General features: G+C 37.2%; 236 protein-coding genes, 6 tRNA genes, 3 rRNA genes, 1 pseudogene, 5 riboswitches and 2 other annotated features (2 of these 253 running past the window's edge). Of the genes and pseudogenes, 203 read left to right on the top strand and 43 right to left on the bottom strand.

The features are described from left to right. From mnmG to MKY29_RS21920, 6 genes are all read left to right on the top strand, one after another. Nucleotides 1-237, top strand: partial view of a tRNA uridine-5-carboxymethylaminomethyl(34) synthesis enzyme MnmG gene (gene mnmG / locus MKY29_RS21945; protein ID WP_090567312.1) — the 3' end only. Its footprint begins 1653 nt before the window's first position; only the last 237 of its 1890 coding nucleotides appear in the window; the start codon falls outside the window, past its left edge; the stop codon is at nt 235-237. Between the two features lie 23 nt (nt 238-260). Then, nucleotides 261-977, top strand: coding sequence for a 16S rRNA (guanine(527)-N(7))-methyltransferase RsmG (gene rsmG / locus MKY29_RS21940; protein ID WP_090567315.1), 717 nt, complete (start codon nt 261-263; stop codon nt 975-977). 91 nt (nt 978-1068) lie between these two features. Further along, complete coding sequence (noc, locus tag MKY29_RS21935) at nt 1069-1941, top strand: nucleoid occlusion protein (protein WP_090567318.1); 873 nt, start codon at nt 1069-1071, stop codon at nt 1939-1941. A 136-nt stretch (nt 1942-2077) separates the two neighbouring features. Then, a complete protein-coding gene (locus MKY29_RS21930; RefSeq protein WP_090567320.1) occupies nt 2078-2839 on the top strand; it encodes a ParA family protein in 762 nt (253 codons plus the stop codon). After that, nucleotides 2832-3668 (top strand): ParB/RepB/Spo0J family partition protein, encoded by an 837-nt coding sequence (locus MKY29_RS21925; RefSeq protein WP_090567323.1) that lies wholly within the window; start codon nt 2832-2834, stop codon nt 3666-3668. The genes MKY29_RS21930 and MKY29_RS21925 overlap by 8 nt, the downstream gene beginning before the upstream one ends. A 64-nt stretch (nt 3669-3732) precedes the next feature. Then, the gene (locus tag MKY29_RS21920; RefSeq protein WP_093495571.1) at nt 3733-4437 is read left to right on the top strand and encodes a DUF554 domain-containing protein; all 705 of its coding nucleotides are present in this window, start codon (nt 3733-3735) and stop codon (nt 4435-4437) included. Here the strand turns inward: MKY29_RS21920 and yyaC are convergent. Next, on the bottom strand, nt 4393-5004 hold the full coding sequence (gene yyaC, locus MKY29_RS21915; protein ID WP_241598636.1) for a spore protease YyaC: 612 nt from the start codon (nt 5002-5004) through the stop codon (nt 4393-4395). The two genes, MKY29_RS21920 and yyaC, sit on opposite strands and share 45 nt — an antisense overlap. A gap of 64 nt (nt 5005-5068) precedes the next feature. Here yyaC and MKY29_RS21910 point away from each other — a divergent pair, with 64 nt between their 5' ends. The 3 genes from MKY29_RS21910 (at nt 5069) to ychF (ending at nt 7317) form a co-directional block, all read left to right on the top strand. Next, the gene (locus MKY29_RS21910; protein WP_093495569.1) at nt 5069-5887 is read left to right on the top strand and encodes a mechanosensitive ion channel family protein; all 819 of its coding nucleotides are present in this window, start codon (nt 5069-5071) and stop codon (nt 5885-5887) included. A 42-nt stretch (nt 5888-5929) separates the two neighbouring features. Continuing rightward, nucleotides 5930-6130, top strand: a complete 201-nt coding sequence (locus MKY29_RS21905) for a DUF951 domain-containing protein (RefSeq protein ID WP_090567336.1) — start codon at nt 5930-5932, stop codon at nt 6128-6130. An 86-nt stretch (nt 6131-6216) separates the two neighbouring features. Continuing rightward, nucleotides 6217-7317: a redox-regulated ATPase YchF gene (gene ychF / locus MKY29_RS21900; protein WP_093495568.1), complete on the top strand. Its 1101-nt coding sequence runs from the start codon at nt 6217-6219 to the stop codon at nt 7315-7317. Nucleotides 7318-7659: 342 nt separating this feature from the next. Here ychF and MKY29_RS21895 read toward each other — a convergent pair whose 3' ends face one another. Further along, the gene (locus tag MKY29_RS21895; RefSeq protein WP_340880763.1) at nt 7660-8208 is read right to left on the bottom strand and encodes a DUF3267 domain-containing protein; all 549 of its coding nucleotides are present in this window, start codon (nt 8206-8208) and stop codon (nt 7660-7662) included. A 166-nt stretch (nt 8209-8374) separates the two neighbouring features. Between MKY29_RS21895 and rpsF the strand changes: the two genes are divergently transcribed. The 17 genes from rpsF (at nt 8375) to rlmH (ending at nt 25857) form a co-directional block, all read left to right on the top strand. Beyond that, nucleotides 8375-8683: a 30S ribosomal protein S6 gene (gene rpsF / locus MKY29_RS21890; protein ID WP_090567343.1), complete on the top strand. Its 309-nt coding sequence runs from the start codon at nt 8375-8377 to the stop codon at nt 8681-8683. Between the two features lie 39 nt (nt 8684-8722). Further along, nucleotides 8723-9226: a single-stranded DNA-binding protein gene (ssb, locus tag MKY29_RS21885; RefSeq protein WP_093495566.1), complete on the top strand. Its 504-nt coding sequence runs from the start codon at nt 8723-8725 to the stop codon at nt 9224-9226. A 49-nt stretch (nt 9227-9275) separates the two neighbouring features. Beyond that, nucleotides 9276-9512: a 30S ribosomal protein S18 gene (gene rpsR, locus MKY29_RS21880; RefSeq protein WP_090567348.1), complete on the top strand. Its 237-nt coding sequence runs from the start codon at nt 9276-9278 to the stop codon at nt 9510-9512. A gap of 224 nt (nt 9513-9736) precedes the next feature. Next, nucleotides 9737-10678, top strand: a complete 942-nt coding sequence (locus MKY29_RS21875) for a YybS family protein (protein WP_241598635.1) — start codon at nt 9737-9739, stop codon at nt 10676-10678. Between the two features lie 12 nt (nt 10679-10690). Beyond that, a complete protein-coding gene (locus MKY29_RS21870; protein ID WP_340880758.1) occupies nt 10691-12667 on the top strand; it encodes a DHH family phosphoesterase in 1977 nt (658 codons plus the stop codon). Further along, on the top strand, nt 12664-13113 hold the full coding sequence (gene rplI / locus MKY29_RS21865; protein WP_090567356.1) for a 50S ribosomal protein L9: 450 nt from the start codon (nt 12664-12666) through the stop codon (nt 13111-13113). The genes MKY29_RS21870 and rplI overlap by 4 nt, the downstream gene beginning before the upstream one ends. Nucleotides 13114-13125: 12 nt before the next feature. Further along, nucleotides 13126-14484 (top strand): replicative DNA helicase, encoded by a 1359-nt coding sequence (gene dnaB, locus MKY29_RS21860; protein ID WP_093495563.1) that lies wholly within the window; start codon nt 13126-13128, stop codon nt 14482-14484. A 334-nt stretch (nt 14485-14818) separates the two neighbouring features. Next, nucleotides 14819-16105 (top strand): adenylosuccinate synthase, encoded by a 1287-nt coding sequence (locus tag MKY29_RS21855; protein ID WP_090567362.1) that lies wholly within the window; start codon nt 14819-14821, stop codon nt 16103-16105. Nucleotides 16106-16464: 359 nt separating this feature from the next. Beyond that, nucleotides 16465-17943, top strand: a complete 1479-nt coding sequence (locus MKY29_RS21850; protein WP_340880754.1) for a peptidoglycan DD-metalloendopeptidase family protein — start codon at nt 16465-16467, stop codon at nt 17941-17943. 200 nt (nt 17944-18143) lie between these two features. Then, a complete protein-coding gene (yycF, locus tag MKY29_RS21845; protein WP_090567368.1) occupies nt 18144-18848 on the top strand; it encodes a response regulator YycF in 705 nt (234 codons plus the stop codon). 6 nt (nt 18849-18854) lie between these two features. Then, on the top strand, nt 18855-20678 hold the full coding sequence (gene walK / locus MKY29_RS21840) for a cell wall metabolism sensor histidine kinase WalK (protein ID WP_093495561.1): 1824 nt from the start codon (nt 18855-18857) through the stop codon (nt 20676-20678). Further along, entirely contained in the window at nt 20669-21994 is a 1326-nt protein-coding gene (locus MKY29_RS21835) for a YycH family regulatory protein (RefSeq protein ID WP_093495560.1), read from the top strand. Before walK ends, MKY29_RS21835 begins: the two co-directional genes overlap by 10 nt. Beyond that, on the top strand, nt 21981-22784 hold the full coding sequence (locus MKY29_RS21830) for a two-component system regulatory protein YycI (RefSeq protein WP_093495559.1): 804 nt from the start codon (nt 21981-21983) through the stop codon (nt 22782-22784). Before MKY29_RS21835 ends, MKY29_RS21830 begins: the two co-directional genes overlap by 14 nt. Before the next feature lie 12 nt (nt 22785-22796). Continuing rightward, a complete protein-coding gene (locus MKY29_RS21825; RefSeq protein ID WP_269922025.1) occupies nt 22797-23585 on the top strand; it encodes an MBL fold metallo-hydrolase in 789 nt (262 codons plus the stop codon). Between the two features lie 137 nt (nt 23586-23722). Beyond that, on the top strand, nt 23723-24955 hold the full coding sequence (locus MKY29_RS21820; RefSeq protein WP_340880749.1) for a S1C family serine protease: 1233 nt from the start codon (nt 23723-23725) through the stop codon (nt 24953-24955). A gap of 167 nt (nt 24956-25122) precedes the next feature. Then, nucleotides 25123-25290 (top strand): CxxH/CxxC protein, encoded by a 168-nt coding sequence (locus MKY29_RS21815; protein ID WP_090567385.1) that lies wholly within the window; start codon nt 25123-25125, stop codon nt 25288-25290. Between the two features lie 87 nt (nt 25291-25377). Continuing rightward, entirely contained in the window at nt 25378-25857 is a 480-nt protein-coding gene (gene rlmH, locus MKY29_RS21810; protein ID WP_093495556.1) for a 23S rRNA (pseudouridine(1915)-N(3))-methyltransferase RlmH, read from the top strand. A gap of 101 nt (nt 25858-25958) precedes the next feature. Here rlmH and MKY29_RS21805 read toward each other — a convergent pair whose 3' ends face one another. The 3 genes from MKY29_RS21805 to MKY29_RS21795 all read right to left on the bottom strand — a co-directional run bounded on the left by MKY29_RS21805 (nt 25959) and on the right by MKY29_RS21795 (nt 27970). Continuing rightward, nucleotides 25959-26411, bottom strand: coding sequence for a hypothetical protein (locus MKY29_RS21805; protein ID WP_269922023.1), 453 nt, complete (start codon nt 26409-26411; stop codon nt 25959-25961). A 217-nt stretch (nt 26412-26628) separates the two neighbouring features. Then, nucleotides 26629-27456 (bottom strand): hypothetical protein, encoded by an 828-nt coding sequence (locus MKY29_RS21800; RefSeq protein ID WP_340880744.1) that lies wholly within the window; start codon nt 27454-27456, stop codon nt 26629-26631. Next, the gene (locus tag MKY29_RS21795) at nt 27446-27970 is read right to left on the bottom strand and encodes an RNA polymerase sigma factor (RefSeq protein ID WP_093495549.1); all 525 of its coding nucleotides are present in this window, start codon (nt 27968-27970) and stop codon (nt 27446-27448) included. The genes MKY29_RS21800 and MKY29_RS21795 overlap by 11 nt, the downstream gene beginning before the upstream one ends. Before the next feature lie 771 nt (nt 27971-28741). On the opposite strand from MKY29_RS21795, the gene gltS reads away from it, so the two are divergent. From gltS to MKY29_RS21765, 6 genes are all read left to right on the top strand, one after another. Next, nucleotides 28742-29926, top strand: a complete 1185-nt coding sequence (gltS, locus tag MKY29_RS21790; RefSeq protein ID WP_241598630.1) for a sodium/glutamate symporter — start codon at nt 28742-28744, stop codon at nt 29924-29926. Between the two features lie 450 nt (nt 29927-30376). Next, nucleotides 30377-31579, top strand: coding sequence for a sensor histidine kinase (locus tag MKY29_RS21785; RefSeq protein WP_340880740.1), 1203 nt, complete (start codon nt 30377-30379; stop codon nt 31577-31579). Further along, on the top strand, nt 31515-32147 hold the full coding sequence (locus MKY29_RS21780; RefSeq protein ID WP_093495546.1) for a response regulator: 633 nt from the start codon (nt 31515-31517) through the stop codon (nt 32145-32147). Before MKY29_RS21785 ends, MKY29_RS21780 begins: the two co-directional genes overlap by 65 nt. Before the next feature lie 112 nt (nt 32148-32259). Continuing rightward, the gene (locus tag MKY29_RS21775) at nt 32260-33192 is read left to right on the top strand and encodes an ABC transporter ATP-binding protein (protein WP_093495545.1); all 933 of its coding nucleotides are present in this window, start codon (nt 32260-32262) and stop codon (nt 33190-33192) included. Nucleotides 33193-33204: 12 nt separating this feature from the next. Beyond that, complete coding sequence (locus MKY29_RS21770) at nt 33205-34467, top strand: ABC transporter permease (RefSeq protein WP_340880737.1); 1263 nt, start codon at nt 33205-33207, stop codon at nt 34465-34467. Next, entirely contained in the window at nt 34467-35567 is a 1101-nt protein-coding gene (locus MKY29_RS21765; RefSeq protein WP_340880735.1) for an ABC transporter permease, read from the top strand. The genes MKY29_RS21770 and MKY29_RS21765 overlap by 1 nt, the downstream gene beginning before the upstream one ends. Nucleotides 35568-35781: 214 nt before the next feature. Here the strand turns inward: MKY29_RS21765 and MKY29_RS21760 are convergent, their stop codons facing one another. From MKY29_RS21760 to MKY29_RS21735, 6 genes are all read right to left on the bottom strand, one after another. Next, on the bottom strand, nt 35782-36054 hold the full coding sequence (locus MKY29_RS21760) for a hypothetical protein (protein ID WP_093495542.1): 273 nt from the start codon (nt 36052-36054) through the stop codon (nt 35782-35784). Then, nucleotides 36051-36716 carry a hypothetical protein gene (locus MKY29_RS21755; RefSeq protein ID WP_093495541.1) on the bottom strand — a complete coding sequence of 222 codons (666 nt, stop codon included), beginning with the start codon at nt 36714-36716 and terminating at the stop codon, nt 36051-36053. The genes MKY29_RS21760 and MKY29_RS21755 overlap by 4 nt, the downstream gene beginning before the upstream one ends. A 166-nt stretch (nt 36717-36882) precedes the next feature. Continuing rightward, nucleotides 36883-37305: a MarR family transcriptional regulator gene (locus MKY29_RS21750; protein ID WP_093495540.1), complete on the bottom strand. Its 423-nt coding sequence runs from the start codon at nt 37303-37305 to the stop codon at nt 36883-36885. A gap of 239 nt (nt 37306-37544) precedes the next feature. Further along, entirely contained in the window at nt 37545-37922 is a 378-nt protein-coding gene (locus tag MKY29_RS21745; protein ID WP_340880732.1) for a SpoIIAA family protein, read from the bottom strand. Nucleotides 37923-38077: 155 nt separating this feature from the next. Then, nucleotides 38078-38854 carry an alpha/beta fold hydrolase gene (locus tag MKY29_RS21740; RefSeq protein ID WP_340880730.1) on the bottom strand — a complete coding sequence of 259 codons (777 nt, stop codon included), beginning with the start codon at nt 38852-38854 and terminating at the stop codon, nt 38078-38080. Between the two features lie 26 nt (nt 38855-38880). Continuing rightward, nucleotides 38881-39465: a TetR/AcrR family transcriptional regulator gene (locus tag MKY29_RS21735; RefSeq protein WP_093495537.1), complete on the bottom strand. Its 585-nt coding sequence runs from the start codon at nt 39463-39465 to the stop codon at nt 38881-38883. A 360-nt stretch (nt 39466-39825) separates the two neighbouring features. Between MKY29_RS21735 and MKY29_RS21730 the strand changes: the two genes are divergently transcribed. The 19 genes from MKY29_RS21730 (at nt 39826) to thiW (ending at nt 57613) form a co-directional block, all read left to right on the top strand. Then, a complete protein-coding gene (locus tag MKY29_RS21730; protein ID WP_340880728.1) occupies nt 39826-40944 on the top strand; it encodes a hypothetical protein in 1119 nt (372 codons plus the stop codon). Between the two features lie 13 nt (nt 40945-40957). After that, a complete protein-coding gene (locus tag MKY29_RS21725) occupies nt 40958-42148 on the top strand; it encodes an ABC transporter permease (protein ID WP_340880726.1) in 1191 nt (396 codons plus the stop codon). A 16-nt stretch (nt 42149-42164) separates the two neighbouring features. Continuing rightward, complete coding sequence (locus MKY29_RS21720; protein ID WP_093495534.1) at nt 42165-43073, top strand: ABC transporter ATP-binding protein; 909 nt, start codon at nt 42165-42167, stop codon at nt 43071-43073. 442 nt (nt 43074-43515) lie between these two features. Then, a complete protein-coding gene (locus MKY29_RS21715) occupies nt 43516-44265 on the top strand; it encodes a methionine ABC transporter ATP-binding protein (protein ID WP_340880725.1) in 750 nt (249 codons plus the stop codon). Next, nucleotides 44258-44920, top strand: coding sequence for a methionine ABC transporter permease (locus MKY29_RS21710; RefSeq protein WP_093495532.1), 663 nt, complete (start codon nt 44258-44260; stop codon nt 44918-44920). Before MKY29_RS21715 ends, MKY29_RS21710 begins: the two co-directional genes overlap by 8 nt. Nucleotides 44921-44938: 18 nt before the next feature. Then, nucleotides 44939-45766: a MetQ/NlpA family ABC transporter substrate-binding protein gene (locus tag MKY29_RS21705; RefSeq protein ID WP_340880724.1), complete on the top strand. Its 828-nt coding sequence runs from the start codon at nt 44939-44941 to the stop codon at nt 45764-45766. Between the two features lie 277 nt (nt 45767-46043). Further along, nucleotides 46044-46850 (top strand): SDR family NAD(P)-dependent oxidoreductase, encoded by an 807-nt coding sequence (locus tag MKY29_RS21700; RefSeq protein WP_093495530.1) that lies wholly within the window; start codon nt 46044-46046, stop codon nt 46848-46850. Nucleotides 46851-46942: 92 nt separating this feature from the next. Then, nucleotides 46943-48208 (top strand): MFS transporter, encoded by a 1266-nt coding sequence (locus MKY29_RS21695; RefSeq protein ID WP_090567456.1) that lies wholly within the window; start codon nt 46943-46945, stop codon nt 48206-48208. 194 nt (nt 48209-48402) lie between these two features. Then, entirely contained in the window at nt 48403-49152 is a 750-nt protein-coding gene (locus tag MKY29_RS21690; protein WP_340880723.1) for an SDR family NAD(P)-dependent oxidoreductase, read from the top strand. A gap of 12 nt (nt 49153-49164) precedes the next feature. Continuing rightward, nucleotides 49165-49899, top strand: coding sequence for an SDR family NAD(P)-dependent oxidoreductase (locus tag MKY29_RS21685; protein WP_093495528.1), 735 nt, complete (start codon nt 49165-49167; stop codon nt 49897-49899). Nucleotides 49900-49968: 69 nt separating this feature from the next. Beyond that, complete coding sequence (locus tag MKY29_RS21680) at nt 49969-50382, top strand: MarR family winged helix-turn-helix transcriptional regulator (RefSeq protein ID WP_090567464.1); 414 nt, start codon at nt 49969-49971, stop codon at nt 50380-50382. A 260-nt stretch (nt 50383-50642) separates the two neighbouring features. Continuing rightward, entirely contained in the window at nt 50643-52169 is a 1527-nt protein-coding gene (locus tag MKY29_RS21675) for a malate:quinone oxidoreductase (protein WP_340880918.1), read from the top strand. 452 nt (nt 52170-52621) lie between these two features. Continuing rightward, complete coding sequence (locus tag MKY29_RS21670) at nt 52622-53392, top strand: isocitrate lyase/PEP mutase family protein (protein WP_093495526.1); 771 nt, start codon at nt 52622-52624, stop codon at nt 53390-53392. A 160-nt stretch (nt 53393-53552) separates the two neighbouring features. Continuing rightward, the gene (locus MKY29_RS21665) at nt 53553-53774 is read left to right on the top strand and encodes a DUF1540 domain-containing protein (protein ID WP_093495525.1); all 222 of its coding nucleotides are present in this window, start codon (nt 53553-53555) and stop codon (nt 53772-53774) included. 226 nt (nt 53775-54000) lie between these two features. After that, nucleotides 54001-54103, top strand: a riboswitch (TPP riboswitch). A gap of 87 nt (nt 54104-54190) precedes the next feature. Then, nucleotides 54191-54874 (top strand): thiaminase II, encoded by a 684-nt coding sequence (gene tenA / locus MKY29_RS21660; RefSeq protein ID WP_093495524.1) that lies wholly within the window; start codon nt 54191-54193, stop codon nt 54872-54874. Nucleotides 54875-54876: 2 nt separating this feature from the next. Further along, nucleotides 54877-55635, top strand: a complete 759-nt coding sequence (gene thiM / locus MKY29_RS21655) for a hydroxyethylthiazole kinase (RefSeq protein WP_340880722.1) — start codon at nt 54877-54879, stop codon at nt 55633-55635. A gap of 23 nt (nt 55636-55658) precedes the next feature. Further along, nucleotides 55659-56492: a bifunctional hydroxymethylpyrimidine kinase/phosphomethylpyrimidine kinase gene (gene thiD / locus MKY29_RS21650; RefSeq protein WP_093495522.1), complete on the top strand. Its 834-nt coding sequence runs from the start codon at nt 55659-55661 to the stop codon at nt 56490-56492. Beyond that, complete coding sequence (thiE, locus tag MKY29_RS21645) at nt 56425-57123, top strand: thiamine phosphate synthase (protein ID WP_445677888.1); 699 nt, start codon at nt 56425-56427, stop codon at nt 57121-57123. The genes thiD and thiE overlap by 68 nt, the downstream gene beginning before the upstream one ends. 1 nt (nt 57124) lies before the next feature. Continuing rightward, nucleotides 57125-57613 (top strand): energy coupling factor transporter S component ThiW, encoded by a 489-nt coding sequence (gene thiW, locus MKY29_RS21640; RefSeq protein ID WP_093495520.1) that lies wholly within the window; start codon nt 57125-57127, stop codon nt 57611-57613. 142 nt (nt 57614-57755) lie between these two features. Here thiW and MKY29_RS21635 read toward each other — a convergent pair whose 3' ends face one another. After that, nucleotides 57756-58289 (bottom strand): ECF transporter S component, encoded by a 534-nt coding sequence (locus MKY29_RS21635; protein WP_093495519.1) that lies wholly within the window; start codon nt 58287-58289, stop codon nt 57756-57758. A 354-nt stretch (nt 58290-58643) separates the two neighbouring features. Here MKY29_RS21635 and MKY29_RS21630 point away from each other — a divergent pair, with 354 nt between their 5' ends. Continuing rightward, a complete protein-coding gene (locus tag MKY29_RS21630) occupies nt 58644-59459 on the top strand; it encodes a hypothetical protein (RefSeq protein WP_340880720.1) in 816 nt (271 codons plus the stop codon). 82 nt (nt 59460-59541) lie between these two features. Here MKY29_RS21630 and MKY29_RS21625 read toward each other — a convergent pair whose 3' ends face one another. After that, nucleotides 59542-60732: a M14 family metallopeptidase gene (locus tag MKY29_RS21625; protein ID WP_340880719.1), complete on the bottom strand. Its 1191-nt coding sequence runs from the start codon at nt 60730-60732 to the stop codon at nt 59542-59544. A 215-nt stretch (nt 60733-60947) separates the two neighbouring features. Here MKY29_RS21625 and MKY29_RS21620 point away from each other — a divergent pair, with 215 nt between their 5' ends. After that, nucleotides 60948-61493, top strand: a complete 546-nt coding sequence (locus MKY29_RS21620; protein WP_241598646.1) for a bifunctional transcriptional activator/DNA repair enzyme AdaA — start codon at nt 60948-60950, stop codon at nt 61491-61493. Continuing rightward, on the top strand, nt 61486-61974 hold the full coding sequence (locus MKY29_RS21615; protein WP_093495515.1) for a methylated-DNA--[protein]-cysteine S-methyltransferase: 489 nt from the start codon (nt 61486-61488) through the stop codon (nt 61972-61974). Before MKY29_RS21620 ends, MKY29_RS21615 begins: the two co-directional genes overlap by 8 nt. Before the next feature lie 54 nt (nt 61975-62028). Here MKY29_RS21615 and pgeF read toward each other — a convergent pair whose 3' ends face one another. Then, nucleotides 62029-62790 carry a peptidoglycan editing factor PgeF gene (gene pgeF, locus MKY29_RS21610; RefSeq protein ID WP_340880718.1) on the bottom strand — a complete coding sequence of 254 codons (762 nt, stop codon included), beginning with the start codon at nt 62788-62790 and terminating at the stop codon, nt 62029-62031. Nucleotides 62791-62927: 137 nt separating this feature from the next. Between pgeF and MKY29_RS21605 the strand changes: the two genes are divergently transcribed. The 3 genes and pseudogenes from MKY29_RS21605 to MKY29_RS21595 form a co-directional block, all read left to right on the top strand. Then, nucleotides 62928-64187, top strand: a complete 1260-nt coding sequence (locus tag MKY29_RS21605) for an ATP-binding protein (RefSeq protein WP_340880717.1) — start codon at nt 62928-62930, stop codon at nt 64185-64187. Between the two features lie 10 nt (nt 64188-64197). Beyond that, nucleotides 64198-65076: a response regulator gene (locus tag MKY29_RS21600; RefSeq protein ID WP_340880917.1), complete on the top strand. Its 879-nt coding sequence runs from the start codon at nt 64198-64200 to the stop codon at nt 65074-65076. 36 nt (nt 65077-65112) lie between these two features. Continuing rightward, nucleotides 65113-65278: pseudogene (locus MKY29_RS21595) on the top strand (cation:dicarboxylate symporter family transporter); the annotation flags it as partial. A 132-nt stretch (nt 65279-65410) separates the two neighbouring features. On the opposite strand, the gene MKY29_RS21590 reads toward MKY29_RS21595, so the two are convergent. Next, nucleotides 65411-65542: a hypothetical protein gene (locus MKY29_RS21590; RefSeq protein ID WP_276517597.1), complete on the bottom strand. Its 132-nt coding sequence runs from the start codon at nt 65540-65542 to the stop codon at nt 65411-65413. A gap of 1 nt (nt 65543) precedes the next feature. Beyond that, complete coding sequence (locus tag MKY29_RS21585) at nt 65544-66848, bottom strand: helix-turn-helix domain-containing protein (RefSeq protein WP_340880716.1); 1305 nt, start codon at nt 66846-66848, stop codon at nt 65544-65546. Between the two features lie 448 nt (nt 66849-67296). Here MKY29_RS21585 and MKY29_RS21580 point away from each other — a divergent pair, with 448 nt between their 5' ends. The 5 genes from MKY29_RS21580 (at nt 67297) to MKY29_RS21560 (ending at nt 71413) form a co-directional block, all read left to right on the top strand. After that, on the top strand, nt 67297-67461 hold the full coding sequence (locus MKY29_RS21580) for a YvrJ family protein (protein ID WP_090567515.1): 165 nt from the start codon (nt 67297-67299) through the stop codon (nt 67459-67461). A gap of 463 nt (nt 67462-67924) precedes the next feature. Continuing rightward, nucleotides 67925-68108: riboswitch (Lysine riboswitch) on the top strand. Nucleotides 68109-68232: 124 nt separating this feature from the next. Further along, nucleotides 68233-69087 carry a transporter substrate-binding domain-containing protein gene (locus MKY29_RS21575; protein WP_340880715.1) on the top strand — a complete coding sequence of 285 codons (855 nt, stop codon included), beginning with the start codon at nt 68233-68235 and terminating at the stop codon, nt 69085-69087. A 62-nt stretch (nt 69088-69149) separates the two neighbouring features. Next, nucleotides 69150-69911 carry an amino acid ABC transporter permease gene (locus MKY29_RS21570; RefSeq protein WP_340880714.1) on the top strand — a complete coding sequence of 254 codons (762 nt, stop codon included), beginning with the start codon at nt 69150-69152 and terminating at the stop codon, nt 69909-69911. Between the two features lie 18 nt (nt 69912-69929). Further along, nucleotides 69930-70664, top strand: coding sequence for an amino acid ABC transporter ATP-binding protein (locus MKY29_RS21565; RefSeq protein WP_241598617.1), 735 nt, complete (start codon nt 69930-69932; stop codon nt 70662-70664). A 23-nt stretch (nt 70665-70687) separates the two neighbouring features. Then, nucleotides 70688-71413 (top strand): hypothetical protein, encoded by a 726-nt coding sequence (locus MKY29_RS21560; protein WP_340880713.1) that lies wholly within the window; start codon nt 70688-70690, stop codon nt 71411-71413. 98 nt (nt 71414-71511) lie between these two features. Here the strand turns inward: MKY29_RS21560 and MKY29_RS21555 are convergent, their stop codons facing one another. The 4 genes from MKY29_RS21555 to mtnW are packed head-to-tail and all read right to left on the bottom strand — an operon-like array spanning nt 71512 to nt 74556. Continuing rightward, the gene (locus tag MKY29_RS21555) at nt 71512-72045 is read right to left on the bottom strand and encodes a 1,2-dihydroxy-3-keto-5-methylthiopentene dioxygenase (RefSeq protein WP_241598614.1); all 534 of its coding nucleotides are present in this window, start codon (nt 72043-72045) and stop codon (nt 71512-71514) included. A gap of 15 nt (nt 72046-72060) precedes the next feature. After that, nucleotides 72061-72675 carry a methylthioribulose 1-phosphate dehydratase gene (locus MKY29_RS21550; protein WP_272508921.1) on the bottom strand — a complete coding sequence of 205 codons (615 nt, stop codon included), beginning with the start codon at nt 72673-72675 and terminating at the stop codon, nt 72061-72063. Beyond that, nucleotides 72672-73337, bottom strand: coding sequence for a 2-hydroxy-3-keto-5-methylthiopentenyl-1-phosphate phosphatase (locus MKY29_RS21545; protein WP_093495504.1), 666 nt, complete (start codon nt 73335-73337; stop codon nt 72672-72674). Before MKY29_RS21545 ends, MKY29_RS21550 begins: the two co-directional genes overlap by 4 nt. Nucleotide 73338: 1 nt before the next feature. After that, entirely contained in the window at nt 73339-74556 is a 1218-nt protein-coding gene (mtnW, locus tag MKY29_RS21540; RefSeq protein WP_093495503.1) for a 2,3-diketo-5-methylthiopentyl-1-phosphate enolase, read from the bottom strand. A 112-nt stretch (nt 74557-74668) separates the two neighbouring features. Then, nucleotides 74669-74773, bottom strand: a riboswitch (SAM riboswitch). A 156-nt stretch (nt 74774-74929) separates the two neighbouring features. Further along, nucleotides 74930-75086, top strand: a riboswitch (SAM riboswitch). Between the two features lie 75 nt (nt 75087-75161). Here mtnW and mtnK point away from each other — a divergent pair. From mtnK to MKY29_RS21510, 6 genes are all read left to right on the top strand, one after another. Next, nucleotides 75162-76370, top strand: coding sequence for an S-methyl-5-thioribose kinase (gene mtnK / locus MKY29_RS21535; RefSeq protein ID WP_340880712.1), 1209 nt, complete (start codon nt 75162-75164; stop codon nt 76368-76370). Then, nucleotides 76348-77415, top strand: coding sequence for an S-methyl-5-thioribose-1-phosphate isomerase (gene mtnA, locus MKY29_RS21530; protein ID WP_340880711.1), 1068 nt, complete (start codon nt 76348-76350; stop codon nt 77413-77415). Before mtnK ends, mtnA begins: the two co-directional genes overlap by 23 nt. Further along, on the top strand, nt 77405-78487 hold the full coding sequence (locus MKY29_RS21525) for a sugar ABC transporter substrate-binding protein (protein ID WP_093495500.1): 1083 nt from the start codon (nt 77405-77407) through the stop codon (nt 78485-78487). Before mtnA ends, MKY29_RS21525 begins: the two co-directional genes overlap by 11 nt. Before the next feature lie 57 nt (nt 78488-78544). Beyond that, entirely contained in the window at nt 78545-80050 is a 1506-nt protein-coding gene (locus MKY29_RS21520) for a sugar ABC transporter ATP-binding protein (protein WP_340880710.1), read from the top strand. After that, nucleotides 80025-81044 (top strand): ABC transporter permease, encoded by a 1020-nt coding sequence (locus MKY29_RS21515; RefSeq protein ID WP_340880709.1) that lies wholly within the window; start codon nt 80025-80027, stop codon nt 81042-81044. The genes MKY29_RS21520 and MKY29_RS21515 overlap by 26 nt, the downstream gene beginning before the upstream one ends. 159 nt (nt 81045-81203) lie before the next feature. After that, the gene (locus tag MKY29_RS21510; RefSeq protein WP_340880708.1) at nt 81204-82370 is read left to right on the top strand and encodes a TraB/GumN family protein; all 1167 of its coding nucleotides are present in this window, start codon (nt 81204-81206) and stop codon (nt 82368-82370) included. 436 nt (nt 82371-82806) lie between these two features. Here the strand turns inward: MKY29_RS21510 and tatA are convergent, their stop codons facing one another. Further along, nucleotides 82807-83010, bottom strand: coding sequence for a twin-arginine translocase TatA/TatE family subunit (tatA, locus tag MKY29_RS21505; protein WP_090567559.1), 204 nt, complete (start codon nt 83008-83010; stop codon nt 82807-82809). 55 nt (nt 83011-83065) lie between these two features. After that, nucleotides 83066-83821 (bottom strand): twin-arginine translocase subunit TatC, encoded by a 756-nt coding sequence (gene tatC / locus MKY29_RS21500; protein WP_090567562.1) that lies wholly within the window; start codon nt 83819-83821, stop codon nt 83066-83068. Nucleotides 83822-84116: 295 nt separating this feature from the next. Here tatC and MKY29_RS21495 point away from each other — a divergent pair, with 295 nt between their 5' ends. Beyond that, on the top strand, nt 84117-85340 hold the full coding sequence (locus MKY29_RS21495) for an MFS transporter (RefSeq protein WP_093495496.1): 1224 nt from the start codon (nt 84117-84119) through the stop codon (nt 85338-85340). Between the two features lie 70 nt (nt 85341-85410). Here MKY29_RS21495 and wecB read toward each other — a convergent pair whose 3' ends face one another. Both wecB and MKY29_RS21485 read right to left on the bottom strand, forming a co-directional pair. Next, nucleotides 85411-86529 carry a non-hydrolyzing UDP-N-acetylglucosamine 2-epimerase gene (gene wecB, locus MKY29_RS21490; RefSeq protein ID WP_093495495.1) on the bottom strand — a complete coding sequence of 373 codons (1119 nt, stop codon included), beginning with the start codon at nt 86527-86529 and terminating at the stop codon, nt 85411-85413. Beyond that, on the bottom strand, nt 86526-88151 hold the full coding sequence (locus MKY29_RS21485; protein ID WP_241598604.1) for a glycosyltransferase family 2 protein: 1626 nt from the start codon (nt 88149-88151) through the stop codon (nt 86526-86528). The genes wecB and MKY29_RS21485 overlap by 4 nt, the downstream gene beginning before the upstream one ends. A 151-nt stretch (nt 88152-88302) precedes the next feature. On the opposite strand from MKY29_RS21485, the gene MKY29_RS21480 reads away from it, so the two are divergent. Together MKY29_RS21480 and MKY29_RS21475 are read left to right on the top strand one after the other, a co-directional pair. Beyond that, nucleotides 88303-89409, top strand: coding sequence for a CapA family protein (locus tag MKY29_RS21480; RefSeq protein WP_241598602.1), 1107 nt, complete (start codon nt 88303-88305; stop codon nt 89407-89409). Between the two features lie 14 nt (nt 89410-89423). Continuing rightward, nucleotides 89424-90032 carry a class I SAM-dependent methyltransferase gene (locus MKY29_RS21475; RefSeq protein ID WP_093495492.1) on the top strand — a complete coding sequence of 203 codons (609 nt, stop codon included), beginning with the start codon at nt 89424-89426 and terminating at the stop codon, nt 90030-90032. A gap of 68 nt (nt 90033-90100) precedes the next feature. On the opposite strand, the gene MKY29_RS21470 is transcribed toward MKY29_RS21475, so the two are convergent. Together MKY29_RS21470 and MKY29_RS21465 are read right to left on the bottom strand one after the other, a co-directional pair. Beyond that, nucleotides 90101-90568: an SRPBCC family protein gene (locus MKY29_RS21470; protein ID WP_340880707.1), complete on the bottom strand. Its 468-nt coding sequence runs from the start codon at nt 90566-90568 to the stop codon at nt 90101-90103. Between the two features lie 19 nt (nt 90569-90587). Then, nucleotides 90588-92513 carry a translation factor GTPase family protein gene (locus MKY29_RS21465; RefSeq protein WP_340880706.1) on the bottom strand — a complete coding sequence of 642 codons (1926 nt, stop codon included), beginning with the start codon at nt 92511-92513 and terminating at the stop codon, nt 90588-90590. Between the two features lie 98 nt (nt 92514-92611). Here MKY29_RS21465 and MKY29_RS21460 point away from each other — a divergent pair, with 98 nt between their 5' ends. Both MKY29_RS21460 and MKY29_RS21455 read left to right on the top strand, forming a co-directional pair. Further along, the gene (locus MKY29_RS21460) at nt 92612-92788 is read left to right on the top strand and encodes a hypothetical protein (protein WP_090567581.1); all 177 of its coding nucleotides are present in this window, start codon (nt 92612-92614) and stop codon (nt 92786-92788) included. Nucleotides 92789-92904: 116 nt separating this feature from the next. After that, nucleotides 92905-93705: a serine hydrolase gene (locus MKY29_RS21455; RefSeq protein ID WP_241598598.1), complete on the top strand. Its 801-nt coding sequence runs from the start codon at nt 92905-92907 to the stop codon at nt 93703-93705. 137 nt (nt 93706-93842) lie between these two features. On the opposite strand, the gene MKY29_RS21450 is transcribed toward MKY29_RS21455, so the two are convergent. Continuing rightward, the gene (locus tag MKY29_RS21450) at nt 93843-95504 is read right to left on the bottom strand and encodes an FAD-binding dehydrogenase (RefSeq protein WP_241598596.1); all 1662 of its coding nucleotides are present in this window, start codon (nt 95502-95504) and stop codon (nt 93843-93845) included. Nucleotides 95505-95646: 142 nt separating this feature from the next. On the opposite strand from MKY29_RS21450, the gene MKY29_RS21445 reads away from it, so the two are divergent. After that, a complete protein-coding gene (locus tag MKY29_RS21445; protein ID WP_139219699.1) occupies nt 95647-96597 on the top strand; it encodes an RsmD family RNA methyltransferase in 951 nt (316 codons plus the stop codon). 412 nt (nt 96598-97009) lie between these two features. Here MKY29_RS21445 and MKY29_RS21440 read toward each other — a convergent pair whose 3' ends face one another. Further along, complete coding sequence (locus MKY29_RS21440; protein ID WP_090567937.1) at nt 97010-97822, bottom strand: YitT family protein; 813 nt, start codon at nt 97820-97822, stop codon at nt 97010-97012. Between the two features lie 434 nt (nt 97823-98256). On the opposite strand from MKY29_RS21440, the gene adh reads away from it, so the two are divergent. From adh to MKY29_RS21415, 5 genes are read left to right on the top strand one after another with little or no spacing between them, the layout of a single operon-like run. Then, nucleotides 98257-99777: an aldehyde dehydrogenase gene (gene adh, locus MKY29_RS21435; RefSeq protein WP_090567596.1), complete on the top strand. Its 1521-nt coding sequence runs from the start codon at nt 98257-98259 to the stop codon at nt 99775-99777. Between the two features lie 57 nt (nt 99778-99834). Continuing rightward, nucleotides 99835-100191 carry a DUF779 domain-containing protein gene (locus tag MKY29_RS21430; protein WP_093495485.1) on the top strand — a complete coding sequence of 119 codons (357 nt, stop codon included), beginning with the start codon at nt 99835-99837 and terminating at the stop codon, nt 100189-100191. Between the two features lie 5 nt (nt 100192-100196). Further along, nucleotides 100197-100349, top strand: a complete 153-nt coding sequence (locus MKY29_RS21425) for a hypothetical protein (protein ID WP_340880705.1) — start codon at nt 100197-100199, stop codon at nt 100347-100349. Then, nucleotides 100303-101034, top strand: a complete 732-nt coding sequence (gene nfsA, locus MKY29_RS21420; RefSeq protein WP_340880704.1) for an oxygen-insensitive NADPH nitroreductase — start codon at nt 100303-100305, stop codon at nt 101032-101034. The genes MKY29_RS21425 and nfsA overlap by 47 nt, the downstream gene beginning before the upstream one ends. Then, the gene (locus MKY29_RS21415) at nt 101031-101705 is read left to right on the top strand and encodes a DNA alkylation repair protein (RefSeq protein WP_445677887.1); all 675 of its coding nucleotides are present in this window, start codon (nt 101031-101033) and stop codon (nt 101703-101705) included. The genes nfsA and MKY29_RS21415 overlap by 4 nt, the downstream gene beginning before the upstream one ends. Before the next feature lie 57 nt (nt 101706-101762). Here the strand turns inward: MKY29_RS21415 and MKY29_RS21410 are convergent, their stop codons facing one another. The 6 genes from MKY29_RS21410 to MKY29_RS21385 form a co-directional block, all read right to left on the bottom strand. Next, nucleotides 101763-102848 carry a CAP domain-containing protein gene (locus tag MKY29_RS21410; protein WP_340771176.1) on the bottom strand — a complete coding sequence of 362 codons (1086 nt, stop codon included), beginning with the start codon at nt 102846-102848 and terminating at the stop codon, nt 101763-101765. Between the two features lie 14 nt (nt 102849-102862). Beyond that, nucleotides 102863-103399 carry a superoxide dismutase family protein gene (locus MKY29_RS21405; RefSeq protein WP_340880702.1) on the bottom strand — a complete coding sequence of 179 codons (537 nt, stop codon included), beginning with the start codon at nt 103397-103399 and terminating at the stop codon, nt 102863-102865. A 103-nt stretch (nt 103400-103502) separates the two neighbouring features. Continuing rightward, a complete protein-coding gene (locus MKY29_RS21400; RefSeq protein WP_340880701.1) occupies nt 103503-104672 on the bottom strand; it encodes an MFS transporter in 1170 nt (389 codons plus the stop codon). A gap of 120 nt (nt 104673-104792) precedes the next feature. Further along, nucleotides 104793-105188 (bottom strand): MarR family winged helix-turn-helix transcriptional regulator, encoded by a 396-nt coding sequence (locus tag MKY29_RS21395; RefSeq protein ID WP_093495480.1) that lies wholly within the window; start codon nt 105186-105188, stop codon nt 104793-104795. A gap of 172 nt (nt 105189-105360) precedes the next feature. After that, nucleotides 105361-105870 (bottom strand): hypothetical protein, encoded by a 510-nt coding sequence (locus tag MKY29_RS21390; protein WP_093495479.1) that lies wholly within the window; start codon nt 105868-105870, stop codon nt 105361-105363. A 70-nt stretch (nt 105871-105940) separates the two neighbouring features. Further along, the gene (locus tag MKY29_RS21385; RefSeq protein WP_340880700.1) at nt 105941-107110 is read right to left on the bottom strand and encodes an alanyl-tRNA editing protein; all 1170 of its coding nucleotides are present in this window, start codon (nt 107108-107110) and stop codon (nt 105941-105943) included. Nucleotides 107111-107319: 209 nt separating this feature from the next. Here MKY29_RS21385 and MKY29_RS21380 point away from each other — a divergent pair, with 209 nt between their 5' ends. The 7 genes from MKY29_RS21380 to MKY29_RS21350 all read left to right on the top strand — a co-directional run bounded on the left by MKY29_RS21380 (nt 107320) and on the right by MKY29_RS21350 (nt 114076). Further along, a complete protein-coding gene (locus MKY29_RS21380; RefSeq protein ID WP_093495477.1) occupies nt 107320-107763 on the top strand; it encodes an ASCH domain-containing protein in 444 nt (147 codons plus the stop codon). A gap of 13 nt (nt 107764-107776) precedes the next feature. Beyond that, nucleotides 107777-108430 (top strand): hypothetical protein, encoded by a 654-nt coding sequence (locus MKY29_RS21375; protein WP_340880699.1) that lies wholly within the window; start codon nt 107777-107779, stop codon nt 108428-108430. 157 nt (nt 108431-108587) lie between these two features. Beyond that, the gene (locus MKY29_RS21370; RefSeq protein WP_093495475.1) at nt 108588-109106 is read left to right on the top strand and encodes a DUF4825 domain-containing protein; all 519 of its coding nucleotides are present in this window, start codon (nt 108588-108590) and stop codon (nt 109104-109106) included. A 12-nt stretch (nt 109107-109118) separates the two neighbouring features. After that, nucleotides 109119-110123 carry a serine hydrolase domain-containing protein gene (locus MKY29_RS21365; RefSeq protein ID WP_340880698.1) on the top strand — a complete coding sequence of 335 codons (1005 nt, stop codon included), beginning with the start codon at nt 109119-109121 and terminating at the stop codon, nt 110121-110123. Between the two features lie 302 nt (nt 110124-110425). Then, nucleotides 110426-110719: a DUF6509 family protein gene (locus MKY29_RS21360; protein WP_445677886.1), complete on the top strand. Its 294-nt coding sequence runs from the start codon at nt 110426-110428 to the stop codon at nt 110717-110719. Between the two features lie 362 nt (nt 110720-111081). Continuing rightward, nucleotides 111082-112623, top strand: coding sequence for a Mur ligase family protein (locus tag MKY29_RS21355; protein ID WP_340880696.1), 1542 nt, complete (start codon nt 111082-111084; stop codon nt 112621-112623). A gap of 119 nt (nt 112624-112742) precedes the next feature. Further along, a protein-coding gene (locus MKY29_RS21350) for an IS3 family transposase (RefSeq protein WP_340879442.1) occupies nt 112743-114076 on the top strand; the annotation gives its coding sequence in 2 pieces (ribosomal slippage) (nt 112743-113130 and nt 113130-114076; 1335 coding nt in all). A gap of 72 nt (nt 114077-114148) precedes the next feature. Here MKY29_RS21350 and MKY29_RS21345 read toward each other — a convergent pair. Together MKY29_RS21345 and rluF are read right to left on the bottom strand one after the other, a co-directional pair. Continuing rightward, the gene (locus tag MKY29_RS21345) at nt 114149-114868 is read right to left on the bottom strand and encodes a DUF6904 family protein (RefSeq protein ID WP_340880695.1); all 720 of its coding nucleotides are present in this window, start codon (nt 114866-114868) and stop codon (nt 114149-114151) included. A gap of 22 nt (nt 114869-114890) precedes the next feature. Further along, nucleotides 114891-115595, bottom strand: coding sequence for a 23S rRNA pseudouridine(2604) synthase RluF (rluF, locus tag MKY29_RS21340; protein ID WP_093495470.1), 705 nt, complete (start codon nt 115593-115595; stop codon nt 114891-114893). Nucleotides 115596-115686: 91 nt separating this feature from the next. On the opposite strand from rluF, the gene MKY29_RS21335 reads away from it, so the two are divergent. The 4 genes from MKY29_RS21335 to MKY29_RS21320 all read left to right on the top strand — a co-directional run bounded on the left by MKY29_RS21335 (nt 115687) and on the right by MKY29_RS21320 (nt 118506). Next, on the top strand, nt 115687-116655 hold the full coding sequence (locus MKY29_RS21335) for a DUF4003 family protein (protein ID WP_340880694.1): 969 nt from the start codon (nt 115687-115689) through the stop codon (nt 116653-116655). Between the two features lie 50 nt (nt 116656-116705). Further along, on the top strand, nt 116706-117179 hold the full coding sequence (locus tag MKY29_RS21330) for an acyl-CoA thioesterase (protein ID WP_093495468.1): 474 nt from the start codon (nt 116706-116708) through the stop codon (nt 117177-117179). A 19-nt stretch (nt 117180-117198) separates the two neighbouring features. After that, nucleotides 117199-117576, top strand: a complete 378-nt coding sequence (locus tag MKY29_RS21325; protein ID WP_093495467.1) for a hypothetical protein — start codon at nt 117199-117201, stop codon at nt 117574-117576. A 123-nt stretch (nt 117577-117699) separates the two neighbouring features. After that, complete coding sequence (locus tag MKY29_RS21320; protein WP_340880693.1) at nt 117700-118506, top strand: hypothetical protein; 807 nt, start codon at nt 117700-117702, stop codon at nt 118504-118506. Between the two features lie 422 nt (nt 118507-118928). Here the strand turns inward: MKY29_RS21320 and corA are convergent, their stop codons facing one another. Beyond that, nucleotides 118929-119891 (bottom strand): magnesium/cobalt transporter CorA, encoded by a 963-nt coding sequence (gene corA, locus MKY29_RS21315; RefSeq protein WP_093495465.1) that lies wholly within the window; start codon nt 119889-119891, stop codon nt 118929-118931. Between the two features lie 171 nt (nt 119892-120062). Here corA and MKY29_RS21310 point away from each other — a divergent pair, with 171 nt between their 5' ends. The 3 genes from MKY29_RS21310 (at nt 120063) to MKY29_RS21300 (ending at nt 122602) form a co-directional block, all read left to right on the top strand. After that, nucleotides 120063-120488 (top strand): protein-tyrosine phosphatase family protein, encoded by a 426-nt coding sequence (locus tag MKY29_RS21310; protein WP_090567662.1) that lies wholly within the window; start codon nt 120063-120065, stop codon nt 120486-120488. 67 nt (nt 120489-120555) lie between these two features. Then, nucleotides 120556-120655, top strand: a riboswitch (SAM riboswitch). 93 nt (nt 120656-120748) lie between these two features. Next, nucleotides 120749-121486, top strand: coding sequence for a cyclase family protein (locus tag MKY29_RS21305; RefSeq protein ID WP_241598569.1), 738 nt, complete (start codon nt 120749-120751; stop codon nt 121484-121486). Between the two features lie 15 nt (nt 121487-121501). Then, nucleotides 121502-122602 carry a 5-methyltetrahydropteroyltriglutamate--homocysteine S-methyltransferase gene (locus MKY29_RS21300; protein WP_269915784.1) on the top strand — a complete coding sequence of 367 codons (1101 nt, stop codon included), beginning with the start codon at nt 121502-121504 and terminating at the stop codon, nt 122600-122602. 149 nt (nt 122603-122751) lie between these two features. Here the strand turns inward: MKY29_RS21300 and MKY29_RS21295 are convergent, their stop codons facing one another. Then, nucleotides 122752-124245 carry a glycine betaine uptake BCCT transporter gene (locus MKY29_RS21295; RefSeq protein WP_340880692.1) on the bottom strand — a complete coding sequence of 498 codons (1494 nt, stop codon included), beginning with the start codon at nt 124243-124245 and terminating at the stop codon, nt 122752-122754. 241 nt (nt 124246-124486) lie between these two features. On the opposite strand from MKY29_RS21295, the gene MKY29_RS21290 reads away from it, so the two are divergent. The 86 genes from MKY29_RS21290 to MKY29_RS20865 all read left to right on the top strand — a co-directional run bounded on the left by MKY29_RS21290 (nt 124487) and on the right by MKY29_RS20865 (nt 198658). Next, entirely contained in the window at nt 124487-124840 is a 354-nt protein-coding gene (locus MKY29_RS21290; protein WP_241598566.1) for a hypothetical protein, read from the top strand. Nucleotides 124841-125076: 236 nt separating this feature from the next. Then, the gene (locus tag MKY29_RS21285; protein WP_093495461.1) at nt 125077-125901 is read left to right on the top strand and encodes a M55 family metallopeptidase; all 825 of its coding nucleotides are present in this window, start codon (nt 125077-125079) and stop codon (nt 125899-125901) included. A 12-nt stretch (nt 125902-125913) separates the two neighbouring features. Next, the gene (locus tag MKY29_RS21280) at nt 125914-126849 is read left to right on the top strand and encodes an ABC transporter permease (protein WP_090567675.1); all 936 of its coding nucleotides are present in this window, start codon (nt 125914-125916) and stop codon (nt 126847-126849) included. Further along, nucleotides 126849-127796, top strand: a complete 948-nt coding sequence (locus tag MKY29_RS21275; protein ID WP_093495459.1) for an ABC transporter permease — start codon at nt 126849-126851, stop codon at nt 127794-127796. The genes MKY29_RS21280 and MKY29_RS21275 overlap by 1 nt, the downstream gene beginning before the upstream one ends. A 5-nt stretch (nt 127797-127801) precedes the next feature. After that, nucleotides 127802-128926 (top strand): ABC transporter ATP-binding protein, encoded by a 1125-nt coding sequence (locus MKY29_RS21270; RefSeq protein WP_340880691.1) that lies wholly within the window; start codon nt 127802-127804, stop codon nt 128924-128926. Between the two features lie 55 nt (nt 128927-128981). After that, complete coding sequence (locus tag MKY29_RS21265) at nt 128982-130634, top strand: peptide ABC transporter substrate-binding protein (RefSeq protein WP_340880690.1); 1653 nt, start codon at nt 128982-128984, stop codon at nt 130632-130634. Nucleotides 130635-130928: 294 nt separating this feature from the next. Next, on the top strand, nt 130929-131852 hold the full coding sequence (locus MKY29_RS21260) for a S66 peptidase family protein (protein WP_340880914.1): 924 nt from the start codon (nt 130929-130931) through the stop codon (nt 131850-131852). A 14-nt stretch (nt 131853-131866) separates the two neighbouring features. Further along, nucleotides 131867-132949 (top strand): mandelate racemase/muconate lactonizing enzyme family protein, encoded by a 1083-nt coding sequence (locus MKY29_RS21255; protein WP_093495456.1) that lies wholly within the window; start codon nt 131867-131869, stop codon nt 132947-132949. An 11-nt stretch (nt 132950-132960) separates the two neighbouring features. Continuing rightward, nucleotides 132961-133884 (top strand): C40 family peptidase, encoded by a 924-nt coding sequence (locus MKY29_RS21250; RefSeq protein ID WP_093495455.1) that lies wholly within the window; start codon nt 132961-132963, stop codon nt 133882-133884. An 11-nt stretch (nt 133885-133895) separates the two neighbouring features. Continuing rightward, nucleotides 133896-134855, top strand: coding sequence for an ABC transporter ATP-binding protein (locus tag MKY29_RS21245; protein ID WP_090567693.1), 960 nt, complete (start codon nt 133896-133898; stop codon nt 134853-134855). Nucleotides 134856-135604: 749 nt separating this feature from the next. Then, nucleotides 135605-136612, top strand: coding sequence for a ribosome small subunit-dependent GTPase A (gene rsgA / locus MKY29_RS21240; RefSeq protein ID WP_093495579.1), 1008 nt, complete (start codon nt 135605-135607; stop codon nt 136610-136612). A 20-nt stretch (nt 136613-136632) separates the two neighbouring features. Then, complete coding sequence (locus MKY29_RS21235) at nt 136633-137094, top strand: GNAT family N-acetyltransferase (protein WP_093495454.1); 462 nt, start codon at nt 136633-136635, stop codon at nt 137092-137094. 159 nt (nt 137095-137253) lie between these two features. Next, nucleotides 137254-137727, top strand: coding sequence for a CtsR family transcriptional regulator (locus MKY29_RS21230; RefSeq protein ID WP_090567701.1), 474 nt, complete (start codon nt 137254-137256; stop codon nt 137725-137727). 17 nt (nt 137728-137744) lie between these two features. Continuing rightward, the gene (locus MKY29_RS21225; RefSeq protein WP_340880689.1) at nt 137745-138290 is read left to right on the top strand and encodes a UvrB/UvrC motif-containing protein; all 546 of its coding nucleotides are present in this window, start codon (nt 137745-137747) and stop codon (nt 138288-138290) included. Next, the gene (locus MKY29_RS21220; RefSeq protein WP_093495453.1) at nt 138280-139374 is read left to right on the top strand and encodes a protein arginine kinase; all 1095 of its coding nucleotides are present in this window, start codon (nt 138280-138282) and stop codon (nt 139372-139374) included. The genes MKY29_RS21225 and MKY29_RS21220 overlap by 11 nt, the downstream gene beginning before the upstream one ends. Further along, nucleotides 139371-141818 (top strand): ATP-dependent Clp protease ATP-binding subunit, encoded by a 2448-nt coding sequence (locus MKY29_RS21215; protein ID WP_090567710.1) that lies wholly within the window; start codon nt 139371-139373, stop codon nt 141816-141818. Before MKY29_RS21220 ends, MKY29_RS21215 begins: the two co-directional genes overlap by 4 nt. Before the next feature lie 472 nt (nt 141819-142290). Further along, nucleotides 142291-143661 (top strand): DNA repair protein RadA, encoded by a 1371-nt coding sequence (radA, locus tag MKY29_RS21210; protein ID WP_090567713.1) that lies wholly within the window; start codon nt 142291-142293, stop codon nt 143659-143661. Nucleotides 143662-143863: 202 nt separating this feature from the next. Then, nucleotides 143864-144952, top strand: coding sequence for a PIN/TRAM domain-containing protein (locus MKY29_RS21205; protein ID WP_340880688.1), 1089 nt, complete (start codon nt 143864-143866; stop codon nt 144950-144952). 66 nt (nt 144953-145018) lie between these two features. Beyond that, nucleotides 145019-145708: a 2-C-methyl-D-erythritol 4-phosphate cytidylyltransferase gene (gene ispD / locus MKY29_RS21200; protein WP_340880687.1), complete on the top strand. Its 690-nt coding sequence runs from the start codon at nt 145019-145021 to the stop codon at nt 145706-145708. 4 nt (nt 145709-145712) lie between these two features. Continuing rightward, nucleotides 145713-146192 (top strand): 2-C-methyl-D-erythritol 2,4-cyclodiphosphate synthase, encoded by a 480-nt coding sequence (ispF, locus tag MKY29_RS21195; protein ID WP_090567721.1) that lies wholly within the window; start codon nt 145713-145715, stop codon nt 146190-146192. Between the two features lie 160 nt (nt 146193-146352). Then, the gene (gene gltX, locus MKY29_RS21190) at nt 146353-147816 is read left to right on the top strand and encodes a glutamate--tRNA ligase (RefSeq protein ID WP_093495449.1); all 1464 of its coding nucleotides are present in this window, start codon (nt 146353-146355) and stop codon (nt 147814-147816) included. 59 nt (nt 147817-147875) lie between these two features. Continuing rightward, nucleotides 147876-148095 (top strand) — a binding site (T-box leader). A gap of 54 nt (nt 148096-148149) precedes the next feature. Beyond that, nucleotides 148150-148806, top strand: coding sequence for a serine O-acetyltransferase (cysE, locus tag MKY29_RS21185; protein ID WP_241598559.1), 657 nt, complete (start codon nt 148150-148152; stop codon nt 148804-148806). Continuing rightward, nucleotides 148803-150203 carry a cysteine--tRNA ligase gene (cysS, locus tag MKY29_RS21180; RefSeq protein ID WP_093495447.1) on the top strand — a complete coding sequence of 467 codons (1401 nt, stop codon included), beginning with the start codon at nt 148803-148805 and terminating at the stop codon, nt 150201-150203. The genes cysE and cysS overlap by 4 nt, the downstream gene beginning before the upstream one ends. A 4-nt stretch (nt 150204-150207) precedes the next feature. Next, nucleotides 150208-150627, top strand: a complete 420-nt coding sequence (locus MKY29_RS21175; RefSeq protein WP_418939807.1) for a Mini-ribonuclease 3 — start codon at nt 150208-150210, stop codon at nt 150625-150627. Continuing rightward, nucleotides 150628-151398 (top strand): 23S rRNA (guanosine(2251)-2'-O)-methyltransferase RlmB, encoded by a 771-nt coding sequence (gene rlmB, locus MKY29_RS21170; protein ID WP_093495446.1) that lies wholly within the window; start codon nt 150628-150630, stop codon nt 151396-151398. It abuts the gene before it with no gap. A gap of 4 nt (nt 151399-151402) precedes the next feature. Further along, nucleotides 151403-151912, top strand: coding sequence for an NYN domain-containing protein (locus MKY29_RS21165; RefSeq protein WP_093495445.1), 510 nt, complete (start codon nt 151403-151405; stop codon nt 151910-151912). 68 nt (nt 151913-151980) lie between these two features. Further along, on the top strand, nt 151981-152622 hold the full coding sequence (gene sigH / locus MKY29_RS21160) for an RNA polymerase sporulation sigma factor SigH (RefSeq protein ID WP_090567740.1): 642 nt from the start codon (nt 151981-151983) through the stop codon (nt 152620-152622). 78 nt (nt 152623-152700) lie between these two features. Further along, nucleotides 152701-152847, top strand: a complete 147-nt coding sequence (gene rpmG / locus MKY29_RS21155) for a 50S ribosomal protein L33 (protein WP_418939806.1) — start codon at nt 152701-152703, stop codon at nt 152845-152847. 40 nt (nt 152848-152887) lie between these two features. Continuing rightward, nucleotides 152888-153073 carry a preprotein translocase subunit SecE gene (gene secE / locus MKY29_RS21150; protein ID WP_093495444.1) on the top strand — a complete coding sequence of 62 codons (186 nt, stop codon included), beginning with the start codon at nt 152888-152890 and terminating at the stop codon, nt 153071-153073. Between the two features lie 102 nt (nt 153074-153175). Further along, complete coding sequence (nusG, locus tag MKY29_RS21145; protein ID WP_090567748.1) at nt 153176-153709, top strand: transcription termination/antitermination protein NusG; 534 nt, start codon at nt 153176-153178, stop codon at nt 153707-153709. Between the two features lie 171 nt (nt 153710-153880). Further along, nucleotides 153881-154306, top strand: coding sequence for a 50S ribosomal protein L11 (gene rplK / locus MKY29_RS21140; protein ID WP_139176005.1), 426 nt, complete (start codon nt 153881-153883; stop codon nt 154304-154306). Nucleotides 154307-154434: 128 nt separating this feature from the next. Then, a complete protein-coding gene (gene rplA, locus MKY29_RS21135) occupies nt 154435-155127 on the top strand; it encodes a 50S ribosomal protein L1 (RefSeq protein ID WP_090567754.1) in 693 nt (230 codons plus the stop codon). A 42-nt stretch (nt 155128-155169) separates the two neighbouring features. Then, nucleotides 155170-155313: a sequence feature (ribosomal protein L10 leader region), on the top strand. Nucleotides 155314-155345: 32 nt separating this feature from the next. After that, on the top strand, nt 155346-155846 hold the full coding sequence (gene rplJ, locus MKY29_RS21130) for a 50S ribosomal protein L10 (RefSeq protein WP_090567757.1): 501 nt from the start codon (nt 155346-155348) through the stop codon (nt 155844-155846). A 69-nt stretch (nt 155847-155915) separates the two neighbouring features. Then, the gene (gene rplL, locus MKY29_RS21125) at nt 155916-156278 is read left to right on the top strand and encodes a 50S ribosomal protein L7/L12 (RefSeq protein WP_090567761.1); all 363 of its coding nucleotides are present in this window, start codon (nt 155916-155918) and stop codon (nt 156276-156278) included. A gap of 76 nt (nt 156279-156354) precedes the next feature. Next, nucleotides 156355-156975, top strand: coding sequence for a class I SAM-dependent methyltransferase (locus tag MKY29_RS21120; protein WP_090567764.1), 621 nt, complete (start codon nt 156355-156357; stop codon nt 156973-156975). A 210-nt stretch (nt 156976-157185) separates the two neighbouring features. Beyond that, complete coding sequence (gene rpoB, locus MKY29_RS21115; RefSeq protein ID WP_090567767.1) at nt 157186-160740, top strand: DNA-directed RNA polymerase subunit beta; 3555 nt, start codon at nt 157186-157188, stop codon at nt 160738-160740. Nucleotides 160741-160900: 160 nt separating this feature from the next. Continuing rightward, on the top strand, nt 160901-164503 hold the full coding sequence (rpoC, locus tag MKY29_RS21110; protein ID WP_090567772.1) for a DNA-directed RNA polymerase subunit beta': 3603 nt from the start codon (nt 160901-160903) through the stop codon (nt 164501-164503). A gap of 135 nt (nt 164504-164638) precedes the next feature. Continuing rightward, nucleotides 164639-164887, top strand: coding sequence for a ribosomal L7Ae/L30e/S12e/Gadd45 family protein (locus MKY29_RS21105; RefSeq protein ID WP_340880686.1), 249 nt, complete (start codon nt 164639-164641; stop codon nt 164885-164887). Between the two features lie 98 nt (nt 164888-164985). Further along, nucleotides 164986-165405, top strand: a complete 420-nt coding sequence (gene rpsL / locus MKY29_RS21100) for a 30S ribosomal protein S12 (RefSeq protein ID WP_090567780.1) — start codon at nt 164986-164988, stop codon at nt 165403-165405. Between the two features lie 41 nt (nt 165406-165446). After that, nucleotides 165447-165917, top strand: a complete 471-nt coding sequence (gene rpsG / locus MKY29_RS21095; protein ID WP_090567783.1) for a 30S ribosomal protein S7 — start codon at nt 165447-165449, stop codon at nt 165915-165917. 62 nt (nt 165918-165979) lie between these two features. After that, nucleotides 165980-168058: an elongation factor G gene (fusA, locus tag MKY29_RS21090; RefSeq protein ID WP_090567786.1), complete on the top strand. Its 2079-nt coding sequence runs from the start codon at nt 165980-165982 to the stop codon at nt 168056-168058. Nucleotides 168059-168174: 116 nt separating this feature from the next. Continuing rightward, nucleotides 168175-169362 carry an elongation factor Tu gene (tuf, locus tag MKY29_RS21085; RefSeq protein ID WP_090567789.1) on the top strand — a complete coding sequence of 396 codons (1188 nt, stop codon included), beginning with the start codon at nt 168175-168177 and terminating at the stop codon, nt 169360-169362. 92 nt (nt 169363-169454) lie between these two features. Then, nucleotides 169455-170144, top strand: a complete 690-nt coding sequence (locus MKY29_RS21080; RefSeq protein WP_093495443.1) for a response regulator transcription factor — start codon at nt 169455-169457, stop codon at nt 170142-170144. Then, on the top strand, nt 170141-171172 hold the full coding sequence (locus MKY29_RS21075; protein WP_340880685.1) for a sensor histidine kinase: 1032 nt from the start codon (nt 170141-170143) through the stop codon (nt 171170-171172). Before MKY29_RS21080 ends, MKY29_RS21075 begins: the two co-directional genes overlap by 4 nt. A 98-nt stretch (nt 171173-171270) precedes the next feature. Next, nucleotides 171271-172032, top strand: coding sequence for an ABC transporter ATP-binding protein (locus tag MKY29_RS21070; protein WP_093495441.1), 762 nt, complete (start codon nt 171271-171273; stop codon nt 172030-172032). Then, a complete protein-coding gene (locus MKY29_RS21065) occupies nt 172022-174004 on the top strand; it encodes an ABC transporter permease (protein WP_340880684.1) in 1983 nt (660 codons plus the stop codon). The genes MKY29_RS21070 and MKY29_RS21065 overlap by 11 nt, the downstream gene beginning before the upstream one ends. A 137-nt stretch (nt 174005-174141) precedes the next feature. Continuing rightward, entirely contained in the window at nt 174142-175458 is a 1317-nt protein-coding gene (locus tag MKY29_RS21060; protein WP_093495439.1) for a Na+/H+ antiporter family protein, read from the top strand. Nucleotides 175459-175850: 392 nt separating this feature from the next. Continuing rightward, on the top strand, nt 175851-176159 hold the full coding sequence (gene rpsJ / locus MKY29_RS21055; RefSeq protein ID WP_042478628.1) for a 30S ribosomal protein S10: 309 nt from the start codon (nt 175851-175853) through the stop codon (nt 176157-176159). Between the two features lie 44 nt (nt 176160-176203). Then, nucleotides 176204-176833 (top strand): 50S ribosomal protein L3, encoded by a 630-nt coding sequence (gene rplC / locus MKY29_RS21050; protein ID WP_090567814.1) that lies wholly within the window; start codon nt 176204-176206, stop codon nt 176831-176833. Nucleotides 176834-176859: 26 nt separating this feature from the next. Next, on the top strand, nt 176860-177483 hold the full coding sequence (rplD, locus tag MKY29_RS21045; protein ID WP_090567817.1) for a 50S ribosomal protein L4: 624 nt from the start codon (nt 176860-176862) through the stop codon (nt 177481-177483). Continuing rightward, nucleotides 177483-177767: a 50S ribosomal protein L23 gene (rplW, locus tag MKY29_RS21040; RefSeq protein ID WP_090567820.1), complete on the top strand. Its 285-nt coding sequence runs from the start codon at nt 177483-177485 to the stop codon at nt 177765-177767. The genes rplD and rplW overlap by 1 nt, the downstream gene beginning before the upstream one ends. Nucleotides 177768-177809: 42 nt before the next feature. Continuing rightward, nucleotides 177810-178640, top strand: coding sequence for a 50S ribosomal protein L2 (gene rplB / locus MKY29_RS21035; protein WP_090567824.1), 831 nt, complete (start codon nt 177810-177812; stop codon nt 178638-178640). Nucleotides 178641-178700: 60 nt separating this feature from the next. Continuing rightward, complete coding sequence (gene rpsS, locus MKY29_RS21030; RefSeq protein ID WP_090567829.1) at nt 178701-178979, top strand: 30S ribosomal protein S19; 279 nt, start codon at nt 178701-178703, stop codon at nt 178977-178979. 20 nt (nt 178980-178999) lie between these two features. Beyond that, a complete protein-coding gene (rplV, locus tag MKY29_RS21025) occupies nt 179000-179344 on the top strand; it encodes a 50S ribosomal protein L22 (RefSeq protein ID WP_090567832.1) in 345 nt (114 codons plus the stop codon). Between the two features lie 3 nt (nt 179345-179347). Beyond that, nucleotides 179348-180004 (top strand): 30S ribosomal protein S3, encoded by a 657-nt coding sequence (rpsC, locus tag MKY29_RS21020; RefSeq protein ID WP_090567835.1) that lies wholly within the window; start codon nt 179348-179350, stop codon nt 180002-180004. Nucleotide 180005: 1 nt separating this feature from the next. Next, on the top strand, nt 180006-180440 hold the full coding sequence (rplP, locus tag MKY29_RS21015) for a 50S ribosomal protein L16 (protein WP_090567838.1): 435 nt from the start codon (nt 180006-180008) through the stop codon (nt 180438-180440). Then, nucleotides 180430-180630, top strand: coding sequence for a 50S ribosomal protein L29 (gene rpmC, locus MKY29_RS21010; RefSeq protein WP_090567840.1), 201 nt, complete (start codon nt 180430-180432; stop codon nt 180628-180630). The genes rplP and rpmC overlap by 11 nt, the downstream gene beginning before the upstream one ends. 18 nt (nt 180631-180648) lie before the next feature. Beyond that, nucleotides 180649-180912, top strand: coding sequence for a 30S ribosomal protein S17 (gene rpsQ, locus MKY29_RS21005; RefSeq protein ID WP_090567844.1), 264 nt, complete (start codon nt 180649-180651; stop codon nt 180910-180912). A gap of 43 nt (nt 180913-180955) precedes the next feature. Next, nucleotides 180956-181324: a 50S ribosomal protein L14 gene (gene rplN, locus MKY29_RS21000; RefSeq protein ID WP_053591327.1), complete on the top strand. Its 369-nt coding sequence runs from the start codon at nt 180956-180958 to the stop codon at nt 181322-181324. A 36-nt stretch (nt 181325-181360) separates the two neighbouring features. Further along, entirely contained in the window at nt 181361-181669 is a 309-nt protein-coding gene (gene rplX / locus MKY29_RS20995; protein ID WP_090567845.1) for a 50S ribosomal protein L24, read from the top strand. Between the two features lie 23 nt (nt 181670-181692). After that, complete coding sequence (gene rplE / locus MKY29_RS20990; RefSeq protein ID WP_090567848.1) at nt 181693-182232, top strand: 50S ribosomal protein L5; 540 nt, start codon at nt 181693-181695, stop codon at nt 182230-182232. Nucleotides 182233-182250: 18 nt separating this feature from the next. Then, entirely contained in the window at nt 182251-182436 is a 186-nt protein-coding gene (gene rpsN, locus MKY29_RS20985) for a 30S ribosomal protein S14 (protein ID WP_090567851.1), read from the top strand. Nucleotides 182437-182466: 30 nt separating this feature from the next. Further along, nucleotides 182467-182865: a 30S ribosomal protein S8 gene (gene rpsH, locus MKY29_RS20980; RefSeq protein WP_090567854.1), complete on the top strand. Its 399-nt coding sequence runs from the start codon at nt 182467-182469 to the stop codon at nt 182863-182865. Between the two features lie 30 nt (nt 182866-182895). Beyond that, nucleotides 182896-183435: a 50S ribosomal protein L6 gene (gene rplF, locus MKY29_RS20975; RefSeq protein WP_090567856.1), complete on the top strand. Its 540-nt coding sequence runs from the start codon at nt 182896-182898 to the stop codon at nt 183433-183435. A 30-nt stretch (nt 183436-183465) separates the two neighbouring features. Beyond that, nucleotides 183466-183825 (top strand): 50S ribosomal protein L18, encoded by a 360-nt coding sequence (rplR, locus tag MKY29_RS20970; protein WP_090567859.1) that lies wholly within the window; start codon nt 183466-183468, stop codon nt 183823-183825. A 21-nt stretch (nt 183826-183846) separates the two neighbouring features. Then, nucleotides 183847-184347: a 30S ribosomal protein S5 gene (gene rpsE / locus MKY29_RS20965; protein ID WP_090567863.1), complete on the top strand. Its 501-nt coding sequence runs from the start codon at nt 183847-183849 to the stop codon at nt 184345-184347. A gap of 15 nt (nt 184348-184362) precedes the next feature. Continuing rightward, nucleotides 184363-184545 carry a 50S ribosomal protein L30 gene (gene rpmD, locus MKY29_RS20960; protein WP_090567866.1) on the top strand — a complete coding sequence of 61 codons (183 nt, stop codon included), beginning with the start codon at nt 184363-184365 and terminating at the stop codon, nt 184543-184545. 32 nt (nt 184546-184577) lie between these two features. Beyond that, nucleotides 184578-185018, top strand: a complete 441-nt coding sequence (gene rplO / locus MKY29_RS20955) for a 50S ribosomal protein L15 (protein ID WP_090567869.1) — start codon at nt 184578-184580, stop codon at nt 185016-185018. Beyond that, on the top strand, nt 185018-186310 hold the full coding sequence (gene secY, locus MKY29_RS20950) for a preprotein translocase subunit SecY (RefSeq protein ID WP_090567873.1): 1293 nt from the start codon (nt 185018-185020) through the stop codon (nt 186308-186310). Before rplO ends, secY begins: the two co-directional genes overlap by 1 nt. 65 nt (nt 186311-186375) lie before the next feature. After that, a complete protein-coding gene (locus tag MKY29_RS20945) occupies nt 186376-187029 on the top strand; it encodes an adenylate kinase (RefSeq protein ID WP_090567876.1) in 654 nt (217 codons plus the stop codon). Nucleotides 187030-187466: 437 nt separating this feature from the next. Beyond that, a complete protein-coding gene (gene infA / locus MKY29_RS20940) occupies nt 187467-187685 on the top strand; it encodes a translation initiation factor IF-1 (RefSeq protein WP_016429904.1) in 219 nt (72 codons plus the stop codon). Nucleotides 187686-187725: 40 nt separating this feature from the next. Further along, nucleotides 187726-187839 carry a 50S ribosomal protein L36 gene (rpmJ, locus tag MKY29_RS20935; protein ID WP_003247619.1) on the top strand — a complete coding sequence of 38 codons (114 nt, stop codon included), beginning with the start codon at nt 187726-187728 and terminating at the stop codon, nt 187837-187839. A 23-nt stretch (nt 187840-187862) separates the two neighbouring features. Further along, complete coding sequence (gene rpsM, locus MKY29_RS20930; protein WP_090567879.1) at nt 187863-188228, top strand: 30S ribosomal protein S13; 366 nt, start codon at nt 187863-187865, stop codon at nt 188226-188228. 25 nt (nt 188229-188253) lie between these two features. Beyond that, nucleotides 188254-188643: a 30S ribosomal protein S11 gene (gene rpsK, locus MKY29_RS20925; RefSeq protein ID WP_090567882.1), complete on the top strand. Its 390-nt coding sequence runs from the start codon at nt 188254-188256 to the stop codon at nt 188641-188643. Between the two features lie 134 nt (nt 188644-188777). Beyond that, complete coding sequence (locus tag MKY29_RS20920) at nt 188778-189722, top strand: DNA-directed RNA polymerase subunit alpha (RefSeq protein ID WP_090567885.1); 945 nt, start codon at nt 188778-188780, stop codon at nt 189720-189722. A gap of 53 nt (nt 189723-189775) precedes the next feature. After that, nucleotides 189776-190156: a 50S ribosomal protein L17 gene (rplQ, locus tag MKY29_RS20915; protein WP_090567888.1), complete on the top strand. Its 381-nt coding sequence runs from the start codon at nt 189776-189778 to the stop codon at nt 190154-190156. 446 nt (nt 190157-190602) lie between these two features. Next, on the top strand, nt 190603-191451 hold the full coding sequence (locus MKY29_RS20910; protein ID WP_093495437.1) for an energy-coupling factor ABC transporter ATP-binding protein: 849 nt from the start codon (nt 190603-190605) through the stop codon (nt 191449-191451). Further along, nucleotides 191427-192296 carry an energy-coupling factor ABC transporter ATP-binding protein gene (locus MKY29_RS20905; protein WP_093495436.1) on the top strand — a complete coding sequence of 290 codons (870 nt, stop codon included), beginning with the start codon at nt 191427-191429 and terminating at the stop codon, nt 192294-192296. The genes MKY29_RS20910 and MKY29_RS20905 overlap by 25 nt, the downstream gene beginning before the upstream one ends. Continuing rightward, a complete protein-coding gene (locus MKY29_RS20900; protein WP_090567897.1) occupies nt 192296-193093 on the top strand; it encodes an energy-coupling factor transporter transmembrane component T family protein in 798 nt (265 codons plus the stop codon). Before MKY29_RS20905 ends, MKY29_RS20900 begins: the two co-directional genes overlap by 1 nt. 15 nt (nt 193094-193108) lie before the next feature. After that, nucleotides 193109-193858 carry a tRNA pseudouridine(38-40) synthase TruA gene (truA, locus tag MKY29_RS20895; protein WP_093495435.1) on the top strand — a complete coding sequence of 250 codons (750 nt, stop codon included), beginning with the start codon at nt 193109-193111 and terminating at the stop codon, nt 193856-193858. Between the two features lie 166 nt (nt 193859-194024). After that, nucleotides 194025-194462: a 50S ribosomal protein L13 gene (gene rplM / locus MKY29_RS20890; protein ID WP_090567905.1), complete on the top strand. Its 438-nt coding sequence runs from the start codon at nt 194025-194027 to the stop codon at nt 194460-194462. A gap of 22 nt (nt 194463-194484) precedes the next feature. Continuing rightward, nucleotides 194485-194877, top strand: a complete 393-nt coding sequence (gene rpsI, locus MKY29_RS20885) for a 30S ribosomal protein S9 (RefSeq protein ID WP_090567909.1) — start codon at nt 194485-194487, stop codon at nt 194875-194877. A gap of 163 nt (nt 194878-195040) precedes the next feature. Continuing rightward, on the top strand, nt 195041-195550 hold the full coding sequence (locus MKY29_RS20880; RefSeq protein WP_269915781.1) for a GNAT family N-acetyltransferase: 510 nt from the start codon (nt 195041-195043) through the stop codon (nt 195548-195550). A gap of 27 nt (nt 195551-195577) precedes the next feature. Then, nucleotides 195578-196762 (top strand): MFS transporter, encoded by a 1185-nt coding sequence (locus MKY29_RS20875; protein WP_093495433.1) that lies wholly within the window; start codon nt 195578-195580, stop codon nt 196760-196762. Nucleotides 196763-196813: 51 nt separating this feature from the next. Continuing rightward, nucleotides 196814-197527 (top strand): N-acetylmuramoyl-L-alanine amidase, encoded by a 714-nt coding sequence (locus tag MKY29_RS20870; protein WP_090567958.1) that lies wholly within the window; start codon nt 196814-196816, stop codon nt 197525-197527. Between the two features lie 78 nt (nt 197528-197605). Then, a complete protein-coding gene (locus tag MKY29_RS20865; protein ID WP_090567917.1) occupies nt 197606-198658 on the top strand; it encodes an Mrp/NBP35 family ATP-binding protein in 1053 nt (350 codons plus the stop codon). Between the two features lie 29 nt (nt 198659-198687). Here MKY29_RS20865 and gerD read toward each other — a convergent pair whose 3' ends face one another. Then, on the bottom strand, nt 198688-199305 hold the full coding sequence (gerD, locus tag MKY29_RS20860) for a spore germination lipoprotein GerD (RefSeq protein WP_340880683.1): 618 nt from the start codon (nt 199303-199305) through the stop codon (nt 198688-198690). Between the two features lie 140 nt (nt 199306-199445). Between gerD and MKY29_RS20855 the strand changes: the two genes are divergently transcribed. Beyond that, a complete protein-coding gene (locus MKY29_RS20855; protein WP_090567926.1) occupies nt 199446-200123 on the top strand; it encodes a KinB-signaling pathway activation protein in 678 nt (225 codons plus the stop codon). A gap of 97 nt (nt 200124-200220) precedes the next feature. Here MKY29_RS20855 and MKY29_RS20850 read toward each other — a convergent pair whose 3' ends face one another. Further along, nucleotides 200221-200880, bottom strand: coding sequence for a hypothetical protein (locus MKY29_RS20850; RefSeq protein WP_340880682.1), 660 nt, complete (start codon nt 200878-200880; stop codon nt 200221-200223). Between the two features lie 382 nt (nt 200881-201262). Between MKY29_RS20850 and MKY29_RS20845 the strand changes: the two genes are divergently transcribed. From MKY29_RS20845 to glmS, 19 genes are all read left to right on the top strand, one after another. After that, a 16S ribosomal RNA gene (locus MKY29_RS20845) occupies nt 201263-202817 on the top strand. 234 nt (nt 202818-203051) lie between these two features. Beyond that, nucleotides 203052-205980, top strand: a 23S ribosomal RNA gene (locus MKY29_RS20840). A 185-nt stretch (nt 205981-206165) separates the two neighbouring features. Continuing rightward, a 5S ribosomal RNA gene (rrf, locus tag MKY29_RS20835) occupies nt 206166-206281 on the top strand. The 16S, 23S and 5S rRNA genes sit together here, the layout of an rRNA operon. A gap of 709 nt (nt 206282-206990) precedes the next feature. Continuing rightward, a tRNA-Asn gene (locus MKY29_RS20830) sits at nt 206991-207065 on the top strand. A gap of 13 nt (nt 207066-207078) precedes the next feature. After that, nucleotides 207079-207151, top strand: a tRNA-Thr gene (locus MKY29_RS20825). Between the two features lie 158 nt (nt 207152-207309). Further along, nucleotides 207310-207385: transfer RNA gene (locus MKY29_RS20820), tRNA-Val, on the top strand. A gap of 20 nt (nt 207386-207405) precedes the next feature. Continuing rightward, nucleotides 207406-207489, top strand: a tRNA-Tyr gene (locus MKY29_RS20815). A gap of 6 nt (nt 207490-207495) precedes the next feature. Continuing rightward, nucleotides 207496-207570 (top strand) — tRNA-Gln (locus MKY29_RS20810). Between the two features lie 25 nt (nt 207571-207595). Next, nucleotides 207596-207668 (top strand) — tRNA-Ala (locus MKY29_RS20805). Between the two features lie 108 nt (nt 207669-207776). Next, nucleotides 207777-208367, top strand: a complete 591-nt coding sequence (locus tag MKY29_RS20800; protein ID WP_340880681.1) for a GNAT family N-acetyltransferase — start codon at nt 207777-207779, stop codon at nt 208365-208367. Nucleotides 208368-208437: 70 nt separating this feature from the next. After that, nucleotides 208438-209337, top strand: coding sequence for an arginase (gene rocF / locus MKY29_RS20795; protein ID WP_340880680.1), 900 nt, complete (start codon nt 208438-208440; stop codon nt 209335-209337). Nucleotides 209338-209559: 222 nt separating this feature from the next. After that, complete coding sequence (gene sigW, locus MKY29_RS20790; protein WP_090565748.1) at nt 209560-210132, top strand: RNA polymerase sigma factor SigW; 573 nt, start codon at nt 209560-209562, stop codon at nt 210130-210132. 17 nt (nt 210133-210149) lie between these two features. Continuing rightward, complete coding sequence (locus tag MKY29_RS20785; protein WP_340880679.1) at nt 210150-210779, top strand: zf-HC2 domain-containing protein; 630 nt, start codon at nt 210150-210152, stop codon at nt 210777-210779. Between the two features lie 118 nt (nt 210780-210897). Next, the gene (gene cdaA / locus MKY29_RS20780) at nt 210898-211731 is read left to right on the top strand and encodes a diadenylate cyclase CdaA (protein WP_090565752.1); all 834 of its coding nucleotides are present in this window, start codon (nt 210898-210900) and stop codon (nt 211729-211731) included. After that, nucleotides 211724-212995, top strand: coding sequence for a CdaR family protein (locus tag MKY29_RS20775; RefSeq protein ID WP_340880678.1), 1272 nt, complete (start codon nt 211724-211726; stop codon nt 212993-212995). The genes cdaA and MKY29_RS20775 overlap by 8 nt, the downstream gene beginning before the upstream one ends. Nucleotides 212996-213032: 37 nt before the next feature. Beyond that, nucleotides 213033-214385: a phosphoglucosamine mutase gene (gene glmM, locus MKY29_RS20770; protein WP_093496730.1), complete on the top strand. Its 1353-nt coding sequence runs from the start codon at nt 213033-213035 to the stop codon at nt 214383-214385. Between the two features lie 245 nt (nt 214386-214630). Beyond that, a complete protein-coding gene (locus MKY29_RS20765; RefSeq protein WP_090565758.1) occupies nt 214631-215143 on the top strand; it encodes a type 1 glutamine amidotransferase domain-containing protein in 513 nt (170 codons plus the stop codon). Nucleotides 215144-215339: 196 nt separating this feature from the next. After that, a complete protein-coding gene (locus MKY29_RS20760; RefSeq protein ID WP_093496729.1) occupies nt 215340-216944 on the top strand; it encodes a gamma-glutamyltransferase family protein in 1605 nt (534 codons plus the stop codon). 415 nt (nt 216945-217359) lie between these two features. Next, nucleotides 217360-219162, top strand: a complete 1803-nt coding sequence (glmS, locus tag MKY29_RS20755; protein WP_340880676.1) for a glutamine--fructose-6-phosphate transaminase (isomerizing) — start codon at nt 217360-217362, stop codon at nt 219160-219162. A gap of 720 nt (nt 219163-219882) precedes the next feature. Here glmS and MKY29_RS20750 read toward each other — a convergent pair. The 3 genes from MKY29_RS20750 to MKY29_RS20740 form a co-directional block, all read right to left on the bottom strand. Next, nucleotides 219883-220125, bottom strand: a complete 243-nt coding sequence (locus tag MKY29_RS20750) for a hypothetical protein (RefSeq protein WP_169360605.1) — start codon at nt 220123-220125, stop codon at nt 219883-219885. A gap of 150 nt (nt 220126-220275) precedes the next feature. Further along, nucleotides 220276-221970 carry an ATP-dependent helicase gene (locus tag MKY29_RS20745; protein ID WP_169360604.1) on the bottom strand — a complete coding sequence of 565 codons (1695 nt, stop codon included), beginning with the start codon at nt 221968-221970 and terminating at the stop codon, nt 220276-220278. Then, the gene (locus MKY29_RS20740) at nt 221949-224018 is read right to left on the bottom strand and encodes an ATP-dependent nuclease (RefSeq protein WP_169360603.1); all 2070 of its coding nucleotides are present in this window, start codon (nt 224016-224018) and stop codon (nt 221949-221951) included. Before MKY29_RS20740 ends, MKY29_RS20745 begins: the two co-directional genes overlap by 22 nt. Nucleotides 224019-224433: 415 nt before the next feature. On the opposite strand from MKY29_RS20740, the gene MKY29_RS20735 reads away from it, so the two are divergent. The 4 genes in view from MKY29_RS20735 to MKY29_RS20720 are tightly spaced (at most 25 nt apart) and all read left to right on the top strand, a layout consistent with a single transcriptional unit that may run on beyond the window. Further along, nucleotides 224434-225243 carry a TnsA endonuclease N-terminal domain-containing protein gene (locus MKY29_RS20735; protein WP_169360602.1) on the top strand — a complete coding sequence of 270 codons (810 nt, stop codon included), beginning with the start codon at nt 224434-224436 and terminating at the stop codon, nt 225241-225243. 25 nt (nt 225244-225268) lie between these two features. Then, entirely contained in the window at nt 225269-227434 is a 2166-nt protein-coding gene (locus tag MKY29_RS20730; protein ID WP_169360601.1) for a Mu transposase C-terminal domain-containing protein, read from the top strand. Further along, nucleotides 227424-229142, top strand: a complete 1719-nt coding sequence (locus MKY29_RS20725) for an ATP-binding protein (protein ID WP_169360620.1) — start codon at nt 227424-227426, stop codon at nt 229140-229142. Before MKY29_RS20730 ends, MKY29_RS20725 begins: the two co-directional genes overlap by 11 nt. Before the next feature lies 1 nt (nt 229143). Beyond that, nucleotides 229144-230686: the 5' portion of a TnsD family Tn7-like transposition protein gene (locus MKY29_RS20720; RefSeq protein ID WP_169360600.1), read on the top strand. It continues 365 nt past the right edge of the window; the window shows 1543 of its 1908 coding nt (coding positions 1-1543); it begins with the start codon at nt 229144-229146; its stop codon lies beyond the right edge, outside the window.

Here is a 230686-nt window from a genome sequence, read left to right as displayed (position 1 = left end):
ATTGAAAAATCTCTTCAGCAAGTAGAAAAACTTAAAAAAATGGAAGACAAAAAAATTCCTGAAAATATTGATTACGATGCTATCAATGGTATTGCTACAGAAGCAAAACAAAAACTAATGCAAGTCCGTCCATTATCAATTGCTCAAGCATCTCGTATTTCAGGAGTAAATCCAGCTGACATTTCTATTCTTCTTATATATATTGAACAAGGAAAAATAGCCAAAATCAGTGGATAGTCTAAAATGATGAGGAGAACTACATGAACGAAGAACAATTTGTACAAGCCCTTCATGAAAAAGGAATAGAATTGAGTAGTACACAAGTAGAACAATTTAAAATATATTTTAAGCTACTAGTGGAGTGGAATGAAAAGATGAATTTAACAGCAATAACTGACGAAGCATCAGTTTATTTAAAACATTTTTTCGATTCCATTAGTGCTTCTTTTTATGAAGATTTCACAGGAAAGTACTCTGTTTGTGACGTTGGAGCAGGTGCAGGGTTTCCTAGTATTCCTTTGAAAATTTGTTTTCCTAATTTAAGTGTCACAATAGTAGACTCATTAAATAAAAGAATTCAGTTTTTAACCCATCTAAGTCAGGAACTTGGGTTGACAAATGTTCATTTTGTTCATTCTCGCGCAGAGGACTTTGGACAAAATAAGGAATATAGAGAAAATTATGATATTGTAACTGCAAGAGCTGTCGCAAGACTTTCAGTTTTATCCGAACTTTGTCTTCCTTTAGTAAAAGTTGGAGGGAAGTTTATAGCAATGAAAGCAGCTAGCGCTTCCGAAGAACTAAAAGATGCTTCTAAAGCGTTATCCGTTTTAGGTGCAGAAAAAACTGCAGATTATTCATTTCTGTTACCAATAGAAAAAAGTGAAAGAACGTTGTATGTCTTTTCTAAAACTAAAAGCACACCGAAAAGATACCCTCGAAAACCAGGTATTCCAAACAAAACACCAATTATTTAATGAGGAACGTTCCACGTGAAACATTTAATGTATAATTACTTTAATCGTGAATATTTTGTGTATAGAGTTTCGAAAAGGTGGTGCGAGTAAGATGAAAAGTCCGTTTTCACGTTTTTTTGGTAGTTCTGAAAAACAAGGGCAGGAAGAAATGATAGAGCCAAGACAAACCCATTTAGAAGAAGTTTTAAATATTTCAATTGATAAAATAGTACCTAACAGATATCAACCGAGAACTGTTTTTGATGATGATAAAATAGAAGAACTAGCAAGAACCATTCATACTCACGGAGTGATTCAACCAATCATTATACGTAAGATGGATGAGGATGAAAAGTACGAGATAATTGCTGGAGAACGTCGCTTTAGAGCAATGACTAAGTTAAAATGGGCAGAGGTTCCAGCAATAATCCGTAATTTAAGTGATAAAGAAACTGCTTCTATTGCATTAATAGAAAACTTACAGCGTGAGGAACTAACAGCTATAGAAGAAGCAGTAGCTTATCAAAAATTATTGAAATTGCATGATTTAACTCAAGAAGCATTAGCGCAACGTCTAGGTAAGGGACAATCTACAGTCGCAAACAAACTGAGATTATTAAAGTTACCTCAAGAAGTTCAAGAATCTATTATGAAAAAAGAACTTTCGGAAAGACATGCTCGTGCCTTAATGGCTGTTAAAGAAAAAGAAACGCAACTAGAACTGATGAACATGTCTATTGAAAAACATTGGAATGTGAAGCAGTTAGAAGAAAAGGTTAATGAAATTATTAACCCACCAGTAAAAAGTGGTAAAAAGGATAAATCAAAAAGAAAATTAGTAAGTAAAGATGTCCGTATTGCATTAAATACGATTAAACAATCTCTCTCAATGGTAACAAAAAGTGGTATTGACATTAAAACAGAAGAAGAAGATACAGAAGAGTTTTATCAAATTACAGTAAAAATACCTAAAAAGAAATCATAATATACTATCTTATTTCAACTCTCGCAACTAATTTGCGAGAGTTTTTCTTTTGTAACAAGAATAACACCCATTTTTCATTCAAAATTTGATAGAATGTAATAGTGGCCATTAATATAGCTAGAAAGTAGGTGCAAGTGTGGGAAGAATTATAGCAATTGCCAATCAAAAAGGTGGGGTAGGGAAGACAACTACATCTGTGAATTTAAGTGCCTGCCTTGCATACTTGGGGAAAAAAGTATTACTAGTTGATATAGATCCACAAGGAAATGCTTCCAGTGGAGTAGGAGTCAATAAAGGTGAGGTTCAGCAATGTATTTATGATGTACTCATTGATGATGTTAGTGTTAAAGAAACCATCCTAGAAACAAAAGTTGAGAATTTACATATAGTTCCCGCTACTATTTCTTTGGCTGGTGCAGAAATAGAATTAGTATCTACCATTTCCAGAGAAGTTCGATTAAAAAGAGCATTACAGGAAGTACAAGGCCTTTATGATTATATTGTTATAGATTGTCCACCATCTCTAGGGTTATTGACGATTAATTCATTAACTGCTTCTGATGCAATTATTATTCCAGTACAATGTGAGTTTTACGCTTTAGAAGGTTTAAGTCAATTGTTAAGTACAATACGTTTAGTTCAAAAGCATTTAAATAAGAACCTCGCTATCGACGGAGTGTTACTTACAATGTTCGATGCTCGGACAAATTTAGGGATTCAGGTAATTGAAGAAGTAAAAAAATACTTTCAAGATAAAGTGTATAAAACAATTATTCCTAGAAATGTACGGCTAAGTGAGGCACCAAGTCACGGGGAACCAATTATCATTTATGATCCGAAGTCTAGAGGAGCAGAAGTATATTTAGAACTAGCGAAGGAAGTGATCCGTAATGGCTAAAGGATTAGGAAAGGGTATCAATGCACTTTTCCCTGGGGAAGATTTAGACCAATTAGAGCAAGTCGAACAAATCCTCATAAGCGATATTAAACCAAATCCATTTCAACCTCGTAAAATATTTGATGAAGAAGCTATGAAGGAACTTTCCGAATCTATTAAAGAGCATGGTGTTCTGCAACCAATTATTTTAAGGAAAAAAGGTTCGAGATTTGAGATTGTAGTTGGAGAAAGAAGATTTAGAGCATCTCAGTTAGCAAACTTAGAAATAATTCCTGCTGTTATAAGAGAACTTAATGATCAGCAGATGATGGAGCTTGCAATTCTTGAAAATCTTCAAAGAGAAGATTTAACAGCAATTGAAGAGGCAGAGGCATATCAAAATTTAATAGAACATTTAAACTTAACTCAAGAGCAACTTGCTTTTAGATTAGGAAAAAGTAGACCGCATATAGCAAACCATATTCGTTTACTATCTTTACCTCAAGTTGTCAGAGATGCAATCTCCGATGGGACTTTATCGATGGGTCACGGGAAAGCACTTCTTGGGTTAAAGAAGAAAAAGACTATACCGTTAATTATGCAAAAGTCAATTAAGGAAAATTTAAATGTTAGACAACTAGAATCTTTAGTTCAACGTTTAAATGAAGATGTTCCACGTGAAACAAAAAAAGTCCAAAAGGACATTTTTACTAAAGAAAAAGAATCAGAGTTAAGAGAAATATTCGGTACTCCTGTTTCGATTATTAAAAACAAGGATAAAGGTAAAATTGAAATTGAGTTTTATTCAGATGATGATTTAGAAAGGATATTACAGTTATTAGAAGATTAAGAACCTATTCCTTAGGCATGCCTAGGAATAGGTTATATTTTTATTACTGGAATGAGGCATGGTGATGGTTTTATTAGGGACATTAGTAAATGCTATCTTAATAGTAGCGGGTGCATTAATTGGTAGATTATTAAAAGGAATCCCTGAAAATATGAAGCAAACCGTTATGAACGCAATAGGGATAGCAGTTGCTTTACTAGGTATCCAGATGGGATTAGAAAGTGATAATTTTGTGTTGATTATAATTTGTATTGTTTTTGGTGGTGTAATAGGTGAATGGATTGATTTGGATAAATGGTTGAATCAATTTGCTCAATACTTGGAGACTAAAATGGGCTCTAAAAAACAAGGGGGAGGTATAGCGCAAGGATTTGTTGCAGGTACCTTAATATTTGTAATAGGAGCAATGGGAGTATTAGGAGCTCTGAACAGTGGTTTACAAAATGACCATGAACTATTAATCAGTAAAGGGATAATTGATGGATTTACGTCTATTGTACTATCAGCAACTCTAGGAATAGGCGTTCTTTTCTCTGCAATTCCTGTAGCTATTTATCAAGGAGCAATAGCTTTGTTTGCTACTCAAATTACAAAAATAATACCAGAAGCTGCACTTGAATTGTTTCTTCAAGAAATGACAGCAACTGGCGGTATTATGATTATTGCTATTGGTCTTAATCTATTAGGTATAACAAAAGTAAGAGTTGCAAATCTATTGCCAAGTCTAGTTATTGTTGGTATTGCTGTTGCTATTATTTATAACTTTTAAATTATATCGATGCCAAGCTAAAAGTAGTGCACGAGAGATGACTCTTCCCATTTCGTAAGTTAGATGAAGTCGAGTACTTTGAAGAACATTATATTCCATAAAACCTCCGATATTTACGATTGCTTTAATAGAGACTTCACCGATTGGCGGTAATTCTTTTTTCACCGCTTTTCCGGGATATAAAGGTCCAGGGTGAACGATAATCTGTCCAATATTATTCACGTTCCCTAAGCAAGCATCTATAGCTATAATATAAGGGGATTTAGGTGAACTGAGGATGGTTTCCGTGATTTCTTCAATATTTAGCGCATGTAAGGGATTGTCCAATGTACCAACAATTTCAAATGGAAATGATTTAAGTTGTGATAAGAAAGAACCTGTCATTGGTCCAAGTGCATCCCCAGTAGAGCGGTCAGTACCAATACAGCAAAAAACTAGATTTGGATGGTCAAATGGAATTTGTTCTATAAAGTAGTTGCTTAATCGCCAAATTGCACCTGTTTCCTTATAATAAATTGTAGAAGGTTCGGTAATAGTAGTAGCAGAAGAGTTCATATAATTACTCACTTTCTTTTTAAGCTAGTATATGCATCTAGGAAATTATTTATTCAAATGAGGTGAAATAACTAGTATGGAAGCAAAAATTCAAAGTTTGAAGGATTATTTACTTAAAGAAGAGACTTGGGGGCAACTTGGGTTAATTTTTATTGAAATAGTGCTCATCTTATTAGTATCTGCTGTTGCGGTAAGAGTTGGGAAACGCATAATCCAAAAGTTTTTTTTAGTTAGGCAGAGGAGCCCCTTAGGCTATTCAGAACGTAGGCAAAATACATTGATGAAGCTTCTTCAAAATGTTTTAACTTATGTTGTGTATTTTAGTGCTATTATAGCTATTTTGACTACTTTTGGTATAAAAGTAGCTGGATTGCTTGCTGGTGCAGGTATTGTTGGTCTAGCAGTTGGTTTTGGTGCTCAAAGTTTAGTGAAAGATGTCATTACAGGATTTTTTATAATATTTGAAGATCAATTTGCGGTGGGAGATCAAGTACAGATAGGGACAGCTAATGGAATTGTACAGGAAATAGGTTTACGTACAACAAAATTGAAAAGTTATACAGGGGAACTTCACATAATTCCAAATGGCAGCATATTGGTCGTTATAAACTATTCAATTTATAACTCCTTGGCGTTAATAGATATTAGCGTTACACCTGAAAATGATATTCTATCAATGGAAAAAAACATTGAGGAGTTTCTGAAAGAATTACCAAACAAATACGAGGAACTTGTTAAAAAACCTAGTTACCTTGGAATACAGAGTTTTAATGCCTCCGAAATAGTAGTACGCTTTACCGCTGAGACTGTACCTACAAAACAGAACAGTGTTTCAAGAAAAATTAGAAGAGATTTAGTAGAGTTTCTTGAACAAAAAGGTATTAAAATCTCATAATTCCAGTGATTGTTTATTAAAGAAAAATAAGTAGGTGATAAAGTGGAAAAGAAACAATTTCAACTAAACGATATAGTAGAAATGAAGAAACAACATCCATGTGGTACGAATGCTTGGAAAATCATACGAATGGGTGCTGATATTCGTATAAAATGCGAAGGCTGTCAACATAGTGTAATGATACCAAGAAAAGAGTTTGAAAAGAAGATGAAAAGGCTGATTGTGCAAGCTGATGCTGAGTAATGATAGACTTTTATCGCTAAAATCAATATAATGAACAAGTTGTATATAAAGTTTATGGTTTAAAATAATGAAGGGTTGTGACATATATGGCGTTAACTGCTGGAATAGTAGGATTACCAAACGTAGGAAAGTCTACATTGTTTAATGCAATAACAAAGGCTGGAGCACTTGCAGCAAACTATCCATTTGCTACTATCGATCCCAACGTAGGGGTAGTTGAAGTACCCGATGCACGTTTAGATAAATTAACAGAATTAGTAGTGCCAAAGAAAACAGTTCCTACTGCATTTGAATTTACAGATATAGCAGGAATTGTAGAAGGTGCAAGTAAAGGGGAAGGACTTGGGAACAAGTTCCTTGCACATATCCGTGAAGTAGATGCAATCTGCCAGGTTGTACGTTGTTTCGAAGATGAAAATATTACACATGTATCTGGAAAAGTGGATCCAATCTCTGATATTGAAGTGATTAACCTAGAGTTGATATTAGCAGATTTAGAAAGCGTTGATAAACGTTTAGCTCGCGTAACTAAAATGGTAAAACAAAGAGACAAAGAGGCGCTAGCAGAAGAACCAGTTCTTACTCGCTTAAAAGAGGCTTTTGAAGCAGGAAAATCTGGTCGTTCAGTTGAATTTACAGAAGAAGAGCAACGCGTAGTAAAAGGCTTTCATTTGCTGACAACAAAACCAATGCTCTACGTTGCAAACGTTTCAGAAGATGATATTATGGCAGAGGGTGAAAATGAATACGTACAAAAAGTGCGTGCATTTGCTGCCGAAGAAGGCGCACAGGTAATACTAATATGTGCAAAAATTGAAGAAGAGATGGCAGCACTAGAAGATGAGGAGAAAACAATGTTCCTAGAAGAATTAGGAATAAAAGAATCAGGCTTAGATCAGTTAATCAAAGCTTCTTACTCATTAATAGGTTTGGCAACTTATTTCACAGCTGGTGTACAAGAAGTTCGAGCTTGGACATTCCTTAAAGGGATGAAAGCACCTCAATGTGCAGGGGTTATTCACTCTGACTTTGAAAAAGGGTTTATCCGTGCGGAAACAGTAGCTTATGATGATTTAGTTGAAACTGGATCAATGGCTGCTGCAAAAGAAGCTGGAAAGGTTCGTTTAGAAGGTAAGGAATATATTGTACAAGACGGAGACGTAATGTTGTTCCGCTTTAACGTATAAAAATAAAAGTATTTACAATATATGTTCTGAATATGTAAAAAAGGATTAGTGAGAAATCACTGATCCTTTTTTTGAAAGATAAGAAAGTTTATAAGAAGTACCGTGAACATTTGGTTCATAAGACTTTAAAGAATGAATATCGTATAATTTCAGTTATATAATTCTCGTTTATTTAGATGATCCAGCTTACAATTATCAATTTATGTACATGGTTGATTGGAACGGCTGAAGCTGTGCCCACGGATTGCTTCCATCCTTCGTAACAGTCAACGGCATATCTACGTCTCAATGTTTTTAGAGGACCGGGCGTCTTTTTAGCCGGTTTTTCTTAAATGAATAAAGTTAATTTTTTTTCAATACATATAACCTAGGCTTCACTGGATCATCTTTGATCAATAAGTCGTTTGGATATTTTCTGAGTTCTTTATACATAGCAAAGTCCCCCGCAGCACCAGCAATTAGCCAAGCACCTAATAGAACCAGCATAAGAGAACCCAACCAAAAGCCCATAATCATTGGTAAAACACCGGTAATCCAGAAAGGAAGTAATAATGCTTTTTTCATGGCACCGTTTTGTAAGGGAATAGTAGTAGTTGCATAGGCTACACCCATTTGAATATTAACCCCATAATCCATACTACTCCAAGGAGCTCTACCAAATACCCAAAACCCAACAAGGTGAAAGCATTCGTGTAAAACGATTAATACTATATAACCGATAAAAAACCAAAGGAAGTCCCAAAATGAGAAAGTTATTTCTGTAACATTAGATAACCAAGGAAATAGAAGTATTCCTATTATAGATAGACCTACAGTTAATCCAATACTTTCCCATGCTACCTTTTTTAGATCAATATCGATTACAACTAATGTTTCTTCATTATTTTCCATATAATCCTCCTATTTAAAATAAATATACATGAATGAGTAAAATAATGACAATCTTCCTTGATACGTTTGAGAAACTATGTTACAATTCATTGATGTGAGTAATAGAATTACTTGCTCCTTGTCGGCTTTTCATAGTCGGCCAAAGACCATAGGGAGGTGTAAATAGATGAGAAAGTACGAATTAATGTACATTATTCAACCAGCAATTGAAGAAGATGCAAAGAAAGCTTTAGTAGAGCGTTTCCAAGAAATCTTAACTTCAAATGGTGCAGAAATCATCGAAGCAAAAGAGTGGGGTAAACGCCGCTTAGCTTATGAAATCAATGACTTGCGTGAAGGTTTCTACCAAATCGTTAAAGTAAATGCTGATTCAAAAGCAATCGATGAGTATACACGTTTAGCTAACATCAATGAAGACATTATCCGTCACATTGCTGTTCGTATCGACGATATTAAAGTTAAAGCAAAAAAATAAAATTGACTAAAAAAGCTGATCGAGGGAGGTTGTTTACTGATGATTAACCGTGTCGTTTTAGTTGGAAGACTAACAAAAGATCCGGAACTTCGCTACACACCAAGTGGTGTTGCAATGGCAAGATTTACACTAGCTGTAAATCGTACATTCTCCAACCAATCGGGTGAAAGAGAAGCTGATTTTATCAACTGTGTCGTTTGGAGAAAGCAAGCTGAAAACACAGCGAACTTCCTAAAAAAAGGAAGTTTAGCTGGAGTCGAAGGTCGCATTCAAACGGGTAGTTATGAAGGACAAGATGGAAAACGTGTTTATACGACAGACGTTGTTGCAGACAGCGTTCAGTTCTTAGAACCACGTAATAGCTCTGGAGAACGTAACCAAGGTGGACAATCACCTGGCGGTAACGGACAGCAGCAATTTTCAACACCTTCATATCAGCAAAACCAACCAATGAATCAGCAAAACTATACACGTGTAGATGAGGATCCTTTTTCTAATAGTAGTGGGCCAATCGAAGTATCGGATGACGATTTACCATTCTAAAAAGCATCACTTAGCATGTTTACTTTAATCGAAAAGGAGGCAACCAAATATGGCACCACGTCGCGGAGGCAAAAGACGCCGTAAAGTTTGTTACTTCACATCAAACAATATCATGCACATCGATTATAAAGATGTAGATTTGTTGAAAAAATTCGTGTCAGAACGTGGGAAAATTCTTCCACGTCGTGTGACAGGAACTAGTGCGAAGTACCAACGTAAGTTAACACGAGCTATTAAAGTATCTCGTATCATGGCTTTACTTCCATTCTCTTCTGAAGAGAGATAAGTATAAATTAGAAAGACCGGGAAACCGGTCTTTTTTTTGTAACTATTTATTCAAATTGTTTAAGAATGACTTTCCTCTACGAAAGAAGCCTTTATTGTAATTCTTCTAATGCTTTTCAAGGCTTACATAGACATTTCAATTTTTCTCTACAGTATGTCGAATTTTAGTTGTTGTAAACAATCTGTTACAATAAATAGATGATTACATTAAAGGAAGGTTCCTAAATGCAAAGAAATCAAACAAATTATTTAAAGTATGGATTTATAACGATTGCACTTTTCGCTATTTTGTTGGGAACGTCTTTTACCGTTCCAGTACTCGGGTTTTTAACTTTATTCATTGTGCCATTACCTCTTGCTTGGTACAGTGCAAAGTTTGAAAGAAAACATGCTGCATTTGTAACGACAATTGCAATTTTACTTTCTTTTATAATTGGTGGAGTTTCTGGATTAATTTTTGGATTATTAGTCCCTCCATTAGGTTTTATTATAGGAGACTTGATTCAAGCTAAAAAGTCAAAGCTTTATATGCTGATGACTACCGGCATCTTTTTACTTTTAATGTCGGCTGTACAATACATAATATCAAATTTATTTTTCAATATGAATGTTTTGAAGCAATTTATCACAACCCTTGAAGTATACTACGAACAACTGGGAAATATTATGTCTGTCGTAGGTCAAGTGCCGGAGGGGTATGATGAGTTAGTTGGACAAATAATATCGCTTATTGAATCTGTTATGCCTAGTTATATTATTGGACTGGTGTTCATCAGTGCTTGGCTATATTTAATCATTAACCTATCACTATTAAAAAAGTTGAAATTAGATGTGCCTAAGTTTTCTAAATTCATGGATTTTAGATTACCAAAAGCGGTGTTGTGGTATTATTTAATCGTATCCATTTTCTCGTTGATTGTTACATTTGAAGTAGGTACGTTTGGATATTTAGTATTTGTTAATGCGGCTTTAATATTACGAGCACTCTTGTTCTTACAAGGGGTTTCTTTCATACACTACTATTTTTATGTAAAAGGATTGTCCAAATGGTTAATGATACTTGCAACATGTTTTGCAGTTCCGCTGTACATGTTTACTATTATAGTAGGGGTATTAGACTTAGGATTTAATATAAGAGGATTTATAAAAGACAGATACAAAAAGTAAGGAGCTGATCTGGTGGCATCTTTTTTTAGGAAACGGCCAATTCGATATCCACTCATACTGTTCTTACTACTTAGTGGGGTTGCGACTTATTTATTACTGTCTACCAACACATTGATTGGATTGTTATTCGCTCTAATGGTAATTGGTGTATTTATCTATGCGTGGATTATTGAACAGCGTGTATATGAGGAGACAGAAAAACATATTGAAACTCTTTCCTATCGGATGAAAAAGGTAGGGGAAGAAGCCTTATTAGAAATGCCAATTGGGATACTACTCATAAATGAACACTACATCATTGAATGGGCAAATCCATACATGACGCAGCAGCTTCCATTCGATACGATTATTGGTGAGGAGCTTCTTTCTATATCAAAAGATTTTCAACAGCTTAAGAAACAAGAAGAATCAAAAGAAATGATCATCTCTTTAGATGATAAAAATTATAAAGTGTTTTATAAAGCCGAAGAAAAACTTCTGTATTTCTTTGATATAACGGAACAAGTAGAAATGGAATCGTTATATTATGGAGATCGAACAGTTATTGGCGTACTGTTTATAGATAATTACGATGAAATATCACAGGGTATGGACGATCAAACACGAGGAAGACTCAATAGCATTGTTACTTCTTGTGTAAACGATTGGGGAGCTAAATATGGTATTTATGTAAAACGGATTTCTTCGGATCGTTTTTTAGCTGTTTTTAATGAATCCATTTTAGTAGAATTAGAAAAAAGTAAATTCTCCATATTGGATGATATAAGAGAAACTACTTCTAAATTTGGCTTTGCCCTTACTTTAAGCGTAGGTGTTGGTGCAGGATCCACTTCCTTAGTAGAACTTGGTGAACTAGCTCAGTCTAGCTTAGATTTAGTATTAGGACGCGGTGGAGACCAAGTTGCCATTAAGCATACAAGTGGAAAAGTGAAGTTCTATGGTGGTAAAACTAACCCAGTAGAAAAACGGACGCGCGTAAGAGCTAGAGTTATCTCCCATGCTCTACGAGATTTAATACAAGATAGTGACCAAGTGTTTGTAATGGGGCATAGAATGCCCGATATGGATGCAATTGGTTCAGCTGTTGGGGTAAGAAAAATGGCTGGGATGAACAAAGTAGAAGGCTACGTTGTCTTGGACACTAATGAGTTAGACAATAGCGTGATTCGTTTAATGGATGAGATTAAGGAACAACCGGAGTTGTATAATCGTTTTATAAGCCCAGAAGAAGCAATAAGCAAAATTACAGATAAAACTTTATTGGTGGTAGTAGATACACACAAACCGAGCTTAGTTATTGATGAAAAGCTTCTTCAAAAGGCAGAGAAGATTGTTGTGATCGATCATCATCGACGTGGAGAAGAATTTATTTCAAATACGATGCTTGTTTATATGGAACCATACGCATCCTCTACATCAGAATTAGTAACTGAACTAATTGAGTATCAACCGAAAAATGAAAAGTTATCTATGTTAGAAGCAACATCTATGCTTGCTGGTATTATTGTAGATACGAAAAGCTTTACCCTACGTACAGGAGCAAGAACATTTGAAGCGGCATCCTATTTACGTACGCATGGTGCAGATACAATTCTCGTTCAACGAATGTTGAAGGAAGACATTGATACTTATATTGAACGCTCTAAAATAGTCCAAAATGTAGAGTTTTTTAGAGATGGCATTGCTATTGCTAACGGCATGGAAAACGTCTCTTATAGTCAGGTATTGCTTGCTCAAACAGCGGATATTTTGTTGACGATGAATAATGTGGCAGCTTCTTTCGTGATAGGGCGGAAAAGTGATTCCACGTTAGGGATCAGTGCCCGATCATTAGGTGATATCAATGTTCAAATTATTATGGAAAAACTAAATGGTGGAGGGCATTTAACTAATGCCGCCTGTCAGTTGGAAGATACCTCGATAGACGAAGCAATATCACTACTAAAAAATGCAATTACAGATACAATTGAAGGAGGAAATGAAGAATGAAAGTAGTATTCTTAAAAGACGTAAAAGGTAAAGGAAAAAAAGGCGAGATCAAAAATGTAGCAGATGGTTATGCTCATAACTTTTTACTAAAAAACAAATTAGCAGTAGAAGTAAATGCAGCTGCATTAAGTGCTCTTGAAGGGCAAAAGAAAAAATCTGAAAAAGAAGCGGCTCAAGAGTTAGCAGAAGCAAACAAATTAAAAGAAACATTAGAGCAATTAACAGTAGAGTTAAAAGCAAAGTCTGGAAATGACGGTCGACTTTTTGGTTCAATTACAACGAAACAAATTGCCTCTCAATTAGAGAAATCGCATGGTATTAAATTAGATAAACGCAAAATGGAATTAGATGACGCAATTCGAGCATTAGGATATACGAACGTCCCTGTGAAACTTCATCATGAAGTTATAGCGACATTAAAAGTTCTTGTTGCAGAAGAATCGTAAGGAGAGAGGTCAATGAGCGATCCAATGTTGGACCGTGTACCGCCGCATAACCAAGAAGCCGAACAATCTGTCATTGGGGCAATATTTTTAGAACCACAGGCATTAATTACCGCTGGAGAAATCTTGCTCGCTGAAGATTTTTATCGTGTAGCACATCAGAAGATATTCCAGACTATGCTTCATTTAAGTGATAAAGGTAAGGCAATAGATGTTGTAACCGTAACTGAAGAACTTTCTGCAAAAAAAGAGCTAGAAGATGTAGGGGGAATTTCATATATTAGTGAAATTGCCAATGCAGTTCCAACCGCCGCCAACATAGCATATTACGCCAAAATTGTAGAAGAAAAATCTATTTTACGTCGCTTAATACGTGTAGCTACTACCATAGTAGAAGATGGTTTTACTAGGGAAGATGAAGTAGAAGCATTATTAGCTGAAGCCGAAAGAAAAATGATGGAAGTCGCAAGCCGAAAAAATGCTGGTGATTTCGAGCATATTAAAGACGTTTTAGTGGAAACATACGATAATATAGAAAAACTTCATACACGAAAGGGCGATGTTACTGGTATACCGACAGGGTTTAGAGATTTAGACAGAATTACAGCTGGTTTCCAAAGAAATGATTTGATCATTGTTGCTGCCCGTCCTTCTGTAGGGAAAACAGCATTTGCTCTGAATGTTGCGCAAAATGTAGCGACTAAAACAGATGAAAACGTAGCAATTTTTAGTTTAGAGATGGGTGCGGAACAGTTAGTTATGCGTATGCTTTGTGCAGAGGGGAATATAGATGCACAGGTACTTCGTACAGGAGCACTTACAACCGAGGATTGGCGTAAGCTTACAATGGCGATGGGAAGTCTATCAAATGCAGGTATTTATATTGATGATACTCCGGGTATTCGGGTAAATGAAATCCGTGCTAAGTGTCGTCGATTAAAACAAGAGTCTGGTTTAGGGATGATTTTGATTGATTATTTACAGTTAATTCAAGGTAGTGGAGGCAGCCAAGCTAACCGACAACAAGAGGTTTCGGAAATTTCCAGGTCCTTAAAAGGATTAGCTCGTGAATTACAGGTCCCTGTAATTGCCTTGTCTCAGTTATCCCGTGGAGTTGAGCAACGTCAAGATAAGCGACCGATGATGTCTGATTTACGTGAATCTGGATCTATTGAGCAGGATGCAGATATTGTATCTTTCCTGTACCGTGAAGATTATTACGATAAAGAAACAGAAAATCAGAACATGATAGAGATTATTATTGCTAAACAACGTAATGGTCCAACTGGAACTGTTACACTTGCGTTTGTTAAAGAGTTTAACAAATTCGTTAACATCGACTGGAGTCAACACCAAGCAGCACCCCCAGCGTAATAAGAAAAGTGCAAGCGCCTATGTAGCCCTGACAAGCGCTGGAAGGATTTCACGTAAAAGCGCTCTTTGCCTTTACTTGAAAGCCTGAAGCGACTCGAGGGGCTAGGCGCTGGAGCTAGACTAGAAAAGTGCAAGTGTTTAAGCTTTTTGGTAAGTACTTTTAAAAAATAGTTAATAATGGCAGAACTTGATGATAAAAACACGAACAATAAATGTAATAGTGCATTTTGTGTTCGTGTTTTTGCATTAAATCAGTTGACTAAGTGCATTTAGATTGGTACAATTACACTGTTTGAATCAGGACATATGAAATGTCTGACGGAGGTGCTGGCAAATGCCATCAGTAGTAGTAGTTGGAACACAATGGGGAGACGAAGGTAAAGGGAAAATCACAGACTTTCTATCCGAAAACTCAGAAGTAATTGCACGTTACCAAGGCGGTAATAATGCAGGTCATACAATTATTTTTGGAGGAGAAACGTACAAGCTTCACTTGATTCCATCAGGAATTTTCTATAAAGATAAAATTTCTGTTATAGGAAACGGAATGGTAGTAGATCCTAGAGCACTTGTGAAAGAACTAAAAGGATTGCATGAACGCGGAGTAACAACCGAAAACTTACGTATTTCTAATCGTGCACATGTTATTCTTCCATACCACTTAAAACAAGATGAAGTGGAAGAAGCTCGCAGAGGAGCAAATAAAATTGGTACGACAGGTAAAGGTATTGGACCGGCTTATATGGACAAAGCTGCACGTGTTGGAATCCGTATTGCTGACCTTCTGGACTATGAAGTGTTTAAAGAAAAATTAGAACTTAACTTACAAGAAAAGAATAGAATGTTTGAGAAGTTTTACGAAACAGAAGGATTTACTTCAGAGGAAATTTTAGAAGAATTCTATACCTATGGGCAAGAGATCGCCAAATATGTTACGGATACTTCAAAAGTATTAAATGACGCATTAGATGATGGTCGTCGTGTTTTATTTGAAGGTGCACAGGGAGTTATGTTGGATATCGATCAAGGTACTTATCCATTTGTAACTTCTTCAAATCCAGTAGCTGGTGGAGTAACAATTGGTGCGGGAGTAGGTCCAACAAAAATAAACCATGTAGTAGGTGTTTGTAAAGCATATACATCACGTGTAGGTGATGGTCCTTTCCCAACGGAGTTATTTGATGAAATAGGAAATCAAATCCGTGAAGTTGGTAAAGAATATGGGACAACTACAGGTAGACCACGTCGTATTGGTTGGTTTGACACAGTAGTAATTAGACATGCTCGACGCGTAAGTGGTTTAACTGATTTAACAGTTAACTCTATTGACGTATTGACTGGTTTAGATACAGTTAAATTATGTACTGCATATAAGTATAAAGGTGAATTAATTACAGAATATCCAGCTAATCTTCGTATTTTAAGTGAATGTGAACCAGTTTATGAAGAAATGCCTGGTTGGAGTGAAGATATTACTAACTGTAAATCTTTAGATGAACTTCCTGAAACAGCTCGTCATTACTTAGAGCGTATTTCTCAACTTACAGGAGTACAAATATCCATCTTCTCAGTTGGACCAGATCGTACCCAAACTAATATCATTACAAGTGTTTGGAAATAGTGAACAAAAAAAAACGTCAAGAAGCATAAGCTTTTTGACGGTTTTTTGTCTGTTAATGTAGAAATTTGAAAAAGCTTCACTATGTGAATCTTCTATTATGACAAATATAACAAAGATTTTTACTGCTTTATGTATAAAATATGAATAATTTGGAGAAAACTAATTTATAAAAATCGAATTATTAGGTAAAAAAGATTATATATTTCCATAAATTGAAAAAATAATGTAATATATGGAACCAATACTACAGTTTCTTTACAACCGTCTAGAAAGCTACACATCTTCATTTCAAATATGTTAAATTAGAGAAGCATGAAAATGATTGAAGATTTTACAGATAGTTTGGAAGGGGCTTTATCATGTTTTTGAAAAGTAAGAATGAGGAACAAAAGGTATCAAAACTGGATGTTCTTTCAAACGGAAAGTCAAATATGGTGAAAAAAGCAGCCGTATCAGTTTTACTTATCTCAAGTATTTCGTTTAATATGGCTTTTGCAAAAGAAAGTGAAAGCAATACATTAAAAGAAATATACCATATATATACGGATGGTCAATATGTAGGGGCTATTTCGGATCAAACCAAAATACAATCAATGCTCGACAAAAAGATTGAAGAATCTAGCTCCCAGTTTAAAAACATGACTTTAACAGCTGGATCTAATTTATCGGTAGTACCAGAACAAGTATTTACTCCCAATACAAATGACGAGACTACACTTCAAAAGCTAGATGGCTTAATAGAAGTAGAGGCAAAAGCATTTGCATTATCGATCAATGACGAGATGGCAGTCTACGTCAAAGACTTAGAGGCTTACGATGAAGCTTTAAGAAAACTAAAGTTACATTTTGTTTCAGAAGAAGAGCTGAACACACTGGAAGCTAGAAATAATACTAGTGAATCTTTACCCAAGTTAAAAGAAAATGAAACTCGTATTGCTAATTTAATCTTAAAAGAAAAAGTATCAGGAGTTACAGTAGACACAGCTCCTAATCGGATTGTTTCACCAGACGATGCTGTGAAACTACTTTTAGAAGGAACATTAGAAAAAGAGTTATATACTGTGGCAGAAGGCGATGTTTTAGGTACTATTGCTAATAAGCATAATTTAACATCTGCAGAACTTATAGCACTTAATCCTGGTGTAACGGATTCTACCGTATTACAAATAGGTCAAGAGTTAAATGTAACAGTTCTAAAACCACTTATTAATATAGAAGTACAGTATGAGAAAAAAGCAGTAGAAGCCATAATACATACGAAAAAAGTAGAAGAAACAGAGGATATGTATAAAGGTGATACGAAGGTAAAACAAGAAGGTTCGGATGGTCAAAAAGAGGCAACTTACTTAATTCGCAAAGAGAATGGAGTACAAGTTGGTCAATCTATTGTAGAAGAAAAAATTCTTGTAGAACCAAAAGAGCACATTGTATTAAAAGGAACGAAAGTAATTCCTTCACGCGGCTCGGGAGTATTTGCTTGGCCAGCTGAAGGTGGATATATTTCTAGTAAAATGGGATATCGTTGGGGCCGCCAACATGAAGGTATCGATATCGCAAGACCAAGTGGTTTTACAATAAAAGCAGCAGATAATGGAATTGTAGTTGCGGCTGGTTGGGATGGTACATATGGCAACCGTGTAATCATCGATCATCAAAATGGGTACAAAACAACGTATGCACATCTTTCTTCTATTACAGCGGAAGTAGGGCAAGTAGTTCCAACAGGCACTAAAATTGGTGTAATGGGAAGTACTGGGCGTTCTACAGGAACACATCTACATTTCGAAGTGGAAAAAAATGGTGTTACAATTAATCCTTTAACTGTATTAAATAAATAATATATAGAGACAGTCGCAATATGGACTGTCTCTTTTTTATGAATTTCCTGGGAAATAATTTGTCAAAGTAAGTCGAACTATAGCACCACCGCTTCTTGAGAGATGCATGAAGCCTAAAACAATGTTAAAGTTAATATTATTATTGTTAAAAATAATTCAATTGAGTTAAATATAGAATACGAGAATAAGGGGGACTAAAAATGAGTAAGAAAATATTAGTTGTAGATGACGAAAAACCAATTGCAGACATACTGCAATTTAACTTAAAAAAAGAAGGGTATCAAGTAGCCTGTGCATATAATGGCGATGAGGCATTAAAGAAGGTAGAAGAGGATCAACCAGATTTAATGTTATTAGATATTATGCTTCCTAACAAAGATGGAATGGAAGTTTGTAGAGAAATTCGAAAAAAATATGATTTTCCTATTATCATGCTGACTGCAAAAGATTCAGAGATAGATAAAGTGCTGGGACTAGAGCTAGGTGCAGATGATTATGTTACAAAACCATTTAGTACTAGAGAATTAATCGCTCGAGTTAAAGCAAATATGCGTAGACACCAAACTATTCAAGAAGATGCAGAAGTATTGACAAATGAAATAGTTATTGGTCCACTGACTATTCAACCAGATGCGTATCTGGTGTTAAAAAGGGAAGAAACAATAGAGCTTACGCATCGAGAATTTGAGCTTTTGCATTACTTGGCAAAACATATAGGACAAGTCATGACTCGTGAACATTTACTACAAACAGTATGGGGGTACGATTACTTTGGTGATGTCCGTACAGTAGATGTAACAATTCGACGATTACGTGAAAAAATTGAAGATAATCCAAGTCATCCAACATGGATAGTAACTAGAAGAGGTGTAGGATACTATTTACGAAGTCCTGAACAGGAGTAGAATTTAATGCAAAAGGTTGGATACTTTAAATCGATTCACGTAAAGATTGTGCTGATTTATGTATTACTTATTATTATTGCTATGCAAATTATAGGATTATATTTTGTTCGTGGCCTAGAGAAGACATTAAGAGAAAACTTTCAAGAATCAATTACTGATCGAGTTAGCTTAATAGAATATAGTGCACGGGAAGAAATGATAAAAATACGGAGCGAAGAAGACCAAACACCAGAACAAAGTTTATATTCTATTTTGGCTGGTCTCAATTCAATTGATATTAAAGAAGTACGCGTTATAGATGCTAGGTATCAGATTTTGGCAACCTCAGATTCAAACAACCAGTCGATTGTTGGCCAACGATCAATGGATGATCTAGTTCGTAAATCCATTACAGCAGAAGCTGCACAAGAAAATATATCGTTAGATAGAAAAAGTGATGTTAGAATTTGGGTTTTAGCTACACCTATTATTTCAAAAGGAGAAGTAATTGGAACATTATATATAGAATCTAATATTGAAAATGTGTTTGGACAGATGAATGAAATTAATCGAATACTTGCCGGAGGTACTGCAATGGCTTTAGTCATTACAGTTATATTAGGAATACTAATTGCCCAGACAATTACACGTCCAATTTCCGATATGAGACGACAAGCTCAAGCCATGGCAAAAGGTAACTTTTCCAGAAAAGTACGAGTATATGGAAGTGATGAAATTGGACAACTGGCAATTGCTTTTAATCATTTGACGAATAGACTGCAAGAATCTCAATCTACAACGGAAGCAGAACGAAGAAAGCTAGCCTCCGTTTTAACCAACATGACAGATGGGGTATTAGCAACTGACCGTAAAGGTAGAGTTATATTGATAAACGATCCTGCACTTAGATTATTGCGTATACCAAGGGAAATGGTATTAAATCGTCCGATTATATCTGTGCTTGGAATAGACTCCGAACACTCCTTTGAAGATTTAATACACTTAAAAGAAGCTCTTAACTTGGATTTAAGCTCCAATGAACGGCCATTTATCTTACGTGCCAATTTTTCGGTTATTCAAAAAGAAACTGGCTTCGTTAACGGTTTAATCGCAGTATTACACGATAATACCGAACAAGAAAAAGTGGATATAGAAAGAAGAGAATTTGTAGCGAATGTTTCCCATGAATTACGTACACCACTTACTACAATGAGTAGTTACTTGGAGGCGTTAGCTGATGGTGCTTGGAAAGACGAGGAAATAGCTCCCTCTTTCTTACAAGTAACTCAAACAGAGACCCATCGAATGATTCGACTTGTAAATGATCTTCTACAATTATCTAAAATGGATAGCAGAGACTATGATTTGAATCGAGAGATTGTTAATTTTAATCAGTTCTTCAACCGGATTATAGACAGATTTGAACTTTCCAAGTCTGATCATGTTACCTTTGTCCGCATGCTCTCAGATAAAGCCTATTATGTGGATATCGATACTGATAAGTTAACACAAGTAATCGATAATATTATCTCAAATGCGATTAAATATTCTCCAGATGGTGGGAATATACGTTTTGGGGTAGTTGTGACGGATTCCATTTTGAAAGTAATGATTTCTGATGATGGAATGGGGATTCCATCTGAAAATGTAGATCGAGTCTTTGATCGCTTTTACAGAGTAGATCGAGCAAGAGCAAGATCTATGGGTGGTACAGGGCTAGGTTTAGCAATTGCCCGGGAAATGATTGAAGCCCATGGTGGTAGAATATGGGCAGAAAGCGAAGAAGGCCAAGGAACGACCATTTTCTTCACATTGGATATTTTAACGGATGAGGTAGGTGAATGGGATTGAAATATATTGAGCAAGTAAAATCAGTTGTTTTAGTCTTACTTATTCTCCTCAGTTTTTCCTTAACTTTTGCTATATGGACATATTCACCGGTTATCCAGTCAAATGAAGGAACAACTGTAGATATAGCCATTGCTGAAAAAAAGGAAATGGAAGACATTATCAAACCGTATCGTATGATTGTTAGCCAAAAGGATGGGCTAAAAGGAACTTTTAACAGTCAACCAATCGAATCAGTGTTCATTAACATGAAAAAATGGGAAATTCAAAAGGTCGAGTTATCTAGTAATAAGTTAAGTACCGATCAAATAAATGAGTTTATAAAAACACCTAATCGTGCAAGTTTCTTTTTTGCAGCAGATGTCCCTGTTGAAGTTTTAGGCACTAGCTTAACTTTTACAGAACAGGTTTTTCCGGATGCTCATTTTAATCGTTTAATAATCGATTGGAATGTGGAAACCTCGGATAGTTTAAACATTTATTTTATTAGTACATCACAGCAGAAGATGTATACGGCAACTGCAGAAAAAGTAAATAATGCAGGGTTTACCAATCGTATTTTAAAGCATACAGAAACTATGCAAGTGTATAATGAAATAATTACAGACGATAAATTATCGGTATACGTTTCATCGACACCAGAAAATATCCTGAGTTATACTTATTCCATTAAAGACATTAATACCGATAAATTTAAAGATGCTCTATTTAATAATCCAAACCTAGTGAGAAGTAATCCTGTTAGTATGAATGAACAACAATTCACGGATGATAGTGCGTTAATGAAAGTGAATTTTAGTACTAGAAGTTTAAACTATGTTCATCCTGCTTCGGAGAATGAAAACCCAGCAAAGTCTGTAGATCTCATTCAAAATAGCTTAAATTTTGTCAATGAGCATAACGGATGGACAGATGACTACCGCTATTCCCGAATGAATACTGAAAATCGTCAAATTAATTATCAACTGTATTTTGCTGGCCTACCGGTTTTTGGTAGGGAGATATATGAAATCTCACTAAAGTGGGGAACTGATCGAGTGCATCAATATATGCGCCCTCTTTACACGCTTACTGCTGCTGTTCCTTTGAAAACAAGGGAAGTACAGCTAGCTTCAGGACAGTCAATTTATGATTTTCTATCTACTGCAACAGATACTGATACGAGTACTATTGATGATGTTGTAATTGGATATTATTTATCCCGAGATGAGACCGAGTCTCAGTTTAATCTGGAACCTTCTTGGTACTACGTGGAGAGTGGAAGCTGGATACGTATATCTCCCGAGTTATTAGGAGGTGCAAAATATGGATTGGAATAAAACAAAGACTATATTTATTATTGTATTTTCTATTTTAAACGTATTCTTACTTTCGCTATATATGAATCGGTATACTGAATCTCAACAAATTGACATTCCTAATGATACACCTATCTCGGAAAAGCTTTTTTTGGATAATATAAAAATTTTGGAGACAGATAAAGGGATCCATGAAGCTTCTTATGTTTCAGGCACCGTCCATAATTTTAAACTGGAAGAAATAGAAGGAATGGAAAATCAAACAGTCGAAATACATGACAGCGTCAAACTAGTCAGCACTCTTAATGAACCTATAAAAATAACCGATGAAAATACACTAGAAAAAATAGTACATGACCAAGTAATAAGAGGATCAGCCTATGGCCTTTGGGATATAGATGAAGAAAGTAAAACAGCTACGTTCTTTCAACAAGTTGATAAACGACTGGTTTACTATAATTCGAATGCAAGGCTGGTAGTTCATTGGAATGATAAAAACGAGCTTATTGGTTATGAACAGACTATACTAGACGACTTAGAGAATTATAATGTGTCGCAAAAATTGGTGCCGCATTTACAGGTGATTAAAATATTGTATGATAATATTCTTTTAAAACCAGACTCAACAATAAAAGAAATTGAACTTGGATACTCGACTTTGGCTCAGGTAACAGAGACACAAGTTTTTGCACCAACATGGCATATTGTTGTAGAACTAATAGATGGAAAAACTGAGGAACATTTTGTAAATGCAGTAGAAGGAAGAGTTATTAAGATACCAAAAGAGACGGAACAAACAGTAGTAGAATAAGGAGTTTTAACAATGAAGTTCAGTGTATTAGCAAGTGGTAGTAGCGGTAATGCTGTTTATGTGGAAAATGAAGAGCATTCCTTTTTAGTAGACGTAGGACTAAGTGGCAAAAAGATGGATGAGTTATTTCAGGAAATAGATCGTGATATTAAAAAGCTATCAGGGATTTTTATAACACATGAGCATAGTGATCATATTAAAGGATTAGGGGTCTTAGCTAGAAAGTATGGAGTTCCTATTTTTGCAAATGAAAAAACCTGGTCTGCAATGGATCCGCTTATCGGAAAAGTTCCACTAGACCAGCGGTTTCAATTTGATATGGAAACAGTAAAACAGTTTGGGTCCATTGATATCCAATCTTTTGCTGTATCTCATGATGCAGCAGACCCGATGTTTTACATTTTTCACGAAAACGACAGGAAGCTTGTTTTAATAACAGATACTGGTTACGTGAGCGATCGGATGAAAGGTCTTATTAAAGGGGCAGACTCCTTTGTCTTTGAAAGCAATCACGATGTTAGTATGCTGCAGATGGGTCGTTATCCTTGGTCAGTTAAGCGAAGAATATTAAGTGACGTGGGACATGTCTCCAATGAGGATGCTGCAGTTGCCATGAGTGAAGTAATTGATCTGAAAAATACGAATATCTACTTATCACATTTAAGCAAAGATAATAATATGAAGGACCTGGCTCGTATGAGTGTGGCACAAACACTTCAGTCCTGTGGTGTGATTGCAGGAGAATATGTGCATCTTCATGACACGGATGCAAATAAACCAACAGAGCTAGTGCATGTCTAAAAAATCGAAGTTCCAAATACTATGAATGAATAGTATTTGGAACTTTTATTTATTTTTCAAGTAATTTTCATCTTATTTTAATGTGGAATGGGTACATTGTTAATACAGGATTATTAGAAACAGAGAGGAAGAGAAAGATGGATACAAATAACCCGTATGGACCACAGCTACCTAATGAACAATCTCCAATAGAACCCGAAAAACGAGGAGGGAAAAAGCGAGGAGTTGCTGGCTATTTCTTTAGTGGACTAGCAGGTGTATTAGTTGGTGCATTACTTGTTTGGTTTTTAATACCTTCCGTGGTGACCAACCTGCCTTCAGACAGTGAAACAAAATCGAGTGAAACAATCAAACAAACCGAGCAGCTTTCAGTAGATGTCACGACAGATGTAACAGGTGCTGTAGAAAAAGCTTCTAGTGCGGTTGTAGGAATAACGAACATTCAATCCGTTACAAACTTCTGGAGTCAATCAGAAGCTACTCAGGATGCAGGCACAGGATCAGGTGTTATTTATAAGAAAGAAAATGGTAAAGCATATGTAATTACAAATTATCATGTTATTGAAGATGCAAAATCAGTGGAAGTAACATTGGCTGATGGATCTAAAGTAGAAGCAAGTATTGTAGGCGGAGATATTTGGTCAGATTTAGCGGTTCTGGCAATTGACGATGCCGGTGTAGAAGCGGTTATAGAATTTGGAGACTCAGAAGTATTAAAGCAAGGAGAAACTGTAATTGCTATCGGTAACCCATTAGGACTTGATTTTTATGGCTCCGTTACGACAGGTGTGGTATCAGGTAAAGATCGTGCGGTACCAGTTGATTTAAACGGAGATGGTTTAGAGGATTGGCAGTCAGAGGTCTTACAAACAGACGCAGCGATTAACCCTGGTAACAGTGGAGGAGCTTTGATCAATTTGGCAGGTCAGCTTATCGGTATTAACTCGATGAAGATATCTGAATCTACAATTGAAGGAATTGGTCTAGCTATTCCAGTCAATACGGCTATTCCAATCATTGAGGATTTAGAGCAAAATGGAAAAGTAAATCGTCCATCGATGGGAATCACCCTTATTGACTTGACGAATGTACCTGCATTTCATCAAAAAGAAACTTTAAAACTACCAGGGGAAGTTACAACTGGTGTAGTAGTTGACGAGGTAGTGGAAGGAACTCCAGCTGCATCAGCAGGGATGAAATCATATGATGTTATTGTAGAAATGGATGGAGAAAAAGTAGAGAATACGATTGAGTTACGAAAACACTTATACAATGAAAAGGAAACTGGAGACGAACTGAAAGTCAAAGTATACAGACAAGGAAAGTTAGTCGAATTAACACTCGTTTTAAAAGAATCATCTGAATTATAAACATGTGGATAACTTAATAATGTAAATGAAAGATTTACACAGCGAGTAGAGAAAGAAAGGCTTGTCTTTCCTACTCGTTTTTTGTTTGGTAAAATAGGTTGTGGATAACGATAGGTGTTTTGTGTATAACTATTAAAAGTATTCCGACAACGAAAGGAGAGATAGAAGTGAGAATATTCAGTTGCGAAAACCATATAAATCACGCTTTAGACATGTTTGTAGCGGAACAAAAAACATTTCCAATGCTAGAAGAGATTAAGAATGAAGAAAAGTTATCCACAGTTTGTTCATACTGTGAAAGCTCTGCATTATATATTGTGGCTAATGAAAATTGAAACACAATATGTAGATAAGTGCTGTGGATATGTGTATAAGTGATGTGCATAACTTGTTTGTAAACGAAATGTAAAGGTGGATAACCTGTGAATATACAAATTGTATCGGTGGGAAAATTAAAAGAAAAGTATTTAAAAATGGGGATAGAGGAATATACAAAGCGATTAGGTGCATATGCCAAAATCGATTTAGTGGAAGTACCAGATGAAAAAGCACCTGAAAATTTAAGTGAAGCCGATATGGAAATTGTTAAGAAAAAAGAAAGTGATCGAATTTTAGCTAAAATAGGATCGGACACATATGTAATTGCCTTAGCAATAGAAGGGAAAATGAAAAGTTCGGAGCAGCTAGCAAACGATATGGAGTCTCTCATGACTTATGGTAGAAGTAAAATCGCTTTTGTTATTGGCGGATCTCTTGGTTTACACGAAGATGTATTGAAACGTTCTGACGAAAAATTGTCCTTTAGTAAAATGACATTGCCACATCAGTTAATGAAGTTAGTGTTGGTAGAGCAGGTTTACCGAGCTTTTAGGATTATGAAGGGTGAGCCGTATCATAAGTAAGTGCGGTTTTTTTTGAAAAATAGCAACAGCACCACTCCAAAATAAATGGAAGGTGCTGTTTTCGTTTAGTAAACATTTGTTGCAAGTAGGCTTATTTTTTCTTACTCTAATGTTTTTCCCATCAATAATGAGGCAAGGATTGTATTTAATTTTTCTTCTTCCATTTTATAAGTGATGTTCTTACCACCAGCTAACCCATCTTCTACATATTTTATAAAACCATTGTCATATAAATGATATTCAATATAATATTGCAAGCCGTCCTCCATAAATCTTATTTTCGTATAATTTTCACTCATCGATAAACGCTTCGTTTTCTTTAAATCTAATTTATTAAACGTCTTTAGCATTTGTTGTACTTCATCATCATGAAAGCTTGTATATACTCGTTTTTCCGGATATTGCACAATCGACAATGAATTGAGACGTTCCGGCGTTACAAATTGAAAATCTTCCAGAATTTTCGATGTTTCACTAAGGTGATATTGTTCCACCAAATAATAAGTTAGAAACAAAATAGGTATCATGATTACGCTTAATATAATTTTTCGCACCATAGCCACTCCCTTTCTCTTACTACGTAAAATAATGGAAAAAGTTTCGGTTATGAAAATTCCTAGTTAATATGATGAGGTGAACCGTACCATAAATAAAAATAAATACAAATTAAGCCATCGAACTAGTACTGTTCCTAGTCTGATGGCTTGTTTCTTGTTTTACTTTTGATGTTAAAAAACCCCTAAAGCAGATATCTAATTTGCATAAGCACGGTTAAGGAGTAAAGAGATTGTTGATTATTGCCACTAGACGCCACGCACCTTCTTCATCTTGTTCGAAAACCAGGTTGAGACTTCTCCAATCCATTCCACTATATTGTTCGGTACCAGCATGATAAAACTCAACAATTTTTGAATCAGGAAAAACCGTTTTTAAATAATTGGTAGGGTCCACTTCTAGATTTTGTGTATCGACAAAGACTTCATCCGATTTAAAGAATCGCTTTACTTGAAGATGCTTGTCGAAATAGTCCGCTGGCGTCAATTGTATTTCCATGTTCGCTTCTCCATAGCCCCACAAATACGTTGCCTCACTTTCTAATAGTGATGGTACCTCATTCTTTTCAAATCTTACTGTATCGTCCATCACAGAAAAATAAGGCGAAAACAGTAAACCTTTCTCAGTGTGTACATGACTGGACAGTACATCCATATCATGGTCATGGATCGCTTGAAGAATCTCTGTAGCTTGTTGCTCGAGCAGGAGGGGATCATACAAATTGTTGTCCTCTTCTTCGCCAGGCGTCTGTTCGATTTCTTGGTCAACGTCCTGATTAATGGGTATAGGATTCTCTCCACTGGATGAGTTTGGATTATCATTTAATAGATTTACGGATAAAATACTAACGATTACGACAGCCGCCGCCGTAACAATCCCTACTTTGGCTTTAATGAGAAAAACTCCTTTTCGTTTTTGTCGGATTTCAGAATCTTCGATGGTGTCCATCACTTGTTGATGGAGGAGAACTTGAGTAGACTGGCTCATGTGATATGACGGAAATTCGTTTAATTTCTCCTGGACATTTTTTAGATTATCCTTCATGAGATTCCCTCCAATTCGGTTCATTTTGTAATGCCTTGACTGCACGATGATAGTTGGTTCGAACTGCGGTTTCTTTGCATCCTAGTATTTGTGCTGTTTCACTCACGGACAATCCTTGAATGCCCCTTAAAATTAGCACATCCCGATATTTCTTTTTTTGCTGATTGATCCTACTGTACAATTCTTGTTTCTCCTCATGGCCTATCAGAATTTGCTCAGGAGAAAATCCGATGTGCTGATCCAAAGTTTCCTCATGGAAAGCCACATTCGTTCGACTGATCTTCGTTTTGTTCTTTCTCGCTTTGTCGATGGCTAGATTACGGGCAATGCTAAAGAGCCAAGTTTTGGGCGTCGCATGGTTTCGGTAGGTGCTCATACCTTTAGCTGCCTTAATAAACACTTCTTGTACGAGATCTTCTACATCACGAGTTCCTGAATAGTAAACTAAAAAATTGAAAACATCTTGGCTATAGAGAAAAAACCAATTGGAAATAATCTCTCTTTCGTTTTGCATTAATTTTGATCCTCCTATATAGGTCTCTGCTTATTAGACGATTTTTATTTCATGATGTGTCAAAAACCTTATCATAAGAAAGTGCGGTTTATAAAGGAGACCACCTGGAACGTTGGTATAACAACGTTCCAGGTGGTCTCCTTTATATTATGCAATTGTCAAATCGAACAATGCTGAAGCAAAAGAAAAATATAGAGAAGCCTAAATGAACAAAATTTATCGATTTTTTTAAATATACTACTGTATATGTCGGATTTTGTAGGATTCGATAAGTATCCTGTAAAATACTAATATAAAGCTACCTCCTACGCGTGAAAGCGCTACCAAGTGTAGAGGGAAACTTATTGTTGATGAAAAAATTAAAATTTACTAAGGCATATTAAATTTTTACCGTGCTAATACTAGGATTTATTGTTGGAGTATAAGGATGGTCCTTGTATATCGGCATTAGTTTAGGTTGAGTCTTTTGTGTAAGGAAAGAGTTGCAGTCTTTGGATAAGTAGTAAATCTACAGTGAGACGATTGCAACTCGTCAAAGCATTTTTACCGTGCAGATGGGCTCGGTGTCACATATGTGTTCGAGAGGAAACGAAATTCGAATTATGCAGTGATTAGCTGGCTGCGTTCATTCAGCACATATGCGAAAATGACAAAACGACAAGCTTTAACATATCCAAAGTTAACTAAGATATTGATGATAACGGCTGAACGGTTCGGCTGGGGGAACTTCATCAATGGAGCGGTAAAGGCTTTTTAGAAAGGTGAAGATATATGATCGAACTCAATCAAATTACAACTTTGTTCCTTGCAGTAGCTCTCTATTTGTTTGGAATGGCACTTGTCAACCGCATCGGATTACTTAACCGGTTTCTAATCCCTGCTCCTGTCGTCGGCGGTTTGATATTCGCTACTTTAGCGCTCGTGTTGAAAACTACGGGGATAGTCGAGGTTTCCTTGGATACATCGCTACAGACGCTGTTTATGATCGCCTTCTTTACGACGGTCGGCCTTGGGGCAAGCTTCAAGCTCATCAAACTGGGTGGGAAACTCTTAGTCATCTACTTACTCTTGTGTGGAGTTACGGTGTTCTTGCAGAACGTAATCGGCGTTTCGTTTGCCGGATTGTTTGGAATTGACCCACTATTAGGTGTCATGGCTGGAGCAGTTTCAATGAACGGAGGACATGGCGGTGCTGCGGCATATGGACAGACGATTGAGGACTTGGGCATTTCCTCAGCTTTAACAATTGGGATGGCCGCCGCTACACTTGGACTGATTTGCGGTAGCCTTTCTGGTGGCCCAGTTGCACGGTACCTGATTAAAAAACATGACTTGAAGCCAGCAACAGGTAAAATAGAAGGGTATGTAGAGAAAGATGAGAGACCGATTCAAGAGTGGTCATTCATGGTTCAGGTTGCCCTCATCACGTTCTCGATGGCAGTGGGAACGTATCTAGGTGATTTGTTTACGAATGTGACCGGCTTCGTCCTACCGTCCTATATCGGGGCGATGTTCGTGGCGGTCATGGTCAGGAATCTTGCCGATCGCTTTATAAAGGGCACGGTGAACATGAAGGAGATCAACTTAATCGGTGATGTTTCGCTTGCGATTTTTCTCTCGATGGCACTGATGAGCATCAAGCTATGGGAAGTAGCAGATCTCGCACTACCACTCATCGGCATTATACTCATCCAGGTTATCGTCGTCGTCTTGTATGCCCTCTTTGTGATGTTTCCATTGCTTGGCAAGGATTACGATGCAGCTGTTATGATCTCGGGATTCTTAGGCCACGGGCTGGGAGCAACACCGAACGCAATGGCGAACATGTCCGCGACCGTGAGCAAGTATGGTCCTTCTCGTACGGCTTTCCTAGTCGTGCCAATTGTTGGTGCATTCCTGATCGATGTTGTATTTAGCGCACCAATCATTATCACGACCATTAACTTGTTCAAGTGATTTATTGAAATGACTGTTTTCAGATTAACTATTTCTGATTTAATAAAAAAAGCTTCTAGTCCTTGTCTATCGGCTAGAAGCTTTTTTGTATAGATAAGACTGAGGAAGAAAAAAGTTTTCTTCCAAAAGAGAGAATCCTTACGTCAACAGTATTTTTTATATCCACTAAATACACTTCTCGCACACCTATCAACACCTTCTATATGATAAGTATTAGTAACAGTGAACCGTCTCATAAGTAAATTAGTGAATGATAAGATGCCAATGCCATTTTATATGTGGAATCCATAGAGCTTATTCTAGTACAGCTAGGAAAGTTTTTTTTACACCATGAGATAGATTGGAGATCGTGATAAGGATTCCTTTAGAGTTATTCCAGTATATATGGTGAAATAGAGAGGTAAGTGCTAATATTGTTAATATATTCCCTGTATGAAATGGGGTCATACTATGAAATTCTACTGGTTGTGGATTCTGATAAACATGAGTGTTTGGCCATTTGCTATTAGTTACCTTTTGAAAATGAATAAAGACCTTTTAACTACTAGTATATTTGGGGTTTCATTATACTTTCTGCTCTTTTTTATCGTTCCACTAATCGAAAAAAAGCTATATTTACTGTTTTTACTTTTATGTATGAATAGCATTATTGCAATAGCTATCCTGTTTCCCTTCAATAAAGAGTTTAATCCATTTCTTATCCTTATCATTTCCCTTCTAATAGCAGAGGGATTTTATCGAATGCCGTTTAGATATAGTATAGTTAATGGGATATTTGGAGTATTTGGATTATCGATAACCGTTTTATATAGTAATTTAGCGCCGCTCATCCAATTCCTCATAGCCATATATACAGTTCTGCTTTTCATTGCTTTAATATTTTATATAAAAACAAAGTATCAGTTAATGGACTTAGATGCACGATATCAGAAGATTTTAAGTGGAAGTCGTGACCTAAAGCGAAGAGCGGTTTCGGATGAGGAGTTAGCAAGACAAGAGGAAAGGGCAATGATTGCCCATGAAATACATGATTCAGTTGGTCATAAATTGACAGCACTAATAATGCAGTTAGAAATGTTTCGTTTGCAAATTTCTGAGGACTACAAGGAAAGTGTACAGTCCTTAAAAGAAATAGCTAGTGATAGTCTAGATGAAACACGTAGGGCCGTAAAATCACTCAAGGCAAATGATAGTGGTGGGCTTCCTGGTATTTTACGTTTAATTCGAAAATTAGAACTGGAAAATATGATGCGCATTCATTTTTCTGTAAAATATGGTGCTTTTTCTGCCCCTTTAAACGGTGAACAATCTTTTGTAATTTATCGTACTGTCCAAGAGGCATTAACAAATATAATGAAGCATAGTCAAGTCAAAGAAGCAAATATTCTTTTTGAAGCACCGGGTGGTAGTATTTTTCGTTTTGAAATTAGTAATCTAGTCTCTCAAAAGAGAGGCTATCAAGAAGGATTTGGACTCAGATCCATGAGAGAACGATTAGAAAAATATAATGGTGAATTAAAAGTATATCAAACAGAAGTACAGTTTACAGTTAGTGGTTATATTAAAATGACAAATATAGGTGATAAGCATGATTCGGATACTACTGGTAGAAGATCAAGTAATGGTGAGACAGGGATTAAAAATGATGATTGAAACAGAGCATGAGTATAATGTTACTGGGGAAACAGACAATGGAAAAGAAGCTGTGAAACTATGTGAAAAAATGCAATTTGATATTGCAATACTCGATATTAGGATGCCTATTATGGATGGATTGGAAACAGCAAAGGTCATTCAATCTCGCTGGCCCAATACGAAGATTTTAATGTTAACTACCTTTGATGATGATCATTATGTAATGGAGGCACTTCGTATTGGGGTGAATGGTTACATTTTAAAAAATGGTGATACCAGTTCTTTACTCCGTTCAATCCGTAGTGCATTGAAGGGGGGATTATCGTTGGAAGAGCAAATAGCAGCAAAAGTCGTTCCCCAGTTGATGAAACAGCAGGACACTAAAGAACCAGACTCCACTTTAACCCCAAGGGAACGAGCCATATTAAAATGTATTGGTGATGGACTTAATAATAATGAAATAGCTGAAAGACTAGCTATTTCTGTAGGTACTGTGAAAAATAATACAAGTCAAATTTTAAGTAAATTAGACTTAAGGGATCGTACTCAACTAGCTATTTATGCCATTCGACACAATCTTGTATAAATAATATAAACAAAAGTAATGGATAAATAAATAAGTCGTGACTAGAGACAGTAGTGATACTGTTTCTTTTTTTATATATTGAACTTAACAATCGATAAAGGGGTGCGGATCAATGCTCGAAACAGTGAAGCTTAGTAAAAGTTTTAAAGGTAAAAAGGTTGTAGATGAAATTAATATTTATTTAGATGCAGGAGAATCGGTTGGATTACTCGGACCGAATGGTGCTGGGAAATCAACTACAATTTCAATGATATCATCTTTAATTCGACCTACTTCTGGGGATATCAAGCTTGATGGAAAAAGTACAATAAAAGACCCTTCTGAAATTCGAAAAGTATTAGGAGTTGTGCCGCAGGAAATTGCATTATATGAAGAACTCACGGCATATGAAAATTTGAAATTTTTCGGTCAAACCTATCAAGTGAAAAAAGATATTTTAGAAGGAAGGATTCAAGAAGTGCTAGAAATGGTTGGACTAAAGGAGCGACAAAAGGAACTTATTAAAACATTTTCTGGTGGGATGAAAAGAAGAATAAACATAGCTGCAGCTCTCTTGCATCAACCCAAGATTCTAATTTTAGATGAGCCTACTGTTGGAATTGATCCCCAATCAAGAAACCATATTTTAGAGACTGTTCGAGAATTAAATAAAACCTCTGGTACAACAGTCCTTTATACAAGTCACTACATGGAAGAGGTGGAGCAACTATGTAAGAGGGTTTATATTATGGATCGTGGAAAGATTATCGCTTCTGGTAGTAAGGAAGAATTACTAAGTATTTTATCTACTGAGGATACTATCCAAGTTCAACTTAGCAATAGAAGTGAATCGTTAATTGACACGATTAAATCCTTTTCAAATGTTTTTCAATTGGATGAAACGAATGTAGGACTTCGAATTATCTCTAAAAAGAATAGTAATTTATTAAGTAAGCTAGTACTTGCTTCAGAAAAAGAGGGAATTCAGATCGTTAACTATCAGGTAGAAATTCCAAGTTTAGAGGATGTTTTCTTACACCTTACAGGCAAAACATTGCGGGATTAAGGAGAGATGAAAATGAGCTCATTTATTAAAAAAGACATACTAGTTTTTTGGCGAGACCGCAAAGAGATTTTAATGGCTCTATTACTTCCGATTATCCTTATTGTCATACTAAACTTCGCCTTTTCAGGTCTTTTTAAAGATGATGAAGAAGCGATTCATATCGATATAGCATTATTGGTAGCAGATGACGAGAAGGTCGGGAAAGAACAATTTGAACATGCTGTGAAAGAAACAGAATTATCTCCTACTGAAAAAGAGAAAGTCCTTGATGAAGCAGCAAACCTTAACCCCGTTGGTCTAATACATGATTTTCTAATAAATCCCGAAATACAAGACTGGATTACTATAAAGGAAATCAGCGAACAGGAAGCAACAAAACAAGTAAATAACGGGGATCTTGACGCGATTATAAGGATTCCAGAAGGATTTACGTATGAGGTACTTTCCGTTGTCTTATTAGACGAGCGGCCCAATCATATACCTGTAAATATTTTAGCGAAAGATCCATCTACTGAGGTAGGTGCACTTCAAGATATCGTTCATAACTTTGTTCATTCATTAAATGTGCAGTTTGCCTTAGGAAGTACAGGAGAAACTGTGTACGCTGAACCCGTATTGCCACAGGGGGGAAGAGAAGTTGTTGAAGGAATTGATACGTATAGCATTTCTCAATACTTTACGATTGCGATTAGTACTTTGTTTGCCTTGTTTTTAGCTCAAACTGTAGCTTTAAAAACCGTTACAGAAAAGCGTGAACGAGTTGTTAATAGAATTCTATTAACAAATAGTAATCCAATAAACTTTTTATTAGGAAAAACAGTATCTACCTTTATATTGGTCTGTATACAGATGGTTATTACTTTTACAGCTGTTCAACTGTTATTAAGCGTATTCCCTGGAAAGACGTTGGAATTTTGGGTGGGACTCGTTGTAATAATGATTGCTTTTTCCTTAACGGTTGCTGGACTATCATCGTTGTTTACCTCAATTGTTCTTCATCTGAGTGATAGTAATACAGCAAGTGGACTTTTTACTCTAATCATTATGGGGCTAGGGGTTCTAGGTGGTAGCTTTTTTCCACTTGAAGGACTTCCAAACGTATTTCAAAAAATTGGGGAATGGACTCCAAATGGTTTAACACAGACAACAGCTATAAAATGGATTCAGTTTAGCGATATGAGTGACTTATTCTTTCCCCTTACTGTTCTTACTGCTATTTCTATCGTTTGTTTTGCTATCAGTATATCTATCTTTCCAAACAGGGGGCGTATTTAATGTATCCAGTTTTGTATGCACAATTTATAAAAGATAAACGAAAACCGCTACTTGTCCTTTTATTTATTGCCCTCAGTATTTTAGCAACCCTAATTTTTGGGGATACATCTCGTCAAACCGAAATAACTGTTGATGTTTTTGCATCTGGTTCAAATGCAGAGGAAATTGAACAACGGTGGGTTAAGCTATTAAATGATAATAGTGAAACGGAATTTGTCATTTCAGAAGAAAGAGAAGCTCGAGAACAGGTTAGAGAAGGAAAAAGGGATGTAGCGATTCATTTAATGAACAATGATTATCGCTTAATTACTGCATCGGATATGCCTGACATCTTGTTAGTAGAGCAAGAGATTCATCAAGTCTTTATAGAAGAGGCCCAACTTCAAGCGATAGCCGGTTCGGAAAATACAACAAATTTAAGAGAACAACTCAAAAACTATTTGGAAAATTCACCAATAACTGTTCAAACGGAAAATATTAATGGTGGAAAACTTACAAGTCATGATATGGGTACTCAGCTACTATTTGGTTTTACACTGTTTATCGTAATGTTTACTATTGGTTTTAGAGTAAATGGTATTAATGAAGATAAGGTAAGTGGAGTATGGAACCGCCTGATTCTTTCCCCTGTCAGTAAAATAAATATGTATGTTGGCCACTTATTATATAGCTTTTTCATTGGATTTATCCAATTAGTCGTTGTTTTTCTCATTTTTAAATATGCTTTGAACTACGAGATAGGATCACTTCCGATGATTCTAACGATAGCTGCAGTATATACAATGAGCTCAGTAAGCTTGGCTATGCTTATTGCTGGAATTGCTAAAACACCTGAAAAATTTAATATGATTTATCCGTCTATTGTTCCGATGATTCCAGTTATTAGTGGGATATATATGCAACCAGGAGCAATGGATAACCCAGTATTCAACTTCCTAGCGGATATCTTTCCACTAGGTTATGCGGTCGATGCAATGATGGATGTTGCTCTCTTTGGTGCAGGGTGGAGTGATATTTCGTTACCCCTTTCATTTTTGCTGTTGATTGGTGTAATGTATATGGGGATTGGGATTAACTTGGGAGAACGAGGGAAGGGGTAAGAATTGATTAGTCCATGTTAACGGACCTTTTACTCCAAGCAATGCTAGCTTTATGTATAAATCAAAATTTTTTTATGTTTCAATGTTGATATTATTGATAGTCGATTGAAGTGCCTGTAGCTCTTCTCCTAGATGATTAGTGGTTTAGTCACTACTCTAAAAAAAGAGCGTTACAGGCATTAAAATCAGCAAGTAGGTGTAGGTGTACAAAAGTTTAATACCTAAGCTTGGAAATACAGAATGTTATAGAACGTTTTACATAAAGTGAGGAAAAGAAAAGCAATAAAGAAACAATTAGTGAGAAAGGGATGCTTAAAGGCACTGGAATGTTAACGTCTTGCCAAATACTCATTTCTATTTTGTCCAGTCCAAATGTACGCAAAATGCCTGCTAAGATTGATATTAATGCACTTGCCATCAACCCTACATATAGAATAGATAGAACCGGAATTGCTAATAAACAAAAAAATGATTGGATTATTTTCATTTCTTTTTACTCCTAATATGCTGTACTTTGGCATTTGGCGAAATTGAATAGCTCCCTGTGTAATAAAGTGTGTGTATAATACAATTATCACCTATCGTCACAATATCCCCTTCAACAATTTCCGCATTTGTATTGGAAAGATGCACGCTTTTCCCTTTTATGGATTTGCAAATCAGGTTTTTCTTCAATAAAGAGATAGATAACTTTTTTTTATCTACACATATTTCATCTGCAATAAGTTGTTCGATGTCACTTCTACCAGACAATTTTAAATGAAACTGTTCTGCTTGTATCTCCTTTGCTTTTATAATGCCAATTACATGAAACTGTTTTACCTGTAAACTTTGTTCAATTGTTAGCTTTCCTGAACTGTTAATCTTCGTTATTTTTCCATACCGCAGTTTTAAGTCTCCCGCATTTGTAAGCTCATCAATTTCACAAAAATCTTTGATGACACAAGCTCCTGTATTTTTAAAAATATTCGCTGAAACGAGAGAATGAAAAGAGCTATGACCATGTGAGGAAATTTCCCTTAATCGTACTTCTTGGTGTAAAGCTACAGAACCTCGAATATTTAATTGTTCACAGTCTGTGGCTAAGTTTTTAATATTGCCACTTGTAAATGTTAAACTGCGGAGCTTTGTAATTCGTTCACTTGTCATGGATAAACACCTCACATTAATTTACTTAGTAAATATTTTAATTACTAAAATATATTTCAATTAAACTATATGCAGGTTTGTTTTGTCAATAACAAAAAATTGTACATAGAAGGCAATTTTAAATAGGCAGGCCACATATTGAGACAATAAAAAAAGGATTTCATTTTTATGAAATCCCTAAAAGTTTTCCCATTAACAGATTTACATCAATTAAAACTTGTGCAATATCTGTTAGTTTTTCTTGTGGAAATTTTAAAAATATTTCTTGTACTTTAATTTCTCCATCCTTCGTTAAAACCATTTTCACTACTCTTCGATCTTCAGTCTCTCTAATTCGCTCTAATAGATCTAATTTTTCTAGTTTATCGCACATTGATGTAACTGCTCCAGGTGTTACACTGAAAAAATCAGCAATTTCAGTTGCTTTCATTCCACCCTTAATTTTCAATTGAAGAAGAAGTATAAGCTGGTTTTGAGATAATGATTCTCCTTCAGAGAGCATGTTGACGAACATCATAGATTTTTGCTGTACTTCAAGCATCTCTCTCATTATTATTTCCACATTGTACATTTGACTATTAATTGTCATTTAATCACTGCCCATTATAATATTTACTAGTTTAATTATATAGCAAGTATATATTTAATTTTGGTTATTGCAAATATCCTTACAATATTAACTTTATGATGCAAGAGGAAATAGTATTTACAATAAAGAACTCACTTGTACTATCAATGTGCCCCGTATTATTTTAGAGTTGCTAAGCAATTTGGAAAAGAAATACGGACAAAAAAACCAGTCGAATTAAGCAACTGGTTCAATAGGATTTATATTGGATATTCATTTAACCAAATTAATGCTTGTTCATAATTACTGAAGAAGTTTACGGATTCTTTTGTATTGGTTTGCTGTAAATAATTCATTATTTCCCCTTCTTCAAGGAGAAACGCAATTGCCTTGCTATGATTCAAAATGTCTTCATTGAAGAACTTATCTTTCCATGCTTTTTGAACAGAAAAATGATCGGGAGTGTATCCTTTTCTATCCACTAACAATTTGAATTTACGACCCTCGGAAATAAAAAGCTGACAAGCCTGATTAAAGCCGTTAAACCATTCACTGACATCGTTTGTATTAATCTTACCAATAAGATGCGTAACAATTAGATCTCCTGAAACTGTAGTGCTAATATTTTGTCCACTCAATTTGAAATTCCCTCCTTAGTAACAATTATGCGTACAGATCTCCTAAAATCAATACGTAATAATTCTTAAATAATGCAACTGAACTTTCAAAGGAAAATGCACTTGAGGGTGGCAATTAAAAAGATAGAAGAAGAACCAAACAAATTTAATATATTTTATTTTAAGCGCTTCATAAAATTTTGAATATAATCCGTAACATCCTCCGGATTATCTCTGTTCGTTAGATGATGCGCATTAGTAATTGTATAAAATTCGGCATCTTTGATGTTCGCTTTCAAATATTGCTGTTGTCTTCTGACCATATTGTCCTTTTCACCATGCAAAATCATAGTTGGACATTGAATTTTATTTAGATCATTTTTACTTTCCATTCGCAAATTTCCACTCCAATGACGTAAGAAATTATCTTTTGTCATCTTAGAGAAGGATTCCATAACAAAAGCGTGATTTTCTGGATTAATCTTTGAGATAACATCAGCGGTCCATTTTGCAGTCATATTAAACGGAAGAAAACGAAGGCTAAACTTACTAATAGGTGTTGAATATTTTTCGAACCAGTTAAAAGTGTTTGTAAACGGAGTACCAATTAAAATAAGACCTTTTACTCTTTCCGGATAACGAATAGCTGTTTGAATCGAAATATGTCCGCCCATGGATAAGCCACATAAGACTGTTGACTGGATTTCGAGATAATCCAGTAGTGAAATTAAATCTCTCGAGAAATCCTCAGGGTCTACCTTGCCAGAGGGCAAGCTAGAATATCCATGGCCTCGCACATCCCAAACGGTGGTTTGATAGTCATTTGACAACTCATTTACCTGAGGTTCCCATTGTTTGTGATACATCGAATGTCCATGAGTGAAAATAATAGGTTCCCCTGATCCGTTAATTTTATAAAAAAGCTTAACGTTATTTACCTCATATACCGGCATAAGATTCATTCCTTTCTTTCACATTCTCAAGACTGCTTCAATATTATATTGAAGCAATCATCAAGCCATTGCTCCAATGTACGTGTAGAATTATTTAGCCAAATCATGAGGGATCCAGCTATAGCGCCTTGTAGAATGCGAGCTGTTGTTTCCACTTGGTCTAGTTCGATATTTAAAAGCTCACCGTCCTCTATAGCTGCACGAAGGAAGTATTGAACCTCTTCGTCAATAAGCTGCAAACGACGTTGAGAATATTCTAGAAAGTCCATATCAGAAACAGATTCAATAAAAAGTGAAGTGATGTTAGCGAGTGTCTGCGCATCTTCTACCTTTCCAAGAGATTGAATAAGGAGAGATTTTAAAGCGTGCAATTTAGAGCCAGATACAGAACGCGAAGTCACAAAACTTTGAGTGGTCAACTTAATGACAGTATCCATATAGAAAAGGAGTAGATTTTTTTTAGATCCAAATCGTTTAGAGAGTGCAGCAGGAGATATTATAATTTCTTTCGCGATATTATCTAGAGTCAATTTTGTGTAACCATATTTGCTTAAGGCTGAATGAATACCTTGAAAAATTCGTTCATCCGAATATTCACGTGGTCGAGACATACCATTATTACCTCCTCTCCTTATTAGTAAGTGGTTAATTACTTACTAACTTAAAGTAAACTATAAATTTTGTCAAAAAGCAATTTTAGCTAAATCACATGCTTTTAAAATTATCACTTTTATAAATTTTAACTAACGAAAAGTATATAATATAATGTTACTTTTTTTTCTAAAGAAGGTATATTTCGGATGAGTATAGAATTATTGATAGAGAATTTAAAATATTCTTGTTAATTCTCTCGTTTCAAAGACCTATATGTAACTTAAATAAACGGAGTATTAATAAAGTATGTGAAATTTAGTGAATAATACAGATGATGAATTACTTTCATCATGCTTTTGCTGGAGGAGTGAAATCGTATGAGAAGTATGTTGAAAACGCTTTTTATAATAGAAAGGACAGATAAGAAGAATATTTTTGCTTGTTTAATTGTAGCGCTTAGTATTATTGGGATGGTTGTTTATGCGAATGCAACAGAGTTAGGCAATCCGATTAAGGAAAAATCAATTGAATCGTTACCAGCCAAGGTAGCTATGAATAAATTTCAAATTGTTGATGCTAGTGAATACGGGGATGGTAGTGATATATACAAAAATATCGTGAAACAATATTACACTTACCCAAAACAAGGGATGGCATTAAAAACAGAGCAGCCAGAGTTATTTATAGAAACAGCAATAGAGTTAACCGAATTACGCAAACAAGCATTTGAAATGGATGATTATGATCTGGTCGCTGTAAACTTGCCTTCCAAAATAGAAAATGAAATGGATTCCTACTATTACCAATATTTAAAGGAGAACGATTTAGTATTGTCTTTTGGCTCACTGAGCTTCTATCCATTTTTAGCGTTTTTATTTAGCATAGTAGGATCAGTTTGGTTTGTTCTTATCTGTATTTACGCATCTAACATTATGATAGATGATTTCCGACATACCTCTCTTATTAAAGGTTATCCTATTGCTTTTACCAAGTATGTATTAGCGAAATGTATGACTTCAATGGGGATTGTTTTTATCTTTATTATAGAGCTTATTGTATGTAGTTTGCCGCTAATCTATTTTAAAGGACTGGGACAAGCTTCATATCCAGTAGCTGTTTTTAATGGGGAAGTAACAATTTATCCAATTTATAAATACATAGCAGTTTCGATTGTATATATGATTTGCTTGGCAGTTTTTGCAATTTTATTGTCCGTAATTTTAAATGTATTATTAAGAAATGTTTATTTAACTTTATTTGTACAGATCATCCTTGTCGTCATACCAATTTTGTTTCCATCCCTAATTGAGCTTTTACCATTTAATCCGTTTAACTATGTAAACTTTCCAAGTGTTTTAAATGGAGATACTCTGAATTTAGAAACCCCGGTCGCGTTGAATAGCAATGCAGGCTTGGTCTATTTATGCATTAGCATAGTATTGCTGATGGCAGTTATTAAATGGTTTTTATCGACAGGTAAGCTTCAGAAAATATAGGGAGGTGTAAGACATGTGGGCTTATTTTAAATGGGAGTTTAAGCAATTTTTTACGAATAAGAAAAACATAGCTGTTTATGTTATTTTACTTTTTTTAGGTTTATATTTTGTATTAAAAGTTGCACCTTCGTATGAACCTATTGAAAAAGTCGATGTAGCTGAGATGGAAGCACGTTTCACGACGAGAGATGATTTTATCAAAAGTGTAGAAGGAAAAGATAATATACATCCTTCAGTTGCTTTTGCACTTGCAGTATTCCCTCAGTGGAATGAATATGATCGGGCAAGAATTGATGCAATTAATGAAAAGGATTATTTAAAGTATGCAGAAGCAACAGCGGGATGGTACCTATATTCAGACCAACTGACTGTTAACGGTGACTCTTTCTTCTATAATCCTCTCTATTATACCTATGGTAATAATTATGCCCATGCTGATGGTCATTATGGTTATGGCTATACGGCTAGCCGTTTTACTGGTTATGTAGAAGGAAGTTCTGAGCTGTCGATGGACTTGTTTGAAGAAAGAACTGCTCTACAAACGTTACAACGTATGTTAAATGATTATCTACCAATTGTACTGTTTATAAGTTGTATTCTTTTATCTGTAGATATTGTGTTGAAAGATCGTCGTAACCCTAGTTTATTAAAAGGATTTCCGATTTCTGATTGGAAAAAGCTATTGATGAAAGGGCTAGTTGCTTTTGTAGGAAGTATTTTGTCATTTGTTCCTCTATACGTAGTTTTAATAGCTATCGGATTACAAAATGGTTTTGGTGATTTTTCACTCCCGGTGCCTTTCTATTCTTACATAGAACAAACCTTTACCAATATGACTATGAGTACATTTCTATTGAAAAATATATTGTTTATTGGTGTTTGGTTCTTATTCTTAATAGCAATCATTTTGTTCCTAAGTATCATTGTAAAAGCTGAGTTTGCTAATTTATTTGTCAGCTTTATCATAATTGCAGCCGAGTGGTTTTATTTTGAACGAGTAATGGGAGCATATTCAGATATTGAGCGCTATCCAACATCATATGTGCAAGTAGGACAAGTCATTTCAGGATATAGAAATTTTGTTTATCAGTCGCCTGACTTAACTTACCAACACGGGTTAACAATTATAGGATGTTGTACACTCTTCTTGGTGATATTGACGCTGATTGTGAGTAAATTTAAAAGGTTTAAGTTAATAGCATAGAGAAAGGGTGTTAAATATGTTGGAATTAAAGAAAATACGCGTTCAGTTTGGAGACAAACAGGTATTAAAGGATATATCGATTAAGTTCCAACCGGGGGAAATCATTGGTTTAGTAGCCCCCAATGGAACTGGGAAATCGACACTGATGAATGTAATCATGAACTATTTGTCTCCCAATCAAGGACAGGTGATTTTAAATCATGAATTGCAATATTCAAGTAAAGCAAACGAGGTGAAGATACATCAAGGTGTATCTATGATGCCGGACCAAAGTGATTTATATAATCATGTATCTGGAAAGAACCATCTGAAGATCTATCAAGCAATGTGGAATAGTAATCCCAAGTTAATTGAAGACACGATTGTACAGCTTGGAATGGAATCGTATGTGAAGAAAAAAACAGGCACCTATTCTTTAGGAATGCGCCAACGGTTATGCTTTGCCATGCAAATTGTCTCTGACACACAGGTGATGCTGATGGATGAAGTTATGAATGGCTTAGATCCAACGCATGTAGAGCTAATATCCCAAATACTTTTGCAAAAGAAAGCGGAAGGTAAAACAATTATTATTGCTTCACATTTATTAGAAAACCTTGAGCAATATGCAGACCGTATATTTTTTATGAAAACTGGGGAACTAAAGCTAGTAGATGAATTGGTACCTGGCTTTACTGACAATAAGGTAACAACGGTCCGAGTCTCCAATTTTTCACAAGAGCATCTTGAAGTATTTAAAAAGCAATTTTCAGGACTACATGTGCAGACATTACCAAGTGGCAAAACACTTATCGATGTAAGTAAGCAGGACACAGAAACGTTAGGTAGCATCACACAGTATTTAATAGCTCAACAGTTGACTGATTTTAGCTTTGGTAAATTGACACTAAATGATTTATATTCAATGGAGTACCAGCAAAAGTAGTGACAAAAGATAGGGAATTATTGTTCCCATTAGTCAATGCTCGACTCGTATAAAAATGAAAAAGTACTTGAAAGACTATATCGTTTTATAAATATTAGCCCAGTTCTAGTTCAAAATAAAAGACTCCATTACCAAAGTGAATTATGGTAAAAAGGGAAACGATAGTTGTCTAGCCATATCTCTTCTTAAAGGAGTTATGGTTGGATAACTATTTTTCTTTCTTTTAATATTTTTCTTACACTTATTCGTTTGTTCGACTAATTTACATGTACTGCACCTTTCTTTGAATTCTATAGTCAACCTTCCAGGGATTAGACCACAGAAGGCTGCCTGACTATTTTCCCGTTGACGAAATTATCTGGTAAAATGACAGCCCAAGCATATTAGTCTATAATTGAAGCTATTGTAATCACCCTTCAACTACTAGAAAGGGGTTTTTTTTATGATTAAGTTACATAAGGTCAGTAAAAGTTATTCCCGGTTTCAGGCCATTAAATCTATATCTATAACAGTAAATGCAGGAGAGATTCATGGAATTATCGGAGCAAGTGGAGCAGGTAAATCTACCGTGCTACGGTTGATGAACCTGTTGGAAATTCCTGAAGAAGGAGAAGTTGAGGTAAATGGTCAAACGTTAACAAATTTACATAGCAAAGAACTCCGACAAGCTCGGAAATCCATAGGGATGATTTTTCAACACTATAATCTAGTAGCAAATAAAACGGTTTACGAAAATGTTGCTGTATCCTTAGAGTTGGCAAACTTTCCTAGGGAAGAACGCAAGAGCCGTGTAGGAGAATGTCTTCAATTTGTTGGGTTAGAGAGTTTAAAGGACAAGTATCCCGCACAATTAAGTGGTGGACAAAAACAACGCGTTGCGATCGCAAGAGCGTTAGCGAATAACCCCCGAGTTTTGTTGTGTGATGAACCAACCTCTTCTCTAGATCCTAATACGACTGCAGAAATATTAAGTGTATTGGAAAACATAAATAAAAGCTTTGGGGTTACAATTGTCATTGTCAGCCATGAGATGGAAGTGATTAAAAGTATATGTAACAGAGTAACTGTAATGGCGGATGGAGAAGTCTATGACACCGTAACAATTAAACCAAAAAGGATTCTAAATACAGACAATAGTCCAAAGTACTTTGTAGAACAATTAACAAAGGTCGGTGAGATGGATCATGCCTGATATATTAGTTCAATATGAAGCTGAAATTTGGTCATCTATTGGAGAAACTTTTGTTATGGTTGGTGTTTCTGTTTTAGCGGCGATTCTAGTAGGTCTTCCAGTTGGGACATTACTTTTTCTTTGCAGGAAGGACCAAATACTTGAGAACCAGTTTGTTTTCTCGTCACTAAATTTATTGGTAAATATAGTACGTTCTTTTCCATTTTTATTACTAGTTGTATTTTTAATCCCTTTTACAAGGCTAATCATGGGAACAGCCATTGGCACAGCGGCTGCAACTATTCCATTATCGATAATAGCAATCGCGCATTATTCACGATTAGTCGAGCAGTCTTTATTGGACGTACCAAAAGGTGTAATTGAAGCGGCGGTTTCAATGGGTGCTTCTGTTAAAGAAGTTGTTTTTAAATTTCTGTATGTTGAAGCCCGTTCTGGACTTGTTCTTGGATTAACAACTTCGATTATTAGCTTTATTTCGTACTCGACGATCATGGGAGTTGTCGGAGGTGGTGGTATAGGAGACTTTGCCATTCGGTATGGATACCAGCAATTCAAAACAGATTTAATGATTTATGTGATTATTATTATGGTCATACTTGTACAGCTCTTGCAATTCGTTGGAACAACTATATCCAGATTGATTGATAAAAGATAAATAATAGGAGGAAATAAAATGAAAAAAATATTCTTACTAATTACAATGATCACCTTAATATTAACTGGTTGTGGGCAAAAGGAAGAAGTTAAGGACCAGAAAAAAGTGCAAGGTAATGATCAAGAAGAAGTTACATTGAAAGTTGCTTCGTTAATCCCTCCGATGACGGAAATTCTTGAGCTTGTTAAACCAAAACTAGCAGAAGAATCGATTAATCTTGAAATTGTTGTATTAAGTGATAACGTTCAGCCTAATAGTGCGCTTGCAGCAAATGAAGTAGATGCAAACTTCTTTCAACATGTTCCTTATATGGAGCAATTCAATAGAAACAATGATGCAGAACTAGTCCCTATTGTTCCTATATATTTTGCGAATTATGGTGTATATGCTAAAGACTATAATTCAATGGATGAATTACCGGAGGATTCCGTAATCGCCATTGCGAACGATGTTTCTAATATAGATCGTTCATTGGCATTGTTAGCTCAACATAATGCCATCACTTTACAAGAAAAAACTGGTCCATATTACACGAAAGCTGATATTGTGGACAACCCAAAAAATTATAAATTTGAAGAAGTAGATTTGTTAATGTTGGCGAGAATGTATGATGATGCAGATGCAGTAATCATGACACCTGCATATGCTGCACCACTTGGATTGACGCCAAAAAGTGATGCTCTCCTTACGGAAGGATCCGAAAATGATTTTGCAATTACACTAGTTGCACGCAAGGATAATGCTGAATCAGAGGCCATCCAAAAGCTAGCGGAAGCTATGACGAGTCAAGAAGTAAGAAAGTTTTTAGAAGAAAATTATGATGAAACTGCAATTCCAGCGTTCTAGTATAAATATAATGAAGGGCTATTCAAGTTGTTTACAACTAAGAATGGTCCTTTTTTAGTTATACATTCGGTAAACGTTTTATCTATACTAATATATTTATTCCATACTAAGATAGTGCAAAAACGATTCTTTTATAAGAGTTTAAACAAAGAACTCATTGCAGTAGAAAAAAATTTCTGATATTATTTAGATGCCAAATATTTTGATATCTAATTATAATTGAATAGAGATGACACTAATTGATTTTGGTGTAACTGGAGAAGGGAGTTATTAAACAATGGGAAGAGTACAAGGTAAGGTGGCACTAGTAACAGGGGGAGCATCAGGTATAGGATTATCAACAGCCGCATTATTGGCAAAAGAAGGTGCAAAAGTAGTTATTGCCGATTTTAATATGGAAGGTGCAAGAGAAGCAGCAGAGAATATTAATGCTAATGGAGGAGATGCTTTCGGTATTTTCCTTGATGCTGGCGATGAAAATTCTATTAAGGAAGCTATTGAGTTTACCGTTAAGAACTTTGGCAAAATTTCGGTTCTATTTAATAACGTTGGTTTGACTAATCTTAAGAAGGATTTAGATGTCGTTAATATAGATCTTGATGAGTGGGATCGACTTATGAACGTGAATCTAAAGAGTGTCTTAATAGGTAGTAAATTTGCTATACCGCATATGATTGAAGCTGGTGGTGGCTCTATTATAAATACAGCATCAATGGCAGGATTTACTGGTGATACTATTCGTGCTGCATATGGAGCATCAAAAGCAGCTGTAGTAAATCTTACGAAATATATTGCTACCCAATACGGGAAGGATAAGATCCGTTGTAATGCTGTTGCACCTGGTTTAATTTTGACCCCTGCGGCTAAGAACAATATGACACCGGAGGTACTAGATATATTTGCAAAATATAATACACTACCATACCATGGTGAACCGGATGATATTGGATATACAGTGTTATTTTTAGCTTCAGATGAATCTAAGTTTATTACTGGCCAAACAATCCAAGTAGAAGGCGGACATTATATTGCAAATCCAAGTGTTCCAGATTTTAACGAATATATGAAAAAAGCAAAAAGCTAAATAAAAGCCTACTAGTGCTTGGACATAATTAAAAAATCTAGCAATATTCTAACAGAAATAAATAATAGAAATATAGAAATAGGAGAAACTACATGGGTCAAAATAGAAAGAAAATTCACTATGCTTGGTGGATTTTATTAGCACTATGTATTATCGTCGGTTTAGGAAAAGGCGGTTTAAATAATTCCTCCGGGCTATTTTTGTCACCTATCACGAAAGAGCTTGGAATTGGAATGGGAAGTCTATCATTATATTTTAGTGTATCTGCAATTGTCACAATGGTCTTTTTACCGATAGGCGGTAAACTAATGGCGAAATATGATACACGGTTACTCCTAAGTGTTGCGATAGTTTTACAAGCTGGAGCATTTGCAATGTTTAGTTTGATGAATTCTGTATGGGGCTGGTATATATTCGCAGTACCACTAGCAGTTGGTGGTGTGTTTATAACTGTAATTGCTGGTCCAGTCCTAATTAATCAGTGGTTTAAAAAGAACAATGGTCTAGCACTTGGAATCATGAGTGCAGCAGGAGGAGCACTTGGTGCCATCTCGCAACCAATTATCGGGAACCTTATTGCCAATCAAGGGTGGAGAACCTCTTATATGATTGTTGGGATCACAATCATTATTATTGTTGTTCCAATTATATTACTTTTTATAAAAAAATTACCTCAGGACAAGGGACTACTTCCTTATGGTATAGAAGAAGTGGAAGATAACGGTACAGGTACACCGAGTGAAACTAGCAATAAAGGGGTATCAATGGCTGTAGCGAGAAAATCTTCGGCTTTTTATGCACTAGTAATCTTTTTCTTTCTAATTACATCTATTGCAAGCTTTTCGATGCACATTCCAACCTATTTGATGGCTAAAGGTTTTGATGTAACCTTTGCTGGTAATGTAATGGGAACCTATATGGTTGGTGTTCTTATTGGATCATTAGCTATTGGTATCTTAAGTGATAAGATTGGCTCCAAAAATACAGCTATTTTTGCCATGAGTGGTGGTTTGATAGCGATTTGTCTGTTATTATTCTCCGCATCTAGCACAGTTGTAATAACAGTTGCAGTAGGCCTATTCGGTTTAATATCTTCCTCTATAGGAACATTAGGTCCAGCACTTACTTCAAGTCTATTTGGGAACAAAGAATACAGTCAAATATATTCAAACGCTTCCATGGGGCTAGCAATAGCATCTATTGTTGTTTTACCAGCCTATGGTTTTGTATTCGACTTTACGGGAAGTTATACGTCCGTTTTATATGCAATAGTTATTATGTTGATCATTAATATTGTATGTGTACTTATTGCTTTTAGAGGAAAAAAGAAATTAGAGCAAGAAGGCTTCTGGGATTAACTAAGTAACTTATATAAAAAACTACTAATGCACAGGTGATTTGTATAAAAAATCGCCTGTGCATTTTGCTTTCTTTCAACTTAAGTTATGTCAAATACTTGAATCTTTTTACTTGCACTTTAAGAAAAGAATTTGATATTATTTAGATGTAATATATTTAGATATCTAAATATAAATAGAAAGAGGTTATTCTAATGAAGTTACAAGGAAAAGTTGCAATTGTAACGGGTAGTGCTGGAGGTATTGGCAGAGGAATTGCACTTGCAATGGCCAAAGAAGGTGCACATATTGCAATCGTCGATGTCAATGAAGAAAAAGGAAAAGAAACTCTTGCTGAGGTCAGTCAATATACAGAAGGATTACTTATTATTAAAGATATCTCTATAAAAGAAAATGTTTACGAAATTGTTGCCGAAGTTGTAAAGAAATTTGGCAAGTTAGATATTATGGTTAATAATGCGCATGTCTCAAGACAAGCACCTTTTATAGAAACAACACAAGATCACCTTGATCTATCATTTGGAACAGGCTTTTATCCTACATTCCACTTTATGCAGGCAGCTTATCCTGAGTTAAAGAAATCACAAGGTAAAGTTATTAACTTTGCTTCAGGTGCTGGTATTGATGGACAAGTCACACAAACTTCTTATGCTGCAGCGAAAGAAGCAATTCGAGCAATATCACGTGTTGCAGCAAATGAATGGGGTCCAGACGGTATCAATGTTAACTTGATTTCACCAATTGCCTTAACTCCAGGAGTTGAGCAATGGCGTGAAAGTGCCCCGCAATTATATGATGCCATGATTAACAAGATTCCATTACGTCGACTTGGTGATCCAGAGCAAGATATTGGACAAGTAGCTGTATTTTTATCAAGTGCAGATTCAAATTATATAACTGGTCAAACCATTATGGTTGATGGTGGATCAATAAAATTACGTTAAGGAGAGATTAGCATGGGAAGATTAGATAATAAAGTAGCTATTATTACTGGAGGAGCTTCAGGTATTGGCGAATGTATGGTTGATTTGTTCAGTAAAGAAGGCGCTATCGTCATTGCAGCAGATATTAATGAGGAAGCACTTGCAAGAGCAAGTCAAAAAGAAAACGTCTATGGGATGAAGTTAAACGTTGCTTCAGATAACGATTGGGAAGCATTAGCAAAAGAAGTGAATGATCGTTTTGGAAAAATTGATGTTTTAGTAAATAATGCCGGAATTTCTTCAGAAAAACCATTCCAAGAAATCGATTTAGATGATTGGCAAAAGATGCTATCTATTAATGGCTTTGGTCCATTTTCTGGCATGAAGCATATTGCTCCGTATATGGCAGCACAAGGGAAAGGTTCAATTATTAATATTTCATCTTATACAGCTCAAATTGGACAAGGGTTTAATCATTATTCCGCATCTAAAGGAGCTGTACGTGCGATATCTAAAGCAGCAGCAACAACCTTTGGTACTAAAGGCGTTCGTGTCAATGCCCTATTCCCTGGGATTATAGAAACACCAATGACTCAATCTTTAAACTCATCAAAAGAACTTCTTGGTCGCTTAATTCAAATGACTCCTTTGCAACGATTAGGCCAACCTACAGATATTGCAAAAGCAGCTTTGTTCTTAGCTTCTGATGATTCATCTTACATTACAGGTGCAGAGTTGGTTATTGATGGTGGATTCTCAGCTCAATAATGCGTATGCTAAAGTAGCCCCTAATTTTGATTAGGGGCTTTTACTTATTGAAAGTGAGGAACATTTCTTATGAAAGAACAAACAATTTTTGAATTAATCCATAGTATGGATAACTTTACAAATAACTTAATCATTCAGTGGAATAAGACGTTCAATGAAGAGCTAGGTGTATCTCATATTCTTGTTCTTGGTCATTTACAGGCAAAAGGAAAAAGTCGACCATCAGATATTGCGAAGTCTCTAGGACTGACTCCTGCCACCCTAACGCACTTATCGGAAAAACTTGTACAGAAAAAATTAGCAGTTAGATTAACGGATGAGTTTGACCGTAGAATTATCTATATACAAATTACCGATATGGGTATTGATATGGTTTATAGAGCCAACCAAGAGGGCCAATTACTGCGTAGGAAGCTATTTGAAAAGCTAACAGAGGAGGAAAGGGAACAATTAGTGGGGATTTATAGGAAGTTAAATAGTTAATGAATTTATTGAGTTTTAATAATTATTTATCATTTGGAATCCTCATCTATACTTTGGGAATTCCTGGTGTTCTAGGTCTTACCAGATGAACTTCTCACTATTTACTAGCTTTTAAATCGCTTTCAAATAGCTTATAATAGAAGATAATTTATCAATAAATAATTCTAATATATGATATGGTTATAGTAGACAAAAAGATGTATTCCTGTAATTCAACTTGACATATTGTTATGCCTAAGTAGTATACATCCTCTATACAAATATACGGAGTAAGGAAGGTTAATATGATCAACAAAGAAACTAAAACAGAAGTAATCTTAATAGGTGCCGGAATTATGAGTGCTACTTTGGGGACAATGCTGAAAGAATTAAAACCGGAATGGAATATTAAAGTATTTGAAAAGCTCGATAAAGCAGGTGAGGAAAGCTCTAACGAATGGAATAACGCAGGTACAGGTCATGCTGCACTGTGCGAGCTTAACTACACTTCTGAAAAACCAGACGGCTCTGTAGATATTAACAAAGCTATCAATATAAATGAACAATTCCAGCTATCTATGCAGTTTTGGTCTTATCTTGTTAATAGTAAGCTAATAGATAATCCAAAAGACTTTATTATGCCATTGCCTCATATGAGTATGGTACAGGGAGAAGAAAATGTAGCGTTTTTAAAGAAACGTTTCGAAGCAATGTCACAAAATCCCCTGTTCCAAGGGATGGAATTTTCAGATGATCCAGCAAAACTTATGGAATGGATACCACTTATTATGGAAAATCGTCCAGTTAATGAGGCTATTGCAGCAACAAAAATAGACTCTGGAACGGATGTTAATTTTGGTGCTTTAACTCGTATGTTACTTGACCACTTAATGACTAAAGACGTTGAGATTAAATTTAATAGTAGTGTAGATAATGTTAAACGTACGAGTGATAACAAGTGGGAAATAAAAGTGAAAAATAACGCAGAAGGCAAAATCGAAAACCACACTGCGGACTTCGTCTTCGTCGGTGGTGGTGGTGGTAGTCTTCATCTACTACAAAAATCTGGTATTCCTGAAGGAAAACATATTGGAGGATTCCCGGTAAGCGGACTATTTTTAGTGTGTAACAAACCGGAAGTGGTAGAGCAGCATCATGCTAAAGTATACGGCAAAGCTAAGGTTGGTGCTCCACCAATGTCTGTACCACACTTAGATACTCGATTTATCGACAATAAAAAGTCGTTGCTATTCGGACCATTTGCTGGTTTCTCGCCAAAATTTTTAAAAACGGGTTCCATGTTTGATTTGGTAACTTCCGTAAAACCGGACAATGTTGTAACTATGTTGGCGGCAGGTGCCAAAGAGATGTCATTGACAAAATACTTAATCCAGCAAGTTATGTTATCGAAAGAAAAGCGTATTGAAGAGCTTCGAGAGTTTATACCGAATGCTAAACTGGAGGATTGGGATACAGTAGTAGCAGGCCAACGTGTACAAGTCATCAAAGATACAGAAGCCGGTGGTAAAGGAACTCTTCAATTTGGTACAGAGATTGTTACTGCCGCTGACGGTTCAATCGCAGCATTACTAGGTGCCTCTCCAGGTGCTTCTACAGCTGTTCATGCCATGCTTGAAATTCTTGGTAGATGCTTCCCACAACATATGCAAGAATGGGAGCCAAAAATTAAAGAGATGATTCCATCTTACGGAGTGTCATTAATGGACAACCCCGAGCTTTTGGACGAAATTCATACTTCAACCGCAGAAGCCCTTGGTCTAAGCAAAAAAGAGCAGGTCTATAGTTAATTCTTTAGATGTAGCATCAATGCTTATTTAGGAATTTTAGTAACATTTTTAACTAATGACAATGTTTCTATAATGAAGAGATTTAACAGGCTAAATTAAAAATAGAGAATTAAAGAATTGAGTAATAATGAATAGTATTAGAAATACAACATAGACCCTTTAATCTGTCCATAGATAGATTAAAGGGTCTTTTTTTATTTATATAGAAATTGTATGCCTTTTACTCATTTTCTTTCTATCTTAGAACATGGTCGAAGGTCCACAGAATTTAGTTATAGTCAGTAGTTCAGAAAGGTCCATGATTCTACGAACTTAGTCATTTCCCTAACAAAACGCTTTCTTGTAAAAGCTTCTCTTTTTTGATCGCTAGGACCATAAGGGCAAGAATGAGGTCGAAGTGGTTGTAAATAACTTGTTAATATAAGGTACAACAATAGTTAGGAGGAGCAAATATGACTAAAATACAAGAATTTAATGACCTTCATACATCCGAAGAATTACTATTCTTAGGAAATGCTTGGGACTTATTATCGGCCTTAACACTCGAGAAAGTAGGGTTCAAAGCTATAGGAACGACGAGTTGGGGGATTGCTAATTCCCTTGGTTATATTGATGGTGAATTAATTGATTTTGATAGACATTTATCAATCATAAAAACTATTGCTGAGAATGTGAATATACCCGTTTCCGCGGATATTGAGGCAGGCTATAGTGAAAACGTGGAGATTGTTATTAATAACGTTTTGAAAACCGCAGATATTGGAGTTGTAGGTATCAATATTGAGGATTCACTAAAAAAGCAGAAAGGGTTAAGAGGAATATCTAAACACTGCAACCTATTAGAAAAAATAAGAATAGCTTTAGATACAAATGGTTTTAAAAACTTTTATATCAATGCTAGAACTGACACTTATTTTCAGAGGGAAAATCCTCTGTTGGAAACAATTGATCGAGCAAAATCCTATGTAGAAAGTGGAGCTAGTGGAATTTTTGTTCCCGGAATGAAATTAGAAGAAGATATAAGAGAAGTTGCATTGAAAATAAAAGCTCCACTTAATGTATTATCTTTACCGGGACTAACGAATTGTAACAAGCTTAAAGAGTTAGGAGTTAAACGATTTAGCTTTGGAAATGCATTATCCGATAAATATATTACTTTTTTAGAAAAGAATACAGAACAATTAATAGAATGTAAAGATACTGCGCATTTATATATTGACTAAACTGCGTAATGGGGTAAAAGTTGATAAAAGTTAAGAGTGAGGAACCAAAATTTGCAGAAAGAAAACATCTTATATAAATTAATAACGTTGAATTGGACAAGATAATCTATGAGGAGTTCATTTTTATACTTCTCAATAAATCTCAATGAGGAGGACAGTTATGCCAAATGTAGAAGTGAAATGTACTGTATCAAATTGTATTTTCCATGCAAAAGGAAATGTTTGTGGAGCAGAAAAAATCGAAATAGATATGGATTACCATGCAAAACACAATAATACAGAGTTTGCTTCTGAATTTGATTACCGCACTATTTCTGAGGAAGCAGGTCATTCTGCAGATACGTGCTGTAAAACATTCAAACCTGAAGAAGGCCGAAAGTAGTGTTATATAATTTAATAATACTAAAATGGGTGCGAACCAATTAGGTTAGAGATAGGCAATGCTGGTCTACACATTGAGGGTGAGGGACTAAAGAGAAATTTCTTTAGCCCCTCTTTAGATTATCGGAAAAGGTGTACTCTACAAATTTGGTAAACTCGTAAAAATTTTCTGGAATTTTTGAATAATTTTTTCTTTTATGCTATAGTGATTTTGACAAAAGAATATCGCTATCCACTAGGGGAGCCGTTTAACGGCTGAGACAAGCAGAGCTTGGACCCTTTGAACCTGATCTGGATCATACCAGCGGAGGGAAGTGGGCGAACGTATGCTTATTTTTATTTTCTTCTGCTTACTAATCGCCGCTTTCCTTTTCTGGAAAGCGGTGTTTTTATTTGCCAAAAAGGAGATGGAGAAAAATGACATTTTGCAAAGAAGTAAGGAATGAGTGCAATGATTTATGGGAAGCGAGTTTCCACCATCCGTTTGTGAAAGGGATAGAGAAAGGAACATTGCCACTTGATGTGTTCAAGTATTACGTCATGCAAGACGCCTATTATTTAACACATTTTGCAAAAGTTCAGGCAATCGGGGCGGTAAAAGCTACGGATTTGGAGACAACGAAAAGATTTGCATACCATTCCGAACAAACCTGCGCCGCAGAAATGGCTTTGCATGAATCGTTTATGGAATTGCTTAATGTAAAGGAAACGGACTGGGCTACGTTTGAGCCGTCTCCAACTGCATATTCATATGTTTCTCATATGTACCGATCAGCAGAAGGAGATCTTGCAGATGTGTTAGCTACAATTCTCCCATGCTACTGGCTTTATTATGAAATAGGTGAACGATTGAAAGAAGCAACTCCAAAACATCCCATTTATCAAAAATGGATTGCAACATATGGATCAGAATGGTTCAAGGAGCTTGTTAATGAACAGATTACCCGAATGGATCACCTCGCAGTGAATTTACCTGAAAAACGGCGACAGGAATTGAAAGATCGATTTCGCAGGAGCAGCTATTATGAATGGAATTTCTGGGAACAAGCATGGACGATGGAAACTTGGTCAGTAAATGTCTCGAGTAAGGCGGAGGTGTAACTATGCTTGCATCATTACGTACAAAACGGCCTATAGTCCATTGTATTACTAATCACGTCGTTTCAAATTTCCAAGCAAACGGGCTATTAGCACTCGGAGCTTCTCCAATTATGGGAGAAGCATACGAAGAGGTAGAGGAACTTGCCATGTTAGCTGATGCCTTGTCGCTTAATATAGGGACTTTAAATAAACTTACTTTAAGCAGTATGCTCTTAGCAGGGAAAACTGCAAACAGTAAGGGCATTCCAATCGTTTTGGATCCTGTGGGAGCAGGTGCAACCCCCTTCCGATTATCGGCTATCCGTCAGTTGATAGAAGATGTTAACATTACCGTCCTTCGTTGCAATGCCGGGGAACTGGCAGCAATTGCCGGTGTTGAATGGCAGGCAAAAGGCGTTGATGCTGGAGAGGGAAATGTAGATGTCGTCGAACTTGCAAAGCAGATGGCACGGAAATATAAGTTGATCGTTGCGGTAACTGGTGAAATTGATGTTGTAACTGACGGTGAAGACGTGGAGGAGATTCCTTATGGTACACCACTTATGTCGTTTGTGACTGGAATGGGATGTCTTTTAAGTGGCGTGGTGGCAGCGTTTTTGGCAACATCGCCAAGTCAACCTATGGTTGCTACTGTAGAGGCACTACGCTTTTATGCAATGTGCGGAGAAAAAGTAGCTCCACATTCACAAGCGCCGGGCAGCTTCCAGATTGCTTTTCTGGATGGATTGGCATCAAAGCCACAAGGAAATTATGATAATTGAATCCGTTTAGGAGAGGTTGCGATATGGGAAATATCAAACAAGTTTTGACTATTGCAGGATCTGATTCTGGAGGCGGAGCTGGAATTCAAGCAGATATCAAAACATTCCAGGAGCTTGGGGTTTATTCAACTTCAGTTATTACAGCAGTGACAGCTCAGAATACACTTGGCCTCACTGGTATTTATCCGATGGATAGAACCGCAGTAGAAAATCAGCTGAAGGCTATAGGCACAGATTTTCAGATTTCCGCATTAAAAACAGGAATGCTATTCAATGCGGACATTATTGAAGAAGCAGCCCGGGGAATAAAGAAGTACGGATGGCAGAACGTCATCGTCGATCCGGTCATGATTGCAAAAGGGGGAGCTTCTCTTTTACAGCAGGAAGCGGTAGATGCGTTGATGAATTGTTTGCTGCGGCTAGCCACAGTTGTAACGCCAAATATTCCAGAAGCTGAAGTCTTAAGTGGCTTGGAAATCCATGATTCTGTTTCCAGGTTAAGAGCGGCAAAGTGGATCTTAGCGACAGGAGCCGAGGCAGTGGTGATAAAAGGTGGACATGGTACAGACATAAACTTTACAGAGGATTTTTATCTGCACCGGAATGGCGACACTTTAACAATGCGCTCACCACGGATTCATACTAACCATACGCATGGAACTGGTTGCACTTTCTCAGCCGCATTGACAGCAGAATTGGCTAAAGGAAATCCGTTGCAGAAATCCTTATATACAGCAAAACAGTTTATACAGGCGGCTATTTCCCATCCTCTAAATATCGGTGCTGGACATGGACCTACGAATCATGCAGCATATCATAAATTCGGCACTAAGGAGGAGGTGCAGCTTGTTCAGTAAACCTGCTATTTATTTTATTATGGGCACTGCCAACGTCAAAGGAAAAGAGCCACTTGTGCTTCTTGAACAAGCACTTCTTGGAGGAATCAGTCTTTTCCAGTTGAGGGAAAAAGGGCCCTTTGCGTTAAAAGGAGATGCATTGAGAAGATTTGCTTTGGAATGCAAGAAGCTCTGTAATACTCATCGGGTGCCTTTCATCGTAAACGATGACGTCGAGCTAGCATGCATGATTGGAGCTGACGGGGTCCATGTTGGGCAGGAGGATCTTGACTGCGCGTCGGTCCGTTCTCGTATTGGAGAAGGGAAAATCATTGGTGTTTCGGTCCATTCTATGGAGGAAGCGAAAATCGCAGTTAAAGAGGGAGCTGATTACCTGGGAGTAGGTCCAGTTTACGAAACCCAATCGAAACATGATGCCCAGGCACCAGCTGGAGTTAATAGAATCATGGAGATTTCTCAGCTGTTCTCAGAAATCCCCGTTGTAGGTATTGGTGGGATTACACCAGATAACGCAAGAGCTGTTTGGAAAGCAGGAGCAGCGGGTGTTGCGGTGATTTCAGCTTTGGCAGAGGCTAAAGATATAGCGATGCAAATAAACAAATTCAAGGCTTCAAGCGAAAGGAGAAGGTAGTATGAAGTCCAAGCAGCTTGTACTTATGGCGATGTTTGTCGCCATAGCAGTTGCCGGTTCCGCTTTCGTGTACCTTCCCACTGGAATAGCACGCGCCTATCCAGTTCAGCATGCTATCAATGTTATGGCAGCGGTGCTTTTCGGCCCAGTGCCAGCGGTAATAATTGCTTTTCTGACTGGTGCTGTACGAGTACTAACAGGAACAGGGTCGCTATTAGCATTTCCTGGTGGGATGATCGGGGCATTTTTGGCAGGAATTCTTTACATTCATTCAGGAAGACTATGGCTTGCAGCCGCTGGAGAAATTATTGGTACCGGAATCATAGCGTCAGTAGTGGCGGTACCATATGCACGGATACTAATGGGAACAGAAGCGGCTTTCTTTTTCTTTATGCCGGCATTTCTGGTGTCGAGTATTAGCGGCTCCTTGCTAGGTGTCCTTTTAATGTATAAATTAAGGAAAATTAAAACGAATAATGTTCTGTATTAAAGCATTTCTTATTCATTATCAAGAACGTTCATTAGCATAGCCAATACAAAAAGGAAAATGCCTATAAAATGCATTTTCCTTTTTCGTGTAATTTAATAATCATAACAAGTAACTATTTGTGCTATTGCCCTGCTTTTATAAATTATTTAAAATATGGAATTTTTTTCAGTACTACACAAATGGGAATGGCTACACAGAGTCCTACAACATTTTGTACGATGTTTCCAGGGATAGAGGCTGCTGGTAATATCCAACTACTAAATAGAACCGCTTCGCAAATGTAATAACCACCTAACATAAAAGGAATCGAAATAATCGTTGCGAATAAATTGAGTGCGAAACTACTTCCGTTGCGCCCGTTCGACCAAGCAATTTTCCCCACTATATATCCTTGTAGGCCGCGAGTTAAAATAGTGAAAGGTGCCCATAATGTCCAACCAGATACTAAGTCAAATAACCCCATCCCAACTGCACCAGCAATAGCACCTTTTTTAGGACCAAATAAAATAGAAGAGATAAAGAGTACTGCTGTCCCGAGGTGAACTAAACCACCATTTGCCGTGATAGGTAATTTAATGTTTAACAAGATCGTAGCAACGAAGACTAGTGCTATTAACATAGACGTAATAATTAAATCGAAAGTACGTGCCTGGGAATAACTTGTTGTTTTTTGCATAGTTTAAACCTTCCTTTTCAAATCATTTATAAGAGTTAATGATTACATTAGCAAGGAATTGATGTTTTTAAAAGTATCAATTTAACGAAAATTGTAGTGGTCAGTTTGTGGGGGAATCCCGAGAATAATACGCTTTTCTATACGTTTGGGAATAATAGGGGGTTATATTTATTATTGACATTACATAATAGGAGGACTTTTAAAGATCTTATCGAATTAGAATTAAGAGGTATCTCCAAGTTAACAACTTCAGATGTCTAAATTATTATAATAATTAAAAAATTCTAATAGTAGTGGAAAGTGAGATTCTAGATACATGATACAATTTAATAATCCAACACCTGTAAAAAGGGAGTGAAAAATATTATTAGTAAAGCAGCTCCTTATATATTTTTAATTGGTCTTTTCTGTATTGTGTTGGATGGACTTTGGATTGTGGAGAGATATGATTCAAAGGTTGCCTACCCATTAGAGGCATTTATCTATCTGATCTTTGGAATATGTTTGACCTCTATATCTATATTGTTTTTCAATAAAAATCTTAATAAGGAAGAGGTAAAGGAGAGTTCTGGGAAAGAAAAAGATAACCGTATATATATTCGAAAAGTATGGGAGAAAAGGGAGAAACTTGGAAACAGGTTAATCGTTGTGCTCCTAATCATTTTAATAATTATTTATATTGTTAATCCTGTAGTAGCCTTTCGGTTACTGCAACCAATATTATTCTGCGTAATTATTTTAAGTGCTTTTCTATACATCATGTACCATTATGATGGTGAAATGGCAGATGAAGGGAATCTTAAACCAAAAAGTGATAAAATCCGAGGGCTTATGAATTTAATAGATTATAGAACCCATTTCTTTAGTCTGTCCTTGGCGCTGTTTATAATGATTATATTCTCTTATTTATTATCGCAGGAGTTTGGATATACTTTAGCCTTTGAAGTAAGCGGTAATCCTCGGTATGTTATGACTTTACAATCTGGTGTATTTTGCTTATCGGGAATTATCTTTTATTGTGCGTTCCTCTATATCATTCATCACAGCGATTTCTTCGGAATTCGTCAGGCAAACCAGAGTTATTATAAGGTGTTATTAATTCATTTTATGGAAATTATTATTGTAGGAGTAACTTTCTTTATATGGTTAATAGCTCTATTTGGCGCATAGCTCACGAGTTTTTAAGTCAACCAAATAAAGCCGTAAAAAGGTGTTAGAGATCAGCACCTCCTTCCGGCTTTGTCTTTAAGTTTTATACATACAGTCCTGCCAAGAATATTCCCAATGCTTCTTCATAGATTTCATCAAATTGAGAGAGTGGCAGCGGATTTGTTCCTGTGCCAAGTTCGACTGTAAAGCCAGGTCTGCGCCAATCCTGGATAAACCAATCTTTATAGCCAGCGTAGCTATCAATGGTCTGTACAGGCTCGTATCCACTGACTCTACTAAACTCAGCCACCATTGCTTCAGACTCTGGTGGTTCGAGGTTATCAAATCCCCAATAAATAACTTTTCCTTGTGTGTGAAATGCTAATACTCTTGCAAAATCACGTCTCTTTGTTAAGTCAGCAATTGCAATTGATTCTGGTTCCGATAATGGGCTTTCCCCACCATAATCTCTAGGACCCGGAGATTTGGGATTTCGTGCTCTTTCTAAATCCCATTTCGCAGGAAATTGATCATTTAAATCAACTCCACGAATATTGGCTTTCCATCCAGAAAAATCAGAGCTGTCATCGTTCCATTCAATTACTCTACTTCCCCAAGGGCTTTCCTCAGGAATCCCATTTAGTACAAGATCCACTCCATCAGGATTAACCATTGGAACTATGGACAAGGAAGTTTGTAAATACAACGGAAATGTATCAAGCCCTCGAATAGGAGTTTGGTTAGTTACCGATAATGCGTAATCATTTAAAAAAGTTAATAGAACAGGTGTCGTAATCCATTCATTCGCATGAAAAGAAGCATTGTAATGGACTCTTTTTTCTCCACTACCTATTAAGATTTCGGGTATTTGTCGATTTACAACTGAAGTACCAATGGAGGATAGCTGTAAGAATGGATAAACAGTTTGTAATTGCCTAATGTTATTTATCATCGTACTGTAATCATAATTTTGTTTTCCATTCACAATTCTCCATGTAACTCTTACAGGAACTTTAATTGTCTGTCCGATTTGTAGACGTGTTGGATTGAGAGTAGGGTTGACGAGAAGAAGTGCATCTAGCGGAAGATTTCTACTACTAGCAATAGCCCATAAGGAGTCCCCAGATACAATTTGATAATCTATAGTAACGTATCCTGGAATTTGAATACGCACACCTACCGAAAGTATTTGTGGATTAATATCTCGGTTAGAATCAATAATAAGTTTAAAAGGAATCTTGAATAATTGGCTATAATACCAAACCGAGTCCCCGGATCTAACGTATACATCCATGTCGTTCCCACCTTTCGATAAAAAACTAATCATAAAAGTATATGAAACTAATCCTCAAAAAGTGAGGAGTTAATACGAAGGTCTAGTCATTCTTCCGACCATAAGAGCAAGAATGAGGTCGCGGTATTATAGAACTATTGATAGAATGAATTACAAGATATCAAAAAAGGACGGTGCATATTTTGACGGATACCATTCATTTTTCCTTCGAGGAAATGTGGGAGAAAATTATTGCCTGCGATCGATTATATGATGGTTTATTTTATACCGCAGTAAAAACGACAAAAATATATTGCCGTCCTTCCTGCAGATCGAGAAAGCCAAAGATGAAAAACGTTGAATTTTATCAGGATATTCTAGAAGTTGAAAAAGCGGGATATCGTGCGTGTAAAAGATGTAAACCAGAGGTAGAACACTCGCCTAATATAGAAGTTGTACAAGATGTTATTAGCTTCTTAGTCAATCATTATAAACAAAAGCTAGAGTTACAGCATATCGCAAATCATGTTGGGCTAAGTCCGTATTATTTGGAACGATTATTTAAAGAGGAAACTAGGGAAACACCGCGTAGCTATTTAGAAAAAATCCGAATTGATAAAGCAGTCTATCTATTGAAAAATACCGACTTAACTAACTTGGAGATTTGCTATGAAACTGGGTTTCAAAGTCCTTCAAATTTTTATAAAATTTTTCGGTGTTTACAAAACTGCTCTCCAAGTGAGTATAGAAAACAAACAGGTAAGGATGAGTTAGATGGATAAATTATATACACTAGACTACAAGTCACCAATTGGAATTTTAGAGATAATAGGGACAGATCAAGCCATAAGTTCTATTCTGTTTGTAGAAAGAGAAGAAATGGAAAATAAGGTGCAGGAGGAGACTCCTCAAGTCCTAAAGGATTGTCTAGTTCAAATAGATGAGTACTTTAAAGGGGAGCTTCATGAATTTACCTTTCCTTATGTAATGAATGGGACAATATTCCAAAAATCTGTATGGAATGCTCTAAAAAGTATCTCCTATGCCAAAACTGGGTCTTATAAAGATATTGCGATCTCAATAGGAAATGAAAAAGCTATACGTGCGGTAGGAAGTGCAAATGGTAGGAACAAGTTAACTATAGTAGTACCTTGTCATCGAATAATTGGGACAAATGGAAAGTTAACAGGCTATGCCGGAGGACTTTGGAGAAAAGAATGGTTACTTCAGCATGAGCAGAAGGTTAAAAATAAGAGGTTTTAAAAGAAAACTGGGAATAAGTAAAAGCACATCGAAATCGATGTGCTTTTCAGATGACTACTCTTTTCTCACAATAAAGCTTAAATGCCGTCCGGCTTGTTTATCCTCTCGATAAGAGAAACCATCTGGGCTTTTAAATGTGCAGGTAGGATCTATTGTAATTTGTTCAGAGGGGATTCCAGCAAGTTCGCATTGCTTTTTCACGGTCAACTGATTGTCAATATGATATTTATTAGTAGATTCCTTATAATACATAAAGTCATTGGCATAGCCCAAGTTGTCAAATTTTATATAGACATCTTCATCGACTTCGAATTTCTCTTGGCTTAGTGCAGCTCCTATTTGCACGTGGAAGTCACTTGGATTACAATTTTCCACCTCTTTTAAGTGTTTCAACAACTTGGGGGTGACTTCTTTAATAGTTCCTTGCCAACCCGAATGAATGACACCAATTATACCATTCATCTTATTGTAAAAGATAACTGGAACACAATCCGCAGTAAAGCTAGATAGAACAATATTTGGTTCAAAAGTATACAAGGCATCAGTATCGGCTATAGCTGTATCTTTAGTAATGGCCCCATGCCCTTTGTCTGTCAATCCTACTCGATGAAAATGAACACTATGAGTTTGATTGGCACAAACGAAATTATCGATCTTACTAGATAAAGAAGTGGCTAATTTTTTTCGGTTTTCTAGAACGTGCTCTGGATTTATACATACATGTAGAGCCATATTGCCTTGTTCTAATTCATCTCTATCCTTCATTGTCATCCCTGCAATTATCTTTCCATTGTTTACATACATTTTTATCTTCATATTATCACCTAATTTCACTATATATTAGTATGTTTTGAAAGTATAGAAAATACAACGTTCCTTATGTGCCCATCGTTTATAGTTGACCTTAAAATGTTATACTCATACTATTAAATACATCCATACGGGAGAGTTTTATGTTTTTAAAGCGACATCAATTAGCCTCCAACAAATGGAGTGCTCTGATTATAACAATTTTAATCACTGTAATTGCTAGTGAGTTTAAAGTTATTCCTTTTAATGGAGAGGATTTCCGTTTTGGTTTAGGGAGTGCTGCTTTTTTCTTTCTTCTGTTAATATTTCAACCAGCTTCGATTATCTTCACTGGTTTTTTAACAGGAGTTGCTGTTGTGGTAGTACGAATCGGAGAAGATATGTTATTTACTAGTAACCCTTTTTGGTGGGTTCTCGAAAATCATTTGCCAGCATTTTTGTTTTATTTTCTATTTGCAGTTGGTTTAAGTGTTATACCGATAGATAGATTTAAAACTGCACCTCTTTTACTTGGTGCGATTGCTACAGTACTCGAGTTTACGGCGAATAGTATGGAGTATTTTGTTCGTTATTTATTATTAAATCATGTGAGTTTTGAGTTTCGAGAATGGGTATTACTCGCGTTAGTAGCCATTTTTCGAAGCTATTTTGTAGTGGGCTTATATAGTTCAATTACAATAATGGAACATAACAAGCGTATGCGGGAGATGCTGAAGGTTGGCTCAAATCTATACGCAGAAACACTCTATTTACAGAAATCGATGAATCATATTGAACAAATTACTGCATCTAGCTATGATTTATATCGTCAGCTAAAAAAACATGAATATCATTCTTTAAGTGTCCAAGCACTTCATATTGCACAGGAAATCCATGAGGTGAAAAAGGATTCACAACGTATTTTGGCGGGAATGGAGAAAATTACAAAGACAAAAAGGGGAGAGTATTACTTTCTCTCAGAGGTACTCGAACTTGTTATTCATGCCAATGAAAAATATAGTGAATTGCTAAAAAAGCAAGTTGCCATTCATTCTGCTATTTCAATTGATTTTGAAACAGAGAAGCAAGTTCCATTATTGGCATTATTGAATAATGTGGTTGCGAATGCAGTGGAAGCAATTTTAATTAACGGAGAAATTAATATAAATGTGTATGAGGAGTCTCAAAATATATGGTTTGTTATTCGAGATACTGGCGAAGGTATCTCACAGGAAGATCAAGCAATTGTATTTGAACCAGGCTATACGACTAAGTTTAATGATCAGGGAGTAGCTGCAACAGGTATTGGGCTATCCCACACTCAAGAAATTGTACATATATTGGAAGGGAATATACTAATTGAATCTCTTGAAAATGGTGTTGTTTTCAATATTAATATTCCAACAAAAAACTTAAGAAGGTGAGGGAGGAACACTGCGATATTATATTGTAGATGATGATGCAGCTAGCAGATTGATGCTTAAAAAAATTATAACAGAGGGAGAGTTGGGGTTAGTTATTGGCGAAGCGGAAAATGGGGGGGAATGTATATCACCCATTCTCACAACAGAACCAGATGTTGTTCTCATCGATTTTCTAATGCCCAAATTAGATGGACTTGAAACGATTGAACAATTGAAAAACACGGGATTTAAAGGGCAATTCATAATGATTTCTCAAGTCGTCAATAAAGAGATGGTAGGAGAAGCATATATAAAAGGTATTGAATTTTTTATACATAAGCCCATTAATCGTGTTGAGGTTCAGAGTATATTAACGAAAATAACAGAACAATTTCAATTGAAGGATTCTTTATTGGCAATAAAAGATTCCTTAGCAAATATCGTTCCATTAAAACCAGTGCTAAAAAAGCAAAGTGTTAGAGAGATGGTTAGCTCAAAGCTAAGCAGCATGGGGATAGTGGGTGAAATAGGAAGTAATGATCTAATCTCAATAGTGGAAATACTTATTCAGCAAAATAATCCTTTAAATACATTTCCATCCTTAAAAGATATATATGAATCGCTTGCCATGAAACTGGACGCGGAGGATATTAAAAAAGAAATGAAGGCGATTGAACAGCGACTACGAAGAACGATATTATTAGCTATGCAACACTTAGCTACACTAGGGGCAATTGACTATACCACTCCAGAATTTGAACATTACGCACCACGATATTTCGATTTTCAAGAAATTCGAAAGTTATCAATAGAAATAGTTGAGGATAAGTTAAACTCTTCTAAAGTAAAGGTAAATATTAAAAAATTTCTTCAAGCACTCTATTTAGAAGTACTTGAAAATTATAAATAGACTTATGATTAAGTTGCTACCGTATATATTTAAGTGATTGCAGCAGGAGTATTGCTTCCAACTACTTTCTTCTCAGTATTATTCGGATTAGGCATCGCAGCAATCGGTGATAAAGTAAAGCCTGTTCAAGCTTTCTTCAAGTACCACCGATGGAGTGTTCTGGGTCACAAACATTATTATGAAATTTGCGCTATTTGGGGTAAAGGAAGTTCAACATAATAACTGTAAACAATAAAACCGGCTATCTATTTGGATGGCCGGTTTTTAAATCTCTGCTTAGCTTGAGTGGATAGTTCCAACGAATTGACCTCTTGAGCTTGTCGAGCAGCTAATTTTAAATATAAGAATTCCCTATAGACGTTGGTCTTGGTGTTTCTTCTTCACTAATGTGTTTAATATTGGTAGTAAAGCTTAAAGCCAAGATGACAACACTTGATAGGGTTAGCAATATAATCTTCTTTTTCATCTTATAAATCCTCCCATCTATTAATAAATTTTTGTTTAAATAGAATCTGATTTGATTTTTGATAGTATAAACTCGCAGCTTTAAATTTATTATGTTTAAAAAAGTAATCTGCTAGTAAAATCGAATACTTTTGAACATGACGTTCATCCTGTTCCTTTTCGAAATAATTTATAGCTTCCTTTAATAAATTTTCAAGTTCATTATTAAAATTGTGGTAATTTATATAAATTTGTAAGTGAAAATAATAGGAACTATTTTCTTTGTTAGAGTTTTTTCCCCCCACTATTTTATCTAAGCCTTTCTTACACCATTTGAGAACCTGTTCATGATCAGACTGCTTGGAGTACTCTTTTACAATGGATAGAATTGTTAATAAATACCCTTCAGCATTACAATCTTCTTCTTTAATTCTTAAACTAAGCTTATAAAACTCAATTGCTTTTTCATGACACCCTTGGATTGCATATAATGAACCTAGATTTTGATAAATCACCTCCTCATAATTAATCAGTTTATAATCTTTTGCCAGTTTCATCGCTAAATTATAGTTCTTTTCTGCTTCTTCATACTTTCTCATTTTTTTATGTGCAATTCCTATAACGATGTAATTATCAATTGCTCTTTCGAATAAAAGATTGTCCTTATAATAAAGTAATGATTTTGAAGCGAAATTGATTGCGTTAAAAAACTCATTGCACTTAAAGTACGTTAAACTTAGGACATTATAAAAATCAGCTATTTCCCATTCTTCATTTTTACCATTATTTATAAATCTTAAAGACATCTCTAATCGACTTAATGCTTCTTGATAATTTCCATCCAAATAACTATAAAGTCCTAAGTTTAGATTAATGATAAACTTTTGTTTCTCGTCCATACCATCTCTTATTTTTGCAATTACGTTATAGGTAGATTGCAGGCTATCCTCCTTATCATCAAGTATTAATAGGAGACGAAATAGATAAAGGTGATAACTATAATAATTATTTAGTTGTAAAAAATATTGATTTTTATTAGTGTATTTTTGCAAGGATTCTCTTATAAATTTTTTGTCCCTTTTTAATACTCCCATTTTGTACAGTTCAGATAACGATGCAATAACTTTATTTTCCTTTTCACTGGATACTTGATCTATTTCTATATTTAGTTTTTTAAGTAAAAACGTTATTACTTCGTCACTTGGAATAGTTAAATTATTTTCTATTTTGCTTAAGTAGGATGTAGAGCAGATTCCCTTGGCCAATGTGGTTTGTTTCATACTTTGGTTTAATCTTTCCGATTTTATTATATGACCTATACTACTCATTTTCTTCACCCCTTATGAATTAGTAATGTACTAATTCTTGAAAAAAACAAAATATCCTTTTTCAATCGTTCGACTTGAAACGACTGATACTTGGTTGAAAAGCATAATAAGTAGTAGAAAGTTGTAGAATATAGGGTTTTTACTTATCCAATTTTTATTAAAATATAGTAAAATTTCATTAAATTAAGAAATTAGTATTAGATATGTATTAATAATCTAAGATAGTAGAGCGTGTTTCCCAACTTATAGTTATTCTAAAAATACTAAATATTTAGTATAATATGATAAATATCAATTAATTTAATCCAAGGTGATTTTGGAATAGACTGATGGATGATTTTCCTCTTTTCGGACAAGTCAGCTCATTAGAATACAATTCGAAGGGGTTTACTCAACAGGTATATCAACGCTTAAGGAATGGTAAAAATTAAAGAAAGGGGGATAACGCATGATTGGCGAGGGAAACATTGTACAACTAATTGGAAACTTTGGATTTCCCATTGTAGTCACTATTTACTTATTGCATCGATTTGAAAATAAAATAGACGCTCTAGAAAATACCATTCACAATATAGCAAATGTTGTTAACAATAGCATAGAAAAAAGAAAGTAACATGTAACATGGATGAAACTGATATCCTGTTGATTATATAAATTGATAGAGAAAAAACTCTTTTTTAAGAATGGAAGTTAAGCTTATTTTCACTCTGAACCTACGATTTTCTTTAACGAAAATGACAGAAGTGAAAAGTAATCCATCCCGAGTGGCTAACTCAAAAAATGGATTACTTTTTTCATGTAAATCACAATATAATTTTTTAGTTTATTTTCCACAATTACTTCTACTTTCAAAAAATTGGTTATCCCTCTATTGACGATTTAACTTACCAAATAGATTACGTAAGCCCACAATCCAAAATAGAAGAATCATTAGCAGTATCTTTACTCTAAAATTGGTATATCTGATCATGTAGCTATTAATCTCAACGTATAAATAGTTTTTTCGAGAGTCAGTTGACAGATAAGTATGTCTAATGTAGACTATGAAACATAATTGAATACGACCTCACTTAGTATAGTGAGGTAGAGGCGCGATATTTAACAGTCCATAGTGGAGTTTGAGAAGCTATAATTCTATGGAGAAGGAAATGTCGCCGAAGTTAGTAATATTTCTCGGTATTACTTGCTGGGTCTGCAGTTAATAATTGCAGGACTGTCCATTATAAACATCCCGGTTTTTAATGGTGTGCTATCTCATTTGGGAAAAGTAGAGGATTTGGGCAACTATACATATTGCGACCTGAGTTCATCTCAGGTCTTTTTTTGTACAAGTTGTCTTTTTTTATAGGAACAAACATACACTGATAAAAAGGGAGTAATTAAAATGAAAAAGAGATTAGTATTTATAACGATATTCGCAAGCTTGTTATTATTATTAGCAGCATGTGGAACAGATGCTACTGAAACTTCAGGGTCTTCATCTGATAATAGTAAAGAAGCAGCAGTAGATACATTTACAGTTGGTTTAGAAGCTGGTTATGCACCTTTTAACTGGACACAACTAGATGACTCTAATGGTGGAGTGAAGATTGATGGTAATGCAGAATATGCTGGTGGATATGATGTGGAAATTGCTAAACGAATTGCTAACGGATTAGGAAAAGAACTAGTTATCGTCAAAACAGAATGGGACGGTCTTGTACCATCATTGCAATCAGACAAAATTGATGCAATCATAGCGGGAATGTCACCTACAAAAGAGCGTAAAGAAACAATCGACTTCTCGGAAAACTACTACACCTCCAACTTTGTTATGGTAGTGAAAAAAGGCGGTGCTTTTGAAGGGGCTACTTCGATTCAAGATTTTAGTGGTGCTAAAATTACAGGTCAATTAAATACATCACATTATGGTGTTATCGATCAAATTAAAGATGTGCAAAAACAACCAGCGTCAGATAATTTCGCGGCAATGCGTGTGGCATTAGAGTCTGGAGTTATTGATGGATATGTATCTGAAAGACCAGAAGGAATTAGCGCATCTTCTGCAAACGAGAACTTTGCAATGGTGGAGTTCACAGAAGGATTTAAAGCAAAGGAAGAAGATACAGCAGTCGCTGTAGGTTTGAAAAAAGGTAGTGACTTAACAGATAAAATTAATGAAATTTTAGCGGAAATAACGGAAGAAGAACGTCAAGAAATTATGGATAAGGCGATTAATAATCAACCAGCTGCTGAATAAAAATGATGTGATACCGGCTGCATCTTTTTGCAGTCGGTTTTTATATGGAAGGAGGGAAATGTATGAGCATTGAATATATTATTTCGATGATTACAAGTAACTGGCCGATGTTCCTTCGTGGAGCAGGAATGACACTACTAATCTCCATAATTGGTACGATTTTTGGAGCAGTTATTGGTTTGCTGGCAGGAGTTATTCGTACAATTCCTACGCCTGAGAGAAAGCTAAAACGTATTGTATTAAAAATAGTTAATCTGATTCTTTCTGTTTATATTGAGTTTTTCAGAGGAACACCAATGATTGTACAAGCAATGGTAATATTCTATGGCTCTGCACTAGCTTTTGGAATAGATATGGACCGTACAATGGCTGCAATATTTATCGTTTCGATTAACACGGGTGCTTATATGGCAGAAATTGTACGTGGTGGTGTCATTTCGATTGATAAGGGACAATTCGAGGCAGCACAAGCAATTGGTATGAATCACTTCCAAACAATGTGGGGTGTTGTTTTACCTCAAGTCATCCGAAATATACTGCCAGCAACAGGCAACCAATTTATCATTAATATTAAAGATACATCGGTATTAAATGTGATTGGTGTTACGGAACTATATTTTCAAGCAAAAACAGTTGCAGGAATAAGCTTTAAGTATTTTGAACCGTTCTTTATAGCATGTATTTTATATTTCGTCATGACTTTTACAGTAACATTAATATTACGTTATATAGAAAGAAAACTAGATGGACCAGAAAACTATAGCATGATTGGACAACCACCACCGCAACTTATGTTAACAAAAAGTAATACTAATATAGATTAAACGAAGGAGGAGAAATCTATGCAAAATGTCATCGAAGTTCAACATTTAAGTAAATCCTTCGGAAATCATGAGGTTTTAAAAGATATAGATTTTTCAGTGAACAAAGGAGAGGTTGTTTGCATCATTGGTTCCTCTGGATCGGGAAAGTCTACTTTACTTCGTTGTATAAATTTGTTAGAAAAGCCTAGTGGAGGGCAAATCATCTATCATGGAGAGAATATTTTAGATGAAAAACACGATATCCATGCTTACAGAAAAAAGTTAGGAATGGTTTTCCAACAATTTAACTTATTCAACAACCATAACGTGCTGAGCAACTGTATGGTTGGACAAGTAAAAGTGATAAAACGCTCTAAAGAAGATGCCGAAAAAATTGCTTTAAAATACTTAAAAGTAGTTGGAATGGATCAATATGTAAACGCTAAACCTAAGCAATTATCGGGTGGTCAAAAGCAACGTGTTGCCATAGCGAGAGCGCTATCGATGGAACCAGATGTTATGTTATTTGATGAGCCAACTTCCGCACTTGATCCAGAAATGGTTGGAGAGGTGCTTAAGGTGATGAAAGAATTAGCGGGCACAGGACTTACTATGTTAATAGTTACACATGAAATGGAGTTTGCTAAAGAAGTTGCTGATCGAGTTGTTTTTATGGATAAAGGAGTAATTGCTGAGGAAGGAACGCCTGAACAAATCTTTAACAATCCAAAGGAAGATCGAACAAAGGCTTTCTTAAAACGAACATTAAGCTAACAACAGCATGGGGGAATCGATAGGTGAACCTTTTCAATCTGATTAAAAAAGATCAGGAATACTGGCTTGTGGATCAACTAAAAGTATCTTATGTTCCAAACATTGATTACTTAATTGCATTTGATAAAATATTAGCAGAGTGGAAAGAAGAAAAAGTAGCATATTTATCACTATTAATAGATGAAGAGAATGAGGACTGGATCTTCAAGCGTCGGTTTAAAAAAGTGTCTTCTATTGTAGAATACACAAAGACATTGGAAGGACCATTTATAAGTTCTGGTAGCTTTCAAGTACAATCTCTTTCCGATAGTCATATGACTGATTTGGCTTTTGCTACATTGTACGATTCATGTAGGAGTGGTTCAGCTAACAAAAATAATATATTTACTATCAATCAAATAATGGAATCACTTGAAAGTGAAATAGGTGTTAAGTGGCGAGACCATTGCTTTATCTTTTCTCAAAATGCAATGAACTACGGTATTAGTATTCCACATATTGAACAAGGGACTACTGATGAGGGAAGAATGTTTTACTTTGGGGTTGTACCAGAACAACGATGCAAAGGATACGGAACGATATTTCATGCTATTTCATTAGAACTCTTGGAAAATTTTGGTGCGAAGGTATATGTGGGAAGCACAGATACAAATAACAAGCCCATGAGACGTATTTTTGAGGCTAATGGATGTATATTACGAGATATAAAAGGAATTTACCGAATAGACATAAAAAAGTGGAATTCATAAAATGAGTCCACTTTTTTTGTTTTAGAAAGAAATAGCCGCAGAAGCAGTAATTGACTACCTTATCGTTATTCATTTATTCCTAGGGTAAGTAGGTATTTTTATTGTTCTACTACTTCATCTTGGTAAACTGGAACCCATCCCTCTGTTGTTACAAAAATGCGAACAGCAACAACTTTACGATCCTCAGATAATGTGAAGTAGTGTGTAATATTCTCGGGCACAGATATCAAATCACCAGGTGAAAGATGAACTTCAAAGTAGCGTTCATCCTTGCCTTGTATGATGAAGACACCGTGACCACTTACAATATAACGAACTTCATCGTCGGTATGAAGGTGCTTTCGTTCGAAATTTTTTAACAGTTCGTCTAGGTTAGGGTTAGAGTCAGATAGAGAAATAATATCGGCGGACTGGTACCCGCGACGAGTTGAGATGTCGTCTATTTCACTTTTGAAAGCTTTTAGAATCTCTTGCTTTTCATCGTCGTCTAAGTTAAATTTTTCACGAAGGTTTTCTGGTAACTTGTCTATATCCCAATGTTCATAAATTACTTCCTGACTTTCTAAAAATGCTTCTACCTCGTTTTGTGCTTCAATTGTTTCACTTGTTTCTTGGATTTTAATAATAGCCATCAAGAATCTTCCTTTCTATTTTAAGTGTATTTGGTGTAATGCTAATTGATACTGAAATAAAAACTCACAAGCTTCTAGTAATTTTTTTGCCTCAAACCCATCTTTTCCCCAAACAGTTATACCATGGTTACGAATAAGGATTACTCCTTTGTCAGCAGAAATATAAGTTGTAAACACTTCCGCAAGTTTGGGAATATGAGCGTAGTTAGGAATAATTGGTATGGAGAGTATTGCATCTTCTTCCCACATACCAAAAGCTTTAATGAGTTCAATGCCTTGAAAATCTACTGAACCTTTATCACCGTACAACTCAGAGATAACGTTATTTGCAACTGTATGGATGTGAAGACTGCAAGCAGCATTTGTTTCTCGATATATTGCACAATGGAGTAATGTTTCAGCAGATGGTTTTAAAGGAGTATTTTCTACTGGTTTTCCAGTAGCATCAACAAGCAAAAAGTCTTCCGATGTCCTCTTTTTTTTATCTTTACCACTTGCAGTTACTAGAAACTCCAAAGGATTATCACGTACTTTAATAGCGAGGTTTCCACTAGTTCCCATAAACCAATCTCTTGCAGCGAGTTCATCTTTTATGTCCGCAAGTTCATCCCATTTATCTTGTAATGTCATAATTTCACGCCTAACCTAGCGTTCATAATGTCTATCACATCGTGGAAGTTTTCAAAAGGTTCATAGGGAATATTTAATTCCTCACACTTTTCGATTAAGAAATCCCTTGCAATAATGATATCTCCTAATTTTGCCGCTTCTAAATCGGTAATGGAATCCCCAATTACAACACTCATAGCATCTTGGTCAAGAAGTGTACGAATAATAGATGGTTTACAACAACCACATCCTTGGCTAGTACATTGTTCATCACAACTATGTGGAAACTCAATGTGAATTGTATCCTTAGAAAAATCGGATACATTACAATAAACTCCTGCAAATGGCCTGAAAGGTTCTAGTAGTTCATGGACGAAAAAGTCTATACCACCACTTACGATGTAAAGTGGGATGTTATGATTTTTTGTAAAAGATACAAATTCACTAAAACCATCGCGGATGACAGCCTGTTCAAGTACAAAAGAAATAATTTCATCTTTTGATTCAATAGGGAGGAGAGAGAACATCTTTGCTACACCATCTCGTATGGAAATACGTTGACTTAAAATATCCTCTTTAATTGGAGTCCATTCGGGTGGAGCGAATTTTTCCATGATTGCCATAATGTTATCTTGATTGGTTATAGTTCCATCGAAGTCACAAAAAACTACAAGTTTACTCATATTATAACCCCCATAATTCAAGTGCAGTTTTTAACTCACTATGTTGTTTTGCTGCTTGTACTAATGGAATTTCTTCTAAAACAGCTGTTACTGCCTGCCTAAAAGCCAAACCGCCCCCAGTTGCACCGGCTGGATGACCATGTATACCACCTCCAGCATTAATAATGCTATCGATTCCATAGTCATTCATTAAAAGGGGTACGAGACCCGGGTGAATGCCTGCAGATGGAACTGGAAAGCTTTGTTTAACTTTACTGGCTTTTGTTAGTTCTTCACCTAAAGAAAGAGCTATAGACTTTTCTAGTGCAACACTGCCATAAGGAGAAGGGAATAATGAAAAGTCTGCTCCTGCATAACGAGTAAGTTTTCCTAGAACAAGTGATGTTGAAACTCCATAATATGCTGAGGAAGTGAATGCTCCACTATAAGCTGGATGTGCCATAAGTGGCAATTGAATTTCATCGTCTTCTGCTAACATCTGAAGGGCATCTAATCCGTAAGTATGAACATTAAATAAAAGTGCATCTGCCCCAAGTTCTCGGGCTTTTTTGGCCTTATCTTTTAATTCAAATGTACGTCCTGATAAATTTACTGCATATAAAGTACGATGTCCTGTCTCTTCATACACCTGTCTCAATACTTCTCGTCCAGTAGCAATACGTGATTCAAAAGAAGTTAGTGGATTATCAAATAGGATTTCGTCATCTTTTACAAGGTCAACTCCACCATATGCCTGTTGTTTAAGTTGTTCTGCTAAATATTCTATGTCTCTTCCAATGACTCCTTTGAATATGCTCATGATTAGCGGACGTTCATAAACTCCTAATTTTTCTCGAACACCCTTAATGCCAAAGCGTGGTCCGGGGAAATGGGACAAAAGATTCGTATCGAATTCTAAATCTAATAACTTCACTTCACCGTCTAGGGATAGTTTGCCATAGACCGTTGTTAATATTGCTGGAATATCAGTAGAAAAATTTGCAGCAGGGTAGAATATTTTAATTTCTGCTTTTATTTTTTCAGGGTGAAAGGGGTGCTGGATATCCTTGGATTCGGTAACGGATATTACATTTCCTTTATGTTTTTTTAACTGTTCTTGTTCTAACAAAGCTAAGTCAGTCCAAGAACCAATAGTCAATCCAAGTGCAATATCTTCTGCCTTTTTTTCAAAAGAGCCAGATTTTCCATATAGTTGATAGTGCGCAGTGATTCCGCTCATTTTTTCACTCCTAACTAAAATAAATGCGCAAGCGCCTATGTAGCCCAGACTAGCGCTGACCAGATAACATAAAAAACCTCTTCAAATAAGAAGAGGTTAATAGTTTAACAACTTCTTATTTCTCAGCCTTTTGGCTGCAAGAATTAGCACCGTGTTCAAAAATGAATCGGTTGCCGGGTATCATAGGGCTTGTCCCTCCACCTGCTCTAAATAAGAAAAATATTCAGTTGATGTTTAATAAATTATATTGATTATTCCATGCAATAAAACTTCTGTCAACAAGAAAATTAAAAAGTATATATATTCAAAATACTGTTGACATAACTTTTTCTATTATGCTAGGATTCTAATCAAACATCATACTTGTACCGCACTCTTATCAAGAGCAGGCAGAGGGATAATGGCCCGATGACGCCCAGCAACCGACCGTAATACCGTTGTGAGACGGGGCGCTTTATGCGCCGGAATGTAAGATTCCGTAAGGCACGGTGCTAATTCCATCAGAAAGTTTACTTTCTGAGAGATAAGAGGTTCAGAATCTCTTATTCTTGGCCTCTTTCTTTTGGAAAGAGGTTTTTTATTTTGAGAATGAAAGGAAGAATTAAATGGCGGTAGTAGCGACAAAACAATATCAATTATTAACACCAGAATCTGCAATTTCTCTAGCAAGCGAATTATCTTTGTTCCCGAATACAGCTAAATTAACTTGCGAAGAAATTGGTGATGGAAATCTAAATTATGTTTTTCTTATAACAGATCAAACGAGTGGCAGTGGAGTTATTATTAAACAGGCCTTGCCCTATGCAAAAGTAATAGGGGAAAGCTGGCCGCTAACTCTAAAAAGGGCAAAAATTGAAGCTAGTGCCTTAAAAAAACATGGAGAATATGCTGCCGATCTAGTTCCAAAAGTCTATGAAACGGATGAAAATTTAGCTATCACAGTCATGGAAGATTTATCTCATCTCACAATCGTACGTGAAGGATTGATAAAAGGTGAGTCCTACCCTAAATTATCGACAGATATAGGGAACTACCTAGCTCTAACACTTTATCATACTTCTGATTTTGCTCTTCACCCCTTTGAGAAAAAAGCGCTTGTAATAGAATTTTCAAATCCGGAATTGTGTAAGATCACAGAGGATTTAATCTTTACCGATCCTTTTTTTGACCATGAAACAAATGACTTTGAACCTGCATTACAAGTCGAAGTAGAAGCAATCTGGAACAACAAATTATTAAAGCTTGAAGTGGCAAAATTAAAAAGAAGTTTTTTAACCGAAGCGGAAGCCTTGCTGCACGGAGATCTCCATACAGGAAGTGTTTTTGCGAGTGAAGTAGAAACTAAAGTGATCGATCCAGAGTTTGCTTTTTACGGTCCTATTGGTTTTGATATAGGATTGTTTTTAGCAAATTTAATAGTCCAATCTATTACCAGAGAAGGCAAACAACGTGATGTCATACATGGTCATATACGAAACACTTGGACCACTTTTTCTACTAAATTTGCAGGTTTTTTGGAACAGAGTGAATTCGATTCATTTAAAGATATAGAGGGATACAATGCATTTTTGCTAGAAAAAATATTCCATGATTCACTAGGATTCGCAGGCTGTGAGCTTATTCGTAGAACAATTGGACTCGCACATGTGAAAGACTTGGACAATATTGAAAACGAAAAGAAACGAATTTTACTAAAAAAACAAACTCTAAAAACTGGAGAAAGATTAATAGTGAGTCGTCAAGAAATAGACTCAATAGATGCAGTAATTGAGTTGCTAGGAGAAATTATTTATGAGTATTCCATTATCGATTAAGTGGGATGGTAAGCAGTTAGTAGTCTTAGATCAACAGAAACTTCCTCATGAAATTGTCTATATAAAACTTGAAGCACTCAAAGATGTTTACGAGGCGATTATTACCTTGAAAGTTCGTGGTGCCCCTGCCATTGGTATTACGGCAGCATATGGATTAGCTATTGAGGCCCAGGGCTATAAAACAAATTCGATGATAGATTTTCTAGCATTACTAAAAAAAGATGCAACATATTTGGGTGAATCCCGGCCAACTGCTGTCAACTTAGTTTGGGCACTTGACCGTTTGTTGACAATAGTGAGTTTAGTAGATAGTGTTTCGGATGCAAAGCAGATATTAATTGAAGAAGCAATAGTAATTCACAAAGAAGATGAGGAGTCCTGTCGGAATATTGGTGAATTTGGACTTTATTTACTAGGTGATAAAACCAAGGTAATGACCATTTGCAATGCGGGTTCTATTGCCACTGCAAAGTATGGTACTGCTTTAGCTCCGTTTCATCTAGGAAAGGAACTTGGCAAAGAGTTTGAAGTATTCGCATGTGAAACTAGACCTGTCTTTCAGGGGGGCAAGCTGACAGTGTGGGAGCTGCAGCAATCAGGAGTCGATGTGACACTTATAACTGATAGTATGGCTGCACACACAATAAGTGCAAAGGGAATAGAAGCAATTATTGTTGGTGCAGACCGGATAGCAAAAAATGGAGATACAGCAAACAAGATAGGAACTCTTAACTTAGCTATTCTTGCTTTCGTATATGGAATTCCATTTTATGTGGCAGCACCATCCTCTACATTTGATTTATCCATAAATAATGGAGTAGAAATTCCAATAGAAGAAAGGAAGGCAGAGGAGATTACACTTATTAACGGCAAGTCTATTGCTCTATCAAATACAAAAGTTTTCAATCCTGCTTTTGATGTGACACCAGCTAAATATATCACTGCCATTATAACGGAAAAAGGAATTATTTATCCAGATTATTGTGATAATATTTCCGCTCAATTAGCGAAATCAATTGAAAAGGAGAAAATTAATGAAAACTAATAAGTATTGGTTGTTATTCACGATTTTGGTTATTGGAGTATTGTTAGGTGCATGTCAACCAAAAGCTGAAGGAGAAGCAAGTACATCATCTAGCAGTAAGGGAGAGGCTTCAGAACATCCGCTAACTGGTAAAAAAATTGCATTAGTTATGCAACAAAATTTAGGGACATTTTCAGCTCAATATATTGAAGGTGTAAAAGAGCAGGTAGAGAAATTTGGTGGAAATGTAACAGTGTTTACTTCTGAAGGGGATTTATCTAAAATGGCCTCCAATTTAGATGCCGCGGTGAATCAAGGAGTAGACGGTATATTAATAGATCACGGTACAAAAGAAGCACTGAACCAAGGAGTAGAGAATGCAGTAGCAAAAGGGGTTCCGGTTGTCGCATTTGATGCAGGAGTAGAAGTCGAAGGGGTAACCTCTTTAGAACAAGGTGATGAAAAAATGGCTAAAATGACGCTAGAGAAGCTAGCGGTAGATTCAAATGGTGATGCGAATATCGTAAAAATATGGGTAGCAGGTTTTGCGCCGATGGAAAGACGACAAATAGCGTATGAGAATTTTCTAGGAGAGAATCCAGGGATTAAAGAAATTGCAACATTCGGTGCAGCCACGCAAAATACAGCTTTAGACACTCAATCACAAATGGAAGCGGTATTAAAAAAATATCCAAATAAAGGTGAAATAACTGCAGTTTGGGCTGCTTGGGACGAGTTTGCAAAGGGTGCAGTTAGAGCGATAGAACAAGCAGGACGTACGGATATTAAGGTATATAGTATCGATATGAGTGATGAAGATTTACAGATGATTCAAAATGACAATAGTCCATGGGTTGCATCGGCAGCAGTAGATCCTAAGGATATCGGTCGTATTCAAGTCCGTTATTTATACCAAAAAATTAACGGTGGGAATGTAGAAGAAAAAGTCGTATTAGAACCAGTTTTTGTTGATGCATCTAAATTACCGGCAGAAACAGTAACGACTAGTGAACTAAGTGACTATATTGAAGGTTGGGGAGCAAGTGATCAGGGTTACACAGATGAATTAAAAGGATTAGAAGAAAACAGATAAAAAAAATTAAGCTGTCCTGTTTTAATAGGGCGGCTTTTTCTAAGAAAGGAGAAATTCATGCTTAATTCTTTTCTTTCCATGAAGGGTATTGATAAATCATTTGGAAAAGTTAATGCCTTGAAAAAAGCGGAATTTCATCTTAAAAAAGGTGAAGTACATGCTTTACTCGGTGTAAACGGCGCTGGGAAAAGTACGCTAATGAAAGTACTCTCGGGTGTGTATGAGCAAGACATGGGAGAAATATTGTTAGAAGGAAGAAAAATACGTATACGTTCTCCTAAAATCGCGAAGGATCTAGGAATTTTTTGTGTATATCAAGAGGTAGATACCGCTATTGTTTTAGAACTCTCAGTTGCAGAAAATATATTACTGGATTCAATTGTTGCTGGAACTAATATGTTTATCTCCAAAAAGAAATTAAATAGCGAAGCGCGGAAAGCCTTGAAGCAGCTACAGGCTGAGGATATTCCAGTAGAAAAACCAGCATTTATGCTGTCTTTAGCAGAAAAGCAGTTGGTTTTAATAGCTCGTGCACTTATTAGTTCTGCAAAGATTATTATATTCGACGAACCAACGGCACCTCTATCTCTTCTTGAATCTACAAAATTATTTTCAGTTATTAAAAAACTAAAAGCAAATGGAGTAGGGTGTATATTCATTTCTCATCGATTACCAGAAGTATTTGAAATCTGCGATCGGATAACTGTTATGGGCGAAGGTACGATAGTGGGAACCTATAATACTTCCGAGACTAACCAAGAAGAGATAATTGAAGCTATGCTAGGAACTTCTTATCATAATGATTTTCCTGTTCGAACACACGCATTAGGAAACGTATTACTTCATGTTAAAGATATTTCGAGAGGAGAGAAGTTAAGGAATATTTCTTTTAAAGTGTCTGAAGGAGAAATTGTTGGTATTGTCGGTCTTGTAGGGGCTGGAAAAACAGAGCTAGCTAAAACGTTATTCGGATATTCTCCACATACAGAAGGAAGCATTGAAATTTTAGGAAACACCTTGAAGTTAAAGCATCCAAACGATGCGATAAAAGCAGGGATGGCCCTGATTCCAGAAGAGAGACGAAAAGAAGGACTATTTGTTCAAGAAACATTGCAAACCAATGCATCTTTTCCTAATTTACAAAATTTTTCTCGTTTTCTATTTATGAATAAACGGAAAGAAAAATCCTTTGCAAAGGTGATCATTGAACGATTACAAATAAAAACAAATAGTACAGAGACACCGCTTGTTCATTTAAGTGGAGGAAATCAGCAAAAAGTTGCAATAGGCAAATGGACTTCGTTGGATTCGGTTCTCTATTTGTTTGATGAGCCAACAAAAGGCGTTGACATTGGTGCAAAAACAGACATTTACAGGATGATTCGTGAGTTTGCTGAAAAAGGGAAGGGCTGTCTTTACTTTTCAAGTGAAATTCATGAAGTTCTAGGAATTTCTGATCGCATTTTAATTATGTATGATGGTCAAATCGTGAAGGAACTATCACGGAAAGAAGCGACCCAAGAAAGGATTTTGCTTTATGCAAGCGGTGGTAAAGAACAATAAGTTGCAAGAAAGAGCTGTCAATTTTTTATTTAAGTTTGGGGCAATTGCGTTACTTATTTGTATTATTATTTATTTCAGTTCAATAAGTGATGCTTTTTTTACATATGCAAATTTCACTGATATTCTACGCTCTATTTCTATCGTTACCCTATTAGCATTGGGAGTGACCTTCACACTTGTAGTAGGAGGTTTTGACTTAAGTGTTGGGTCTACTATGTCGCTATCGACAGTTGTGACCGCATCTCTAATGGTTTGGTATGAAATGCCTATATGGCTCGTACTAATCTTGCCTATTATAGTTGGAGTATTAGTTGGTTTGGTTAATAGTTTCCTAATTGTAATTATAGGTATTCCTGATTTATTAGCTACATTAAGTACGATGTATATTGTTGCGGGGTTTCATCGGACATATACGGAAGGATACTCGATTTACAATAATATGCCACTTACTTCTGGTGAAACAGCTCCAGGACAATTCTCAGAGGCATTTCTTTGGATCGGTCAAGGTAGGTTGCTTGGTTTGCCTGTACCTGTTTGGGTTATGCTAATACTCGTGGTAATAGCATATATTGTTCTCAATCATACTCGTTGGGGGCGTATTCTGTATATGACGGGAGGAAATGAGGAAGCTGCAACCTTGTCGGGAGTGAACACGCGTAAAGTGAAGTTTATCGCTTACATCATTTCGGGTGTTTTTGCTTCATTGGCTGGAATATTATTCACAGCGAGGGTAGGATCAGGTCAAATTGACGCCGGCACCCCACTTTTAATGGAGGCGGTTGCTGCAGTTTTTGTCGGCTACTCCGTACTAGGAATTGGGAAGCCTAATGCACTGGGCACTTTTTTTGGAGCGGCAGTTATTGGAATCCTACTGAATGGTTTAACCATTTTAAATTTACCTTACTATGCATTTGATATTATTAAAGGAACAGTATTAGTTTTGGCACTGGCAGTAACTTACGTATATGCGAAGAAACGATTTACTCGGGCTTAGTGAGTAGAAATTGCTCTTTACAAATAGAGTTTTTTCAAAATTATTATAAATAAAGAGGAAACATCGTTGAAATTTAGGATAATCTGCTTCATTATGAAGGGTAGAGAATCTTTTAGAAGTCTAACTAAGAGATAATACATTAGGTGAAGGAAGTAGTTTATGTCCGAGGAAAATATTACACGTTTATATGTGAATAATAAAGAGATTATATTAATCGGAACGGCACATGTTTCAAGACAAAGTGCAGAGCAGGTAAAGGAAGTTATCGATAGAGAGCAACCGGATTCTGTTTGCATTGAATTGGATGAGCAAAGATACCAATCTATAAAAGATAATAATAAGTGGAAACAGACGGATATCTTTAAAGTTATTAAGGATAAGAAAGCTACCCTACTATTAATGAACTTGGCAATTTCTTCTTTCCAAAATCGCATGGCTAAACAGTTTGATATTAAGCCAGGTCAGGAAATGATTCAAGGTATAGCAAGTGCTAAAGAGAATGGAGCAGAGCTTGTATTAGCAGATCGTAATATCCAAACTACTTTTTCACGTATATGGCATAATCTTGGATGGACTGGGAAATCGCAATTACTTACTTCCGTTTTCTTTAGTATTTTCAGTAAGGATACAATATCGGAAGAAGAAATGGAGAATATGAAATCCAAGGATACGTTAAATGCTGTATTAGCTGAGTTTACGGAATCCTTTCCCAAGCTTAAAACACCGTTAATCGATGAACGTGATCAGTATTTGGCGCAGAAAATTAAAGAAGCACCGGGGGTGAAAGTTGTTGCTGTATTAGGAGCTGCCCATGTACCTGGTATTACAAAAGAAATTCACAAAGAGCAGGATTTAGTTAAGCTATCAGCTATACCACCAAAGTCGGTTGTCCCTAAAATAATTGGTTGGACTATTCCGATTCTGATTGTGGCATTAATCGTGTATACGTTCTTTGCAAATCCTTCTGCCGGTTTTGATCAGGCATTGAGTTGGGTCCTTTGGACAGGTTCGATGGCGGCAGTTGGAGCAGCAGTTGCATTAGGACACCCATTAGCAATTCTAGCAGCATTTATAACAGCACCAGTTACAGCGCTTCATCCTATTTTAGCTTCAGGTTGGTTTTCAGGACTTGTCCAAGCGTATATCAAGCGTCCAACGATAGCAGATTTTGAAACGTTATCGGAAGATGTCTTTACGATTAAAGGTTTTTGGAAAAACAAAGTAACTAGAGTTTTACTTGTCGTTGTATTAACCAACTTATTTGGATCGCTGGGAACCATTATAGGTGGGGCAGATGTGATACGGGTATTTTTCAAAAATCTATAGGTAGTAAATCCCCTGTTAAGTAAGCATTGTTGCATAACAGGGGATTTTTTATATAATGGAGTCAATTTCATAATTACTTGTTTCATTTAAAAATACGAATGTTTACTTAATATCGCAATATATTATCGTTTTTTTTAAGCGATCCCGCGGAAAGCGTCCGCCCGAGCGGAAATTAACGTTGTTCGGATTTAACTATATAATATTCTTTATGAAATTGATTCAATGTATATAGATTTCTGTTTCACCAATCAAGTATTCTAGGCACTTTGGAGACCAGAAAACCCACCGGATTGTTCCAAAAATTGTAAGGACGACTTTAAATAGATAAACGCTATAAAATTACCGTAAAAAAGGGCTTGTCATGATTAGTCATGACAAGCCCTTTTCTATAGCTCAATATCCAAAACCTATTGAAACAGGTAGGGATAGTTTCTTACTAAGCTTTCTTTTTAACGTCTGTTTCTTTGTCATCTAATTTAAACTCTTCTGTTACATCATCAACGATATCTTTTGTAGAGTTTTTGAATTCTCTTAATGTTTGTCCAACTGCTTTACCTAATTGAGGTAATTTAGATGGTCCGAATACGATTAAAGCAATTATTAAAATGATGATTAATCCTGGTACTCCAATGTTTGGCATGGAAGTTCCTCCTCTAAGTCTTTGATTATAAATTCAGTGGCCAGTGTGCAGTAATTTATTGTTCTAACATTTTATCCTCAAGTGCTCGTTTCGCAAGTTGTTTTTTATAAGACCAGCTCGAAACAAGGATACTAATTTCAAATAGCAATAATAATGGGACGACAATGATAAAGTCAGAGATAAAGTCTGGTGGAGTAATAGAAACTCCCACTACTACTAATACAAAGTAAGATATTTTTCTCATTTTTCTTAATCTGTCTGGAGTTATTATACCCAATTTGGTTAGGAATAGTATAATTACAGGTAATTCAAATACAATTCCTACGGGAATAACTAGGTTAAACATAAAAGTAAAATACTGTTTCATCCCATACGTTTCCAAAGCGCCAATTGAATCATTGATATTCGACATGAAATTTAACATAAGTGGAAAAAGAATGTAGTAACTAAAACTAATCCCTAGCAAAAATAGAAGAAATGACACCGGAATAAAATAGCCCGTCCCTTTTACCTCGTTTTCATTTAAGCCTGGTCTTACGAATAACCATATCTGATGTAATGCAATTGGTAGAGTTATTAATATGGCTAGTATCAGCGCGCATTTTACATAGATCATTAAACCATCCGTATACCCGAAGACATTCCACTCTACATGAGCAGCTGTAGGTTGCTGTTTTAAAAACGTGAGTGTTTTTGGTGCTAACCAAAATCCTAAGGCAAGTGAGAGGATAAATGTCGATGCAACAATAATAAGTCTTTTTCTAAGTTCTGTTAAATGTTCTACAAGCGTCAGTTGTTGTTCTTGATTCATTTTTGATACCACCCCATTTTCTCAAATAAAGTGAAGCTTGTTTATATATTATGCAGTCCTACCTGCAATCCATTATACCCAGTAAATGTACTTTTACATCATCTACACATTATACTCTTTACGAATCAATTGTAAATAAAAGACCACTTATTGTCACTAAATGAACAAGTATTTACTGGTGTTTTTATCGTAGGGAAAATATGAAAATTTTGTGTCTCGAAGTACTTGTTTTCTGTCAAAGCAAGTATATAATTCTAGCATATCCTCTATTAAAAATTGATTGGGCTGACAAAAATTGAGACCATATAATGAAAAAATTAGTATTTATCATGGAATGGCATCTACCATAGCGCTTAACTTTTCCAATAACTTTTTCCCTATTTTTGCTATAACCATTTTAGGGGCTACTAATTATCAAGTAGGCTTAATAAGCTCTTTACCTCCATTAGTGGCACTGTTAATGACCATACCAGCAGCAATCTTACTTAATCGAGCAAGTACCCAAAAGAAACTAGTGGCAATGTCTGTTTTACTAGCGCGATTAATGTTCTTGCTAATTGTACTTGTTGTTTATTTACCTTCTAATTCGCTTCAGTCATGGGCTTTCCTAGGGATTATTGCTTTTATAAGTGTTCCGAACACGATAGCCAATGTAGGGTGGCAAACATTGATAAGTGGAATGATTGATGAATCGAGAAGAGGACAATTTTTTAGTGACCGTAATCGTCTATTAACGTTGGTTGGACTAATCTCAACATTACTAATTGGGGTTCTAATGAGAGATGCCACCGAGAGTATTATTGCGTATCAAGTTCTGTTTGTATTAGCACTTGGTTTCGGATTACTAGAAGTATTTTTCATATTAAGACAAGACGAAGATGTTGTTGAAACAACAGGTGAGCAAATAAAAAAGAAATCGATGGACTGGAGTATTTTTAAATATTCCAGCTATGTTTGGTTTTTAGTAGCTGCTCTGTTATTTAACTTTGGTTGGCAAATGGCTTGGGGCCTGTTTAATATTTATAATGTTCGAATAGCAGGAGCAACAATCTTTTGGATCAGTATGTTCTCCGTTGGAAGTATGCTTATGCAGTTTCTAACTTTTCCATTATGGAAGAAATGGGCGGATAAGTATTCAAATATGCAAGTCTTCATATGGTCAGCAATTGGAATGGCAACAACTCCATTTTTAACAGTTCTATCTACCAATCTATACTATTTAACTCTAATTCAAACAACTTCCGGGTTTTTCTTATCTGGTACTGTCCTACTATTATTTAACTTGTTGTTGGAGCAATCACCTGAAAGGTATCGTACGTACTGTATTACAACGTATAATGTGCTTCTAGCCTTCGTAGCGTTTATTGCGCCACAGATTGGGATCTGGTCCTTAGATCTTATTGGCATGAATTCTTCTATGTATATTAGCTCTGGATTGAGATTACTAGGAGCGGGTGCATTTTTGTATGTGTTTTTACTGAATCGTCGATCACAATCAAAAAAAGAAAAGCATGCTTAGCAAATGCTTTTCTTTTTTGTGTTGTAGTTTCATTGCATATGTAAATAGAAAAAAGTATGAGTAGCCATACTCATATCTTCTTTTCTATTTTATTTAATAAGGTGCCTATTTGTTTTGCTGAGGTTCCGTCTCCGTAAGGATTAAGAGTATTGGCCATTTTTGAGTATTCACTTGGATATTTAAGTAGTTTCCTGGTAGCTGATAAAATTTTTTCTTTGTCTGTCCCTACCAATTGTAACGTTCCGGTTTCCACTCCTTCGATACGTTCTGTGCTTTCCCTGACAACTAGCACTGGAACATTAAGTGCTGGCGCTTCTTCCTGTATACCTCCAGAATCTGTAATTATGAGATAGGAATGCTTCATTAGGTGAGAGAAGCATTCGTAGTCCAATGGGTCAATTAAATGTATACGAGAGCTAATATTGTCTGTATATAAATGTTTCTGTACTTGTTTTCTTACATTTGGATTAGGATGGACCGGAAAGATAATTTCTATGTCATCGAAATCCTCTAATAACTGTTTGAGAGCTAGGTAGATACCTTCTAGTTTTATAAAATTTTCGCGTCGATGTGTAGTCACTAAAACAATGCGTCGATTATTATTTATTATTTTTTGTATGTTTGGTGGGAAGGTATATGGTCTACCAGTAACATCAAGGAGTGCATCTATTACTGGATTCCCTACTACGAAAATTCTGTTCTCTGGAATACCTTCTTGTAAGAGGTTATTTTTGCTTTTTTCCGTTGGGGCAAAGTGATAGCTACTAAGACTAGTGACAAGTTTTCGATACATTTCCTCTGGAAAAGGAGAGTACATTTTAAATGTGCGCAAGCCAGCCTCAATATGACCGACTGGAATGCGGTGTAAGAAAGCTGTATAGGCACCTGTGAAAGTCGTTACAGTGTCACCAAGCACTAACACTAAATCGGGATTTTCCTTCTCATATACTTCTCCAATTTTTTTTATCATTTCCGATGTTATTTCTTCTAATGTTTGATTTGGTTTCATGAGGTTTAATTGGTAGTGGGGGGTAATTGAAAATAGTGATAATACTTGGTCGAGTATTTCTCGATGCTGTCCTGTATTTACCAAAACGCAATCCATTTCTTTCGTATTAGTTAGTTCCTGTATAATTGGTGCAAATTTTATACCCTCTGGACGAGTCCCAAATATAATTAATACCTTCATTGTTTAGTCATCTCTTTTCCAGTGGGAACTAAATTGATTTTCGTTATAGTACCATCAATTACTTCAAAATTTGCTTTATACAGATTCCCCCAACGTAGTAATGTTTCTTGAGCAAGTATACGGAATTGGTTATTTAATATTTCCTTTTCTTTTATAGTTATATTGGTGTTATGTCGACGCTGATGATATAAGTCTTTGTCAATCCAGTGTAGCTTGTAGTGCTCAGCAAGACGTAAGAACATTGCAAAATCATCTGCTAAAAGAGGTTCTCCTTGAATTGTAGACATCCAACCATTTAATTCTTTAAGTGCGGAGTAACGATACATTCTTGGGCAATGCGTTTGAAACTTTTCCAATACTTCATATTTGTCTGCATAGTTAAGTCCCTTGTGAATAGATCCCTCACGTAAAACACCGTTTTCTTCGAACCAAATCTTTCTGTTTGCAAAGACCAAACCTACATTTTCGGCAAGTGAATCCATTTCATTCACCATGGTCTCCAGTGTAGCGGGATCAATCCAATCATCTCCGTCTAATTCTAATACGTACTCTCCAAGAACATATTCCAATCCGATATTGAGAGCATCAGCTTTATGTCTTTTACTTATATGAATGGGAATGATTCGAGTATCGTGCATTGAATAGATTTTACTTAAAGTCGAATCGGTTGAACCTACATCTATTACGACAATGTGAAAATTAGAAAATGATTGGCTTAATACACTTTGTATACATTCTTTTATATACTTTTCGTGGTTACAGGCCGTAATAATAACAGTGACTTTAGGGTTATCACCATTTTTTCTTCTATGATCTACACTTGCGGACATACTTTGGAGAAATAAATCTTCAGAGGCCGTTATCGTCGTTAAAGAATGTTTACCATTTAGACGATAATCCATGAGGGGTTCTGGCAAGAATAAAAATTCACCGAGAGGCATTAATCTAATCCAAAATTCGTAGTCAGAAACTAGTCCATATTTAGGGTCATAGCCATCTGCTTGTTCATATGCTTCTCTAGTAAAGAGAAAGGAAGCACCAATAAAACAAGTTAACATAATTTCTTCTTTTGGCCGTTTCATCATCTCATTGAGTGCTTGATACCAAGTGTTATTTAAATCTCGAGAGAGTCCTTTTTCATCAATAGGATGGTAAAGCGAATATACTAAAACTGTTTCGGGAGTAGCGTTCTTCATCGTTTCTACTAATTTTTCAAGGTAGTTTGGCCATTGTTTATTATCACTAGATATCCAAGTCAAAAGGGGGCAATCAAGCAATTTTTCAAAGCCTTCATTTAAGGAGTAAGCTATGCCCTTATTGAAAACGCGATGAATAATGGAAAACTTACATGTTAAAAGCTTAGATGCTTCATATACTGCTTTTACAGTTTGAGCATTTGCCCCATCAATGACAATTACTAATTCAAAGTTTCGGTACGTTTGGTTCTCAATAGCCTGTACACATTCAAATAAATACTCCCTTTCTTGGTTATACACCGGGAGCACAACTCCTACTTTGTTGCTCGACTTTTGAGCATTACTTATAACTCCTTTTTTTCGTACTCGTAAAGGACGACCTCTCCTAGGCAGCCACTTGTACCATTTGCTATTTTCTAAGTTCATGTTTACCTTCCTTTGCTATTTTTCAGCAACATAATTGTATATAAGAAATGTTGGCTGTCTTGTATACTATGAAAGGGCCGAGAATAGACAGCGGCTATTATCCTTATAAGTATATAAAGATTATTTTGTATAAGTAACGCAATCGAAGTACATGATTGGAGTGGAGGTGTTATTTATCAAGGCTTTAGCTGCTTTTTTAGTCGTTGTTATTTCAGTATTGTTATACTTTAATCTACAAATAGAGAAACCTACTCAATTTAATAAAGAGTTCCACGGGAAACAATTTTCGACATTTTATATGAATTATGGGGAAGAAAAAATAGAGATTGCGATGATTGGAGATGTATTACTACATTTACCGCTTTATAATTATATGAGTTTTATTCCTTCTTTTTCTCCTGTGCTAGATGAATTGAAATCCATTGATTTGTTAATAGCAAATCAAGAATCCTTACCGGCAGGTGGAGCATTTGGAGTGTCTGGTTATCCTAACTTTTCTAGTCCTCCACATATTATTGGAGACTTAAAAGATGCTGGTGTAGACGTTTTATCGATAGCTAATAATCATACACTCGATCAAGGAGAAGAAGGTCTTCTAGAAGCAATTCAACAGATGGAGAAGGTAGAAATGCCGTATATTGGTGCTTATAAATCGATAGAGGATCAACAGGCCGATCGAATATTCCAAGTGGATAATATATCACTTGGACTTCTGGGATATACGTATGGAACAAATGGGCATGAAACTCCAGAAGGAAAGGGCTATTTAGTAAATCAGATAGATGAGAATCGAATTGTAGGGGATATTGAAGAGTTAAAAGCAAAAGTAGACTTTGTTATTGTTAGCATCCATTGGGGGGCAGAATATAACCTTGAGGCTAATGATACGCAGAAAAAGCTGGCACAGTCGATTGCAGATGCAGGTGCAGATATTATATTTGGTCATCACCCTCATGTTATTCAACCTTATGAACTGATTATTTCAGAAAGTGGTCATCGGACACATGTGTTTTATTCGTTAGGAAATTTTTTCTCGGGTCAAAAAGATGAGTATACTAATATTGGTGGGATTGCTAAAATAGAAGTTTTAAAGAAAAATGTGAATGGTGAACAAGTAATGACTATAGAGAATCCTAGCTTCATATCGACAGCTGTTATGAAGGGTGAGACCTATACGGTTAACTTTTTAAAAGATGTTGAGGGTGAGATAGGGAAAACAGATGCGTGGGTTCAACAGCATGTATTTGGAGTAAAGTAAGCTGGAGGTAACATGTGAAAGAACAAGAACATGACAGATTATTACGTATTAAGACAGAGGGTGTAAAAGAGTGGCAGCATCAATCGTCTCATTACAATAGATATGAAGCAACACCGTATTCAGCTTTAGAGGTTCTTTTTGACGAATATGAGGAGTGGAAATCTACCGATCGTTTTGTGGATTTTGGATGTGGCAAGGGAAGATTCCCTTTTTACGTTTACCACCATTTACATGCCTCAGCGGTTGGGGTAGAAATGAGTGGGCAACTCTATCAGGAGGCTATGGAGAACTTAGCTAGATATATGGAGCGTGCCAAGAAATCGAGAGCTTCCATTCAGTTTGAACATATATTTGCAGAAGGATATGATATAGAGAAAGAGGATAATCGGTTTTATTTTTTTAATCCATTTTCTCTACAGATTTTTCAAAAGGTTATAGATAATATTCTAAGGTCGGTGGAAGATTTTCCACGTTCAGTGGATGTCATTCTCTATTATCCAACCACAGAATATAGTCATTTTCTTGAAATCCAAACAGTATTTGAATTATGCAAGGAGATTCGACTCCCTGGTTTATACGAAGAAAATAATAACGAACGGTTTTTAATCTACCGATTGGATTAAGTAAAGCACTCTGACAGCAAAAGGAGTGCTTTAGTAGTTTTGCAGAAGTTAAAAAGGCTTCTGTATTATCAATTATTTAGAAGCTCTTTATATTTCTGGAACCAGATTTTCCAATCATCTTCACGCTTAATCGAATTTCCATCTAGCAATGCTTTTATAACATCTAAACAAACATGCCAACCAGCTAAATCTTTCGGAGTATGTTCAGTTATAGTAGAAATTGTTTCTACAAATACTAATTTGCAACCATTGAATAAAGAGGATAATTCGAATCTTGCGATATCCTGGCCCCATTCAAACACTAAAGTCTTTAGTGGTTCATAATCCAGAATCTTCATATCCTCGTATGAACCGTCCTGCAGATCGAACTGAATTAACCCATCTTGGCGTAAATCGACAATCTCTAATTCATCAAACCATTGTTTCAATTTCTCATTATCCGTTAGCATTTCCCAAACAGTTTCCACTGAGTGATCGAACTGTCTTTCGAATCGTGCGAGATAGATTCCCTTTTCGTTATGAATTGTAGCGATCATGAACTATTCCTCCTTAAATTTATAGGCAGTGCATAGCTGCTTCGGCCTCATCCCAGTAGACGGGATATCCTTTTCCTTTAGCACAAAAAATAGAAGTAGATGTATATTCAGGGTCTGCTTCTTTAATGTAACCAAGTGCTTCAATGATTTCTTGTGTATTGTGACAACGATCATAACCACCAAACACTAAGCTAAGAGATCCTTTGCCGTGGGTGAATGAAGCAAAAATGGTGCTATATTTCATAAATGTAGCCACAGGTACTCTTCCTTTTACGAGAACTTTATCTCCAATATTTTCTGGAGGTTCAAAGGTTCCTGCTGCTTGTTGAATATCGGATAATACTCTGCCTATTAAGTCCATATGTACTTTAATCGTAAAGTCATAAAATGGCTCAAGTAAGATGTTTTCAGCTTTTTCTAATCCTTGTCGAAGTGCACGGTACGTGGCTTCTCTAAAGTCACCACCATGCGTATGCTCGTTATGTCCGCGACCAGTTAGCAAAGTAATTTTCACATCTGTTAAGGAGGATCCTGTTAGTAAACCATGATGTTCTCTTTCGAAAAGGTGATGGCTAACTAGATTTTGATGGCCTATGGATAAATCATTCGCATGACAAACATTTGCAAAGGTAATTCCACTGTTTCTGGCAGCAGGCTCGATTAATAAGTGCACTTCAGCATAATGTTTTAAAGGTTCGAAATGACCATATCCTCGAACGGAGTTATCAATAGTCTCTTTATATAAAATTTTAGGCTCACCAAAAGATACGTGAAAACCAAATCGTTCCAAAACTATTTGTTCGAGTACTTCTAGCTGGATAACTCCCATTACATGGACATGTATTTCTTGAAAATACTCATCCCAAAATACACGTAGAGAGGGATCTTCTGCATCTAATAGTTTAAAGCTACGCAATACTTCCTTTACATGGATAGAATTACCAAAGAGAACTTTAGATTTTAACGTGGGAATCATATCGAACGCAGTTTTCTGTGTAAGAGAGCCGAGTCCATCCCCAATGGAAGCGTTCGTTAAGCCTGTCACAGCAACTAGTTCACCTGCTATAGCCTGATCTATGGTTTTAAACTTATTGCCACTATATAACCGAATTTGTGTTATTTTTTCGGTTTGTTCGTTGTAGGTTACACTATCACGGACTTTTAACGTTCCATTAACTAATTTCAAAAAGGTAACACGGTTTCCACTTTCATCATGTCGAATTTTATACACTTGCGCTGCAAATGCATCGTCTGCTTTATAGGAGGTTGTAGTTAATAAATCTAGTTTCTCTAAAAACTCTATTATTCCAAAATCCTTTAATGCGGAGCCACTGGCACATGCGAAGACTTTATTTTCCTTTATCATTTGCTGAAGCGTTTTTGTCCATAAGTCCTTATCAAATCCGCTGTCCATATACGTTTCTAATAAGGTCTCATCTCTCTCAGCAATAAATTCAATTAGTTCTTCGTCGAAAGTATTTGTTATATCGCATACGTCGTCCGATAAGGTGTCACGTATTTCAGCAAGAATGCTTGCTGGGTCAGTCCCTTCATAGTCAGTTTTATTGATAAAGAAAAAAGTTGGTACTTTGTGTTTACGCAGTAATTGCCAGACAGTTTCTGTATGACCCTCAATGCCGTCTACTGCACTAATAAGAATAATGGCATAGTCCATTACTTGAATAGCACGCTCCATTTCTGGAGAAAAATCTACATGCCCGGGAGTATCGATAATATTGTATGTAGAATTATTGTGAGTAAAGATTCCTTGGTCAGCAAAGATAGTAATTCCTCTATTTTTTTCTATTGTATGGCTATCAAGAAACGAGTCTTGGTGGTCAACTCTTCCTCGTTGTCTTATTGTATTTGTATGGTAAAGCAGCTGCTCCGAAAAAGTAGTCTTTCCAGCATCTACATGTGCAAGAATTCCAATGGTTTTATGCATGTTCTCACCTCTGAACTTAATTATAACAAATTACGGTGAAACAACCTGTTCAGTGCTATACTAGGAAGACTAAACAACGAAGGAAGAAGGAATACAATATGCAATATTCGAAATCTAAAATGGAAGAGTTAGTAAAATATAGCCCAGAATTAAGCAAGCGGTTAAAAGAAGTTATGAAGGAGCATGATTTAGAGAAAAGCTTTGCTTTAAAGGCTCTATATCATTCAGAAGTAAAAGACGGCGGTAAATATCAAAGAGATTATCAAGATTTATAAGACATCAAAAAAGTGAACTGATGCAATTCGGTTCACTTTTTCTGTTTGTTGTAATATTCAAATAAATAACTGTGATCTATAATAAAACAAATTGATTTATTATAGGGGGATGGATTTTGGAGAAGCTTGTAAGTAGGATTGAGAAATTGATTGTACCGTCAAAAGGGACTTGGGGAATCGTTTTAGAGGACTTGAATTCAGGGGAGAAATGGGAGCATAACGAACAGGAGCTTTTTTATGCGGCAAGTGTTATTAAGTTACCTATCATGGCCTCGGTATATAGTGCAGTGGAACGGGGAGATTTGGCTCTCACCGATTTAATAATTCTTGATGAACAAGATTATGTGGGAGGCTCAGGTGTAATTCAACATTTTACTCCGGGCTCATCGTTACCTCTTAAAGACATTATTATGCTGATGATTATCCAAAGTGATAATACAGCAACAAATCTATTAATCGACCTGGTAGGAGTAGAAAGTATCCAAAATACGATGAAAGAAGTTGGTATGGTATATAGCACTTTTCTTAACAAGCTTATGTTAAGTAAGCCTAATCCGAAAGGTGCTAATTGCATAGCAGCTGTGGACATAAGTGTCCTTTTACATGAGATGGCTATAGGGGGATTAGTGAGTAATAAAGCTAGCGACCAAATGGTAGATGTCATGAAAAAACAACAAGTACGTGATTGTTTGCCAGAGAAATTACCTTCTCCATATTCTGATTTTGATCATGGAAAGGCACCATGGGAGTTAGCTAATAAGACAGGGTGGATTCCGGGAACTCGTCACGACGTTGGAATTTTTTATGTAGGTGACCGAGAGTTTATCGCAACGGTTTTATCAAAAGATGAAGACGATTTAATATCGAAGCGAATTCTTTCTCAAATTGGGGAGGAAATATATAACTACTTACAGTGAGGAAGAGCAGTAATATATAAAAACAATAAAAGACGACATGACTATACTAATCATGTCGTCTTTTAAGTAATGAGTTTTGGAATCCTTCATACTTTTTTTGTATATATTTCAAATCCTCAATCAGAATAGTTTTCTTATTAATTTTGATTTAATCTGCGAACCAGTGCTCTTCCAGCTTCTCTTCCTGTAAAGATACATCCTCCTAAAAAGGTTCCTTCTAAAGAGCGATATCCATGAACTCCGCCTCCGCCAAAACCGGTTACTTCACCTGCTGCATAAAGACCAGGTATGGGAATTCCATTATCATTTAGTACTCGACCATCTAAGTCGGTTTGCAGTCCACCTAATGTTTTCCTAGTTACGATATTTAACCGAACCGCAATTAAAGGGCCGTTTTTAGGGTCTAATAGTTTATGGGGAGATGCTGCTCGTATTAATTTATCCCCTATATAGTTCCTAGCACCTCTAAGGGCAGTAATTTGAAGATCTTTTGTAAATTTATTATCGATTTCACGATCTCTAGCGACTAGTTGTCTCTCAATATGCTCCAAATTTAATAGATTGTCCCCGGTAATTTTATTCATCCCATCTACAAGGTTGGCTAAATTGTTGGATACGACGAAGTCTTCTCCTTTTTCCATGAAAGCTTTTACTGGGGAAGTAGGTCCTGGTAAAATTCGCTTCAGTACTTGTTTAATACTCTTTTCGGTTAAATCTGGATTTTGCTCTGATCCGGAAAGTGCAAATTCTTTTTCAATAATTTTCTCTGTAAGTATAAACCAAGAGTAATCATATCCAGTTTTTTGAATAGCCTCAAGTGTTCCCAATGTATCGAAACCAGGAAAGTTAGGAGCAGAAAAACGCTGTCCTGTGGCATCTAACCAAATAGAAGATGGACCTGGGAGTATACGTATCCCATGATGTGGCCAGATAGGATTCCAATTTTTAATACCTTCTGTATAGTGCCACATACGATCTTTGTTTACTAAGCGACCTCCAGCCTTCTCTGTAATGGCAAGCATACGTCCATCTACATGCTCTGGAACTCCAGAAATCATACGCTTAGGAGGTTTGCCAAGTCTAGAAGGCCAGTTTTCCCTCACTAAATCATGATTAGCGCCAATTCCACCACTTGTTACCATAACGACTTTAGCTACATATTGAAAATTTCCAATCACATCTCTAGGGCTTGGTTCTCCACGAGCAGCAGAACTAGGGGTCAATAATGAACCGCTCACACCAATAACTCGTCCATTGTCCATAAGAAGTTCATCTACCTGGTGGCGCGGTTTATATTCAACATTTCCTTTTGACATGGCAGCTCGAACTCTAGTCTCAAATGGCTTCACAATACCTGGTCCTGTACCCCATACGATATGAAACCTCGGTACCGAGTTCCCGTGGCCATCTGCAAGATAACCTCCGCGTTCTGCCCAACCTACTACAGGGAAAAATCGAATACCTTGTGCATGAAGCCAATTTCGTTTTTCCTCTGCCGCAAAGCGAACATAAGCCTCCGCCCATTTTCTTGCCCAGTGATCTTCATCCTCTTCACGGTCGAAGCCTGCAGTTCCTAACCAATCCTGCCAAGCCAAATCATAGGAGTCATGAATTCCTAATCTTCGTTGTTCTGGGGAATCTACTAGAAATAATCCTCCAAACGACCACCAAGCTTGCCCTCCAAGTGATGCTTCAGGTTCTTGATCTAGCAGTAAAACTTTCCTTCCAGCCTCCGCAAGTTCAGCGGTAGCAACTAGTCCTGCAAGTCCAGCACCGACTATAATGACGTCCCATTCCATCTACATCCCTCATTTAACCAAAAATTCTGAAACTTAATTGTATTATATTCCATTGAATTATGAATTACTATTCACTACACCAAAATGATTTTGAACAGCTACCCGTGGTATAATAGAAGTACTATTGGAGGGAATAACATTGATAAACAACAGCCGACAATCGGCATTTATATATACATACGCATATAATGAGGCCGAGCGTTCTCTATGTCATCTAGAGATGCGCTCTTTTTTTGATATAGACACAGAAATGAAAATTTTAAAGAGTCCTGTAAAAATAGATCCTAGTAGAAGCCCTTTTATGAAAGGAAGATTAGAAGTTTTAGCAGAAGGGGACACAGTAAAGGAAATTATCGCTCAAGCCCCGAATTTCGGTTCAGAGGGTGAAACGAATAAAGTTATTTTCTTAAAAATAAATGATCGACAAGGCATTGATAAGATTGAGAATGCGGAACGACTTCATATAGAAAGGACTATTGGAAGTGAAATGCAAGGTGATTTCGATTTACATCATCCGGATCAGTTGTTTGCAATAGTTCCATTTGGTGATCGTTGGTATTTCGGGTTATACACGAAAAGTGAGCCTATTTGGTTTAATCATATAAAGAAACCGCGTGAGTATTCTACTGCCCTTAGTACAAGAGTAGCCAGAGCGGTAGCTAATATCGCAGTTCCACATCCGAAAGGTGTGAGGGCTATTGATCCTTGCTGTGGAATTGGTACAGTACTGGTTGAAGCATTATCGATGGGTATAGATATTGTGGGAAGAGATATTAACCCACTTGTATGTGAAGGATCTCGAGAAAATATTGCTTATTTTGGTTTGAATGGAGATGTTCGAAAGAGTGCCATTCAAGACATTGGAGAGATGTATGACGTAGCGATTATAGATTTGCCTTATAATTTGTATACTAATGCATCTTGGGAAGAACAGTTTACCATTTTAAAGCATGCCCGTAGAATTGCCCAAAAAGTAGTAATTGTAACGATAGAATCGATGGATGATCGATTGGAAACAGTAGGTTTACATATAAAAGACCGCTGTATTACGAAAAAACAACAGTTTATACGCGAAATAGTTGTTTGTGAATAAACTAATAGGAAGGGGATTCCGATTCACCATCTCTAGGGACACTGTTCTGTAAGGCTATGGAGAAAGTAGATTTTCTTTTATACTAGTGGAAATAAAGAGAAATAATAAGTGTTTACTATATAGAAGTGAAATAGCTCACGAAATTGCATCTTCGTGAGCTTGCTCTATCAATTGGAAAGTCTCTTTTCTCTAGTTATCCAAAAACGTAATAACCTCTTTCTAAGAGTTATAGAAGGGTGACGGACAGAAAAACGCCATAAGATAAGATTACCGAAAAAAGTGGTATTGGTTGTGACGGACGTCACAACCAATACCACAAAAATTCACTCGGTAATAGTCCAAGGCCCTTCGAAAACGATAGAAACAGATTTTGACCTTAAAGGGACGGGCATGTCGTTTAGCTCAGTTTTTCTTAATGTATATCCTTCTTTTTAAAGCGACCACCACGCACCTCGGCGATATTGCCGACTGCTAAAAATGCATGGTCATCTATTTCTTCTACGATAGACTTTAATTTTGCCTCTTCTAATCGTGTAATGACTGTAAAGATAACTTTTTTGTTTTCTCCAGTAAAAGCACCTTCACCATGTAAATAGGTTACACCACGTCCTAAACGATCCATAATAGCATCACCGATATCTTCTATCTTTTCACTAATGATATAGACTGATTTTGACTCATCTAACCCTTGAATGACAATATCTATTGTTTTAAAGGCTATAAAATAAGCTAAAAACGAATACATTGCTTGTTCCCACGTAAAGACAAACCCAGCAATTGTAAAGATGACCAGATTTATAATCATGATGATCTCCCCAACTGAAAATGGGGTAGCCTTATTAAATAAAATTGCAAGAATTTCGGAACCGTCTAAAGAGCCTCCATAACGAATAACTAGCCCAACGCCCGTGCCTAAAACAATACCACCAAAAACAGTGGCAAGTAATAAATCAGGAGTAATAGCATCAATATTATGTAAGAAAGAAGTGCATATCGATAGTATGGTAATACCGAATAGTGTAGATAATGCAAAGGTTTTTCCTATTTGTTTATATCCGAGGAAAAAGAATGGAATGTTCAGGACAAATATAAAGATCCCTAAACGGACTCCAGTTAAGTGGTACAGGATGATGGATACGCCTACAACGCCACCGTCCAATATCTGATTAGGAACTAGAAATAATTCTAATCCAATAGCCATTAATATAGCTCCTATGGCAATCATGAGTAAACGTACGAATACGACTTTCTTGGGGGTGCTACGGTGAGGGGTTTTGACAGGTTTCAATTCACTCGCTAAATCACTCAATGTTAATCTCCTCTTTTCTAAAAGTAATCCTATACTTAGTTTATAGAAAAATTCTGTATATAGAAAGTAGGAAAGCTTTGTAAGAAAGAGAGAATAGTAAAGTTCCTATTCCGCAAATAAATCATTATGAACACAAGTAGCAGGCTATGAAAACGTTGCAAATTGTCCAGTAACAACAGTATAAAATAAATTTTCTCAGTAAATTATTATTGTTGAAATATTTTGTATAGTCTGTCAAAATGAAACGAAGACTATTTTTTATTTTAATAGTTTTGAAAGCGCATACATAAAACGAATCTAGCATACGATATGGAATGTGCTAAATAGATATGAAGGGGAGGAAATAGAAAATGGTTTATGCATTTCCGAATACAGAAGGCTCGAAGGTTTCATTTAAGGACAAGTATGAAAACTATATTAATGGCGAGTGGACACCCCCGGTAAAAGGACAATACTTTGAAAATGTTACCCCAGTTACAGGTAAAGTATTTACACAAGTTGCTCGTTCCACTTCAGAAGATATTGAGCATGCTTTAGATGCAGCTCATGCAGCAAAAGATGCGTGGGGTTCCACTTCAGTTGCTGAAAGAGCAAATATATTAAATAAAATTGCAAATAGAATAGAAGAAAACTTAGAATTACTAGCAGTAGCTGAAACGTGGGATAACGGAAAAGCAGTTAGAGAAACTTTAAATGCCGATATTCCGCTCGCTATTGATCATTTTCGTTATTTTGCAGGTGCCATTCGTGCACAAGAAGGCGGCTTAAGTCAAATTGATAACGATACAGTAGCGTATCATTTCCATGAACCACTAGGGGTAGTAGGACAAATCATACCTTGGAATTTCCCGATTCTAATGGCTGTTTGGAAGCTGGCACCAGCACTTGCAGCAGGTAATTGCGTGGTCTTGAAGCCGGCAGAGCAAACACCGGCGTCTATTTTAGTACTAATGGAGCTAATTGGAGATCTTTTGCCTCCTGGAGTTGTGAATATTGTAAATGGTTTCGGTTTAGAGGCAGGGAAACCCTTAGCATCTAGTCCGCGTATTAGTAAAATTGCATTTACTGGTGAAACAACGACTGGTCGTTTAATCATGCAATATGCTTCTCAAAACTTAATACCGGTGACATTAGAGCTTGGAGGAAAATCACCAAATATTTTCTTCGAAGACATTATGGATGAAGATGATGCATTTTTAGATAAAGCTGTTGAAGGATTCGTTATGTTCGCATTGAACCAAGGGGAAGTATGTACCTGTCCGTCACGTGTTCTGATTCAAGAATCTATCTATGATAAATTCATTGAACGAGTAATTGCGCGTGTAGAAGCTATTAAAATAGGGAATCCATTGGATTCAACTGTTATGATGGGTGCCCAAGCCTCCAATGAACAAATGGAAAAAATCCTTTCATACTTAGATATTGGAAAGCAAGAAGGAGCAGAGTGTTTAATCGGCGGAGAGCAAAACAAATTAGACGGAGTATTGGCAGAAGGTTACTATATTAAACCAACTGTCTTCAAAGGAAATAACAAAATGCGTATATTCCAAGAAGAAATTTTTGGACCAGTCGTTTCAGTAACAACGTTTAAAACAAAAGAAGAAGCATTAGAAATTGCTAATGATACACTATATGGTTTAGGGTCCGGTATTTGGACGCGTAATATGAACACCGCTTATCAATTCGGACGTAAAATTCAAGCTGGTCGTGTATGGACAAACTGTTATCATCAGTATCCAGCACATGCTGCATTTGGTGGATACAAGATGTCTGGTATTGGTCGTGAAAACCATCTGATGATGCTTAACCACTACCAACAAACGAAAAACCTTCTTGTAAGCTATAGTGAAAATAAGCAAGGATTCTTTTGATAAAGTAAACCTTTCATCTGCCTCCGATAATGCGGAAAAAAGAAAGGAAGAGTGTAGATGGTTGAACGTGTAATTGCTACAGACGCTGCACTAGAACTCATTGAACTATTAAAAGGTAAGCACGGACCTCTTATGTTTCATCAATCAGGAGGGTGCTGCGATGGTTCTTCTCCTATGTGTTATACGGATGGTGATTTAATCGTTGGAGACCAAGATGTACTTCTTGGTAAAATAGGTGATGTTCCATTTTATATGCACAAAAGCCAGTTTGATTATTGGAAGCATACACAGCTGATTATAGATGTAGTGGATGGTCGGGGAGGAATGTTTTCTTTAGAAGGTGTGGAAGGCAAACGATTTTTAACGAGATCCCGAGCATTTACATCAGAAGAGAACAAACAATTACAAGAATAATATTAATGAAGCGAAGTAAAGGGCTAATGGCTCTACTTCGCTTTTCATTTCGTCCAGATGAAAGCATCGGTTATACTATATGTAATCTTACGATGAAAGAGGGTTCTAACCTTGGTTCAAGAGTTATTAAGAAAGCATTCGTCAGTCAGAAAATATAAAAATTACATGTTAACTAAAGAGGAAGTTTCTGAGCTTGTGGAGACGGCGCAACATGCTGCTAGTTCTCATTTTGTCCAAGCATATAGTGTTATATGGGTAAATGATAAACAAAAAAAGGAAGAGCTTGGTAGATTGTCTAGAAACCCTAAGCAATTTGAAACTGCTGGAGCGGCATTATTATTATGTGCTGATTTTCACCGCTTACAGGTGGCAGGTAAATTACAGCAAACAGATATTGTTATAGATACAACTGAGAATGTGTTAGTAGGAGCAGTTGATGTTGCTCTTTTTGCGCAAAATTTAGTCATTGCAGCAGAAGCAAAAGGTTTTGGTATTTGTTATATAGGAGGAGTACGTAACGAACCAGCAGCAATTAGTCAATTGTTTGAATTGCCAACGGGAGTATTCCCTCTATTTGCTATAACTCTTGGTATTCCAGATCAGCAAAATGAGGTCAAACCTCGTTTGCCAGTGACTGCAGTATTACATGAAAATAACTATAATAGTGCCAAATATGAAGTGTTATTACCTGAGTATGATCAAACAATGGAAGACTATTATAAAAGTCGTGGCTCCAATCAGAAAACAGCAAATTGGACTAAGTCGATGGCTGAATTCCTGGAGACGCCTAGAAGACCTCATATGGCAGAATTTTTGGCGAGTAAAGGATTTACTCTCAAGTGAAAAAAGAGTGGACAATAGAGCAAGTTAAAGGTTATATGGAGCCTAAACGAAATGATAAAATTGCACTACCCATGGCCAAGTATATGAAAAATTACTTCCCCTTTCTTGGGATTAAAACACCAGAACGTCGACAGCTTTTTAAAGCAATGACTAATGAAATGGAACTTCCACCGTATGAAGATATGGAAAAGGAAGTATGGGGATTGTTCCAGTTAGAAGAACGAGAATATCATTACATAGCAATTGAATTATTATCCAATTATAAAAAACAGTTAGCTGTAAAGGATCTACTGTTTTGTCTAAAACTCATTGAAATGAAATCTTGGTGGGATAGTGTAGATTCTATCGCTCCTAAAATAGTAGGGGATATTGTCCTGGCAAACAGAATGGAAGGAGAAGCCGTGATGGTCGAGTGGGCCAAGTCCTCGAATAGGTGGACGAATAGAGCATCTATTTTACATCAGTTAAAATACAAGGACAAAACAAATGAAGAGTTATTATTTGCGACCATTCAACGTCATGCAGAATCAAAAGAATTCTTTCTTCAAAAATCCATCGGCTGGGTATTGAGGGAATATGCTAAAACAAGTCCCCAAGTAGTGCAAGAATTTGTTGGAAGTCATACACTTGCTCCCTTAAGTAAGAGAGAAGCGTTAAAACATTTTAAATGAGTAAACAAAAAGAGGTTGTCCCTAAAAATCAGTGAACACTGACTTAGAGACAACCTCTTAGTTTGTGAAAAAGTTTTCTGTGTAGTAAGGAGTCGATTTTTTATCAAAAGCGGTGCCGACACCAAGATTTTGGTAATGAACACTTAAAATATTTTTCCGATGTCCCAATGAATTCATCAATCCCTCATGAGCAAAAATACTACTAGTTTGTCCATATGCTAGATTTTCTCCAGCATAAGAGAAACTCAGTCCATCTTCCTCTAATCGATTAAATGGAGATTTTCCTTCTAGATTTTCATGACTAAAATAGTTATGAATTGCCATATCCTCACTATGTTTTCGAGCGGTGTTGCTCACACTCTCATCGTAAGATAGAACAGAAAGACCATGAACTACTCGAGCAGCATTCGTAAGATCAAAAAGCTGAAATTCAAATCCTTTCTTCAGTTCGTCCGATGGTACCCCAAAAGTAGATTTATGATTTTTTTCTACAGATTTTTCGACTACTTGAATGGCTGTTATTGTATTATCTTCATGGAGATCATAGAAAAAAGTTACATAGTTATTATCAATTAAGAACAAATCATATTCACCTGCATCAGGTAGGAGGTAGATGATATTCCCTTTTTTTAGTTTCTTAATAGGCTCATCCAATTGTGAGAGTACTTCTTCCCTAGTACTATTCATTTGTAGACCTAAAAAAGAAGATTCAGAAGGCTGATTGGTAAACATGGCATTTACCCGGTTGTTACTATCATAGGAAACCATCATAAAGTTTTGATAGTTTTCATGATAGGTATGCCATACTAAACTATATTCATTAAGACTAACTCGTTTAGCATTACCATGAATTTTCTCAATCTCACTTTTTTTCATCCCTATTTTTATTTCGTCTAACTCAATTCCAGTACCTGGTAAAGTTTTTTGATCTGATGCTGCAATATGTGAGGCTGGTTCATCTTTTGCCTGCATCCAATATGCTTTTACTTCATCCAAATATTGTTCTACTTCCAATGAATCAATCCAGTCGTCCACGGGGTTTAGAAATGCCAGATCAACGTATTCTACTGTGTACTCTTCCCATAATGGTCTAGTAAAGAATAGCGCTATAACAAAAAGTAGTAACCAGCCTATTTTTCTCATGTTAAACCTCCAAACTACTTGCTAATTTCCCCGCATACAATTCTTCCACCAGAATTTCCGGAAGGATCCGTTTTATAATCATCCGCATTTTCATGAATAACAAGGGCACTTCCATCCGCATCTAATAATGAGTTACTTTTTCCTGCAGTCAAAACAACCGCCGGAGATACAGTTTCTAACTCTACTGTACCATCTTCTCCAACTTCAATGTTTGGTAAGTCTCCTAAATGATAGCCTTTTGCATTTTCAAACCCGTGCTCTTTTCCAGTTGGATTAAAGTGAGCACCCGCGGATTCAAAAGTAGGTTTTTCGCAGCTTGCCTTTTCATGGAAATGAATTGCTTTAATGCCAGGAGTAAGACCCTCTGCTTTTAATAATATATGCACTCCTTTGGAATGCTCGGACAAAGTGGCTTTCCCTACTTCTTTACCTTCTGTATTCAATAATGAAACCTGCACTGCATCTTTTAGGTCAGCGTCTGCAGAAGGGAAATTACACCCTCCTAGTGCCGTGACTGCTATAAATAATGGAATTACGATTTGCTTTCTCATGTATTGTCCTCCTTGAAATACTTTAATGGTTCCAGTATTACCAAAATAAGGGCTTTTATATACATAGATTAAAAACTAACTAATAAAGGGTACACCCTCTATGTTATACAGGACGTTGTACTTTTTTTACTCTTACAATAAACAGAACCAGTGCAATAATGAGAGAAATAATAGAGAAGAGATATAAATTTTGATAACCAAGTCGAGTGGCGATAAGTCCTAAAATGTAAGAACCTATAGCTAGACCAGTATCAAAAAGCGTGAAAAATGTTGCCGTAGCGTATCCACTACGTTCATGCTTCGTGGACTGAATTGCAAGTGTTTGAAAACTCGGAACTACAGCACCATAACCTAGGCCGATAAATGCACCAGAGAGTAAGAAAAGGAGTGGGGAGTTCATAAAAGCAAGTAAGGCAAGTCCGATCATGAACGAGACAAGCCCTGGAATAACAATATATTTTGGTCCCTTTTCATCGAAGATTCGACCTGTAAATGGTCGTGTCGCTAACATCACAATAGCAAAGACAGCAAAAAAGCTACTAGTTAAGTGAAGTACACCTTTTTCTTGGGAGTAAATAGATAGGTAAGAAAGTACACTAGCATAAGAAAAAGCAACTAAACTGGCTATTAAAGCAACAGGTAATGCCTTTTTTTCAAAAAGATCATTCCACGTTAACTTCGATCTAGGAACGGTAGCTCTGGACTTGTTATCTGCAGGTATCAATAATGCAGCAATAGAACCAATTAGTAGTAAAACCGTTAAGGATAAAAACATCGCATCATATGAGAAGTTTTGCATGAGTGTCAAAGCAATTAACGGACCGACAACAACCGCTAAATTTGTTGACATAGTAAAATAACCAAGTCCAGCACCACGTCTAGAAATAGGGATATTATCCGCAGCCATCGAACCACTCGCCGTAGTGGCGATACTAAAGAAAATACCTTGTACAAACCGAAGTACTAATAAAGCTTCAAAAGGTTCAATAAAATAATAAAGCCCTGTACATATTAGATACAGGAACAAAGTTAGCCATAATACCTTTCGTTTTCCAAATAGTTCTAAGATCTTGCCAGAAAAAGGTCGTGTAACAATTGCGGAAATTAAAAAGATAGTCATTAATAAACCCGCATCTTCGTCTGAACGCGACAGTACATCAGTGGCGTAAAGTGGAAGTGCGGATACGAGTCCGTAAAAAATAATGAAAATAGAAAAGTTTGTAGTAAACAAACTAAGAAAAGCTTTCGTCCAAATAGGCTCTTTATGTTTCAAGGTAATATTCCTCCTGGCTATATCGTTTTAGATGGGCAGTAATACTCCCGCTACAAGGCTCAACCCCAAGCGAACACTGGAAAGAACTGGCCGTGAAAACCACCTAATGGAAATTTTAATTTATCTAATTTTTTTTAGGAGTTCAAACAACTGAACTTCTTCTTCTTTGGATAAACCTGCGACCATTTGATCTTCAAATTCCATCATAGCTGTTTTGATAGCAGGGTACTGCTGTAATGCATGTTCCGACAGTTTTACAATTTTCTCTCGTTTATCTTTACCAGAGCAGATTTCGATCCAGCCAAGCTCAGCTAATCTATTTACAGTTCTTGTAATAGTAGGTGCTTCCACGTTTAAGTATTTCCAAATTTGTGTCAATGTCATTTCTTTATGTCGTTGTATACAGTAAAGAACTGACCACTGAGAAGTGAACAAGTTAAACTTTTTTAATGTATGATTAGCTTCCTGTGTTAAAAAACGAGATCTTTGAAAAAGCTCGTGAATAAGTGGATTCATCGACTGTAGCACTCCTTTAATGTAAATGGATTTTATTTAGCTAGCTAAGTATATCTTACTTTGTATGATAACATTTGTAAAGAGTATATACATGTGTCATATGACAAATACCATGGTTTTTAAAATTCCTAAAATAAAAAAACCGAGCAATATGCTCGGTAGATTCACCGTATTAAAAACATTGAAAAGAGGAAATTCTCTCTAAGTCGGTTCCGTAAAAAGTCCACATGAATCCGTTCCATCTAAATCCTGCAATGGATCTTCTTCCAACATGAGTTGGGTAAAGCCAAAATGCATTGCCGTTATTCAACCATACATACGTATTGCGGAACAAACATCCACGAATAGAACCAGGGTCTACAGCAAATACTCCAACGCTTTGTCTTTGTGGAACGAAAGAAGGTGGGGGACTAGTTGGAGCTCCTTGTTGCCCACCTTGTTGCCCACCAGGTGGAAAACTAGGAGGAAATGATGGTCCCTGTTGTCCACCTGGCGGAAAGCTAGGAGGAAATGATGGCCCCTGTTGCCCGAATGGGGGGAACATATTCCCAGGAAACTGTTGTTGTCCGAATGGAGGCATCATGCTTCCAGGAAACCGTTGATTTCCAAATTGTTGACCTTCAATTGAAGGGAAACCTTGAGGACCTCCTGAATCTTGTGGAAAAGGAAATTGATTGTTCATTGTTAAATCCTCCTTTCATAAAGTAATCAACTTAGTATATGTAAGGAGGATATTTGTGGAACGGTGCCTATCAGATATAGGATATTACCTTTTCGATTAATTGCTCACTTGTTAAAATCTTCTCTCCCCCACCTTGAGCCATTTGCTCATTACCACCACCTTTTCCATTGATATATGGAAGGACAAGCGCAATTAACTCTTTCATACTTTGTTCTATATAGTTTCCTTTTACAGCAATGATTTGTAATTTGTCCTCATTATTTGAAACCAAAATACATATTGTGTTTGGCATTTCATTAATTACTAATTTTGCAAGTTTTTGAAGCTCCTGCATGGATCTATTTTCAAATATGCAAGTGATTGTATTTCCATCAGCATTTTCTCTTAACTCTTGTGCTTCATATGTTAAAAGAGAATTTGATAAATCTGCTACTTGTTTTGCGAGTCTTGAATTTTGCTCTAAGAGATTTTTTGTTGCATTCATTATTTTATCTTCAGGAGTACTTAATGTGCTAACTAAGTTTGTTAGTACCTTATGCTTTCTATGTAAATGCGTAAGAATCCTTTCTCCACAAATAAATTCCACTCGAACAATCTTCTTCTGTCTCTCTGTTTGCAGAATTTTAATGGCACGTACTTGTGCTGTTGATGTTGGATGAGTTCCACCACACGCATTGTAATCGAAGTCGGGAATTATGACGAGTCTAATATTTTCTTTTAAAGATGTCTCTTTACGTAGATTATAATTGGATAATTCCTCTTCCATTACCCATTTTGTCTTAATAAGACGATCTTCGAGAATGATTTGATTTGCAAGTTGTTCCGCTTCCGTTAATTGTTGTTCGGACACTTCTGTGATATTTAAGTCAATCGTGACTGTATCTTTCCCAAGATGAAAGCTAATCGTTTGGTATCCATATAATTGTTCAAAGGCTGCTGATAGAATATGCTGTCCAGCATGCTGCTGCATATGATCGAAACGTCGCTCCCAGTTAATCTGCCCATTTACATCCGTGGTATTTTCAGGTAAAGGATAAGTAAGAAAATGTCTTATTTCACCGTTTATTACTTCTACATTTGTCACTTCGATACCGTTTAATAGACCGAGATCATGCGGCTGTCCACCTCCAGTAGGGTAAAAGGCGGTCTCGGAAAGTACAACGTAATCAGCTTGTTGTTCTATTACTTTCGCTTGAAAGGATTGAATTCTAGAATCATCATAATAGAGTTTATTCGTCATTTGTATGAGCTCCTTTGTAAGTGGATAGTTCGAGCGTTCTATTGAAGTAAAATACATACAATTATACTGAAATCATGATCAATTAGTTGCAGTGTTATTGTTATAGCATACGTTGTACGTATAAATCCACCAAGTTGCAATAGTAATTATGGAAATAGTTTAATATACTGAATTTAACGAAAAAATAAAAGTTGAATGAGGTTTTATATATGAATAAATTAGCGCAAAAGTATTGGGATACTTATTGGAAAGGAAAAGAAACACCATTATCGGTAACTTCTTGGCAGTTTGGTGGAATCCCAGATGAACTGGCTCAGCTAGTAAAGAATGGAGTAAAATCCGCTACATGCTCGTTACATCTACTTTATGAATTAGAGAAAGAGCCACTTCCAAAGGTGGATGATTATAGTGTTGTGCTTAATAGTAAGGATGAACCTGTATGTATAATACGGACGTCTGACGTGAAAATAATGCCTATGAACGAAGTACCCTCGGACTTTGCTTATGCGGAAGGAGAAGGGGATCGCTCCTACGAACATTGGCGGAAGGTACATATCGAATTTTTCACAAATGAGTTAAAGGGTGTAGGTAGGGTATTTTCAGAAGACATGCTACTTGTTTGCGAGCGTTTTGAACTTATAGACGTTAAGTAATGGAGGGGAAAACATGTTTAAGAAGGTATCACTATATACGAATCAATTAAAACAATTGCGAGGGTTCTATGGAAATGTTTTAGAAATTCCTATAGAAGCATCAACAGACGAACATTTTCAAATATCTATTGGAACTACGACGCTTATTTTTCGGCATTCCGAATTACAGAATTCGTATCATTTGGCTATTAATATACCGGGTAATCAGTTTACACTTGCGAAGCATTGGGCAAAAGAAAGAATAATACTAAATAGAGAAGCAGCAGTTGATGAAATATATTATGCTCGATTTGAAGCAGATGCATTTTACTTTGAGGATCCTGCAGGGAACGTCATTGAACTTATTGCTAGACGAAATGTAGATAAATGGAGTGACTTCAGCATTGAGTCATTTTTAAACCTAAGTGAGGTAAGTATTACTACTCCATTTGTAGAAGAAGCAGGAGAGAAGCTTCAAGAAATTGGTATTCCTATTTCAGGTCATTTCCAAATTGAACCTGATGAGTTAAACTTTTTAGGAAAAAAAGATACGTTTATTTTATTAGTTCCTCCAAAGCGGCGATGGTATTTTTCTAAAAAAGTCAGTGAAACTTCTCCATTAGAAATTGTGCTAGAAGATGGAAAAACAATTCAAGTGAACGTCGAAGGTAGATTAAGGATACAATGAGTAAAATTTAATCCACAGCTGTAAGAATATAGATTCTTCCAGCAAGTTATCCACATGTGGGTAACTTGCTGAAGAGCTTTTAGTAGATAAAGAATATGGATAAGTTCTGATTAATCGTGTAAGTCTAATTAGTTAGTAAGTGTCAGGGGTGAAATATTTGCAGAAGACAATCGGATTAGTTATTGCAATTGCTTTAATATTATTGCTAGGTGTAGTTTATGTGCTAAGCAATAATCAGAAACAAGTAGAGCAGGAAGATGTGGAACAACTCTCTGTAGAGACTCATAACTTTAAAAAAGTCCTTGCCTACGAAAATGAATATATGGGTAATAATTCTAATATCACAAATCTATTTAATAATCTTCCTCTTTCTAATCACAGAGATATAGTAGAACTGGAACCAGATACATTCACATTCATTGTAAAATACAATACTAGTAGCGATGAGAAGTCTGTTATATACAATTCAACGGCAGCTTTTGTTTTGATAAAGAATCTAGAAGTAATTAATATGCGTTTTTCAGACCAATCCTATTCGGTAACAAGGGAGAACGTGGAACGATGGTTTGGATCAGACTTTGATATCTTAATAGATCCTGCTGTATTTAAAGAGAAAGTTCAACAACCGCTAATGAAAAATACAACGACCAATTGGATAGACCAATATACAAAATAGGGGTGTTTTGTTATGAGTAATTTAACGAATCAATTAGAAAATATTCAAACGGAAAATCAATTTTCAGGATCTATCCTTGTCAAACAAGGAGAATTGGTGCAAGTACAGTCTAGTTTTGGATACGCTAATCGTGCGGAAACCATTTTAAATGAGAAGGATACTCGCTTTGGTATTGCTTCGGGGTGCAAAATTTTCACTGCAGTTGCGATTGTGCAGCTGGTGGAAGAAGGCAAATTGAGTTTTGATACCCTATTAAAAGATGTATTAGATATCTCTTTTTCGCATTTCCATGAAGATGTAACAGTCCATCATTTATTAACGCATACTTCAGGTATTCCAGATTATTTTGATGAGGAAGTAATGGATGACTTTGAAGAGTTATGGATAAAAACTCCGATGTACCATATTCGTCGACTGTATGATTTTTTACCTTTATTTCAGCAGGAGCAGCAGAAGTTTATACCTGGAGAAAAGTTTTCTTATAATAATGCGGGATATATAGTTCTCGGTTTGATCGTAGAAAAAGTAAGTGGAATGCTATTTACTGAATATGTTCAGCAGAATATTTTGGATAAAGCAGGGATGAAGAACTCAGGTTATTTTGCATTAGATGCATTACCTGCTAGAACCGCAATTGGTTACATAGATTTCGAAGATGGAAAGTGGAAAACGAATATGTATTCCCTTCCCATACAGGGTGGATCAGATGGCGGAGCATTTGTCTCTGCTGAGGATATGGTGTTATTTTGGGAAGCTCTTATACAAGGTAATTTATTAAAAGATAAAACCATACTACTGACTCCACATGTTCAGGAAGAAGAGAATAGTTATTATGGGTACGGGGTTTGGATTGAGAAGCAAGAAAAAGAAGTCTATAAATACCATGTTATGGGATATGACCCAGGAGTGAGTTTTCACTCAGCCTACTATCCTTCTAGTGACTTAGTACTTGCTGTCTGTTCCAACAAATCTAAAGGAGCTTACGCAATGTTACTTGAAGTGGAAAAATCCTGCTAAAATTTGAGCAGGACTGATCCTATTTGCGTTCTTTTCGTTGTTTTTTTAGGAGTTTATGAGCCAAATAAAGCATAGAGATTCCCAAGACAAAGGAAAGTATAGAGTAAACTACTTCATTTATATTTTTTCCGAACACTAAAAGTAAAAGATATAAAGGAACTAAAATATAAATTAACTTTTCAGGATTTAGACGCATTTTTCCACTCCTTAGTTTATGGGTATTAAGCATATTATATCAATAATAACGAAATTAGATTATTATCTATTAAAAATGATAAACTATAGGTACGGAGGTGGACTTTTTGAAAATAACATCCTACGAGGTTGATAAGTTAAACGATCCAACAGGAATCATAACAGGCGATCGCTTTGAATTTCTGCTTGGAATAGAAGTGCCAGAAGATGATGAACTTTTTGATGAGAGTAATTCATTAGATTTACGTGTGATTCTAGTGATAGAAGAAAGCGAAGCACGCATTGTACAATATCATTTTTTAAATCGAAGCAACGGTAAAGTGTTAGATTTCGGCTTAGAAGCGGAAGAAGAAGCAATAGTTCTTGCATTTTGTAAAGAGCATTATAACGACATTATATAAACAAAAACCGAGAAGTCGTGTACTTCTTGGTTTTTGTTTTTAATAACAAGCCCACAAGTTGACGACTACGGTGTGAACAGCTTGGGGAAGACTATAGTAACCGGTGTGGTGCACTCAGCTGGGTTCCTGTTGTACGTTCCTACGGGGCTCACAGCTCGCGCTATTCCCTCTAGAGTCGCCGCACTCCGCTCCAATCAACAGGATTGACTTTTAAAAAGTAAAAAAAATGTTATATAGCGTAAATATTCGTGTTTTTGACTAATACAAGTATTTATAAATTGACTCTATATTATATGAGTTTAATTCTTATCGTAATTGAGGTAAACTGATGGAGAAGATTTACTATAAAAGGTGGCTGTTTGATGGAAATTACAAATTTAATGAAGCATATACCTGTTTTAGAAACTAAAAATGCTGGACCTATTGAAATAACGGGACTTGCCTATAATTCGCGCAAAGTGGAAAAAGGGCAGGTGTTTGTATGTATAAAAGGCTTTAAAGTAGATGGACACCAATTTGCAGGACAAGCTGTTGGCAATGGTGCAGTTGCTTTAGTAGTAGAAGAATTTATTGATGGTATTGAAGTACCTCAATATAAAGTTGAGAATGGACGAGTGGCCCTTGCTACACTTGCTGATGCTTTCTATAATCACCCTACTCGTAAGTTGAAAACGATTGGGATTACAGCGACTAACGGAAAGACGTCAACTTCATTTATGACAAATGCAATTTTAGAAAACCATGGCTTGAAAACGGGGCTTATGGGAACAGTAGTAGTGAAAATAGGAGATTATGCAGAGCCTTCTGAACTAACAACTCCAGAATCTCTAGATTTACAACGTTTTTATGCACAAATGGTGGATGAAAATGTAAGTCATGCAACAATGGAAGTTTCCTCATCCGCTTTAGAACTAAATCGCGTAGGCTATGTGGATTTTGATATTGTTACACTAAATAATATTAGCCGTGAGCATATTGATCTGCACTCGTCTTTTGAAAATTATTTTAATCATAAGTCTAGTCTTATTCGAAATGCTGGTGCTGATAAAGTTGCTATTTTGAACTTAGATGATTCATATTCAGCTTCACTTGTGAATAGAACAAAAGCGAAGGTTATCACCATTGGAGTCGAAGAGCAATCTGCAGATGTCATTTGTACAAACTTAGACCTATCAACTGGTAGAGCAAAGTTTACAGTAGAAATTCGACAGGATTTAGTGACACAGGATCTCGTTATACCACGGCAAAGTTTTACAGTTGAACTTTCTACTCCTGGTTTCCACTCGGTATATAATTCAATGGTCAGTATTGTGATTGGGCTATTATGTGAGGTGCCAGTTGCTACTATCCAAAAGAGTTTGGCGGAGTTTGTAGGGGTAGAACGTCGTTTTGAAATTATTTTTGAAGATGATTTTAAAATTATTGATGACCACTTTGCTAACAGTGGGAATATAGATATTACGTTAGGTACATTAGAAAAGATGGACTTTAAACGTATCAAGCTTGTCTATGCTATTCGCGGTGATCGTGGGGTAACGGTGAACAGAGAAAATGCAGAGACCATTGCTAAATGGGCACCAAAACTTGGTATCCATGAAGTAATTACTACATTAAGTCGTTCCCATGTGACGCAAAAGGATATCGTTTCGGAAAGTGAGCTTGCAGTATTCCAGGAAGTTATGGAGGAAGCAGGTATCGAAGTTCAACTTTACGAGGAGTTACCGGAAGCGATTAACCATAGTCTATACGACGTTGCAGATGGAGACTTACTGTTATTAGCTGGTTGCCAAGGAATGGATTATGGTGCAAAACTTGCACTAGAGCAACTAGAAGTCATTCGTCCAAATGTTGATAAAAAGAAACTATTCCAACCGCTCGAAAAGCGAGTTGCTGGAAACTCATAAAGTAAAGAAAAGCAGTCCCATTTTTAAACTGTACCCTATAAGATAGACACTTTAAAAAAGGTCATCTTATAGGGTCTTTTTGTTTATAATGAAAAAAACAGTATTCGGAGCGATAAATTATGACTAAAAATTATTTAACACCTAACCAACAAAAAGAACTAAAAAAGAATCCATATGTAAAAGCTGTAAGCAATAAAGCGATTACGTACACAGATGAATTTAAACGATTATTTATTACTGAAAATGAATTTGGGAAGTTTCCGCGTGAAATTTTTGAAGATGCAGGATTTGATATCGAAATGATAGGGATGACACGCATTCATAAAGCGGCAGCTCGATGGAAAACAGCATACCAAAACCAAGGAATTACTGGGTTAGAAGATTCTCGGAAATATAGTTCTGGTCGCCCACTTGAACGAGAACTAAGTCTCGAGGAAAAGTATGCACGATTAGAAGCGAAGACTCGATTACTTGAGGCAGAGAACGAACTCCTAAAAAAGCTCGATTTACTCGAAAGGCAGATGGTGAAGAAGAAATAAAAATTGCGCCAGAATTAAAATTCGAACTCATTAACCAGATTATTAAAAAGTATGAGTTAAAGCGTATGGTAAGTTATCTTTGCGAGGTAATGGATGTATCTCGATCAGGTTTCTACAATTACTTTGATGAAAAATCCATTCAAAAACGTGCAATTAAAGGCGGTTCGGACGAGGTGGTGAAAAACATCATTTTAAAGGCGTATCATTTCCGAGGACGCAAAAAAGGAGCACGCCAAATTAAAATGACACTCCAAAACCAGTACCAGATTACATATAACTTAAAACGTATTCGCCGCATTATGAAGAAATTTGAGATTGTTTGTCCAATTCGAAAAGCGAATCCCTATCGCCGCATGGCGAAAGCAACAAAAGAACATCGCACATGCCCGAACGAATTGCAGCGCAACTTTAAACAAGGGTTGGCTGGAAAAGTGTTATTAACGGATATCACATATTTAAACTACAGAAGCGGAAAGCGTGCTTATTTATCCACGATTAAAGACGCAGAGACGAATGAAATTTTAGCGTATGAAGTCTCAGATAAAATTACATTAGACATCGCATTAGATACACTTCACCAATTAAGACGTCGTCATTCACATATTCGAAATGATGCCTTTATTCATTCGGATCAGGGATTTCATTACACAAATCCGACCTATCAAAAATTAGTGAAAAAGATGAATCTTGGACAGTCAATGTCACGCCGTGGAAACTGTTGGGACAATGCTCCACAAGAATCATTCTTTGGGCATTTTAAAGATGAAACAAATATAAAAGAATGCGAAACATTAGAAGAAGTAAAACAAGAAGTGAAGTGTTATATGATATATTACAATTATTATAGAGGCCAATGGAATTTAAAAAAGCTGCCGCCTGCAAAATACAGACAGCAGCTTCAACAAGTTGCCTAACCTTTTTCAAAATGTCCTTTACAAAGGGTACAGTTTATTTTGGGACTGCTTTTTTGTTATACAACTATAAGTCTACCATTCAATATACTCTGGATATTCTATGTTCATACGGAAGTCATGTATTGTACTTTTAGTTTTGTTTGTCTCTGTTAAAATTTTATTTTTAAAACTACTATAGTCTTTCGATTGGACGACAATATTGTGTACAATCGATTCAAAAGACTGAATACGTCGGTCCCTAGACATATCGATATAGGAAATATTAAGTAAGTCGATGTATTGAATGGCATACTCTTCTGCATTTGCATTAGAGCTTAGCACCTGTTGCATAATAAAGGTATACGATTCTTCTGACATATTCTCTTTCAGACCCTCTGCAATAAGTGCTTGAAACTTACGAGCATTCACTATATGAATTTCTAAATCCGTAGCCTGTTCGTATTTTTTGTGAAGATTGATAAAATCGTTGATTGCAACTAAAGTAAATATAAGCTCTGGCCATAGTATCTCTGTTGAAAAATAAATATTGTTCTGTGATGCGATAAAATCATGATTTTTCATCGTATCTTTCTTCAACCCATTGCCAACACTTTCTACATTACTGTTTCCCTGGTAAGCATTTCTTAGATCGTGCATAATACTTAGCAGACGCATGCGAGCACCTTGCCAATCGAGGTAACGTGATTCTTTCCCTGTTAAACGATGTAGTGCAGTACAAAGTTCATCTAAATCCCAATAATCACCGCTTATAAGTGCTCCAGTTAAGTTCTCGGTATTTTTAAGACCTAACATATTTTCACCTCCTGATGTACTATTACCGTTTTGGCGAATAGTTAAGCGTCTTAAATAGTTGCGCTTTTTCAGTAGGTGTAAGTTCTCTCCATTCGCCAATAGGAAGACTTTCGATCGAAATGTTCATAATTCGAATTCGTTGTAGTCTTTTCACTGTAAAACCTAAAGCGGAACACATTCTTCGAATTTGACGATTTAAACCTTGGGTTAAGATTATATTGAATGTTTTTGGTCCAATTTTTTTAACTTTACAAGGCAGTGTTTTGGTACCTAGTATATTTACTCCTGTAGCCATATTCTCTATAAATGTATCAGTAATTTTCTCATTGACTGTCACAACATACTCTTTCTCATGGCGGTTTTCTGCACGAAGTATTTCATTTACTATATCTCCATCATTTGTTAGTAATATTAAACCATCAGAATCTTTGTCTAAACGACCGATGTGGAAGATACGAAGTGGATGGTTTACGTAATCTATAATATTTCCTTTTATATGACTTTCTGTTGTACTAGTTATTCCTACAGGTTTATTTAATACTAGGTACACAAGTGGTTGTTCAACAACAATTTGCTCACCATCTACTCGTACATCATCTCCAGCTTCTACTTTACTGCCGAGTTCTGCCATTTTCCCGTTAATCATGACTCTTCCATCAGTGATCCACTTGTCCGCACCTCGTCTAGAAATGATCCCTGCTTCACTTAGAAACTTATTAATACGCATTATAGACACCTACTTTTCTTATTGTATTAATTATAACAAAAGTTGAAACTAAATTAGAGTAATAGCGTAAATTAGGAAAGGAGTGATATAAATGAGCGTTGAAAAAAAGTTAGAACAAACATTTAATGAATTGAAAAAAACATTAGGTTGGGCCGTAGATAAACGAATAACCTTGTCACTTGCAGGGTACTATGTAACTTTAGAGAAGGATTTTGATGAAAATAGATATCGAGAGGTAGCGAGTCATTTGAAAAAGAGAGCAGGAATCTTCTCTGCTTTACGCTCCCACCTAAATCCTTTATTCGTTGCCACATTAGATGTTTCAGGGGCAGAACCAGAACAGGCAGTAAATCTGTTAATGGAAAAAGCAGATGCCTTAAAACAGTTTGGTTTTAAAGTGAATAGCTATACGTATTTGGCAGCACTCATGATGTCGGAGCAAAAAGATCAATGGCCATTTGAAATGAAAATGGCACAAAAGTTAATGGATGACATGAAGGCACATCATCGCTTTCTAACATCTTCAGATGATTATCCATATGCAATGTTCTTGGGCAAAATGGCAGGCGATACGGCTGTTCGAGCTGAAACGATGAACCGCTATTATAAAGAGTTAAAGCAACATAAATTCTATTCCGGAAATGAACTACAGTGGATGTCCCAGGTTCTTACGTATTCCAACCCAGAGTATGAAGAAAATATGGTGGGCAGAGCAGTAATTATCCGAGACGGATTAAAAAGCGTCAAAATAAAAACTTCTCAGGCACAGTATCCGATTATAGGATTTATGGCAGCTTTAAAATTAGGAGAGGAACAATTGAACCAAATTGTAGCAAACTATGAATCCATTGCAAGTATGAAATTATTTTCATGGTATAAAGACTCAGCACTCCCTATTGCTTTTGGATTGTCCTTAAGATCTTCAAAGGAGGCTTATGCAACTGCCGCGATTTCCATGGCAACTTCGCTAGAGCTTATATTACAGGCGCAACAAGCTATTATGATTTCTACTATTGCAGCTACTAGCGCTGCAACAGCATCAAATTCTGGCTCAGATTAATGAACATGCTATACTAAACATAGACTATCTATATAAGAGGAGTTAGAATAATGAACACCAATCCAATGAGTCAATCAAGAACTATTCAAACACATTTAATATTACCCCCGGATACAAATCATCACGAAACAATTTTTGGTGGAAGAGTGCTGGCATTTATCGATGAGATTGCAGCCATATCTTCTATGAAACATGCACAAGGTGCTGTAGTTACAGCTTCTATTGATTCTGTAGACTTTCTTTCATCTGCAAAGGTAGGAGATGTACTAGAGTTAGAAGCAGTTGTTTCTAATGCGGGGCGTTCTTCGATGGAGGTTTATGTTCGAGTAACATCAACAAACCTAATTACTGGGGAAGAGAAACTAACAACAGAATCTTATGTAACGATGGTCGCAGTTGATGATAATGGGAAGCCTATACCAGTACCAGGCATACATCCAGAAACTGAAGCTGAAAAACGTCTTTATGAAACAGGACCTGCTAGACGTGCTCATCGAAAACAACGCTTAGAAATGAAATACTAAAAGAGTAGGAAGTGGCTAAGTGCTAAAACAAATTGATGAACTATACAAATATCTGATGATTACGCTGCTCGTCTTATATTTAATCAATTCGATTTATCTACAAGAAGTTACTATCACTTTCACAGCAATAATACTCGTCGTTCTTTTGGAATTAACGAAACATCGTCACCATATTAAACAACTAACCTATTCCCAACTATCTATTATCGGTATCGTATTACTAGCAGGTATTGCTGCTATCATTTATGTGTTAGTTACAATTCAAATTTTCTTGGAACCTATAGGACTACCGGAAAAAACGGAAAGTGTCCTGTACTTTGTATGTATTGTAGTAGGTATATATATTCTGTGGTATTTTATCGGTAAGCTATTTGGAAGAGCGTTAGAGAAACAATGACCCCCCGTAAAGACTTTAGATTTATAGTCTTTACGGTTTTTTTGATCATATTGTAATTGTGTTTTTTATATTATTTGAAACTCTATCCTCTATTTCATCGTATGATAATTAGAGGTGAATACTTTGAAGCATATTTACGAAAAAACAGCCAAATGTACAAAGTTTGGATCGATACTTTTAATAGGAATATACATAGTTTTACTGATCGTTTTTAGAGACGTTATGTGGAAAGACTTTGAAAATCATTTTGCCATTGGTTTTGCGTTATTTGTTTTGTATAGCTCATCTTTTTTCTTTCAACATGCATCAGAAAAGTTGCCGGATGAGAAGAAAATAGACAGCGATTATTACTCAGCTAATTTTCCGGTTCAAGAACTCAATTTTCAACGAGATGTTTCACTAATCCCTCAAACTTATTTAGTATCCAGTACAGGTGAACGCTTATATAAAATCAGCCCTACTGAAGAACAGCCTTTTCGAAGGAAACTATCGACATTAAATATTTTTAAAACGGGTATGTTCTTTCCAATTACTTATCAATTAAAAACAATGGACGAGAAGTTAGTTTCTAAATTCACCATTAAAAATAGGCTGAAATTTTTAGAAATAAAGGTGTGTGACCATAATAATCTGCATGTAACTACTATTGTTTTGCCATCAATGTCCATAAAAAATAGAGCTATTATATTTGATGCAAATAACGAAAAGTTGCTTCAAATGGAAGCTAAAAGTATGTATGGAGATATTGATGTGAATGACTTAGACGGCCATAGATTAGCTAAGTATCGGTTTGGAATATTTCCATATGCTACACATCCTGCCTTTGAAGTACAGGCGATGAATATTCATGTGTCCCTAGCACATAATTTGACACATGAAGAAAAACTTACATTTACAGCATTGTTTTATTATTGGACAGCCAATCAATAAAAAATGAATAATACCGCTATGATTTCCTCTACCATCAATTAAGTGAGTTTTAATACAAATTAAAGCAAGTCTCTATGAAAGCACGATGAATATGAAGAAACATTTAAAGATACAACTATTACATTTCTGCACATTTAAGTTTTAAATGAATAAAGAGTTTTGGAAAAATTATCCGTTTCGCAAGTAATAGACAATAGACCGAAAGTAAATATTGACTTAGAGCAAGTAAACTATTCTTGACTGCAAGTAAGCCAGAGATGGAAGCAAGTAAACAATAGGCAAGAGCAAGTAAAGATAAACAGAATTAAATTATTCATGAAAAAAAGAAGATATAGCAAAACGTCTGTCCAAAGCTCTTCGAAAACAATAGAAATAGATTTTGATCTTAAAGGACCGAGCGTCTTTTGTCAGTTTTGCTTATGTTAGTCTTTAAACAAGTTAAACCACCCTTTGTACTTGAACCAACCAAGCATTGAAATAGCAATGAGAGCTATAGCGCCCAACACTACAAAATAACTATATTTCCACTCAAGCTCGGGCATGTTCTTGAAGTTCATTCCATATACTCCCACGATAAACGTTAAGGGGATGAAAACGGTTGATACAATCGTTAGTATCATCATAATACGGTTCATCCGACTAGAATTTATCGACATATGACTATCCCGGATATCGGCGGTAAGTTCACGGTTCGATTCAATCATCTCTGTCAGTCGTATTAAATGATCGTAAATATCTGCAAAATAGGTGTGCTCAGTTTGTTGTAAATTCATTCGTTCTGAATTTAAAATTCGATAGAGTAAATCTCTCATAGGAATAACTGTACGTCTTAAACGTAGCAAATCTCCTCGAAGATCGAACACCAAATCCATAGAAAAATGGCGCATATCATAAGTGAGCTTATCTTCTACAGCATTTAAATAGTCTTCAATTTTGTAGACAATCGGAAAATAGGCATCCACCACTTTATCGACTATATGATAAGTTGCATGGATAGCACCTCTATCCCAACCTTGTGGATTTTGTCTAATACGCTCTCGTGCCTGCTCCATTTCATGCATTGGATGGAAATGAAATGACACTACATAATCCTGACCTACAAATATATCTAACTCTTCTGCCTCTAATGTCTCCTCGTTAAGCGTATGTAAAACAAAGAAGTTGTATCCATCATAATAATCTACCTTAGGTCGCTGCAGTCTTTGTAGACAGTCTTCAATAGCGAGTGGGTGAAAATGAAAAAAAGAACTAAGTATAAGCTCCTCTTCCTTGGAGGGCTCACCAATATCAATCCAGTACCATTCAAACTTTTTTTGTTTTATATCCTCTAATGGAAAGTCACTTACTATATCATGATCGGTCGTTATACCAATCGTGCGAATCATAGGAATCCCTCACTTTCATCACAATCTCTTTTCTTATTAATTAAAATGTATAACCTTTTATTCAGTGTCTGTCTAGCTCCAACGCTTTTCTAGGTTTCCATAGACGCTTGACTTTTCTTATTATCTCATAGTCTCCCTGTTATAATGAATCTAAAACAAAGGAGAGGTAGTATGGAAAAAAATAATTATGAAGCCTTAATCCCGAATCGCATATTTGTAGGAGGCGTAGATGGGGTTGAACCTCTATTAGCTAATGAACAAATAGATATTATTTTCGACCTAAGGGTTGCATCTAAAGATCATCCTGCTGAAAATTTAAAGGTACATCAACCGATTTTGGATGGACAAAACGAACAGGTTGATTCAATTAAAGCTGGTATCCATGAAGTCGTTCAAGCATATAACCAGGGTAAAAATGTCTACTTTCACTGTAATTCAGGTGGTGGAAGAGCAGGGACAATGGCTGTTGCCACTTTGATGGAGTTAAATCTAGCAGAAACAGTAGAAGAAGCAGAAGAAATGGCCAAAGCAATTCGATCAAAGATAAACCTAAAAGAGGACCAACGAGATTCATTAAAAAGAATATATTCTAAATAAATCAAAAATTATTGTTGACTTATATAATTTCTATTTGTATACTAGGCATTAATCAAATAAAACAACTTTCTTATCAAGAGAGGTGGAGGGACTTGGCCCTATGATACCTCAGCAACAGGCAATTATGTACTGTGCTAATTCCAGAAGCGTTAGCTTGAAGATAAGAAGAGAATAATCACTGGTGACGTGTAAACCTCTTCTTGTTTCTAAGAAGGGGTTTTATTTGATTTAAACTATAAAAATAGGGGGAGAAATCAAATATGTCATCGGAATTATTAAAAGCCTTCAACACTTTAAAAGAAAAGCAGTGGGTAGATTTAACACATATATTCGGAGCAAACTCACCACATTTTTCAGCTTTTAAGGCAGCTGAAATAGACACATTGTTTAATCATGACGATGGATTTTTTGCACAAAGCTTTCAATTTGCAGGGCAATATGGCACGCATATAGACGCACCAATTCATTTTGTTAGAGATTCTCGTTACTTAGAAGAACTGGAATTAAAAGAACTCGTATTACCATTAGTTGTCATTGACCAGTCTAAGGAAGCTGCTGAAGATAATGACTTTACTTTATCAGTGGATGATATTTTAACATTTGAAAAAGCACATGGAAAAATCGAAGAAGGCTCATTTGTCGCACTTCGTACTGATTGGAGTAAACGTTGGCCAGACGAAAAAGCATTTAATAATAAAGATACAGATGGTAATAATCACGTACCAGGATGGGGAATAGAAGCATTAAAGTTCTTATTCCAAGAAAGAAAGGTTAAAGCTATAGGACATGAAACATTTGACACTGATTCAAGTGTGGATTATCTAAAAAATGGCGCATTACATGGAGAATATTACGTGCTTGAACAAGATACTTACCAAATAGAGCTATTAACGAACTTAGATAAGCTCCCTGCAAAAGGAGCTATTATATTCAATATCGTTCCAAAACCAGAGAAAGCCTCTGGATTCCCAGTACGATCATTTGCTATTTTACCATAAAAGGAGATGGATAAATTGCCAGTTAAAACAGCTATTCAAGCACCATTTAGAGCAGACCATGTAGGAAGTTTGTTAAGGCCAGAAAGTTTATTAACCGCGAGAAAAGAATACAAGGAGGGAACGATTACTAGAGAACAATTAAAAGCAGTTGAAACTAAAGAAATTCAAAGAATCGTTGATAAGCAAATCGAGGTAGGTCTAGAGCTTGTGACAGATGGAGAGTTTCGTCGCGACTGGTGGCATTTAGACTTCTTAGAGCATTTAAATGGTTTTGAAGGGTATGTACCCGAAAAAGGGTATATATTTGAAGGGATAGAAACAGAGAAATACGAAGTTCGCAATATCGGCAAAATCTCTTTCAACCCAGATCATCCATTTATCCAAGACTTTATTGATTTTAATGAGATTGTAGCTGGTCGTGCTGTTGCCAAACAAACTATCCCAAGTCCTAACCAATTGTTCCATCCTGGAATCCGAGATGAGAAAGTCTATCCAGATGTAGAAGAATTTGCAAAGGATGTAATTGCTGCTTATCAAGAAACTATACAAGCCTTTTATAAGGCAGGAGTTAGATATTTACAAATTGACGATGTTTATATTGCAGGTCTTTCTTCTCCAGATATTCCATATAAAGAAGGAGAAAGAGAATACTTAATAGATCTCGCTCTAAGGGTCGTCAATGGTATCCTAGAAAGTAAACCAGCAGACTTAGTAGTCACGACACATCTATGCCGTGGAAACTATCAATCTACTTGGGCTTTTGGTGGAAGCTATGCTTTGATAGCTCCGACATTATTTGCAAAAGAAAAAGTGGATGGATTCTTCTTAGAATACGATGATAATCGTTCTGGAGATTTTCAGCCCCTTGCTCATATACCAAACGGAGGAGCAAAAGTAGTTTTAGGTATTTTCACCTCTAAAACAGGTGAATTAGAAAACAAGGACAACATTCTTGCTCGAATTGAAGAAGCAATTCAATATGTACCATTAGAGCAACTAAGTATTAGTCCTCAATGCGGCTTTGCTTCCACCCATCACGGTAATAAGCTTACCGAAGAACAACAATGGGAAAAACTAAAATATATTGTTGATATTTCTAAAGAAGTTTGGGGTTAATCTGTGTAACATCTCGATTACATTCCATACTCATTTGTTGAAGACTGTAAACGAGTAAAATATAACTTTCTTTCTCGCATCTCATTTGATAATGGGTAAGAAAGTAACTTAACAAAAATGCCAAGGGAATAAAACCCTTGGCATTTTTGTTATTTTTTTATTTTCATTGCTTTTGCTTCTGCTTTTAATGCCTTCAAAAGCGAAATAATCATTAGTAGCATTACAAACGAAAATGGTAAGGCAGCAATAATTATTGTATTTTGCAATGCATCCAACCCATTAACGGATAACAATATAATTGCAATTACAGATAGTGCAAATCCCCAAGCAAGCTTTACTTTGTTCGGTGGTGTCAGTGATCCATTTGTCGACTGCATACCAAGAACGAAAGTAGCAGAATCTGCTGAAGTAATGAAAAAGGAACTAATTAATATAACTGCAAATACAGAAATAACGGTAGAGAGGGGCATCAGGTTGAACATTTCAAAAATCGTCAATTCGGTCGAGGCTTGAGCTAAGTCGGAAACTCCTCTTTTTTGAAAATCGATTGCTGTCGTACCAAAAGCCGAAAACCAAAAGGCTCCTAGTATAGTAGGAGCTACAAGAACACCTGTGACAAACTCGCGAATCGTGCGTCCTTTAGAAACTCGAGCGATGAACATACTAACAAATGGTGCCCAAGAAATCCACCATGCCCAATAGAAGATAGTCCAGTTATTAAGCCATTCACGATGTCCAGCATTTAATGGAGACGTTCGGAAGCTCATTTGTACGATATTTGCCAAATAACCCCCAAAAGAATCCGTTAACATATCAAAAATTAATAATGTTGGTCCAAGTATGATGACAAACCCAAGTAGAGCAAGAGCCAATATCAAATTCGTATTGGATAAATATTTTATCCCTTTACTTAATCCTGACCAAGCGGACATTACGAAAAGAACAGTGACAACCGCTATAATGATAATTTGAGACATAATCCCAATTTTAAAGCCGAATAAGTAATTTAACCCTCCGTTAATTTGAACTGCACCGAATCCGAGAGAAGTAGCAACACCGAACGCTGTAGCGAAAACAGCTAGCACATCCACAAGTGTACCCCAAGGGCCTTCCATCTTTTTGCCGAAAATCGGCTTCAATGTAGAAGAAATTAAGCCTGGTTCCCCTTTGCGGAACTGAAAGAAAGCAAGAGACAGGGCAACTACTCCATACATTGCCCAAACATGGAATCCCCAGTGGAAGAAAGTTTGGCGGAGTGATTCTTTAAAAGCTGCACTAGTATTTGGCTCTGTTGTCGCAGGATCGATGGCATAATGTGATAAAGGTTCAGCAGCACCATAAAAGACAAGCCCAATTCCCATACCGGCAGAAAATAGCATAGCAATCCAAGTAATAGTTGAAAACTGTGGACGATCTGTATCTTTTCCGAGTCGGATTTTTCCGTATGGACTAAAGATGAAGAAAATGCTTAACGCTAGCATAAACGTCATAAGTATCATGTAGTACCAACCAAATGACGAAGCAACAAAAGTCTTAATAGTTGTGGTAATAGCCTCGAAACTTGCGGGAGCTAAAGCCCCGTAACCGACCGCTAAAACTATTAAACTCATTGTAATATAAAATACCTTTGATAATTTTTTCATGTTTCCCCCTACATAATTAAAGTTAAACAGTTAACTATACTATAAAATGGTATCAAATCAACCAATACACTTTGTCCCGATTCTTTTAAGTATTTCCATTTTAGATGATATTGAAACTTCTATTTCGTAATGAAAGCTAAAATAGCAATTTTTATTTTTAATTTAATGGAGATGTTTGTCTAGTTTGCTTGCTGTCCTCTTGCATTTACTAATAGTAGTGCAAGAAGGAGGTGAATTAACCATGAATCAACATCGTCAACCCTGTTCCTGTAATTCCTGTCATCAAACGCAGTGGCATCAACCAGCTGCGCAACCAGTTGTTTGTCCCCCGCAATACCGAGTGCGTGATTCGTTCTCACCAAGAATGCAACCTGTTATCCACCCAATTGTAAATGTGAATAGAGAACATATCGTAAACGTCCCTCAACATTTTTACACAGTGACCAACCAAAATGTAATGGCACCTGGAAGCCAACAGGCATTTCCTATGCAACAAGGACAGTTTCCACAACAATCTTTTGGTCAGCCATTTGGACAACAGTTTGGGCAACAACAATTCGGACAGCAACAGTTCTTCCCAGGTCAGAATAGATAATTCATCGATATTGTAGTTTCTTCTACGTTATTTAGAAAGTACGAGCAAATGCCTTTTGTAAAAAGTGCATTTGCTTTTTTTATTTAACTTACTAAAAGCCTTACATTTTCTTTAAAAGTATTCGCATAAAATAATATCTATGTATTTAGATATATTGTAATTTTCAGTATATTTTGATAAAGTTTATAATTATTTCGGTTTTCAAAAAGAAAAATAGAATGATATGGGGGAGTAATATGAAGTTATTTTTATCAGTCGATATGGAAGGGATTACTGGTTTACCAGACTATACGTTTGTAGAGTCTAATAAGCATAATTACGAACGGGCGAGACGTATAATGACCCAGGAAGCTAATGCAATTGTAGAAGGTGCTATATCAAAAGGTATAAAAGAAATATTAGTCAATGACAGTCATTCTAAGATGAATAATCTTCTCGTAGAAGAATTACATCCAGATGCATCCTTAATTACAGGAGATTTTAAGCCTTATTCAATGGTGCATGCGCTAGACGAAACGTATTTAGGAGCAGTGTTCGCTGGTTATCATTCGCGTGCTGGACAACCGGGTGTCATGAGTCACTCGATGATTTTTGGGGTTCGGAATATGTACATAAATGATGTAGTGGTTGGAGAACTTGGATTAAATGCTTACGTAGCAGGCTATTATGGGGTGCCTGTTATTATGGTGGCAGGAGACGACGGTGCCTGTAGGGAAGCGCAAGATCTTTTACCCGGCGTAGTAACTGCAGTGATGAAAGAGTCTATTTCTCGTTCAGCTGTAAAAACGTTACACCCTCTAAAATCACATGCCTTGCTTAGAGAAAAAGTAGCCGAGGCTATTGAAAAACGAGAGCAAATAAAACCTCTAACACCACCTGAAAACCCGATATTACGAATCGAATTTGTTAACTACGGTCAAGCGGAGTGGGCAGCTTTAATGCCAGGTTGTGAAATTATAGAAGGGACTACAACGGTGAAGTTTAAAGCTAAAGATATATTAGAGGCTTACCGAGCAATGCTTGTTATGGTGGAATTAGCGTTACAAGCTAAATTCTGTTAAGGGGGATTTTGGATGCAGAAATATATTATTAAGCGTTTTCTCATGATGATTGCAACGATTTTAATCATCGCGACATTGACTTTCGTATTGATGCACTTAATACCAGGTTCTCCATTTGAAGGAGAGCGGACGACTAATCCTACTATTCAAGCAAACTTAGAAAAGTTTTATAAATTGGATGAACCACTTCATGTTCAATATTTAAGCTATTTAAAATCTATTGTCACATTTGACTTTGGTCCTTCGATTAAAAAACCAAATGAATCTGTAAATGATTTGTTGGCACGGGGATTTCCAATCTCCTTTGAACTTGGGATGGTCACTATTTTAGTAGCTTTGCTATCAGGAATAATACTAGGAACGATTGCTGCTCTTCGACATAATGGTCTAATAGATTATTTTGCTATGACATTTGCAGTTATTGGTATATCTGTTCCTAACTTCGTCCTTGCTACATTACTTATCCAACAACTTGCCGTTACTTGGGACTTGCTTCCGGCGGCAACCTGGTCTAGTCCGTTACATATGATATTGCCCGTAATAGCTCTTGCAACAGGGCCTACAGCTATCATTGCTCGTTTAACTAGATCTAGTATGTTGGAAGTGCTAACACAGGATTATATAAAAATGGCTCGTGCAAAAGGATTATCACCAGTAAGGATAATTATCCGCCATGCATTAAGAAATGCACTTATGCCAGTAGTGACTATTTTGGGGACTATGCTTGCGGGAATACTAACAGGAACTTTTGTAATCGAGCGTATTTTTGCTATTCCAGGAATGGGCAAATATTTCGTAGAGAGTATTAATAACCGAGATTATCCAGTAATAATGGGGACAACTGTGTTTTATAGCGCATTTCTGGTGTTCATGCTTTTCATTGTAGATATTGTCTATGGATTACTGGACCCACGCATAAAATTACACCGTAAGGAGGGGGATGCCTAATGACAAATTCACAAGAAGTAGTGTCCCCTCAGCATGTTAAGGATGAATGGTTTCGACCTCTTCCGAAGAAGCAGGGCAGTGCAGAAACAGTTGTTAGACCCTCATTATCCTATTGGAAGGATGCTTGGCGCCGTTTACGAAAAAATAAATTGGCGATGGGAGGATTAATCTTTCTTATTTTACTAATGCTTTTCGCGGTATTTGGTCCTATTTTTTCTCCCTATTCAGTTACAGCTACTGATTACCCTAGTCAAAATCAGCCTCCATCCGCAGCTCATTGGTTTGGTACAGATGAAGCAGGACGAGACGTATTTACAAGAACCTGGTACGGTGCCCGTATTTCCATATTTGTTGGAGTGATGGCTGCACTAATTGATTTCTTTATTGGCATTATTTACGGCGGTATTAGTGGATATAAAGGTGGACGCACAGATTCCTTCATGATGCGTGTGGTAGAAGTGCTTTATGGATTACCACATTTGTTAGTAGTCATACTATTGATGGTTATAATGGGTGCAAGTTTGACGACCATTATTGTTGCTCTTACAGTAACTGGATGGGTAGGGATGGCTCGAATTGTACGAGGACAGGTATTACAAATAAAAAATTATGAGTTCGTCACAGCATCCAAGTCGTTTGGTGCGAAGAGCTCTAGAATTATCCGGAAAAACTTATTACCGAATACGATGGGTCCTATTATAGTTCAGATGACACTTACAGTTCCGAGTGCTATTTTTGCAGAAGCATTTCTAAGTTTTTTAGGCTTAGGAATAGCGGCCCCATTTGCGAGCTGGGGTGTAATGGCAAATGATGCGCTTCCTGTTATTTTATCTGGTCATTGGTGGCGTTTATTCTTCCCTGCATTGTTTATTTCTTTAACAATGTTTGCATTTAATGTGCTAGGGGATGGACTGCAGGATGCTCTAGATCCGAAGCTGAGGAGGTAGATTGGATGAATGAACATCAATTAGATCATGCAAAGGAACAAATAAAAGAGCGAGTTGATGAAGTAGATAAATCTCTTCCAGTAGGTACCTCTGGGGTGCAAAAGAATAGAAAGAAGTCAAAGAAAGTTAGGTCAGATGTAAAAGTACTACAGGTAAATAATCTTCAGGTTTCTTTTCGAACATATGGTGGAGAGGTTGAAGCGGTTAGAGGGGTTAGTTTCGATTTACATCAAGGGGAAACACTTGCAATAGTGGGTGAATCGGGATGTGGAAAAAGCGTTACTTCTAATGCGATTATGGGGTTAATACCAAAGCCTGCTGGAATTATTAAGAATGGCCGAGTTCTTTTTAAAGGGAAAGAATTGACGAATATGTCGAAGCCGCAACTGCGGAAAATTCAAGGCGTTGATATATCAATGATTTTCCAAGATCCAATGACTGCACTAAACCCAACTCTCACGATAGGGGAGCAGTTAACTGAAGGACTTCGGACACATAAAAAAGTAAGTAAACAGGATGCAAAGCAAAAAGCAATAGAAATGTTGGAATTAGTAGGGATACCTAATCCTACAGAACGTTTAAAGCAATTTCCTCATCAATTTTCTGGTGGAATGCGTCAACGAATCGTAATTGCCATTGCGCTAATTTGTGAACCTGAGCTATTGATTGCAGATGAACCAACAACAGCACTCGATGTAACGATCCAAGCACAAATTTTAGAACTCTTTGAGGAGATTCAGCAAAAAACAGATATATCGATTATTTTAATTACTCATGATTTAGGAGTCGTTGCAAAAATAGCTGATCGAATAGCAGTAATGTATGCAGGGAAAATAGTAGAAATTGGTGATAAGCGTGCAATATTTTACACACCAGAGCATCCATATACGAAAGGACTTTTAAATTCAGTACCACGTCTGGATTTGGTTGAAGAAGAGCTACAGCCAATTGAAGGAACACCACCAGATTTATTTTCGCCACCGAAAGGATGTCCTTTCACGGCAAGATGTCCGTATGCGATGGAAGTATGCGATCATGTATATCCTTCTACGACAACAAAATCTGATACACATGCGGTTGACTGTTGGCTTCAAGACGAACGTGCAAAAGTATTACAAGAGTTATCTTGAATAGGATGAGCGCGCGTAAGTGCATTCACATATATATTACAAAGGGGGAACTAGAATGAAGAAATGGTTATCATTATTTGTAGTAGCGTTATTTGTCCTTGTGTTAAGTGCTTGTACAGCCACGAAAGATGCGGGTGAAACACCGAAAACTAATACAGGTAATGAAGGAGAAGAGAAGGAAACTGCAGCAGAAACGGAAACAGAAAAAGTACTCAAATTAAATAATGGAAATGAGCCAACCTCATTTGATCCATCTGTAGGATTTGATGCAGTTTCTTGGAATGCACTGAATAATTTAATGGAAGGACTTGTACGACTTTCAAAAGACCATGTGGCGGAGCCTGCGACAGCCGAAAAAATTGATGTAACAGAAGATGGACTGACATATACATTTACAATTCGAGATGATGCGAAATGGTCTAATGGTGAGCCTGTATTAGCAAGTGACTTCGTCTACGGATGGTTGCATATGTTAAATCCGGAAACGGCGTCTCCGGCAGCGTTTTTGGCATATTTCATTGATGGAGCTGAAGCTTATAATAGTGGGGAAGGTACGGCTGAGGATGTGGCTATTAAAGCATTAGAGGAAAAAGTATTTGAAGTGAAGTTGAATGCTCCAACCGAAGCATTCTTGAATATTATTACAAACCCTAGTTTCTTCCCAGTGAATGAGAAAGTAGCTACAGAGAATGCAACGTGGTTTACTGAAGCAGATACATTCGTAGGGAACGGTCCGTTCAAGTTAACTGCATGGGAACATGATGTTAGCTTTACATTTGCAAAAAATGAAAACTATTGGGATGCAGATACTGTGAAGCTTGATACAGTAGAATGGGCAATGGTAGATGACTCCAATACAGAATACCAAATGTACGAAACAGGGGAATTAGATGTGTCGGGTGTACCATCTGAATTAGCAGATCAGTTAATGAATGACCCTGAACTTAAAAATGAAGACCAGGCAGGACTATATTTCTATCGCTTTAATGTTTCACAAGAGCCTTTTACGAATAAAAAAATCCGTCAAGCTTTTGGTATAGCTGTTGATCAACAAGAAATCGTCGAGTTTGTAACAAAGAATGGTGAAAAACCAGCGGAAGGCTTTATTCCTTACGGATTTGTAGGTCCAGATGGTAAAGAATTCAGAGAAACAGCAGGTAAGCTTGTAGGTTTTGATGCAGAAAAAGCAAAAACGCTTTTAGCTGAAGGTATGGCAGAAGAGGGTTACACAGTGTTACCAGAAGTAAATTTAACTTATTCTACAAGTGATACCCATAAGAAAATAGCAGAAGCGTTGCAAAGTAAATTTAAAGAAGTGTTAGGAGTAGATGTAACACTACAAAATGTAGAAGCAAGTGTGTTTGCGACCGAGCAAAAAGAGTTTAAATATCAATTGTCTCGTTCTTCCTTCTTATTTGACTATGCTGATCCAGTGAATGCATTAGAAAGCTTCATTACAGATTCTTCTATGAATCGTACGACATGGTCGAATGCAGAGTTTGATAAACTAATTGCCGATATTAAAAAGGAAACAGACGAAGTAAAACGTTGGGAAATGCTAATCCAAGCAGACGCGTTATTAATGGATGAAATGCCTATTTTCCCAGTTCACTATTACAATCAAGTGACACTTGAAAAACCAACAATTTCAGGAATCGTAAGACATCCAGTTGGATACATGGATTTAAAATGGGCTGACAAAGAGTAAAGAGCTAATGCTGTGCTTTGGTAGTTAGTCTTAGTTCGCGACATCGTGTCGTAACGACTGACCCCTGTGGACATTCGACAAGTAATGGAAGAACTTCACGTAAAGGCGTTATTTGCCTTTTCTAAAATCTTGAAGCGACTCGAGGGGCTAGGCGCTAGAAAAAGAATAATTGCACAAGCGATTAAGAAAGACTGCGGTGCCTCTTATGGTGCCGCCCTTTTCTTTCGTAGTAGCTATGTTAAACTTTGCTGTGAGTTAGTTTACAAAGCTTTCATTATAAAGGAGATATTACATATGAAGATTCGTCCGAAACGATTAGAAAAAGGGGATACTATTGGCATTATTGCTCCTTCAAGTCCACCAAATTCAGAAAATTTAAAGCGTTCCTTTGCCTTTTTAGAGGAGCTCGGTTTGTCATATCAGCTAGGTAAAAATGTAGAAAATATACATGGTTATTTAGCTGGTACCGATGAGGAACGTTTGGAGGATTTACATGAAATGTTCGCTAACCCGGATATTGCAGGAATTATTTGTGCAGGTGGTGGCTACGGTTCTGCACGTTACACAGATCAAATCGATTTTCAATTGATGCATGAGAATCCAAAAATATTTTGGGGCTACTCGGATATAACCTTTCTACATACAGGGATGAATCTATATTCGGATATCGTCACCTTCCATGGACCAATGTTAGCGTCGGATGTGGGAAAGGATACATTCTCGGAGCTATCCAAAAAAATGTTTCAGCAACTATTTAATCCGATGGAGCTATTTTATACCGAAGCAATCTCTCCATTGACACAAGTTTCTCCGGGTATTGTGAGAGGAGAACTTACAGGAGGTAATTTATCACTATTAGCTAATGGTATAGGTACGAAATATGAGGTTAACACAAAAGGAAAACTTCTCTTTATAGAAGATGTGGGCGAAGAGCCATACAAAGTCGATGGTATGCTTAACCAACTACGCCAAGCAGGTATTTTAGATGCAGCGGCTGGGTTTGTTATTGGAGATTTTAGTGATGCGGAACCTAAAAAAAGACCGGTTACTTTATCTTTAGATGAAGTGTTTGACCATTATATCGGTAAATTAGGTAAGCCTGCGGTGAAAGGATTTAAAATAGGGCATTGCGAGCCTCATTTCGCTATACCACTTGGAATGGAAGCAGAATTGGACGCAAATAACTTATCTCTAACAATATTACCTGGAGTGGAATAAAGGGGGAGAGAAGATTGTATATAAAATCGATTGAGACATTTGATGTGGCAATTCCTCTCACCAAACCTTTTAAAACTGCTCTACGAACAGTGACAACGGCTTACTCAGTGTATGTGACTATTGTGACGAGTGATGGATTAGTTGGTTATGGAGAGGCTCCACCAACACATGTAATCACTGGAGAATCAATGGATAGTATCCGCTACGCTATTAACGAAGTAATAGCACCCCAGTTAATAGGTTTGAATATTTTACAAAGTGAACAAGTATTTCAGAAACTAAACACAGCCTTAGTAAGAAATACGAGTGCTAAAGCAGCTGTAGATATGGCTATTCACGACATACTTGCTAGGTATGCGGGTCTTCCTTTATATCAATTTCTAGGTGGATATCGGGATACGATTGAAACGGATTTTACGGTTAGTGTGAATGACCCGGCCGAGATGGCCGATGATGCGGAACAGTATATAAAGGATGGATTTAAAGTTCTAAAGGTCAAGGTAGGTATTGGTGATATAAAAGATGATATCGAACGAATTCATGCTATTCGAAAACGTGTGGGAATGACTCCAAAGTTAAGACTCGATGCTAACCAAGGATGGAATGCAAAAGAGGCGGTAAAAGCAATTAGTTTAATGGAAGATGCAGGTCTATCAATCGAATTTGTAGAGCAACCAGTCCCTGCTTGGGATCTAGAGGGCTTAAAGTATGTTACTGATCATACTTATACTCCAATTATGGCCGATGAGAGTGTTTTTTCCGTGCAGGACGCTAAACAAGTTCTAAAAATAAGAGCTGCTGATTTGATAAACATAAAGCTAATGAAATCTGGGGGGATTTATCACGGAAAAAAAATAAATGCACTTGCAGAGGCGAATGGTGTGGGGTGTATGGTAGGGAGCATGATTGAAACGAAATTAGGCATCACAGCTGCAGCTCATTTTGCCGCTAGTCAGCCGAATATTCGATATTTCGATTTTGACGCACCGTTGATGCTGGATAATGATTTAATAGTCGGTGGAGTTATCTATGAAAAAAGTAAAATGTCGTTTTCTAATGAACTAGGATTAGGAATAACACATGTAAATTTGGATTAGGAGGCCAAAAGATGCCAGTTGAAACGAAAGAATGGGTTTGCGCTGTAAAGGTTGGAACAATTTGGACTGAACCTAATTCTGCAAGAGAGATAGATAATCCAGGAATATCAAATCCTGTGTTATTGGTGGAATGGCTTGAGGCACTACCATACAAAGAAAGATTAGCGTTATGTAATGAAAATCGTGTGCAAACACAGCTTCTTTACGGAGAGCCATTGTTTCTGGAGGAGATAGAAGGGGAATGGGCAAAGGTTGTTGCTATTTGGCAGCCCTCTAAAAAAGATAATCGCGGTTATCCAGGATGGATTCCACTGTCACAAATAAAGCCGGCTGGACAAGTGAATAACAAAGGAATTGTAAGAGTTTCGTCTGCAAAAGCACAGCTATGGGACTTACAGCATAACCCTTTGCTCGTTTTACCGTTTAATACTATTCTACCGATAATATCAGAGGGGGAAGTATTTTATACGGTTCATACTCCACATGGCAAAGCGCTATTATCGAAAGGCCAAGCTCAATTTGCACTATCTTTGATGCAGCTTCCTAAGAAGTCTGCAGAAGAGGCAGTTGCTCTAGGGGAAAAGTATTTAGACTTGCCTTACCTTTGGGGTGGGATGTCCCCATATGGTTATGATTGTTCCGGTTTTTCCTATAATATGATGAAGGCTTGTGGGTATATAATTCCACGGGATGCAAGTGACCAAGCAAAAATGGGAGAAGAAATTCCTATACACAATCCTTCTCTTTGGAAAAAGGGAGATTTAATATTCTTCGCAAATGATGAAGGTACTGGAAGCGTTAGACATGTTGGTTTTTATTATGGGAATGGACAACTTTTGCATTCTCATTCAACTGGGAAAACAGTAGAAATTTTAGTATTAGCAGAATCTAAGTTAGAAAAGGAAATTTGTGCAGTTAGAAGATATGCCGTTTAGGGGGGAATCACATGACGGAAAAAGTTCTATTATCTGTTCAAGATTTGAAGCGTCATTTTGACATTGGGAGCGGGGAGACGTTAAAAGCAGTCGATGGGATAAGTTTTGATATAGTCAAAGGAGAAACATTTGGTTTAGTTGGAGAATCGGGTTGTGGTAAATCGACAGCAGGTCGAACTATTTTAGGCTTATACAATAGAACAGAGGGAAAAGTTCTGTTTGAAGATAAAAATGTGCATGAGATGAGTAGCAAAGAAAGAACAGGATACTTGAAAAAGATGCAAATGATCTTCCAGGATCCTTATGCATCCTTAAATCCACGTTCCACTGTGTTTGAAATTATTGCAGAACCAATGGAAATACATAAACTATATAAAAAAGAAGAGTTAAAGTCTAGAGTGTATGAGTTACTAGAGGATGTCGGACTAAACAAAGACCATGCTAATCGCTATCCTCATGAATTTTCTGGAGGGCAACGACAACGAATTGGCATAGCTCGTGCTCTTGCATTAGATCCAGAGTTTATAATCGCGGATGAGCCAATTTCAGCGTTGGATGTGTCGGTACAAGCACAAGTAGTGAAGTTGCTCCAGCGGCTACAAAAAGAAAAAAATCTAACTTATTTGTTTATCGCACATGATTTATCGATGGTCAAGTACATCTCTGACCGAATTGGGGTCATGTACCTGGGGCATATGGTAGAACTAACTACGAGTAACCAATTGTATGATGAGCCACTACACCCCTATACACAGGCATTGTTATCCGCGATTCCGATTCCAGACCCTGATATAGAGGAATCACGGGAACGTATACTATTGCAAGGAGAGCTTCCGAGTCCTATCAATCCACCTTCTGGTTGCGTGTTCCGTACAAGATGTGCACACGCTATGTCTATTTGTACAGACAAAAGACCGGTTTGGAAGGAGCAGGAAGCAGGGCATTTTGTGGCATGTCATCTTTATAATTAAATGGCTTCTTTACACCAAGTGTTGGAAGTAGAAATCATTTTTATTGAAGATTTGTTCATTTGTGTAAGGGCACTTAAAGCTTCTATATCTGCATTTTTCTATTCAGGTAGAGGCTAGATTTTTTGTTGATTTCTACTCGTTCAGTTGTCTTAAGGTGGATAGGGTCTGTATATGACCTTGCATATTCATTGTGTTTAATAGAATTTTTTTATTCTAATTAATGATTAATTACTACTCGCTTTATTGATTGCAGTGGAATGCGGCGACTCCAGCGGGATAAGCGAGAAAGTCGAGACTCCACAGGGAGCGTTTATAGGAACGAAGGCTAAGTATTAAAATGCGTATGTCGACAATTTATAATTAGCATCATACTGGCCCAAGGAGGCTCGGCCTCGCCCGCGGAAAGCGTCCGCATGAAACGAAAATCAGCAGTATTATTAAAGTCCTTTATTCAAAATAGCAAGTTGCATAATTATATGTTGACAGATTGCTAATACTTGTAGTATTCTGAAAATAACTTAAAGAAAGGAGTGAGGCATTATGGCAAATCTATATACGTATCCACGAATCAGTAAGTTCATGATGTCCCACTCTGTATGTCTCTAACCAGATACATGCTTCTTTACTAATGACCGGGAAACCATGACTGCTGATTTGTGCAGTCATGGTTTTTTTATACGGAAAATTAGGAGGAAGTAAAATTGAATTTAATCGAACAATATGGATGGAATAATAATTGGGAAGAAAAAATGACAGGTAGTGGAATCGCAGGTCGCGTTCTACTGGAACATAAAAATTTATATAGAGTTATGACCAATGAAGGAGAGTTACTAAGTTCACTTTCCGGGAAATTTAAGTTTGAGCATAATAGGGAAGCATTTCCGGCAGTTGGAGACTGGGTAGTGCTTGATCAGATGCCTGGTGAGGAAAAAGGAATCATTCATGAAGTGCTTCCTCGCAGCTCGCAGTTCTCTAGGAAAATGGCGGGATTGACTACGGAAATTCAATTAATCGCTGTAAACGTTGATTTTGTATTTTTGGTTATGTCACTTAATCATGACTTCAATGTCCGTAGACTAGAGAGATACCTATTGGCGGCATGGGATTCAGGGGCGACGCCGGTTGTGGTGTTAACGAAAAAAGATACCTGTGAAGACCTAGAATATTATATTAAAGAAGTTGAGGCTATTGCATTTGGTGTAGATATATTTGCAGTGAGTAGTGTTACAGGAGAGGGTATTGATCTTCTGGGGAATCTGTTGGCTGCACATAAAACTGGCGCACTTTTAGGATCTTCAGGAGTAGGGAAATCCTCTTTGATTAACGCATTATCAGGTGTAGAAGTAATGGCTGTAAATGATATAAGGACAGATGATAGTAAAGGGCGCCATACGACTACACATAGAGAACTGACGCTGTTACCACAAGGGGGCTTATTAATTGATACACCTGGTATGAGGGAGTTTCAGCTTTGGGATACGAGTGAAGGAGTTAGTGCTAGCTTTCAGGACATCGAAGACCTAGCGTTAGCGTGTCGCTTCCGTGATTGCCAGCATGTAAAAGAGCCGGGCTGTGCAATTCAAGAGGCTATTTATAATGGTACGCTCAAACGAGAACGATACAAAAGTTATGTAAAACTAATGAGAGAGCTTGCACATATCGATCGTAAAAACGATGCAATAGCTAAAAAAGCTGAAACGAATAAATGGAAGCAAATAGCGAAGTCCCAACGAAATAATTATAAAAAGAAAATCTGATTATAGATAGGTGATAACGAATGATTCAATTAGTCAATCACAATGATGAAAAAGTCGCTGAGAGTATTCTATCAATTCAACTACCAGCATATAAAGTTGAAGCTGATTTAATAGGATTCGATGGAATACCACAGCTTTTAGATACAGTAGAAAATATAAAAAGTTCTAAAGAACAATTTCTCGGGAAGTTGGATGGCTCGAAATTAGTAGGTTTTCTTTCTTATGAAGGTACAGAGGAACTAATTGACATTTGTAGGCTTGTAGTAGATCCTAATCATTTTCGAAAAGGAATTGCATCAGAGTTATTAAGTTATCTATTAAACGTCTATGGAAATGAAAAAAAGATAGTTGTATCAACTGGTGCAAAAAATACACCAGCAATCACATTATATGAAAGACATAATTTTACAAAATTAGTGGATGTCGAAATAGAACCCGATTTCTTTATTACTCAACTAACGTATGAACGAAAAAAGATTTAATGAATAGGAATATTCATATTAATATATCCTAAACTACAAACGACTGTTTGTAGTTTTTTTCTTTTTTCAGGGCAAATCGTATCAATTGCACATGCGAAAAATTCTCGTTATAATATAGTCAAAGTTAGTCAAAGTCAGTTTGTGAGAAGAGGTGAGAAGATGAAAAATATATCTGACATAATTGAAGGGTATTTAAAGGCTATTATAGAAGAAGGAAGTAAGGAACAAATTGAAATTAAGCGAAGTGAAATTGCAGAAAAGTTTCAGTGTGTTCCATCTCAAATAAATTATGTTATCAATACAAGGTTTACCCAAGATCGAGGATACTTAGTAGAAAGTAAACGAGGTGGAGGGGGATATATTCGAATCCTCCGCGTTCGAGCTCATACGAAAGCTGATTTAATAGAGCATATTATACAGACACTAGAAAACGGGGCTTCTGAATCCGTTACCGAAGATATTGTTTTCCGGTTAATCGATGAGGATGTTATATCTAAACGTGAAGCTAAACTTATTTTAGCAGCTTTAAACCGAACGACTTTAGCAATTCCGCTTCCTGCGAGAGATGAACTACGATCACGTATACTATGTGCCATGTTATTAACGTTAAAATATGAAAAAAGTGAAAAATGAACGGGGTGTGTTGAAAGGTGATTTGTGAAAATTGTAAGCAAAGACCAGCTAAAGTAACGGTTACGCAAGTGCATAACGGTGAACACTTTGAAAGACATTATTGTGAGGTCTGTGCAAATAGCCTCCACCCGTTTTATGTAGAGTATAAACAAGATCCGTTATCTCTACATCAGCTATTATCGAATTGGTTTGGTCAAACAGAACAGCAGCCAATGCAACAAAAACAACCTAAAAATATGATCGTATGCGATGAATGCGGTTGGTCGATACAGCATTTTTTAGATGAAGGGAAATTTGGTTGTGCAAATTGCTATAACAGTTTCCGCAAGCAGTTGCCTAATGTATTTAAGAGACTACATAACGGCAATACAACGCATATTGGAAAGGCTCCAGGTGCGCTTGGGGAGAAAATTGTTATTAAAAAACGAATAGAAGCAATTCGTTCTCAAATGAAAGACGCGATTGACACTGAAAGTTTTGAGGAAGCCGCAAAGTTAAGGGATGAAGCGAGAGATTTGGAAAGTCAGCTTTCTACAGGAGGTGACCAAACTGATGTCAATTGAACGTTTTTTAGACAACTCAATTTCTAGTTGGATGGCGGGAGAGGGTAAGCATTCGGATATTGTTATGAGTACAAGAATTCGCTTAGCAAGAAATCTGAATGGCTATCGTTTTCCTTTAGCATTTACAGAAGATGAGGCGCATAAAATTGACCAATCTGTTTCCTCCACTTTGTTGGACGCAAGTGACGAATTACAGATGCAATTTTCTTCCATCCATATAAAGGATGTATCTGAACTAAGTCGTCAGGTGTTAGTAGAAAAACATTTAATCAGTCCAAAGCTTGCTAACTCGCCAATGACTGGCTCTGTTTTATTGTCAAATGATGAATCCGTTAGTGTGATGGTCAACGAAGAGGATCATATTCGTATACAATGTCTTTTTCCAGGGCTTCAAATTCAAGAGGCCTATGCTCAGGCAGATATGTTAGATCGTGTTTTAGATAAGGAATTACCATATGCTTTTGACGAGCAGTTTGGATATTTAACAAGCTGCCCTACCAATACAGGTACTGGTTTACGTGCATCTGTAATGATGCATTTACCCGCATTAACGATGACGAAGCAAATGAATAGAATCGTCACTATCATTTCAAGACTAGGAATGGTTGTAAGAGGAATCTACGGAGAAGGTAGTGAAGCGCTCGGTAATGTATACCAAGTGTCCAACCAAACCACACTTGGTAAGTCAGAAGAGGACATACTTGCTGATCTTCAGAGTATTACCGAACAAATTATTCAAAAAGAAAGAGAAGCACGGGATGCACTTCTAAAGCATTCGGCCAATACACTAGAAGACCGACTATATCGATCTTTAGGAACTTTATCATTTGCCCGTATTATGGCGACAGATGAAGCGGCAAGATGCCTATCGGATGTGCGATTAGGGATAGATATAGGACTCATTGAAGATGTGGATGTGACTATATTGAATGAATGTATGGTGTTTATGCAACCAGGATTTCTACAAAAATATGCAGGTACTTCATTGAACACCTCTGAGCGGGATATGTTTCGCGCAAAGCTGTTAAGGGAACGATTGCAAAAAGAAGAAAAACAGAAAACAAAAGGAGAGGAATCTGAATGATGTTTAATCGTTTTACACAAAGATCTCAAAAAGTATTACAACTAGCACAAGAAGAGGCTATTCGCTTAAAGCATGAATCTATAGGGACAGAACATATATTACTTGGTCTTATCCGAGAAGGTAGTGGAATTGCTGCAAAAGCATTAGAAGCAATAGAAGTAGATCTAAAAGTAATCGAAACAGGGATCGAGGAACTAGTAGGAGCTGGTAAGGAAGAAGTTGGACCAATTGTTAACTATACACCTCGTGCGAAAAAGGTGATTGAGCTTTCAGTAGATGAGTCTCGAAAACTAGGTCACTCATACATTGGAACAGAGCATCTATTACTAGCGTTAATCCGTGAAGGAGAAGGAGTAGCAGCTCGTGTTCTAAATAATGCAGGAGTAAGTTTAAACAAAGCTCGTCAACAAGTTCTTCAATTATTAGGAAGTACAGAGCAAGCACATGGTAATGGGAACAATGGGACTGCTCCAGCTAGTACACCTACACTGGATGGTCTAGCTCGTGATTTAACGCAAATTGCAAGAGAAGGTACGCTAGATCCTGTAATTGGACGTAGCAAAGAAATTACAAGAGTAATTGAAATATTGGCTCGTCGTACAAAAAACAACCCAGTTTTAATTGGTGAACCAGGTGTTGGGAAAACGGCTATAGCAGAAGGGCTTGCGCAGCAAATTGTACAAAATGAAGTGCCAGAAATCCTACGTGATAAACGAGTAATGACGCTGGATATGGGTACAGTTGTTGCTGGTACAAAATATCGTGGAGAATTTGAAGATCGTTTGAAAAAGGTGATGGATGAAATTCGTCAAGCCGGCAATGTTATTTTATTTATCGATGAACTTCATACATTAATTGGAGCTGGTGGAGCAGAGGGTGCTATTGATGCTTCGAATATTTTGAAGCCTGCTCTTGCTCGTGGAGAAATACAATGTATAGGTGCGACAACACTGGATGAGTATAGAAAATATATTGAAAAAGATGCTGCACTAGAACGTCGTTTCCAACCAATTCAAGTAGACGAACCTTCAGTAGATGAAGCTATCCAAATTATTTACGGTTTACGTGATCGTTATGAAGCACATCACCGTGTAAAAATTACAGATGCAGCGGTAGAAGCTGCTGTCAAAATGTCTGACCGTTATATTTCTGATCGTTTTCTACCAGATAAAGCAATTGACTTAATAGATGAAGCGGGATCTAAAGTACGTTTACGTTCGTATACAACACCTCCTAATTTAAAAGAGCTAGAAGCAAAACTAGAGGCGATTCGTTCTGAGAAAAATGCTGCAGTGCAAAGTCAGGAGTTTGAAAAAGCTGCATCATTCCGTGATAAAGAACAAAAGCTTAAAGATGAACTAGAAAAAATGAAAAACAATTGGAAAGAAAAGCAAGGAAAAGAAGAGTCTGAAGTTACAATAGAAGATATTGCAGCAGTGGTGTCTATGTGGACTGGTGTACCAGTATCCAAGCTAGCGCAAACAGAATCTGAGAAGTTATTAAAACTGGAAGATAAATTACATGAAAGAGTTATTGGTCAAAGTGAAGCAGTGGACGCAATTTCAAGAGCTATTCGTCGTGCTCGTGCAGGACTGAAAGATCCAAAACGTCCTATTGGTTCCTTTATCTTCTTAGGACCTACTGGTGTAGGGAAAACAGAACTTGCTCGTGCTCTAGCGGAAGTGATGTTCGGAGACGAAGATGCGATGATTCGTGTAGATATGTCCGAGTACATGGAAAAACATTCAACTTCTCGTCTAGTTGGTTCTCCTCCAGGATATGTTGGTTTTGACGATGGTGGACAATTAACAGAAAAGGTACGTCGTAAACCATACTCTGTTATCTTATTAGATGAAATTGAAAAGGCTCATCCTGATGTCTTTAATATTCTTCTTCAAGTGTTAGAGGATGGCCGATTAACAGACTCAAAGGGCCGTACAGTAGATTTCCGTAATACGGTAGTTATCATGACATCGAATGTCGGTGCGGATGCACTTAAATTCAACAAATACGTTGGGTTTAACTTACAAGAAGGTGGCAAGACAGACTATAAAGATATGAAAGGTAAAATGCTAGAAGAGTTGAAAAAAGCATTCCGCCCAGAGTTCTTAAACCGTCTAGATGAAATGATCGTGTTCCACTCTCTAGAAAAAGACCATTTAAAACAAATTGTTTCATTAATGACAGACCATTTAGCAAAACGTTTGAAAGAACAAGGTATTGAATTAGAAATCACAGAAGCAGCACAAGATAAAATTACAACCGAAGGATATGAACCAGAATATGGTGCTCGTCCTTTACGCCGTGCAATACAAAAACATGTAGAAGATCGACTTTCCGAAGAGCTTTTAAAAGGGGAAGTATTAGATGGGCAACATGTAATATTTGATGTTGAAGACAATGAGTTCGTCGTTCGCACGAAAGCTTTGGTTACCGAAGGTTAATATAGCGGGCATTCCGAAAAATAGTTCGGAATGCCCTTTTTTTATAAAGAGTAAGAAAACAGGTTTTTCATAGCTTATTGCTTAGTTGGTAAGATTGGACAAAGTTACTATAGTGATAAGACCGTTGAATCAAATGATACTATTCTGTAGGATGAAGAAAGTAGATTTTCTTTTAAGTAGTGGAAATACAGTGGGATATTAAGTGTTCACCTAATAAAGAAGCGAAATAGCAAACGAAATTGTATTTTCGAGAATAGGAAAGTGTCTTTTTACTAGTTATCTAAAAATGCACTTACCTGTTTCTAAAAGTTGTAGAAGGGCGACGAATAGACAAACTAGCATTCCTAGAAATGGACTCGGATATAATATAGCAAAATGTCTGTACAAAGCCTTCGAAATTGATAGGAATAGGTTTTGTACATATAGGACAGGGTGTTTTTTACCCGATTTTTCTTATTACATAGGAGGTATTATGGCTAAAAAGAAAACGAAGTTTATGTGTAATTCATGTGGATATGAATCCGCAAAATGGATGGGAAGATGTCCTGGATGCGGCGATTGGAATACAATGGTAGAAGAAACAGAAATAGTTTCAAAAGGTCCGAAACGTTCCTTTCAGCATTCGGATGGCGTAGCGCAAAAGGCTACCCCGATTATTTCGGTGGTAACAGCAGAAGAACCACGAGTGACAACCGACTTTGCGGAATTGAATCGTGTTCTTGGTGGGGGTATTGTACCAGGATCCCTAGTGTTAATAGGAGGAGATCCAGGTATAGGGAAATCTACTCTTCTTTTACAGGTTTCAGCTTTACTTGCCAATAAAGGTGAGCGAGTTCTATACATTTCGGGAGAGGAATCCATCCGTCAGACAAAGCTTCGTGCAGAACGTTTAGGAGTTACCTCAGCTGAGCTTTATATCTACTCTGAAACTAATTTAGAACTTATTAATGAAACAATTGAGAGTGTAGAGCCTAAATTTGTCATTGTGGATTCTATTCAAACTGTTCATCATCCGGAAGTAACTAGTGCACCTGGGAGTGTATCGCAAGTTCGTGAATGTACAGCAGAGCTTATGCGAATAGCCAAAACAAAAAATGTAGCAATCTTTTTAGTAGGACATGTAACAAAAGAAGGTCAAATTGCAGGGCCGCGTATATTGGAACATATGGTGGATACCGTTTTGTATTTCGAAGGAGAACGTCACCATACGTATCGTATTTTAAGGTCTCAAAAAAATCGTTTTGGCTCTACGAATGAAATTGCTATATTTGAAATGATTCAATCTGGATTAAAAGAAGTACTTAATCCGTCTGAATTATTTTTGCAGGAACGATCTCACGGAGCAGCAGGTTCTGCAATTGTTGCCTCTATGGAAGGTACCAGACCTATTTTAGTAGAAATTCAAGCTCTAGTGACGCAGTCTAGCTTTAACTACCCGAAACGTATGGCCACTGGTATTGATCAAAACCGGGTTTCATTGCTAATGGCGGTACTGGAAAAAAGAATGGGATTACTACTTCAAACGCAAGATGCCTATATAAAAGTTGCAGGTGGAGTGAAATTAGACGAACCTGCAATCGATTTAGCCGTCCTAGTAAGTATCGTATCTAGTTTTCGAGATACAGGAGTTACACCGACAGATTGTTTTATCGGCGAAATCGGTTTAACTGGAGAAGTGAGAAGGGTGTCTAGGATTGAACAGCGTGTGCAAGAGGCTGCAAAGCTTGGCTTTAAAAGAGCGATTGTTCCTGCATCTAATTTAGGCGGTTGGGATTACCCTAAAGACATCCAAATTATAGGGATTGAAACAGTTAACGAAGCGATGAAAGAGGCATTCTCGTAACAAAGAAGAGAGCGAATACTCTAGCAGATAATCACCTTAGGATTTGGCGTAAAGGCAAAGAACGCCTTTACGTGGAATCCTTGCTACTGCGCAAAGATTTTCGCTGTAGAATGTTGTCGGGGCGCGGGAGGGGGCAAGTGCTTTTCTTATTAGACTTATTGTGAAAGATGGAAGTATAATGAAATAAATGGAGGTGGCATACTTGTTAAAATGGATTATTCAAATTGCTTTTGTTTTAATTGGTGGAACATTGGGTTTATTATTCTTACCGCACTTATACGAGCTTTTTAATTTATCTGAGAACCCATGGATTCACAATCCGTATGTATCTGTTTTAGTTGGAGCGATATTGTTATACGTGGCTGCATTATTTATGACTGACTACTTAGTGAACTTTATCAAGTGGATGGAAGAACGGTTATTAAAAGCGCCGATTGGAGACTTGCTGTTCGGAACACTTGGGCTGGTTATAGGATTAATCGTTGCCTTTTTCCTTGGTTCTGCGCTTAATAATATTGCAATACTAGGTATTGGATCGATTGTTCCGATACTATTGTCTATTGTTTTGGGATACTTAGGTTTCCAAGTCGGTTTTAAAAAGCGTGACGAACTTCTTCAAGTTTTTACTCCTTCTAAACAGAATAGTAGCAAAAAGAAAACAGAGGACGAGGATAACCAAGAATTGATTTTAGGAACTTATAAATTGTTAGATACGAGCGTTATTATTGATGGTCGCATCGCTGACATTTCGGTAACAGGATTTATGGAAGGGGTTCTTGTCGTTCCTCAATTTGTTTTGACTGAATTACAACATATTGCAGATTCCTCGGATACGCTTAAACGAACAAGAGGGCGTCGGGGTTTAGACGTATTGAAAAAACTACAAACGGAAAGAGCATCTGCCGTGTTAATCGTAGAAGAAGATTTCGAAGATATCCAAGAGGTAGATTTAAAATTAGTTCGACTAGCTAAAAAGATGAATGGAATTGTTGTAACAAATGACTTCAATCTAAACAAGGTTTGTGACCTACATCAAGTGCGTGTTTTGAATATTAATGACTTGGCAAATGCGGTAAAACCGGTCGTTATTCCCGGGGAAATAATGCATGTTGTCGTTATTAAAGACGGCAAAGAACACAATCAAGGTGTTGCATATTTAGATGATGGAACAATGATTGTTGTGGAAGGTGGTAAAACATATATTGGACAGGCCATAAATGTAGAAGTAACAAGTGTACTTCAAACATCGGCTGGCCGAATGATATTTGCAAAACCACAGGACTCAAAATAACGAAGAAGGGTTGTTTCCTTTGAGAAAGGAATACGCCCTTTTTCTATGTGATGGAGGTTCGTTAACATGATATATACTGTTTTATTGCCAGCAGCGGGTAGTGGGAAACGAATGGGTGCTGGACAAAATAAGTTGTTTTTAGAACTGCGTAATGTTCCTATTTTGATACATACTTTAAGAGTGTTTGATAGAGATCCTAATTGTGAGCAAATTGTATTGGCTGTGAAGAAAGAGGAAAAAGCATTGATTGAACGGCTCCTTAAAGAATACTGTATTACAAAAGTTTCGGCTATTGCCGAAGGTGGAGAAGAAAGACAGCATAGCGTATATGCGGGTTTAAAAGCCGTGACCACTAAAGGAATTGTACTCGTTCATGATGCAGCAAGACCATTTATTCATCAAGAAGTGATACAACAATTAGTACAAGCTGCACACACTTCAGGAGCTGCAGTAGCGGCAGTTCGGGCAAAAGACACGATGAAAAAAGCAGTAAATGGTATAATCCAAGAAACGATTGATAGAGAAAGTTTGTGGATTATTCAAACGCCTCAAGCATTTCAGTATACATTATTAGAAAAAGCGGAAAGATTAGCGGAAGTGGAAAACTTTCTCGGGACAGATGAAGCGATGCTCGTAGAAAGATTAGGAGAGCGTGTTCATATTGTTGAAAGCACCTACGATAATGTAAAAATGACGACGAGGGAAGATCTTCTATACGGAGAGGCTATATTAAATAAGCGAGAGCAGGAGGAATAATAAGATGATGCGAATAGGACAAGGATTCGATGTACATGAATTTGCGGATAATCGTCCGCTAATAATAGGGGGAATCGAGATACCATACGAACGAGGGCTAATCGGGCACTCAGATGCAGATGTACTACTACATACAATCACAGACGCAGCATTAGGAGCGATTGGAGAAGGGGATATTGGAAGGCATTTTCCAGATACAGACCCAGACTTTAAAGATGCAGATTCAGCAAAGCTACTAGAGCATATTTGGAAGTTGGTAGACGCTAAGGGATATAAGTTAGGGAATATTGACTGTACAATTATTGCTCAAAAGCCAAAAATGTCACCGTATATTGAAACAATTCGTACGCGTGTTGCAGAGTTACTTCAGGCGGATGTTTCTCAAGTAAATGTGAAGGCTACAACTACGGAAAGACTAGGATTTACAGGTCGTGAAGAAGGGATAGCATCGATGGCGACAATATTACTTCTCAAGAAAGACTAACTTTAATAAACATATAAGCAATGATAGAATGGAGTAAGTTAAAGCCGTCTGAAGCTGTTATCCAGGTTCTGTAAGCTTATTCTAAGCATGCCAAGTTCAGAATTTGGACGCGAGTACACTATGGCTAATTTGATGGAACGAAAACTAGGAGGATATACTTATGACACAAGAAGTTCGCGTACGCTACGCGCCAAGTCCAACAGGATTTTTGCATATTGGAGGAGCACGCACAGCGTTATTTAACTATTTATATGCACGTCACCATGATGGTAAATTTATCGTTCGTATTGAAGATACGGATATTGAACGTAATGTAGAAGGTGGCGAGTTATCACAACTTGAAAACTTAAAGTGGTTAGGGATCGACTATGATGAATCTGTAGATATTAGTGGACCTTATGCGCCGTATCGCCAAATGGAGCGCCTAGATATATATACAAAGCACGCGGAGGAAATGTTAGAAAAAGGGCATGCATATAAATGTTTCTGTTCTTCAGAGGAATTAGAAGCAGAACGTGAAGTACAAAAAGAAAAAGGTATTGCAGCTCCTATGTACAACGGTAAATGCCGTCATTTATCAAAAGAAGAAGTACAAGCAAAAGAAGATGCAGGCCAACCATATACGATTCGTATGCGTGTACCAGAAAATGTAACTTATACATTTGAAGATTTAGTTCGTGGACTGGTTACATTTGAATCTAAGGATGTTGGTGACTGGGTGCTTGTAAAAGCCAATGGAATCCCAACTTATAACTATGCTGTTGTATTAGATGATCACTTTATGGAAATTTCTCATGTATTCCGTGGGGAAGAACATTTATCAAACACACCAAAACAATTAATGGTGTTTGATGCATTCGAATGGGCATATCCTAAATTCGGTCATATGACATTAATCATCAATGAGAACCGAAAAAAGCTTTCAAAACGCGATGAGTCAATTATACAATTTGTTACTCAGTACAAAGATCTTGGGTATTTACCGGAAGCTATGTTTAACTTCTTTGCATTATTAGGCTGGTCTCCTGAAGGGGAAGATGAAATCTTCACCAAAGAGGAATTCATTAAAAACTTTGATGTATCGCGTCTGTCTAAATCACCATCGATGTTCGATAAACAAAAACTTACATGGATGAACAACCAATATATTAAACAACTTCCACTTGAAAAAGTAGTAGAGCTTGCATTGCCGCATTTACAAAAAGCAAATCTACTTCCGGCTGAATTATCAGAAGACGAACTTACGTGGGCAACAAAGCTTATTGCACTTTACCATGAGCAAATGAGTTTTGGTGCTGAAATCGTTGAATTATCTTCATTATTCTTTGATCACGAAATTGCATATACTGAAGAAGCAACAGAGGTGTTAGCTGGGGAGCAGGTTCCTGAAGTAATGGCTGCTTTTAAAACACAGTTAGAAGGCCTAGAAACATTTGAAGCAGTAGAGATTAAAGCTGCTATTAAAGCTGTGCAAAAAGAAACAGGACATAAAGGGAAAAACCTTTTCATGCCAATACGTGTAGTAACAACAGGTCAAATGCATGGTCCAGAATTAGCTGATGCAATCAGTTTAATAGGGAAAGAAAAAGTAATTGCTCGTGTAGCCAAGTTTGCAAAACAATAAGATTGACTTTCCCCTAACAAGGTGTGAAAATGGTGATACAAATTCGAAGTAAAAAGAATAGCAAAGCGAAGAAGAGGAGAAGTAAGTAACGCACGTTCTTTAGAGAGGACCATCACCGGCTGAAAGTGGTCTGAGCCTACGAGTTACTGAAATGCACCTCCGAGCGTCATGCCGAACTTCTAAGTAGGCTGAACGTAACATCTGCGTTAAAGATGCAAAGTGGGGAAAGTATTTATATTTTTCCAATCAGAGTGGAACCGCGCTAACTGCGTCTCTGTCTATATTTATAGACAGAGACTTTTTTTATGGAAAAAAATGAAGGGAGGAATCCTTGTGTTCGATCGAATGAAAGAAGATATTGCGGTAGTATTTGAACAAGATCCAGCAGCAAATAGTAAGCTAGAGGTTATATTAACATACGCGGGACTTCATGCGATTTGGAGCCACCGCATTGCACATGCATTATTTAAAAAGAATCTTTTTTTTCTAGCACGTGCAGTTTCACAAGTTAGTAGATTTTTTACAGGTGTCGAAATTCACCCGGGTGCAACAATTGGGAGACGCTTTTTTATCGATCATGGATCGGGTGTAGTCATCGGAGAAACTTGTGAAATTGGAGATGATTGCACTATCTACCAAGGTGTCACATTAGGTGGTACCGGGAAAGAAAAAGGGAAGAGACATCCCACGCTTCATAATAATGTACTAATTGCTACAGGAGCAAAAGTATTAGGATCGATTACAATTGGTGAAAATAGTAAAGTAGGAGCTGGGTCGGTTGTATTGAAAGATGTACCTACTAATTCTACTGTAGTTGGTATTCCAGGTGTAGTTGTAATTCAAAATGGTGTAAAAGTGAAACGGAATCTCGATCATCAGGACCTGCCTGATCCGTTTACTGATCGATGTAAACAAATGGAAGATAAAATAGAAGAGCTACAAAAAGAAATAGACCATTTAACGAAAGAAAAGGAGAGAAACTGGTCATGACAATCCAAATTTTTAATACATTAAAGCGTGAAAAAGAACCATTTATTCCACTCGAAGAAGGCAAGGTCAAAATGTATGTATGTGGACCAACTGTTTACAATTATATTCATATAGGGAATGCTCGACCTGTAATTGTATATGATACGGTAAGAAAGTATCTACAATATCGTGGATATGATGTGACATACGTTTCTAACTTCACAGACGTGGATGACAAAATTATTAAAGCGGCCAACGAACTGGGGGAAGAGGTCTCCGAGCTTACAGAACGTTTTATCAATGCTTATTATGCAGACGTAGAGGCTCTTGGCTGCAATCGAGCAGACTCACATCCTCGTGTAACGGATCACATGGATCAAATTATAGAATTTATAAAAGTATTAGAAGAAAAAGGCTATGCATACGAGTCACAAGGGGATGTATATTACCGTACTAGAAAATTTGATGGATACGGTAAGCTTTCTCATCAATCTGTAGACGATTTAAAAGTCGGTGCCCGTATTGAAACTGGTGAGAAAAAAGAAGATGCACTTGACTTTGCACTTTGGAAAGCTGCAAAACCTGGAGAAATTTTCTGGGAAAGCCCTTGGGGTCAAGGACGTCCTGGGTGGCACATCGAATGTTCTGTAATGGCAAGAGAAATATTAGGAGATACAATTGATATTCATGCTGGAGGGCAGGATCTAACTTTCCCTCACCATGAAAATGAAATTGCTCAGTCAGAAGCTAGAACTGGAAAGACATTCGCAAGATATTGGATGCATAATGGATATATAAATATAGATAATGAAAAAATGTCAAAATCACTAGGTAATTTTGTATTGGTAAATGATATTCGTCAGCAAATTGACCCTCAAATATTGCGTCTCTTCATGTTGAGTGTTCATTATCGAAACCCAATTAACTATTCAAAAGAATTGGTGGAGCAAGCAGAGGCTGGTTTGGACCGTATACAGACTGCTTATGATAACTTAGTTCATCGCTTAAGTACTACTGCAAATTTAGGAGACCATGACGATATTTGGCTACAAAAAATTGCGGCTGTAAAAGTACAGTTTGAAACAGCGATGGATGATGATTTTAATACAGCAAATGGGATTGCAGCTATTTTCGAATTGTCGAAACTTGCGAATACTTATTTACAAGAAAAACAAACATCTGAATCCGTATTGAAACAATTTATAGCAGATATGGATGATTTGACAGCTGTACTTGGACTAACGCTTGCTAAGGAAAAAGAAGTATTAGATGAAGAAATCGATGCATTGATCGAAGAACGAAATCAAGCAAGGAAGGATCGTAACTTTACCCGTGCCGATGAAATTAGAGATCAATTAAAAGAGTTAAATATTATTTTGGAAGATACTGCACAGGGTATTCGATGGAAAAGAGGATAAACTTGTGGAAAACTTAACATTATCAGATGTAAAACAACTAAATTCTTTAGCACTTGCTTATATGGGTGATGCTGTTTTCGAACAGGTCGTTCGGGAACACCTCATCCGCTCTGGGCGGGTTCGACCAAATATTTTACACAAAGAAGCTACTAACTATGTATCTGCAAAAGCACAAGCGACGATTGTGAAAGAGATGCTGGACAAAGAGTTTTTATCGGAAGATGAACAAGCAGTCCTACGAAGAGGGCGTAATGCGAAATCTGGATCTGTACCTAAAAATACGGACGTTATTACTTATCATCATAGTACTGCGTTTGAAGCGGTCATCGGGAGTCTATACTTAAGTGGACAAACAGAGCGTTTACAAGAAGTGTTACATTTTTCGATTGACTTTATAGATAAACAGAAAGGGGCGAACAAATAAATGACAGAAAAAAATGATCAAGTTGAGCAAACTGGTGAACTTATAGCAGGGAAAAATCCTGTTGTTGAAGCCCTTCGTGCCGGTAGAGATATGAACAAAGTTTGGCTAGCAGAAGGCATCCAAAAAAGTGGTGTATCTGAAATTATTCAATTAGCTAAAGATGCTGGAATAATCGTGCAGTTCGTACCTAAAAAGAAGCTCGATAACTTAACTGATGCAAACCACCAGGGGATAGTCGCGTCGGTTGCTGCATATCGTTATGCAGAATTAGATGATTTATTTGAGCTGGCGGCTAGCAAAAAAGAGGATCCTCTTTTTATTATTCTAGATGAAATTGAAGATCCCCATAATCTTGGTTCTATAATGAGAACGGCAGATGCCATAGGGGCGCATGGAATTATTATTCCTAAAAGAAGAGCGGTTGGACTAACAGCGGTAGTTGCAAAGGCTTCCACGGGAGCTATCGAACATATTCCAGTCTATCGTGCGGGTAACCTGGCTCAAACAGTAGATGAGCTAAAAGACCGTGGCGTTTGGATTGCAGGAACAGATGCGGCGAAGTCTACTGATTATCGAAATATGGATGCAACACTTCCACTAGCTCTTATTATTGGTAGCGAAGGAAAAGGAATGAGTCGACTGCTAAAAGAAAAGTGTGATTTTCTTTACTATTTGCCAATGGTCGGTCATGTAACGAGTCTTAATGCGTCGGTTGCTGCTTCTGTTTTGTTGTATGAGATATGGCGCGTAAGAAATCCGTTAAAAGGATAAGAAGATGCAAATTCTACTTGTCGATGGATATAATATCATCGGCGCATGGAGCGAGCTAAGGAAGTTAAAAGAAGTAAAATTACTGGACGCTAGAGACCGTTTGATTGAGCTGATGGCTGAATACAAAGCATATACAGGTATTCGAGTGATTGTGGTCTTTGATGCGCACTTAGTACCTGGTATTGAAAATAAAAAGAAAAAGTACAACGTGGAAGTTATTTATACGCGGAAAAACGAAATTGCAGATGAACGCATTGAAAAGTTAACGAAAGAATTGAGTAGTAGAAGAGTTCAAATTTATGTAGCTACATCCGATTTGACCGAGCAACGAGTTATATTTGGTCAGGGTGCCCTACGAAAATCAGCAAGAGAATTAGAAATTGAGATGTTGTCCATTTCTTCCAAAATAACAAAAAAAGTGAAGAGTATTCAGAATGACAAGCCTGCTTCTAATATTCCATTAACGGCAGAAGTTGCAGAAATTTTCGAAAAATGGCGAAGAGGAATGAAATGATTCATTGACGCTATAAATTTTCTTCCTGTATAATTGGAATAATATTCTTGTTAGCTGAGGTGACTTCATTGGAAAAGACAGAGCAGATTCTACAATTCGATAGTTTACTAGATGAAGAGCTTGTAGAGATGGTTCATCAAGGAAACACTGAAGCGCTAGATTTTTTAATAACAAAATATCGTTCTTTCGTCCGTATGAAGGGAAGATCATACTTTTTGATAGGGGCAGACAAAGAGGATATTCTACAAGAGGGAATGATCGGATTGTATAAGGCGATTCGGGATTTTAGGGAGGAGAAACTTGCTTCTTTCCGAGCATTTGCCGAATTATGTATTACTCGACAAATAATAACCGCTATCAAAACAGCTACACGTCAAAAGCATATACCGCTAAATTCCTATGTATCATTGGATAAACCTATATATGATGAAGAATCTGATCGAACTTTGATGGATATGATTGCAGGTTCGGTAATAGATGATCCAGAGGAATTAATCATCAATCGAGAAGATTTTGATTACATGGAAGGTAAGATGGCTGAAATATTAAGTGAGCTGGAACAACAAGTACTTGCCTTATACTTGGATGGCCAATCATATCAAGAAATTTCCGAAGAATTGAATCGTCATGTAAAGTCGATCGACAACGCATTACAACGAGTAAAGCGTAAACTAGAACGCTATATGGAGATTGGTAGTAATTATGCATAACTGGGATTTTGTTGACATGGAATGTGTAAGATGATAATCTTGAAAAAGACTTATACGCCGAAAAAAGGTGATATTATGGTGAAGAAGATTGTCTTAAGTTGTGTTCAATGTGGCAACCGTAATTACACGGTTCCTGCATCTAAAGAGAATGTAACAATCCGAATTGAACGTAAAAAGTATTGTGCACATTGTAATGTGCATACGCTTCATAAACAAACGTTATGAATAAAGTAATATAGATTTCTTGTGTGGGGGTTTAGCTAAAATGGCTAATGTTGGTGGGTTTTTCAAAAATGTAATGAGTGAAATGAGAAAAGTAAGTTGGCCTAAACGCAAAGAGCTTGCTAAATACACTGTAATTGTGCTTGCTACTGTTGCAGCAATGGCTGTATTTTTTGCTTTGGTTGATTTAGGGGTATCTGAATTGTTCCGTTGGTATTTAGCGTTATAATAAGTAGCATGTAAATATTTGAAAATAGCCCGTCTTATTAAACGAACGGGTTTTTTCATTTGTCTTGAGAAAAGGAGGGGACGGACGACTAGTCCTGACACTATGGAAAAAAATTGGTATGTTGTTCATACTTACTCGGGGTATGAAAACAAAGTAAAAGCAAACTTAGAAAAACGAGTAGAAACAATGGGTATGTCGGATAAAATATTCCGTGTATATATCCCAGAGCAAGAGGAGACGGATTTTAAGGACGGCAAAAAACGTGTTGTTGTTAGAAAAACTTTTCCAGGTTATGTTTTTGTTGAACTTATTATGACAGATGATGCATGGTATGTGGTTAGAAATACACCAGGTGTAACTGGATTCCTTGGTTCATCAGGTGGTGGAACAAAACCAACACCTCTGGCACCGGAAGAAGTTCAATCTATGCTTAAACAAATGGGTGACGCAGAACGTGTTGTCGAAGTAGACTTTACAGTTGGAGAATTGGTGGAAGTATTAGAAGGGCCGTTTGCGCACTTCCAAGGAAAAGTAGAAGTGATTGATACAGATAAAGGTAAAGTAACTGTATCTGTAGATATGTTTGGTCGAGAAACTAATATGGAACTAGATTTCGAACAAGTTATTAAAATATAATTTATGTTTCCACTTGCTAAAGGTGGAGAATAGTGATATCATTTCAAAGGTCAGACTGAAAATGGGTCTGTATTAATTTTTCTAATGTTATCAGCGCAGAGCTGAGAGACAGATATTTGAGTGGGAGGGGCAACCCAATTACCACATCACGGACTTAAGGAGGTGTGTCTCGTGGCTAAAAAAGTGATTAAAGTTGTTAAATTACAAATTCCTGCTGGTAAAGCAAATCCAGCACCGCCGGTTGGTCCAGCATTGGGTCAAGCAGGTGTTAACATCATGGGATTCTGTAAGGAGTTCAACGCACGTACTGCTGATCAAGCAGGTCTAATCATTCCGGTTGAAATTTCTGTATTTGAAGATCGTTCATTTACTTTCATTACAAAAACTCCGCCGGCAGCAGTGTTACTTAAAGTAGCAGCAGGTATTCAATCTGGATCAGGTGAACCGAACCGCGTAAAAGTGGCGACAGTGAAACGTGAAAAAGTTCGCGAAATCGCAGAACAAAAAATGCCAGATTTAAACGCAGCATCTGTTGAAGCAGCTATGTTAATGGTTGAAGGTACTGCACGCAGCATGGGTATTACGATCGAAGACTAATACTTAATGTGCATTTTGATATGACGCATTGTTTTTTGGAAGGTTGTAGTTGTTCATATAGGATAACTGCAACCTTTACACGTGGGAGGTTTATTCCGCTAAAACCACTATCAAGGAGGACATTTATAATGGCTAACAAAGGTAAAAAGTTACAAGAAGCAGCTAAATTAGTAGAAGCTTCAAAATTATACTCAGCTAAAGAAGCTATTGAGCTTGCTAAAAAAACAAGCACAGTAAACTTCGATGCGACTGTAGAAGTTGCTTTCCGTTTAGGAATCGATACTCGTAAAAATGACCAACAAATCCGTGGAGCAGTAGTTCTTCCAAACGGAACTGGTAAAACTCAACGTGTATTAGTATTCGCTAAAGGTGAAAAGTTAAAAGAAGCAGAAGCTGCTGGTGCAGATTATGTGGGCGATACTGAATATATTAACAAAATCCAACAAGGATGGTTTGACTTCGATGTAATCGTTGCAACACCTGATATGATGGGTGAAGTTGGTAAAATCGGTCGTGTACTTGGACCAAAAGGTTTAATGCCAAACCCTAAAACTGGTACAGTTACATTTGATGTAACAAAAGCTATCGAAGAGATCAAAGCTGGTAAAGTAGAATACCGTGCTGAAAAAGCAGGGATCATTCATGCTCCAATCGGTAAAGTTTCTTTTGAAGACGATAAATTAGTAGAAAACTTCTTAGCGGTATTTGATGTAATTCAAAAAGCTAAGCCTGCAGCATCTAAAGGTGTTTACATGAAGTCAGTGAATATCACGACTACTATGGGACCAGCTGTAAAAGTTGATACTCAATCCATTAAATAATAGTTGACAGTATAAGGGATGTCTGTTAAGATGACCTTTGTTGTTAAATATACATTTGTACCGAAGACAGTAGGAGCAATAAACTGCTTAATTTCCTACCGAGGACAAGTAAATTCAGATTCTTTTAAGATGATGACTTTCTGCCTCTGTGTCTATTCGTAGAACAGAGGCTTTTCTTTTGTCGGTATAAATGGCCAATTCTTATAGGAGGTGCCAAGATGAACAAAGCAATCGAAACTAAAAAAGTGCAAGTTCAAGAAATTGCAGAAAAGTTTAAAGCTGCTGCTTCCGTAGTAGTTGTTGACTATCGCGGTTTGAACGTTGCGCAAGTAACAGAATTACGTAAACAACTTCGTGAAGCGGGTGTGGAATTCAAAGTTTATAAAAACTCACTTACACGCCGTGCTACTGAAATTGCTGGAGTTGATGGGATTAACGAAAGCCTTGTTGGTCCAAATGCTGTAGCATTTTCTAACGAAGACGTAATTGCCCCTGCTAAAATCATTAATGATTTTGCTAAAAAGAACGAACAACTTGAGATTAAAGTTGGGATCATCGAAGGAACTGTAGCATCTGCTGAAGATGTGAAAGCATTAGCAGAACTTCCATCACGCGAAGGACTACTTTCAATGCTTCTTTCAGTACTTCAAGCTCCAATGCGCAACTTTGCGCTTGCAACAAAAGCTGTTGCAGAACAAAAAGAAGAACAAGGCGCATAATTCATTACGCGGCTTAAACACAACTAAAAGGCTAATAGCCTAAATTATCCATAATAGGAGGAAAATATAATGAATAACGAACAAATCTTAGAAGCTATCAAATCAATGACAGTTCTTGAATTAAACGACTTAGTAAAAGCAATTGAAGAAGAATTCGGTGTTACTGCTGCTGCTCCAATGGCAATGGCTGCTGGTGGCGGAGCTGCTGCTGCTGAAGAAAAAACTGATTTTGATGTAATCCTAGCATCTGCTGGAGATCAAAAAATCAAAGTAATCAAAGTGGTTCGTGAAATCACTGGTCTTGGATTGAAAGAAGCTAAAGAATTAGTTGACAACGCTCCAAAAGCTCTTAAAGAAGGCGTTTCTAAAGACGAAGCAGAAGCTTTCAAAGCACAACTTGAAGAAGTTGGCGCAGGCGTAGAAGTTAAGTAATTTTGTACAATTCGAAGAAAAAAGCTCGTCTGTAAACGACGGGCTTTTCTTCGTATGTATTGCGGAGGGTGATTTGGTGTCTGATCATTATTACTCTAGGAAACCTCAAACGGAAAGTAAACCGCGTCATTGGAATTTTACGTTGCTCGGGCACAATTTCCGATTTGAAACAGATGCAGGTGTATTTAGTAAGAGCGAAGTAGATTTTGGCTCCCGTGTATTAATCGATGCTTTTGAAGCGCCGGATCTAGAAGGTTCAATTTTAGATATAGGCTGTGGATATGGGCCGATAGGTCTTTCTATTGCAAAAGCAAATGAGAAAAGAACAGTTCATTTGGTAGATGTTAACACACGTGCAATCCAACTTGCAGAAAAAAATGCTGCTGCTAACGGGATACAAAATGTACGAATCTATGAAAGTGATGGATTGTCAGCGGTTGACACTGCGAACTTTGCGGCTATTATAACTAATCCACCGATTCGCGCTGGGAAAGAAACTATTTTTCGTTTCTATAATGAATCCTATGAAAAGTTAGTTTCAAAGGGAGAATTGTGGGTTGTGATTCAAAAGAAACAAGGGGCACCATCAACTTTTAGTTATTTAGAAGAGATTTTTGGTCAAGTTGATGTGGTAGATAAAGCTAGAGGTTATTGGATTATCAAAGCTACAAAGATTGACTTGACAAAATCGCTATGATATTATAATAAAATGCAAAAATATTATTTTGAGGACGTATGCCCTTTTGAATAAAAACAAGTAGAAATGGGTATACTGGCCGAGAAAAAGTTTGGTTAATCGAAAATGAGCTCTTGTTAAGAACTCGTTTTCTTTTTGTCTTTCGATATCATACACTAAAATGTTCATATCGAAAAGACCTAATATCGCTTTAATTGAGGGGTGAATGAGTTGACAGGTCAACTAGTTCAATACGGACAACACCGCCAACGCAGAAGTTTTGCGCGTATTAGTGAGGTGCTGGAACTACCGAATCTAATCGAAATTCAGACGGCATCTTATGAATGGTTCCTTGAAGAAGGTTTACGTGAAATGTTTAAAGATATTTCACCAATCGAGGACTTTACAGGCAATCTATCACTTGAATTTGTCGACTATAGTTTAAACGAACCGAAATATTCCGTCGACGAATCGAAAGAACGTGACGCAACATACGCTGCACCATTACGCGTAAAAGTACGTCTCCACAACAAAGAAACGGACGAAGTGAAGGAACAAGATGTCTTTATGGGTGATTTCCCATTAATGACTGAAACTGGAACTTTCGTTATTAACGGAGCTGAGCGAGTAATCGTATCTCAGTTAGTCCGCTCACCAAGTGTTTACTTCCATGATAAAACAGACAAAAACGGTAAAAAAGGTTTTGGATCAACAGTTATTCCGAACCGTGGTGCTTGGTTAGAATACGAAATCGATGCAAAAGACGTAGTTTATGTTCGTATTGATCGTACACGTAAACTGCCAGTTACTGTTTTACTTCGTGCACTAGGTTTTGGATCAGATCAAGAGATTATCGATTTAATCGGTGACAATGAATATTTACGTAACACGCTAGAAAAAGATAATACAGAAACGTCTGAAAAAGCGTTACTAGAAATCTATGAGCGTCTACGTCCTGGTGAACCACCAACAGTGGAAAGTGCAAAGAGTCTGTTATATTCTCGCTTCTTTGACCCAAAACGCTATGATTTAGCGAATGTTGGTCGTTACAAAATGAACAAAAAACTGCATATTAAAAATCGCTTGTTTAACCAAACAATAGCTGAAACGCTAGTGGATCCAGAAACAGGAGAGATTTTAGTAGAAGCTGGTACGCTGATTGATCGTCGTGTACTAGATCGTCTAATTCCTCATCTTGAAAATGGAATTGGCTTCAAAACGTTATCTCAAGTAGGTGGTGTTTTAGAGGACGATATTACAATCCAATCGATTAAGATTTATGCGCCAAATGACGAAGAGCAAAAAGAAGTTAACGTTATAAGTAACGCGTATGTGGAAACAGAGATTAAAAACATTACGCCTGCTGATATCGTTTCATCTATTGGCTACTTCTTTAACCTTTTGTTCAACGTTGGGAACACAGATGATATCGATCATCTTGGTAACCGTCGTTTACGTTCTGTAGGTGAGTTACTACAAAATCAGTTCCGTATAGGTCTTTCACGTATGGAACGTGTAGTTCGTGAGCGTATGTCTATTAACGATACACAGTCAATCGTTCCACAACAATTGATTAATATACGCCCAGTTATTGCATCTATTAAAGAGTTCTTTGGTAGTTCTCAATTATCTCAGTTTATGGATCAAACGAATCCACTTGCTGAGTTGACGCATAAACGCCGTCTATCGGCGCTTGGACCCGGTGGTTTAACACGTGAGCGTGCAGGATTTGAAGTACGTGACGTTCACTACTCTCACTATGGTCGTATGTGCCCGATCGAAACGCCAGAGGGACCAAACATTGGACTTATTAACTCACTTTCAAGTTTTGCGAAAGTGAATAAATTTGGATTTATTGAAACACCATATCGTCGTGTTGACCCTGAAACAGGGTTGGTAACATCACGTATCGACTATTTAACTGCGGATGAAGAGGATAACTATGTGGTAGCACAAGCAAACTCTCCATTATCTGATGAAGGAGAATTCCTGAAAGAAGAAGTAGTTGGTCGTTTCCGCGGTGATAATACCGTGTTCAGAAAAGAGCAAATCGACTATATGGACGTATCGCCGAAACAAGTTGTTTCTGCTGCAACAGCATGTATTCCTTTCTTGGAAAATGATGACTCCAACCGTGCACTTATGGGAGCGAACATGCAACGTCAAGCTGTTCCGTTATTAAATCCAGAGGCTCCATTCGTTGGGACTGGTATGGAACATGTGAATGCACGTGATTCAGGTGCCGCGGTTATTGCGAAATACCACGGAATTGTTGAACATGTTGAAGCAAAAGAAATTCGTGTTAGACGCATTGAAGACGTGGATGGAAAAGAAGTTAAAGGTGATTTAACATCTTATAAAGTCCATAAATTTGAGCGTTCAAATCACGGTACATCTATAAACCAACGTCCAATTGTAAAAATTGGTGATCGTGTTAAACCTCTGGATATTCTTGCAGATGGTCCTTCTATGGAACAAGGAGAGCTTGCTTTAGGACGTAATGTACTTGTAGCTTTCATGACATGGGACGGATACAACTATGAAGATGCCGTAATTATGAGTGAACGATTAGTGAAAGATGATGTATATACTTCAGTGCATATTGAAGAATATGAATCAGAATCACGTGATACAAAACTCGGACCAGAGGAAATTACGAGAGATATTCCAAACGTAGGAGAAGACGCATTACGCAACTTGGACGACCGTGGAATTATCCGTATTGGTGCAGAAGTTCGTGATGGAGATATTCTTGTTGGTAAAGTAACACCTAAAGGAGTTACAGAACTAACAGCAGAAGAACGTTTACTGCACGCAATCTTCGGTGAAAAAGCTCGTGAAGTTCGTGATACTTCCCTTCGTGTACCTCATGGTGCTGGTGGGATTGTATTAGATGTAAAAGTATTTAATCGCGAAGATGGCGATGAGTTATCTCCAGGTGTTAACCAATTAGTTCGTGCTTATATCGTTCAAAAACGTAAAATCTCTGTTGGAGATAAAATGGCCGGACGTCATGGTAACAAAGGGGTTATCTCGCGTATTCTTCCTGAAGAAGATATGCCATTCCTTCCAGACGGCACACCAGTTGATATCATGTTAAACCCACTTGGTGTACCTTCTCGTATGAATATCGGGCAAGTATTAGAGCTTCACTTAGGTATGGCTTCTAGACTGCTAGGCGTTCATATGGCATCACCAGTATTTGATGGTGCAGACGAAGAAGACGTGTGGAACACAATGGAAGAAGCAGGTCTTAACCGTGATGGTAAAACAATCCTATATGATGGACGTTCAGGTGAACCATTTGATAACCGCGTATCTGTAGGGGTTATGTATATGATTAAACTTGCCCACATGGTAGATGATAAGCTACATGCACGTTCTACTGGACCTTATTCACTTGTTACGCAACAGCCTCTTGGAGGGAAAGCGCAATTTGGTGGACAGCGTTTCGGAGAAATGGAAGTATGGGCACTTGAAGCTTATGGTGCTGCTTATACGTTACAGGAAATCTTAACTGTAAAATCCGATGACGTTGTTGGACGTGTGAAAACATACGAAGCAATTGTTAAAGGGGAAAGTGTACCAGAACCAGGAGTTCCTGAATCATTCAAAGTATTGATTAAAGAACTACAAAGTCTAGGTATGGATGTTAAGATGCTTACAATCGATGAAGAAGAAATTGAGCTTCGTGATTTAGATGAAGATGATGATATTCCTGCAGCTGATGCACTTGGTATTTTACCAATCACAGCGGAGGAAGAACCAGTTGGAACAGTTGAATAAAGAATAGCGAAAGGTACCGCGAGGGTCCTAAGCAAATTCTAGATTAAACAATAAGAATCGGACAGGTGATGCCTGTCCGTATTTCCGTATAAAATTGCATAATGCAGAGCTACTTGGAAAAGTCTTTTAAAAGACACAAGACTAAAGGGAGGTAGGCTCCTTGATAGACGTTAATAATTTTGAGTATATGAAAATTGGTTTAGCTTCACCTGATAAAATCCGTTCATGGTCTTATGGGGAAGTTAAAAAACCTGAAACAATTAATTATCGTACATTAAAACCTGAAAAAGATGGTTTATTCTGTGAACGTATTTTTGGTCCTACAAAGGATTGGGAATGTCATTGCGGTAAATATAAACGCGTTCGTTATAAAGGTGTTGTATGTGATCGTTGTGGAGTAGAAGTAACACGTGCAAAAGTACGTCGTGAACGAATGGGTCACATCGAACTTGCAGCTCCGGTATCGCATATTTGGTATTTTAAAGGTATCCCAAGTCGTATGGGTCTGATTTTGGATATGTCTCCAAGATCACTAGAAGAAGTAATTTACTTTGCTTCTTATGTAGTAATAGAGCCAGCAGACACACCTCTTGAAAAGAAGCAATTGCTTTCTGAAAAAGAATACCGTGCTTATCGCGATAAGTTTGGAACTAAATTCCAGGCTGCGATGGGTGCTGAAGCTATCAAACGTTTACTTTCAGAAATTGATTTAGAAAGTGAAACAGAACAATTAAAAGAAGAGTTGAAAACAGCTCAAGGTCAACGTCGTACACGTGCTATTAAACGTTTAGAAGTCGTAGAATCTTTCCGTAATTCAGGGAACAGACCTGATTGGATGATTTTAGATGTTCTACCGGTAATCCCTCCAGAATTACGTCCGATGGTTCAGTTGGACGGTGGACGTTTTGCTACTTCTGATCTAAATGATTTATATCGTCGTGTTATTAATCGTAACAATCGTTTAAAACGTCTATTGGATCTTGGTGCTCCTAGTATCATCGTTCAAAATGAAAAACGTATGCTTCAAGAAGCTGTTGATGCTTTGATTGATAACGGTCGTCGTGGTCGTCCGGTAACAGGCCCGGGTAACCGTCCGTTGAAATCACTTTCACATATGTTAAAAGGGAAGCAAGGTCGTTTCCGTCAAAATCTACTTGGTAAACGTGTTGACTACTCTGGTCGTTCCGTTATCGTAGTAGGACCAAACTTGAAAATGTATCAATGTGGACTTCCAAAAGAAATGGCAATTGAACTATTTAAACCATTTGTTATGAAGGAACTTGTTGAACGTGGTTTAGCCCACAACATTAAGAGTGCAAAACGTAAAATTGAGCGTATGCATGCTGAAGTATGGGATGTATTAGAAGATGTAATTAGAGAGCATCCGGTTTTACTTAACCGTGCCCCTACTCTTCACCGTCTTGGTATCCAAGCATTTGAACCGACATTAGTAGAAGGTCGTGCAATTCGCCTTCATCCTCTAGTATGTACAGCATATAATGCTGACTTTGATGGTGACCAAATGGCTGTTCACGTTCCTTTATCAGCAGAAGCACAAGCGGAAGCTCGTTTACTAATGCTTGCAGCACAAAACATTTTGAACCCGAAAGATGGAAAACCAGTAGTTACACCATCTCAAGATATGGTTTTAGGAAACTATTACTTAACACTTGAGCGTAAAGGTGCAATGGGTGAAGGTTCTACATTCTACGGTCCGGAAGAAGTGCTAATTGCTTATAATACTGGTCATGTACATTTGCATACACGTATTGCAATACCGGCAGCATCTGTAAACAATCAAACATTTACAGAAGAACAAAATAAGATGCTATTGCTAACAACTGTAGGTAAAGTAATTTTCAATGAAATACTTCCAGAAACGTTCCCATACATCAATGAGCCGACAGATTTCAATTTACAAATTGAAACTCCGGAGAAATATTTCGTTCCTACGATTACAGATGTGAAAAAACATATCGAGTCTATGGATCTTGTACAGCCATTTAAGAAAAAAATTCTTGGTAATATCATTGCGGAAGTATTTAAACGTTTCCATATCACAGAAACTTCAAAAATGCTTGACCGTATGAAAGCTCTAGGGTTCAAATATTCTACTAAAGCTGGAATTACAATTGGTATCTCTGATATCGTAGTACTTCCAGATAAAGGCGAAATTCTTGAAGAAGCACAAGGTAAAGTAGATAAAGTTATTAAACAATTCCGCCGTGGTCTAATAACGGAAGAAGAGCGTTATGCTAGTGTCATTGGACACTGGAGTAAAGCAAAGGAAGTTATTCAAGATAAACTGATGAAATCGCTAGATAACATGAATCCAATCTTCATGATGAGTGACTCAGGTGCCCGTGGTAATGCATCTAACTTTACTCAACTTGCAGGTATGCGTGGACTAATGGCCAATCCGGCTGGTCGAATTATCGAACTTCCGATTAAGTCATCATTCCGTGAAGGGTTAACAGTACTTGAATACTTCATCTCTACACATGGTGCTCGTAAAGGTCTTGCCGATACAGCACTTAAAACTGCCGATTCAGGTTACTTAACTCGCCGTCTAGTAGACGTTGCGCAAGATGTAATCGTTCGTGAAGATGATTGTGGAACTGACCGTGGATTACTAATCGGTTCACTTATGGAAGGCACAGAAGTTATTGAAGAGTTTGGCGAACGTATTGTCGGTCGTCATACTAAGAAAACAATTTTCCATCCAACTACTAATGAATTGATTTTAGAAAGAGACGGGTTAATTACACAAGACGTTGCTCGTGTTATTGAAGAAGCAGGTATTGACGAATTAACAATTCGCTCTGCATTTACTTGTAACACAAAACATGGTGTTTGTAAAAAATGTTACGGCTTGAATTTAGCTACTGGAGACACAGTTGAAGTTGGAGAAGCAGTTGGTATTATTGCTGCTCAATCGATTGGGGAACCAGGTACACAGTTAACAATGCGTACATTCCATACAGGCGGGGTTGCAGGAGACGATATTACACAAGGTCTTCCGCGTATCCAAGAGATTTTCGAAGCTCGTAATCCTAAAGGGCAAGCTGTTATTTCCGAAATTTCAGGTACTGTTACTGAAATTGATGAAATTAGAGAAGGTCAAAAAGAAATTACAATTCAAGGTAATGTGGAAACTCGTAAATATTTGGCGCCGTACAATGCACGTTTAAAAGTTCAACTAAACGATACAATGCACCGTGGTCAAGTACTTACTGAGGGTTCTGTAGATCCTAAGGAATTGTTAAGAGTTAAAGATGTTTCAACTGTTCAAGAGTACTTATTAAAAGAAGTACAAAAAGTTTATCGTATGCAAGGGGTAGAAATTGGGGATAAACATATCGAAGTAATGGTACGCCAAATGCTTCGTAAAGTACGTGTGATTGAAGCTGGAGAAACAGACCTACTTCCGGGATCACTACTAGACATCCACCAATTTGCCGAAGCGAATAAGGAAGCAGTTTTACAAGGTAAGATTCCTGCTACTTGTCGTCCGGTAATCCTTGGTATTACAAAAGCTTCTCTTGAAACAGAATCGTTCTTGTCTGCTGCATCATTCCAAGAAACGACTCGTGTCTTAACTGACGCAGCGATTAAAGGGAAACGTGATGAATTACTAGGCCTGAAAGAAAACGTAATTATCGGTAAGCTAGTTCCAGCAGGTACAGGTATGCAACGTTATCGCCAAATTAAAATCACAGACAATGAAGCAGATACTGAAAAAGAATTAGTTAACGCAGAATAAAACAAACAAAATATTAGGGAGGACTAATTTTATTTCTCCCTAATATTTCATGTTTATTGTTGACACCTTTTTCAATGAATGATAATATATTTAAGGTTGATAGTTATTTGACTTGTACCTTTGGAGGATATGCAAATGTCTTATGAAAAAGTGAAACAAGCGAAAGAAACAATCATAGGTACAAAGCAAGCAGTAAAAGCAATGAAAAAAGGGCTTGTCAACGAAGTTTATATTGCACTAGATGTAGAAGAGAGAATCATTGAACTAGCACGACAAACAGCTGTGGAAAACAATGTTTCGCTTAACTATGTTGAGTCTAAAGTAGATCTTGGTAAAGCTTGTGGACTGCGCTTAGCGGCGTCAGTAGTAGCTATTACTGTGTAACAGTTTTTGTGTAATGCACAAAGACTTTGTTTTTACCCCAAAAATGAACCACCTGGATGTGTGGTATTAACAAGAACAAATGAAGGGAGGAATAATCGATGCCTACAATTAACCAATTGGTACGTAAGCCTCGTCAATCCAAAAGCACGAAATCAAAGTCTCCAGCACTAGGAAAAGGTTATAACAGCTTCAAAAAGGCTGGTACTAATCTTAACTCTCCACAAAAACGTGGGGTTTGTACTCGTGTTGGTACTATGACGCCGAAAAAACCTAACTCAGCACTTCGTAAATATGCGCGTGTACGTTTAACAAATACGTTAGAGGTTACTGCTTATATTCCAGGAGAAGGACACAACCTACAAGAACATAGTGTTGTACTTATCCGCGGAGGAAAAGTAAAAGATTTACCAGGGGTACGTTATCATATCGTACGTGGTGCTCTTGATACAGCTGGTGTTACTGGTCGTATGCAAAGTCGTTCTCTTTACGGTGCAAAACGCCCTAAAGAAAAGAAATAATTTAATTAATAATTTGACATTCGTCGAAAGGAGGAAAACACATGCCTCGTAAAGGTCCTGTTTCCAAACGTGACGTGTTACCAGATCCAATTTATAATTCAAAACTAGTAACTCGTTTAATCAATAAAATGATGGTTGACGGTAAAAGAGGTACTTCTCAAAAAATTCTATACGGAGCGTTCGAACTTGTTAAAGAACGTTCAGGTAAAGATGCATTAGAAGTATTTGAAGCTGCTCTAAATAATGTAATGCCAGTTCTAGAAGTACGTGCTCGTCGTGTTGGTGGTGCAAACTACCAAGTACCGGTTGAAGTACGTCCTGACCGTCGTTCAACACTAGGTCTTCGTTACTTAGTAAACTATTCACGTCTTCGTGGAGAAAAAACGATGGAAGAACGTTTAGCTAACGAAATTCTTGATGCATCTAACAACACTGGTGCTTCAGTTAAAAAACGTGAAGATATGCATAAAATGGCAGAAGCTAATAAAGCATTCGCTCACTACCGTTGGTAAGCTATTCTTTAAAATCAATCTAAAATCATACTCTAATCCGAATATGGAAGGAGAAATACAATATGGCTAGAGAGTTCTCCTTAGACAAAACACGTAATATCGGTATCATGGCTCACATCGATGCTGGTAAAACGACTACTACGGAGCGTATTCTTTATTACACTGGTAAAATCCACAAAATCGGGGAAACTCATGAAGGTGCATCACAGATGGACTGGATGGAGCAAGAACAAGAACGTGGGATCACTATTACTTCAGCTGCAACAACAGCTGCATGGGATAATCACCGTGTAAATATCATCGATACACCTGGACACGTAGACTTCACTGTTGAAGTTGAACGTTCACTTCGTGTACTTGATGGTGCGGTTACAGTACTAGATGCTCAATCTGGTGTTGAACCACAAACTGAAACAGTATGGCGTCAAGCTACAACTTATGGCGTACCGCGTATTGTTTTCATTAACAAAATGGATAAAACGGGTGCAGATTTCTTATATTCTGTAGGAACTCTACACGATCGCTTACAAGCTAACGCTCATCCAATTCAATTACCAATCGGTGCAGAAGATGAATTCTCTGGAATTATCGACTTAGTAACGATGAAAGCAACTGTGTACGGTAATGACTTAGGAACAGACATTCAAGAAGTGGAAATTCCTGAAGAATACATGGCACAAGCTGAAGAATATCGTGAAAAGCTAGTTGAAGCTGTAGCTGAACTTGATGAAGATTTAATGGAAAAATATCTTGGTGGAGAAGAAATTACGAACGAAGAATTAGTTAACGGTATCCGTAAAGGTACTTTAAACGTAGAATTCTATCCAGTAGTATGTGGTACTGCATTTAAAAACAAAGGTGTTCAAAAAGTTCTTGACGCAGTTGTTGCATACCTACCATCACCACTTGATATTCCGGCAATGAAAGGAATCGATCCTAATTCTGATGATGAAATTGAACGTCATTCTGACGATTCAGAACCATTCTCTGCATTAGCATTTAAAGTTATGACTGACCCTTACGTTGGTAAATTAACATTCTTCCGTGTATATTCTGGTACATTACAAGCTGGTTCGTACGTTCAAAACTCAACTAAAGGTAAGCGTGAGCGCGTAGGACGTATCCTACAAATGCATGCTAACTCTCGTGAAGAAATCTCACAAGTTTACGCTGGAGATATTGCTGCAGCTGTAGGCTTGAAAGATACAACAACTGGAGATACATTGTGTGATGAAAAAGCTCTAGTAATTCTAGAGTCTATGGAATTCCCAGAACCAGTTATTTCTTTATCAGTTGAACCAAAATCTAAAGCTGACCAAGACAAAATGGGTGCTGCTCTTGTAAAATTAGCAGAAGAAGATCCAACATTCCGCGTTCATACAGACCAAGAAACTGGTCAAGTTATTATCGCAGGTATGGGTGAACTTCACCTTGATATCTTAGTTGACCGTATGCGTCGTGAATTTAAAGTAGAAGCTAACGTAGGTGCTCCTCAAGTATCTTATCGTGAAACTTTCCGCTCTTCAGCAAAAGTTGAAGGTAAATTCGTACGTCAATCTGGTGGACGTGGTCAATTCGGACACGTTTGGATTGAATTCTCTCCAAACGAAGAAGGAAAAGGCTTTGAATTTGAAAATGCTGTTGTCGGTGGGGTAGTTCCACGTGAATACATTCCAGCTGTTGAGGCAGGTCTTCGTGACTCACTTAACAATGGTGTACTTGCTGGATATCCATTAATCGATATTAAAGCAAAATTATACGACGGATCATATCATGATGTTGACTCGAATGAAATGGCCTTTAAAGTTGCTGCTTCTATGGCATTGAAAAATGCTGTATCTAAAGTAAACCCAGTAATTCTTGAGCCAATCATGAAAGTTGAAGTTGTTATTCCTGAAGAATATTTAGGAGACATCATGGGTGATATCACTTCTCGTCGTGGTCGCGTTGAAGGTATGGACGCTCGCGGAAATGCACAAGTTGTGCGTTCAATGGTTCCGCTTGCTGAAATGTTCGGATATGCAACGGCATTGCGTTCTAACACGCAAGGACGTGGAGTATTCTCAATGACATTCGATCATTATGAAGATGTACCAAAATCAATTTCTGAAGAAATTATCAAAAAAAATAAAGGTGAATAATTGAATTTTCACCAAAACTAAAGTATAACTAACTTATAGTATATGAAAGACTAGGGGCTATTAGTCCCTTACTTTTATAATAAAAAATCATACAATTACTGAGGAGGACTTCTCTAATGGCTAAAGAAAAATTTGATCGCTCCAAAACACATGCTAACATTGGTACAATCGGACACGTTGACCATGGTAAAACAACTCTAACTGCTGCTATCGCAACAGTTCTTTCTAAAAAAATGGGTGGAACAGCTAAATCATATGCTGACATCGATAACGCTCCTGAAGAAAAAGAACGTGGAATCACTATCAATACTTCACACGTTGAGTATGAAACTGAAACTCGTCACTACGCACACGTTGACTGCCCAGGACATGCTGACTATGTTAAAAACATGATCACAGGTGCAGCACAAATGGACGGCGGGATCTTAGTAGTATCTGCTGCTGATGGCCCAATGCCACAAACTCGTGAGCATATCCTTCTTTCACGTCAAGTAGGTGTTCCATACCTAGTTGTATTCATGAACAAATGTGATATGGTTGATGACGAAGAATTACTTGAATTAGTTGAAATGGAAATTCGTGACCTTCTTTCTGAATACGACTTCCCAGGCGATGACCTTCCTGTAATTAAAGGTTCTGCTCTTAAAGCTCTTGAAGGAGAAGCAGATTGGGAAGAAAAAATTATTGAATTAATGGACGCTGTAGATAGCTATATCCCAACTCCAGAACGTCAAACTGACAAACCATTCATGATGCCAGTAGAGGATGTATTCTCAATCACTGGTCGTGGTACAGTTGCTACTGGACGTGTTGAGCGTGGACAAGTTAAAATTGGTGACGTTGTAGACATCATCGGTATTACTGAAGAAGCAAAATCAACTACTGTAACTGGTGTTGAAATGTTCCGTAAACTTCTTGACTATGCTGAAGCTGGAGACAACATTGGTGCACTTCTTCGTGGGGTTTCTCGTGAAGAGATCCAACGTGGGCAAGTATTAGCTAAACCAGGTTCAATCACTCCACACACAGACTTCAAAGCTGAAGTTTATGTTCTTTCAAAAGAAGAGGGTGGACGTCATACTCCATTCTTCTCAAACTACCGTCCTCAGTTCTACTTCCGTACAACTGACGTAACTGGTGTTTGTAACTTACCTGAAGGTGTAGAAATGGTTATGCCTGGAGATAACATCGAAATGACTGTATCTCTAATCTCACCAATCGCTCTTGAAGAAGGTACTAAATTCTCTATCCGTGAGGGTGGACGTACTGTAGGCGCTGGTGTAGTTGCTACTATCACTAAGTAATCTATAATTCTTTAATATAAAACCATCTCGTGACGACGAGATGGTTTTTTTTATACTTAAAATTGTGTACACTGTACGTAGGAGGTAATAAAATGCAAAAAATTATGCTAATTGAAGATGATATTTCGATATTTAATTTATTAAAAGAAAAGTTTCTTCTTTGGTCATTTGAAGTAATTGGGCCTAATGACTTTCAGCAAGTACTTCCTACATTTATAGAACAGAAACCACAGTTAGTAATTATAGATATACAGCTTCCGGCTTATGATGGCTTTCATTGGTGCCGAGAGATTCGGGTGCATTCAAAGGTGCCTATTATCTTTCTTTCGTCGAGAGATCATCCAATGGACATGATTATGGCGATGCAAATGGGTGCAGATGACTTCGTTCAAAAACCTTTTAATATGGAAGTCTTATTAGCGAAAGTTCAGGCACTCCTTCGTAGAACGTATGACTATACTGAAGAACAGTCAGATATTGTACAGTGGAACGGTGCTATTATAGATTACTCTAGAAGTAATATCTCCAAGGGAGATAAAGAGGTTGAACTTACTAAAAATGAGTTATTTATACTTAAAATTTTATACCAATTCGTAGATAAAATAGTTTCTAGAGATGATCTCATGAGAAAGTTATGGGATGATGAGAAATTTGTGAATGACAATACACTTTCTGTAAACGTTAATAGACTGCGGTTAAAATTGGAGCAAATTGGGTTAGAAGAAGTTATAATAACCAAAAAAGGATTGGGATATATGGCGGTAACAAAGGGTGAGCTATGAAGCTGTTTCTCTTATATATAAAAGAACGCACTCCATGGATTTTATTTTTTGTTTTTTTTCAGCTATGGATTAATATACTACTGACAATAGACGTTTCCTTTACAAATACCTCTTTATTGTATATGAATAGTATAAATTTATTTTTGTTTTTAATGTTCTTTTTGTGGAGATTTTATCAAGAAACAAGATTTATAAATAGTATTGTTAGTATAAGTGAGAAAGACTCTACATTTGATCAGGTTATTGCAAGATTACCAAAGGGACAATCCCTTTTCGATAAAATAATCATGGATGAGCTTCAAGAGCTTATTCTATTAGGGAAACAGGAGTTAAATGATTCTAAAACAGTTTTACTTGAAGAAAAGGACCAAGCACTTTCCTGGATACATGAGATGAAAACCCCACTAACTAGTATGAAACTTATGTTAGATAACGTGCAAGATTCAATGCTTAAAAAAAAATTAGAGGTAGAATGGCTCAGGTTACACATGCTTTTAGATCAACAGCTTTATAAAACACGCCTTCCTTTTATAGAAAAAGATAATGTGATAGAAGAAGTAAATCTAAAAAGTGTTATTTTCCAGGAAATAAAAGAATTAAAGCCTTGGTGTATGCAGCGTAATATAGGTTTTGAAACCAAAGATTTAGATGAAGATACCCTAACTGATCAAAAGTGGCTTTCATTTATAATACGGCAGATAATATCGAATGCAGTTAAATATAGTAAAGAAGGGCAAGAAATACAGATCTATACTAAAAAGGATGAGTTGGGTCACTTGATTCTTTCCATTCAAGATGAAGGTGTTGGGATATCTCAAGCGGACATGCCTAGAATTTTTGATAAAACTTTTACGGGTAGGGTGGGAAGAGAAAGTACTGCTTCCACTGGAATGGGACTATACCTAGCAAAGAATTCTGCCGAAAATCTAGGAATTACAATAAGTGTAGTTTCTGAGGTTGGTATTGGGTCTACCTTTTCATTACATTTCCCCTTACAAAATAAGATACAACAAATACTAGGTAGGTGACAATAATGTCATCTACTTTCTTTGTTTGTCACCTTAAACAAACGATTTTCTATTAAATAGTGGGTAAAATGAGAGTAATAAAAGGTAGGAGGTAGACCATGATTATTTTACGAGGTCGAAAAATTAAAAAGGTGTTTGGAAAAAAGACAAATACTCAGGAAGTATTGAAGGATATTGATATAGAAGTACGAGAAGGGGAATTTGTTGGAATTATGGGACCTTCGGGCTCGGGTAAAACAACTCTTTTAAATGTGTTAGCATCTATTGATAAAGTTACAGAAGGTATGATAGAGATAAACAATTTTAATCTGCAAAAAATGAAGGAACAAAAACTTGCCCAGTTCCGCAGAGAACAACTTGGTTTTGTCTTCCAAGATTATAACTTGCTGGACACATTGACTGTCAAAGAAAATATATATCTCCCTTTATCAGTAGGAAAAGTTCCTAAAACTGTGGCAGAGAAGAAGATAAAGGATATCACAACTCTTTTAGGAATTGAGGATATATTGAACAAATATCCTAATGAGATATCTGGAGGACAAAAACAAAGAACGTCGGCTGCAAGAGCTCTTGTGGGTAATCCGTCTATCGTATTTGCTGATGAACCAACGGGGGCATTGGATTCTAAATCGGCTACTGCATTACTAAGTAACTTAGAAAAAATTAATAAAGAGAAAAAAGTGACAATTATGATGGTTACGCATGATCCTGTGGCTGCTAGTTTTTGCTCACGAGTACTATTTTTAAAAGACGGGCAAATATATTCGGAGCTCTATAAAGGTGAAAAGGATCGGAAGCAATTCTATCGTGAAATTATGAATACCCAAAGTGTATTAAGTGGTGATGGCTATGACGCTTAATCAGTTAGTTCTAAGAAGTATGAGGAAAAATGCAAAAAATTATTATTTATATGTCTTCGCTTTAATATTTAGCGTTACATTGTATTATTCCTTTGTAACGTTACAGTATAATCCAGCAATAACTAAGGAAATTGGTAATGGTATGACTGCAACAATTTTAAAAGCAGCTTCTTATCTACTCCTATTCATTGTCATTTTCTTTGTTCTTTATGCTAATAAGTTATTTATGAATCGACGGAGCAAGGAAATCGGCTTATATCAGCTAGTAGGAATGCCAAAGGGGCTAGTGACCAGATTAATAGCAATTGAGAATATTATACTTTGGTTAGGTGCAATTATCCTCGGAGTATTTATGGGGTTTATTACATCGAGAATATTTGTAATGATTCTTTTGAAAATAATAGAAAAGGATGCGTTTGTAGAACTTTCTTTTTCTATAGAAGCTCTTCTAAGGACTGTAATTGTATTTCTATTATTACTAATGGTAGTGATTTTGCAAACAGCTATGAGGATAAGGAGAGTGTCACTCTTAAGCCTTATCACTACAACAGTAGTTGCAGACGAAAAGGTTAAAAAATTCAACGCTTTTCAAATGATCTTAGGGTTTATAGGGCTTGTTTTTATAGGATACGGCTACTATTTATCCACTACTCTATTAGATTTATTAGATGATCCAACACTGACGCCAGATAAGATGTTGATTCAACTGCTTTTAATACTAACCTTAACGATTGGTGGAACATATTTTGTGTTTCGTTTCTCGGTAGCGCTTATTCTTAATATGGTAAGGAAAAGTAAAAAAGGTTTAATGTCTGTTGCAGATGTTTTATCTTTGTCTACTATTATGCATCGCATGAAGTCCAGTGCAATGTCTCTTACGACTATTACGATTTTATCTGCTACAACACTTGGAATACTCACATTAGCTTATATCTCTTACTACTCTGCAGATGCGATGGCGCAGGATTCAGTGTCTTATGACTATGTAATGTACGAGGATACTGGTTTTGACTTAATAGATGAGTTTGACAAAGAAGGGATTCAATATACTAGACATGACCTAGATTTACTGGCGGTTCAAGCTGATGTCCGTCCACTTCTTTTGAAAGAATTTGCGCTAAAAAAAGATGTATCCACGCTACTGACAGTGCAAGTTGTAAGTCAGAAAGATATACAAAACAAGTTACCTAATCTTCAATTAAAGGAAGATGAGGGTTATATAGTAGGCTATGATAGTTTGAGTGCGGAGAATATAAGACTGGAATCAGAAAAACCAATTCAGTTTATCACTTCTACTGGAACGGATGAAATATTTATTACTGAGGTTACAGAAGAATCCTTGGTACCAAATTATCATAACTATAATTTTATTACGGTTATAGTATCTGATTTCTATTTCCAAAAATTACTTCATGATCCTCTAAATGAAAATCAAAAGATAGTAGGTATGGAGTTGAAGGAAAAGGATCAACTAAAAAAAGCGGAGGAAGTATTTGAAGAGAACAAAGTATCAGTAGAAATCCCTTACCCTAGTGGACTAGCAACAAAAACAGTTAGTGTAGAATCTCAAGAAATTTATCGTTTAGATATATTAAACTCATTTGGGCTGACAATTTTTATATCAGGATTCTTAGGTCTAGCATTTTTGATTGCGACTGGGAGTATATTATACTTTAAACAAATGTCCGAGGCTGATGAAGAAAAGGGCGCCTATACGATTTTGCGTAAGATGGGATTTACTACTAATGAAATTATGAAGGGGATTCGTCGGAAGCAGCTGTTTAACTTCGGCTTTCCGTTATTAATCGGTCTCTCACACAGTTATTTCGCAGTTAAAGCTGGATGGGTTTTCTTTGGTACGGAACTAGTAGCTCCCTTACTGATTACGATGAGTATATATATTATACTTTACTCAATATTTGCTATTCTATCTGCTGGCTATTATAGAAAAGTTGTAGAAAATGCATTTTAATAAAAAACCTGAGTCCATTTCTTTTGGATTTCAGGTTTTTTATAAATAGTACGAGGATAGACTATTGACATTTGAGTTGTAAAATTATAAACTTCTACGTATTAGTAATCTAGTGTGTGAAAGTGAGAGTGTTTTATATGAATGCTGTTTTAATTGCAGTAATAGTAATGTTAGTATTGAGTTTACTTCGTATCAATGTAGTGTTCTCATTAATTATAGGTGCTCTTGTAGGTGGGCTCACAGCAGGTCTATCCGTTGCAGAAACGATCGATGCATTTACGGGTGGGTTAGGTGCTGGAGCGACCATAGCGCTTAGTTATGCACTGTTAGGAGGCTTTGCAATTGCTATCTCTAAAACTGGTATTCCGGAGTTATTAGTGTTGGCAATTTTAAAGGTAGTGAAAAGTAAGGGAGATTCAGATAAAACAGGATTTGTGAAAGCTTTAGTCTTTTTATTGCTATTGATGATGGCTGTGTTCTCTCAGAATTTGATCCCGATTCATATTGCTTTTATTCCATTGTTAGTACCACCTATCTTAAAAGTGTTGAACATGTTACAAGTAGACCGAAGATTGATTGCTTGTATTTTGGCGTTTGGTTTAATTACTCCATATATGTTTCTCCCGTACGGATTTGGTGCAATTTATCAAGAAATCGTTGCTACACAGATGGGCCTCTCCGGCCTAGAGATAGCATTAAATGATATTCCCAAGGCGATGGCTATTCCGGCTCTTGGAATGGTATTTGGGTTAGTAATGGCATTTGTATTATTTCGCAAACCTAGAAACTATAAACAAGAAGCAGTAAAAGTAAGCGAATTAAAAGTACAGGTGAAAAAAAGTAGCATTATCTTTACGGTGATTTCATTAATAGCAGCGTTAGTTGTTCAAGTAGCAACAAACTCTATGATTGCGGGAGCTCTTGCAGGTATTGTAGTCCTTTACGTCAGTGGTGCGTTAAAAAGGAAAGAGGCAGATGAACTTCTCACAGAAGGAATGCGTATGATGGCATTCGTTGGTTTCGTGATGATTACAGCCAATGGATTTGCGGCGGTCATTAATGCTACTGGGCATGTAGAAAGTCTAGTGGAAGCATCCTCAGGGCTATTAGGGGGTAATATTAGTGCAGCGGTGTTACTAATGTTGATCATAGGTTTGGTAGTGACGATGGGAATAGGTTCATCATTTGCAACTATACCTATTATCGCTGCTATCTTTGTACCGCTTGCAATGGAGCTTGGGTTAAGCCCAGTAGCGACAATCGCATTAATAGGTACTGCAGGTGCTTTAGGTGACGCAGGTTCACCTGCTTCCGACTCAACGCTTGGACCAACTGCAGGATTGAACGTTGATGGACAGCATAATCATATTTGGGATACATGTGTGCCAACATTTCTTTGTTATAATATTCCACTCGTTCTTTTCGGATGGATAGCGGTAGTGTTTGTTCTATAGTAATAAATAGAAGGAAGGGTATCTCTATTAAAGGGATATCCTTTTTAATTGAAATTGTTTTAGAGAAACAGTTGCAAATTGTAATAAAAGGAACTACGTATTCTAAAAATAACATTACTCATATCAGTTGCTATTTCAATCTAAATTTTATATACTAGACAACGGCTTAGAAAAACATAAGTATTATAGAAAAAGTAATGCGGTTATAACATTAAAAAGAATTTCGTAAAAACACTTGCGAAATCTTTTTTTATTGTATATAATGTTGAATGTTGGTCTTTGACTGCGATGAAGCGAGAGGTTACCGACACACCCGGCCGCTTTGCCATGGCGAGTGTGCGGAAAATTTTCGTGGAGAATGTCTAGAAAATAGGCGAAAAGGAGGGAAAGTAATGGCAAAACAAAAAATTCGTATCCGTTTAAAAGCGTATGATCACAGAATTCTTGATCAATCTGCTGAGAAAATTGTGGAAACTGCTAAACGTTCAGGTGCAAGTGTATCGGGTCCGATTCCACTTCCGACTGAAAGATCTGTTTATACGATTCTTCGTGCTGTTCATAAGTATAAAGATTCTCGTGAGCAATTCGAAATGCGTACGCATAAACGTCTTATCGATATCGTTAACCCAACACCACAAACTGTTGATGCGTTAATGAAGCTTGATTTACCATCTGGCGTTGATATTGAAATCAAACTTTAATGGTAAAAAATAAAAAACACAAATTATTATAGGAGGTGTGACGAATGACCAAAGGAATCTTAGGTAGAAAAATCGGTATGACGCAAGTATTTGCTGAGAACGGTGACTTAATCCCTGTAACTGTTATTGAAGCTACTCCAAACGTAGTACTTCAAAAGAAAACAGCTGAAACAGACGGTTACGAAGCTATTCAGTTAGGTTTTGAAGACAAGCGCGAAAAGCTTTCTAATAAACCTGCGAAAGGGCACGTAGCTAAAGCAAGCACTGCTCCTAAGCGCTTCATCCGCGAATTCCGCGGCTTGGATACAGCTAATTACGAAGTTGGTCAAGAAGTCAAGGTAGAAAGTTTTACAGAAGGCGATGTAATTGATGTAACAGGTGTTACTAAAGGTAAAGGTTTCCAAGGTGTTATTAAACGCCACGGACAATCTCGTGGACCAATGGCCCATGGATCTCGTTACCACCGTCGTCCAGGTTCAATGGGGCCAGTTGCTCCGAACCGTGTATTCAAACAAAAGAAATTACCTGGTCAAATGGGTGGACATACAGTAACAATCCAAAACTTAGAAATCGTAAGAGTGGATGCTGAACGTAATCTACTATTAGTAAAAGGTAATGTTCCTGGTTCTCGTAAATCATTAGTAGTTGTAAAAGCTGCTATTAAATCGAAATAATTCTCTTAAGGAAGGAGGAAACAGGAATGGCAAAAGTATCATTATTCAATCAAGCAGGCTCTTCAGTTGGTGAAATCGAATTAAACGATAAAGTTTTCGGTATTGAACCAAATGAATCTGTTTTATTTGAAGCTATCATTTCTCAACGTGCTTCACTTCGTCAAGGTAATCACAAAGTGAAAAACCGTTCTGAAGTTGCTGGTGGTGGACGTAAACCATGGAAACAAAAAGGAACTGGACGTGCTCGTCAAGGTTCTATCCGCTCTCCACAATGGCGTGGTGGTGGTGTTGTTTTCGGACCGACTCCACGTAGTTACAGCTTTAAATTACCTAAAAAAGTACGTCGTTTAGCTCTTCTTTCAGCTCTTTCAACAAAAGCTCGTGAAGAAAGCATTGTAGTACTTGAAGGTTTAGCATTTGATGCACCAAAAACAAAAGAATTCGTGAAAGTGTTATCTAACCTTTCAATCGATAAAAAAGCGTTATTCGTAACTGCTGATTTAGATGAAACAGTAGCATTAGCTGCTCGTAACATCCCTGGAATCACAGTTGTGTCTGCAACAGGCATTAACGTTTTAGATTTAATCGGTCATAACAAACTTGTAATGACTAAAGCAGCAGTAGAAAAAGTAGAGGAGGTGCTTGGATAATGGAAGCACGTGATATTATTAAACGTCCGGTCATTACTGAGCGTTCTTCTGAAGTAATGGCAGATAAAAAGTACACTTTTGAAGTGGACACTCGCGCCAACAAAACTCAAGTTAAATACGCTGTTGAAGAAATCTTTGGAGTAGATGTTGAAAAAGTAAACATCATGAACTACAAAGGGAAATATAAACGCGTAGGTAAATTTGGTGGGTATACAAACAAACGTCGTAAAGCGATTGTTACGTTAACTCTAGAAAGCAAAGAAATCGAGTTATTCGAAATCTAATCCTTGTAAAAAGGAATTAATACTCAAGAAGGAGGGAATAACATGGCGATTAGAAAGTATAAACCAACGACAAACGGACGTCGTAACATGACTTCATTAGATTACGCTGAAATCACAACTGACAAGCCAGAGAAATCTCTACTTGCTCCTGTGAAACGTAAAGGCGGCCGTAACAATCAAGGTAAAATTACTGTTCGTCATCATGGTGGTGGACACAAACGTCAATACCGTATCATTGATTTCAAACGAAACAAAGATGGTATACCAGGACGCGTTGCTACTATTGAATATGATCCAAACCGATCTGCGAATATCGCATTAATTAATTATGCGGATGGGGAAAAACGTTACATCCTAGCTCCTAAAGGCTTAGAAGTGGGCATGACAATCGTGTCAGGACCAGAAGCTGATATTAAAGCTGGAAACGCTCTTCCATTACAAAACATCCCAATGGGTACTACTATCCATAACATCGAAATGAAACCTGGTAAAGGTGGTCAGTTAGTTCGTTCTGCTGGTACATCTGCTCAATTACTTGGTAAAGAAGGTAAGTACGTAATCGTACGTTTACAATCTGGTGAAGTTCGTTTAATCCTAGGTGTTTGCCGCGCTACAATCGGTGAAGTAGGAAACGAACAACATGAACTTGTGAACATTGGTAAAGCTGGTCGTAATCGTTGGTTAGGCAAACGCCCAACTGTACGTGGATCGGTAATGAACCCTAACGATCACCCACACGGTGGTGGTGAAGGTAAAACTCCAATCGGTCGTAAGTCACCTATGTCTCCATGGGGTAAACCAACTCTTGGATACAAAACTCGTAACAAGAAAAACAAATCCGACAAACTTATCATTCGTCGTCGTAAAAAATAAAGTGGTTTTACTACGGTTCACAGATAGAACCGTGGTGTCATCACGGAGGGAGGTTTCAGCATGGGTCGTAGCTTGAAAAAAGGACCTTTCGCAGACGATCATTTATTGAAAAAGGTCGATGCACAAAAGGACTCTGAGAAAAAACAAGTGATTAAGACTTGGTCTCGCCGTTCAACAATTTTCCCTACTTTTATCGGATTAACTATCGCAGTATATGACGGACGTAAACATGTTCCTGTATACGTGACTGAGGATATGGTAGGTCATAAACTAGGCGAGTTTGCACCAACACGCGCTTATAAAAGTCATGGTGCAGATGATAAGAAAACAAGACGCTAATTTGAGAGGAGGTCATTCAAATGTCACAAGCAAAAGCTATTGCTAAAACAGTGCGCATTGCCCCTCGTAAGGTAAGATTAGTCGTTGATTTAATCAGAGGTAAGCAAGTCGGTGAAGCAGTTGCGATTTTACAACTTACTCCAAAAGCAGCATCACCTGTTGTTGAGAAAGTATTGAAATCTGCTATTGCAAACGCTGAGCACAATTATGATTTAGATGTTAATAACCTAGTTGTTTCTGAAGTCTTCGTTGATGAAGGTCCAACATTAAAACGTTTCCGCCCACGTGCAATGGGACGTGCAAGTGCTATTAACAAACGTACTAGCCACATTACAATCGTGGTATCAGAGAAGAAGGAGGGATAATTCGTGGGTCAAAAAGTACATCCTATAGGATTACGAGTAGGCATCATTCGTGACTGGGAGTCAAAATGGTACGCTGGTAAAGACTATGCAACTCTACTACACGAAGACTTGAAAATCCGTAAGTACATCGAAACTCGTTTAAAAGAAGCTTCTGTTTCTACTGTAGAAATCGAACGCGCTGCAAAACGTGTTAACGTTACAATTCACACTGCTAAACCAGGTATGGTAATCGGTAAAGGTGGTACTGAAGTGGAAGCACTTCGTAAGCACTTGAACGATTTAACTGGTAAACGTGTACACATAAATATTGTTGAAATAAAAAGAGCTGACTTAGATGCTAAATTAGTAGCTGAAAGTATTGCACGCCAATTAGAAGGCCGCGTATCTTTCCGTCGTGCTCAAAAACAAGCAATTCAACGCACAATGCGTTCTGGCGCTAAAGGTATTAAAACTCAAGTATCTGGACGCTTAGGCGGCGCTGACATTGCGCGTGCTGAACATTACAGCGAAGGAACTGTACCACTTCATACATTACGTGCTGACATCGATTATGCACATGCTGAGGCTGACACAACTTATGGTAAGCTAGGCGTTAAAGTATGGATCTATCGTGGTGAAGTCCTTCCAGTTAAGAAGAACTCTGAGGAAGGAGGCAAATAATATGTTAATGCCTAAACGCGTTAAATATCGTCGTGAACACCGTGGGAAAATGCGTGGTGAAGCAAAAGGCGGCAAAGAAATAGCATTCGGTGAATTCGGTTTACAAGCAACTGAAGCAAGCTGGATCACAAGTCGTCAAATTGAGTCAGCTCGTATTGCAATGACACGTTACATGAAACGTGGCGGTAAAGTATGGATTAAAATATTCCCTCATAAACCATATACGAAAAAGCCTCTTGAGGTACGTATGGGTTCAGGTAAAGGTGCTCCTGAAGGATGGGTAGCAGTTGTAAAACCTGGGAAAATAATGTTTGAAATAGCTGGCGTTTCTGAAGAAGTTGCTCGTGAAGCATTACGTTTAGCATCACATAAGCTTCCGATTAAATGTAAAATAATCAAACGTCAAGAAATTGGTGGTGAATCTAATGAAAGCTAATGACATCCGTGAACTTACTACTGCAGAAATAGAACAAAAGGTAAAATCACTGAAAGAAGAGCTTTTCAACCTTCGCTTCCAATTGGCGACTGGTCAATTAGAAAACACAGCTCGTATTCGCGAAGTTCGTAAAGCTATCGCGCGTATGAAAACTGTGGTACGTGAAAGAGAAATCAGTGCAAACAACTGATAAAGGAGGTTTTCTGGCATGACTGAGCGTAATCAACGCAAAGTATACACTGGCCGTGTTGTATCAGATAAAATGGATAAAACAATTTCTGTTTTAATTGAAACTCATAAAAAACACAAGTTATACGGTAAACGTGTTAAATATTCTAAGAAATTTAAAGCTCATGATGAGCAAAACGAAGCCCAAATCGGAGATATCGTCCGTATCATGGAAACTCGTCCGCTATCAGCTACTAAACGCTTCCGCCTATTGGAAGTTGTAGAAAAAGCGGTTATTATCTAATAATAAGTTCGGAACTAATAAATTCCGAAGGGAGGTTACCTAAGTGATCCAACAAGAAACTCGTATGAAAGTTGCAGACAACTCAGGTGCACGTGAAGTTTTAACTATTAAAGTACTTGGTGGTACTGGACGTAAAACTGCTAATATCGGCGATATCGTCGTATGTACAGTTAAGAAAGCAACACCAGGTGGCGTTGTCAAGAAGGGTGACGTCGTTAAAGCTGTAATCGTTCGCACTAAGAGCGGCGTACGCCGTAAAGACGGAACATATATCAAATTTGATGAAAATGCTTGCGTTATTATCAAAGACGATAAAGGACCGCGTGGAACTCGTATTTTCGGACCAGTTGCTCGTGAATTACGCGACAGCAACTTCATGAAAATCGTATCTTTAGCTCCAGAAGTTCTTTAATTTACATGAAAGTGCCAATCAAGGAGGTGCGACAGAATGCATGTTAAAAAAGGCGACAAAGTAATGGTAATCTCAGGTAAAGACAAAGGTAAAACAGGTGTTGTTCTTACTGCTTTTCCTAAGAAAGACCGTGTGTTAGTTGAAGGTGTAAACATCATCAAAAAACATATGAAGCCAAACCAAGCTAATCCGCAAGGAGGAATTGTAAGCCACGAGGCTGCAATCCACGTATCGAATGTTATGTTAATCGACCCAAAAACTGGCGAGCCGACTCGCGTAGGTTCTAAAGTGGAAGATGGCAAGAAAGTTCGTGTTGCGAAAAAATCCGGTGAAATTATTAAATAAGTAAAGAGAAGGGAGGTACACACATGAACCGCCTAAAAGAAAAGTATCTTAAGGAAGTTTCTCCTGCTCTAATGAGCAAGTTTGAATATAACTCAGTAATGCAAGTACCTAAAGTTGATAAAATCGTTATCAATATGGGTGTTGGTGATGCTGTTTCTAATACAAAAGCTCTAGATGCTGCTGTAGAAGAATTACAAATCATTTCAGGTCAAAAACCTGTAGTTACGAAAGCTAAAAAATCGATCGCTGGTTTCCGTCTTCGTGAAGGTATGCCAATCGGTGCAAAAGTCACTCTACGTGGAGAACGTATGTATGACTTCTTGGATAAATTGATCGCTATTTCACTTCCACGTGTACGTGACTTCCGCGGTGTTTCTAAAAAAGCATTCGACGGTCGCGGTAACTACACTCTTGGAGTTAAAGAGCAATTAATCTTCCCTGAAATCGATTATGATAAAGTATCGAAAGTACGCGGTATGGACATCGTGATTGTAACAACTGCGAACTCTGACGAAGAAGCTCGTGAGTTATTAACACAATTCGGTATGCCATTCCAAAAGTAAAATAAGGGAGGCGAAAACGTGGCTAAAAAATCAATGGTCGTAAAACAACAACGTACGCCAAAGTTCAAAGTGCAAGAATACACACGCTGTGAGCGTTGTGGACGTCCACACTCTGTATATCGTAAATTCAAGCTTTGCCGTATTTGTTTCCGTGAACTTGCATACAAGGGACAAATTCCTGGCGTTAAAAAAGCAAGCTGGTAATCCCCTATAACTGGGAAGGAGGTAAATGTAATGACAATGTCAGATCCAATTGCAGATATGCTTACACGCATTCGTAATGCTAACATGGTTCGTCACGAGAAATTAGAAGTTCCTGCTTCAAACCTGAAAAAGGAAATCGCGGAGATTTTAAAACGCGAAGGTTTCATCCGTGATGTTGAATATGTAGAAGATAGCAAACAAGGTATTATCCGCATCTTCTTAAAATATGGTCAAAATGATGAGCGCGTTATCACTGGTTTGAAACGTATTTCAAAACCTGGTCTTCGCGTTTACGCTAAAACAAACGAAGTACCTAAAGTATTGAACGGTTTAGGAATTGCTTTAGTTTCTACTTCAAATGGTTTATTAACAGATAAAGAAGCTCGCGCTAAACAAGTTGGCGGAGAAATCGTAGCTTACGTTTGGTAATAATCAACAAACGAATGGAGGTGCAACAAAATGTCTCGAGTAGGTAAAAAACCAATAGAGGTTCCTGCAGAAGTTACTGTTACAGTTAACGCTGATAATACAGTAGTTGTAAAAGGACCAAAAGGTGAATTAACAAAATCTTTTAACCAAGATATTAAGATTGAGCAAGAAGGTACAGTAATAACATTAGTGCGTCCTTCAGATTCAAAAGAACACCGTACGATTCATGGAACAACTCGCGCTTTGCTAGCTAACATGATCACGGGTGTATCTGCTGGATTCGAACGTGGACTTGATTTAGTTGGGGTAGGTTACCGTGCACAATTACAAGGAACTAAACTTGTACTAAATGTAGGGTACTCACATCCAGTTGAGTTCACTCCTGAAGATGGACTAGTAGTTGAAGTTCCTTCTAATACAAAAGTTATCGTTCGCGGTATTGATAAAGAACGCGTTGGTGCTTTAGCATCTAACATTCGTCAAGTTCGTCCACCAGAGCCTTATAAAGGTAAAGGTATTCGTTATGAAGGCGAAGTTGTACGCCGCAAAGAAGGTAAAACAGGTAAATAATGCATTTCGCATTAGAAAGGAGTGACCACTGTGATTACGAAACAAGACAAAAATCAAGTTCGTAAGAAACGTCATGCACGTGTTCGTACAAAAATCACGGGTACTACTGAACGTCCACGTTTAAATGTATTCCGTTCTAATAAACATTTATACGCACAACTGATTGATGATACTCAAGGTGTTACAATCGCAAGTGCATCCACTATGGATAAAGATTTCAATGGAACAGCTGGAAATGTAGAAGCTGCTAAATTGATTGGTGAAACAATCGCAAAACGCGCTACAGAAAAAAACATCAAATCTGTTGTATTTGACCGTGGCGGTTACTTATATCATGGACGTGTTAAAGCGTTAGCTGAAGCTGCACGTGAAAACGGCTTAGAATTTTAAGAAGAAGGAGGGACATATTTCATGCGTGGTATTGACCCAAACAAACTTGAACTTGAAGAACGCGTAGTAACGATCAACCGTGTTGCTAAAGTTGTAAAAGGTGGACGTCGTTTCCGTTTTACTGCATTAGTAGTTGTCGGTGACAAAGATGGTCATGTAGGATTTGGTACTGGAAAAGCACAAGAAGTTCCAGACGCTATCCGTAAAGCAGTTGAAGACGCGAAGAAAAACTTAATAGAAGTACCTAGAGTTAAAGGAACTACTCCTCACCTAGTTGTAGGACACTTTGGTGCTGGATCTATTCTAGTTAAACCTGCAGCACCTGGTACAGGAGTAATTGCTGGTGGACCTGTTCGTGCGGTACTTGAATTGGCTGGTATTACAGATATTCTTTCTAAATCACTTGGATCTAACACACCAATCAACATGGTACGTGCTACAATCGAAGGTTTAACTCAATTAAAACGTGCTGAAGACGTTGCTAAATTACGTGGTAAATCAGTAGAAGAACTGTTAGGATAAGGGGGGGAAATTACAATGGCAACTAAATTAGAAATTACCCTTACTAGAAGCTTGATTGGTACTAAACCAGCTCAACGCAAAACAGTAGAAGCTCTTGGATTACGTAAAATGCATCAAACAGTTGAGCATCAAGACAATGCAGCTATCCGTGGGATGGTTGGCAAAGTAGCTCACTTAGTAACAACAAAAGAAATTTAAGGTTTATTTTAAGAATAAGGAGGTGCCACCATATGAAACTTCATGAGTTAAAACCATCAGAAGGATCTCGTTCATCGCGTAAGCGTATCGGACGTGGAATCGGTTCTGGAACTGGTAAAACATCAGGTAAAGGTCATAAAGGTCAAAACGCTCGTTCAGGCGGAGGCGTTCGTCCAGGATTTGAGGGCGGTCAAAACCCGTTATTCCGTCGTTTACCAAAACGTGGATTTACGAATATTAATCGTAAAGAATTCGCAATTGTGAACCTTGACACATTAAATCGTTTCGAAGAAGGCACAGAAGTTACACCTGCTTTATTAATCGAAACAGGTGTTGTGAGCAGCGAGAAATCTGGTATCAAGATTCTAGGTAATGGAACACTTGACAAGAAGTTAACTGTAAAAGCTCATAAATTCTCTGCATCAGCAAAAGAAGCAATTGAGAACGCTGGCGGATCAACAGAGGTGGTTTAATGTTTCAAACAATCTCCAACTTTATGCGTGTGAGAGATATTCGAAATAAAATCATTTTTACATTATTGATGTTAATCGTCTTCCGTATCGGTACATTTGTACCTGTACCTTTCGTCGATGCCGATGTGTTAAAACAAACAGACCAAATGGGTTTGATTGGTTTCCTTAATACATTTGGTGGTGGAGCCCTTGCTAACTTTTCTATTTTAGCTATGGGTATCATGCCTTACATCACTGCATCCATTATTGTACAATTACTACAAATGGATGTTGTTCCGAAGTTTACTGAGTGGGCTAAACAAGGTGAAGTCGGAAGACGTAAACTTGCACAATTCACTCGTTACTTCACAATTGTGTTAGCTTTTATTCAAGCGATTGCGATGTCATACGGTTTCAACCGTATGTATAGTGGTTCATTGATAAAAGATGATGGTATATTGACATACTTAGTTATTGCAGTTGTTTTGACAGCCGGGACTGCATTTTTAATGTGGTTAGGAGAGCAAATTACCGCTAAAGGTGTTGGGAATGGTATTTCTATCATTATCTTCGCTGGTATTGTTGCTGCCATTCCAAACGCAGTTAACCAAGTGTACGCACAGCAAATTGAAGGTGCAGGAGATGCGCTGTTTATCAATATTGTAATAGTACTTTTACTTTTATTAGCAATTGTCGCAGTAACAGTTGGAGTAATTTACGTTCAACAAGCGTTGCGTAAAATTCCAATTCAATACGCGAAACGTGTTTCTGGTGCAGCCCAAACTGGTGGTCAACAGACTCACTTGCCTTTAAAAGTTAATGCTGCGGGAGTAATTCCGGTAATCTTTGCCTCAGCGTTTCTTATGGCGCCACAGTCAATCGTATTATTTTTCGGTCAAAACAGTACTACCGAAGCTATTACGAGAGCATTAGATTATACACAACCTATTGGTATGACGATTTATATTGCTTTAATCATTGCATTTACTTACTTCTATGCATTCATTCAAGTGAATCCAGAGAACGTAGCAGATAATTTGAAAAAGCAAGGTGCGTATATTCCAGGGATTCGTCCAGGGATCAATACACAAAATTATTTAACTAGCGTATTGTATCGATTAACTTTTGTTGGAGCTATATTCTTAGCTATCATTTCAATCATGCCGATGCTATTTGTGAAATATGCGGATCTTCCGCAGTCAGCACAAATTGGCGGAACAAGTTTGTTAATCGTGGTTGGGGTTGCACTCGAAACGATGAAACAGCTAGAATCCCAACTAGTTAAACGTCATTATAAAGGCTTTATGAAATAAGGTAGGTTTTTAGGGACATTGATGTTCCTAAAAATCGACTATATAGTCCTGGGGGGCATTTTCGTATGAATATCGTTTTAATGGGTTTACCTGGTGCTGGTAAAGGTACTCAGGCAGATAAAATTGTTGAGAAGTACGCAATCCCTCATATTTCTACAGGCGATATGTTTCGTGCAGCAATTAAAGATGGTACGGAACTAGGTTTGAAAGCAAAATCGTTTATGGATCAAGGTGCCTTGGTACCCGATGAAGTTACGATTGGTATTGTCCGCGAAAGATTAAGTAAACCAGACTGTGAAAAAGGATTCCTACTTGACGGTTTCCCTCGTACAGTTCCTCAAGCAGAAGCACTTGATGCTTTACTTTCGGAACTTGATAAATCTATCGAGCATGTGCTTAATATTCAAGTAGAACAAGAAGAATTGATTAAACGTCTAACAGGTCGACGCATTTGTAAAGAATGTGGAACTGCTTACCATTTGGTCTTTAATCCACCTGCTAAAGATGGAGTATGTGACAAAGATGGTGGCGAGCTTTATCAACGTGCTGACGATAATCCGGAAACGGTAACTAACCGTCTGGAAGTAAATATGAAGCAAACACAACCTTTGCTTGATTTTTATGAAGACAAAGGTGTTTTATCTAATATAGATGGACAGCAGGATATTAAAGTAGTATTCGCTGATCTTGATGCTCTGTTACAGGGCAGCCGCATATAATTGCCCGGTGCCTGTCGCAGACGACTGAATACCCGGGTAGTATGCAAAGAACGAAAATGTTTTTTTCGAGAGCTGCAAAAGCATATTGCGCCCGGTATACGTTCGGAGGAAAAGAAATGCATCAAAAGCGGGGACTCCCTTGTCCACGTGCATTTATAATACTTACGGGGTATAATGGGTTTCGTGGAAGCATCTGTGTAACGAACGGGTACTATGGAACTCATCCAACACATTCGTACGAACATGTTGACATGAGGGAGAGTCTACTCCGTGGATTGCTAAAAGCGAAACCTTACGAGTGTCTTTCGAACATCTCTCATGATTTCCAAACATATGCTTGAACGAATAGTTTCGTTCTACTAGAGGCTATACTAACAGCAAATTACGTTTGAGTTTTGATGAGAACCTGATTTGTATATAGAAGGGAGACAGGGTTGATGGCGAAAGATGATGTAATTGAAGTCGAAGGAACAGTTGTTGAGACTTTGCCAAACGCGATGTTTAAGGTAGAATTAGAAAACGGTCATACGATACTTGCGCATGTATCGGGTAAAATTCGTATGCATTTCATTCGTATTTTACCTGGAGATAAAGTCACAATTGAACTTTCTCCTTACGATTTAACTCGCGGTCGTATTACGTACCGTTTTAAATAATAATCTTTTGCACTCCGGACTACTAAGGAGGTTAGGTTAGATGAAAGTGAGACCATCTGTGAAACCGATCTGCGAAAAATGTAAGGTAATTCGCCGACGCGGTAAAGTAATGGTAATCTGTGAAAATCCTAAACACAAACAAAGACAAGGATAATAAGAAGGAGGTGCACGACACATATGGCACGTATTGCTGGTGTTGACATTCCACGCGACAAACGCGTTGTTATTGCATTAACATACATTTTCGGAATTGGTAAAACGACTTCTCAAAAAGTATTGGCGGAAGCTGGTATTTCAGAAGAGACACGTGTACGTGATCTTACAGAAGACGAACTAAACAAAATCCGTGAACAAATCGGTGTATACAAAGTAGAAGGTGACCTTCGTCGCGAAGTATCACTAAACATTAAACGTTTGATGGAAATCGGTTCATTCCGTGGTATCCGTCATCGTAGAGGCTTACCAGTACGCGGACAAAATACGAAGAACAATGCACGTACTCGTAAAGGTCCACGTAAAACAGTAGCTAACAAGAAAAAATAATCGGTAAAGGAGGTTTCTTCTTAACATGGCACGTAAACAACAAACACGTAAGCGTCGTGTGAAAAAGAATATCGAATCCGGTATTGCTCACATTCGCTCAACATTTAACAACACTATTGTGACTATCACAGACATGCAAGGAAATGCACTTTCTTGGTCAAGTGCTGGAGCTCTTGGATTTAGAGGTTCTCGTAAATCTACTCCATTTGCTGCACAAATGGCTGCAGAAACAGCTGCAAAGACTTCAATGGAACATGGTATCAAAACTTTAGAAGTAACTGTTAAAGGACCAGGTGCTGGTCGTGAAGCGGCAATCCGCGCACTTCAAGCTGCAGGTCTAGAAGTTACAGCAATTAAAGACGTAACACCAGTACCACATAATGGTTGCCGTCCACCAAAACGTCGTCGCGTTTAATAGGTGATACTCAACTTGTTTGAGAACATCATTTATTGTACAGACTGTGGTTGTATTAACAGCAATCAGTTAACGATCGAATTCATGATGGAAAGAACCTATACATTCGATGTTTTGAGGGAGGGTAAATTGGAATGATCGAAATCGAAAAACCAAAGATTGAAAGTGTAGAAATCAGCGAAAATACCAAGTTTGGTAAATTTGTTGTAGAACCGCTTGAACGTGGCTATGGAAATACTTTGGGAAATTCTTTACGACGCATCCTTCTGTCATCTTTACCAGGAGCTGCAGTTACTTCTATTCAAATTGATGGCGTTTTGCACGAGTTCTCAACTATTGAGGGCGTAGTGGAAGATGTAGCATCTATTATTATGAATGTGAAAAAACTAGCTTTAAAAATCTACTCTGACGAGGAAAAGGTCATTGAGATTGATGTTAAAGGTGAGGGAACGATTACAGCTGCTGACATTACACATGACAGTGACGTAGAAATTTTAAACCCTGAACTTTATATTGCTACAATCGGCAAAAATGGTCATTTCCGCATGCGTATGTACGCAGGTCGAGGCCGTGGCTACACTCCTGCTGTTCAAAACAAACGTGAGGATCTTCCTATCGGCGTAATCCCGATCGACTCTATTTATACTCCAGTTTCACGCGTGAATTTCCAAGTGGAAAATACTCGTGTTGGGCAATTGTCCAACTTCGATAAACTAACACTTGATGTGTGGACAGATGGCAGCACAGGTCCTAAAGAGGCGATTTCTCTTGGAGCAAAAATTCTAACAGAGCACTTGAATATCTTTGTAGGGATGACTGATGAGGCTCAGACTGCTGAAATCATGGTCGAAAAAGAAGAGGATCAAAAAGAAAAAGTTTTAGAGATGACTATTGAAGAACTTGATCTTTCTGTTCGTTCTTATAATTGCTTAAAACGCGCTGGTATTAATACAGTACTTGAGCTTGCAAGCAAATCAGAAGACGATATGATGAAAGTACGAAACCTTGGACGTAAGTCTTTAGAAGAAGTAAGAGCGAAGTTAGATGAGCTTGGTTTAGGATTACGTAAAGAAGACTAAACGGGTTTTGATATAGCGAGACTTGAATTATTCACCAAAGGAGGGAAACATCCATGGGTTACAGAAAACTTGGACGTACAAGTTCTCAACGTAAAGCGATGTTACGTGACTTAACAACTGACTTAATTATCAATGAGCGTATTCAAACTACTGAAGCACGTGCAAAAGAATTACGTTCTGTTGTTGAAAAAATGATCACTTTAGGTAAACGCGGAGATTTACACGCTCGTCGTCAAGCTGCGGCTTACATTCGTCGTGAGGTTGTTGCTTCTACTGATGAAGAAGGTAACGAATCTACAATCTATGCATTACAAAAGTTGTTTGATGATGTAGCACCACGCTATGCTGATCGTCAAGGCGGTTACACTCGTATTATGAAAGCTGGACCTCGTCGCGGAGACGGAGCACCAGTAGTAGTAATTGAGTTAGTTTAATTTAGTTTTTTAGGTGCTCACGCACCCAAAAAGTAAATTAAAGCCTCCGGCGGATGTCACAGATTTTAATTACGCTTGCGCAATTAAAGTTTGGACTCAAATACACCGGGGCGAATTTTATTTACAATTTAACAGGCGTTTTTACGTCTGCCAAATTGAAGAGGGTAATGGTGGTTTACTACCGCCCTCTTCTTTTTCAAACAGATTTATACGACATTATAAAAGCAGAGTGTTATGATGAGCGGGCTTATTGGGATTTTCGAATCCTCAACTAGTAGCGTCTCGTCTAGCTCTACGCACCTCATTTTCCTGATTGGTCTTGAGCAACCAATCTAGAAATAAGTTATAGAAGAGCGCATTTCTCAAAATGAGGTGCGCGCTTTTTTAATTTACCGTAAAATGATGTAAACTATTAGCACAGCTGAGTTGAGCAGAGGAGGTAAAGGATGAAACGCGAAATTATTTCTTTACAGGAAGTTACATTTACATATGCAGAAGAAGATACAGGTGTACGACCTGCTATACAGAATGTCTCATATACAATTAATGATGGTGAATGGGTAGCGATTGTAGGCCATAATGGTTCTGGCAAATCGACATTAGCACGATTAATGAACGGTCTTCTATTTCCTCAGACGGGAACGGTAAGGGTTTTTGGAGAACCGTTAAATGAACAAAATTTATGGGACACTCGGTCTAAAATGGGAATGGTTTTTCAAAATCCAGATAACCAATTTGTTGGAGCAACCGTGCAAGACGATGTTGCGTTTGCTTTAGAAAATAACGGAATCCCATTTGAGGAAATGGTAGAACGTGTACAAGCCTCCTTAGTAAAAGTGAAAATGAGTGACTTTATGAATAGTGAGCCACATCATCTATCTGGAGGACAAAAACAAAGGGTTGCTATAGCTGGAGCTATTGCACTTCAACCAAAGATTTTATTGTTAGATGAGGCAACTTCCATGTTAGATCCACAGGGGAGAGAAGAGGTACTTCAGACTGTGCACCAGCTGAGAAAAGAAACCGACTTAACGGTTATCTCTATTACACATGATTTAGAAGAAGCACTTCTTGCTGATCGTGTAATTGTTATGAATCAAGGGAAGAAGTATGCAGCAGGGTCACCACAAGAAATATTTGAACGAGGTCAAGAGTTAATCGATTTAGGATTAGATTTACCTTTTGCAATGAATATGTCTAGATTATTACGAGCACAAGGTGTGCAAATTGGAGCAGACCACATGTCAGAAGAAGAGTTGGTGAATGATTTATGGACATCTCACTTCAACAAGTAAGTTATGCTTATGCCAAAGATACTCCATTTGAAAAAAGAGCTTTATACGATGTAGATTTACTTATTCCTTCAGGTTCTTATCAAGCCATCATTGGTCATACAGGTTCTGGGAAGTCTACGGTGCTGCAGCACTTAAATGCATTGTTGAAGCCAACAGAAGGAGTTATTCGTATTGGTAGTACGGAAGTAGTTGCAGCTAAAAAGAACAAAAAATTACGAGAGATTAGACAAAAGGTAGGAATCGTTTTTCAATTCCCTGAGCATCAATTATTTGATGAAACGGTTTTAAAGGATATTATGTTTGGACCTATGAACTTTGGGGTGCCAGAAGAAGAAGCAAGACAACGTGCTATAGAATTAGTAAGGCTACTTGGTTTACCAGAAGAGGTTATGGAAAAGTCGCCGTTTGACCTGTCTGGAGGACAAATGCGAAGAGTTGCCATAGCGGGAGTCCTTGCAATGAATCCAGAAGTATTAGTTTTGGATGAACCAACAGCAGGGCTTGACCCAAGAGGGCGTAAGGAAATAATGGAGTTATTTTATCGACTCCATCAAGAAAAAGGTTTAACTACTGTACTCGTAACACATAGCATGGAAGACGCTGCTAGATATGCAGACCGAATTGCTATTATGCACAATGGACAATGTGTGCTGCAAGGGATACCCCAGGAGATATTCTCAGATGAGGATCGTTTAATGGATTATCGTCTAGAATTACCTCAATCTATTAAGTTTCAAAAGAAACTAGAAGAGATGATGGGAAAAAAGTTGTCGACACTTTGTTTAACAGAAGAGACTTTAGCTGAAGAACTAGCACGCCTGATGAAAAAGGAGCGTGAAATTTAATGCTTGAAAAAATGATATTTGGGCGTTATATTCCAGGAGATTCTTTTATTCATCGTTTGGATGCTCGTGCCAAGCTGATATTTGTTTTCTTATTTATCATGGTTGTCTTTATTGCAAACAACTGGATTACGTATGGAATATTACTAGTGTTTACTTTTTTGATCATACGATTATCGAAAATTAGGCTTTATTTTTTGATAAACGGATTAAAACCTGTTGTGTTTTTGATTATATTTACGTTCTTATTGCATCTGATTTTTACTCGAGAAGGTTCAATTATTTTTGAATGGAAGTTTATTAAAATTTACGAGGAAGGGCTAAAGCAAGGGATATTCATATCTATACGCTTTACCGTACTCGTTGTTTTAACGTCTATTCTCACATTAACTACAACGCCTATTTCAATTACAGATGCATTAGAAACTTTATTGAACCCATTAAAAAAGTGGAAGCTACCTGTACATGAGTTGGCTCTTATGATGTCAATTTCGTTAAGATTTATACCAACTTTAATGGATGAGACAGATAAGATTATGAAAGCTCAAATGGCGAGAGGATCTGATATGACAACGGGTAGTATGAAGGAGAGAATGAATGCAATCGTTCCACTTCTAATACCTTTGTTTGTAAGCGCATTTAAACGTGCAGAGGATTTAGCAACTGCAATGGAAGTAAGAGGCTATAAAGGCGGCGAGGGACGTACTAGGTACAGAAAGCTAGAATGGGCTACGAGAGACACGTTAATCATCCTGTCGCTCGTCGTACTTGCTGCAATACTGGTTTACTTTAGAAAATGATTAAGAGGTGTTAACGTGAGACTTCGAGCGATTATTAGTTATGATGGCAGTCAGTTTTCTGGTTATCAGGTTCAACCGGGAAAACGAACTGTTCAATTGGAAATAGAACGTGTCCTAGAAACAATTCATAAAGGCGCCGTTGTTAAAATTGTTGCAAGTGGAAGAACAGATGCTGGCGTTCATGCAACAGGACAAGTTATTCACTTTGATAGCCCGTTAACATTTCCGTTAGATCGTTGGTGTACCGCTTTAAATGTTCAACTACCTGGAGATATTCGAATATTATCGGTAGAACAGGTATCTGATGATTTTCATGCCCGATACCATGCTATTGGAAAGACTTATCGTTATATTTGGTCACTTAGTGAAATACATAGTCCATTTGAGCGTGACTTTTCCGTACATGCTGACCGATACAAACCAGATATCGCATCGATGCAAGAAGCTGCTCAACATTTGTTGGGTACTCATGATTTTTCAAGTTTTTGTGCAGCTAAAACGAATGTAAATGATTTTGTGAGAACTATTTATTCTATTAACTTTGAAATGAAGAAAGAAACACAACAACTCCATATGGTTATTAGTGGAAGTGGCTTTTTATATAATATGGTGCGTATTATTGCAGGTACATTATGGGAAGTAGGTATTCGAAAAAAAAGTGTGGAAAGTCTTTCGGAAATCCTCTTGTCGTGTTCTCGAAAGGAAGCAGGGAAAACCGCTCCAGCACACGGTTTATACCTCGAAAAAGTAGCTTACGATGAATGAAACAACATCACCAGGTGTTTTACGGAAAATGCTTGACTAATTGTTACATTCGAGGTATGATGATGTATGGTATTTCTTAACCCCACAATATAAGCCCCGAAACTTATTGGTATGAGGATATAGAAAATTTTAGATCGATTATGATTGAATTAGGAGGACAAAATACATGCGTACAACATTCATGGCTAAAGGTCACGAAGTAGAACGTAAATGGTTAGTAGTAGACGCTGAAGGCCAAACTCTTGGTCGTCTAGCTTCAGAAGTTGCAGCTATTTTACGTGGTAAAAACAAACCAACATTCACACCGAACGTTGACACAGGTGATCATGTGATCATTCTTAATGCAGAAAAAATTCATTTAACTGGGAACAAGTTAAATGACAAAATTTACTACCGTCACACTCAATTCTCAGGTGGACTTAAACAACGTACAGCTTTAGAAATGCGTACTAAGTACCCAACGAAAATGCTTGAGTTAGCAATTAAAGGAATGCTTCCTAAAAACTCTTTAGGACGTCAAATGTTCAGCAAGCTTCACGTTTATACTGGAGCAGAACACCCACATGCAGCACAGAAACCAGAAGCATACGAGCTTCGCGGATAATAATTAAGAGGAGGACATTCACTTGGCACAAGTTCAATATATCGGCACTGGTCGCCGTAAAAGTTCAGTAGCACGTGTGCGTTTAGTACCGGGCGAAGGAAATATCGTTATCAACAAACGTGACGTAGCAGATTACGTACCATACGAAACTTTACGTGAAATCATTAAACAACCATTAGTAACTACTCAAACTTTAGGTAGCTACGATGTACACGTAAACGTTAATGGTGGTGGATTCACAGGACAAGCAGGAGCAATCCGTCATGGTATTGCACGTGCACTACTTACAGTAGATCCTGATTTCCGTCCAGCATTGAAATCAGCAGGATTCTTAACGCGTGATCCACGTATGAAAGAACGTAAAAAACCAGGACTTAAAGGCGCTCGTCGTGCACCTCAGTTCTCAAAACGTTAATATTAAATTATCAGTTCAAAGCATTTCTCGAGATTTCTCGGGGAGTGCTTTTTTTGTTTGGTCATGCGAGAAATATAGACGGTTGTCAAAATGTTTAAAAAGTAATTGTATGTCTATTTTGAGAGGTGTATATTTAGAAAATAATTATAAAGGAGGAGCGAAAATGGATCTTACCTCACAAAGATTAGTATTTCGTTTGTATGAGGCGAATGACTTTGACTTTTTATATTCAATGTTAAATGATTCGGAGATGATGAAGTACATAGGGAATGGCGATACGCGAAATACAGAAGAAGCACTTGCTTTTTTAGAAAGGATTCAGAGTCACTATAAGCAAAACGAAGAGTTTGGCTTAAAATTACTCGTTCGAAAAGAGGATGGGATTCCAATAGGACACGCTGGAATAATTCCTCAACAAATTGACGGAAAAGAAGAGCTAGAAATTGGTTATTGGATTGCAAAAGAATTCTGGGGTAATGGGTATGCAACAGAAGCAGCTAAAGCATTGCTTAATCGTGCAACCAATCAGTTAGGTATACATCGTCTAATCTCTCTTATTCAGACGGACAACACAAGATCTGGTCGTGTAGCCATCAAAAATGGTATGCAATTAGAAAAAGAAATAATTTTAAAAGGCAAGTCGGTTAGTTTGTATACATATAAAAGTCAGTAATGATTTATAAAGAAGAAGAGGGAATGTATGAGAAGTAAATTTAATGCTGTGACGGGCACGATACTTGTTAGTATTTTTATTGCGCGTTTTGGAACGTTTTTAGTTTTGCCTTATTTAACGCTATTTTTGCTCGAGGACTTTCATTATTCGGGCGTGCAAATTGGAACGATTATATCGACACTGGCTCTATCTAATTTAGTGATGAGTTTTTTTGTAGGACCATATATTGATAAGTATCCTAAGAACAAAGTCATAATGGTAGGACTCCTTGGATATTTAGTTTGCTATTTTTATTTCCCTTTCATCGATTATTATGCAGGGTTTTTAGGATTTGCTGTTTTGCTTGGTGCGAGTCAGGCAGTTGTGGAACCTACTTACCGTGTATTACTGAGTCTATATACAGAACCAGAAAATCGTCGATTAATATTTAATATCCGCTACTTTTTGATTAATATATCTGCTGCAGTTGCCCCGCTGATTTCTGTTTATTTCCAAAAGTATGGAATGGTAAATCTATTTTTTATTGTTGGACTTATTTTCTTATTAAACATATTAACATTTGTCTTTATATTTAATAAGTACCCTCTGAAACAGGAACCTATTAGTTTAACGAAGCCTTCAATATTTCATTCGTTTCATGTCTTTAAAAGGGATACAAGTTTTTCGATTTTTGTGTTGGCATTAATCTTTATTAGTTTTGGTTACAGTCAGTTTGACTCTACTTTTAGTCAACACATAGGGAAGTCTTTTGACCATGAACTAGCAATAAAATATTTCGCGTGGCTTATAACAACAAATGCTATTACCGTATTAGTCATTCAGTACTTTGTCTATAAGCTAGGAGAATTGATAAGCACGACTACTTCCTTAATGATTGGAAGTGGGTTATTGTCAATTGGATTATTTTTCTTTGGGCAGAGTGACTTAATATTGTGGTTAATGGTTGCTATGGTTATTTTTACAGCTGGAGAAGTATTAGTATTTACTATGGTTGATATTCATTTAGATGGAATGTGTGAGGATCATGAGAAGGGTACTTATTTTGCCCTTTCAGGTGTAAAGTCTGTCGGTCGAATAGCTGGTCCTAGTTTGGGTGGTTTTCTGTTGGATACGATGAGCGGTGGCGCAATGGTGTTCATCATCATTTCACTTATCACGTTATTAGCTATTCCATCGTTCTATTACAGTTCAAAAATACGTGGACAATTCTAATCATACTCTTTGTCCCTCATACGTATAATGAGTGAAAAAGGAGCGATGAACCTGAAAAAGTGGCTAATTATCTTTGTTTTGTTTTTGATATCCCTTCTTGCAGTTGTGTATGGAACAAAAGCTAGTGACATTGGTTTTTTCTTGCCTGAACCAATGAGTGGAGTGAAGATTGTCATTGATCCAGGGCATGGAGGGATTGATGGTGGAGCTAGTAGTGGCGATACAGTTGAACGAGATATTACGCTAGCTATGTCCCTAAAACTAGAGAAAAAGTTGAAGTCGCAGGGTGCAACAGTGGTCATGACACGAAGTAAGGAAGGTGATGCAATTGCAGAACATAGACCAGATGAGGATTTCCCTACTACGAGGGCTAGAAAGGTTGCCGACCTATTATTGCGTGAAGAAATTATGAATAACTCAGAGGCAGACTTAGTCATTAGCTTGCATGTGAATGCAGTTCCAGAGGAAAGATGGAGAGGGGCTCAAGTCTTTTATCATGCAGACGGACACGCAGGTGGAGAGTTATTAGCTAAATCTATACAAGGGTCCATTCGAGAAAAAATCGGAAACACAGAGCGGGAAGCACTGGCGATTAAACAGGTATATATATTGAAGAAAGCAAATGCACCTGCAGTATTAGTAGAAACAGGCTTTTTAAGTAATAATGAAGAGCGAGAATTATTGAAGTCTGAAAAGTACCAGAAGGAAATGGTAGAAGCTATATCTGAAGGTGTAATTGAATTTGTTGAGGATAATATTTACTAAGACAATGTAACGTATTGTAGACACTCTATTATGGTATACTATAAGGCGAATAGTTAAACTTAAGGGGAGTGTCTACAGATGATTAATGAGCAACAAGTTCGTACTTTGCTAGGAGCATTAAACGACCCATTTTTACATAGAACACTAGAAGAAACGAATGGGATTTCAGAAGTGTCTATTAAAGAAGAGAAAAATCATGTAAGTGTAAAGCTAGCTATAGCTAAAATAAATTCAGCAGAACAAATGCAACTACAAGGAAAAGTTGTAGAAGTCTTGAAAGAAGCAGGCGCTGCAACTGTAGGTATTCGTTTTGAAGAGCTACCAAAAGAAGTACTGGAGCAGTTTCGAGGGAAAACAAAAGAAAGTGACAACGAAAATCTTCTCTCTCCAACTAGTAAAGTGAAAATTATTTCTATAGCATCTGGAAAAGGCGGTGTTGGTAAATCTACTGTTTCAGTGAACCTAGCGGTTGCGCTTGCTCGTTTAGGTAAAAAAGTAGGGCTTGTAGATGCTGATATTTATGGGTTTAGTGTACCTGATATGATGGGCGTAAAAGACATTCCGCAGATTATAGAGGACCGTATTATTCCTGTAGAACGTAAAGGTGTCAAAGTAATCTCTATGGGCTTCTTTGTAGAGAACAATACACCAGTTGTATGGCGCGGACCAATGCTTGGAAAAGTACTAGACCAATTCTTCAAAGATGTTGAATGGGGAGAATTAGACTTTCTGCTCTTAGATTTACCACCAGGTACTGGAGATGTCGCTTTAGATATTCACCAAATGCTACCGACATCGAAAGAAATCGTAGTAACAACACCGCATCCAACAGCTGCATTTGTTGCAGCAAGAGCAGGTGCAATGGCACTTCAAACTGATCATGAAATTCTTGGTGTAATCGAAAATATGTCGTGGTATGAATCAAAATCCACAGGAGAAAAAGAATTTGTATTTGGTAAAGGTGGAGGACCGAAGCTTGCAGAGGAATTACGTACAGAATTACTAGGACAACTTCCATTAGGGCAGCCAGACTGGAATGACATCGATTTTGCTCCATCTGTTTATGAAGAAACACATAATACTGGAAAAATTTATTTAGATATTGCGCAAAAAGTTATAGAAAAAGCATAAGAAAGAGGCCGTTTCCAAAGAGGAGCGGCCTATTTTTCTTCTTCTTCTTTCTTCTTATCTTCCTCAGATGAACCAGCAGCTCCTCCTTCTTCTCCTCCTCCAGATCCGCCCCCAGCTTTTTCAGTTTTACCCCCAGCTTCCTCCACTAATTTCTGCCACTTAGCTTGCAGTACCGGACTTTTGATAGTTTCTTCTACAACCTTTTGCATTTCTTTTCGCATATCGCTGGATTCCAATACTTTAGCTAATTCTTTTTTCATCTCAGCTGAACTAAAAAAGGTCTCTAAATCCTTTAAATAATTTGGATCCTTCATTAAGGCTTTCATTAATTCCTCTTGCTGCTTTACCATACTCTTTGCCATTGTCTCTGAAAACTTTGGATCTGAATAAACTTCCTTCCAAAAGTCCTCAGCTTCTTTTGAAAGCATTGTCTGTTCAACAGATGTCTTTACTTGTTCACTGTCTAATACTAGGAGTTCTTTGAATTGAGGATCTGACAATAATGTTCGAATTGCTTTTTTTCCATCCTCGGTTTGCAGAGCATCAATGAACATTTTCTTATTCTCCTCATAAGAAGGCTGAGTAGCGGGAGAACTACAACTAGCGAGAAGTCCAAGACTCAATAATAAAAGAGCAAAGTATTTCATATCCGTCACCGTCCTTTCGATTATTGTTCACATTTGGTTAGGAAATATGTATAGTCAGTAGGAAGAAATAGATTTTTCATAAAAGGCTTGTTACAATTTATACTTATAAAGGAAATAGAAAAGATGGAGGAAATCTTGCAGTGACTATTCGAAATTGGTTTAAATTCTTTCTAAATGCCTTGTTAATCGGTGGTTTAGTAACAGGTGTTTTTGGTTTATTTATACGTTGGGATGATGCTTTTTCACAATACTTTGAAGCAGGACAATGGGGAGAGTTCTTAGCTGCATTTGCGTTTATGGTAGTAATGGGCTTTACAATTAGTGTAATTGCTCAAATGGGTTACTTTGCCTATTTAACAATTCACCAAATGGGTGTAAATATTTTTAGGACTCTTACTCTGTGGAACTGGGTGCAGTTATTGATTATTGCATTTGTTATATTTGATTTAATTATGTTTCGTTTTAGACCAAATGCAGAAACAACCGGACAAATATGGTTATACGTTATCTTACTTACAGTATTAATCATTACCTCAGTAGTAGTGGCAATTGTTAAAGCGAATCTTACGAAAAAGCACGCACTTATATCTGCTTTGTTTTTCATGATAGTTATCTCAACCTTAGAGTGGCTTCCGGTACTAATGGTACGAGCGGATAATGTAGATAGTTGGGTTACATTATTATTGTTCCCGATTTTAGCGGTTAATGCATATCAATTACTGGCGCTGCCAAAATATAATGCTAAGTCTGAGGTCGATCGTTTGAAGTTGGAAGAACGTAGAAAAAACAGAAGAGAAGCTGCATCTGCTAAGAACTAATAAAAGTTGCTCTGACTACTAGTCGGAGCAACTTTTAAATTTATAAGGATTATAATGAACTACTTACGGTGACTTTACCTGGTTTATGACTAATTTTTTATTCTGGATAAGTTTTTGTTTTTACTTTTAAACCGAAGATATTTTGTTCAATGGTAATAATTTTTTTTGACTTAACAAACTTTACCAGCTGTTGTATATCTATTCGTTCTTCTTGATGAAGGGGAACGGTAAGAATATCTCCTTTTTCAAGTGCAGGAACTTTATTGGACCAGTACTTACTAGAGCTGAGTAAATTTACTTCCTGTTCCCAAGCCTTTTTTTGCAATTCAATAGGAAACTCATAATCTATTGTTCTAAACCAAAGTGGTCTTTCTCCTATCGCTTGTTCAAATCTTTCAACTTCTTTTTCAAACAAAGTTGGATTTTCTATATAAGTTGCTCCACTTGTACCTAAAAGACTAATGGGTACGTTTTTTTCTTTCATGACTTTTATAATGTCCTCAGAGCGTTCGATCCATTCAATACTTATAAAGAAATGCGGATAAGGAGCTTGTAAGTCATTTACAAACTTTTCTATATCATCCTTTCCAAAAGTTAAATCAACCGTAATAGTATTCCCATATGATCCTTTCGAAATAACAGTAGGCTTTTCCGTAAGCTGAAATACAGGGAGCAGCGAGGATAGATTTTTTGGTACATTAAATAAAAACAATCCTAAAATAATCAATAAACCAACTAGTAAAGCTTTTGTTTTCAAAGAAACACACACCTTTTCAAATCGTTTTAATTAATTTTATGATTTAGTGTTGACATTAATGTTAAAAAGATGTTAAGATACAAAGGTCGCTGAAACAAGACGACAACTTAAACAATATGAACATTGAAAACTGAACATGCAAAACGTTAAGACATACAGCTTATCAGCTAACTTTGTTAGTCTGATAGCAAAACAATTTTGACATCATTTAATGATGATGCCAGCAAAACAAATGAGCTTTTAAACTAGTTCTATTCGCTGGATGACGAGACGTAGTGCAGTGCGAGGAAGCAATCGAGAGAGGGAAGGAACGTACTAACGTACGTGACTGACCGAACGAATGAAGCTGACAAAGCAATGTGCTGCGTAACGTCATCCAGATCTTATGGAGAGTTTGATCCTGGCTCAGGACGAACGCTGGCGGCATGCCTAATACATGCAAGTCGAGCGAATGACGAAGAAGCTTGCTTCTTCTGATTTAGCGGCGGACGGGTGAGTAACACGTGGGCAACCTGCCCTGTAGATTGGGATAACTCCGGGAAACCGGGGCTAATACCGAATAATCCATTTCCTCACATGGGGAGATGTTAAAAGACGGCATCTCGCTGTCACTACAGGATGGGCCCGCGGCGCATTAGCTAGTTGGTGAGGTAACGGCTCACCAAGGCGACGATGCGTAGCCGACCTGAGAGGGTGATCGGCCACACTGGGACTGAGACACGGCCCAGACTCCTACGGGAGGCAGCAGTAGGGAATCTTCCACAATGGACGAAAGTCTGATGGAGCAATGCCGCGTGAGTGAAGAAGGTTTTCGGATCGTAAAACTCTGTTGTGAGGGAAGAACAAGTACGAGAGTAACTGCTCGTACCTTGACGGTACCTCATTAGAAAGCCACGGCTAACTACGTGCCAGCAGCCGCGGTAATACGTAGGTGGCAAGCGTTGTCCGGAATTATTGGGCGTAAAGCGCGCGCAGGCGGTCCTTTAAGTCTGATGTGAAATCCCACGGCTCAACCGTGGAAGGTCATTGGAAACTGGGGGACTTGAGTACAGAAGAGGAAAGCGGAATTCCAAGTGTAGCGGTGAAATGCGTAGAGATTTGGAGGAACACCAGTGGCGAAGGCGGCTTTCTGGTCTGTAACTGACGCTGAGGCGCGAAAGCGTGGGGAGCAAACAGGATTAGATACCCTGGTAGTCCACGCCGTAAACGATGAGTGCTAAGTGTTAGGGGGTTTCCGCCCCTTAGTGCTGCAGCTAACGCATTAAGCACTCCGCCTGGGGAGTACGGTCGCAAGACTGAAACTCAAAGGAATTGACGGGGGCCCGCACAAGCGGTGGAGCATGTGGTTTAATTCGAAGCAACGCGAAGAACCTTACCAGGTCTTGACATCCCGCTGACCGGCCTAGAGATAGGCTTTTCCCTTCGGGGACAGCGGTGACAGGTGGTGCATGGTTGTCGTCAGCTCGTGTCGTGAGATGTTGGGTTAAGTCCCGCAACGAGCGCAACCCTTGATCTTAGTTGCCAGCATTCAGTTGGGCACTCTAAGGTGACTGCCGGTGATAAACCGGAGGAAGGTGGGGATGACGTCAAATCATCATGCCCCTTATGACCTGGGCTACACACGTGCTACAATGGACGGTACAGAGGGTCGCAACCCCGCGAGGGTGAGCAAATCCCATAAAACCGTTCTCAGTTCGGATTGTAGGCTGCAACTCGCCTACATGAAGCCGGAATCGCTAGTAATCGTGGATCAGCATGCCACGGTGAATACGTTCCCGGGCCTTGTACACACCGCCCGTCACACCACGAGAGTTTGTAACACCCGAAGTCGGTGGGGTAACCCTTACGGGAGCCAGCCGCCGAAGGTGGGACAGATGATTGGGGTGAAGTCGTAACAAGGTAGCCGTATCGGAAGGTGCGGCTGGATCACCTCCTTTCTAAGGATAATATCGGAATACGAATCTTTATTCGTATCTTAACGTTTTGCAGTTCAGTTTTGAATGTTCATTTTTATATGAAGATTCATCTCTTGCTCCTGCGATTAATCGTCGCAAAGTGAGCAAACCTTTGTTCTTTGAAAACTGGATAAAACGACATTGAAACAATAAACAACAAGAAATTCTGTTGTGATTACTTACGTAATCATGACGTGTAAGACTTTTTAACTTTTAGGTTAAGTTAATAAGGGCGCACGGTGAATGCCTTGGCACTAGGAGTCGACGAAGGACGGCACTAACACCGATATGCTTCGGGGAGCTGTAAGTGAGCTTTGATCCGGAGATTTCCGAATGGGGAAACCCACTGTTCGTAATGGAGCAGTACATTTGCGTGAATACATAGCGCATCTGAGACACACCCAGGGAACTGAAACATCTAAGTACCTGGAGGAAGAGAAAGAAAAATCGATTCCCTGAGTAGCGGCGAGCGAAACGGGAATAGCCCAAACCAAGAGGCTTGCCTCTTGGGGTTGTAGGACACTCTACATAGAGTTACAAAGGAATGAGTTAGACGAAGCGATCTGGAAAGGTCCGCAGGATAGGGTAAAAGCCCCGTAGTCCAAAATTCATTCTCTCTTGAGTGTATCCTGAGTACGGCGGAACACGTGAAATTCCGTCGGAATCCGGGAGGACCATCTCCCAAGGCTAAATACTACCTAGTGACCGATAGTGAACCAGTACCGTGAGGGAAAGGTGAAAAGCACCCCGGAAGGGGAGTGAAATAGATCCTGAAACCGTGTGCCTACAAGTAGTTAGAGCCCGTTAATGGGTGATAGCGTGCCTTTTGTAGAATGAACCGGCGAGTTACGATTACATGCAAGGTTAAGTTGAGAAGACGGAGCCGCAGCGAAAGCGAGTCTGAATAGGGCGAATGAGTATGTGGTCGTAGACCCGAAACCAGGTGATCTACCCATGTCCAGGATGAAGGTAAGGTAACACTTACTGGAGGTCCGAACCCACGCACGTTGAAAAGTGCGGGGATGAGGTGTGGGTAGCGGAGAAATTCCAATCGAACCTGGAGATAGCTGGTTCTCTCCGAAATAGCTTTAGGGCTAGCCTCAAACGTTAGAATCTTGGAGGTAGAGCACTGTTTGGACTAGGGGCCCATCCCGGGTTACCGAATTCAGACAAACTCCGAATGCCAATGATTTATGTTTGGGAGTCAGACTGCGAGTGATAAGATCCGTAGTCAAGAGGGAAACAGCCCAGACCACCAGCTAAGGTCCCAAAGTATTTGTTAAGTGGAAAAGGATGTGGCGTTGCTTAGACAACCAGGATGTTGGCTTAGAAGCAGCCATCATTTAAAGAGTGCGTAATAGCTCACTGGTCGAGTGACGCTGCGCCGAAAATGTATCGGGGCTAAACAAATCACCGAAGCTGTGGATTGATACCTTTGGTATCAGTGGTAGGAGAGCGTTCTAAGGGCGTTGAAGTCAGACCGGAAGGACTGGTGGAGCGCTTAGAAGTGAGAATGCCGGTATGAGTAGCGAAAGACGGGTGAGAATCCCGTCCACCGTATGACTAAGGTTTCCTGAGGAAGGCTCGTCCGCTCAGGGTTAGTCGGGACCTAAGCCGAGGCCGATAGGCGTAGGCGATGGATAACAGGTTGATATTCCTGTACCACCAAACCACCGTTTGAGTAATGGGGGGACGCAGAAGGATAGGGTAAGCATGCTGTTGGTTATGCATGTCCAAGCAGTAAGGTGTGAATGTAGGCAAATCCGCATTCTGTAACATTGAGCTGTGATGGCGAGGACGTATGTCCGGAGTTCCTGATTTCACACTGCCAAGAAAAGCCTCTAGCGAGGTGATAGGTGCCCGTACCGCAAACCGACACAGGTAGTCGAGGAGAGAATCCTAAGGTGAGCGAGAGAACTCTCGTTAAGGAACTCGGCAAAATGACCCCGTAACTTCGGGAGAAGGGGTGCTCTTTTGGGTGCATAGCCTAGAAGAGCCGCAGTGAATAGGCCCAGGCGACTGTTTAGCAAAAACACAGGTCTCTGCAAAACCGTAAGGTGAAGTATAGGGGCTGACGCCTGCCCGGTGCTGGAAGGTTAAGAGGAGTGCTTAGCGCAAGCGAAGGTGCGAATTGAAGCCCCAGTAAACGGCGGCCGTAACTATAACGGTCCTAAGGTAGCGAAATTCCTTGTCGGGTAAGTTCCGACCCGCACGAAAGGCGTAACGATCTGGGCACTGTCTCAACGAGAGACTCGGTGAAATTATAGTACCTGTGAAGATGCAGGTTACCCGCGACAGGACGGAAAGACCCCGTGGAGCTTTACTATAGCTTGATATTGAATTTTGGTGCAACTTGTACAGGATAGGCAGGAGCCTTAGAGCCCGGAGCGCCAGCTTCGGAGGAGGCGTCGGTGGGATACTGCCCTGGTTGTATTGAAATTCTAACCCATACCCGTAACCCGGGTAGGAGACAGTGTCAGGCGGGTAGTTTGACTGGGGCGGTCGCCTCCTAAAGTGTAACGGAGGCGCCCAAAGGTTCCCTCAGAATGGTTGGAAATCATTCGAAGAGTGTAAAGGCAGAAGGGAGCTTGACTGCGAGACCTACAAGTCGAGCAGGGTCGAAAGACGGGCTTAGTGATCCGGTGGTTCCGCATGGAAGGGCCATCGCTCAACGGATAAAAGCTACCCCGGGGATAACAGGCTTATCTCCCCCAAGAGTCCACATCGACGGGGAGGTTTGGCACCTCGATGTCGGCTCATCGCATCCTGGGGCTGTAGTCGGTCCCAAGGGTTGGGCTGTTCGCCCATTAAAGCGGTACGCGAGCTGGGTTCAGAACGTCGTGAGACAGTTCGGTCCCTATCCGTCGTGGGCGTAGGAAATTTGAGAGGAGCTGTCCTTAGTACGAGAGGACCGGGATGGACACACCGCTGGTGTACCAGTTGTTCTGCCAAGAGCATCGCTGGGTAGCTATGTGTGGACGGGATAAGTGCTGAAAGCATCTAAGCACGAAGCCCCCCTCAAGATGAGATTTCCCATTACGCAAGTAAGTAAGATCCCTCAAAGACGATGAGGTAGATAGGTTCGGGGTGGAAGCGTGGCGACACGTGCAGCTGACGAATACTAATCGATCGAGGACTTAACCAAATTTGTTTAACGTAACAATGTCGTTTATCCAGTTTTGAGTGAACAAACACTCTATATATGAGGGTTTCAAGATACAAGCAGTGCTAGGAAACAAGTGAGAGAAAGAAGGAACGTACTAACGTACGTGACTGACAGATCGAATGAAGTTGACAACGCAATGCGCCGTATATTGAAAGCCGAATGAGTCTAGTGATGATGGCGAAGAGGTCACACCCGTTCCCATACCGAACACGGAAGTTAAGCTCTTCAGCGCCGATGGTAGTTGGGGGTCTCCCCCTGTGAGAGTAGGACGTCGCTGGGCACCAAGAAAAAGTCGTTACCGAGAAATTGGTAGCGGCTTTTTTTGTATAAATAAGCCGTAGGCAGTCTTTCTCTATAAAAAAGTATGCGAGAAAGTAGAGGGGCAAAGAGTTCGAGGAAGCAAACGAGAGAGACTCGGAGCGTATAACATACGCGAGAATTGAACGAGAGCGGCTGACGAAGAAATCTGCCGACCATCTGCTTTCGCAGCCCGAACACGGAAGTTAAGCTCTTGCGCCGCTGGTAGTTGGGGGTCTCCCCCTGTGAGAGTAGGACGTCGCTGGGCACCAAAGAAAAAGTCGTTACCGAGAAATTGGTAGCGGCTTTTTTTGTATAAATAAGCCGTAGGCAGTCTTTCTCTATAAAAAAGTATGCGAGAAAGTAGAGGGGCAAAGAGTTCGAGGAAGCAAACGAGAGAGACTCGGAGCGTATAACATACGCGAGAATTGAACGAATGCGGCTGACGAAGAAATCTGCCGACTCATAGGTATTATATAGAGTATTTATCATAATTACGCTATGATAAGATCGTTGTTAATTCCTAAACTGTTCACCAAGGCACTTATTTCTCATCACATTAGTAGAGTGCTTACATACATAGGAAAGAGTACAAAATTAAAAAGAATACTTTTTTTCAATTCTTCAAATACAGACTTGAATTTTTAAGAAGAGTTGCTATAATTATATTTGTACTTTAAATAGGTATACGTTCCGAAGTAGCTCAGTGGTAGAGCAATCGACTGTTAATCGATCGGTCGTAGGTTCGAGTCCTACCTTCGGAGCCATTTTTTTGTCTTTGCTTCCATAGCTCAGTAGGTAGAGTGCTTCCATGGTAAGGAAGAGGTCACCGGTTCAAATCCGGTTGGAAGCTTCACTACAAATTATTTAAGGAAAAAACTTGTCTTAATGTCAGATATATGATATTATAGTTCTTGTCTGGTTTTTACATAAATGAGGAATAGTTTCACTTGAATGAATAATAGTAGTTCGAGATGGAAAGCTATACTGTACCAGCATTCATAAAACCCAGGAGGATTAGCTCAGCTGGGAGAGCATCTGCCTTACAAGCAGAGGGTCGGCGGTTCGAGCCCGTCATCCTCCACCATTATATTTATACGTAGCTTTGGAGGGGTAGCGAAGTGGCTAAACGCGGCGGACTGTAAATCCGCTCCTTAGGGTTCGGCGGTTCGAATCCGCCCCCCTCCACCAGTTTATTGGGGTATAGCCAAGCGGTAAGGCAATGGATTTTGATTCCATCATGCCCTGGTTCGAATCCAGGTACCCCAGCCAATCGTTTTTAAATTTCAAATAGCATGGGGCCTTAGCTCAGCTGGGAGAGCGCCTGCCTTGCACGCAGGAGGTCAGCGGTTCGATCCCGCTAGGCTCCATAAATAGTATAGTTAAACTCTTTCAATCAAAAGTTGAAAGAGTTTTTTTGTATAAAAAATGCTTTTCAAAATAGAGTAGTTTCCTTTATGATGAAATAAAAAAGTGAGGTGTACGATTTGACTGAGACATTAATCTATGGGGATGTGACTTTACGCCCGCTTCTAGTTTCAGATTGTGAACTATTGTGGGAACTTTATGAACCAGAGATATTTGAATTTATGTTAAATAGGATTGAAAGCAAAGAACAGCTAGAAAAGTGGTTGTATGCTGGTATTCATCAAATGAATGTGGATAGCACTGCTTTGGCATTTGTAGTTGAAAATACAAACACAAAAGAAATTATGGGGACCACTCGTATTTATGCGATGGATCAGTCGAATAATAGTTGCGAGATAGGTTCTACTTTCTATGGAAAACAATATCAGCGTACACATGTAAATACAACCTGCAAGTATATGTTGTTAAAGTATTGCTTTGAGCAAATGGGTATGAGTCGAGTTCAGTTTAAAACAGATGAATTAAATCTATCCTCTCAACGGGCAATCGAACGAATTGGCGGCGTAAAAGAGGGTATACTGCGTAATGAACGAATACGATCTAACGGGTCTGTTCGAAATGCGGTTGTATACTCTATTATTGAAAGTGAATGGTCGGAAGTGAAATACAAGCTTGTTCAATTAATGAATAAATATTCGTAATTATGCTTGGTTGAGCCAAACACCCTTTAGCATTTACAATGGGAGTAACAACTTAAGGGGGTATAAAATAATGAGTAAATTAAACATTTCAATTATAGGGGTTCCAATGGACCTGGGTCAAAATAGACGAGGCGTCGATATGGGACCAAGTGCAATACGATATGCGGGTGTAGTAGAAAGACTTCAAGAGCTTGGGCACTCCGTAGATGATGTTGGGGATATTGCGATTGGAAGAAGAGAGACATCTCAAAACACGAAATTACGTAATCTAGAAGAAGTAGTTGCAGCGAATACAATACTTGCTAATAAAGTTCATGATATTATTGGAGAAGGTAATTTTCCGATAGTACTTGGTGGTGATCATAGTATTGCTATAGGAACACTTGCAGGGTTAGCAGATCGTTATGACAACCTAGGAGTCATTTGGTATGATGCTCATGCCGATTTAAATACAGCTGAAACATCGCCTTCTGGAAATATCCATGGGATGCCACTTGCTGTAAGTATTGGCTTAGGTCATGAAGCGCTTGTGAATATTCGAGATTTTGCTCCGAAGATTAAACCAGAGAATGTCGTGATTATTGGTGCTCGTTCGGTTGATCCGGGAGAACGAGATCTTATTAAAGAAAAAGGGATTAAAGTATTCTCTATGCATGAAATTGACAAGCTTGGAATGTCGGAAGTAATGACTCAAACAATTCAGTATTTCAAGGATCGTAAAGTTGATGGGGTTCACCTTTCACTCGATTTAGATGGTTTAGATCCTTTATATACACCTGGGGTAGGAACTCCAGTAGCTGGAGGTATTACATACAGAGAAAGTCATTTAGCGATGGAAATGCTATATGCTTCAGAGATGGTTACTTCAGCTGAATTCGTAGAAGTAAATCCAATTCTCGATGAAAAAAATAAAACGGCTGATGTAGCGGTTGGATTAATGGGTTCACTATTAGGGGAAAGTCTTGTCTAAAAATTTTTTTTGTAATTAATAGTGCTCAAAATAGAAAGTTAAAACAAGTAAGGTATATCTCTGATAAGAAAAAGCGGACATCTAGTCTGCTTTTTTCTTTTTGAAAATCCACACAAAGATGGAAATGTTTGATAATATTAAGATATACAAAAAAAATGAAACCTGTTGATACCTTCATACGTATAGGTAAGACAGCCGCATGGAGCGGGGGCGAAATACACGATGGATGCGTTAGTGAACAAACGAATAAAACAGATATTAAAAGGCGATAAAGACGCATTCGCGGAGATTGTCGACCTGTATCAGCATAGGTTATATCAAGTATGTTATAGGATGCTTGGTAACCGTCACGAGGCAGAGGATATAGCTCAAGAGGCATTTGTCCGTGCTTTTATTAATATTCATACGTTTGATCAAAAAAGAAAATTTTCAACTTGGCTGTATAGAATTGCGACAAACTTATGTATTGATCGTATTCGGAAAAAGAAGCCGGACTACTACTTGGACGCTGAAGTAAGAGGTACAGAAGGTCTTGATATGTACTCACAAATAGCAACGTCTGATGAACTTCCTGAAGAAGAACTCATGAAGCTGGAACTACAGGACCGAATACAGTATGAAATTAGTAGACTTCCTGATAAATATAGATCCGCTATCGTATTAAAATATATGGAAGAATTATCTCTGCAAGAAATAAGTGAGATATTAGATCTGCCACTTGGAACAGTTAAAACAAGAATTCATAGAGGACGAGAAGCGCTTAGAAAACAGCTAAGCAGACAGCCTCATATCTAAAATAGGAGGGAATCAAGATGAATGCATGTCCAGAACGAATTGTTCACTTTATGCACGAATATTTAGATGGTGAAATCAGCCGTGAACATGAGCTGGAACTTAAATCTCATTTGCAAGCATGCGAAGCCTGTCAGGCACATATGCATGAGTTAAGTGATGTTGTTGCTTTCGTCAAAGGGGCTGCTCATATAGAAGCGCCAAATGATTTCAATCATTCTGTTATAGCTAGGTTACCGAAAGAAAAATCCCACGAAGGAGTAAGTAAATGGTTGCGACGTCATCCAGTACTTACAGCTGCTGCAATGTTCTTATTATTGATGAGTAGTGCACTTTTTACGAATTTTAATGATGAACAGCAGTTCTCCTTTACAAAACAAGAAAACGTTCTAGTAGAAGGAGAAACGGTTATTATACCTGAAGGACAAGTCGTTAAAGGTGATTTGGTTGTTCGAAACGGGGATGTTCAGATTGATGGAGAATTAGATGGAAACCTAACCATTATTAATGGTACTGCATATATGGCTTCAACCGCAAATATTACTGGCACTAGTGAGGAAATCAATGAAGCCTTTGACTGGCTATGGTACAAAATCAAAGATGGTGCAAAGGAAGTCGTTTCATTCTTTGAAAAAGATGAGACTAAATAACAGTAAGTCTATCCATATATATTTTGGGTAGACTTTTTTGATTCCAAAAGCGAGGGATTTTCGTAATTATGTTATACTTATCTAGAATGGATAAGTGATGAAAAGTGGGGGATGCCACATGTCGTTTATGGAGCAATTTACAGACCTAATGCCAGTAAACGTTATTGTAAATATTTTGGATGTCTTATTTGTATGGTTTGTTATTTACAAAGTTATTACCTTGATAAAAGGAACTAAAGCAGTTCAATTATTAAAAGGAATCTTTGTCATTGTCATTGCACGTGTTGTGACGGACTTTTTTGGCTTAAATACACTTGATTGGCTGTTGGATCGAGTAATTGAGTTTGGATTTTTAGCAATCATTATTATATTCCAGCCAGAAATAAGAAGAGCACTTGAGCAGATTGGTAGAGGTAAGTTATTCTCTAGAAGCACAATGCAATTGGAAGAAGAGCAAGGTCGCCTTATTACTGCGATGACGAAATCGATTAGTTATATGGCAAAAAGACGAATCGGAGCACTCATCTCCATAGAGAGAGAAACTGGTTTGACAGATTATATAGAAACGGGGATCCCGTTAAACTCCTATATTACATCAGAGCTTCTTATTAATATATTCATACCGAACACTCCACTACATGACGGAGCCGTTATTATAAAAAAAGATACCATTGCTTCAGCAGCCTCTTACTTACCTTTATCAGAAAGTCCTTTCATATCGAAAGAGCTAGGTACGAGGCATCGAGCTGCAATTGGCTTGAGTGAAGTGACGGATGCTATAACGATTGTTGTATCAGAAGAAACTGGTGCGATTAGTTTAACCTCCAATGGAGATTTACGAAGAGATTTATCGATAGCAGAATTTGAGTCCCATTTAACTCGCCTTTGGTTCCCGAAGGAGGAGCAGGTAACTTCTTCTAAATGGCTATGGAGGGGGAAACAAAATGGATAAGATGATGAACAATCCCTGGTTCTTGCGAATAATTGCATTAGTATTAGCAATTGCACTTTTTATAAGTGTGAGAAGTGAATTGGAAAGTGATAATACAAATGCAAGCAGCAAGGATGTTGATGTTATTCGTGATATACCTCTAGAGGTTTATTATGACGATGATAACCTAGTAGTTACCGGACCACCAAAGACAGTTAACGTCAACGTAGAGGGGCCAAGACAATTGGTGTTATCGGCAAAACTAATGAAAGACTTTAAAGTATTTGTAGATCTTAGAGATCTAACTATAGGTACTCATCGGGTCCCGATAGCTACGGAAAACTTCCCAGAAAATTTAAATGTTCGAACAGATCCGGTTTATGTCGATGTTGTAATTGAAGAACGTATTTCTCGAGAGTTTAGTGTAGAAACGGATATGAATGAAAGCCTATTAGCTGAAAATTATGTAGTGAAGTCATATGAGGTAAAACCACAAAAAGTAACAGTAACAGGAGCAAAAAGTGTTATTAATAGCATAGGTTATGTAAAAGCTACTATTTCAGGAGACCAAGGTATCAACAAGTCCTTTGAACAAGAAACGACTGTCAAAGTACTCGATCTTGACTTAAATAAGCTAGACGTCATCGTTGAACCAAATTCTGTTCAAGTAAGTGTAAAAATAGAAGAGTATAGTAAAGAGGTACCGATAGCTCTAGTGAAACAAGGTAAACCCAAAGAAGGGGTCACCGTAAATGGTCTAACTACAAAAACAGATGCAATTCGATTATATGGACCTAAATCAGTACTTGATAAAATAGATCAGCTAAATGTCGATGTAGATATAAGTAAAATCGAAAAATCTGGTAGCTTTAATATGAAATTAGCTTTACCAGAAGGAGTTACAAAAATATCAAAAGAGACAATAGAGATTACAGGAGACGTTACACTTGCTCCTGACTCTGAAACGGAAGAGGCAGACGAACAGGAAGAGCCAGTTTCCACAATTACAGAAAAGTCATTTGACCAAGTGCCGATTAATGTAAGAGGGTTGCCAGATAGGCTGGTAAGTAATTTTCAAAAACCAGCAGACGGCATTGTCTCGGTTGTTGCTAAAGGAACAGCAGAGGCTTTAGACAAGGTTCAATTAAACAATTTTTCTGTATATGTAGAAGCAACTAATTCGGAGGTGGGAGAAAGTGTTCTTCCAATCCAAATAGAGGGTTCATCTGAAATAGAGTGGGAAACTTCTGAACAAGAAGCAGTCCTTACGGTTAAAGAAGCTTAATAGGTTGTACAACAGGTTTTTAAGGAGAGAAGAATAAATGGGAAAATATTTTGGTACAGATGGAGTTAGAGGCGTTGCAAACTCAGAGCTAACACCAGAACTTGCATTTAAATTAGGTAGAGTTGGTGGATTTATACTAACGAAGGAAGTAACAGAACGTCCGAAAGTATTGATTGGTCGGGATACTCGTATATCTGGTCACATGCTAGAGGGTGCACTTGTGGCTGGCCTTTTATCTGTAGGGGTTGAGGTAATGCGTCTAGGAGTTGTTAGTACACCTGCAGTAGCTTATTTAACTAGAGCAATGAGTGCAAGTGCTGGTGTGATGATTTCTGCCTCTCATAACCCTGTGGCAGATAACGGTATTAAATTCTTTGGCTCAGATGGATTTAAATTAACTGATGGACAAGAGGAAGAAATTGAGCAGCTATTAGATAGTGATATAGATGAATTACCACGTCCAACCGGAGCAGGTGTCGGAACGGTATCTGATTACTTCGAAGGTGGTCAAAAATACATTCAGTATTTGAAACAAACCATAGATGAAGAATTTGTAGGGATCCATGTAGCCCTGGACTGTGCAAATGGTTCAACATCGTCTCTTGGAACGCACGTATTTGCTGATTTAGATGCCGACTTATCTACAATGGGATCTTCACCAAATGGATTGAATATTAATGATGGCGTCGGTTCTACACATCCAGAAAACTTAGCGAAGTTTGTTCTAGAAAAAGGAGCAGATGTTGGGCTTGCTTTTGACGGAGATGGAGATCGTTTAATTGCGGTAGATGAAAAGGGACAAATTGTAGATGGTGACCAAATTATGTATATTTGTGCCAAACATCTTCATGCAAATGGACGTCTAAATAACGGGACAGTTGTTTCCACTGTAATGAGTAATATGGGCTTCTACAAAGCATTAGAAACACAAGATATGACGAGCGTAAAAACTGCTGTTGGAGATCGATACGTAGTAGAAGAGATGAAAAAGAATGGCTTTAACCTAGGTGGGGAGCAATCAGGACATATTATTTTCCTTGATTATAATACAACGGGTGATGGCTTATTAAGTGGTTTACAGCTTGTGAATATTATGAAAATAACAGGTAAAAAACTTTCTGAGCTTGCTGCGGAAATGACTATCTATCCACAAAAGCTTATTAATGTACGAGTTACGGATAAGCACGCGGTAACGGAAAATGAGAAAGTGGCAACTATTATTAGTGAAGTAGAAAGTGAAATGGCTGGTAATGGTCGTGTCCTTGTACGTCCATCTGGTACAGAGCCGTTAGTTCGCGTAATGGTAGAAGCAGCAACCGAAGTGGAATGCGAAAACTATGTAAACCGAATCGTTGAAGTTGTAAAAGCTGAAATGGGTTTAGAAGAATAAGTTTAGAAAACCGACATATTTAGTATGTCGGTTTTTTTATGTAATCTGCTATACCCTCGAGTGGTTTTAGAACAACGGATCAAGGCAAAGGTGCCTTTAACTTCATTCTTTCAACGCTTTTCGATAACAGGATTTAGGTCAGTCCATGAAATACTATATCTAGAATTTACTTGTGTATTTCTAATGTTTACTAGAGCAAGTTTAGTGGAATAGTAAGAGAGAACAAACAATTAAGGAGTGAGGAAATGGCTAAAGTAGCAACATTAATCACAAATATGTTTGAAGACGTGGAATACACAGGTCCAGCACAGGCACTAAATGATGCAGGGCATGAGGTATTTGCTATTGAAAAAGAAGCAGGCAAAGAGGTAACAGGTAAAAACGGAGAAGCCACGGTGAAAATTGATTATGGCGTTGACGAAGTGAAACCTGAAGAATTTGACGCATTATTTATACCAGGAGGATTTTCACCGGATATTTTACGAGCAGATGATCGTTTTGTTCAATTTGCTAAGTATTTTATGGATGAGAAAAAACCAGTGTTTGCAATTTGTCACGGCCCACAATTACTCATCACTGCGAAAACATTAGATGGTCGAGACGCGACTGGATATAAATCGATTAAAGTAGACTTAGAAAATGCAGGGGTAAAATTCCATGATGAAGAAGTATTCGTTTGCCAAAACCAGTTGGTGACAAGTCGTACTCCAGATGATATTCCGGCGTTTAATAGAGAAATTGTTAAGCTATTAGGCTAGTTAAGCATCAGTCGGATAGCACATATATTAAAGTTAATCAAAATTTAAATGGATAAATTAAATAAGAGCATCTTCTAATTTTTAGAGGGTGTTCTTTTTTGAATTGCGAGAAAATTCATATATATTTTCTGAGTTTCTTTTATTATACTTAAGAAATCAAACCATACCTGTTAGGAAGGTATAAAAGGGAGTTATTATGGATTATTTACATCACCCGTTTCAAGGAAAACGTCATACGGTATTTGCGAAAAAGGGAATGGTTGCAACCTCCCAGCCTTTAGCAGCACAGGCGGGAATGGATATATTAAAAAAAGGCGGGAATGCAATTGATGCGGCAATTGCTACGGCAGCGGCACTTACTGTCGTAGAACCCACCTCTAACGGAATCGGTGGGGATGCTTTTGCGTTAGTATGGACAAAAGACAGGCTCTATGGGTTAAACGCTTCGGGTCCAGCACCACAATCTATCTCTATCGACGCGATAAGAGAAAAAGGGTATGACAAAATACCTGTTCACGGAGTTATTCCTGTGACCGTGCCAGGAGTTCCTGCTGCTTGGGCTGCATTGTCAGAAAGATTTGGGAAACTTTCACTTCAAGAAGTTTTAGAGCCTGCTATTCAGTATGCAGAGGAAGGGTATCCGTTAACTCCGATACTAGGAAAGTACTGGAAGCTTGCCTATAACAGATACAAAGCTACATTTACTTCAGAGGAATTTAATGCCTGGTTTGAAACCTTTGCACCCAATGATCGTGCTCCAGAAATAGGGGAGATGTGGAACTCACCAGATCACGCCCGTACTCTCCGAGCGATAGGAGAAACAAATGCTCGTGATTTTTATGAAGGTGAAATTGCAGAGAAAATCGATGAGTTTATGAGAAAGCATGGAGGTTATTTATGTAAAGATGATCTTCGTACATATAAGGTAGAATGGGTAAATCCTATTTCGGTCAATTATAAAGGTTATGATGTATGGGAAATCCCGCCGAATGGGCAAGGAATGATTGCATTAATGGCGCTCAATATATGCAAAAACTTGGCGGAACCAAAATGGCAAAGTATGGAGACACTTCATCATCAAATAGAAGCTATGAAGTTGGCTTTTACAGATGGTCAGGCATTTATAACAGATGTTGCTGAAATGCAGATTAGTGTAGAGCAGCTGTTATCAGAGGAGTACGCCAAAAATAGATCTAATGACATAAATGAAGAAGCAGCAAATCCAGAAATATATGACATCCCTAAAGGTGGGACTGTATATTTAGCTACTGCTGATGAAGAAGGTAATATGGTTTCTTATATCCAAAGTAATTATATGGGATTTGGTTCAGGAATAGTTATACCCAAAACAGGTATTGCCTTGCAAAATAGAGGACATGATTTTTCTTTAGAAGCGACTCACCCAAATGTGTTAAAACCAGGAAAAAGAACATTTAATACTATCATTCCAGGCTTCCTAAGCAAAAATGGTAAGGCAGTGGGTCCTTTTGGTGTAATGGGAGGATATATGCAGCCACAAGGACATTTCCAAATCGTGACGAATACAGTAGATTACCTGTTAAACCCACAAGCTGCACTAGATATGCCTCGGTGGCAGTGGATGAAGGGAAAAGTAGTTCATGTAGAACCGGAATTCCCAAGCTACCTTGTACAAAGTCTTATAGGTAAAGGGCATCAAATTCAAGTTGCTTCTGATGGTGGTAGCTTTGGTAGGGGGCAGATTATTTGGAGAAATGATGAAACAGGAGTTCTTCAAGGAGGAACCGAGTCTCGTACAGATGGATCAATTGCAGTTTGGTAAGTAATTTTGTCACTAGAGGGCTATTACTTTTGTAGTGGTCCTTTAAGTTGATTAAAACCCCCTGCACTCATTAAATTGACGAGCATACTATGAACATATATAATGTAGAAGTTGCCAATCTAGTATTGGTAGCCGCGTAGAAATGGAGGACAGGTAACGCGTAAAACACAGAAAACAATTATAGCGCCAGAGCTGAAGAAATTGGACGGAAAATCATCTTCAGCAGACGAGGTGGAGGTTATCGAAATTTCGGCGGATGCCTCCCGACCGTATTTGCCCGGTTGTTATTCTTTTTCATAAAACATTCGAGTGATCGGATGACAGGTGGAATAGAAGGCATTCTTAGCTTAATTGGCTACTACACCATGTGTAGGAAGCTTATTTTGACATGAATGTAAACGGAGGAATTTAGATTATGTGTGGAATTGTTGGTTATATTGGAGAAATTGATGCAAAGGAAATTTTATTAAAAGGGTTAGAAAAGTTAGAATACCGTGGCTATGATTCAGCAGGTATTGCAGTATTAAACGAAGATGGAGTAATGGTATTTAAAGAAAAAGGTCGCATTGCGGATTTACGTGACGTAGTAGATACAGAAGTAGGGGCGACTGTTGGAATTGGTCATACTCGCTGGGCAACTCATGGTGTACCAAACCATGAAAATGCTCATCCTCATCAAAGTACAACAAAACGTTTCACGTTAGTGCATAACGGAGTAATTGAGAACTACCATTTGATGAAGAAAGCTTATTTAGCAGACGTGGAAATGGCTTCTGAGACAGATACAGAAGTAATTGTACAGCTGATTGAGCGTTTCTCTAAAGACGGATTATCTACAATTGACGCACTTCGCAAAACATTGCATTTAATACATGGATCTTATGCTCTTGCATTACTTGATAATGAAGACGAAGATACAATTTATGTAGCGAAAAACAAATCACCGTTACTTGTAGGTGTTGGTGAAGGATTCAATGTTGTAGCTTCTGATGCAATGGCGATGCTTCAAGTAACAGAGCAATATGTTGAACTTCATGACCAAGAAATTGTAATCGTAAGCAAGGATTCTGTAGAAATTCAAACATTGGAAGGCACAACGGTTGAACGTGCTCCATACAAAGCAGAACTAGATATGAGCGATATTGAAAAGGGAACATACCCTCATTATATGTTAAAAGAAATCGATGAGCAGCCAGCTGTTATTCGTAAAATTATTCAAGCTTACCAAAATGAGCAAGGGGAACTTTCAATTGCCCCTGCAATTTTGACAGCACTTCAGGATGCTGATCGCCTGTACATCATTGCAGCTGGAACAAGCTACCACGGTGGGCTAATTGGTAAAGAATACTTTGAAAAAATTGCAGGTATTCCTGTTGAAGTGCATATTTCTAGTGAATTTGGCTACAATATGCCATTACTATCAGAAAAACCAATTTTCATGTTCTTAACTCAATCAGGTGAAACTGCAGATAGCAGACAAGTTCTTGTGAAGATAAAAGAATTAGGATACCCAACTATTACGATGACAAACGTACCGGGTTCTACTCTTTCTCGTGAAGCAGATCACACACTTTTACTTCACGCAGGTCCAGAGATTGCTGTTGCTTCTACAAAAGCATATGTAGCACAGGTTGCGGTATTAATGGTAACTGCTTCCGTATACGCACAATCTCAAGGAAAAACGCTAGAATTTGATGTTGTAAAAGAGCTAGGAATTGTAGCAAATGCTGTTCAAGCAATTGTAGATTCTAAGGAAGAGATGGAAGAAATCGCAAAAGAGTTTTTAGCAACTACTAGAAATGCCTTTTTTATTGGACGTAACGTAGACTTCTACGTAAGCCAAGAAGGTGCATTAAAACTTAAAGAAATTTCATATATTCAAGCAGAAGGCTTTGCTGGTGGAGAACTAAAACACGGTACAATTGCTCTTATCGAAGAGGGTACACCAATTATTGCTTTAGCTACCCAACAAGCAGTAAGCCTGAATATCCGTGGTAATGTGAAAGAAGTAGTTGCACGTGGTGCTAATCCATGTATTATTGCAATGGAAGGCCATGAGGAAGAAGGAGATCGCTACGTACTTCCAAAAGTAAACGAACTATTCGCTCCACTAGTAGCAGTAATCCCACTACAACTTATCAGTTATTACGCAGCCTTACACAGAGACTGCGACGTAGATAAGCCTAGAAACCTGGCGAAGTCAGTAACTGTGGAGTAGGTTAAAGGTTATATAACTTTAATTGTAGAGATGTCCAGTTACATCATAGTTGGTAACTTTACAACATAGTTGGTAACCTTACAACATAGTTAGTAACTTTACAACATAGTTGGTAACTCAAGCAGATAGATACTACTATTTCAAAATAATATATTAAAGCATGAAAATGGTTAGAAATCTATATAACAAAATTATTGTTAAAGACAGCCTGTGGATGCTACAAAACCACAGGCTGTCTTTATTTTCCATTTCAGTGTTAGTATTAAATAAAGTTTGATATTTTAAATCAAGACGGGTTACTTTGTTTATTTGCTTTTTTTAGGGTTAAAAGGATATCTTTAATCAAACTTTATTTTAAAGTTACAACAGAAAAGTGTTATTCTTTCATGGTGTGATATTCATCGCCAATTTCAAACAAACCGAACACTTCAAGCGTGATTTTGGATGATGTTGCATGAAGGATGTAATTACGAGTAGAACGAATTCATAAGACCTTAAACTTCTGTTAGAGGTACTTGTGTTTTTGGGGGACCTGGTGAAAACCCGCTACAATTCTCTTTCACAAAGGACTCAAAAAAATCTAGTTCCTTTTTCTTTTAATAAAATATCTCAAATATAGTAGAACCAGATTAAAAATTGGGTAGTATACCTAATCAATATTGCATGTAAAGGATTTAAAAGTTAATGATATAATCGTACTTAAAGAGAAAAAAATAAATATCAGGAGTTATTGTATGAAGTTTGATTGGGGAGTTTAAACTTACTTCTTAATCCTCCATTGTATTCCAGCCATTTTTCTTTTTCTCGCTCTACTGCTCGGTTTTGCCATTCAAACCACACATATTCACACTCGCTACAATGACTTTCTACACCGTTATTATTACTTACATCTCTCCGAGTAAATATGCTCTTTTTACGACAACTGTAGCAATAGATTACTTTATCATCATCTTTTTTTAACATAGATAATTTTCCCTCCTATTTACAATATTTATTGTCCATTAATAGACTCCTTATTCTTTAACCGAAATATTTTTATTTGTTTATGTTAATTATTAATAGCGTCGAGGCCACATCCACAAAAAAAAGGACCAAATTGAGTCCTTTTTTTGCTTATAAGTAAATGGGGTCTATATTTAGATGTGCTAACTCCTGAAGTACTTCACTAGAAATAACAGGAACATTAATAAATAGGTTCTTTTTTGCTCTACTTAATGCGACATAGTAAACGCGGTGATCTTCTTTACTCATATCAGGTGTAAGCAAAAATTCAAGGCTCTTTTCACTATTGGTCTCTGGAATCACAACAAGAACATTGTCAAATTCATCGCCCTTTGACTTGTGGATAGTCTTAAACACACTTATATCATCAGAAATTTTGACTTCTATTGCTGCTCTCTTATAAAGTAATTGTTCATAGTAGCCTTTCACCTTTCCACTCGAAATTTTTCCTTTAACTCCATAATGACCAAAAATGTAATTGTTATAAAAATCTTTAATATTTCCATCGCAAAAATTATTATATGCTTCTAAGAGTCTTTTCAGATTGCTAAATGCTTTCTTATCTGAAAATCCATCAATCTTTCTGTAAGCTTTTTTCATAAATTTGATGGCATCTTGTAACTTTAATTGCTTCCCGTATTCAATTGCATGGATAATATAATAAATCATCCATCCTCTAGAACTATCTCCAAAAATCAAATCGATTCCCTCCGTGTTATTACCCTTGAAATCATATTTAATAGCATTAGTTTCATTATTTCGGTAAGCCAATGTATAGAAACTGTTAATCCCAAGAGTTTGAGAAACATACTTATGTGCTGTAAATGAACTTCCAATTAGTAATACTGGAATCTCGCCAACCTTTTTGTCTGGACTACATTGATTAAAGTCTCTTTGGGATCGTATATGATTTAGTATTTTGATGATTTGTTCAGTAGAGCGATGATTGTTTTCTAAATAATGAAGGGACATACCATCAAGTTTAAATTGATCAAACAAATTATCATCAGTACCTTGAAATGAGAATATGGCCTGACAAGGATCTCCAATAACCCCGATTACCGTTTCTTTCTCCGCAATTAATTTAATGATTTCAGCTTGTAGAGGACTTGTGTCTTGAAACTCATCTAGTAGAATATAAGGGAATTTTGCTCTAATAACTTCTCTTATTTCATTTTTTTGAAGTAGAAGCAAATATGAAAAGTATAGAACATCATCATGACTCAAAAGTCCATTTTCCCAGCATAATTCTTTATAAACTAAGTATGAATTTTTCTTGATATTATAGCGTCCAACCTTGGATTGGTATACTTTGAGAAAATTCAGTTCTATTGTAGTTCCATTTAACATCCACATTAAATTTCCCAAAGAATGAGCTAGATCCTTATTGAGACTCTCATCAAAATGTTGTTTACTTCTAGTTTTGTATTCTTGAAGTAAAGACCTTCCTAATTTAACTTCTTCGTGCCCGTCTAAATGTTCAACAGGAAAAGGACAATCATCTAACATCCACAAATACGGTTTTAAAACATGTTTGTAAAGAAAGCTATGTATAGTGCTTACCTCAACATCTTCAGCTGTATCTTTCAGACGACTTTTTAAGGTTTCTACACCGATATTAGTGTAAGTAATACAAGCAACTTTTTTAACTTTCGATAGCTTTTTTGATTGATTTAAAATCCAGTGAATATGACGAGTTAGAAACGTGGTTTTTCCTGCACCTGGACCTGCATAAAGCTTGAAGTGATTGTCAATTGGTATATTTCCATTACTATCGTTTAGCTTTACTGCTTTTGACAAATCCATGTTATCGCCTCTTTAATGTAGTCTGGGGGACTAATTTTTTCTTTATTACTTGTAGCAACAACATAAGCTAATTCCTGTGCTACTTGGCCCTTTTTTATAGAATTTAAATATCGTCCGGCTATTATTTTAGCTTTTATTTTTTCCGCTTTTTTAGGTTCATTAAATATTTCACCACTAACATATTCTCTAACTTCCTTTCCATAATTATTTTCGCTTAATATATCTGTAATATCTTGAATCGACTTCCCATCCTTTAAAGCGCTCATTAATCGTTTTATTTCTTCTATATTAGAGACTGATTCTGTTAGTAGGCTTTCAGTAGTAATATTTTTCAATAATAGGTCATATTCAAATGTAGAACTTTCCTTTTCTTTTTGGCTAAATACTTTAATTAAATCTTGTTTATTATTTTTTCTTTTATCAATCAAAGTATTCGAATATGATTTATATTCATAGTTATTTGGAGCAACGTCAATAAACAATGGTGAACAAGCAACCCAAGAAGCACCCTTTTTTCTTTCTTTTCGGACGGGATCTAGGTCTGTAATACATGCAACCTTTTTCTTAATAGCATACTCGCTCTTTTCTTGATCAAACAATTTTAAAAAGTGATCAAAGTACCGACCACCAATATTAATGATTGAAGTATGAGTATCCACTAGATCAAAATCCAACTTTTTTGCAAACTCTGGAACTAACAACAACTCTGCTAAGCCCTCCACCAAAATTAAACTGTTTGCAAAGAACATATCTGCTTTTGTCACATCAATAAAACGTTTTACGTAATTTTTCGATTTTTGGTCTTCTGTACTTGCAGTAAATACTCTCCCTGGATAAGCGACATGAACATTTTCCTGCTCTTTTTGCAATACAATGATATCATCCAATTCAACAGCTGCAGTTATATTTGGTGAATGAGAGGTTATAAAAATTTGATTTACTTGAGAACTTTGGTTTTCTTTTAAGAACTTCAAAAACTTATATTGCATATTAGGATGTAAATGGGCTTCAGGCTCTTCAATAGCTAAAATTGAATAGACCTTTGCATTTGAGCCTAAGTAATCCCCTGACGCATCTTTCTGCATTTTTGCCAGCAGAAGAGAAATGTAAATCAAGTTATTATAGCCAAGACCATTATGTATAGCAGGAAGTTTAATACCCGTTTCACTTTCTATAATTAGTTTAAGAGCAGAATATAGTTCTGTATCTAATATCGTCCCATCAAAAGATGGCTTCATACCTCCAAATCCAGCTCCAGTATCTTCAACGTATTTAAGCATGTGAATGTTTCCTTCACTCATCCGAGCTTGCAATGAAGTAATCAAAAGTTGTGCATCAGTTGAAAAAGCTTTCTTCTTAGCTTTTATTTGTTTTATTTTTTCATCTTTGTTAAGTTTTTCATCAATCTTAATCTCGTAGTCCATAAAAAAGTCGATTACTTCTTTTAATAAGGTATTTCTTCCAGTGAAAAGATCACGTTCAACATCCCTAATGGCAGTTAAGAATTGAAAGTCAAATTTATTTATGTTTTCTGGATCAATTAGGTTTTTTTGTTCTGGATTTCCTACATAAATCTTTTGTGTGTATTTTCTCAAAAAAATGTTACGAATGACATTCCAGTATTCTTCAGTTTGATTTACATCTATGTCAGACATCGTTTTTACGTAAGAATCCACTTCCTTATCTGGTAGGTAGAACTCGTAAGTAATGCAAGCTTCATATGGACTCTCAATTTTAGTAAGCCAGGTTGATACAGTTACAAGGTCATCAGAGTATTCAGGTTCCTCTAGCGACTCAACTAATTTTGCTGAAATTATTATTTTTGGAGGAGCCTTTTTTAATTCTGTAGTTGTAATAGTTCTATTAAAATCATCAACAGATAAACGTTTGTTCTGTTGATTATCAAATAACAATTGCAATGCTTTAATAATTGTTGTCTTTCCAGCATTATTTTGACCTATTATCACATTAGTACCTTCGTGAAATTCAATTGTTGTTCTAGAATTAAATGTTCTAAAATTCTCGATACTTAATTCAGCGATATACATTTTCAATTCATCCTTTTCTTTAGACTTATAAGCTACATTAAAAATTTATAAAGAAGATAAACATAATAAAATAAGGATTTGTATTAATATTTTTATCCTTTCAACATAGAACTTTGCAAAAGGATTATTAAAGGTTTCCCACTCTTGGAGCAAACAAAGGATTTATCAAATGCTTTAAATAGGAATCCGTTATTTTGCCTTAAACTATATCTTTTAATTTAAAGTTCCTACTATTTTTAAAATAGTGTTTTAAAATAGTGTTTTAAAATAGTCTATTAAGGTTATTATACTACATATAAAATAAACATTTAGATTTTTCTGATAAGTAAAATTCAGAGTGAAAATTATTAAAACTATTATTGAGGTGCATAATGGAATACCGTTATGTGCCTTTTATTATATTGGGGGTTGTTAAATGAGTAATAGCAGTATTAGTAAGTCACATTTAAATCGTTTGAGTGATGGCAGGGGCCAGGGGAGAGGGAAAGACTATGTACCTTTTATACAAGCCAATGACAATAAGGTAGCTTCTGAGGGATGGTTGACAAGGACGCATGGATGGAAAACAAGGAGAATACATCATACTCTATCCAAACATGAATACCAATTTCTTCTTGTTCAAGAATGGGCAGACTGTGTTGTAGATATTAGAGAACAGTATCCGTTGACCCCAATAGAAATGACTATTGAAATTGCGGATAAATTAAATATTCGCCATCCACATTACAAAGGTGAGAAGGTAATTATGTCAACGGATTTTATGTTAAGTGTAGTAAACGAAGACGGGGAAATAACTGATGTAGCTAGAACTATAAAACCAGTGACTAAGCTTACAAAGAGAACATTAGAATTATTTGAAATAGAGAGACGATATTTCCTAGAGATGGGTATAAGTTGGAAAATGGTTTTTGATAAACCAAAACCAATAAATATGATTAAAAACATAGACTGGATGTATGATGCAAAATTTTTAGGTACACGGCCAGGTGTTGACTCAGAAGTTATAGATTTAGTTGCTGATCCTTTACTTAAAACCCTTTTCTCTTGTAGCCCAAAAGATTCTATAAGTAAAAATTGTTTGAAATGCGATATGAAACTTGGGTTGGAGGCTGGTACATCTTTATATATTGTTCAGCACATGTTGGTAAATAAGTTATGGAAAACAGATATGAATCTGCTTATAAGGGAAAATAGACCTCTAAGTTTGATTGTTGATAGACAGTAGTATTAAAAAAATGAGGTGAATTTGTATGCAATTATTTGAAAATACCATAATACAATTTGAAAATATTTCCGACCAAGAATTAGTGTTGGAAAGAATATTATGGATTTCTGAGGATCGTAGTAAAGTAGTTCTTATGAATATAATGAATAGGAAAAAAATGCAATTTCCCTATTTTCGCTCGTATCAAGATTTAATTCAACTAATTGAAGATGGAGTTGCAAGCACATATAATTTAGAGCCTGATATAAGGTTGATTAAAGCCAATCAGGAATATTCGAAGAGGCATATTGATAACAGAGATATTAAGTGGGAGATAATAAAGTCAATAGTTATGAAAGAACCAGAGATATACTATCCAGAATCTAGAGGTTTAATGGTTAGAGAGGTAATGAAAATTACAGGAAAACAAAGAAAAACTATTCATGAATGGATAAAAAAATACTGGTTTTATGGAAAATCAATTAATGGTCTATTAAATAATTACTTTGATTGTGGGGTAAATAAAAGACAATACTCTGATAAGAAAGCTGGTCCAAAAGCTGAAGATGGAAATGAGTATATTATCCGTGATGAAGACAAGGAAAATTTTCTATGGGCCATAAAAAAATTTCATATTGAACAAGGATTAACTATTACAGAAACCCATAAAAAACTTTTACAACATAGGTATAAAACGGGATTTTATCGAGAGTTTAACGAAATGGTCCCAATAGTAGAACCCGAGAAATGTCCAACATTAAGAATGTTTCGCTATTGGTATCAGAACAACTTTAACTCAAAGCAGAAATACAGTGCAAGGTATGGTGAGCGAAAAGCAGAGATGAATGCAAGAGCTTTTAAGGGTACACCAGAGGAAAATGTTCAAGGTCCAGGTGCTTATTATGAGATTGATTCGACTCCAGCAGATGTAATTCTTGTGTCGTTAGATAGAGAAACGGTAATAGGTAGGGCACATGTATATTTTGTCAAAGATGTTATGTCCAGAATGATTGTCGGTGTACACATTTGCATTACTCCATCTTGGGAAGAAGAAATGGTAGCTTTAGAAAATGCTTCTACTAATAAAGTAGAGTATTGTAAAAGGTTTGGAATAGAAATAACGGAAGAAGATTGGCCTTGCCTCCATTTGCCTAAATTTATTGTTGGAGACCGTGGAGAACATAAAAGTAGAAACTCAAATAATTTAGTGGATATTAATGTGAGAGTCGGAAACACACCTTCCTATCGTGGAGATTTTAAGCCATATATTGAACAACAATTTCGTAGATATAATGCAAGAATACGAGAATCCATACCCGTTAGTGCTGTTCGAAAGGAGCATCGAGAAAGAGGGGACAAGAACCCAGAGAACTACGCGGTCCATACAATCGAGGCTTTTTCGAAATTGACTATTTTATTTGTCCTTGAGTTTAACAAATCTGCTTTACCGGATGAATATCTAATGACGAGGGAAATGTTCGAGGAAAAAGTTGAATTGACTCCATTGGGAATATGGAACTGGGGATTAAAAAAGAATCTCCTCCACGAAATGCCACGAGATTTAATTAGATTAAAACTACTACCGAAAGGAGAAGGCATAGTAACAAGAAGCGGTATTACCTTTAAGAAAATGTCCTTTTCTTCGGATAGAGGTTTTGAGGAAAAGTGGTTTGAACAAGAGAGTATTTATGGACAAAAAAAGGTAGTTGTGAATTATGATCCTAGAAATTGTAGTAGTATTTTTATTAGCTTAAAGGATGGAACATTTGAACCGTGCTTCCTAACACCAAAATTCAATGACTATAGGGATTTACACTTCAATGATGTTAAGGTGTTGTTGAGTTATAAGAACAAACAGCTTAAACAGCTAAAAAAACAACGGGTAAATATAGAGGGTCCCCTAGATGCTGTTGCAGAAAGTTTATCTTTATCTGAGAAAGAGAAAACAAAAGAGGCACAAAGAGGTATGCCGAAATCTGGAAAGTTTAAGAATAAGCGACTTGCACGTAATTTAGACAAGAGGATGACTTCTAGTGAGGATGCATGGACTACAGTTAAGAGAGAGGAAGATATTAAACAGGTAAGTAATGAAGTCTCAAGTAATAGTGAAAATACAAATCGTCAATCCGAAATTACAAAAATGACAGAAATGCAGCTTTTCTTAATGTCTAAAAACAAGGAGAGACGAGAAAATCGTGGAAATGAAAAATGATCGTTTTATCTATTTAAAGGGCTATCAAGTAAGAGCAGAATATAAGGAACAAATTGTCCCTGAAAGTATAGGGAATCCTTTTATCGAGGCACTTCCTAATCGTTTATCACGAGAAGAACTCTATGATCTACTTTATTCAGTTCCAAGGTTCAATGGTAATATAGATGGCCTCGATGATGAGGATAGAATTGAATTGGTACAACAGATTAAGCCTAGTTTTTGGTTACCTCTTTCTTCTCATTTCAATAAATACCGGAACCTATATAGTATGATAAAAATCGGCTATCAATCAAGGAATCCGATGACTCCTCTATATCATAGGTATCTTTCTGTTGGATATGACAAAATATTAGAACATGGCACAGATGAGAAGGGGCTAAACCTCCTTGGACAAACCCAAACTGCTCAACAGTGCGCAGAAATTGGATTAAGTGGTATGGGAAAATCGAAGTCATACGACAAGCTTTTATCCTTGATTCCTCAAGTAATTCATCATACTAGCTACAAAAATAACCAATTAACTTGTAAACAAGTGGTTTGGTTAAAAATTGAATGTCCTAGTAATAAATCAATAGGTGCTCTATGTCGGAATTTTTATACAGCTGTTGATGACTTGTTGGGCACTACTTACTATGAGGATTTAGCTGAGAAGGATGGCAGAATTGAAGTATTAGCAAAGCGTATGGCAAAAGTTGCAGGTTTAATAAATTTGGGCATTTTAGTAATTGATGAAATCCAAAGAGTAAACCGTGCTCATTCAGGCGGAGATGAAAAAATGATTGATTTCATTACGGAACTTACTAATTCTATAGGTATTCCAATTGTCATTATAGGAACTTTTAAAGCTCTTTATATTTTTAAATCGAGCTTAGCCAATACCCGTAGGGGAGTATCTAATAGCTATGGAGAAAATATAACGGACAGAATGAAAGATGAATGGGAATGGGAACAGTTTATTGAGAGTTTATGGGATCTGCAATATACCAAAAGCTTCACTGAAATTACACCTGAAATTAAATCTGCCATGTATTATCATACGATTGGAATTCCTGATTTTGCGGTCAAACTATTTATGCATGTACAATCCCATGCAATTCTATATAGTGACACTGAAAAGATAGATGTTGAAATGATAGAAAGTGTTGCTAATAAAACTTTAAGACTGGTACAACCAATATTCGAACGTATTCGAAATGGAGAAGAAGTAAACGCTGATGAGTTCGATGATTTAAAACCTGACTGGATCTCGTTTAATAGTTATCTTATGGATATTCGTCACCGTATACAAATAGACGGTCAGATGTCGGAAGAGCATAAAAGAATTTTATTGCAAAGAAATAAGAGAATCTTAATTGAACAATTAACTAGCTTTGCGACAAGGATGGGTTGTACAGAAGAAGAAGCTAAAAAGTATGCAATAAGAGTTGAACGAGAAAACAATGGTTCACAGGATAATGAGCTGTTGTATGCTGAAATGGCAAAGTTAGTATTGGAAAACAACAGTATTGTAACGAGCGAAGAGGTTACTGGAAAATCAAGTAAAAGCAATAAGAGAAGGAAGAAAAACCTGGAAGAATACGATCACGATGATTTAAGGTTCGTGGTCTTTGAAGGTTTAAATACTAATAAAACCACTGATGAAGCACTTCGAGATGCTGGACTTGTTAGTTTATATGAGGAATTCGTTTTAGGGAAAGAGGAGACTTGATATGAGCAATATCATATCTTTCCCAACTACTTTTCCAGATGAAGATTTTAGGAGTATTTTATATAGATACCATTTACGTTCCCCACATAGATCTTATCTAAAAAATAGAAAAGAATTATTAGGAAAAGCATATTCTACTATGGTTATGTACCCTGAAAATTTAATTCATGTTATTAATGGGCTAGGAGTTTCTGAAGAATTTATAATAAATCTTATTGATAATCACACATTCTATCCTCTTTTTCGACCTTTTGTTAATAAAGACTTACATAATACTATAACCAATGTATTTTACAATTCTAGTGGCGGTTTAAGCATGAAAATTAAAACACTGGAAAACCAGTTTTTATCAAATAGTATTAGGTATTGCCCGACTTGCCTAAATGATGATTATGAAAGGTTCGGAGAAGTATATGCGCACAGAACACATCAATTTTCTTTTTTAACCGTTTGTCCTATTCACGAAACAAAACTCGTTTATAGTTGCTCTCACTGCGACATACCCTTTGCAAGCAGTAATGCTAATTTAATGTTAACCGAGCCCAAGTGTCCGAATGGCCATGAGATTAATGAAAATACTAAAGAATGGATGGACACCAATAAATATGAATTCCTAGATGATATTAAAGCACTTATGTCGTATAACACCTTAACATTAAACTATGTCTATCAACAACTAATGGTTCGCCTAGGAAACAGAGGATACATTCATTTTAAAGGAGATACTATTTTTAAGAAGGACCTTATTTCTGATATGGTTGATTACTATGGGAAAGAAGTTTTAATTGAGTTAGGATTGAATGTTAATGAACTTTTGAGAGTAATGCCTAGTTTATTCGCACCAGATGATTTGAGGAAGCATACAATATTTTACATTTTATTAATGCGTTTTCTTTCTGGGAATACAGAGAACTTCTTAAAACAGGATGAAACTTATTTCTTTCCATTACCATTCGGAAATGGTCCATGGGTATGTAATAATCGAATATGTCCCCAGTATAATCAAAGGGTAATAAATATATGTAGAAGAAAAGTTCATGAGTGGATTACTGGCTATTTTACTTGTAATTATTGTGGAATGACTTATTATAGAAAAGGTTTTCCCCATTTGGAAGATGAAACTCTATTTTCAATTGAAACAATGGGTGCATTATTTATTAATCAGGCAACAAAGTATATTAACAAAGGGTATACTATTACTCAAACTGCAGAGTTCCTTCGTTCAAATAGAACAACTGTTAGAAAGTATTTGAAGCTTTATAAGAAGGAAAATGAAAGTAATCTGTTAACAATAAACCAGAATAATGGACACAAAGAGATTTTGCAAGGAAAACTTGAGGTAGCGGTAACAGACAACAATTCAAAGTTAGAACTATGTAAAGAGACTGTTCTCGAAGCTATTAGTATTTTAGGTAAGCGAGCAAATAGACCTCAAATTAGAAAATACAATATTCATCGATACGATTGGGGAATGAAGCATGATCGTACTTGGATGGAACTTCATTTGCCACCAAAAAGAAAATTACCTAAAATGCTGAATTTAG

Origin of the sequence: Psychrobacillus sp. FSL K6-2365, assembly GCF_038003165.1 — a bacterium.
GTDB classification, from domain to species: Bacteria; Bacillota; Bacilli; order Bacillales_A; family Planococcaceae; genus Psychrobacillus; species Psychrobacillus psychrodurans.
Note: the sequence above shows the minus strand (reverse complement) of the source record. Positions and strands in the feature narration are given on the sequence as shown.

What these genes read in the sequence shown, in the direction of transcription:
- rsmG (WP_090567315.1), top strand. Translation starts at nt 261, where the DNA reads ATGAACGAAGAACAATTTGTACAAGCCCTTCATGAAAAAGGAATAGAA.
- noc (WP_090567318.1), top strand. Translation starts at nt 1,069, where the DNA reads ATGAAAAGTCCGTTTTCACGTTTTTTTGGTAGTTCTGAAAAACAAGGG.
- MKY29_RS21925 (WP_090567323.1), top strand. Translation starts at nt 2,832, where the DNA reads ATGGCTAAAGGATTAGGAAAGGGTATCAATGCACTTTTCCCTGGGGAA.
- MKY29_RS21920 (WP_093495571.1), top strand. Translation starts at nt 3,733, where the DNA reads ATGGTTTTATTAGGGACATTAGTAAATGCTATCTTAATAGTAGCGGGT.
- MKY29_RS21910 (WP_093495569.1), top strand. Translation starts at nt 5,069, where the DNA reads ATGGAAGCAAAAATTCAAAGTTTGAAGGATTATTTACTTAAAGAAGAG.
- ychF (WP_093495568.1), top strand. Translation starts at nt 6,217, where the DNA reads ATGGCGTTAACTGCTGGAATAGTAGGATTACCAAACGTAGGAAAGTCT.
- MKY29_RS21895 (WP_340880763.1), bottom strand. Translation starts at nt 8,208, where the DNA reads ATGGAAAATAATGAAGAAACATTAGTTGTAATCGATATTGATCTAAAA.
- rpsF (WP_090567343.1), top strand. Translation starts at nt 8,375, where the DNA reads ATGAGAAAGTACGAATTAATGTACATTATTCAACCAGCAATTGAAGAA.
- ssb (WP_093495566.1), top strand. Translation starts at nt 8,723, where the DNA reads ATGATTAACCGTGTCGTTTTAGTTGGAAGACTAACAAAAGATCCGGAA.
- rpsR (WP_090567348.1), top strand. Translation starts at nt 9,276, where the DNA reads ATGGCACCACGTCGCGGAGGCAAAAGACGCCGTAAAGTTTGTTACTTC.
- MKY29_RS21875 (WP_241598635.1), top strand. Translation starts at nt 9,737, where the DNA reads ATGCAAAGAAATCAAACAAATTATTTAAAGTATGGATTTATAACGATT.
- rplI (WP_090567356.1), top strand. Translation starts at nt 12,664, where the DNA reads ATGAAAGTAGTATTCTTAAAAGACGTAAAAGGTAAAGGAAAAAAAGGC.
- dnaB (WP_093495563.1), top strand. Translation starts at nt 13,126, where the DNA reads ATGAGCGATCCAATGTTGGACCGTGTACCGCCGCATAACCAAGAAGCC.
- MKY29_RS21855 (WP_090567362.1), top strand. Translation starts at nt 14,819, where the DNA reads ATGCCATCAGTAGTAGTAGTTGGAACACAATGGGGAGACGAAGGTAAA.
- MKY29_RS21850 (WP_340880754.1), top strand. Translation starts at nt 16,465, where the DNA reads ATGTTTTTGAAAAGTAAGAATGAGGAACAAAAGGTATCAAAACTGGAT.
- yycF (WP_090567368.1), top strand. Translation starts at nt 18,144, where the DNA reads ATGAGTAAGAAAATATTAGTTGTAGATGACGAAAAACCAATTGCAGAC.
- walK (WP_093495561.1), top strand. Translation starts at nt 18,855, where the DNA reads ATGCAAAAGGTTGGATACTTTAAATCGATTCACGTAAAGATTGTGCTG.
- MKY29_RS21835 (WP_093495560.1), top strand. Translation starts at nt 20,669, where the DNA reads ATGGGATTGAAATATATTGAGCAAGTAAAATCAGTTGTTTTAGTCTTA.
- MKY29_RS21830 (WP_093495559.1), top strand. Translation starts at nt 21,981, where the DNA reads ATGGATTGGAATAAAACAAAGACTATATTTATTATTGTATTTTCTATT.
- MKY29_RS21825 (WP_269922025.1), top strand. Translation starts at nt 22,797, where the DNA reads ATGAAGTTCAGTGTATTAGCAAGTGGTAGTAGCGGTAATGCTGTTTAT.
- MKY29_RS21820 (WP_340880749.1), top strand. Translation starts at nt 23,723, where the DNA reads ATGGATACAAATAACCCGTATGGACCACAGCTACCTAATGAACAATCT.
- MKY29_RS21800 (WP_340880744.1), bottom strand. Translation starts at nt 27,456, where the DNA reads ATGAAGGATAATCTAAAAAATGTCCAGGAGAAATTAAACGAATTTCCG.
- MKY29_RS21795 (WP_093495549.1), bottom strand. Translation starts at nt 27,970, where the DNA reads ATGCAAAACGAAAGAGAGATTATTTCCAATTGGTTTTTTCTCTATAGC.
- gltS (WP_241598630.1), top strand. Translation starts at nt 28,742, where the DNA reads ATGATCGAACTCAATCAAATTACAACTTTGTTCCTTGCAGTAGCTCTC.
- MKY29_RS21785 (WP_340880740.1), top strand. Translation starts at nt 30,377, where the DNA reads ATGAAATTCTACTGGTTGTGGATTCTGATAAACATGAGTGTTTGGCCA.
- MKY29_RS21780 (WP_093495546.1), top strand. Translation starts at nt 31,515, where the DNA reads ATGATTCGGATACTACTGGTAGAAGATCAAGTAATGGTGAGACAGGGA.
- MKY29_RS21775 (WP_093495545.1), top strand. Translation starts at nt 32,260, where the DNA reads ATGCTCGAAACAGTGAAGCTTAGTAAAAGTTTTAAAGGTAAAAAGGTT.
- MKY29_RS21770 (WP_340880737.1), top strand. Translation starts at nt 33,205, where the DNA reads ATGAGCTCATTTATTAAAAAAGACATACTAGTTTTTTGGCGAGACCGC.
- MKY29_RS21765 (WP_340880735.1), top strand. Translation starts at nt 34,467, where the DNA reads ATGTATCCAGTTTTGTATGCACAATTTATAAAAGATAAACGAAAACCG.
- MKY29_RS21760 (WP_093495542.1), bottom strand. Translation starts at nt 36,054, where the DNA reads ATGAAAATAATCCAATCATTTTTTTGTTTATTAGCAATTCCGGTTCTA.
- MKY29_RS21755 (WP_093495541.1), bottom strand. Translation starts at nt 36,716, where the DNA reads ATGACAAGTGAACGAATTACAAAGCTCCGCAGTTTAACATTTACAAGT.
- MKY29_RS21750 (WP_093495540.1), bottom strand. Translation starts at nt 37,305, where the DNA reads ATGACAATTAATAGTCAAATGTACAATGTGGAAATAATAATGAGAGAG.
- MKY29_RS21740 (WP_340880730.1), bottom strand. Translation starts at nt 38,854, where the DNA reads ATGCCGGTATATGAGGTAAATAACGTTAAGCTTTTTTATAAAATTAAC.
- MKY29_RS21735 (WP_093495537.1), bottom strand. Translation starts at nt 39,465, where the DNA reads ATGTCTCGACCACGTGAATATTCGGATGAACGAATTTTTCAAGGTATT.
- MKY29_RS21730 (WP_340880728.1), top strand. Translation starts at nt 39,826, where the DNA reads ATGAGAAGTATGTTGAAAACGCTTTTTATAATAGAAAGGACAGATAAG.
- MKY29_RS21725 (WP_340880726.1), top strand. Translation starts at nt 40,958, where the DNA reads ATGTGGGCTTATTTTAAATGGGAGTTTAAGCAATTTTTTACGAATAAG.
- MKY29_RS21720 (WP_093495534.1), top strand. Translation starts at nt 42,165, where the DNA reads ATGTTGGAATTAAAGAAAATACGCGTTCAGTTTGGAGACAAACAGGTA.
- MKY29_RS21715 (WP_340880725.1), top strand. Translation starts at nt 43,516, where the DNA reads ATGATTAAGTTACATAAGGTCAGTAAAAGTTATTCCCGGTTTCAGGCC.
- MKY29_RS21710 (WP_093495532.1), top strand. Translation starts at nt 44,258, where the DNA reads ATGCCTGATATATTAGTTCAATATGAAGCTGAAATTTGGTCATCTATT.
- MKY29_RS21705 (WP_340880724.1), top strand. Translation starts at nt 44,939, where the DNA reads ATGAAAAAAATATTCTTACTAATTACAATGATCACCTTAATATTAACT.
- MKY29_RS21700 (WP_093495530.1), top strand. Translation starts at nt 46,044, where the DNA reads ATGGGAAGAGTACAAGGTAAGGTGGCACTAGTAACAGGGGGAGCATCA.
- MKY29_RS21695 (WP_090567456.1), top strand. Translation starts at nt 46,943, where the DNA reads ATGGGTCAAAATAGAAAGAAAATTCACTATGCTTGGTGGATTTTATTA.
- MKY29_RS21690 (WP_340880723.1), top strand. Translation starts at nt 48,403, where the DNA reads ATGAAGTTACAAGGAAAAGTTGCAATTGTAACGGGTAGTGCTGGAGGT.
- MKY29_RS21685 (WP_093495528.1), top strand. Translation starts at nt 49,165, where the DNA reads ATGGGAAGATTAGATAATAAAGTAGCTATTATTACTGGAGGAGCTTCA.
- MKY29_RS21680 (WP_090567464.1), top strand. Translation starts at nt 49,969, where the DNA reads ATGAAAGAACAAACAATTTTTGAATTAATCCATAGTATGGATAACTTT.
- MKY29_RS21670 (WP_093495526.1), top strand. Translation starts at nt 52,622, where the DNA reads ATGACTAAAATACAAGAATTTAATGACCTTCATACATCCGAAGAATTA.
- MKY29_RS21665 (WP_093495525.1), top strand. Translation starts at nt 53,553, where the DNA reads ATGCCAAATGTAGAAGTGAAATGTACTGTATCAAATTGTATTTTCCAT.
- tenA (WP_093495524.1), top strand. Translation starts at nt 54,191, where the DNA reads ATGACATTTTGCAAAGAAGTAAGGAATGAGTGCAATGATTTATGGGAA.
- thiM (WP_340880722.1), top strand. Translation starts at nt 54,877, where the DNA reads ATGCTTGCATCATTACGTACAAAACGGCCTATAGTCCATTGTATTACT.
- thiD (WP_093495522.1), top strand. Translation starts at nt 55,659, where the DNA reads ATGGGAAATATCAAACAAGTTTTGACTATTGCAGGATCTGATTCTGGA.
- thiE (WP_445677888.1), top strand. Translation starts at nt 56,425, where the DNA reads ATGGACCTACGAATCATGCAGCATATCATAAATTCGGCACTAAGGAGG.
- thiW (WP_093495520.1), top strand. Translation starts at nt 57,125, where the DNA reads ATGAAGTCCAAGCAGCTTGTACTTATGGCGATGTTTGTCGCCATAGCA.
- MKY29_RS21635 (WP_093495519.1), bottom strand. Translation starts at nt 58,289, where the DNA reads ATGCAAAAAACAACAAGTTATTCCCAGGCACGTACTTTCGATTTAATT.
- MKY29_RS21625 (WP_340880719.1), bottom strand. Translation starts at nt 60,732, where the DNA reads ATGGATGTATACGTTAGATCCGGGGACTCGGTTTGGTATTATAGCCAA.
- MKY29_RS21620 (WP_241598646.1), top strand. Translation starts at nt 60,948, where the DNA reads ATGTGGGAGAAAATTATTGCCTGCGATCGATTATATGATGGTTTATTT.
- MKY29_RS21615 (WP_093495515.1), top strand. Translation starts at nt 61,486, where the DNA reads ATGGATAAATTATATACACTAGACTACAAGTCACCAATTGGAATTTTA.
- pgeF (WP_340880718.1), bottom strand. Translation starts at nt 62,790, where the DNA reads ATGAAGATAAAAATGTATGTAAACAATGGAAAGATAATTGCAGGGATG.
- MKY29_RS21605 (WP_340880717.1), top strand. Translation starts at nt 62,928, where the DNA reads ATGTTTTTAAAGCGACATCAATTAGCCTCCAACAAATGGAGTGCTCTG.
- MKY29_RS21590 (WP_276517597.1), bottom strand. Translation starts at nt 65,542, where the DNA reads ATGAAAAAGAAGATTATATTGCTAACCCTATCAAGTGTTGTCATCTTG.
- MKY29_RS21585 (WP_340880716.1), bottom strand. Translation starts at nt 66,848, where the DNA reads ATGAGTAGTATAGGTCATATAATAAAATCGGAAAGATTAAACCAAAGT.
- MKY29_RS21580 (WP_090567515.1), top strand. Translation starts at nt 67,297, where the DNA reads ATGATTGGCGAGGGAAACATTGTACAACTAATTGGAAACTTTGGATTT.
- MKY29_RS21575 (WP_340880715.1), top strand. Translation starts at nt 68,233, where the DNA reads ATGAAAAAGAGATTAGTATTTATAACGATATTCGCAAGCTTGTTATTA.
- MKY29_RS21570 (WP_340880714.1), top strand. Translation starts at nt 69,150, where the DNA reads ATGAGCATTGAATATATTATTTCGATGATTACAAGTAACTGGCCGATG.
- MKY29_RS21565 (WP_241598617.1), top strand. Translation starts at nt 69,930, where the DNA reads ATGCAAAATGTCATCGAAGTTCAACATTTAAGTAAATCCTTCGGAAAT.
- MKY29_RS21555 (WP_241598614.1), bottom strand. Translation starts at nt 72,045, where the DNA reads ATGGCTATTATTAAAATCCAAGAAACAAGTGAAACAATTGAAGCACAA.
- MKY29_RS21550 (WP_272508921.1), bottom strand. Translation starts at nt 72,675, where the DNA reads ATGACATTACAAGATAAATGGGATGAACTTGCGGACATAAAAGATGAA.
- MKY29_RS21545 (WP_093495504.1), bottom strand. Translation starts at nt 73,337, where the DNA reads ATGAGTAAACTTGTAGTTTTTTGTGACTTCGATGGAACTATAACCAAT.
- mtnW (WP_093495503.1), bottom strand. Translation starts at nt 74,556, where the DNA reads ATGAGCGGAATCACTGCGCACTATCAACTATATGGAAAATCTGGCTCT.
- mtnK (WP_340880712.1), top strand. Translation starts at nt 75,162, where the DNA reads ATGGCGGTAGTAGCGACAAAACAATATCAATTATTAACACCAGAATCT.
- mtnA (WP_340880711.1), top strand. Translation starts at nt 76,348, where the DNA reads ATGAGTATTCCATTATCGATTAAGTGGGATGGTAAGCAGTTAGTAGTC.
- MKY29_RS21525 (WP_093495500.1), top strand. Translation starts at nt 77,405, where the DNA reads ATGAAAACTAATAAGTATTGGTTGTTATTCACGATTTTGGTTATTGGA.
- MKY29_RS21520 (WP_340880710.1), top strand. Translation starts at nt 78,545, where the DNA reads ATGCTTAATTCTTTTCTTTCCATGAAGGGTATTGATAAATCATTTGGA.
- MKY29_RS21515 (WP_340880709.1), top strand. Translation starts at nt 80,025, where the DNA reads ATGCAAGCGGTGGTAAAGAACAATAAGTTGCAAGAAAGAGCTGTCAAT.
- MKY29_RS21510 (WP_340880708.1), top strand. Translation starts at nt 81,204, where the DNA reads ATGTCCGAGGAAAATATTACACGTTTATATGTGAATAATAAAGAGATT.
- tatA (WP_090567559.1), bottom strand. Translation starts at nt 83,010, where the DNA reads ATGCCAAACATTGGAGTACCAGGATTAATCATCATTTTAATAATTGCT.
- tatC (WP_090567562.1), bottom strand. Translation starts at nt 83,821, where the DNA reads ATGAATCAAGAACAACAACTGACGCTTGTAGAACATTTAACAGAACTT.
- wecB (WP_093495495.1), bottom strand. Translation starts at nt 86,529, where the DNA reads ATGAAGGTATTAATTATATTTGGGACTCGTCCAGAGGGTATAAAATTT.
- MKY29_RS21485 (WP_241598604.1), bottom strand. Translation starts at nt 88,151, where the DNA reads ATGAACTTAGAAAATAGCAAATGGTACAAGTGGCTGCCTAGGAGAGGT.
- MKY29_RS21480 (WP_241598602.1), top strand. Translation starts at nt 88,303, where the DNA reads ATGATTGGAGTGGAGGTGTTATTTATCAAGGCTTTAGCTGCTTTTTTA.
- MKY29_RS21470 (WP_340880707.1), bottom strand. Translation starts at nt 90,568, where the DNA reads ATGATCGCTACAATTCATAACGAAAAGGGAATCTATCTCGCACGATTC.
- MKY29_RS21465 (WP_340880706.1), bottom strand. Translation starts at nt 92,513, where the DNA reads ATGCATAAAACCATTGGAATTCTTGCACATGTAGATGCTGGAAAGACT.
- MKY29_RS21460 (WP_090567581.1), top strand. Translation starts at nt 92,612, where the DNA reads ATGCAATATTCGAAATCTAAAATGGAAGAGTTAGTAAAATATAGCCCA.
- MKY29_RS21450 (WP_241598596.1), bottom strand. Translation starts at nt 95,504, where the DNA reads ATGGAATGGGACGTCATTATAGTCGGTGCTGGACTTGCAGGACTAGTT.
- MKY29_RS21440 (WP_090567937.1), bottom strand. Translation starts at nt 97,822, where the DNA reads ATGATTGCCATAGGAGCTATATTAATGGCTATTGGATTAGAATTATTT.
- adh (WP_090567596.1), top strand. Translation starts at nt 98,257, where the DNA reads ATGGTTTATGCATTTCCGAATACAGAAGGCTCGAAGGTTTCATTTAAG.
- MKY29_RS21430 (WP_093495485.1), top strand. Translation starts at nt 99,835, where the DNA reads ATGGTTGAACGTGTAATTGCTACAGACGCTGCACTAGAACTCATTGAA.
- MKY29_RS21425 (WP_340880705.1), top strand. Translation starts at nt 100,197, where the DNA reads ATGAAGCGAAGTAAAGGGCTAATGGCTCTACTTCGCTTTTCATTTCGT.
- MKY29_RS21410 (WP_340771176.1), bottom strand. Translation starts at nt 102,848, where the DNA reads ATGAGAAAAATAGGCTGGTTACTACTTTTTGTTATAGCGCTATTCTTT.
- MKY29_RS21405 (WP_340880702.1), bottom strand. Translation starts at nt 103,399, where the DNA reads ATGAGAAAGCAAATCGTAATTCCATTATTTATAGCAGTCACGGCACTA.
- MKY29_RS21395 (WP_093495480.1), bottom strand. Translation starts at nt 105,188, where the DNA reads ATGAATCCACTTATTCACGAGCTTTTTCAAAGATCTCGTTTTTTAACA.
- MKY29_RS21390 (WP_093495479.1), bottom strand. Translation starts at nt 105,870, where the DNA reads ATGAACAATCAATTTCCTTTTCCACAAGATTCAGGAGGTCCTCAAGGT.
- MKY29_RS21385 (WP_340880700.1), bottom strand. Translation starts at nt 107,110, where the DNA reads ATGACGAATAAACTCTATTATGATGATTCTAGAATTCAATCCTTTCAA.
- MKY29_RS21380 (WP_093495477.1), top strand. Translation starts at nt 107,320, where the DNA reads ATGAATAAATTAGCGCAAAAGTATTGGGATACTTATTGGAAAGGAAAA.
- MKY29_RS21375 (WP_340880699.1), top strand. Translation starts at nt 107,777, where the DNA reads ATGTTTAAGAAGGTATCACTATATACGAATCAATTAAAACAATTGCGA.
- MKY29_RS21365 (WP_340880698.1), top strand. Translation starts at nt 109,119, where the DNA reads ATGAGTAATTTAACGAATCAATTAGAAAATATTCAAACGGAAAATCAA.
- MKY29_RS21355 (WP_340880696.1), top strand. Translation starts at nt 111,082, where the DNA reads ATGGAAATTACAAATTTAATGAAGCATATACCTGTTTTAGAAACTAAA.
- MKY29_RS21345 (WP_340880695.1), bottom strand. Translation starts at nt 114,868, where the DNA reads ATGTTAGGTCTTAAAAATACCGAGAACTTAACTGGAGCACTTATAAGC.
- rluF (WP_093495470.1), bottom strand. Translation starts at nt 115,595, where the DNA reads ATGCGTATTAATAAGTTTCTAAGTGAAGCAGGGATCATTTCTAGACGA.
- MKY29_RS21335 (WP_340880694.1), top strand. Translation starts at nt 115,687, where the DNA reads ATGAGCGTTGAAAAAAAGTTAGAACAAACATTTAATGAATTGAAAAAA.
- MKY29_RS21330 (WP_093495468.1), top strand. Translation starts at nt 116,706, where the DNA reads ATGAACACCAATCCAATGAGTCAATCAAGAACTATTCAAACACATTTA.
- corA (WP_093495465.1), bottom strand. Translation starts at nt 119,891, where the DNA reads ATGATTCGCACGATTGGTATAACGACCGATCATGATATAGTAAGTGAC.
- MKY29_RS21310 (WP_090567662.1), top strand. Translation starts at nt 120,063, where the DNA reads ATGGAAAAAAATAATTATGAAGCCTTAATCCCGAATCGCATATTTGTA.
- MKY29_RS21305 (WP_241598569.1), top strand. Translation starts at nt 120,749, where the DNA reads ATGTCATCGGAATTATTAAAAGCCTTCAACACTTTAAAAGAAAAGCAG.
- MKY29_RS21295 (WP_340880692.1), bottom strand. Translation starts at nt 124,245, where the DNA reads ATGAAAAAATTATCAAAGGTATTTTATATTACAATGAGTTTAATAGTT.
- MKY29_RS21290 (WP_241598566.1), top strand. Translation starts at nt 124,487, where the DNA reads ATGAATCAACATCGTCAACCCTGTTCCTGTAATTCCTGTCATCAAACG.
- MKY29_RS21285 (WP_093495461.1), top strand. Translation starts at nt 125,077, where the DNA reads ATGAAGTTATTTTTATCAGTCGATATGGAAGGGATTACTGGTTTACCA.
- MKY29_RS21280 (WP_090567675.1), top strand. Translation starts at nt 125,914, where the DNA reads ATGCAGAAATATATTATTAAGCGTTTTCTCATGATGATTGCAACGATT.
- MKY29_RS21275 (WP_093495459.1), top strand. Translation starts at nt 126,849, where the DNA reads ATGACAAATTCACAAGAAGTAGTGTCCCCTCAGCATGTTAAGGATGAA.
- MKY29_RS21270 (WP_340880691.1), top strand. Translation starts at nt 127,802, where the DNA reads ATGAATGAACATCAATTAGATCATGCAAAGGAACAAATAAAAGAGCGA.
- MKY29_RS21265 (WP_340880690.1), top strand. Translation starts at nt 128,982, where the DNA reads ATGAAGAAATGGTTATCATTATTTGTAGTAGCGTTATTTGTCCTTGTG.
- MKY29_RS21260 (WP_340880914.1), top strand. Translation starts at nt 130,929, where the DNA reads ATGAAGATTCGTCCGAAACGATTAGAAAAAGGGGATACTATTGGCATT.
- MKY29_RS21250 (WP_093495455.1), top strand. Translation starts at nt 132,961, where the DNA reads ATGCCAGTTGAAACGAAAGAATGGGTTTGCGCTGTAAAGGTTGGAACA.
- MKY29_RS21245 (WP_090567693.1), top strand. Translation starts at nt 133,896, where the DNA reads ATGACGGAAAAAGTTCTATTATCTGTTCAAGATTTGAAGCGTCATTTT.
- rsgA (WP_093495579.1), top strand. Translation starts at nt 135,605, where the DNA reads ATGACAGGTAGTGGAATCGCAGGTCGCGTTCTACTGGAACATAAAAAT.
- MKY29_RS21235 (WP_093495454.1), top strand. Translation starts at nt 136,633, where the DNA reads ATGATTCAATTAGTCAATCACAATGATGAAAAAGTCGCTGAGAGTATT.
- MKY29_RS21230 (WP_090567701.1), top strand. Translation starts at nt 137,254, where the DNA reads ATGAAAAATATATCTGACATAATTGAAGGGTATTTAAAGGCTATTATA.
- MKY29_RS21220 (WP_093495453.1), top strand. Translation starts at nt 138,280, where the DNA reads ATGTCAATTGAACGTTTTTTAGACAACTCAATTTCTAGTTGGATGGCG.
- MKY29_RS21215 (WP_090567710.1), top strand. Translation starts at nt 139,371, where the DNA reads ATGATGTTTAATCGTTTTACACAAAGATCTCAAAAAGTATTACAACTA.
- radA (WP_090567713.1), top strand. Translation starts at nt 142,291, where the DNA reads ATGGCTAAAAAGAAAACGAAGTTTATGTGTAATTCATGTGGATATGAA.
- ispD (WP_340880687.1), top strand. Translation starts at nt 145,019, where the DNA reads ATGATATATACTGTTTTATTGCCAGCAGCGGGTAGTGGGAAACGAATG.
- ispF (WP_090567721.1), top strand. Translation starts at nt 145,713, where the DNA reads ATGATGCGAATAGGACAAGGATTCGATGTACATGAATTTGCGGATAAT.
- gltX (WP_093495449.1), top strand. Translation starts at nt 146,353, where the DNA reads ATGACACAAGAAGTTCGCGTACGCTACGCGCCAAGTCCAACAGGATTT.
- cysS (WP_093495447.1), top strand. Translation starts at nt 148,803, where the DNA reads ATGACAATCCAAATTTTTAATACATTAAAGCGTGAAAAAGAACCATTT.
- rlmB (WP_093495446.1), top strand. Translation starts at nt 150,628, where the DNA reads ATGACAGAAAAAAATGATCAAGTTGAGCAAACTGGTGAACTTATAGCA.
- MKY29_RS21165 (WP_093495445.1), top strand. Translation starts at nt 151,403, where the DNA reads ATGCAAATTCTACTTGTCGATGGATATAATATCATCGGCGCATGGAGC.
- secE (WP_093495444.1), top strand. Translation starts at nt 152,888, where the DNA reads ATGGCTAATGTTGGTGGGTTTTTCAAAAATGTAATGAGTGAAATGAGA.
- nusG (WP_090567748.1), top strand. Translation starts at nt 153,176, where the DNA reads ATGGAAAAAAATTGGTATGTTGTTCATACTTACTCGGGGTATGAAAAC.
- rplA (WP_090567754.1), top strand. Translation starts at nt 154,435, where the DNA reads ATGGCTAACAAAGGTAAAAAGTTACAAGAAGCAGCTAAATTAGTAGAA.
- rplJ (WP_090567757.1), top strand. Translation starts at nt 155,346, where the DNA reads ATGAACAAAGCAATCGAAACTAAAAAAGTGCAAGTTCAAGAAATTGCA.
- rplL (WP_090567761.1), top strand. Translation starts at nt 155,916, where the DNA reads ATGAATAACGAACAAATCTTAGAAGCTATCAAATCAATGACAGTTCTT.
- MKY29_RS21105 (WP_340880686.1), top strand. Translation starts at nt 164,639, where the DNA reads ATGTCTTATGAAAAAGTGAAACAAGCGAAAGAAACAATCATAGGTACA.
- rpsL (WP_090567780.1), top strand. Translation starts at nt 164,986, where the DNA reads ATGCCTACAATTAACCAATTGGTACGTAAGCCTCGTCAATCCAAAAGC.
- rpsG (WP_090567783.1), top strand. Translation starts at nt 165,447, where the DNA reads ATGCCTCGTAAAGGTCCTGTTTCCAAACGTGACGTGTTACCAGATCCA.
- fusA (WP_090567786.1), top strand. Translation starts at nt 165,980, where the DNA reads ATGGCTAGAGAGTTCTCCTTAGACAAAACACGTAATATCGGTATCATG.
- tuf (WP_090567789.1), top strand. Translation starts at nt 168,175, where the DNA reads ATGGCTAAAGAAAAATTTGATCGCTCCAAAACACATGCTAACATTGGT.
- MKY29_RS21080 (WP_093495443.1), top strand. Translation starts at nt 169,455, where the DNA reads ATGCAAAAAATTATGCTAATTGAAGATGATATTTCGATATTTAATTTA.
- MKY29_RS21075 (WP_340880685.1), top strand. Translation starts at nt 170,141, where the DNA reads ATGAAGCTGTTTCTCTTATATATAAAAGAACGCACTCCATGGATTTTA.
- MKY29_RS21070 (WP_093495441.1), top strand. Translation starts at nt 171,271, where the DNA reads ATGATTATTTTACGAGGTCGAAAAATTAAAAAGGTGTTTGGAAAAAAG.
- MKY29_RS21065 (WP_340880684.1), top strand. Translation starts at nt 172,022, where the DNA reads ATGACGCTTAATCAGTTAGTTCTAAGAAGTATGAGGAAAAATGCAAAA.
- MKY29_RS21060 (WP_093495439.1), top strand. Translation starts at nt 174,142, where the DNA reads ATGAATGCTGTTTTAATTGCAGTAATAGTAATGTTAGTATTGAGTTTA.
- rpsJ (WP_042478628.1), top strand. Translation starts at nt 175,851, where the DNA reads ATGGCAAAACAAAAAATTCGTATCCGTTTAAAAGCGTATGATCACAGA.
- rplC (WP_090567814.1), top strand. Translation starts at nt 176,204, where the DNA reads ATGACCAAAGGAATCTTAGGTAGAAAAATCGGTATGACGCAAGTATTT.
- rplD (WP_090567817.1), top strand. Translation starts at nt 176,860, where the DNA reads ATGGCAAAAGTATCATTATTCAATCAAGCAGGCTCTTCAGTTGGTGAA.
- rplW (WP_090567820.1), top strand. Translation starts at nt 177,483, where the DNA reads ATGGAAGCACGTGATATTATTAAACGTCCGGTCATTACTGAGCGTTCT.
- rplB (WP_090567824.1), top strand. Translation starts at nt 177,810, where the DNA reads ATGGCGATTAGAAAGTATAAACCAACGACAAACGGACGTCGTAACATG.
- rpsS (WP_090567829.1), top strand. Translation starts at nt 178,701, where the DNA reads ATGGGTCGTAGCTTGAAAAAAGGACCTTTCGCAGACGATCATTTATTG.
- rplV (WP_090567832.1), top strand. Translation starts at nt 179,000, where the DNA reads ATGTCACAAGCAAAAGCTATTGCTAAAACAGTGCGCATTGCCCCTCGT.
- rplP (WP_090567838.1), top strand. Translation starts at nt 180,006, where the DNA reads ATGTTAATGCCTAAACGCGTTAAATATCGTCGTGAACACCGTGGGAAA.
- rpmC (WP_090567840.1), top strand. Translation starts at nt 180,430, where the DNA reads ATGAAAGCTAATGACATCCGTGAACTTACTACTGCAGAAATAGAACAA.
- rpsQ (WP_090567844.1), top strand. Translation starts at nt 180,649, where the DNA reads ATGACTGAGCGTAATCAACGCAAAGTATACACTGGCCGTGTTGTATCA.
- rplX (WP_090567845.1), top strand. Translation starts at nt 181,361, where the DNA reads ATGCATGTTAAAAAAGGCGACAAAGTAATGGTAATCTCAGGTAAAGAC.
- rplE (WP_090567848.1), top strand. Translation starts at nt 181,693, where the DNA reads ATGAACCGCCTAAAAGAAAAGTATCTTAAGGAAGTTTCTCCTGCTCTA.
- rpsH (WP_090567854.1), top strand. Translation starts at nt 182,467, where the DNA reads ATGACAATGTCAGATCCAATTGCAGATATGCTTACACGCATTCGTAAT.
- rplF (WP_090567856.1), top strand. Translation starts at nt 182,896, where the DNA reads ATGTCTCGAGTAGGTAAAAAACCAATAGAGGTTCCTGCAGAAGTTACT.
- rpsE (WP_090567863.1), top strand. Translation starts at nt 183,847, where the DNA reads ATGCGTGGTATTGACCCAAACAAACTTGAACTTGAAGAACGCGTAGTA.
- rpmD (WP_090567866.1), top strand. Translation starts at nt 184,363, where the DNA reads ATGGCAACTAAATTAGAAATTACCCTTACTAGAAGCTTGATTGGTACT.
- rplO (WP_090567869.1), top strand. Translation starts at nt 184,578, where the DNA reads ATGAAACTTCATGAGTTAAAACCATCAGAAGGATCTCGTTCATCGCGT.
- secY (WP_090567873.1), top strand. Translation starts at nt 185,018, where the DNA reads ATGTTTCAAACAATCTCCAACTTTATGCGTGTGAGAGATATTCGAAAT.
- MKY29_RS20945 (WP_090567876.1), top strand. Translation starts at nt 186,376, where the DNA reads ATGAATATCGTTTTAATGGGTTTACCTGGTGCTGGTAAAGGTACTCAG.
- infA (WP_016429904.1), top strand. Translation starts at nt 187,467, where the DNA reads ATGGCGAAAGATGATGTAATTGAAGTCGAAGGAACAGTTGTTGAGACT.
- rpmJ (WP_003247619.1), top strand. Translation starts at nt 187,726, where the DNA reads ATGAAAGTGAGACCATCTGTGAAACCGATCTGCGAAAAATGTAAGGTA.
- rpsM (WP_090567879.1), top strand. Translation starts at nt 187,863, where the DNA reads ATGGCACGTATTGCTGGTGTTGACATTCCACGCGACAAACGCGTTGTT.
- rpsK (WP_090567882.1), top strand. Translation starts at nt 188,254, where the DNA reads ATGGCACGTAAACAACAAACACGTAAGCGTCGTGTGAAAAAGAATATC.
- MKY29_RS20920 (WP_090567885.1), top strand. Translation starts at nt 188,778, where the DNA reads ATGATCGAAATCGAAAAACCAAAGATTGAAAGTGTAGAAATCAGCGAA.
- rplQ (WP_090567888.1), top strand. Translation starts at nt 189,776, where the DNA reads ATGGGTTACAGAAAACTTGGACGTACAAGTTCTCAACGTAAAGCGATG.
- MKY29_RS20910 (WP_093495437.1), top strand. Translation starts at nt 190,603, where the DNA reads ATGAAACGCGAAATTATTTCTTTACAGGAAGTTACATTTACATATGCA.
- MKY29_RS20905 (WP_093495436.1), top strand. Translation starts at nt 191,427, where the DNA reads ATGGACATCTCACTTCAACAAGTAAGTTATGCTTATGCCAAAGATACT.
- MKY29_RS20900 (WP_090567897.1), top strand. Translation starts at nt 192,296, where the DNA reads ATGCTTGAAAAAATGATATTTGGGCGTTATATTCCAGGAGATTCTTTT.
- rplM (WP_090567905.1), top strand. Translation starts at nt 194,025, where the DNA reads ATGCGTACAACATTCATGGCTAAAGGTCACGAAGTAGAACGTAAATGG.
- MKY29_RS20880 (WP_269915781.1), top strand. Translation starts at nt 195,041, where the DNA reads ATGGATCTTACCTCACAAAGATTAGTATTTCGTTTGTATGAGGCGAAT.
- MKY29_RS20875 (WP_093495433.1), top strand. Translation starts at nt 195,578, where the DNA reads ATGAGAAGTAAATTTAATGCTGTGACGGGCACGATACTTGTTAGTATT.
- MKY29_RS20865 (WP_090567917.1), top strand. Translation starts at nt 197,606, where the DNA reads ATGATTAATGAGCAACAAGTTCGTACTTTGCTAGGAGCATTAAACGAC.
- gerD (WP_340880683.1), bottom strand. Translation starts at nt 199,305, where the DNA reads ATGAAATACTTTGCTCTTTTATTATTGAGTCTTGGACTTCTCGCTAGT.
- rocF (WP_340880680.1), top strand. Translation starts at nt 208,438, where the DNA reads ATGAGTAAATTAAACATTTCAATTATAGGGGTTCCAATGGACCTGGGT.
- sigW (WP_090565748.1), top strand. Translation starts at nt 209,560, where the DNA reads ATGGATGCGTTAGTGAACAAACGAATAAAACAGATATTAAAAGGCGAT.
- MKY29_RS20785 (WP_340880679.1), top strand. Translation starts at nt 210,150, where the DNA reads ATGAATGCATGTCCAGAACGAATTGTTCACTTTATGCACGAATATTTA.
- cdaA (WP_090565752.1), top strand. Translation starts at nt 210,898, where the DNA reads ATGTCGTTTATGGAGCAATTTACAGACCTAATGCCAGTAAACGTTATT.
- MKY29_RS20775 (WP_340880678.1), top strand. Translation starts at nt 211,724, where the DNA reads ATGGATAAGATGATGAACAATCCCTGGTTCTTGCGAATAATTGCATTA.
- glmM (WP_093496730.1), top strand. Translation starts at nt 213,033, where the DNA reads ATGGGAAAATATTTTGGTACAGATGGAGTTAGAGGCGTTGCAAACTCA.
- MKY29_RS20765 (WP_090565758.1), top strand. Translation starts at nt 214,631, where the DNA reads ATGGCTAAAGTAGCAACATTAATCACAAATATGTTTGAAGACGTGGAA.
- MKY29_RS20760 (WP_093496729.1), top strand. Translation starts at nt 215,340, where the DNA reads ATGGATTATTTACATCACCCGTTTCAAGGAAAACGTCATACGGTATTT.
- glmS (WP_340880676.1), top strand. Translation starts at nt 217,360, where the DNA reads ATGTGTGGAATTGTTGGTTATATTGGAGAAATTGATGCAAAGGAAATT.
- MKY29_RS20750 (WP_169360605.1), bottom strand. Translation starts at nt 220,125, where the DNA reads ATGTTAAAAAAAGATGATGATAAAGTAATCTATTGCTACAGTTGTCGT.
- MKY29_RS20745 (WP_169360604.1), bottom strand. Translation starts at nt 221,970, where the DNA reads ATGGATTTGTCAAAAGCAGTAAAGCTAAACGATAGTAATGGAAATATA.
- MKY29_RS20740 (WP_169360603.1), bottom strand. Translation starts at nt 224,018, where the DNA reads ATGTATATCGCTGAATTAAGTATCGAGAATTTTAGAACATTTAATTCT.
- MKY29_RS20735 (WP_169360602.1), top strand. Translation starts at nt 224,434, where the DNA reads ATGAGTAATAGCAGTATTAGTAAGTCACATTTAAATCGTTTGAGTGAT.
- MKY29_RS20730 (WP_169360601.1), top strand. Translation starts at nt 225,269, where the DNA reads ATGCAATTATTTGAAAATACCATAATACAATTTGAAAATATTTCCGAC.
- MKY29_RS20725 (WP_169360620.1), top strand. Translation starts at nt 227,424, where the DNA reads ATGAAAAATGATCGTTTTATCTATTTAAAGGGCTATCAAGTAAGAGCA.